This is a genomic window from Variovorax paradoxus, from assembly GCF_022009635.1.
GTDB lineage: Bacteria > Pseudomonadota > Gammaproteobacteria > Burkholderiales > Burkholderiaceae_C > Variovorax.
In genome coordinates, this window is record NZ_CP091716.1 from 2,410,446 (window position 1) to 2,641,131 (window position 230,686).

The 230,686-nt window shown below is 65.2% G+C and carries 194 protein-coding genes and 1 other RNA gene (2 of these 195 only partly in view); 79 read left to right on the top strand and 116 right to left on the bottom strand.

Going from position 1 to position 230,686, the window contains the following annotated elements; all coding sequences use genetic code 11:
* The 10 genes from L3V85_RS11270 to L3V85_RS11315 form a co-directional block, all read right to left on the bottom strand.
* Nucleotides 1–41 carry the 5' end (the start) of a hypothetical protein gene (locus tag L3V85_RS11270; protein WP_137860480.1) on the bottom strand. The gene continues 199 nt to the left of window position 1, outside the view, so the window shows 41 of its 240 coding nt (coding positions 1–41); the start codon lies at nucleotides 39–41; the stop codon falls past the left edge of the window.
* Between the two features lie 42 nt (nucleotides 42–83).
* Nucleotides 84–995: a cation diffusion facilitator family transporter gene (locus L3V85_RS11275; RefSeq protein ID WP_137860481.1), complete on the bottom strand. Its 912-nt coding sequence runs from the start codon at nucleotides 993–995 to the stop codon at nucleotides 84–86.
* Nucleotides 996–1,003: 8 nt separating this feature from the next.
* A complete protein-coding gene (locus tag L3V85_RS11280) occupies nucleotides 1,004–1,489 on the bottom strand; it encodes a hypothetical protein (RefSeq protein ID WP_137860482.1) in 486 nt (161 codons plus the stop codon).
* Between the two features lie 10 nt (nucleotides 1,490–1,499).
* On the bottom strand, nucleotides 1,500–1,838 hold the full coding sequence (locus L3V85_RS11285) for a P-II family nitrogen regulator (RefSeq protein ID WP_137860483.1): 339 nt from the start codon (nucleotides 1,836–1,838) through the stop codon (nucleotides 1,500–1,502).
* Nucleotides 1,835–4,960: an efflux RND transporter permease subunit gene (locus L3V85_RS11290; RefSeq protein WP_137860484.1), complete on the bottom strand. Its 3,126-nt coding sequence runs from the start codon at nucleotides 4,958–4,960 to the stop codon at nucleotides 1,835–1,837. The genes L3V85_RS11285 and L3V85_RS11290 overlap by 4 nt, the downstream gene beginning before the upstream one ends.
* Nucleotides 4,961–4,977: 17 nt before the next feature.
* On the bottom strand, nucleotides 4,978–6,195 hold the full coding sequence (locus L3V85_RS11295; RefSeq protein WP_137860485.1) for an efflux RND transporter periplasmic adaptor subunit: 1,218 nt from the start codon (nucleotides 6,193–6,195) through the stop codon (nucleotides 4,978–4,980).
* Nucleotides 6,192–7,511 carry a TolC family protein gene (locus L3V85_RS11300; RefSeq protein WP_137860486.1) on the bottom strand — a complete coding sequence of 440 codons (1,320 nt, stop codon included), beginning with the start codon at nucleotides 7,509–7,511 and terminating at the stop codon, nucleotides 6,192–6,194. The genes L3V85_RS11295 and L3V85_RS11300 overlap by 4 nt, the downstream gene beginning before the upstream one ends.
* A gap of 89 nt (nucleotides 7,512–7,600) precedes the next feature.
* Nucleotides 7,601–7,954, bottom strand: a complete 354-nt coding sequence (locus L3V85_RS11305; protein WP_137860487.1) for a hypothetical protein — start codon at nucleotides 7,952–7,954, stop codon at nucleotides 7,601–7,603.
* A 90-nt stretch (nucleotides 7,955–8,044) separates the two neighbouring features.
* Complete coding sequence (locus L3V85_RS11310) at nucleotides 8,045–8,344, bottom strand: zinc ribbon domain-containing protein (protein WP_337250116.1); 300 nt, start codon at nucleotides 8,342–8,344, stop codon at nucleotides 8,045–8,047.
* Nucleotides 8,345–8,407: 63 nt separating this feature from the next.
* Nucleotides 8,408–10,018, bottom strand: a complete 1,611-nt coding sequence (locus L3V85_RS11315; protein WP_171022446.1) for a phosphoethanolamine transferase — start codon at nucleotides 10,016–10,018, stop codon at nucleotides 8,408–8,410.
* 319 nt (nucleotides 10,019–10,337) lie between these two features.
* On the opposite strand from L3V85_RS11315, the gene L3V85_RS11320 reads away from it, so the two are divergent.
* Together L3V85_RS11320 and L3V85_RS11325 are read left to right on the top strand one after the other, a co-directional pair.
* On the top strand, nucleotides 10,338–11,021 hold the full coding sequence (locus L3V85_RS11320) for a heavy metal response regulator transcription factor (RefSeq protein ID WP_137860489.1): 684 nt from the start codon (nucleotides 10,338–10,340) through the stop codon (nucleotides 11,019–11,021).
* Complete coding sequence (locus L3V85_RS11325; protein ID WP_237679352.1) at nucleotides 11,018–12,346, top strand: heavy metal sensor histidine kinase; 1,329 nt, start codon at nucleotides 11,018–11,020, stop codon at nucleotides 12,344–12,346. Before L3V85_RS11320 ends, L3V85_RS11325 begins: the two co-directional genes overlap by 4 nt.
* 166 nt (nucleotides 12,347–12,512) lie before the next feature.
* On the opposite strand, the gene L3V85_RS11330 is transcribed toward L3V85_RS11325, so the two are convergent.
* From L3V85_RS11330 to L3V85_RS11355, 6 genes are all read right to left on the bottom strand, one after another.
* Complete coding sequence (locus tag L3V85_RS11330; RefSeq protein ID WP_212744019.1) at nucleotides 12,513–12,878, bottom strand: DUF4148 domain-containing protein; 366 nt, start codon at nucleotides 12,876–12,878, stop codon at nucleotides 12,513–12,515.
* 275 nt (nucleotides 12,879–13,153) lie between these two features.
* Entirely contained in the window at nucleotides 13,154–13,579 is a 426-nt protein-coding gene (locus tag L3V85_RS11335; protein WP_137860491.1) for a hypothetical protein, read from the bottom strand.
* A 118-nt stretch (nucleotides 13,580–13,697) separates the two neighbouring features.
* Nucleotides 13,698–14,117 (bottom strand): hypothetical protein, encoded by a 420-nt coding sequence (locus L3V85_RS11340; RefSeq protein ID WP_137860492.1) that lies wholly within the window; start codon nucleotides 14,115–14,117, stop codon nucleotides 13,698–13,700.
* A gap of 66 nt (nucleotides 14,118–14,183) precedes the next feature.
* Entirely contained in the window at nucleotides 14,184–17,432 is a 3,249-nt protein-coding gene (locus L3V85_RS11345) for a CusA/CzcA family heavy metal efflux RND transporter (RefSeq protein ID WP_237679353.1), read from the bottom strand.
* A gap of 12 nt (nucleotides 17,433–17,444) precedes the next feature.
* A complete protein-coding gene (locus L3V85_RS11350) occupies nucleotides 17,445–19,040 on the bottom strand; it encodes an efflux RND transporter periplasmic adaptor subunit (RefSeq protein ID WP_137860494.1) in 1,596 nt (531 codons plus the stop codon).
* A gap of 9 nt (nucleotides 19,041–19,049) precedes the next feature.
* A complete protein-coding gene (locus L3V85_RS11355) occupies nucleotides 19,050–20,354 on the bottom strand; it encodes a TolC family protein (RefSeq protein WP_137860495.1) in 1,305 nt (434 codons plus the stop codon).
* A 260-nt stretch (nucleotides 20,355–20,614) separates the two neighbouring features.
* Between L3V85_RS11355 and L3V85_RS11360 the strand changes: the two genes are divergently transcribed.
* Entirely contained in the window at nucleotides 20,615–20,803 is a 189-nt protein-coding gene (locus L3V85_RS11360) for a hypothetical protein (protein WP_137860496.1), read from the top strand.
* 627 nt (nucleotides 20,804–21,430) lie between these two features.
* On the opposite strand, the gene L3V85_RS11365 is transcribed toward L3V85_RS11360, so the two are convergent.
* From L3V85_RS11365 to L3V85_RS11410, 10 genes are all read right to left on the bottom strand, one after another.
* A complete protein-coding gene (locus L3V85_RS11365; protein ID WP_137860541.1) occupies nucleotides 21,431–21,664 on the bottom strand; it encodes a DUF2933 domain-containing protein in 234 nt (77 codons plus the stop codon).
* A gap of 63 nt (nucleotides 21,665–21,727) precedes the next feature.
* A complete protein-coding gene (locus tag L3V85_RS11370; RefSeq protein ID WP_137860497.1) occupies nucleotides 21,728–22,057 on the bottom strand; it encodes a P-II family nitrogen regulator in 330 nt (109 codons plus the stop codon).
* Between the two features lie 288 nt (nucleotides 22,058–22,345).
* Nucleotides 22,346–22,804, bottom strand: a complete 459-nt coding sequence (locus tag L3V85_RS11375; protein ID WP_137860498.1) for a copper-binding protein — start codon at nucleotides 22,802–22,804, stop codon at nucleotides 22,346–22,348.
* Nucleotides 22,805–22,914: 110 nt separating this feature from the next.
* Complete coding sequence (locus L3V85_RS11380; protein WP_137860499.1) at nucleotides 22,915–23,208, bottom strand: hypothetical protein; 294 nt, start codon at nucleotides 23,206–23,208, stop codon at nucleotides 22,915–22,917.
* Nucleotides 23,209–23,297: 89 nt separating this feature from the next.
* Nucleotides 23,298–23,603: a DUF945 domain-containing protein gene (locus tag L3V85_RS11385; protein WP_137860500.1), complete on the bottom strand. Its 306-nt coding sequence runs from the start codon at nucleotides 23,601–23,603 to the stop codon at nucleotides 23,298–23,300.
* 423 nt (nucleotides 23,604–24,026) lie between these two features.
* Nucleotides 24,027–27,191 carry an efflux RND transporter permease subunit gene (locus tag L3V85_RS11390; protein ID WP_137860501.1) on the bottom strand — a complete coding sequence of 1,055 codons (3,165 nt, stop codon included), beginning with the start codon at nucleotides 27,189–27,191 and terminating at the stop codon, nucleotides 24,027–24,029.
* Nucleotides 27,188–28,891: an efflux RND transporter periplasmic adaptor subunit gene (locus L3V85_RS11395; RefSeq protein ID WP_137860502.1), complete on the bottom strand. Its 1,704-nt coding sequence runs from the start codon at nucleotides 28,889–28,891 to the stop codon at nucleotides 27,188–27,190. Before L3V85_RS11395 ends, L3V85_RS11390 begins: the two co-directional genes overlap by 4 nt.
* A complete protein-coding gene (locus L3V85_RS11400; RefSeq protein ID WP_137860503.1) occupies nucleotides 28,888–30,243 on the bottom strand; it encodes a TolC family protein in 1,356 nt (451 codons plus the stop codon). The genes L3V85_RS11395 and L3V85_RS11400 overlap by 4 nt, the downstream gene beginning before the upstream one ends.
* 137 nt (nucleotides 30,244–30,380) lie before the next feature.
* Nucleotides 30,381–30,827 (bottom strand): hypothetical protein, encoded by a 447-nt coding sequence (locus L3V85_RS11405; RefSeq protein ID WP_137860504.1) that lies wholly within the window; start codon nucleotides 30,825–30,827, stop codon nucleotides 30,381–30,383.
* Between the two features lie 263 nt (nucleotides 30,828–31,090).
* Nucleotides 31,091–31,540, bottom strand: a complete 450-nt coding sequence (locus L3V85_RS11410) for a hypothetical protein (protein ID WP_137860505.1) — start codon at nucleotides 31,538–31,540, stop codon at nucleotides 31,091–31,093.
* Between the two features lie 946 nt (nucleotides 31,541–32,486).
* On the opposite strand from L3V85_RS11410, the gene L3V85_RS11415 reads away from it, so the two are divergent.
* The 5 genes from L3V85_RS11415 to L3V85_RS11435 all read left to right on the top strand — a co-directional run bounded on the left by L3V85_RS11415 (nucleotide 32,487) and on the right by L3V85_RS11435 (nucleotide 37,052).
* Nucleotides 32,487–34,298, top strand: coding sequence for a copper resistance system multicopper oxidase (locus L3V85_RS11415; protein ID WP_137860506.1), 1,812 nt, complete (start codon nucleotides 32,487–32,489; stop codon nucleotides 34,296–34,298).
* Nucleotides 34,295–35,491: a copper resistance protein B gene (locus L3V85_RS11420; protein WP_237679354.1), complete on the top strand. Its 1,197-nt coding sequence runs from the start codon at nucleotides 34,295–34,297 to the stop codon at nucleotides 35,489–35,491. Before L3V85_RS11415 ends, L3V85_RS11420 begins: the two co-directional genes overlap by 4 nt.
* 12 nt (nucleotides 35,492–35,503) lie before the next feature.
* Nucleotides 35,504–36,043: a c-type cytochrome gene (locus tag L3V85_RS11425; protein WP_137860507.1), complete on the top strand. Its 540-nt coding sequence runs from the start codon at nucleotides 35,504–35,506 to the stop codon at nucleotides 36,041–36,043.
* Nucleotides 36,044–36,245: 202 nt separating this feature from the next.
* Nucleotides 36,246–36,584 (top strand): hypothetical protein, encoded by a 339-nt coding sequence (locus tag L3V85_RS11430; RefSeq protein ID WP_137860508.1) that lies wholly within the window; start codon nucleotides 36,246–36,248, stop codon nucleotides 36,582–36,584.
* A 138-nt stretch (nucleotides 36,585–36,722) separates the two neighbouring features.
* A complete protein-coding gene (locus tag L3V85_RS11435; protein WP_137860543.1) occupies nucleotides 36,723–37,052 on the top strand; it encodes a four-helix bundle copper-binding protein in 330 nt (109 codons plus the stop codon).
* 78 nt (nucleotides 37,053–37,130) lie between these two features.
* Here the strand turns inward: L3V85_RS11435 and L3V85_RS11440 are convergent, their stop codons facing one another.
* On the bottom strand, nucleotides 37,131–38,393 hold the full coding sequence (locus L3V85_RS11440; RefSeq protein WP_137860509.1) for a type II restriction endonuclease: 1,263 nt from the start codon (nucleotides 38,391–38,393) through the stop codon (nucleotides 37,131–37,133).
* 210 nt (nucleotides 38,394–38,603) lie between these two features.
* Here L3V85_RS11440 and L3V85_RS11445 point away from each other — a divergent pair, with 210 nt between their 5' ends.
* Complete coding sequence (locus L3V85_RS11445; RefSeq protein WP_137860510.1) at nucleotides 38,604–40,247, top strand: Fic family protein; 1,644 nt, start codon at nucleotides 38,604–38,606, stop codon at nucleotides 40,245–40,247.
* Nucleotides 40,248–40,291: 44 nt separating this feature from the next.
* Here L3V85_RS11445 and L3V85_RS11450 read toward each other — a convergent pair whose 3' ends face one another.
* Together L3V85_RS11450 and L3V85_RS11455 are read right to left on the bottom strand one after the other, a co-directional pair.
* On the bottom strand, nucleotides 40,292–41,689 hold the full coding sequence (locus L3V85_RS11450) for a heavy metal sensor histidine kinase (RefSeq protein ID WP_137860511.1): 1,398 nt from the start codon (nucleotides 41,687–41,689) through the stop codon (nucleotides 40,292–40,294).
* Nucleotides 41,686–42,369: a heavy metal response regulator transcription factor gene (locus L3V85_RS11455; RefSeq protein WP_101494012.1), complete on the bottom strand. Its 684-nt coding sequence runs from the start codon at nucleotides 42,367–42,369 to the stop codon at nucleotides 41,686–41,688. The genes L3V85_RS11450 and L3V85_RS11455 overlap by 4 nt, the downstream gene beginning before the upstream one ends.
* Nucleotides 42,370–42,560: 191 nt before the next feature.
* On the opposite strand from L3V85_RS11455, the gene L3V85_RS11460 reads away from it, so the two are divergent.
* From L3V85_RS11460 to L3V85_RS11525, 14 genes are all read left to right on the top strand, one after another.
* A complete protein-coding gene (locus tag L3V85_RS11460) occupies nucleotides 42,561–42,956 on the top strand; it encodes a hypothetical protein (RefSeq protein ID WP_137860512.1) in 396 nt (131 codons plus the stop codon).
* A 67-nt stretch (nucleotides 42,957–43,023) separates the two neighbouring features.
* Nucleotides 43,024–43,449 (top strand): hypothetical protein, encoded by a 426-nt coding sequence (locus L3V85_RS11465; RefSeq protein WP_237679355.1) that lies wholly within the window; start codon nucleotides 43,024–43,026, stop codon nucleotides 43,447–43,449.
* Between the two features lie 116 nt (nucleotides 43,450–43,565).
* Nucleotides 43,566–43,937 (top strand): hypothetical protein, encoded by a 372-nt coding sequence (locus tag L3V85_RS11470; RefSeq protein ID WP_137860514.1) that lies wholly within the window; start codon nucleotides 43,566–43,568, stop codon nucleotides 43,935–43,937.
* Complete coding sequence (locus L3V85_RS11475) at nucleotides 43,934–45,358, top strand: TolC family protein (protein WP_137860515.1); 1,425 nt, start codon at nucleotides 43,934–43,936, stop codon at nucleotides 45,356–45,358. The genes L3V85_RS11470 and L3V85_RS11475 overlap by 4 nt, the downstream gene beginning before the upstream one ends.
* A 35-nt stretch (nucleotides 45,359–45,393) precedes the next feature.
* The gene (locus L3V85_RS11480) at nucleotides 45,394–46,809 is read left to right on the top strand and encodes a multicopper oxidase family protein (RefSeq protein ID WP_137860516.1); all 1,416 of its coding nucleotides are present in this window, start codon (nucleotides 45,394–45,396) and stop codon (nucleotides 46,807–46,809) included.
* Between the two features lie 46 nt (nucleotides 46,810–46,855).
* On the top strand, nucleotides 46,856–47,347 hold the full coding sequence (locus tag L3V85_RS11485) for a cupredoxin domain-containing protein (RefSeq protein ID WP_137860517.1): 492 nt from the start codon (nucleotides 46,856–46,858) through the stop codon (nucleotides 47,345–47,347).
* 75 nt (nucleotides 47,348–47,422) lie between these two features.
* The gene (locus tag L3V85_RS11490) at nucleotides 47,423–47,797 is read left to right on the top strand and encodes a copper-binding protein (protein WP_171022447.1); all 375 of its coding nucleotides are present in this window, start codon (nucleotides 47,423–47,425) and stop codon (nucleotides 47,795–47,797) included.
* Nucleotides 47,798–47,846: 49 nt separating this feature from the next.
* A complete protein-coding gene (locus tag L3V85_RS11495; protein WP_171022448.1) occupies nucleotides 47,847–48,659 on the top strand; it encodes a methyltransferase, TIGR04325 family in 813 nt (270 codons plus the stop codon).
* Between the two features lie 58 nt (nucleotides 48,660–48,717).
* Nucleotides 48,718–49,134, top strand: a complete 417-nt coding sequence (locus L3V85_RS11500) for a hypothetical protein (protein ID WP_237679356.1) — start codon at nucleotides 48,718–48,720, stop codon at nucleotides 49,132–49,134.
* A 60-nt stretch (nucleotides 49,135–49,194) separates the two neighbouring features.
* On the top strand, nucleotides 49,195–49,854 hold the full coding sequence (locus L3V85_RS11505) for a c-type cytochrome (protein WP_137860520.1): 660 nt from the start codon (nucleotides 49,195–49,197) through the stop codon (nucleotides 49,852–49,854).
* A gap of 435 nt (nucleotides 49,855–50,289) precedes the next feature.
* Nucleotides 50,290–52,305 carry a DUF4396 domain-containing protein gene (locus L3V85_RS11510; RefSeq protein WP_101493973.1) on the top strand — a complete coding sequence of 672 codons (2,016 nt, stop codon included), beginning with the start codon at nucleotides 50,290–50,292 and terminating at the stop codon, nucleotides 52,303–52,305.
* A gap of 99 nt (nucleotides 52,306–52,404) precedes the next feature.
* Nucleotides 52,405–52,596, top strand: a complete 192-nt coding sequence (locus tag L3V85_RS11515; RefSeq protein ID WP_101493974.1) for a heavy-metal-associated domain-containing protein — start codon at nucleotides 52,405–52,407, stop codon at nucleotides 52,594–52,596.
* A gap of 115 nt (nucleotides 52,597–52,711) precedes the next feature.
* Complete coding sequence (locus L3V85_RS11520) at nucleotides 52,712–55,147, top strand: heavy metal translocating P-type ATPase (protein ID WP_212744022.1); 2,436 nt, start codon at nucleotides 52,712–52,714, stop codon at nucleotides 55,145–55,147.
* A 44-nt stretch (nucleotides 55,148–55,191) separates the two neighbouring features.
* Nucleotides 55,192–55,410, top strand: coding sequence for a hypothetical protein (locus L3V85_RS11525; protein ID WP_137860521.1), 219 nt, complete (start codon nucleotides 55,192–55,194; stop codon nucleotides 55,408–55,410).
* Between the two features lie 10 nt (nucleotides 55,411–55,420).
* On the opposite strand, the gene L3V85_RS11530 is transcribed toward L3V85_RS11525, so the two are convergent.
* Entirely contained in the window at nucleotides 55,421–56,359 is a 939-nt protein-coding gene (locus tag L3V85_RS11530) for a LysR substrate-binding domain-containing protein (RefSeq protein WP_137860522.1), read from the bottom strand.
* A 96-nt stretch (nucleotides 56,360–56,455) separates the two neighbouring features.
* Here L3V85_RS11530 and L3V85_RS11535 point away from each other — a divergent pair, with 96 nt between their 5' ends.
* The 9 genes from L3V85_RS11535 to L3V85_RS11575 all read left to right on the top strand — a co-directional run bounded on the left by L3V85_RS11535 (nucleotide 56,456) and on the right by L3V85_RS11575 (nucleotide 63,802).
* Complete coding sequence (locus L3V85_RS11535; RefSeq protein WP_137860523.1) at nucleotides 56,456–56,908, top strand: hypothetical protein; 453 nt, start codon at nucleotides 56,456–56,458, stop codon at nucleotides 56,906–56,908.
* A gap of 33 nt (nucleotides 56,909–56,941) precedes the next feature.
* Entirely contained in the window at nucleotides 56,942–58,111 is a 1,170-nt protein-coding gene (metC, locus tag L3V85_RS11540) for a cystathionine beta-lyase (RefSeq protein WP_137860524.1), read from the top strand.
* Nucleotides 58,112–58,133: 22 nt separating this feature from the next.
* Nucleotides 58,134–59,060 carry a transporter substrate-binding domain-containing protein gene (locus L3V85_RS11545; protein WP_137860525.1) on the top strand — a complete coding sequence of 309 codons (927 nt, stop codon included), beginning with the start codon at nucleotides 58,134–58,136 and terminating at the stop codon, nucleotides 59,058–59,060.
* Nucleotides 59,061–59,117: 57 nt separating this feature from the next.
* Nucleotides 59,118–59,855: an amino acid ABC transporter permease gene (locus tag L3V85_RS11550; RefSeq protein WP_137860526.1), complete on the top strand. Its 738-nt coding sequence runs from the start codon at nucleotides 59,118–59,120 to the stop codon at nucleotides 59,853–59,855.
* Entirely contained in the window at nucleotides 59,855–60,328 is a 474-nt protein-coding gene (locus tag L3V85_RS11555; protein WP_237679357.1) for an ABC transporter permease subunit, read from the top strand. Before L3V85_RS11550 ends, L3V85_RS11555 begins: the two co-directional genes overlap by 1 nt.
* An 86-nt stretch (nucleotides 60,329–60,414) precedes the next feature.
* Complete coding sequence (locus L3V85_RS11560; RefSeq protein ID WP_237674302.1) at nucleotides 60,415–62,142, top strand: IS1634 family transposase; 1,728 nt, start codon at nucleotides 60,415–60,417, stop codon at nucleotides 62,140–62,142.
* Between the two features lie 92 nt (nucleotides 62,143–62,234).
* Nucleotides 62,235–62,498: an ABC transporter permease subunit gene (locus tag L3V85_RS11565; protein ID WP_237680544.1), complete on the top strand. Its 264-nt coding sequence runs from the start codon at nucleotides 62,235–62,237 to the stop codon at nucleotides 62,496–62,498.
* A gap of 9 nt (nucleotides 62,499–62,507) precedes the next feature.
* Entirely contained in the window at nucleotides 62,508–63,242 is a 735-nt protein-coding gene (locus L3V85_RS11570; protein WP_137860528.1) for an amino acid ABC transporter ATP-binding protein, read from the top strand.
* A 59-nt stretch (nucleotides 63,243–63,301) separates the two neighbouring features.
* Complete coding sequence (locus L3V85_RS11575; protein WP_137860529.1) at nucleotides 63,302–63,802, top strand: cupredoxin domain-containing protein; 501 nt, start codon at nucleotides 63,302–63,304, stop codon at nucleotides 63,800–63,802.
* 39 nt (nucleotides 63,803–63,841) lie between these two features.
* On the opposite strand, the gene L3V85_RS11580 is transcribed toward L3V85_RS11575, so the two are convergent.
* The 3 genes from L3V85_RS11580 to L3V85_RS11590 all read right to left on the bottom strand — a co-directional run bounded on the left by L3V85_RS11580 (nucleotide 63,842) and on the right by L3V85_RS11590 (nucleotide 66,079).
* Nucleotides 63,842–64,144 carry a hypothetical protein gene (locus tag L3V85_RS11580; protein ID WP_137860530.1) on the bottom strand — a complete coding sequence of 101 codons (303 nt, stop codon included), beginning with the start codon at nucleotides 64,142–64,144 and terminating at the stop codon, nucleotides 63,842–63,844.
* A 109-nt stretch (nucleotides 64,145–64,253) separates the two neighbouring features.
* Nucleotides 64,254–65,297, bottom strand: a complete 1,044-nt coding sequence (locus L3V85_RS11585) for a beta family protein (RefSeq protein ID WP_137860531.1) — start codon at nucleotides 65,295–65,297, stop codon at nucleotides 64,254–64,256.
* Between the two features lie 137 nt (nucleotides 65,298–65,434).
* Nucleotides 65,435–66,079, bottom strand: coding sequence for a sce7726 family protein (locus tag L3V85_RS11590; protein WP_171022449.1), 645 nt, complete (start codon nucleotides 66,077–66,079; stop codon nucleotides 65,435–65,437).
* A 185-nt stretch (nucleotides 66,080–66,264) separates the two neighbouring features.
* Between L3V85_RS11590 and L3V85_RS11595 the strand changes: the two genes are divergently transcribed.
* From L3V85_RS11595 to L3V85_RS11605, 3 genes are read left to right on the top strand one after another with little or no spacing between them, the layout of a single operon-like run.
* On the top strand, nucleotides 66,265–66,486 hold the full coding sequence (locus L3V85_RS11595) for a hypothetical protein (RefSeq protein ID WP_137860533.1): 222 nt from the start codon (nucleotides 66,265–66,267) through the stop codon (nucleotides 66,484–66,486).
* Nucleotides 66,483–67,505, top strand: a complete 1,023-nt coding sequence (locus L3V85_RS11600) for an ImmA/IrrE family metallo-endopeptidase (RefSeq protein ID WP_137860534.1) — start codon at nucleotides 66,483–66,485, stop codon at nucleotides 67,503–67,505. Before L3V85_RS11595 ends, L3V85_RS11600 begins: the two co-directional genes overlap by 4 nt.
* A gap of 3 nt (nucleotides 67,506–67,508) precedes the next feature.
* Nucleotides 67,509–68,135: a hypothetical protein gene (locus L3V85_RS11605; protein WP_137860535.1), complete on the top strand. Its 627-nt coding sequence runs from the start codon at nucleotides 67,509–67,511 to the stop codon at nucleotides 68,133–68,135.
* Here the strand turns inward: L3V85_RS11605 and L3V85_RS11610 are convergent, their stop codons facing one another.
* The 6 genes from L3V85_RS11610 to L3V85_RS11640 all read right to left on the bottom strand — a co-directional run bounded on the left by L3V85_RS11610 (nucleotide 68,136) and on the right by L3V85_RS11640 (nucleotide 73,945).
* On the bottom strand, nucleotides 68,136–68,576 hold the full coding sequence (locus L3V85_RS11610; RefSeq protein ID WP_137860536.1) for a helix-turn-helix domain-containing protein: 441 nt from the start codon (nucleotides 68,574–68,576) through the stop codon (nucleotides 68,136–68,138).
* Between the two features lie 112 nt (nucleotides 68,577–68,688).
* Nucleotides 68,689–69,291, bottom strand: coding sequence for a metallophosphoesterase (locus tag L3V85_RS11615; RefSeq protein WP_237679358.1), 603 nt, complete (start codon nucleotides 69,289–69,291; stop codon nucleotides 68,689–68,691).
* Entirely contained in the window at nucleotides 69,288–70,976 is a 1,689-nt protein-coding gene (locus tag L3V85_RS11620; RefSeq protein WP_423838542.1) for an IS30 family transposase, read from the bottom strand. Before L3V85_RS11620 ends, L3V85_RS11615 begins: the two co-directional genes overlap by 4 nt.
* A complete protein-coding gene (locus L3V85_RS11630; protein ID WP_137860897.1) occupies nucleotides 70,973–71,425 on the bottom strand; it encodes an HAD domain-containing protein in 453 nt (150 codons plus the stop codon). Before L3V85_RS11630 ends, L3V85_RS11620 begins: the two co-directional genes overlap by 4 nt.
* Nucleotides 71,426–71,516: 91 nt before the next feature.
* Entirely contained in the window at nucleotides 71,517–72,557 is a 1,041-nt protein-coding gene (locus L3V85_RS11635; protein ID WP_237679359.1) for a metallophosphoesterase, read from the bottom strand.
* Nucleotides 72,554–73,945: an AAA family ATPase gene (locus tag L3V85_RS11640; protein ID WP_137860898.1), complete on the bottom strand. Its 1,392-nt coding sequence runs from the start codon at nucleotides 73,943–73,945 to the stop codon at nucleotides 72,554–72,556. Before L3V85_RS11640 ends, L3V85_RS11635 begins: the two co-directional genes overlap by 4 nt.
* A 694-nt stretch (nucleotides 73,946–74,639) precedes the next feature.
* Here L3V85_RS11640 and L3V85_RS11645 point away from each other — a divergent pair.
* The 6 genes from L3V85_RS11645 (at nucleotide 74,640) to L3V85_RS11670 (ending at nucleotide 79,205) form a co-directional block, all read left to right on the top strand.
* Nucleotides 74,640–75,530, top strand: a complete 891-nt coding sequence (locus L3V85_RS11645) for a transporter substrate-binding domain-containing protein (RefSeq protein WP_237679360.1) — start codon at nucleotides 74,640–74,642, stop codon at nucleotides 75,528–75,530.
* A gap of 14 nt (nucleotides 75,531–75,544) precedes the next feature.
* Complete coding sequence (locus tag L3V85_RS11650) at nucleotides 75,545–76,294, top strand: aspartate/glutamate racemase family protein (protein ID WP_237679361.1); 750 nt, start codon at nucleotides 75,545–75,547, stop codon at nucleotides 76,292–76,294.
* Between the two features lie 102 nt (nucleotides 76,295–76,396).
* The gene (locus L3V85_RS11655) at nucleotides 76,397–77,293 is read left to right on the top strand and encodes a dienelactone hydrolase family protein (protein WP_237679362.1); all 897 of its coding nucleotides are present in this window, start codon (nucleotides 76,397–76,399) and stop codon (nucleotides 77,291–77,293) included.
* A gap of 120 nt (nucleotides 77,294–77,413) precedes the next feature.
* Nucleotides 77,414–78,304, top strand: coding sequence for a ZIP family metal transporter (locus L3V85_RS11660; RefSeq protein ID WP_237679363.1), 891 nt, complete (start codon nucleotides 77,414–77,416; stop codon nucleotides 78,302–78,304).
* A 111-nt stretch (nucleotides 78,305–78,415) separates the two neighbouring features.
* A complete protein-coding gene (locus L3V85_RS11665; protein ID WP_237679364.1) occupies nucleotides 78,416–78,628 on the top strand; it encodes a hypothetical protein in 213 nt (70 codons plus the stop codon).
* 37 nt (nucleotides 78,629–78,665) lie between these two features.
* Complete coding sequence (locus L3V85_RS11670) at nucleotides 78,666–79,205, top strand: DUF6886 family protein (protein ID WP_237679365.1); 540 nt, start codon at nucleotides 78,666–78,668, stop codon at nucleotides 79,203–79,205.
* Nucleotides 79,206–79,226: 21 nt separating this feature from the next.
* Here the strand turns inward: L3V85_RS11670 and L3V85_RS11675 are convergent, their stop codons facing one another.
* From L3V85_RS11675 to L3V85_RS11710, 8 genes are all read right to left on the bottom strand, one after another.
* On the bottom strand, nucleotides 79,227–80,690 hold the full coding sequence (locus L3V85_RS11675) for an N-acyl-D-amino-acid deacylase family protein (RefSeq protein ID WP_237679366.1): 1,464 nt from the start codon (nucleotides 80,688–80,690) through the stop codon (nucleotides 79,227–79,229).
* Nucleotides 80,691–80,823: 133 nt separating this feature from the next.
* Nucleotides 80,824–81,822, bottom strand: a complete 999-nt coding sequence (locus L3V85_RS11680) for an ABC transporter ATP-binding protein (RefSeq protein WP_237679367.1) — start codon at nucleotides 81,820–81,822, stop codon at nucleotides 80,824–80,826.
* Nucleotides 81,819–82,850: an ABC transporter ATP-binding protein gene (locus L3V85_RS11685; RefSeq protein WP_237679368.1), complete on the bottom strand. Its 1,032-nt coding sequence runs from the start codon at nucleotides 82,848–82,850 to the stop codon at nucleotides 81,819–81,821. The genes L3V85_RS11680 and L3V85_RS11685 overlap by 4 nt, the downstream gene beginning before the upstream one ends.
* A gap of 10 nt (nucleotides 82,851–82,860) precedes the next feature.
* A complete protein-coding gene (locus L3V85_RS11690; RefSeq protein WP_237679369.1) occupies nucleotides 82,861–83,763 on the bottom strand; it encodes an ABC transporter permease in 903 nt (300 codons plus the stop codon).
* Nucleotides 83,764–83,782: 19 nt separating this feature from the next.
* The gene (locus L3V85_RS11695; protein ID WP_237679370.1) at nucleotides 83,783–84,718 is read right to left on the bottom strand and encodes an ABC transporter permease; all 936 of its coding nucleotides are present in this window, start codon (nucleotides 84,716–84,718) and stop codon (nucleotides 83,783–83,785) included.
* 30 nt (nucleotides 84,719–84,748) lie between these two features.
* Nucleotides 84,749–86,335: an ABC transporter substrate-binding protein gene (locus tag L3V85_RS11700; RefSeq protein WP_237680546.1), complete on the bottom strand. Its 1,587-nt coding sequence runs from the start codon at nucleotides 86,333–86,335 to the stop codon at nucleotides 84,749–84,751.
* Between the two features lie 53 nt (nucleotides 86,336–86,388).
* Entirely contained in the window at nucleotides 86,389–87,843 is a 1,455-nt protein-coding gene (locus L3V85_RS11705) for a M81 family metallopeptidase (protein WP_237679371.1), read from the bottom strand.
* A gap of 43 nt (nucleotides 87,844–87,886) precedes the next feature.
* Nucleotides 87,887–89,041, bottom strand: coding sequence for an NAD(P)/FAD-dependent oxidoreductase (locus L3V85_RS11710; RefSeq protein WP_237679372.1), 1,155 nt, complete (start codon nucleotides 89,039–89,041; stop codon nucleotides 87,887–87,889).
* A gap of 203 nt (nucleotides 89,042–89,244) precedes the next feature.
* Here L3V85_RS11710 and L3V85_RS11715 point away from each other — a divergent pair, with 203 nt between their 5' ends.
* Nucleotides 89,245–89,973 carry a helix-turn-helix domain-containing protein gene (locus L3V85_RS11715; RefSeq protein ID WP_237679373.1) on the top strand — a complete coding sequence of 243 codons (729 nt, stop codon included), beginning with the start codon at nucleotides 89,245–89,247 and terminating at the stop codon, nucleotides 89,971–89,973.
* Between the two features lie 97 nt (nucleotides 89,974–90,070).
* A complete protein-coding gene (locus tag L3V85_RS11720; RefSeq protein ID WP_237679374.1) occupies nucleotides 90,071–91,339 on the top strand; it encodes a M20/M25/M40 family metallo-hydrolase in 1,269 nt (422 codons plus the stop codon).
* A 55-nt stretch (nucleotides 91,340–91,394) separates the two neighbouring features.
* Here the strand turns inward: L3V85_RS11720 and L3V85_RS11725 are convergent, their stop codons facing one another.
* The 8 genes from L3V85_RS11725 to L3V85_RS11760 form a co-directional block, all read right to left on the bottom strand.
* A complete protein-coding gene (locus L3V85_RS11725; protein WP_237679375.1) occupies nucleotides 91,395–93,443 on the bottom strand; it encodes a DUF3300 domain-containing protein in 2,049 nt (682 codons plus the stop codon).
* 167 nt (nucleotides 93,444–93,610) lie between these two features.
* Complete coding sequence (locus tag L3V85_RS11730) at nucleotides 93,611–94,252, bottom strand: DUF3299 domain-containing protein (RefSeq protein WP_237679376.1); 642 nt, start codon at nucleotides 94,250–94,252, stop codon at nucleotides 93,611–93,613.
* 2 nt (nucleotides 94,253–94,254) lie between these two features.
* Nucleotides 94,255–95,517 (bottom strand): ABC transporter permease, encoded by a 1,263-nt coding sequence (locus tag L3V85_RS11735; RefSeq protein ID WP_237679377.1) that lies wholly within the window; start codon nucleotides 95,515–95,517, stop codon nucleotides 94,255–94,257.
* Entirely contained in the window at nucleotides 95,514–96,260 is a 747-nt protein-coding gene (locus L3V85_RS11740) for an ABC transporter ATP-binding protein (protein WP_237679378.1), read from the bottom strand. Before L3V85_RS11740 ends, L3V85_RS11735 begins: the two co-directional genes overlap by 4 nt.
* A 4-nt stretch (nucleotides 96,261–96,264) precedes the next feature.
* On the bottom strand, nucleotides 96,265–96,843 hold the full coding sequence (locus tag L3V85_RS11745; protein ID WP_237679379.1) for a DUF2796 domain-containing protein: 579 nt from the start codon (nucleotides 96,841–96,843) through the stop codon (nucleotides 96,265–96,267).
* Nucleotides 96,840–97,748 carry a sulfurtransferase gene (locus L3V85_RS11750; RefSeq protein WP_237679380.1) on the bottom strand — a complete coding sequence of 303 codons (909 nt, stop codon included), beginning with the start codon at nucleotides 97,746–97,748 and terminating at the stop codon, nucleotides 96,840–96,842. Before L3V85_RS11750 ends, L3V85_RS11745 begins: the two co-directional genes overlap by 4 nt.
* A gap of 55 nt (nucleotides 97,749–97,803) precedes the next feature.
* Nucleotides 97,804–98,736, bottom strand: a complete 933-nt coding sequence (locus tag L3V85_RS11755) for a DMT family transporter (protein ID WP_237679381.1) — start codon at nucleotides 98,734–98,736, stop codon at nucleotides 97,804–97,806.
* 59 nt (nucleotides 98,737–98,795) lie between these two features.
* Entirely contained in the window at nucleotides 98,796–99,938 is a 1,143-nt protein-coding gene (locus L3V85_RS11760; protein ID WP_237679382.1) for an aromatic ring-hydroxylating oxygenase subunit alpha, read from the bottom strand.
* A 228-nt stretch (nucleotides 99,939–100,166) separates the two neighbouring features.
* Here L3V85_RS11760 and xseB point away from each other — a divergent pair, with 228 nt between their 5' ends.
* The 3 genes from xseB to dxs are packed head-to-tail and all read left to right on the top strand — an operon-like array spanning nucleotide 100,167 to nucleotide 103,229.
* Nucleotides 100,167–100,433, top strand: a complete 267-nt coding sequence (gene xseB, locus L3V85_RS11765) for an exodeoxyribonuclease VII small subunit (RefSeq protein ID WP_237679383.1) — start codon at nucleotides 100,167–100,169, stop codon at nucleotides 100,431–100,433.
* Entirely contained in the window at nucleotides 100,430–101,353 is a 924-nt protein-coding gene (locus tag L3V85_RS11770) for a polyprenyl synthetase family protein (RefSeq protein WP_237679384.1), read from the top strand. The genes xseB and L3V85_RS11770 overlap by 4 nt, the downstream gene beginning before the upstream one ends.
* 22 nt (nucleotides 101,354–101,375) lie before the next feature.
* Complete coding sequence (dxs, locus tag L3V85_RS11775; protein WP_237679385.1) at nucleotides 101,376–103,229, top strand: 1-deoxy-D-xylulose-5-phosphate synthase; 1,854 nt, start codon at nucleotides 101,376–101,378, stop codon at nucleotides 103,227–103,229.
* Between the two features lie 141 nt (nucleotides 103,230–103,370).
* On the opposite strand, the gene L3V85_RS11780 is transcribed toward dxs, so the two are convergent.
* The 5 genes from L3V85_RS11780 to L3V85_RS11800 all read right to left on the bottom strand — a co-directional run bounded on the left by L3V85_RS11780 (nucleotide 103,371) and on the right by L3V85_RS11800 (nucleotide 107,938).
* Complete coding sequence (locus L3V85_RS11780) at nucleotides 103,371–104,102, bottom strand: ABC transporter ATP-binding protein (protein WP_237679386.1); 732 nt, start codon at nucleotides 104,100–104,102, stop codon at nucleotides 103,371–103,373.
* Nucleotides 104,099–104,902 (bottom strand): ABC transporter ATP-binding protein, encoded by an 804-nt coding sequence (locus L3V85_RS11785; RefSeq protein WP_106935197.1) that lies wholly within the window; start codon nucleotides 104,900–104,902, stop codon nucleotides 104,099–104,101. Before L3V85_RS11785 ends, L3V85_RS11780 begins: the two co-directional genes overlap by 4 nt.
* The gene (locus tag L3V85_RS11790) at nucleotides 104,899–105,762 is read right to left on the bottom strand and encodes a branched-chain amino acid ABC transporter permease (protein ID WP_237679387.1); all 864 of its coding nucleotides are present in this window, start codon (nucleotides 105,760–105,762) and stop codon (nucleotides 104,899–104,901) included. The genes L3V85_RS11785 and L3V85_RS11790 overlap by 4 nt, the downstream gene beginning before the upstream one ends.
* Before the next feature lies 1 nt (nucleotide 105,763).
* Nucleotides 105,764–106,645, bottom strand: coding sequence for a branched-chain amino acid ABC transporter permease (locus L3V85_RS11795; RefSeq protein ID WP_108134767.1), 882 nt, complete (start codon nucleotides 106,643–106,645; stop codon nucleotides 105,764–105,766).
* A gap of 138 nt (nucleotides 106,646–106,783) precedes the next feature.
* A complete protein-coding gene (locus L3V85_RS11800; protein WP_237679388.1) occupies nucleotides 106,784–107,938 on the bottom strand; it encodes an ABC transporter substrate-binding protein in 1,155 nt (384 codons plus the stop codon).
* Nucleotides 107,939–108,158: 220 nt separating this feature from the next.
* Here L3V85_RS11800 and L3V85_RS11805 point away from each other — a divergent pair, with 220 nt between their 5' ends.
* Nucleotides 108,159–109,241 (top strand): TRAP transporter substrate-binding protein, encoded by a 1,083-nt coding sequence (locus L3V85_RS11805; RefSeq protein WP_081266844.1) that lies wholly within the window; start codon nucleotides 108,159–108,161, stop codon nucleotides 109,239–109,241.
* 70 nt (nucleotides 109,242–109,311) lie between these two features.
* Here L3V85_RS11805 and L3V85_RS11810 read toward each other — a convergent pair whose 3' ends face one another.
* Both L3V85_RS11810 and L3V85_RS11815 read right to left on the bottom strand, forming a co-directional pair.
* The gene (locus L3V85_RS11810) at nucleotides 109,312–111,150 is read right to left on the bottom strand and encodes a TRAP transporter large permease (protein ID WP_237679389.1); all 1,839 of its coding nucleotides are present in this window, start codon (nucleotides 111,148–111,150) and stop codon (nucleotides 109,312–109,314) included.
* Nucleotides 111,151–111,170: 20 nt separating this feature from the next.
* Nucleotides 111,171–111,797, bottom strand: a complete 627-nt coding sequence (locus L3V85_RS11815) for a TRAP transporter small permease subunit (protein WP_237679390.1) — start codon at nucleotides 111,795–111,797, stop codon at nucleotides 111,171–111,173.
* A gap of 161 nt (nucleotides 111,798–111,958) precedes the next feature.
* Here L3V85_RS11815 and L3V85_RS11820 point away from each other — a divergent pair, with 161 nt between their 5' ends.
* Complete coding sequence (locus tag L3V85_RS11820; RefSeq protein ID WP_237679391.1) at nucleotides 111,959–113,245, top strand: SUMF1/EgtB/PvdO family nonheme iron enzyme; 1,287 nt, start codon at nucleotides 111,959–111,961, stop codon at nucleotides 113,243–113,245.
* Nucleotides 113,246–113,252: 7 nt separating this feature from the next.
* Here the strand turns inward: L3V85_RS11820 and L3V85_RS11825 are convergent, their stop codons facing one another.
* The 5 genes from L3V85_RS11825 to L3V85_RS11845 all read right to left on the bottom strand — a co-directional run bounded on the left by L3V85_RS11825 (nucleotide 113,253) and on the right by L3V85_RS11845 (nucleotide 120,032).
* Nucleotides 113,253–114,695, bottom strand: a complete 1,443-nt coding sequence (locus L3V85_RS11825; RefSeq protein WP_237679392.1) for an MFS transporter — start codon at nucleotides 114,693–114,695, stop codon at nucleotides 113,253–113,255.
* 79 nt (nucleotides 114,696–114,774) lie between these two features.
* Complete coding sequence (locus L3V85_RS11830; protein ID WP_237679393.1) at nucleotides 114,775–115,905, bottom strand: 2-aminoethylphosphonate--pyruvate transaminase; 1,131 nt, start codon at nucleotides 115,903–115,905, stop codon at nucleotides 114,775–114,777.
* Between the two features lie 41 nt (nucleotides 115,906–115,946).
* Nucleotides 115,947–117,680, bottom strand: a complete 1,734-nt coding sequence (locus L3V85_RS11835) for a putative 2-aminoethylphosphonate ABC transporter permease subunit (RefSeq protein ID WP_237679394.1) — start codon at nucleotides 117,678–117,680, stop codon at nucleotides 115,947–115,949.
* On the bottom strand, nucleotides 117,677–118,813 hold the full coding sequence (locus L3V85_RS11840; RefSeq protein WP_237679395.1) for a putative 2-aminoethylphosphonate ABC transporter ATP-binding protein: 1,137 nt from the start codon (nucleotides 118,811–118,813) through the stop codon (nucleotides 117,677–117,679). Before L3V85_RS11840 ends, L3V85_RS11835 begins: the two co-directional genes overlap by 4 nt.
* A gap of 178 nt (nucleotides 118,814–118,991) precedes the next feature.
* Entirely contained in the window at nucleotides 118,992–120,032 is a 1,041-nt protein-coding gene (locus tag L3V85_RS11845; protein ID WP_237679396.1) for a putative 2-aminoethylphosphonate ABC transporter substrate-binding protein, read from the bottom strand.
* Nucleotides 120,033–120,187: 155 nt separating this feature from the next.
* Here L3V85_RS11845 and L3V85_RS11850 point away from each other — a divergent pair, with 155 nt between their 5' ends.
* From L3V85_RS11850 to L3V85_RS11870, 5 genes are read left to right on the top strand one after another with little or no spacing between them, the layout of a single operon-like run.
* On the top strand, nucleotides 120,188–120,916 hold the full coding sequence (locus tag L3V85_RS11850; protein ID WP_237679397.1) for a phosphonate utilization associated transcriptional regulator: 729 nt from the start codon (nucleotides 120,188–120,190) through the stop codon (nucleotides 120,914–120,916).
* 1 nt (nucleotide 120,917) lies between these two features.
* Complete coding sequence (gene phnA / locus L3V85_RS11855; protein WP_237679398.1) at nucleotides 120,918–122,144, top strand: phosphonoacetate hydrolase; 1,227 nt, start codon at nucleotides 120,918–120,920, stop codon at nucleotides 122,142–122,144.
* Between the two features lie 23 nt (nucleotides 122,145–122,167).
* Nucleotides 122,168–123,616, top strand: a complete 1,449-nt coding sequence (gene phnY, locus L3V85_RS11860; protein WP_237679399.1) for a phosphonoacetaldehyde dehydrogenase — start codon at nucleotides 122,168–122,170, stop codon at nucleotides 123,614–123,616.
* A gap of 6 nt (nucleotides 123,617–123,622) precedes the next feature.
* Complete coding sequence (locus tag L3V85_RS11865; RefSeq protein WP_237679400.1) at nucleotides 123,623–124,189, top strand: phosphonate degradation HD-domain oxygenase; 567 nt, start codon at nucleotides 123,623–123,625, stop codon at nucleotides 124,187–124,189.
* Nucleotides 124,190–124,227: 38 nt separating this feature from the next.
* The gene (locus tag L3V85_RS11870; protein ID WP_237679401.1) at nucleotides 124,228–125,616 is read left to right on the top strand and encodes an FAD-dependent oxidoreductase; all 1,389 of its coding nucleotides are present in this window, start codon (nucleotides 124,228–124,230) and stop codon (nucleotides 125,614–125,616) included.
* Nucleotides 125,617–125,637: 21 nt separating this feature from the next.
* Here the strand turns inward: L3V85_RS11870 and L3V85_RS11875 are convergent, their stop codons facing one another.
* A complete protein-coding gene (locus L3V85_RS11875; protein WP_237679402.1) occupies nucleotides 125,638–126,993 on the bottom strand; it encodes an aspartate aminotransferase family protein in 1,356 nt (451 codons plus the stop codon).
* A 105-nt stretch (nucleotides 126,994–127,098) separates the two neighbouring features.
* Here L3V85_RS11875 and L3V85_RS11880 point away from each other — a divergent pair, with 105 nt between their 5' ends.
* Both L3V85_RS11880 and L3V85_RS11885 read left to right on the top strand, forming a co-directional pair.
* Nucleotides 127,099–128,061, top strand: a complete 963-nt coding sequence (locus L3V85_RS11880) for a LysR family transcriptional regulator (protein ID WP_237679403.1) — start codon at nucleotides 127,099–127,101, stop codon at nucleotides 128,059–128,061.
* 92 nt (nucleotides 128,062–128,153) lie between these two features.
* The gene (locus tag L3V85_RS11885; protein WP_237679404.1) at nucleotides 128,154–128,531 is read left to right on the top strand and encodes a nuclear transport factor 2 family protein; all 378 of its coding nucleotides are present in this window, start codon (nucleotides 128,154–128,156) and stop codon (nucleotides 128,529–128,531) included.
* 9 nt (nucleotides 128,532–128,540) lie between these two features.
* On the opposite strand, the gene L3V85_RS11890 is transcribed toward L3V85_RS11885, so the two are convergent.
* A complete protein-coding gene (locus L3V85_RS11890; RefSeq protein WP_237679405.1) occupies nucleotides 128,541–129,683 on the bottom strand; it encodes a helix-turn-helix domain-containing protein in 1,143 nt (380 codons plus the stop codon).
* Nucleotides 129,684–129,866: 183 nt separating this feature from the next.
* Here L3V85_RS11890 and L3V85_RS11895 point away from each other — a divergent pair, with 183 nt between their 5' ends.
* The 7 genes from L3V85_RS11895 (at nucleotide 129,867) to L3V85_RS11925 (ending at nucleotide 137,590) form a co-directional block, all read left to right on the top strand.
* Nucleotides 129,867–130,364: a (2Fe-2S)-binding protein gene (locus L3V85_RS11895; protein ID WP_237679406.1), complete on the top strand. Its 498-nt coding sequence runs from the start codon at nucleotides 129,867–129,869 to the stop codon at nucleotides 130,362–130,364.
* A gap of 10 nt (nucleotides 130,365–130,374) precedes the next feature.
* Nucleotides 130,375–132,765 carry a xanthine dehydrogenase family protein molybdopterin-binding subunit gene (locus tag L3V85_RS11900; protein ID WP_237679407.1) on the top strand — a complete coding sequence of 797 codons (2,391 nt, stop codon included), beginning with the start codon at nucleotides 130,375–130,377 and terminating at the stop codon, nucleotides 132,763–132,765.
* Between the two features lie 40 nt (nucleotides 132,766–132,805).
* Entirely contained in the window at nucleotides 132,806–133,600 is a 795-nt protein-coding gene (locus tag L3V85_RS11905; protein ID WP_237679408.1) for an FAD binding domain-containing protein, read from the top strand.
* Nucleotides 133,601–133,750: 150 nt separating this feature from the next.
* On the top strand, nucleotides 133,751–134,653 hold the full coding sequence (locus tag L3V85_RS11910; protein WP_237679409.1) for an AAA family ATPase: 903 nt from the start codon (nucleotides 133,751–133,753) through the stop codon (nucleotides 134,651–134,653).
* 16 nt (nucleotides 134,654–134,669) lie between these two features.
* The gene (locus tag L3V85_RS11915; protein ID WP_237679410.1) at nucleotides 134,670–135,884 is read left to right on the top strand and encodes a vWA domain-containing protein; all 1,215 of its coding nucleotides are present in this window, start codon (nucleotides 134,670–134,672) and stop codon (nucleotides 135,882–135,884) included.
* A gap of 34 nt (nucleotides 135,885–135,918) precedes the next feature.
* Nucleotides 135,919–136,548 carry a CoxG family protein gene (locus L3V85_RS11920; RefSeq protein ID WP_237679411.1) on the top strand — a complete coding sequence of 210 codons (630 nt, stop codon included), beginning with the start codon at nucleotides 135,919–135,921 and terminating at the stop codon, nucleotides 136,546–136,548.
* Between the two features lie 19 nt (nucleotides 136,549–136,567).
* Entirely contained in the window at nucleotides 136,568–137,590 is a 1,023-nt protein-coding gene (locus L3V85_RS11925) for an XdhC family protein (protein ID WP_237679412.1), read from the top strand.
* A 19-nt stretch (nucleotides 137,591–137,609) separates the two neighbouring features.
* On the opposite strand, the gene L3V85_RS11930 is transcribed toward L3V85_RS11925, so the two are convergent.
* The 6 genes from L3V85_RS11930 to L3V85_RS11955 all read right to left on the bottom strand — a co-directional run bounded on the left by L3V85_RS11930 (nucleotide 137,610) and on the right by L3V85_RS11955 (nucleotide 142,969).
* Nucleotides 137,610–138,413 (bottom strand): ABC transporter ATP-binding protein, encoded by an 804-nt coding sequence (locus L3V85_RS11930; protein ID WP_237679413.1) that lies wholly within the window; start codon nucleotides 138,411–138,413, stop codon nucleotides 137,610–137,612.
* A complete protein-coding gene (locus L3V85_RS11935) occupies nucleotides 138,410–139,477 on the bottom strand; it encodes a dihydrodipicolinate synthase family protein (protein WP_237679414.1) in 1,068 nt (355 codons plus the stop codon). The genes L3V85_RS11930 and L3V85_RS11935 overlap by 4 nt, the downstream gene beginning before the upstream one ends.
* A gap of 11 nt (nucleotides 139,478–139,488) precedes the next feature.
* A complete protein-coding gene (locus tag L3V85_RS11940; RefSeq protein WP_237679415.1) occupies nucleotides 139,489–140,343 on the bottom strand; it encodes a GNAT family N-acetyltransferase in 855 nt (284 codons plus the stop codon).
* 4 nt (nucleotides 140,344–140,347) lie between these two features.
* Complete coding sequence (locus tag L3V85_RS11945) at nucleotides 140,348–141,397, bottom strand: NAD-dependent epimerase/dehydratase family protein (RefSeq protein WP_237679416.1); 1,050 nt, start codon at nucleotides 141,395–141,397, stop codon at nucleotides 140,348–140,350.
* Nucleotides 141,394–142,221 carry an ABC transporter permease gene (locus L3V85_RS11950; RefSeq protein WP_237679417.1) on the bottom strand — a complete coding sequence of 276 codons (828 nt, stop codon included), beginning with the start codon at nucleotides 142,219–142,221 and terminating at the stop codon, nucleotides 141,394–141,396. Before L3V85_RS11950 ends, L3V85_RS11945 begins: the two co-directional genes overlap by 4 nt.
* An 88-nt stretch (nucleotides 142,222–142,309) precedes the next feature.
* Nucleotides 142,310–142,969: a TetR family transcriptional regulator gene (locus tag L3V85_RS11955; RefSeq protein WP_272934787.1), complete on the bottom strand. Its 660-nt coding sequence runs from the start codon at nucleotides 142,967–142,969 to the stop codon at nucleotides 142,310–142,312.
* Between the two features lie 109 nt (nucleotides 142,970–143,078).
* Between L3V85_RS11955 and L3V85_RS11965 the strand changes: the two genes are divergently transcribed.
* Nucleotides 143,079–144,083 carry an ABC transporter substrate-binding protein gene (locus tag L3V85_RS11965; protein ID WP_237679418.1) on the top strand — a complete coding sequence of 335 codons (1,005 nt, stop codon included), beginning with the start codon at nucleotides 143,079–143,081 and terminating at the stop codon, nucleotides 144,081–144,083.
* A gap of 22 nt (nucleotides 144,084–144,105) precedes the next feature.
* On the opposite strand, the gene mnhG is transcribed toward L3V85_RS11965, so the two are convergent.
* From mnhG to gyrA, 18 genes are all read right to left on the bottom strand, one after another.
* Nucleotides 144,106–144,477 (bottom strand): monovalent cation/H(+) antiporter subunit G, encoded by a 372-nt coding sequence (gene mnhG, locus L3V85_RS11970; protein ID WP_237679419.1) that lies wholly within the window; start codon nucleotides 144,475–144,477, stop codon nucleotides 144,106–144,108.
* A complete protein-coding gene (locus L3V85_RS11975; RefSeq protein ID WP_237679420.1) occupies nucleotides 144,474–144,752 on the bottom strand; it encodes a K+/H+ antiporter subunit F in 279 nt (92 codons plus the stop codon). The genes mnhG and L3V85_RS11975 overlap by 4 nt, the downstream gene beginning before the upstream one ends.
* Nucleotides 144,749–145,240 (bottom strand): Na+/H+ antiporter subunit E, encoded by a 492-nt coding sequence (locus L3V85_RS11980; RefSeq protein ID WP_237679421.1) that lies wholly within the window; start codon nucleotides 145,238–145,240, stop codon nucleotides 144,749–144,751. The genes L3V85_RS11975 and L3V85_RS11980 overlap by 4 nt, the downstream gene beginning before the upstream one ends.
* The gene (locus L3V85_RS11985) at nucleotides 145,237–146,955 is read right to left on the bottom strand and encodes a monovalent cation/H+ antiporter subunit D (protein ID WP_237679422.1); all 1,719 of its coding nucleotides are present in this window, start codon (nucleotides 146,953–146,955) and stop codon (nucleotides 145,237–145,239) included. The genes L3V85_RS11980 and L3V85_RS11985 overlap by 4 nt, the downstream gene beginning before the upstream one ends.
* Nucleotides 146,956–147,037: 82 nt before the next feature.
* Nucleotides 147,038–147,388, bottom strand: a complete 351-nt coding sequence (locus L3V85_RS11990) for a Na+/H+ antiporter subunit C (protein ID WP_237679423.1) — start codon at nucleotides 147,386–147,388, stop codon at nucleotides 147,038–147,040.
* On the bottom strand, nucleotides 147,388–150,336 hold the full coding sequence (locus L3V85_RS11995) for a monovalent cation/H+ antiporter subunit A (RefSeq protein ID WP_237679424.1): 2,949 nt from the start codon (nucleotides 150,334–150,336) through the stop codon (nucleotides 147,388–147,390). The genes L3V85_RS11990 and L3V85_RS11995 overlap by 1 nt, the downstream gene beginning before the upstream one ends.
* A gap of 76 nt (nucleotides 150,337–150,412) precedes the next feature.
* Entirely contained in the window at nucleotides 150,413–150,790 is a 378-nt protein-coding gene (crcB, locus tag L3V85_RS12000; RefSeq protein WP_237679425.1) for a fluoride efflux transporter CrcB, read from the bottom strand.
* Nucleotides 150,791–150,874: 84 nt separating this feature from the next.
* Entirely contained in the window at nucleotides 150,875–151,192 is a 318-nt protein-coding gene (locus L3V85_RS12005) for a ComEA family DNA-binding protein (protein WP_237679426.1), read from the bottom strand.
* 138 nt (nucleotides 151,193–151,330) lie between these two features.
* Nucleotides 151,331–152,500 (bottom strand): lipopolysaccharide assembly protein LapB, encoded by a 1,170-nt coding sequence (gene lapB / locus L3V85_RS12010; RefSeq protein WP_237679427.1) that lies wholly within the window; start codon nucleotides 152,498–152,500, stop codon nucleotides 151,331–151,333.
* Nucleotides 152,490–152,828 (bottom strand): LapA family protein, encoded by a 339-nt coding sequence (locus L3V85_RS12015; protein ID WP_237679428.1) that lies wholly within the window; start codon nucleotides 152,826–152,828, stop codon nucleotides 152,490–152,492. Before L3V85_RS12015 ends, lapB begins: the two co-directional genes overlap by 11 nt.
* Nucleotides 152,829–152,885: 57 nt before the next feature.
* The gene (locus L3V85_RS12020) at nucleotides 152,886–153,212 is read right to left on the bottom strand and encodes an integration host factor subunit beta (protein WP_093236803.1); all 327 of its coding nucleotides are present in this window, start codon (nucleotides 153,210–153,212) and stop codon (nucleotides 152,886–152,888) included.
* 71 nt (nucleotides 153,213–153,283) lie between these two features.
* The gene (rpsA, locus tag L3V85_RS12025; RefSeq protein ID WP_081266812.1) at nucleotides 153,284–154,972 is read right to left on the bottom strand and encodes a 30S ribosomal protein S1; all 1,689 of its coding nucleotides are present in this window, start codon (nucleotides 154,970–154,972) and stop codon (nucleotides 153,284–153,286) included.
* A 194-nt stretch (nucleotides 154,973–155,166) separates the two neighbouring features.
* On the bottom strand, nucleotides 155,167–157,179 hold the full coding sequence (locus L3V85_RS12030; RefSeq protein WP_237679429.1) for a bifunctional 3-phosphoshikimate 1-carboxyvinyltransferase/cytidylate kinase: 2,013 nt from the start codon (nucleotides 157,177–157,179) through the stop codon (nucleotides 155,167–155,169).
* A gap of 1 nt (nucleotide 157,180) precedes the next feature.
* Nucleotides 157,181–158,071 carry a prephenate dehydrogenase gene (locus L3V85_RS12035; protein ID WP_237679430.1) on the bottom strand — a complete coding sequence of 297 codons (891 nt, stop codon included), beginning with the start codon at nucleotides 158,069–158,071 and terminating at the stop codon, nucleotides 157,181–157,183.
* A 19-nt stretch (nucleotides 158,072–158,090) separates the two neighbouring features.
* The gene (pheA, locus tag L3V85_RS12040) at nucleotides 158,091–159,215 is read right to left on the bottom strand and encodes a prephenate dehydratase (protein ID WP_237679431.1); all 1,125 of its coding nucleotides are present in this window, start codon (nucleotides 159,213–159,215) and stop codon (nucleotides 158,091–158,093) included.
* 29 nt (nucleotides 159,216–159,244) lie between these two features.
* Nucleotides 159,245–160,312 carry a 3-phosphoserine/phosphohydroxythreonine transaminase gene (serC, locus tag L3V85_RS12045; protein ID WP_237680548.1) on the bottom strand — a complete coding sequence of 356 codons (1,068 nt, stop codon included), beginning with the start codon at nucleotides 160,310–160,312 and terminating at the stop codon, nucleotides 159,245–159,247.
* 69 nt (nucleotides 160,313–160,381) lie between these two features.
* Entirely contained in the window at nucleotides 160,382–160,957 is a 576-nt protein-coding gene (locus L3V85_RS12050; protein WP_237679432.1) for a DUF2059 domain-containing protein, read from the bottom strand.
* Complete coding sequence (gyrA, locus tag L3V85_RS12055; RefSeq protein ID WP_237679433.1) at nucleotides 160,954–163,599, bottom strand: DNA gyrase subunit A; 2,646 nt, start codon at nucleotides 163,597–163,599, stop codon at nucleotides 160,954–160,956. Before gyrA ends, L3V85_RS12050 begins: the two co-directional genes overlap by 4 nt.
* A 224-nt stretch (nucleotides 163,600–163,823) precedes the next feature.
* Here gyrA and ompA point away from each other — a divergent pair, with 224 nt between their 5' ends.
* The 4 genes from ompA (at nucleotide 163,824) to ssrA (ending at nucleotide 166,388) form a co-directional block, all read left to right on the top strand.
* Complete coding sequence (gene ompA / locus L3V85_RS12060; RefSeq protein ID WP_237679434.1) at nucleotides 163,824–164,474, top strand: outer membrane protein OmpA; 651 nt, start codon at nucleotides 163,824–163,826, stop codon at nucleotides 164,472–164,474.
* A 129-nt stretch (nucleotides 164,475–164,603) separates the two neighbouring features.
* Nucleotides 164,604–165,323, top strand: coding sequence for a bifunctional 2-polyprenyl-6-hydroxyphenol methylase/3-demethylubiquinol 3-O-methyltransferase UbiG (ubiG, locus tag L3V85_RS12065; protein ID WP_237679435.1), 720 nt, complete (start codon nucleotides 164,604–164,606; stop codon nucleotides 165,321–165,323).
* Nucleotides 165,320–165,991, top strand: a complete 672-nt coding sequence (gene gph / locus L3V85_RS12070) for a phosphoglycolate phosphatase (RefSeq protein WP_237679436.1) — start codon at nucleotides 165,320–165,322, stop codon at nucleotides 165,989–165,991. The genes ubiG and gph overlap by 4 nt, the downstream gene beginning before the upstream one ends.
* 12 nt (nucleotides 165,992–166,003) lie before the next feature.
* Nucleotides 166,004–166,388, top strand: a transfer-messenger RNA (tmRNA) gene (gene ssrA, locus L3V85_RS12075).
* 54 nt (nucleotides 166,389–166,442) lie between these two features.
* Here the strand turns inward: ssrA and L3V85_RS12080 are convergent.
* The 9 genes from L3V85_RS12080 to L3V85_RS12120 are packed head-to-tail and all read right to left on the bottom strand — an operon-like array spanning nucleotide 166,443 to nucleotide 176,541.
* Complete coding sequence (locus L3V85_RS12080) at nucleotides 166,443–167,333, bottom strand: NAD(P)-dependent oxidoreductase (RefSeq protein ID WP_237679437.1); 891 nt, start codon at nucleotides 167,331–167,333, stop codon at nucleotides 166,443–166,445.
* Nucleotides 167,334–167,342: 9 nt separating this feature from the next.
* Nucleotides 167,343–168,791 (bottom strand): aldehyde dehydrogenase family protein, encoded by a 1,449-nt coding sequence (locus tag L3V85_RS12085; RefSeq protein ID WP_237679438.1) that lies wholly within the window; start codon nucleotides 168,789–168,791, stop codon nucleotides 167,343–167,345.
* Nucleotides 168,792–168,815: 24 nt separating this feature from the next.
* The gene (locus tag L3V85_RS12090) at nucleotides 168,816–170,219 is read right to left on the bottom strand and encodes an amidase (RefSeq protein ID WP_237679439.1); all 1,404 of its coding nucleotides are present in this window, start codon (nucleotides 170,217–170,219) and stop codon (nucleotides 168,816–168,818) included.
* A gap of 4 nt (nucleotides 170,220–170,223) precedes the next feature.
* A complete protein-coding gene (locus L3V85_RS12095) occupies nucleotides 170,224–171,717 on the bottom strand; it encodes an ABC transporter substrate-binding protein (RefSeq protein ID WP_237679440.1) in 1,494 nt (497 codons plus the stop codon).
* 46 nt (nucleotides 171,718–171,763) lie between these two features.
* A complete protein-coding gene (locus tag L3V85_RS12100) occupies nucleotides 171,764–172,579 on the bottom strand; it encodes an ATP-binding cassette domain-containing protein (protein ID WP_237679441.1) in 816 nt (271 codons plus the stop codon).
* On the bottom strand, nucleotides 172,576–173,583 hold the full coding sequence (locus tag L3V85_RS12105; protein WP_237679442.1) for an ABC transporter ATP-binding protein: 1,008 nt from the start codon (nucleotides 173,581–173,583) through the stop codon (nucleotides 172,576–172,578). The genes L3V85_RS12100 and L3V85_RS12105 overlap by 4 nt, the downstream gene beginning before the upstream one ends.
* A gap of 7 nt (nucleotides 173,584–173,590) precedes the next feature.
* A complete protein-coding gene (locus L3V85_RS12110) occupies nucleotides 173,591–174,472 on the bottom strand; it encodes an ABC transporter permease (protein ID WP_237679443.1) in 882 nt (293 codons plus the stop codon).
* Entirely contained in the window at nucleotides 174,469–175,419 is a 951-nt protein-coding gene (locus L3V85_RS12115) for an ABC transporter permease (protein ID WP_237679444.1), read from the bottom strand. Before L3V85_RS12115 ends, L3V85_RS12110 begins: the two co-directional genes overlap by 4 nt.
* Nucleotides 175,420–175,458: 39 nt before the next feature.
* On the bottom strand, nucleotides 175,459–176,541 hold the full coding sequence (locus L3V85_RS12120; RefSeq protein WP_237679445.1) for a tartrate dehydrogenase: 1,083 nt from the start codon (nucleotides 176,539–176,541) through the stop codon (nucleotides 175,459–175,461).
* A 350-nt stretch (nucleotides 176,542–176,891) separates the two neighbouring features.
* Between L3V85_RS12120 and L3V85_RS12125 the strand changes: the two genes are divergently transcribed.
* Nucleotides 176,892–178,361: a sensor histidine kinase gene (locus tag L3V85_RS12125; protein WP_237679446.1), complete on the top strand. Its 1,470-nt coding sequence runs from the start codon at nucleotides 176,892–176,894 to the stop codon at nucleotides 178,359–178,361.
* A gap of 31 nt (nucleotides 178,362–178,392) precedes the next feature.
* On the top strand, nucleotides 178,393–179,250 hold the full coding sequence (locus tag L3V85_RS12130) for an aldo/keto reductase (protein WP_237679447.1): 858 nt from the start codon (nucleotides 178,393–178,395) through the stop codon (nucleotides 179,248–179,250).
* Between the two features lie 10 nt (nucleotides 179,251–179,260).
* Here the strand turns inward: L3V85_RS12130 and L3V85_RS12135 are convergent, their stop codons facing one another.
* The 11 genes from L3V85_RS12135 to L3V85_RS12185 form a co-directional block, all read right to left on the bottom strand.
* Complete coding sequence (locus tag L3V85_RS12135) at nucleotides 179,261–180,751, bottom strand: nucleobase:cation symporter-2 family protein (protein WP_237679448.1); 1,491 nt, start codon at nucleotides 180,749–180,751, stop codon at nucleotides 179,261–179,263.
* 151 nt (nucleotides 180,752–180,902) lie between these two features.
* Nucleotides 180,903–181,886, bottom strand: a complete 984-nt coding sequence (locus L3V85_RS12140) for an NAD-dependent epimerase/dehydratase family protein (RefSeq protein WP_237679449.1) — start codon at nucleotides 181,884–181,886, stop codon at nucleotides 180,903–180,905.
* A 66-nt stretch (nucleotides 181,887–181,952) separates the two neighbouring features.
* Complete coding sequence (locus L3V85_RS12145) at nucleotides 181,953–183,725, bottom strand: EAL domain-containing protein (protein ID WP_237679450.1); 1,773 nt, start codon at nucleotides 183,723–183,725, stop codon at nucleotides 181,953–181,955.
* 126 nt (nucleotides 183,726–183,851) lie between these two features.
* On the bottom strand, nucleotides 183,852–184,412 hold the full coding sequence (locus L3V85_RS12150) for a helix-turn-helix transcriptional regulator (RefSeq protein WP_237679451.1): 561 nt from the start codon (nucleotides 184,410–184,412) through the stop codon (nucleotides 183,852–183,854).
* A 9-nt stretch (nucleotides 184,413–184,421) separates the two neighbouring features.
* Nucleotides 184,422–185,186, bottom strand: coding sequence for a GntR family transcriptional regulator (locus L3V85_RS12155; protein ID WP_237679452.1), 765 nt, complete (start codon nucleotides 185,184–185,186; stop codon nucleotides 184,422–184,424).
* 14 nt (nucleotides 185,187–185,200) lie between these two features.
* Complete coding sequence (locus L3V85_RS12160) at nucleotides 185,201–185,938, bottom strand: aspartate/glutamate racemase family protein (RefSeq protein ID WP_237679453.1); 738 nt, start codon at nucleotides 185,936–185,938, stop codon at nucleotides 185,201–185,203.
* Nucleotides 185,939–185,969: 31 nt separating this feature from the next.
* Nucleotides 185,970–187,463, bottom strand: coding sequence for an NCS1 family nucleobase:cation symporter-1 (locus tag L3V85_RS12165; protein WP_237679454.1), 1,494 nt, complete (start codon nucleotides 187,461–187,463; stop codon nucleotides 185,970–185,972).
* Between the two features lie 192 nt (nucleotides 187,464–187,655).
* The gene (locus L3V85_RS12170; RefSeq protein WP_272934788.1) at nucleotides 187,656–188,399 is read right to left on the bottom strand and encodes an amino acid ABC transporter ATP-binding protein; all 744 of its coding nucleotides are present in this window, start codon (nucleotides 188,397–188,399) and stop codon (nucleotides 187,656–187,658) included.
* Nucleotides 188,396–189,184, bottom strand: a complete 789-nt coding sequence (locus L3V85_RS12175) for an amino acid ABC transporter permease (RefSeq protein ID WP_237679455.1) — start codon at nucleotides 189,182–189,184, stop codon at nucleotides 188,396–188,398. Before L3V85_RS12175 ends, L3V85_RS12170 begins: the two co-directional genes overlap by 4 nt.
* A 25-nt stretch (nucleotides 189,185–189,209) precedes the next feature.
* Nucleotides 189,210–189,974, bottom strand: a complete 765-nt coding sequence (locus tag L3V85_RS12180) for a transporter substrate-binding domain-containing protein (RefSeq protein WP_237679456.1) — start codon at nucleotides 189,972–189,974, stop codon at nucleotides 189,210–189,212.
* A 169-nt stretch (nucleotides 189,975–190,143) separates the two neighbouring features.
* Nucleotides 190,144–190,566 carry an Lrp/AsnC family transcriptional regulator gene (locus L3V85_RS12185; protein WP_237679457.1) on the bottom strand — a complete coding sequence of 141 codons (423 nt, stop codon included), beginning with the start codon at nucleotides 190,564–190,566 and terminating at the stop codon, nucleotides 190,144–190,146.
* Between the two features lie 140 nt (nucleotides 190,567–190,706).
* Here L3V85_RS12185 and L3V85_RS12190 point away from each other — a divergent pair, with 140 nt between their 5' ends.
* Entirely contained in the window at nucleotides 190,707–191,756 is a 1,050-nt protein-coding gene (locus L3V85_RS12190) for an ornithine cyclodeaminase (protein ID WP_237679458.1), read from the top strand.
* A 26-nt stretch (nucleotides 191,757–191,782) separates the two neighbouring features.
* Nucleotides 191,783–192,742 carry a citrulline utilization hydrolase CtlX gene (ctlX, locus tag L3V85_RS12195; protein ID WP_237679459.1) on the top strand — a complete coding sequence of 320 codons (960 nt, stop codon included), beginning with the start codon at nucleotides 191,783–191,785 and terminating at the stop codon, nucleotides 192,740–192,742.
* Nucleotides 192,743–192,798: 56 nt separating this feature from the next.
* Here the strand turns inward: ctlX and L3V85_RS12200 are convergent, their stop codons facing one another.
* Nucleotides 192,799–193,530, bottom strand: coding sequence for a response regulator transcription factor (locus tag L3V85_RS12200; RefSeq protein ID WP_237679460.1), 732 nt, complete (start codon nucleotides 193,528–193,530; stop codon nucleotides 192,799–192,801).
* Between the two features lie 59 nt (nucleotides 193,531–193,589).
* On the opposite strand from L3V85_RS12200, the gene L3V85_RS12205 reads away from it, so the two are divergent.
* The 8 genes from L3V85_RS12205 (at nucleotide 193,590) to L3V85_RS12240 (ending at nucleotide 214,097) form a co-directional block, all read left to right on the top strand.
* Nucleotides 193,590–195,521, top strand: a complete 1,932-nt coding sequence (locus L3V85_RS12205; RefSeq protein WP_237679461.1) for a sensor histidine kinase — start codon at nucleotides 193,590–193,592, stop codon at nucleotides 195,519–195,521.
* Between the two features lie 410 nt (nucleotides 195,522–195,931).
* A complete protein-coding gene (locus L3V85_RS12210; protein WP_237679462.1) occupies nucleotides 195,932–196,894 on the top strand; it encodes a response regulator transcription factor in 963 nt (320 codons plus the stop codon).
* A 55-nt stretch (nucleotides 196,895–196,949) separates the two neighbouring features.
* On the top strand, nucleotides 196,950–207,635 hold the full coding sequence (locus L3V85_RS12215; protein ID WP_237679463.1) for an Ig-like domain-containing protein: 10,686 nt from the start codon (nucleotides 196,950–196,952) through the stop codon (nucleotides 207,633–207,635).
* A gap of 70 nt (nucleotides 207,636–207,705) precedes the next feature.
* Nucleotides 207,706–209,133 (top strand): TolC family outer membrane protein, encoded by a 1,428-nt coding sequence (locus tag L3V85_RS12220; RefSeq protein ID WP_237679464.1) that lies wholly within the window; start codon nucleotides 207,706–207,708, stop codon nucleotides 209,131–209,133.
* Nucleotides 209,130–211,247, top strand: coding sequence for a type I secretion system permease/ATPase (locus tag L3V85_RS12225; protein ID WP_237679465.1), 2,118 nt, complete (start codon nucleotides 209,130–209,132; stop codon nucleotides 211,245–211,247). Before L3V85_RS12220 ends, L3V85_RS12225 begins: the two co-directional genes overlap by 4 nt.
* Entirely contained in the window at nucleotides 211,234–212,532 is a 1,299-nt protein-coding gene (locus L3V85_RS12230) for an HlyD family type I secretion periplasmic adaptor subunit (protein ID WP_237679466.1), read from the top strand. The genes L3V85_RS12225 and L3V85_RS12230 overlap by 14 nt, the downstream gene beginning before the upstream one ends.
* A 66-nt stretch (nucleotides 212,533–212,598) precedes the next feature.
* A complete protein-coding gene (locus L3V85_RS12235) occupies nucleotides 212,599–213,822 on the top strand; it encodes a tetratricopeptide repeat protein (RefSeq protein WP_237679467.1) in 1,224 nt (407 codons plus the stop codon).
* Nucleotides 213,819–214,097, top strand: a complete 279-nt coding sequence (locus tag L3V85_RS12240) for a flagellar transcriptional regulator FlhD (RefSeq protein ID WP_237679468.1) — start codon at nucleotides 213,819–213,821, stop codon at nucleotides 214,095–214,097. Before L3V85_RS12235 ends, L3V85_RS12240 begins: the two co-directional genes overlap by 4 nt.
* Here L3V85_RS12240 and L3V85_RS12245 read toward each other — a convergent pair.
* Nucleotides 214,083–215,585, bottom strand: coding sequence for a tryptophan halogenase family protein (locus tag L3V85_RS12245; protein WP_237679469.1), 1,503 nt, complete (start codon nucleotides 215,583–215,585; stop codon nucleotides 214,083–214,085). The two genes, L3V85_RS12240 and L3V85_RS12245, sit on opposite strands and share 15 nt — an antisense overlap.
* Nucleotides 215,586–215,614: 29 nt before the next feature.
* On the bottom strand, nucleotides 215,615–230,686 hold the 3' portion of the coding sequence (locus L3V85_RS12250; protein ID WP_272934789.1) for an Ig-like domain-containing protein. The gene runs 6,360 nt beyond the window's last position; the window shows 15,072 of its 21,432 coding nt (coding positions 6,361–21,432); its start codon lies off the right edge, out of view; the stop codon is at nucleotides 215,615–215,617.

Here is a 230,686-nt window from a genome sequence, read left to right on the forward strand (position 1 = left end):
ATGAAAAAGTGCGAGCCATCGTCGGTTGTGGTGCGGTACACGGCCTTTCCTTTCCGTCGAACTTAGAAGGTTCGGGTGGGAGATCACTCGAACCGATGTGTTTCCGACGCCTGACCGCATGGAACGCGTTCAGGTTGGATCGTCGAGTGGTGAATGTCAAAGCGCTCCGCAAGGATGCGGGATCCCTCCGCCACGAGACTGTCTAAGTCACCGCTTCCGCTGACTAGATGAACGCTCAAGCTCACCTTGCCGCTGGAGATAGCCCAGACGTGCAGCTCGTGAATGGAATCCACACTCGGCAATTCGCGCAGAGCTTTTTCGATCTCTGCAACATCGACATCGTCCGGCGCACCCTCGAGAAGAATATTCATGCTGTCTCGCAACAGCAGCCAAGTCCGCGGCAACACCCAGAATCCAATCGCGACGGCGATCACGGAATCGACCCAGGTCCAGCCTGTAAACCAGATCACGACGGCCCCTGCAATTACTCCCATCGACCCGAGCATGTCGCTCCAGACTTCCAGGTAGGCGCCCTTGACATTGAGGCTCCGGTCCTTTCCCGACGAGAGCAATCTCATGCTCACGAGGTTCACGACAAGACCCAACGCTGCAATGATCAGCATCGGGATGGAGTCGACCGTTTGCGGCGAGCGCATCCGTTGCCAGGCTTCATAGAGGATGTAGATGGCAACACCGAAGAGCAGGAGAGCATTAAACGCGGCCGCGAGGATCTCGAATCGGTAGTAGCCGAAAGTTCGCTTGGCGTCTACTGCGCGCTTACCGATCTGGATCGCTGCAAGCGAAATAGCCAGCGCCGCTGTGTCTGTGAACATATGCGCCGCGTCGGAAATCAGCGCAAGGCTTCCGGTGACGAGTCCTCCGATCACCTCCGCGACCATGAACGTCGTGGTAAGGGCGAGGGCAATCCACAGGGATCGCTCATGGCCAGGACCCGATGCCGCTTGTACGTGCGAGTGAGAGTTTCCGGATGCCATGATCGCCTTCAAAGATGAGAGATGGGAAGCGGGTCAGGTCCGTTCGAGCTTCCCGTCTTGGTCGCATCGGCCGCTGAACCTGATCGAACTTGCAAGGGAGTTCCGCACCGAATCACATTGGTGAAGACAACATCGCCGACGGCGACATGCGGGCCATCGCCCACGACGACAACATGCGAGTGCTTGGACCCGCCGGAGCGGTACGACAAGCGAGCGAAGCGCGACGTCGCAATTTGCTGCGCGCTTGCCGTCTCTCGGCAATCGGTCCGGCCGCCTCCTCGCAGCTCACGCGCAGAGGCCACCTCAACCACCTCTGCGGTGCGCCACCCTTCGCGGAACGCACTGGCGTCCTCCATGAAGGTCGCGCAGCCGACCAAGCTCGCGGCGCAACAGGTTCCGAACGCGGCCATTGCGAACAACCGCCTGACCCGCAAACCGGTTGCGCGATCACCGCCCCTCGCGAGACAACGGGCGCGCGGATCGGAGTTGTTCATCACGGCACCATCAAGCGATGGCTTGCGCGTAGCCGACATCCATGACGTAGATCCATCCCGCACCTGCCTGACCAGTATGGGCAGCGGCTGCGATGATCTTCACGAACTCATCGGCATCTTCATCATTGCAATGGAGTTCGAGCTTGTACTCGTTCACCACTTCGTCGCCCAGTTCAATGGAGTAGCGACGCTCGGCTTCGTGAAGCGGCGCCAACGAACCCTTCACGACGTACAGGGTCAGGTTGTGCCGGCGACCGCGCGCATCGTCTCCCCAGGCGTTGGACCCCTTCAATGCGGCAATCACGGCTGCGACTCTGTTGCTGTGGACGTATGCCTTGATCTCTTTCATGGTGTTTCTCCTTCTAAGATCTCTTCAGTCTTGGCCTTTCGCCTCTCGGCTCGTTGCTCCGCCCACTCGTACATCAAGGGCAGGATCAGCAGCGTCAACGCGGTCGAAGTGAAGAGGCCACCCACCACGACCGTGGCAAGCGGGCGTTGCGTCTCGGCGCCGACACCGGTCGACAGCAGCATCGGGATGAGGCCAAGGATCGCGACAGACGCGGTCATCAGCACGGGGCGCAGCCGCAGCGCGGCCCCCTGTTGAACCGCCTCCCGGATTGGCAAGCCCTGTCGTCTCAGGTCGTTCAGGAACGTCACCATCACAATGCCGTTCAGCATGGCAACGCCGAAGACAGCGATGAAGCCGATCGCCGACGGGACCGACAGGTATTGCCCGCTGACAAACAAGCCGACGATGCCACCAATGATTGCGAACGGCACGTTGGCGATGATGAGCGTCGCATGCCGCACAGAGTTGAAGGCGGTGTACAGAAGGATAAAAATCAGGCCGATGGTCAACGGAACGATCACCCCGAGCCTCGCCATCGCTCGCTGCTGGTTCTCGAAGGAGCCGCCCCATTCGATCCAGTAGCCGGTTGGCAACTCGACTTGCGCCTTCAGCTGCGTATCCGCCTCTTTCACGAAGCTGTCGACATCACGGCCCTTGACGTCCATCTGGAGCACTGAATAGCGCTGCAGCGACTCACGTCGGATGAACGAGTACCCCTCGTCGAGCTCGATCGATGCGACCTGCGAGAAAGGCACCAGCGCCCCCCCTCCAGTGCGGATCGGAATGCTGGCAATGGCCGCGGGGCTCACTCGGAATTCGTCGGAGAGACGAACCGCGATCTCAAAACGCTTGGTGCCATCGATCAACGTGGAGACCGCGCTGCCGCCGATACCGGATTGCACGACCTCCAAGATCTCATCAGCGTTGATACCGTAGCGCGCCGCGGCGTCCCGGTTGACCTTGATGATGAGCTGCGGCTTGCCCTTGTTGGCTTCGGCCGACAGGTCCGCAATACCAGGGATCTTCCCAAGCACGCCTTGAATCTTGCCGGTGAGTCTGTCGAGCGTGGCCAGATCCTCTCCGTACAGCTTGAGCGCAAGCGTGGCCCGCACCCCGGAAATCAGTTCTTCGACGCGGGATTGGATCGGCTGAGTCGCGCCGAACACAACCGTGGGCACCACTTTTTCAAGCGCCTCCTGCATGTCCGAGGCCAGCTTTCCGTAGGAGATCTTCTCCGGCCACTCCTCGGCTGGCTTGGTGTCCAGATTCAGCTCCATGTAGTTCACGTCCGTGGTCTCGCCGCCTTCGGCGCGGCCGATGGTCGCCAGCACAGATCGGACTTGAGGAAATTGCTTGCGCAAAGCCGCGCTCACCTCGTTGGATACGCGGATGGACTCGTCCAACGAGGTGGAGGGAATACCCGTCACACGAAACTGGATCGTTCCTTCCTGGAGCTGGGGCATGAACTCCTTGCCCAGGAATGGGAACAACGCCAGCGAGGCGAGCAGCAAGACGATTGCCGAGCCGACCACCAGACGCTTGCGCTCAAGGGCCCAATCCAACAAAGGAAGGTAGATCCGCTTGGCGCGACGAACGAGGAAGGTGTCCTTTTCCTCTTTGGGCTTCAGGATCATCGCGGCGAGCACGGGGACCAGCGTCAGCGAAAGCAAGAGCGACCCCGCCATGGCGAACGTGATGGTGTACGCCATCGGCTTGAAGAGCTTTCCCTCGAGCCCGGTGAGTGAAAACAAGGGCAGGAAAACCACGATGATGATCAGGATGGCGAATGCGATCGGGTTGACCACCTCACGGGCCGCTTCCAGGATGAGGTGAGTCTTCTGAATCGGCTTGCCGGATTCCTTCGCATGCGCCAGAAGTCGGAATGCGTTCTCGACCATCACGACCGCGCCGTCCACCATCATCCCTGTGCCGATCGCCAAGCCGGCAAGCGACATCAGGTTGGCCGAGACACCGAACTGCTGCATCAGGATGAATGCGATCAACATCGCCATTGGCAGCGTGATCACCACCACGATCGCCGAGCGAAATTCGCCCAGGAACAGGAAGAGGATCACGGCGACGAGGATCGCGCCTTCGACCAGCGAGCTCTCCGCAGTGTTCAGGGCTTTCTTGACAAGCTCCGTGCGATCGTAGACGGGCTGCAGCGTCACGCCCTTCGGTAACGCCGCTTGCGCCACCGCCAACTTGGCTTTGACAGCATCCACCACGTTCTTCGCGTTTTCATTGACGCGGGCCAATGCGATGCCCAAGACAGCTTCCTTGCCGTCTCGTGTCACTGCGCCGAATCTGGGTGCAGGAGCCTCCTTGACCTGCGCGACGTTTCGCACATACACAGGCGCGCCATTGCGCTCGGCGATGACGATCTGCTCGATGTCCTTTGTGGTTCCCACCAACCCGAGACCACGCACAAGGAACTGCTCCGCGCCAAGGTTGATCGATTGGCCGCCGACCTGTTTGTTGTTGGCTGTGAGCCGCTCCATCACCTCCTTGAAGCTCACGCTGTACTGAATGAGCTTTCGCGGATCGATCTGAACCTGGAATTGCTTTTGCTCTCCACCCCACGAGACGATGTCGTCCACGCCGGGGGCCGTACGCAGGATCAGTCGCACGGTCCAGTCATGGAGCGTACGAAGGTCCATGGTGCTCATCTTCTTGTCTTCGGACTCGACGGTGTACCAAAAAACCTGGCCGAGACCCGAGCTGTTCGGACCCAGCACCGGTTCGCCATAGCCTTGAGGCAGGCGACCTTTTGCTTCCTGCAGTTTCTCGCCCACCAAGCGGCGAGCGAAATAGATGTCGACATCGTCCTTGAAGTAGACGCCTACGTAAGACAGGCCGAAGAGCGAGACCGAGCGCACTTCTTCGACGCCCGGCAAGCCAGCCATGGCGCCTTCGATCGGTGTCGTGAGCAGCTTTTCCACGTCCTCCGCGGCCAGACCTGGGGACTCTGTATAGATATTGACTTGAACCGGGGTAACGTCGGGGAAGGCATCGACAGGGACATTGCGAAATGCCTGAACGCCGAGTCCGACCAAGACGGCGAAGAAGACCAGGACGAGGACCTTGTATCGAAGCGACGCGTCTACGAGTGCGTTGAGCATGTTTTACTTTCGATTCCTCAATGTGCGTCGCCGATTTGCGACTTCAGCACGCGTGCCTTGAGGGCGTAGGTTCCCGCGCTCACCACCTGCTCGCCGGCCTTCACGCCTGACTTCACCACCGTCCGGGTACCGAGCCTGTCGCCGGGATCGATGGCGCGTTGCTCGTAAGCACCGTTCTCAAAGACGAAAACGTTGGGCTGCCCCTGCATGAGAACGATGGCCTGGTCCGGCACCGTCAGCACGTCCGTCTTCGGCGCCGACTGCGGCGAGGGGCTTTCAATGGTGGCGGTCGCGAACATCTCAGGCTTGAGGCGACCCTCACCGTTCTTCACCTCGATGCGCGCCGGAATCGAACGCGTCTCCTTGTCGAGGATGCTTGCAACGTAGGTCACTCGTCCTTCGAAGCGCTCGTCCGGATAGGCACCGACGGTGACGGTCGCTTTCGCACCGACGCGGACTTTCGCCAACTGAGCCTCGGCCAGGTTGGCCTCGATCCACAGCGTTGACAGGTCCGCGACGACGAACAAGGCATCGCTGGGCCCGGCCAAGCCGCCCACAACGGCCTTTTTCTCGATGATCGTGCCGGCCAACGGCGAAGTCAGCGGGAACACGGAGGTCACGCCTGCGCTCTGGCCCGATGGGACGCCTAGCAGCCGAAGGTGGTCCTCCGCGGCGCGGAGCGTCGCGCTTGCCTTTTCATGCTCGGCTTTGGCCCGCAGGTAATCCTTCTGCGGAATGATCTCTTCTGCCTGCAAGGCAGTGGCGCGCTTGTAGTCCGCGTCAGCCACTCGCTGAGCAGACCGTGCTTGGCTCAACGCCGACGAAGCCTCGCCAACGGCCAAACTGTCCAGGGTCGCGAGCGACTGTCCGGTTCGAACATTGTCGCCAAGGCTTGCTGCAACAGTGGCAACGCGGCCTTCGACGCGAGGCGCAATCCTGGCAATGCGATCCTGGTTCGCGCGAATCGTCGCTGTCACCGTGACGGTGTCAGCCAGGGCTTGCGCCTTGAGTTCTTCCAGGACAATGCCAGCGCGATCCGCTTCCTCCTTCGAGAGCTTGAGGCCTTCTTTCTCGGCAGCCTTCTCTTCGACAGCGGGCTTCTCGGCCGAACCGTTGCTGCCTCCGCAACCGGAAAGTGCGATCACTGCAAAGGCCGCGCAGATCGCTGCGGCAAGCTTGGTCAGAGCGGAACGTTCGGTACTGCGCTGATCGACCAGGGCGGAATTGAATTTCATGGCGTGACTCCTTCAGGAGGCCAGCCGGCGGCCAGCTCCAGTGCAAGACGGGTGGATTGATAGTCGATGAGCGCGTCGATCAGATCGCGGCGTGCGTCGAGGGCTTGCCTGTTCACCACGATCAACTCGAGAAGACCGATCTGGCCGGCGCGCTGGGACTTGACCGAAAGCTGCTGGTTATCGAGCAGCGCCGGAAGCACACGCTCCTGGAGCCTGGTGACACGATCCCTCAGGCTCTCCAGCTTGGCCCAGAGTGCCCGCACCTGCGCCTGCGCATCTCGAAGGCCCGCACTGCGCGAGATCTCGGCTTGGGTGAGCGCGCTGCTCGCCTGTCCAATGCCGGCGGCATTGCGTTTGAACAATGGCAGCGGCACGGAGACCGAAACGGTTGTGAGACGTTCGCGTGCACCGGATGCACCTTCACGCCCCACGCCGACGCCGACAGTGAGATCGGGATAGCGGCTGGCGCTCTCCAACTTCAGCTTGGCCCGTGCCGAATCTTCCCGTGCGCGCAGCGCCTGGAGGCGCGGCTGGCTATCAACCTGGGACAGCAAGGACTCGAGGCTGTAAGCCGCGCTTGCCGTGGGGCGAAGCTCGCCGCTCGCCTGTGGCAGGCTTTCCATGCGGAGTTGAAGCTTCGCAGCCAGCTCAGCGCGAGCGTCGATCAGTTGTTCCTTTGCGACGGCCAACTGGTTGCGGGCACGCTCGGCCTCGACCGCTGCCACGTTGGAATCCAGCTTGGTGTCTTCACCTGCGATCCGTCGCTTTTGCACAGCTGCTGCAGTACTTTCGAAGAGACCCAGCGCCTGCTCTTCGAGCTCGGTGCGTTGTTGCAAGGCGAGGACGCGGTAGTACAGCTGCGCCACCTCGACGCGAACTTGTCTGCGGGTCTCGGCGATCTCTTCCTGCAGGGCCATCAACGCCGCGTCGGCAGCTTCGCGGCGAAAGCCTCGCTGGCCTGCGATCTCGAATGTCTGCTGGACGCTGCTCGACCACTCGCGACGCCGTTCAGACGACGCTCCCTCCTGTGGGACAGTCCGGCGGGTGCCATCCAAAGAGACGACTGGATTGTTGTAGAGGAAGGCGTTGGCGTCGGTGCGCGAACCTTCCGCCGAAGCGAGTTCGGCCCGCTTGGCTCTCAAGGCCGGATTGGATTCTTCAGCCAGCCGCCATACCTCCGTCAGGCTCAATCCCTGAAGGACCGGCAGGGGTTGTGCTGGTTGCGCAGTTTGGGCGGTGGATGTCGCGACTTGCGCGAGGCTGGGCCATGCGGCCAAAGCCAATGCACTGGCAATGACCAGCGTCTTGATTCGCATCGAATTCTCCTAGCGTTGAAAAACAACCAAAGGCGAGATTCGGCGAGCAGTCGTCGTGGGAAAAGGAAAAGAGAAAACGAGCTCGCCGATCAGAGGGCGAGCGTTCGTGCTGGGCGTTCAAGCCCTATGGGGATTGGGGAACGATAGGTAGGAAGGCTGAGCGCCGGGGGCCATCCTCCGACAGGGGCCAGGAAATGAAGAGACAGAACCGGAGCGATGTAGGCAACGCTGGCATGACAACCGATGCAGTCGTCGCTGTCGGCGATCGTCTTCTGCTTCAGGTCTTTGCTTTTTTCACCCGAAGATGCGTTGGCCTGATGCTCATGGTGACCAAAATGCGTGGCACCGGTGCCAGCCTCATGCCTGCAGTAACCCGTGGCCGCGCCCCACGCGAACTGCAGCGGCAGGATCGCGAGAAGCAGGGTTAGGAGGAACGTACGCATGGTCGCAAGTGTATCGAGGGCGCTAGATTTATCGATGCGCTTGAGCGTGAAATTGCGGCAAAGGCGCCGGCAATCTCGCGGGATCGCAGCTTACGCCGCCGCCTGGCCACACTTTGCGCAAAAGCGCGCACCTGGCACCAAGGCGGTGGCGCAGCCAGAGCAAACCCGTGCTGCGACGGGGGCTGCGCCGCATTGTGCGCAGAAATTCGCGCCAGGAAGGAACGGTGCCCGGCACGAACGGCAAGGCTGGCCACCGCGCGCATCGGCATCTCCGTAGGGATAGCCGCCCTCCCGACCACCGTGATGTCCCGAACGGTTCGACTGGCCATGCCCACGTCGGCCATGACCTCCGTTTGCCATGTTTCGAAAGATGTCGCTGAAGAAGCTCATGATGATTCCTTGGAGGGCGGGAGCGCCCGTTGCTGTGGAATGAAGTGATTGGAAACCATAAAGTCACTTCAGGGTCAAGCGCTGCGGTGCGTTTCCGCATGCATGGGACGCCCGAGCGATCGCCAATATGTCCAGATCGGCTCGGTACGCCGCGGTGGCGACGCCGAAAAACCCAAGCAATGTTGAAAACAGGTTGTCGTGGGAATATTTCTGCCCGGTAACCGAAGCAAGGCATGAAATCGGCAATTTCAGGCGCTCCTGTGTCTGAGCCGGCAGCCAGGCGAGCATGGGAACGTGCGTTTGCTCGCTGGGCGCAAGCATCGGCGGCAGCCCGTGCAGATAGATGTTTCGCTCGCCAAGGCTTTCACCATGGTCCGAGATGTAGAGAACCGCGATGTCCATCGCGGGGGCGCGAGCGCGCGCTACATCCACGATTCGAGCGATGTTCTGGCTGGTGTACTCGATCGTGTTGTCATAGGTGTTGACGAGCGCCTGCCGGTCGCAAGACTGGATCCGATTCGTATCGCACGTCGGCTGGAATTTGCCAGGTGCTGGATACCGCCGGTAGTAGGCTGGCCCGTGACTGCCCATCTGGTGCAGAACGATTGCCGTGTCCTGCTTCACTTCATCCAGGCGCTCCTCCAGCGACCGAGCAAGGATTTCGTCCTGGCACACATCCTCACCGCAAAGGCCGTCGATGCCTGACGTCGGCATCTGCAGGGTCGGCACTCGCGCGCAGACTCCCTTGCAACCCGAGTTGTTGTCGAGCCATTGCACTGAAACACCTGTCCGCAGCAGGACGTCGAGTGCGTTCTCGCGCTCACGCGCCTTCCGCACTGAGAAATCCTCGGCACCCAGCCCGGAGAACATGCAAGGCAACGATGTCGCGGTGTCGGTGCCACACGAGACGACGTCCTGAAAGTACAGGATGTCGCGGTTGGCGAGGGCCGCATTCGTCTCGCGCGCATAGCCGCCCAGGGAGAAGTTCGCCGCTCGTGCGGTCTCACCCACGATCAGGACGAGCACCAGCGGGCGCGCGGAAAGCGACGGGGTACGACGCGCATCCGGTGCGATCTGAAGAATCGCGCCGGATGTCAGGTCTTCGCCTTTGAGGTAGCCGTAGACCGCATTGATGTAGTTGGTCGGCACGAGCTGGAAACGGAGTTCGCGGTGGTTGCGGAACGTGGGTGCCAGGGTTCCATACCACGTAGCAAGCAAGGCGCTGGCGACGCCGGCGGCCACCACACCCAGCAGAACCGTGTGGATCGCCGATCGCTTCCATTCGGCCCTGCGAATTCCGACAAACCACAGCATTGCCGCGGGCAAGACGCCCCGGCAGAACACATCAACGAACGCTGGGAGCGAGAGCAGCTCGCGGACCTCGCGTGTGTCTGTTTCGACCATGTTCCGGACCAGGCCCTTGTCGAAGAGCACTCCCCATGCATCAAGGTAGTGCGCGACGCTGGCCGACACGATCAACAGTACGCTCAACAAGACGGCGCCAACCCTGCCGGCGACGAACGGTCGCAGGAGTGCAGCGAACAGCAGCGCGAGAAAGATACCGAGCCCGGCGGTCGAGGCCAGGGTGGCGGCGCTCCAGCTATCCTGTGCAGAAGCGAAAGTCTTCCAGAAACTGAAGTTGTCTACAGCAACAATCCAGCTTGCGGTACCCAAGCATGCCCAAGTTGCGGAGAGCGCCTTATTCGTTCCCCGCGAGGGGGCAAGTGGGCCTCCTTCGGCGTCGGAAGGCAGCCGAAGGGGATTGTGATCTGGCATGGTCTGGAGTCATTCACGCCGACCAAAGGTGGCGCCTGCCAACCTCACCAGTCGTGTGGGAGGACTCTAGAAATCGCACCGAACAACCTCCGAACTGGAACATTACAAACATGTAATGTGGCGCTCCACTGGAGGAAAAAGGCGAGAGGCGGCGCGGGCAAATCGCAGATGACCGAAATGTAATCACCCACCTCCCCCGCGAAGTTACGATCGAGAAATGCACCTGCTAGTGATCGAAGACGAAGTGAAGTTGGGGGACTACCTGCGCAAGGGCCTGGTGGAAAGCGGCTTCAACGTCGACCTCTCACGCGATGGCTCCGAGGGGCTGGGCATGGCGTTGACAGGCAACTACGATGCGATCGTCCTGGATGTGATGCTGCCAGGCATTGACGGCTTCAAGATCCTTGAAGCGATCCGCAAGTCTTCTTCCATTCCCGTTTTGATGCTGACCGCACGCGACGATGTGGCCGATCGCGTCAAGGGTTTGGAAAGTGGTGCAGATGACTATCTCGCGAAGCCTTTCGCCTTCTCCGAACTGCAAGCGCGCATCCGAGCGCTTCTGCGTCGCGGAACATTGCAGGAAACGACGCGCTACGCGCTCGCGGACCTTCAACTGGATCTCACCACGCGCAAGGCGACGCGAGGTTCAAAGCGCCTGGAGCTGACGGCCAAGGAGTTTGCCCTGCTTTCGCTTCTGCTGCGCCGGCAAGGTCAGATCCTTCCTCGAGCCATCCTGGCGGACCAAGTCTGGGGGATGAACTTCGACAGCGATACGAACGTGGTCGAGGTCGCTGTGAGACGGCTTCGGATGAAGATCGACGATCCTTTCGAAGTGAAGCTGCTCCACACGGTACGAGGCATGGGGTACGTACTGGAACTGCGAGACGCGGAATCGGCGTGAAGGAAAACTCCATCCAGACATCGCTGTCTCGCTGGTTCGCGATACAGACGTTGATTGGCTTGAGCTTCGTGTGCGTGGCCGTGTATGCCGCAACACGATGGAGCTTTCAGCTCAAGCAATCGGAAGAGTTCTTGAGGTATATCGAACTTGTGCAGCATGTGGTCGAAGAGACCAGCAATCCTCCCGATCTCAATGCCTTGCGCCACAAGCTGGGTGATTATTTTCTTTCGCACCCGGATGCAGCTGCAGCGGTTTGGGTTGGCGAGGAGCAGGTCTACCTGTCGCCGGGGCCGGCCGCCAAGGGCAACTGGGTCACGCGGGACCGCATGCTCGAGGGACTCGCAATCGATGGCAAGCCGATCAAGTTGCAACTGACACTCGATGTCTCCAAGGATGACTTGTTGCTGCGCCGGCTCGCATGGACTCTGTTTCTGGCCACCACCCTGGGGTCGTTGCTGGTCGCGTTTACCGGATCCTTGGTGGTTCGCCGCGGGCTGAAACAGCTCAAGCTCCTCGCGGCCAAAACCGCGGAAGCAGGACCGGAGAACGCCGGCATTCGCATTGACGCCTCGAAGTACGCAAGCGAACTCCAGCCATGGGTGGGCCAATTCAATGCCTTGCTTGAGCGCGTTGAGGGTGCGTACGAGCAGCTCGAGTCATTCAACGCCGATGTCGCGCATGAACTCCGGACGCCCTTGGCAAACATGATTGCCCAAGCGGAAGTCGAACTGAGCCAGGCGCGATCCGTCGCCGCCCTCCAAGACGCGTTGAGTTCCCAACTGGAAGAGGCACACCGCCTTTCGGGCATCGTGACTGACATGCTTTTCCTGTCCAAAGCGGATCGCGGTGCGCGTGCAAGACGGACCGGGCCTGTGAGCATCGCCGAGCAGGTTGCTGCCGTGGCCGAATTCCATGAAGCCGAGCTGGAGGCCGCTGAACTCTCTTTGAAGATCGATGGGGACGCCAATCTCCTCGTAGACGTCGGCCTGCTTCGGCGCGCTGTCTCCAACTTGGTCAGTAACGCGATCCGATACGCCACGCCGCAAAGCCTTATTCGTGTGGCGATCGAGCAAGAGGCGAACGCGATCAGGCTCTTCGTGGACAACCGGGGGGAGCCGATCGACCCATCCGCACTGCCGCATCTGTTTGAGCGGTTCTACCGGGCGGATCGATCGCGCTCTGGCTCTTCCAGCCACCATGGGCTGGGTCTGACGATCGTGTCGGCCATTGCACGTATGCACGGCGGTTCAACATTCGCCTCTTCGGCCGGGGGAGTGACACGCATCGGGCTCGTGCTGGCCCAGCCCGAGTCGAGCGGGGACTGAGCCAAGAAGAATCTACCTTCCGGCATTTAGCCGCCCGCAGATCTCTCTCGGCTGTTGACTTCACCGGGCGCTTGCGGATCCCTCCACCGAGAGCCCGACGAAGTCGTTGACAGCCTCGTCAGCGCGAAGCAGGGCGGCGCTCAGAAGAGCGCGCCTACTCTTTCTTTCACTTCGGGTTGTTCAACACCGGCGGCCAAGGTGCACCGCGGCTTACCGAGTTCCATGCGGGATGCTTCATCGCTACGTCGAGCTCGGCGACGACTTGCGCGCGGGATTTGGGCTCACCCGTCTTGGCAACAGGCCACGGCGCGCCCCGGCTAGCAGCATTCCAGGCAGGTTGCTTCATTGCCGAGTTCAGGTCGGAGTCGATGTCTGCTCGGCTCCGCTTGGAGGCATGCTCCGGGTGATAGGTCGCCCCGGCTTCGTTGGGTGTGGGGTGATAGGCGCCAGCGGCGGACGCGCTTACGGCTGAAAAAATTGCGGCGACGACGGCTGCTGCGGTCACGGCGGAACGAAGAGTGCGAATCAACATTAGGGTCTCCTTTGTATTCCGCCCCGAAGAGTCCGGGGCGTTCAACGACTCTAGAAAGCCTTTCGAACACTTGGCCTGCAACCGGATTACATATTGGTCATCGAAATGTCATAAACAAAAAAGAACACCACCTGAGTGGTCCCAGCGTGGTGTCCTGATTTATCCGCCTCGTGGATACCGAGGCTAGGTGTTGGCGATTGCGACTGGAGGCTATGTCCTGTCTGCTCGGGTCAGTTGCCTGCAAACTTGCTGCAGCGGGCAGCGGCCCCTTCAAATCAGCGCGTGACGGCATTTCCGTCAACTGGCGTCAGCGATGCACTGGCAGCGTCGCTCGAGCCACGAAGCTGTGCGTATGCGCGGTTTGCCTTGGCGTAGGCCGGATGGTTGCCGCTTGCGAATGCATCGCTGTAGCTGAGAGCGCCCAGGCCAGACCTGATCCAGTTCATCGTGTCGGCCTGCACTGCCGCTCGGGTCTTTTGCTGCACCTGCACGACGGCTTGAGGATTGCCTTCCGGGTAGCCGAGCGTGGGAGCGGCGGCCATCCAGGCACGTGTCTCTGCGGCCACGGCAGGGCTGGAAACGTTGGAAGTTTGAGCAACAGGGCGCGGGTCGCCTTCTGCATAGTTACCGGCGAAGGCTGGAACCGCCGCGGCAGCGAGAAGCATGGAGGCGAGGGGCAGTCGAAGCGAGGAGATTTGCATGAGGAGGTCCTTTGGATTGGTGGGTTCATACGCAGCCGTTCTCGACTGCGTGAGTGAACTTTAAAAAACCAGTCCTCCAGACTTCTAACTGCAGGATTACAGTTTGGTTATCAGCTCTTCACTTGAGGCTGAACCGGACGGGCTGCGGTGCTTGGCCCTTCAGGGAAACGTTGGCGACCACTTTGGTGCCTGCGCCCACGGCGAAACTGCCTTTTGCCTGGAGAGAGTCCGCGGCCTGTACCAGCGTGACTTCCTCCTTCTTTCCCGACGACAGTAGGGTCACCTTGGCGGTAGCGCCGGCGAGATCCACTGGTTTGCCATGGTCAGACACGTACAGGGAAATCAGGTCGGGCAGCGCGACGAGTTCGTAGCTCACGTCCTTCGCGACTGTCACGATGCCGCCATGCGCGGGCTTGGCCTCATCCTTATGGGCTGCTGCCCCTTTGCCTTCGTGTTCGTGCCCTTTGTGGTCGTCAGCAGCGAATGCGCCGCTTGAAATGCCCAGCGTGGCGGCTGCGATGAATGTTGCGAGTTTCATGATGGCTCTCAGGTAAGAATGGCGCCCCCGTTGAACGGCCGTGCGGGGGCAATCACGGTACTGACCCTAGGCGGCTGGCTGTGGGGGGATCTCATGCTCCAAAGCGGCTTGCTTCTGAGCCTCGTTGAACACGGCCTCCTCCTCGTCTCGACCATGTGCCAATCGGTAGAGCACTGGAAGCACCAACAACGTCAGTGCCGTGGAGGAAAGAATCCCGCCAATCACCACAGTCGCGAGCGGTTGCTGCACCTCGGCCCCTGTGCCTGTCGCGATTGCCATCGGCACGAAGCCCAAAGACGCGACGAGTGCGGTCATGAGCACCGGGCGAAGGCGGGTGAGTGCTCCCTCGTGAATGGCGTGGTCCAACGACGCGCCCCCCTCGCGAAGGTTCCGGATGAAGGAAATCATCACCAGTCCGTTGAGAACGGCGACCCCCGATAGCGCAATGAACCCGACGGCCGCGGTGATCGACAGCGGGATGTCACGCAACCACAACGCCAGAATGCCGCCGGTGAGCGCAAACGGAATGCCGGTGAACACGATCAACCCGTCCTTCATGTTGCCGAACATCGCGAACAGCAGCGTGAAGACCAGCAGCAATGCGACAGGCACGACGATTTGCAAGCGCTTGGTGGCGGACTGAAGGTTCTCGAACTGGCCGCCCCAGGTGGTCCAATAGCCGGTCGGGACCTTCACCTGCGAATCAAGTGCGCCCGCCGCTTCACTGACGAAGGACCCGAGATCGCGACCGCGTACGTTGGCGCTGACGACGATGCGGCGTTTCCCATCCTCTCGACTCACCTGGTTGGGGCCTGGCGCCAGTTCCAGCGTGGCGACCTCGCCCAACGGAATGAAGTTCACGCGCGCAGCGTTTGCTCCAGCGCCGGCAACGGACGTGGCCCCGACGACGTCGGCTGCAGCCGAACTGGCGGGCAGCGCGATAGGAAGGCGCTTGATCGCCTCGAGGTCACCCCTCACGTTGTCGGGCAGCCTCACAACAATGTCGAAGCGTCTATCTCCCTCAAAGAGGGTGCCGGCATTGCGCCCACCGATGGCCGTGGCGATGGTGTCCTGCACATCCGCGATGTTCAGCCCATAGCGCGTGGCCTTGTCTCGATCGATGTTGACGGTCAGCATCGGCAGACCTGTTGTTTGTTCCACGTTGACCTCGGCCGCGCCTGAGATCGATTTCAAAACGCCTTCGATCTCGCGCGCCGTCTTGTTCAGTACATCCATGTCGTCGCCAAACACCTTCACGGCAACGTCGGCCCGTACGCCCGAAACCAGTTCATTGAAGCGCAACTGGATGGGCTGGGAGAACTCGTAGTTGTTGCCGGGAATCTTGGACACTTCCTTCTGCACCGCCTGGACAACTTCCTGACGCGTGCGCCTTGGCTCCGGCCATTGATCTACCGGCTTCAGCATCACATACGCATCCGAGATGTTCGGCGGCATGGGATCGGAGGCGATCTCCGCAGTGCCTGTGCGCGCAAAGATTCGATCGATCTCCGGAAACTTCTCCTTGAGCGTGCGTTCCAGTTGCTGCTGCATCTGTACCGACTGGCTCAGGCTCGTTCCGGGAATGCGCAACGCCTGCACGGCAAAATCACCCTCGTTCAAGTTCGGGATGAACTCGCTGCCCAGCCGGGTCGCCAGCAAGCCGGCGAGGACCACTGCGATGCCGGCGACTGTGAGAACCACCGCCTTGGCCTCGAGCACGCGTACCAGCAGCGGCTCGTACGCCTTCTTGGCCCAGCCCATCAGGCGGTTTTCCTTCTCCGAAACCTTCTTTCCGATGAACAGTGCAACGGCCGCGGGAATGAACGTGACTGACAGAATCATCGCGCCGAGCAAGGCGATCACAACGGTGAGGGCCATCGGATGGAACATCTTCCCTTCGACGCCGGTGAGCGCGAAGATGGGCAGATAGACGATCATGATGATCAGTTGCCCGAAGAGCAGCGCGCGGCGAGCCTCCTGAGAAGCGGCGAAGACTTCGTGGAAGCGTTCCTTGCGGGTCAGTGGTCGCCCGTGCCTGTGCTGAGCATGAGCCAACCTGCGCACGCAGTTCTCCACGATCACGACTGCCCCATCGATGATGATGCCGAAGTCGAGCGCACCCAGACTCATCAGGTTGGCGCTGACCTTCTGATTGACCATGCCAGTGAAGGTGAAAAGCATCGACAGCGGAATCACCATCGCCGTGATCACCGCGGCGCGCATGTTCCCCAGGAACAGGAAGAGGACCACGATCACGAGCACAGCGCCTTCCAGCAGGTTCTTTTTGACCGTTGCGATCGCCTTGTCGACGAGCACGGTCCGGTCGTAGACGGTGATAGCTTCGACGCCTTCAGGAAGCGTGCGGTTGATGTCCGCCATCTTTTTCGCGACTGCCTGCGAGACGATGCGACTGTTTTCGCCGATCAACATGAAAACGGTGCCCAGCACCACCTCACGGCCGTTGTCGGTCGCAGCACCTGTGCGCAGTTCCTTCCCGATCCCGACCTCCGCGACGTCGCGCACGCGGACCGGCGTGCTTCCGTTGCTTGAAAGAATGATGTTGCGCAGATCCTCCACGCCTCGCGCCTGGCCAGGCGCTCGAATGAGGTACTGCTCGCCGCGACGTTCGATGTAGCCCGCGCCAACGTTTGTGTTGTTGCGCTCCAGCGCCTTGACCACGTCCGCCATCGACAGCCCATACGCGGACAGCTTCTCTGGAATGGGGGCAATCTGGTATTGCTTCTCATAGCCACCGATGGAATTGATTTCGGTGACGCCAGCCACGTTGCGCAGCTGCGGCTTGATGATCCAGTCCTGAATCTCTCTCAGATCCGTCGAGGTGTACGGAGTGCCATCGGGTTTTTTCGCCCCGTCTTTCGCTTCCACCGTCCAAAGGTAGATTTCCCCAAGGCCCGTGGAAATGGGGCCTACCTGCGGATGGACGCCCTCAGGCATCTCACCGCTTGCAGATTGGAGGCGCTCGTTGACGAGCTGGCGCGCAAAGTAGACGTCGGTTCCGTCCTTGAAGATCACGGTGACCTGCGAGAGACCATAGCGCGACAGCGAGCGTGTCTGGAGCAGCCCAGGCAGCCCGGCCATGACGGTCTCGATAGGGAAGGTCACGCGCTGTTCCGTTTCCAGCGGTGAATACCCGGGAGCACCTGTATTGATCTGGACCTGGACATTGGTAATGTCCGGGACAGCGTCAATCGGTAGCTTTTGGTAGTTGTATACGCCAAGGCCTGCCATGGCCACCACGGCCAGCAGGATCAGCCATCGTTGTTCGATGGCGAAGCGAATGATGCGTTCAAACATGCGTTTTTCGCCTCAATGCGTATGGGTCGCAGAGCCCTTGCCCTGCTCGGATTTCACGACGAAGCTGCCCGCGGCAGCGTACTTCGCGCCCGCCTTCAAGCCACTCACGATTTCCACACGCTTGCCATCCGTACGGCCGATCTGCACAGGCTGCGGCACGAATCCACCAGGGACCTTGAGGAACACGACAGGTTTGTCCTCGATGGTCTGCAGAGCGGAGGAGGCGACGGTCACGGGCGAGATGACTTCACTGGCGAGGACTTCAACGCTAACGAAGAGCCCTGGTCGCCAGGCGCCTTGCGGATTGGGCAACACCACGCGAGCACGCGCAGTACGAGTCTGCTCGCCGATCAAAGAGCCGACGTAGGCGACGGTGCCGTTGGTCGTTGCGTCGAAGGCGCCAGATCGCACCACGACACGCTCACCCACGCGCACCTGCTGAAGGTCGCGTGCGGGAACGTTCATCTCGGCCCACACATTGGACAGGTCGGAGATGGTGAACACGCTCGCGTCTTCCTTGACTGATTCACCCAGGGCGATGTGCTTCTCCACGACCATGCCGTCGAAGGGTGCGCGCAGCTCGAAGCGCCCCAGAGAACTGCTGCTGGTCGACGCACCGACGGTCAGCAGTTTTTGCGTCGCATTGGCCACGCTGATCTCTGCCTCACGAAGCGCTTGCTGGGCCTGGAGGACATCCTGCTCCGGTGAAATCTTCTGCTCCCAGAGCGATTTTTCGCGGTCGTAGGTGGTCTTGGCGAGCTCGCGCCGCCGCTGCGCAGCCTGAAGTTCAGAGCGGGTCTCGGAGATCGCGGCGCTGGAAACGACTGCCAGTACCTGCCCCTTCTTGACACGTTCCCCGAGGTTTGCACTGACGCTGTCAACGACGCCGGCGACCCGCGGGACGATGTGCGCAGTGCGGTCCTCGTTGAAGCGGATCTCGCCCGGGAACTGGAGCCCACTGCGAATCGATTCCGGTGCACTGGTATCGAGCGTGATGCTCGATGCCTTGATCTGGGCGTCGGTCATGTTGACCTTGCCCTCTTGCTGATTGAACGTGAACAGGTACGGTTCTTTCGGCGTCTGCACGGCGATCGTGGCTTCGAAGATGTGAGGCTCTGCCACCGTCTGCTGACTCGTCAGAACGCCTGCGACCGGCGCCAGCTTGACTTCTTGCTGGTCGCCGTTCGGGCGATTCAACGTCACCGTTACCTCGGCGTCAGTCGGCGCGATCGGCTTTTCCTTGTCATAGAGCCAGGCTTTGAACCTTGGCTCGCCGTTCTCCTCGGCGAGCTTCAGCTCGATGCTGAAATCGCCTTCGGTGAAACGCTGCCCGCCGTTGGGTCCCTTGGGTGCGGACGCCTCTTCGTGTCCGCCTTCTTCGGATTTGCCATGCCCATGGCCGTCGTCCTCGGCGCTCTTGCCGTGACCGTGCCCATCCTCGCCTTTGGCCGTTTCCTCGGCATGGCCACCGCCCTCGACCGCTTTCTTGGATGAGCCACCGCGCAAGATGAGCGCACCTGCGGCCGCACCGACGATGAGGAGAAAAATGATGATGAAAAGCTGCTTGCGCCCGGGCTTGCCGAGCGTCGACTGCCAAGAGTTGGCCATGATCGGTCCTTAAGGATTGGAGACGGGAGAGCCGCTTGCAGCGGCGGGGCCGCCAAGCAGGCGGTCCAGATCAGTGATGGAGCGATGCAGCTCGGACAGCGACCTCAGGTACTGCGAACGTGCCTGTAGCAACGTACGCTGCGCGTCGAGGGCATCCAGATAGCTGAACTTGCCCAGTTCGAAACCTTTGGTGGCCGCGTCAAACGCAGTCTGTGCGCCCGGCAGGATGTCCGACTGGAGTGCCTCGACCTCGGCCAGGGTGGTGACGTATCGCTGGCGCGCGCCGCCTACGTCAGCACGCAGCCTGAGTTCGAGCGCACGAGCGTCCTCTTCCGCCTTGTCCTGACGTCGAAGCGCCTCCGTGATGTTTCCCCGATTGGTGTCGAAGATGGGCAATGGCACGGAGATACCCACGACCGCCTGGCTGCGCCCGACTTCCCGGGAACGCATCGTTCCTGCATTCAGGGTGATGTCCGGAATGCGCTTGGCCTTCTCAAGTTCCGAGAGAGCGCCGTATCGCTTTACTTCCAGACGTGCCTGCCGCATGGAGGGCGCGCTCGTGATCCGATCCTCGATGGTCTCCTGGGCCTGCGGCTTGGGAATCTGCAGCGCATTGCCGTCGACCGCGTCGAACACCACGGTCGGTCCCGTCAACGCACGAAGCTGATAGAGGTTTGTCTGCAGCTCACCACGCGCCTGGACCAGTTCCAGTCGGACATTGGCTTCCGCGACCTTCGCTTTCGTCTCCTCGACCGGAGATACCTTGCCTGCAGTGACGCGCTTGCCGGCCGTCTCGCTGCCGGTACGTGCAAGTTCAAGCGATGCTTGCGCCAGTCGCACACGGTCCTGCGAGATCAGGGTGGCGAAGAATGCAGCCGTCACATTCGCCCGAATGTCTGCGTATTTTGTCTCGAGCTGCGCGCGCGCGACGTCGATGGCACGCTCTGCCGCCTCGATACGTGCGCCCCGCTTGCCGCCAAGTTCGAATGGCTGGCTCAGCAGTACTGTGGTCGTGCGTGTGTCGCGCCGTACATCTTCGACCTCGACGCTCAGCGTGGGGTTCTGAAAAACCCCGGCCTGGACACGTGCACCTTCCATCGCTTCGACCTCGCGTCGCGAGGAAGCAATCTCGGGATTTCCATCCAGGGCGATCTGAATCGCGGCCGCCAACGTAAGGGGCGGAGAAGATGGGACAACAGGCAAAGAAGCCTGATTCGGCACAGGGGGCGTACCCAAGCTGCTGCCTTGAGCGAACGCACTGCCGCCCGCGAATGCCGTAAGCGCAAGCGCGAACGGCACGATAAACCTGCACATCGAATTCTCCAGTCAAAGGAACGAGACAAGGGAATCCGGCGCGATCGTCAGAACATCGTTTGTGAGCGAAAAAGTAAAGACAGAGGCGCGCCGGGTCAAGCGGCGCGTATCCATTTCGGGCGATCGATGTCCTCGTCGACCCTGAAGTTGTAGGGCTTGGACGTTGCTCCTACAAAGGAGAGACCCTGAGGACCCACGAAAGACGTGTCCAAGGCTGCTCCAAACTGAGCTACACCGGTCTGACAGTAGCTGCAGTCGTCGTGTTCAAGAAATATGGGCTTGTCCGCCAGATCGGCTTCTTGTTGCGCGAGGTCCAAGGGATCAGCCTGATGCTGATGGTCATGGTGCCCGATATGAAACGAAGCTGGCGCAGTCTCGTGCTCGCAATAGGTCGCGACCGCCGCCCAAGTGAACTGGGTGGGCAGCAAAAGCATCAAAACGACGAGTAAGCAGCGGACCATCGAAGAATTTTATATATGCAGCATGAAGGCGCACACGACTCAGGGTCACCAGGACCTGGAACGTGCAGTGTGTCAGTGAAGCGCGAAGGGATACAAGGGCAAGCATGGATTTGCGACCGCGATCCTATAAGCCATTTTGCCAACAACGCGAACTTCAAGATTACATTGCTGTAATTTTCTCTCCGTTCCCGTCGGCGGCGTATGCGGCGGGGTGGCTTCAGTCCAAGCCGGACCAGTGCAGGCTCCTAGCCAGGATACGCTAGCTGACACGCGCAGCTTGCTACGGCCCCGGCTCGATAAGAAGGTCGGTCCATCGTCGAACCAGACGTGCAGCGCGTCCTCTGGAGTTTGGTGTCGTCGGAGCGAAGCCGAGATTGCCCTGAGCATTCGAGCACCAGAGCACTCAGGCGGAGCCTTCCGGCGGTTTTTCAAACTTCATACTTGAGAAGTCAACCTTGCCGACCGCACTCGCGCCCCCTGCGGTTCATGCGGCTGACGAGGATGGGGTTATGAATGCAGTGAACCAACTCTCCTTCGGCACCGTCGCCGACCATCAGCCAGTTTCGACGTGCGGCTTGGGCGGCATGACATGGGAAGCTCCTTGCGCACTGGCCGTCAAGGCTTGTCGGGGTCGGTTTTTCGGTCACCCGACGCCACCTCGTTTTCGCGAGGCTTGGAGCCCATGTCCTTGCTGTTGTCTCGCATGCCCTTCATCATGAAGAGCATCGCTGCAGGGCAGATGAGCACCAGCAGGAACGGTGCAATGGCCTGGATGAAGGCCCGCGCCTCGGGCAGCGCGGCATACGCCACCAGGAGGCCAGCGCCCAACCCAACGGCGACCTTGATCATTGTCCGCATATCGCATTTCATGGCATTGATCCTTTCAGAGCGCGTACTTCGCGGAGGCGTTTGCTAGACCGATGGGGCCGGCAGGAACTCTGTTCCGGTACGCAGATGGAGAAACTTCTCGACGGGCATCACAGCCGCGATCCCGGCGCCGGGGACATCCGAGCCAGCGACTTCCAGCAAGGCATTGAGAAGCCCTTCCAGGTGCGATGCCTCCACGAAGATTTCGAGCTTCGTGTGCGCGCTGAGCAAGTCGCGGGAAAAGAAGTTCTTGTATTCGCCAAAGCCCTTGACCTTGGTCAGCGTCAGACCACCAATGCCAATGCTCCTGAGCCTTCTCTCCAGCGCATCGACCGTCTCGGGCGGAACGATGGCAATGACGTAGCTGAATTTCATGATGACCTCGCTGCGTTGTGTGCGGCCTGACCGGCCGATGAACACGGTATGAAAAGTTCGCTCGGAACGGCAAAGCCGCACATGTGCCCATTTCAGGGGGCGCCTGGGCTGCAGGTCATTCGCGCGGCCTGCAGTGCAGCAAGATTCGCCATCACGATGGTTGGAGTGCCGCGCCAGCCGAGGATTCCCCGTGGCGCGCCCCATTTGTCAGAAGGAGTGCGACTACAGCAAGCGCCGACCAGCGACGGTTCGCTGTCGTCGCTGGCTTGCACGATGTCTTGTGTCCCTCTATTTGACCGAGGTCACCACGTAGCCGTCACCTTCTTTCTTGAACCCGACATGGACCTTCGCGCCCACGGCGAGCTTGTCGAACAGCATCTTGTCCTTGACGGCAAAGCCCATGGTCATCGCGGGCCACCCCAGGCTTTTGACGGGGCCGTGCGCAAGGGTGACCTTGCCCTGGGCCGCATCGAAGTCCCTCACCACCGCGTCAGCTTCATGGGACGTGGACTTGGCTGCCTTGGTGCTTTTTGCGGGCATGTCTTTCATCATGTCCTTGCACTTCTTGGCATCCATGTCCTTCATGTCCATGCCTTTCATGTCCATGTCCTTCATGCCCTTCATCTCCATGCAGTTCTGCATGCCTTTGTCCCCCATCTTCATGTTGCCCATGTCACCGGATTGGGCGAACGTGGCAGCAGAAAAAGACAAGGCAGCGATCAGCGTTGCGGTCGAAACGAATTTCATGATGTGTTTCCTATTTGAGACTGAGATGGGCCCGTTTTTTTCAGGCCCGGGTTAAGAGCGGCCCCTTTGGCAGCCGCGTCTGGAGTCATGTGCCGGTGTCCGGTTCAGAATTACTTGGGTGTCCCTCCTTGCATGGGGAGTTGATGGGGGCGTGCCTCGCGGACATCGGCAAAGCGCTGCCCTGTTGTCTCCGCTCGGTCGAACGTCATGACGCCAGAGCCGCTGCCCTCGGCCGTGCTGCCGTCGTTGATTTGCACGACGCCGCGCGGCTTGGCGTTCTTCAGGGACTCCGCCACGGTCTGGGGCCGGCTGTCGAACTGCGGGGCCGCCTCCTGCGATTGGCTTTGGGCGTAGGCGCCGGACAGCAGCAGGCTTGCGGCGATAAATACAAGGGTGTTCTTCATTTCTGGGTCCTATTCAAAAAATGGGGTAAAGCGGACTCGGTGGGCTGATGGCTCGCATCGCATCCGCGTCGAACGATTCGGTCAGGCGTTCACAGCACGCGGTTCGCGCATGCCTTCACCTGAGCCTCGTAGCGCGCCCTGCGGACCCGGTTTTCTCCGGGCGTCGTTTGGGCACGCGGGCCGTGGTCCAGCGGCAGCACCAGAGGTTCGGGCGGGCAATTCACCCGCTGGCCTGTGGCGCGGTCGACTCTGCTGGTGGTGGCCATTTGTGCCGCCACAGCCGCGTGCCGGTCCGCGCGCGCTTTCTCGATGACCTGGAAGTCGGGGCCGGCAAGCGCGGGCCAGGCCGCGCCCAACGTCAAGGCGACGGCGAGGGAAATGAGCAGTTTCTTCATGATGTTCTCCTGAGGTTGGTTTGATCTGACAGTTCGAGAGGAACCTCGTCGGATCAATCCAGCCATCGGCAGAACGCGATGCGCACAGGCCATCGCAGTCGTCCGTCTCCCGCATCAAAAAACCAGGCTGGCGCCGGCGCCACCGTCACGTGCGCGAGCCAAACCCTCGGCGCCCGTTCTCGTGCCTCGCCTTCGCCAGTGAATGTGTGGGCCACCGGCGCCGGTGCGATGGCACAAGCCGCGCAGGTCTGACAATCCTCGGCACTGCTGGGCATCGGGCGCGAGGCTGCCGACGCGGTCATCACCGGTCCGGCCTGCGGGGTTGCCAGGCCAGAGACTGCGGCGCGCGCTGAGGTACCGAGCACCAGCGACAGGCACAAGCAAAGCGCAACCGCACCCCACACGCGGCGGCAGTCGGAACGTTCAGACAGCCGCACGGCGGCTCCTTCCAAGCGTCCACCGTGATGCCTTGCGCGGCCTGCGCATCAACAGGTAGGCCGCGGGAATGACGAACATCGAAAGCAACGGGGCCGTGATCATCCCGCCCACCATCGGCGCGGCAATGCGCTGCATCACCTCCGAGCCAGTGCCTGTTCCCCACATGATCGGGAACAGACCCGCCAGGATGACAGCCACCGTCATGGCCTTGGGTCGCACGCGCAGCACCGCGCCTTCGCGGATCGCGTCCAGCAGGTCCGCGGTGCTCGTCTTTCCCTCGTCGACGCGCTCGTCCCAGGCGTGCTTCAGGTACAGCAGCATGATCACGCCGAACTCCGCCGACACACCCGCGAGGGCGATGAAACCGACCGCGCCGGCGACGGACAGGTTATAGCTGAGCAGGTAGAGCAGCCAGATGCCCCCGACCAGTGCGAACGGCAGTGCCGCCATGATCAGCAGGGCTTCGTCGAAGCGCTTGAACGTCAGGTACAGCAGCACGAAGATGATCAGCAACGTGAACGGCACCACCACCTTCAGCTTCGCCGTTGCACGCTCCAGGAACTCGAACTGACCGGACCACGACACCGCGTAGCCTGGGGGCAGCTTCACTTCCTTCGTAACCACGCGCTGCATGTCCTGCACCGCCGAACGCAGGTCCCTGCCGCGAATGTCCACGTAGACCCAGCCGGACAACCGAGCGTTCTCGCTGCGCAGCATCGGTGGCCCGTCGGTGATCCGAATGTCCGCCACGTCGGAGAGCACCAATCGCGCACCGCGTTCGGTGACGATCGGAAGAGAGCGCAGTTGCTCCAGCGAGTCGCGGATCTCGCGCGGGTAGCGCACGTTGATCGGGAAACGCTGCAGGCCTTCGACCGTCTCGCCGATGTTCTCGCCACCCACCGCCGAGGCGATGACCGATTGCACGTCGGCGATGTTCATTCCGAACCGCGATGCCTCGTCCCGCTTGATGTTCACGTCCACGTACCGGCCACCGGTGAGCCGCTCGGCCAGGGCGCTCGAGACACCCGGCACGTCCTTGAGCACGCGTTCGATCTCACCGGTGATGCGGTCGATGGTGGCAAGGTCGGTGCCCGCCACCTTCACGCCCACCGGGCTCTTGATGCCCGTGGCCAGCATGTCGATGCGGTTGCGGATCGGTGGCACCCAGATGTTGGTCAAGCCGGGCACCTTGACGATGCGGTCGAGCTCCTCGACCAGCTTGTCCTGCGTCATGCCGGCGCGCCACTGCTCGCGCGGCTTGAATTGGATGGTCGTTTCGAACATCTCGATCGGTGCCGGATCGGTCGCCGACTCCGCGCGCCCGGCCTTGCCGTAGACGCTCGCCACCTCGGGAACCGTCTTGATCAGCCGGTCGGTCTGTTGCAGCAGCTCGCCGGCCTTGCCCGTCGACAGGCCCGGCAGCGCCGAGGGCATGTAGAGCAGGTCGCCCTCGTCCAGGCGCGGCATGAATTCGCCGCCGATGTGCTGCAACGGCCACAGGCTCAGCACCAGCACGACCGCGGCGCCCGCCAGCGTCAGTTTGGGCCAGCGCAGCACCGCGTTCAGCAACGGTTGATAGACAGCGATGAGCAGCCGGTTCAACGGGTTCGTCTTCTCATCGGGAATCCTGCCGCGGATCAGGTAGCCCATCAGCACCGGAATCAACGTCACCGAAAGTCCCGCTGCGGCGGCCATCGCGTAGGTCTTGGTGAAGGCCAGCGGCGAGAACATCCGCCCTTCCTGAGCTTCCAGCGTGAAGACGGGAATGAACGACAGCGTGATGATGAGGAGCGAGAAGAACAGCGCAGGGCCCACCTCGGCGGCCGAGTCCGCGATCACGCGCCAGTGAGTTTCGCCGCGCAGCGTCTGGTCCGGATGATCGTGCTTCCACTTCTCGATGTGCTTGTGGGCGTTCTCGATCATCACCACCGCGGCATCGACCATCGCGCCGATGGCGATGGCGATGCCACCAAGCGACATGATGTTGGCATTGACGCCCTGGTAGCGCATCACGATGAAGGCCGCCAGGATGCCGATCGGCAGCGAGACGATCGCGACGAACGCGGAGCGCAGGTGGAACAGGAAAATGAAACACACCACCGCGACGACGATGAATTCCTCGAGCAGCTTGAAGCCCAGGTTGCGCACCGCTCGCTCGATCAGGTTGGAGCGGTCGTAGGTCGGCACGATTTCCACGCCTTTGGGCAGGCTGGCCTGCAGGGTCTGGAGCTTTTCCTTGACGGCGGTGATGGTCTCCAGCGCATTCTTGCCCGAGCGCATCACGATCACGCCGCCGACGGCTTCGCCTTCGCCATCGAGCTCGCCGATACCGCGGCGCATCTCCGGGCCGACCTGGATGCGCGCGACGTCGCCCAGGCGCACCGAGACACCGGCGTCGGTCGTCATCAGCGGGATCTTGCGGAAATCCTCCAGGCCCTGGAGGTAGCCCGAGGCACGCACCATGTATTCCGCCTCGCCGAGTTCGAGCACTGAGCCGCCGGTTTCCTGGTTGGCTTTCTGGATCGCCTCCACCGCCTTGGTGTGCGGGATCCGGTAGGCGGCGAGCTTCTCCGGATCGAGCACGACCTGGTACTGGCGCACCATGCCACCGATCGACGCGACCTCGGCCACGTTGGGCACCGTCTTGAGTTCGTACTTGAGGAACCAGTCTTGCAAGGCGCGCAGCTGCGAGGCGTCCTGTGTGCCGCCGCGGTCGACCAGCGCGTACTGGTAGATCCACCCGACGCCAGTGGCGTCGGGCCCGAGCGAAGCCTTGGCAGCCGCCGGCAGGCGTGACTGCACCTGGTTCAGGTATTCCAGCACCCGCGAGCGCGCCCAGTACAGATCGGTGCCGTCCTCGAACAGCACATAGACGAATGAATCTCCGAAGAACGAATAGCCTCGGACTGTCTTGGCGCCCGGCACAGACAGCATGGTGGTGGTCAGCGGGTAGGTGATCTGGTTCTCGACAATGCGCGGCGCCTGCCCCGGATAGCTCGTGCGAATGATGACCTGCACGTCCGAGAGGTCGGGTAGCGCATCCAGTGGCGTGCGCAAGACCGAATACACGCCCCAGGCGCTGAGCATTGCCGTGGCCAGCAGCACGAGGAAGCGATTGGCGATGGACCACCGGATGAGCTTGGCGATCATGGCTTGCTTCCCGGCGCTGCGGCCTTGGGGGTCGCGGCGGCACTTGCCGCGGGAGCCGTCGCCATGGGCGTCACCCGGGTGAGCTGCGGCAGGTCATCCGCGTCGATGAAGAACTCGAAGCTTGCGCGGTCGCCGGGTTTCAGATTGCCTGGTGTGCCGCCGGGCGGCAGCTTGAACTCCATCGTCATGGCGCCCCACTTGATCGTGGGAATCGGCCCGTGCGAGAAGGTCATCGCGTCCTTGGTGATGCTTTCCACCTTGCCTTCGCCCACGTGTCTTGGAGCCCCTGCAGCCGGCGTGGCAGAAGCGGCCGTCGCCGCCGTAGGCGCCGCTGTCCCGGGAGCGGCGTTCAGGCGCGCCTCGACACCCTTGAGGCTGGCCTCCGAGTCGATCAGGAACTGCGAGGACACCACGACACGCTGGCCGGCCTGCAACCCGCGCTTGATCTCGGTCTGGCCGCCGGTTTCCAGGCCGATCTCGACATCGACCGGCCGGAACCGGCCGTTGTCCTCCGCCAGCATGACAACCGCGCGCTTGCCCGTCTGGATGACGGCTTCGGTCGGGATCAGCAGCGTCTTGTCGGCACGCATGTCCGTGAACTGCATCGACACGAACATGCCGGGCACCAGCCTGCCGGTCGGATTCGCCAGCTCCAGGCGAGCCTTCAGGGTGCGCGTCGCCGGATTCACATCGGGAAGAATGGCTTGCACCTTGCCCTCGAAGGTCTCGCCGGGCGCGGCCGGCGTTCTGGCCTGCACCCTCGCGCCCAGACGCACCAGCGCCGATTGGCTTTCAGGCACTTCGGCATTGGCCCAGACGCTGGCCAGGCCGTTGATGCGAAACAGCGTGGTGCCGGCGCTCACCGTCATGCCTTCGCGCGCGGCCAGCTCCGTGACGACACCACCGATGGGCGCGACCAGCGTGATGCGCGGCTGCGTGCGGCCGCTGCGAGCGACGAGTTCGATCTGCCCATCGTTCATGCCGACCTGGCGCATGCGTTGGCGTGCGCCGTCGATCAGCGAGGCCAGGTCGGTGCCGCGCATGCGCTGCACCGACAGGAACTCCTCCTGCGCCGCAATCCATTCCGGGACATAGAGCTCGGCCAGAGGCTGGCCTTTCTTCACCTGGTCGAGCGTGGCGCGCACGTTCAGGCGCTCGACATACCCGGTCGCCCGGGCCTGCACGATGACTTGGTCCCGCTCATTGAAGGCGATGCTGCCGACCGTGGTCACTTGCGGCGACACGGTGCCCTCGGACACCACAGCGGTTCGCACGCCCAGGTTCTGCTGCACGCGCGCACTCACCGTCACGCTGTTCTGGTCGCCGTCGCCACCCGCGTAGACGGGCGACATCATCATGTCCATGAAGGGCGATTTGGCCGGCTTGTCGAACCTGTTTCCGGGCACCATGGGGTCGTGGTAATAGAGGATCTTCTTGCCGTTGTTCGGGTCGGTGTCACCGGCCTTGAGGCCCGCTGCGATGTGGCGCCGTGTTGCGTCTTCGCCGGTTTCGTTGGGAGAGGCTGCAGGCGCAGCTGTTGTGCTCGCTGACGGCGTGGCCATCGACGACGTGCCCCCAGAGGTGGCGGACGATGATCCCAGGCTCCTGCCGCGCTGCACCCCGAAGGTGTAGGCACCGACGGCTGCTGCCGCGAGGACCGCTGCCGCGATCAGTCCAAGAACGAGAGGTCTTGTTTTCATTTCTGTGATTCCTTGGTCTCGCCCGCGGCCGCGGACGGGCCGGTATCGAGCACTGAATGGTTGGCGGGGATCAGGAATTCGAGCTGCGCCCAGAGCGCGGCGGTCTCCATCTCGAGGCGAAGGCGTTCCAGGCGCGTGTCGACTTCCATGCGTCGTGTCTCGAGTGCGGCGCTCAAAGTGCCCGCACCGCCGCGGTAGGCCGCCAGCACCGCCTGCGTGCGTTCGGCGGCGAGCGGGATGAGTGAGCTGTCGTACAGGGCGAGCCGCTTGCGGTTGCTCTGCCACTGCTGCAACCATGAAAGCGCCTCGGCGGCACTCTCTCGCGTCGCTTCCTCGCGCTGGGCCTGCAACTGCTCGACCGTCGCCAGTTTGGCCGCGAGTTCCCGATCCTGGCGATTCTTCTGGTCTAACTGCAGCGGGATCGACAGGTTCAGCGACACCATGTTCGAGTAGGCCGGCCCCCGCTGGCTGTACATAAGCTCGACACTCCAGTCGGAGCGCTTGTTGCTTTGCGCGACGTCGGCTTCCGCACGCGCCACCGCTTCCTGTCGCGCCATCAGCGCGATCTGCGGGTGCTCACCGATCTGGGCCTCCAGATTGCGGGCGTCCAGGCGCACGGAGCCCAGTTCCGGTAGCGCCATCGAGGGTGGAGGCGTACCCGGCCCGACCCAGCGCGCCAGACGCGTCTGGGCCGTAGCGATCTGGCGCTCCTGCGCAAGGATGCGGTCGTCCAGTTGCGCCAACGCAGAGCGCGCTGTGAACACATCGGCCTGTGTGCCGCGGCCACCGCGGTAGGCGGCGTCGGCGCCCTCGATCTGCAGGGTCAGCTCGGCACGTTGGGTTTGCAGCAGGTCGCGCATCTGTCCCTGGTAATAGCGATCAAGCCAGGCGATCGCGGTGTCGCGCCGCAGGTTGGCCAAGGCGACAGTACGGCCCGCTTCGGCGACCTCGGCTTCCCGGTCAAAGCGCGCCGCGCGGGCCTGGCGCTTGTCGGAGCGGGTGAATTCCTGCATCACGCCTATCGAGCGCATCGTCATGAAGTCGCGTGTGAGGCTGAAGCGGTCGCTCCCATTGACGGGTAGATTGCTGATGCCGGCCTTGAGCACGGGGTCGGGCAGTTGTCCTGCGGCCACGGCCATGGCGCGCGCGGCGCCGGCGGCCGCGTCCTGCGCGACGAGCTGCCGCGAGCGCTCCTCGGCGAACCGCAGTGCCGCATCGAGAGAAAGCGTCTGCTGTGCATGAGCGCTCAGGCCGAGGGTGCCGGCGCACAGCGCCAACACCACAGCCCAAAGACGAACGGGGCGGCGGGCTGATCGCACGATCGGTGCAGCCGCAAAAAGATTGGGGAACATGGAATCTCCTGACGAACCTGCGAGTAGGTTGTCGGGCCGCTCCGGTGCGCCGAGCACAGCTCGACGAACACGGCAAGGCACGACCGACGCGCCGTACCGGCCCACAACGGGCCGTCGGCGCAAAGTCGGTCAGGCGATCAAGTTCGGGAGACGCAGTGCAGGATGGCGTGAGGCGGCGAGGCCGCAACCAGTGCACTCAGGGAGGTGGCCGAAGGGCGCGCAGGAGGCACCGTCTCAGGCACCCATGGGGTCAAGGGATAGATCGCCGACAGCAACACCGGCGGAACCGTCAGTGTGGATGCATGGTCGCTTTGCTGCCCGTATTTGCAGTGCTCGGCGCACAGGTTGCCGGAAGCCGTGTCAGTCGCGCCCACCATGTCCGAACAGGGCGATCCTTGCATAGCCGAGTCACGAGAGTCGTCTGTTACAGAGACAGCGTCTTGCGCCATCGACATATCGGTGGACAAGCCACCCGCCAGACCCGCGGAGAGCGCGGGGCAGGCGTAAGCGGCGATCGCCAGCTGCGAGAACAGCAGCAAGCCGATCAGGCCCCGGGCCACCATCTGCACGAGTCCGCGCCTCATCGCTGCACCTTTGGCAACGCCGACACGGCCGCACCGCCAACGCATGATGCGTTGGCGGTCCGTGTGAGGAAGGTTGCGGAAATGAGCATTGGAGAACGCGTGAAAGGCTGCTGATGGAGTCCGTGCTTGGAAAGTTGTTCCGCGAATTCTAGGCCTGTTGCTCAGGAAACGGGGCAAGCCGCGGCGAGGCGTGCGGCTTGCGGCGGACGACGCCGTCGTGATCGGCGCTCAATTGCTTGGCGGTCGCCCGACGGCCAGGCCGCTCAGCGGCGCATGGTCGCGGGTGCGTCCGGCAGTTGGCCCTGCTGGGTGAGGCGCTCCACGGGCGTGCCGAACTCCGGCTGCTCACCGCGCAGGCGTGCGTACGCAGCTGCGGCTTGCCGATAGGCAGGGCGAGTCGTATCCGCACCCGCTTCGCCGTTGGTGGCGGCGGCCAGGCCCGAACGCATCCAGGCCAGCGTGTCCGCCTGGACCGTCGCGCGGGTGTTGGAGGACACGCTCACGACGGCACGCGGATTGCCCTCGGGGTAGCCTTGGTCCACAGAGCTCTGCAGCCAGCGCTGCGTGTCCTCGGCCACAGCGGCACGGCTGGTGCTCGACGTCAGCGGCGCCGGGCGAGGATCGCCTTCGGCATAGTTGCCGGCCAGTGCGGGGCCGGCGATCGCGCCGAGCAGCGCGGCGAGGGTCAGGGAGGTCTTGAGAGAAGTCTTCATGTTCGGTCCTTTGGCAGTGGAAGGGTTGGCATCTGCGGAAATGAACAGCGCTGTGGCTTGTCTTTTTCCGATGCATCGACTTTAGGCCGCGGGTCCGAGGGTTTCCGCACGCGCAGATTACAGCTTTGTCATCTGCATGGCCGTGCTTGGCCGATCTCACGACCGAATCAGCTTTTATCTGACAGACGGCACTCGCCAGTGGTCAATCATTCGAGCGATAAATCGGGTCGGCCCCTCGACCAGATCACCAAGGCCGCTTCTGCATGTCCTGCATTCGGGTTTTGCTCCTTTGGGTGCTCATACTCGCCGTACCGTTCCAGGGGTACGCGGCGGCGTCTATGGCATTTTGCGAGACCGAGCATGCGGGGCCAACGGTGACGATTCAAAAAGATTCGCACCAGCGCTCGAACGCCTCAACGCATGACTCCGTCCACTCCCACGACATGGACGCTGAGGACATGGGGCACCATGATGCCGATTCAGGCACTGCCCATAAATGTGGAACCTGTGGGGCCTGCCATGCGGTGGCCCTGATGCCCAATACCTCTATAGTCCGCACCCAATATCTGCCGGCGGCGGACTTGGCAGAGCCTCGCTTTCTGCCTGTCGCCTTCTTCCCGCCCCTCCTCGAACGCCCGCCTCGGGCCTGAAGTGCCTGTTCGCCTTCGACCTCGCGGTCTGAGGCTGTGCGCTTCGCATTGCCGGTAGTCGTCCTCCCGTTCTCGGGTAGTCGCGACGCATCCCAGCCATGAGTCTTCGAGGATCACATGCTCTATTCAACGAATCTCACCAAGACCGAGTCCACGCGCGTGGGTACACCTTCAAGCGGAATCCCCAGCCCACGAAGGCCTGGTATCAGGCCTCGCTGTTGGCGGCTCTCAGCCAAGCCGAGTGGCCCTCGCGCCGCAGCCGGAGTGGGGGGAAATGAACCAAGGGAGGATGCACCATGAAGCCACGGCAAAGCGGCGTCGATCGCCGTAAATTCTTGATGGACCTGGGCTCTCGCAGCGTGATCGGAGGATTGGCACTGCCGCCTTCACTGACCTGGGCTGCCGCTGCTGCGCCTATTGAACGCACGGAACTGCATGGGACTGAATTTGACCTTGAGATTGCAGAGACACCCGTCAACCTGACGGGACAGGCACGGATGGCGACAACGGTCAACGGGCAGATCCCGGCACCGACGCTCAGATGGCGCGAAGGCGACACGGTCACACTGCGCGTGACCAACCGACTACCTGTCGCAAGTTCAATCCATTGGCACGGCATCCTGGTCCCCGCGGAAATGGATGGCGTGCCGGGCTTGAGCTTCAACGGCATCGCGCCCGGCGAGACCTTCGTCTATCGCTTTCCGGTCAAGCAGACCGGCACCTACTGGTATCACAGTCATTCCCGATTCCAGGAGCAAACGGGCCTGTACGGGCCTATCGTGATCGACGCCCGAGATGGCACTCGCTTCAGAACAGACCGCGAGCATGTGGTGCTGCTTTCGGACTGGACGGATGGCGTACCGGAAGAACTCTTCAGGAAGCTGAAGGTCATGAGCGGGTTCTTCAACTTCAACCAACCCACGCTTGGCGACTTCAAGCGAGACATCGCCGAGATGGGTCTTCAAGGGGCGCTAGAAAAGCGAAAGATGTGGAACCGCATGCGCATGGTCCCGACCGACCTCGGGGATCTCACCGGTACGACCGAACTGCGCAGCGCTGCACGCTACCTTCTCAACGGCAAGACTGCCGATCACAACTGGACCGGCATCGTCAAATCTCGCGAGAAGGTGCGCCTGCGGTTCATCAACGGATCAGCCACGACCATCTTCGACGTTCGCATACCGGGGCTGAAGATGAGCGTGGTCGCCGCGGACGGCCAGGACGTTCATCCCGTGACAGTGGATGAGTTTCGGATCTCTGTGGCCGAGACATATGACGTGATTGTTGAGCCGTCCGACGACAAGGCCTATACCCTCTTCGCCCAATCGATCGACCGGACCAATTTTGTGCGCGGCACGCTTGCGCCTCGCGTCGGAATGCAGGCTCCTGTCCCCGAGGTGGACAAGCCAAGCTGGCTGACGATGACCGACATGATGGGCGCCATGGGCTCGGTGGGAGCGATGGATTCGGCCCAGGGCCCGGGCGGGATGGCCGGCATGCAGGAGATGGGGGATATGCAGGGCATGGACCATTCAAGCATGGCGGGAATGAATATGGGTGGCGACGCGAAACCTGCAATGAAGCCACCCCGCGTGCGCCACGCCCGTACAGAGTACGGCCCGGGCGTGGACATGCACGTGGACATGCCGCGAACGAATCTCGATGACCCAGGTATCAACCTTCGCAACAACGGTCGGCGAGTATTGACCTATGCCGACCTTCGCACGATCGGAGGACCGATCGACAGCCGTGAGCCCGGCCGCGACGTCGAACTTCATCTCACCGGCAACATGGAGCGATTCATGTGGTCGTTCGATGGACAGAAGTTTTCCGAATCAAAGCCTGTGCACTTCCGTTTCGGCGAGCGGCTCCGATTGGTTCTTGTCAACGACACGATGATGAATCACCCGATTCATTTGCATGGAATGTGGGGCGAACTGGAATCTCCCACCGGCGAGTTTCTGGCTCGCAAGCACACGATCAATGTCCAGCCCGCGCAACGCGTGACCTACCGTGTGACCGCGGACGCCATGGGGCGTTGGGCTTATCACTGTCATCTGCTGTACCACATGGAAGCGGGCATGTTTCGCGAGGTACACGTGTCATGAACCCGCTTCAGCTCAAACTCGCGCGCAGCAGCGTTGCAGTCGCAATCGCATCTTTTGTTCTCAGTTTCACTGTTTCTGCGATTGCCCAGAGCAATGCGTCCCAGCGCATGGACGACATGCCAGGGATGGGGGCGAACATGTCCGGTCCCAAGTCGAAGGAAGATGCATCCAACAAGGCTGCGCCGACGACACCGCCAAAAGAGCGAACCAAGAAGAAAAAGCCTCAATCCACCGCAGCGCCGATGGATCATGGACAGATGCAAGGAATGCCCGGGATGAAAGGCGGCAGCTCCGACATGAAGGACATGCCCGGGATGAAAGGCGGCAGCTCCGACATGAAGGACATGCCCGGGATGAAGGGCGGCAGCTCCGACATGAAGGACATGCCCGGGATGAAGGGCGGCGGCTCCGACATGAAGGACATGCCCGGAATGAGTATGGGGTCCATGCCTGGCATGGGTCCAATGCAAGGCGGCAGTCCCCCTCCCGACGCTCGCGATCCAGATGCTTATGCCAATGGAATGCCGAAGATGCCAATGTCCGGCATGGACATGGCGGACGACGAGCGCTACGGCAGGATCCTTGTCAACGAGTTGGAATACGCTAAGGCTAGAGATGCTCGTGGCCAAAACCTCAACCTCGAAGTCTGGTACGGGGGCGACTACAACAAGCTTTGGATCAAGGCCGAGGGCGAACGCCGCTCAGGCCGCCTGGACGCCTTTCGCACGGAGGCACTCTGGGACCATGCCATCGCCACGTTCTGGAGCACTCAGTTGGGTGTGCGGCACGACAACGGGGGTGGCGGTCGCTCGCGCAGTTGGCTGGCCTTCGGTGTGCAAGGCCTTGCTCCGTACTGGTTCGAAACAGAAGCGACGGCCTATGTGGGCTCAGGCGGTGCGCTCGCCGCGCGCCTGGAACTGCGCTACGACCTGCTCCTGACGCAGAAATGGATTCTGCAACCCAAGCTCGAGACTAACTTCTATAGCAAGAACGATCCGCAGCGCGGCATTGGCTCGGGTCTGTCCGACATGGAACTGGGCGTGCGTCTGCGCTACGAGGTGACACGACAGTTCGCTCCCTACATTGGCGTGACTTGGTCGAAGAAATTCGGGAACACCGCCGCTTATGCACGACAGGCTGGTGAACGCGTTCGAGACACGCAGATCGTAGCCGGCGTGAGATTGTGGTTCTGACTGGAGCACCACATGTCGAAACTGATCCCAACGATGCTTGCCGGGGCGGCGGCCGCGATCCTAGTCGCGTCTGCGGGCCTTGCCGGCTTTTGGTGGACGGGTGGATACAACGTCGCAGCGGACGAAGCGCACTCCCGGCCTGTCGCCTCTGCCCTGACTTCGATGCGCGAGCGCTCGATCTCTGCGCGTGCGCAAGGAATCCCTGTGCCCGACCTCGACGCTCCGCAGATGGTTGCGGCGGGCGCGAGGCAGTACGCACAGATGTGCGTTCAATGCCACCTGGCCCCTGGCAAGGACGACTCCGATCTGCGCAAGGGGTTGAACCCGCAGCCGCCCAATCTTCACATGCATGGGGCTCATGACCCCGCGAGAGCATTCTGGGTAATTAAGCACGGCGTCAAGATGACCGGCATGCCGGCTTGGGGGTACACCCACGACGATGAGACTTTGTGGTCGATGGTGGCCTTCCTGCAGCGATTGCCAAAGCTTTCGCCGACAGAGTTCGAACAGCTCACTCGGCAGTCGCCCAGCACTCATCAGGAAGCGCAATGACTTGGCCGCAGTCTCCTCTGGATACGCCGCGCGCAATTTGCTCTAGGCCATCGCGTGAGGATGGATTACGCAACTGTAATGCCCACGGTCGGCTTCCGCCAAAGGCGTTTCCTACAGTAAGAGCGGCAGCTGTCCTCACAGATACCTGAAAGGACGGATGTCCTATTCGCCGGGACACTGGCAATGACCAAAGGAGTTTTTTATGAAAAGTCAGAACATGATCTCTCAACGCAAAACCTTCACTCTCAAGAGCACGCTCATCGGATTCGGTGCTGCGTTGCTGTTCTCGGGCGCCGCCATTGCGCAAAACCACACGTCCGAGGCCGTCCCGCAGACGAACACGAAACCGCAGATCGCAGCCGAAGCGAAGAAGAATGCGAAGCCGACGGGGACCAAGCCGATCAAGGATGGCAGCACCGCCGAGGGCGAAGGTTCGGGCGTGAAGAAGACGACACGCCCCGAGGCCACGGGCCAGGGAAGAGCTGCCGCTCGCGAGGCGCGTCCGCACCGCGATCCCGGTCAAGGTGGCACCCCGAAGTAACCACCATGAAATCCAATGCTGTCGGACTTCGCAACGACCAAGGTCCTGGAGGGGGCGGCAGCAGACGGTTCAGGGATGTCGAGCCACGGCAGCCCATTTGTCGCCGGGTCACCGGCATTCACTTCAAAGGAGTCGACAATGTCACATGAGAGCTATACCGCATGCATCGAAGCCTGCAACGGCTGCGCCACTGCCTGCAATCATTGCGCGTCCGCGTGCCTGAAAGAAGACAACGTCAAGATGATGGAAAGGTGCATCGCCCTTGACATCGATTGCGCCGCCGCCTGCCAGTTTGCTGCGGCCGCAATGGCCCGCGGCAGTGAACATGCCAAGGCCATATGTGCACTGTGCGCGGACATCTGCGACGCATGCGGTGCAGAGTGCGAGAAGCACCAGATGGCTCACTGCAAGGCGTGCGCCAAGACCTGCAAGGAATGCGCCGCCGCATGCCGGGCCATGGCGCATTGATGATCACGAGACTTGCATAGCGGGCCGTGCGCTCCTCTCGAAGCGACGCGCGGCTCGCCCCGCCACCAAGGGTTTTGATCACAACGAATAGGAGATCTCGCTCAGCGGCTTCAAGCCCGAGCCGAACCGTCCGATCGCTTCGCGATGCGTCCCCAGTTCGCTGTAGGGCAGATAACGGATGCCGAGCTCGGCGACGCGCGAAAACGCCGGGCGGCGCAGCTGCAGCCGGACATCCTCGCGGCGTGCATCGGGCGCTACCAGGAACATCGAGACGCCCTTGCCCAGTTCGGTGCCCAGCGCGAGGTCCAGCATCCGCACGATGCCTGAGTAGATGGAGGTCGAGTGCTCCACCTCGAAAGCCGCTGCAATCTTCGAGCCGTCGGCCTCCACCCAGATCACATCGATCAGGCGCACCGAGTCCAGGCCGGGCTGGGCGCCCGCAGGCAGCTGCGTCAGGCAACCGTCACCGAGCCGCCCGCCCGCATAGGCTCGGCCCTGATCGTTGGAGGCGATCCAGACGCCGTAGCCGAGTGCCTTGCCCAGGTCTCGCAGCCATCCCTGGATCTCGGTATGGGTCGCGTCGCTCTCGCGCTCTGCAGCCCAGCGCTTGTGGGCAGCGGCCGATTCCTCACGCACCTTCTCGAGGTCGGCCTCCCAGCCCTTAACGGCCGCGACGTCGTCGCTACGCGGCGGCGCCGTGTACCGGCCCGAGCCGACATCGAAGAGCAACCCGGCCAGTGCTCCCATGTCGTTGGACAGCTGTTGACGGTGCTGTGTGTTCAGCCGGATGCAGCCCTCGCGCATGGAAAGGTAGTGGTCCCACTTGCCGAGCTTGACGTTGCTGCCCATAACGGCGTTGTAGCCTTTCACGATCGCCGTGTTGAACGGCATCACGATCGTTGGATGAACGAAGTACAGCAGGTTCGCCACAGCGGGCCCCAGGCCCTTGATCCGATGCGCGTCGATGCGGCGGATGGCCTCGACCACTTCCTCGGCGCTGTCGCAGCAGTCGCACGCATGCAGCAGCCGGGCGAAGGCACGCTGATTGGCGGCGTTCTCGTAAATGTCGGGGATGCGCAACTTCGGCTTCCAGAGAAACGCGTGGTCGGCGCCCTTGAAGATCTGGCGCTGCTCCGCCACAGAACCCACGACTGTTTCGAGCGAGGAGCCGCGAAACGCGCTGCCGAAAGTGCCGGCGTCGATGTCCTTGACCACCTGGGCCAAGCCGCGGCGGATGGATCGGAAGTTTTTCAGCCTCTCTTCCCACAGAAACCACGAGTTGTAGGTGCTCAATGGATCGGTCTTCCAGTGACCGATGAGAACTTCAAGACCGATGGACATGGACAGGATGAGATGGGGGCGCATGGCGCGACGCTGCGATTGAAGCACGGGGCGCCGAAATCAGGCGCGACGCCTTCTCATAAATCTCTGGCATTCGAAAAGCAACTTAATCTAGCAATCAATATACAATGAAATCTAGCGCTCAAAGGGCATAAGAATCTAGCAATCGAGCGCCATCGGCGCCTCCCACCGACTGTGCGAGCATGAAACATGGCAACCCATCCGACCTCGGTTTCGCGTAAAGCCACCCCTGCGCAGCGGCGGTTGGCCACGGCCCTGGAAGCGCTGCATGTGCTTCAGGCGCAGGGCCATGGCGTGTTCAACACGAGCCAGTTTTCCCGCACCGACCGCGAGGCGCTGCTCGCCGCGAGGTATCTCCAGCCGGTGATCCAGGGCTGGTACATGTCCGCCAGCCCTTCGGCCAAGGCCGGCGACACGACGCCCTGGATTGCTGGAATGAAGGACTTCATTGCCGCCTATTGCAACGCCAGGTTCGGCGCCGACTGGTGCGTATCGGCGGAGTACTCGCTGAAACTGCACGCCGGCACGACCTTGCTGCCCCAACAGGTTGTCATTCACTCGCCACTGGGCAAGAACGGCGTGTTGGACTTGCCGAACGGGTTCTCGCTGATGGACTATCAGGCGAGAGACTTTCCTGGGCCCGACCGACGCGACAGCGTCGGAAACATCCGCACGATGACGCTGGCCCAAGCTCTCTTGAAGGCGCCGGAGAACTTCTTCAGGGCTTCCGCCCAGGACGCGCAGGTCGCGCTGCTGTCCATCAGCGATGCATCGGAACTCAGCCGGCTGCTCGCCGAGGGCAACCACAGCACGATCGCCGGGCGGCTTGCCGGCGCGTTCCGGGCGGTGGGCCGAGGTGCGATCTCGGACGACATCCTGGGATTCATGCGCGCTTTGGGCAACCAGGTCACTGAATTCAATCCGTTCGAGATCCCGCCGAGGATTGTCCCGGGCGACCGCATCGAGTCTCCCTATGTCTCCAGACTGCGACTCATGTGGGCTTCGATGCGCGACGACGTGATGGGTGACTTCCCGCAGCAGGAGCCCGGGTCGCCGGGCGACGTCGACGCATTCATGCAGGCGGTCGAAGATGTCTATGTCACCGATGCCTACCATTCGCTGTCCATCGAAGGCTACAGAGTCACGCCGGAACTGATCCGTCGCGTGGCGGGCGGGGATTGGAACGAGGACATCCACGAGCAGGACCGGCAGTCCAGAGATGCGATGGCGGCGCACGGCTACTGGCTGGCGCACAACGAGGTCAAAGTGTCCATCCGGAAGATCTTCAGCGGCGCAATCGCCGGTGATGTCCTCAAGGGCGATCATGGCGCCTGGTTTCGCGCGATGTTCGCGCCCAGCGTTACCGCTGGGCTTCTGGCGGCGACGGACCTGGCGGGCTACCGCGGGCATCAGGTCTACATTCGCAACGCGCAACATGTGCCACCGCCGCGCGAAGCCGTGCGCGAGATGATGCCCGTGCTCTTCGAACTGCTGCGCGACGAACGCTCGGCCGCGGTGCGCGCGGTGCTGGGTCACTTCATGTTCGTCTTCATTCACCCGTACATGGACGGCAATGGCCGGCTCGGGCGCTTCATCATGAACACGATGCTGGCCTCGGGCGGCTTTCCCTGGACAGTACTGCGCCTCGAGGATCGCGATCGGTACATGGCGGCGCTGAATGCGGCAAGCGGCCAGGGTGACATCAAGCCGTTTGCGTCGTTCGTCGCCCAGAGTCTGGATGCGGCAAGGGACGCGCAGGCCGACCCGCTGCACGACGATGGCGCATTGGAGGCCAACATCGAAGAAGACGATCCGCAACGCCCGCGCGGTTGAGGGCTGCGGATGGCGCGTCAAAGCGGCGCGCGGCCCAGGTCGAATCAGCTTTCGGGCAACCCCAGAGAGAAGCTGATTTCGGTGACGCCCGATCGGGAGGTGGCGCGGGTCTGCCCGCCGTGCATGCGCGCGATCGCGGCGACGATCGCCAGGCCCAGCCCATGGTGCTCTGACGAATCGGTGCGGGAGCGCTCCGCCCGGAAGAAGCGTTTGAAAAGATTGGGCAGCACGTCGGCGGGGACAGGCTCGCCCCGGTTGGCGACCTTGACCCAAACACCGTCGGGCTGCGTGTCGATCACGACCGCGATGGTCGAGCCCGGCGCCGCATACCGGCTCGCATTGCTCAACAGATTCGACAACGCACGGCGCACCAGCCCGGCATCGATGCCGATATCCGCATCGCCGCTCACATGCACCTTCAATCCCGCGTCTTCCAAAGTGGCTTCGTGAAAATCCAGCACCGTTCGCACCTGGTCGGCCAGACTGACCGGCGCGGATCGGCGCGCTACCGTACCGCGGTCCGCTTTCGACAGGAAGAGCATGTCGATCACGATCGCGGAGACGCGTCTGGCCTCTTCCAGCGCCGACAGCAAAGCGTCGCGCAGTTCCTCGATCGATCGGGGCCGGGCCAACTCGACTTCGACCATCCCGATCAGGTTGGCCAGCGGCGTGCGCAGTTCATGCGCCACATCCGCATTGAAGGATTCCAGTTGCTGGTAGGCCTGTTCGGCGCGATCGAGCACTGCATTGAACTGCGCCACCCACGGCGTGATTTCGGAGGCATACGGGGCGGGGTCAATGCGTCGCCCCGGATGCTCCGGTCCGGTCGCTGCGGTCTGCTGAACGAGCTTCTTCAATGGCTGCATCCCCCGACGCACCAGCAAGGCGCCGGTCAGCGAGATGACTGCCGAGCCGAGGACGACCGCCCCGACGAGCGTCCAAGCCAGCCGAGCCAGAATCTTGGCGTCCTCCCGGACATCGATGCCAAGCTGTAGTTGCATTGCAGCGTCGCCTGACGGCATCGCTTGCTCCTGCATGGGCATCCAAATCCAGCGACCTGAGGTCCGAGCCGGCGTGGACGAATAGACGATCTCATCGTCACGGCGCAACACCAGGCTGATCTCAGCATGGGTCGAGAAGAAGTCGTCCAGCTTGTGGCGCAGTCCGTCGCGACCTGGGTCATCGCGAGATTCCTGGATCAGGTGCTTGATCAGTTCGGACTGGCGCTCGAATTCGCTGGCCTGCTTGACCTGGAAGCTCCACGCGGTGACGGCATAGATCGCCAGACACACCAGACTCAGACCGATCAAGGCCTGGGCTGCAAACCAGCGCGACAGTGCAGTCTGGATGGACCCAGTGCCCTGCGCACGCCGCTGCGGCGGCACTGCCACGGTTTCGGTGGCCGGTCTCAGCTCTTGCGCCTCGGTCTTGGCAGCGCTCACGGGATGCCGCCTTGCCGGCTCTCCAGCACATATCCCATGCCGCGTACCGTGTGCAGCAGCTTCTCTTCGAAAGGATCGTCGATCTTGCTGCGCAGCCGCCGGATGGCCACTTCCACGATGTTGGTGTCGCTGTCGAAATTGATGTCCCACACCTGCTCGGCCAACTGGGTGCGCGACAGCACGTTGCCCTGGCGGCGCATGAGCAAGGTCAACAGTGCGAACTCCTTGGCCGTGAGGTCAAGCCGTTGCCCGTTGCGGGAGGCCCTGCGTGCGACCACGTCGAGGTGCAAATCCTTCAGCGCATAGTTGGACACCTCGTGCAGCTTGCCGCGGCGCAGCAGTGCCTGGATCCGGGCGAGCAGCTCCGAGAACGCGAAGGGCTTGGCAAGGTAGTCGTCCGCACCGCTTTGAAGTCCGCGCACGCGGTCTGCCACTTCGTCGCGCGCCGTGAGCATCAGCACCGGCATGGATTTGATCTTGCGCACGGCCTCCAGCACGGCGAATCCGTCGATTCCCGGCAGCATCACGTCGAGTACCACCAAGTCGTAGTCGCCGTCGAGCGCCAGGGCGCGGCCCTCGAGACCAGAGCGCGCCAAGTCCACCACGAAGCCGCTCTCAGTGAGGCCTTTAACAAGGTAGTCGCCGAGCTTGTGCTCGTCTTCAATGACCAGTATGCGCATTGCCAAATGCTACGGCGCTGGGTCGCGGTCGTGGATTACTTCTTTGTAATCCACGTGGCGGTTGATTGGTGGACTGGCTACCTAGAGTCGTTGCATGCCGGACAGTTGACTGGCATCGCCGGCTCGGTGGTCGATGCCGACGCGTTCAGTGCAGCTCGCGAAGTCGAGCATTTCGTTGAAGGAGACCTATCATGAAGAACCGTCAAATCCTCTCGCTCGCACTTGCCGTGGGTGCAGGCGCTGCATTCGTTGCGCCGTTTGCAGCCTACGCGGAAGGGCCGTCCCACTTTGCGCCCAACGAAGCCGGTGTGGTCTATCACCCAGGTGAAGCGGGACAGGCCAAATCCCCGGCGCAGGTATCAGCTGAACTCGCGGACGCGCAGAAAACCCCTGCCGGGGCCAGCATGCTGCGCTGGGGATCGATGAGTACGCCGAAGGTCGGAGCCGCCAAGTCGCGCGCCGAAGTGGTGGCCGAACTGGAGGCCGCGCAGAAGCAGCCCAACTGGGATGCCGCAGCAAGGCTCGGTGCGCCCCTGCCAGCGCCCAGAGGTGATGCGAGCAAGGCTCGCGCACAAGCGCAGCCCTGAGGGTTGCGCATAAAACTGGATGTTCATACAGGCCTCCTGACACACTGCTCGACTTAGAATTCGCCGCATGCACCGGGTTCGCCTGTTCGTCCTTTGGATCATGATGTTCGCCGTGCCCTTCCAGGGGTACGCGGCGGCAGCCATGGTCTTTTGCGGACCTGGTCACGTTGGTGCGGCGGCCGAAGTGTCGCTCGCACAGCCCGGCGCGCACGACCATGCCCAGCACCCTCATGCGGATGGGCACGGCGACCATGAGCACAAGGCGGCACAGGCTGCCAAGCCTCCCGCAAAGGACAGCACCGCCAAGACAGCGAGTGCCGAGCCTGATGCGATGCACAAGTGCGGTACCTGCGGCGCATGCCATGCCACTGCGCTGACCAGCACGATGGACGTGGCCGTCTTCCACGACCTTCCCAAAGCCGACTTGGCGGAGCCTGCCATCACGGTGGCCACGCTCGCTCCGCGCGTTCTCGACAAACCTCCTCGCGCTTAACGCGTTCGTGCGCCTGTGACTCTCGTCACGGGCCGCCGCGAACGCTCATGCATCGCCTGCGTCATGCCTTTTCGGGCAGCTCTGACGTACACCGTTCATGAACTTGCGAGGACTCCATGTTCCATTCATCGCCGACCCGTTGGTTGGCAGCTTTTCCCGCCTTGGCTGCGTTCGCCGCTTTGGCGACCCTGAGTACCGCTGTTGCGGTGGCTCAACCCGCGCCCGCGAAATCCGCTGAGGCTGCGGCGCCCACCGTCCTGACCTACAAGTCCGCGCTCGAGGGCTATCAGCCCTTTGCCGATGAAAAGCCCATCCCCTGGAAAGAAGCCAACGAGACGGTCTACCGCCGCGGTGGCTGGCAGGCCTACGCCAAGGAAGCCTCAGGCTCCGGTGCGGGCGAGGCCGATTCGACCAAGGGCGCAGCCCCTGCGCCGGCCGCGCAGCCAGGCCATTCGATGCCCATGCCTGCGAAGAAGGAGAAGCCATGAAGCGCGTCCTTCGTTTGACAGCCATTGCCGTTGCGACGGCTGTCCTTGCCGGATGCGCGTCCGTCAGCATCGACGACGCCCTGAGCGACACCAATACCAATGCCCAACAGTTCACTGGCGGGAAACTCGAACTCAGCCGGACCCAGGAGCAGCGCGACCGCCGCGCCGCGCTGTCGCAGGAACTGCTCGCCAAACCGCTGTCCCAAAGTGACGCGGTGCAGCTTGCGCTGGCCAACAGCCCATCTGTGCAGGCCCTGATCGCCCAGAGCTGGGGCGACATCGCCGCAACCAACCAGAGCAGCAGACTGCCCAACCCGATCCTCTCGTTCGCACGCACGCGCCTGAACAGCGAACTCGAGCTCGAGCGCCTGCTGTCGTTCGGACTGGTGGACCTGATTCTGTTGCCGCAGCGTTTGTCGATCTCCAGGAGCCAGGCCGCCCAGGCCAAGGTCCAACTGACCGGCGCCGTGGTCGACCAAGTCACGCAGGTCAAGCAGGCCTGGGTGCGTGCAGTCGCGGCGCAACAGACACTGAAGTATGCCGAGCAGGTCAACAAGTCGGCCCAGGCCAGTGCCGAGCTCGCGCGCCGGATGCAGCTCATTGGGAATTTCTCCAAGCTGCAGCGTGCACGCCAACAGGTTTTCTACGCCGACGCGACGACCCAGCTCGCCTCGGCACAGCACGCCACCACCGCTGCGCGCGAAGAGTTGGTTCGTGTCCTGGGGTTGAACGACGAGCAGGCCACCAAACTGACCTTGCCCGAACGTTTGCCCGACCTGCCCAAGGCCCCTCGCGAGGCGAAGGAAGTCGCGGCAACCGCGACCGAACAGCGACTGGATGTCCAACTCGCACGTGCCCAGCTGGATGTGGCGGGCAAATCGCAAGGCATCAACCTGCTGTCGACCTTCATCGACGTCGAGGTGGGCGGTCGGCGTGACACGGTGTTCGACAACGCGGAAAACACCAAGAGCACCCGTCGAGGCTTCGAGCTCGACATCCGCTTGCCGCTGTTCGACTGGGGGTCGGCGCAGCGCGACATGTTGAACGCGCAGTCGCTGGCCGCGGCCAACCGCTACGACGCCACCGTGCGCGGCGCCTCTTCGCAGCTGCGAGAGGGCTACTCGGCTTACCGCACGGCCTACGACATCGCGAGGCACTACCGCGACGAGATCGTCCCGTTGCGCCAGGCGATGGCCGACGAGAACGTCCTTCGCTACAACGGCATGCTGATTGGCGTTTTCGAGCTGTTGGCCGAGGCGCGCGACCAGATCTCCAGCGTGACCAACGCGATCAATGCCCAGCAGCAGTTCTGGCTGGCCGACGCCGCCCTCGCGGCTTCGGTGATGGGCAAGCCGACCGCCATGGGGGCTGCCATGGGTGGCTCCGGCGGCGAAAGCGCCTCTGCTGGCGCGGCCCACTGAGCGCACTTCTGCGCTCTCCAACCGAATTGAACGACATGACAAACAGACGCAATTTCCTGAGCGGCGCCGGTGCCATCACTGGCGCCATCGCCGCGGCCAGCGTGAGCAAGGTGGCAATGGCCGCCTTGCCTGAGCCTGTGCTCCAGACCACGCCCAACACCATGCCGCCGCTGATGCCTTCGAGCGGGCGCCCCTACAACCCCGTGGTCACACTCAATGGCTGGACCTTGCCCTGGCGCATGAACAACGGCGTCAAGGAGTTCCACTTGGTGGCCGAGCCCGTGGTGCGCGAGATGGCACCGGGCTTCAAGGCCAACCTGTGGGGATACAACGGGCAGTCGCCCGGCCCGACCATCGAAGTGGTGGAAGGCGACCGTGTGCGGATTTTCGTGACCAACAAGCTGCCAGAGCACACGAGCGTGCATTGGCACGGCCAGCGCCTGCCCAACGGCATGGATGGCGTTGCGGGCTTGAACCAGCCGCCGATTCGCCCGGGCAAGACCTTCGTCTACGAATTCGTGGCGCGCCGCCCCGGCACCTTCATGTACCACCCACATGCGGACGAGATGACGCAGATGGCGATGGGAATGATGGGCTTCTGGGTGACGCACCCCAAGGCAGAGCATCCGTTGATCGAGAAGGTCGACCGCGACTTCGTGTTCCTGCTCAACGCCTACGACGTCGAGCCCGGCAGCGCGACGCCCAAGATCATGACGATGCTGGACTTCAACCTCTGGTCCTGGAACAGCCGGATCTTCCCCGGCATCGACTCGCTCAACGTCCGGCTCAACGACAAGGTGCGCATCCGCATTGGCAACCTGACGATGACGAACCACCCGATGCACTTGCACGGGCACGAGTTCCTGGTCACGGGCACCGATGGCGGCCCGACGCCCAAGTCTTCGCGCCAGTACGAGGTGACCACCGACGTGGCGGTTGGTCAGATGCGCCAGATCGAATTCCTGGCCGACGAGGAAGGCGACTGGGCCTTCCACTGCCACAAGAGCCACCACACCATGAACGCGATGGGCCACGAGGTGCCAACCATGATCGGTCTGGACCACAAGGACGTGGCCAAGCAGATCTCAAACCTGGTGCCGGACTACATGGTCATGGGCGAGCGCGGCATGGCCGACATGGCCGAGATGGAGATGCCGATCCCCGACAACACCGCGCGAATGATGACCGGCGAAGGCCCGTTCGGCTCGGTCGAAATGGGCGGCATGTTCAGCATGGTCAAGGTACGCAAAAACCAGAAGGCCGGCGACTACTCCAACCCTGGCTGGTTCAAGCATCCCAAGGGCACCGTGGCCTACGAGCTGGACGGCCCGGCGCCGGAGACCTCGCGCCAGCGTGGCGCCGGCGCGGCGGCGATGCCCGCACAAAACATGCCGGCCAAGAACATCGAAGTACAGATTCGCAAGCCCGTCAGCGGCCATTCCGGCCACTGAATCTTTCCCTCCCTCCGTTCCAACCTCCAACTCTCAAAGGAAACCCATGAAACACACCTTCCGCAAGACCGCTTTCGCAGCACTCCTGGCCTTGGCCGCCGCGGGCGCTTCGGCATCCGGCACCCACGCCGGTGGTCACGGCCACGAGGCCGACGAGGCGATCGGCAAGCCCGGCGTGGCCACCAAGACCACCCGCACGATCAACGTCGACATGGCCGACAGCATGCGCTTCACGCCGGCCGACATCAGTGTCAAGCAAGGCGAGACCGTGCGCTTCGTCATCAAGAACTCCGGCCAGCTCAAGCATGAGCTCGTGATCGGGACCGAGAAGGAGCTCAAGGAGCACTACGAAGTCATGAAGAAGAACCCGGAGATGGAGCACTCCGATCCGAACATGGTGACGCTGGCCGCGGGCAAGACCGGCGAGATCGTCTGGCAGTTCACCAAGGCCGGCAAGGTCGACTTCGCATGCCTGCAGCCAGGCCACTACGACGCCGGCATGAAGGGCGCCGTGAACGTGACCAAGACCGGGAAGTAAGCGCGACGCTCCCGCCGCGGGCCACCATCGGGACGCGGCGGCACTCCAAATTTATTCACAGCACAGGAGATCCTCATGATCAACACCCGCATCGCACTCTTGGCATTCGTTGCCGCACTCTCGTTCGCTGGCGCAGCTAGCGCGCAGTCCTCCAAATCCATGGCTGACATGCCGGGCATGTCCGAAAAGGCTCCAGCGGCCGGTGGCTCGGATGCGGCCGCAGCCTCGGACCTCAGCGAAGGCGAGATCCGCAAGGTGGACAAGGACAACAAGAAGCTCACGATCAAGCACGGCCCACTCAAGAACCTCGACATGCCTGGCATGACGATGGTGTTCGGGGTGAAGGACGACGCCATGCTCGACAAACTCGAGACGGGCGCCAAGGTCCGTTTCCAGGCGGAAAAGATCGACGGCAAGATCGTTGTCACGAAGATCGAATCAGCCCGCTGAGCGCGTAAAAAATCAACGGGCGGCGACTATCGAAAGGATGGAGGAAGGAATGGCTTACTCGAGTGCTTCGCAAGTCGTTCGGCAGATCCTGGAGGGACCGGTCACCCGGCCAGCGTTGCGGCGCTGGCGGCGCCGGCAGTTCTTTTCCGAGGCCGGATTCGGCAGTTACTTCGGACTGTTCAATAGCTTTTCCGAAGCCCGGGATTGGCTGCCTGACAGTCCGGAATTCGACCACGCGGCCTTGGCGGAAGAGTACGTGAATGTCCGCACGAAGAAGGTGTTTGCGTACGACTACCCCGTGATGTGGTGGCTCGAACGCGCGTTCAGAGACGGTGCCACCAAGTTGCTCGACATCGGTGGCTCGGTGGGAGTTCACTTCTACGCCTATCGCCGCTATTTCGACATGCCTCGTGGCTTGTCCTGGCGCATCGTCGAAGTGCCTGCGATTGCTTCCATCGGACGGGAAATGGCCAGCAGTGCCGGGGCCGGTGCACTGAGCTTCGTCGACGGCCTGGCGCAGGCGCTGAACGGAAACGACATCTGGATCGCTGCAGGCTCCCTGCACTATCTGGAGAACGCGCGCCCTGGCGGCCTGCTGCAACGGTGCGAGATGCGGCCGCGGCATGTCTTGCTGAACAAGCTCCCACTCTACGACGGCGAGGACTACGTCACGACGCAGAACGCCGGCGCAGGCTGCTTTGCGCCCATGCACGTCTACAACCGCGAACGCTTCATCAAGGAAATCGAGGCGCTGGGTTACACCCTGCGCGACCAGTGGCAGGTTCCCGAGCGTTCGTTGTACCTGCCGGGATTTCCCGAGCGCAGCATTCCGGCGTTCAGTGGCCTCTACTTTGCCAATTGATCGACGCAAGCCAAAGCATCGATGCGCCTTGGTCAGTCCTGGCGGATCTGGATCTACGTTGCCTGCGGTCGACACGGAGAAGATGAGGTATCGCACCATCGCGGTCACGCGTTCTGTTGCGAGCGGGATTCTCGTTGTCGCGAGCTCTGTCGGTCTGACGGGCTGCGCCGATTTCTACCAGCAGCACCGAGGTTTTCAGGACGGCTGGCGTACAGGGGAGATTGTCGAGCTCGGCCGCGCGAACGAGATTCAACGCGGCGGGCGCACCGATTGCAGGAAGACGGCCAGTGCCGACCAACTTGCAGTCCAGCGCTTCGCCATCCTGATCGATCGTTCCACGGGGCGACGCCACGCGCACGTCGTGATGCTGGATCCTGCGACATCCCTCGAGCTGGGCGACATCGTCTCGACCAACGTCATCCGGTGCGGCACCCCCATTCGCGTGCTGTCGCATGCACCAGCGCTGCGCAGCTGACCCGGCCTGCGCACGATCGCCCGCCATCCTTGCAACCAGCCCCAAATATCTAAGCACCCCATGAAATTGTTCGCGTCTCTTTTGCTCGTCGCTCTGGCCGGATCTTTCTCCGGCTTCTCTTTCGCGGCCGATCCTGCCGCACCAGGGCCGACAGAGAGAGCCCCCGCAAAATTGGGGAAACCCGACCTTGCAAACGGCGAAGTCGTCTTCAATGGCAAGTCGTGCGCCGCGTGCCATAGCGCGGACGGAAATTCGGCCATCCCCGCCAATCCCAAGCTGGCTCAGCAGCATCCCGAGTACCTGGTCAAGCAGCTGCAGGAGTTCAAATCCGGCAAACGCAAGAGCCCGGTCATGAGCGGCATGGCCGCGATGCTGTCCGAGCAGGAAATGCGCAACGTCGCCTGGTTCCTGGGTTCCAAGGCCATCAAGCCAGGTTTTGCGAAAGACAAGGATCTGGTGGCACTGGGCGAGAAAATCTATCGCGGTGGCATCGGGGATCGCAATGTGCCGGCCTGCGCGGGCTGTCACAGTCCCAACGGCGCCGGCATTCCGATCCAGTATCCGCGGCTGGGCGGACAGCACGCCGAATACATCGCCGCTCAACTGACCGCGTTTCGCGATGGGCTGCGACTCAACAGCGTACCCATGAGCGGCGTTGCAGCCAAGCTCAACGATCGCGAGATCAAGGCCGTGTCCGACTTCATCGCGGGGCTGCATTGAACAGCACCATGCACCCCAAGCGGCTCTCGCCTTAGGAGGCAGTCATGTACGTGACGGGGCGATGGGTTTCAACCAATGTTGTCGGCACGATGTTCATTGCTTGGCTCGTTGGCGTGGTCATCTTCGCGGCCGTCCTCGTGTGGCAACTCCGAAAACATCGAAAGGGAAATTCCACTGGCGACAGACGTCGCGGCTCGACTCGACCGAGTGGTTCGAAGAAAGCCAAGCGCCGCCGGCGGGGCATTCGATGACCGCACTGGACTCTGGTAGAGCGGGCGTCTGACAGACACCGCGCGCATCGCACGCCAGTCTGAAAGGTCGGACGACGTCCTTGTTCTTGCGCATTCGGGCTCGTTCTCTCGACGAGAAAAAAAGCCACGAGGCGCTGACCACTGCTCTGCGAACTGCTTCGGCCGGCCTCTTGAAGGAAATCTCATGCTCATTCAGCCCATTGATTACTTTCTCGCTGTCTGGTTTGTGCTGGCGGCCTTGTCGACGGCCTACGTCGCCTGGGACCAGTTGCGCCATAACCCCGAGCCGCTGGTGATGAAGTGGGGGTTCATCCTCGTCACCCTCTACCTGGGGCCTTTGGGTCTTCTGCTGTACGTGATGGCGGACAAGGAGCCAGCTCCCGGAGCGCACGAAGAATTCGTCAAACCACTGTGGAAGCAAGGCGTCGGCTCGACGATCCACTGCGTTGCAGGTGATGCGACCGGGATCATCCTGGCCGCCGTCGTGACCGCGATGCTGGGTCTTCCGATGTGGGTCGACCTGATCGTGGAGTACGTCGCAGGCTTCGCGTTCGGCCTTTTCATCTTTCAATCCCTCTTCATGAAGAACATGATGGGTGGCACGTATCTGGAGAACGTCAAGAAGTCCTTCATGCCGGAATTCATCAGCATGAACGCGATGATGGCGGGCATGGCGCCGACGATGGCGCTGCTGATGATGGGCCGGGACATGCGCGCCATGGATCCGACCGAACTCGTCTTCTGGGGCGTGATGTCCCTGGGTGTGGCCGTTGGGTTTGCGGTGGCCTATCCGGTGAACGTCTGGATGGTGTCGCGCAAGATGAAGCACGGATTGATGACCGAACGTCGGCCCGAGAAGGCAACCGGCGGCCCATCGGACATGCCCGCGAAAGGCGATCATGGGATCGCCGCAATGGCTACGGCGGCGCACGGCACGCCAACCAATACGGGGCACGGTGGTCATGGTGCTCACGCGGGGCATGAAGAAGGCTCGCTCCCGGAAAAAGCGCCAACTGACGCTCCAGTCGGTCACGCGCACGGCACGCAGCCCGGCCAAGATGGACAAGGCGGCCGCAATGGTCACGGCATGCGCCCCAATGTGACGCGGCCACAATTGGCCGCAGTGACCATGACGACCACGCTCATGCTGCTCGCCGGCATGACGATGCCAGCGATGTTCGTGAACATGCGCCTGTCGAACCGGGACGTGCGCGGTGCCATCATGCCGCCGTCGATGATCATGGGCTGGGACACTCCGGGCGACGCGATGCGCGACATGTCGGCCATCCACCCGCGTCTGGTCACACAGGCTGCCGCAGCGCAGGCCCGTGGCGACGTGGACCTGGTCCCGACGCTGGACAACGGGGTCAAGGTCTTCAATCTCGAGACCAGCGTCATCCGTTGGAACATCCTCCCGGATGTGACGGTCGAAGGCTATGCGTTCAATGCGACGATTCCTGGCCCGAGGATTCGGGTCACGGAAGGTGATCGCGTGCGCATCAAGGTGACCAACCGCCTGCCCGAAAGCACCACGGTGCACTGGCACGGCTTGATCTTGCCGAACGAAATGGACGGTCCCGCCAAGATCACACAGAAGCCGATCCAGCCCGGAGACTCGTACACCTATGAATTCACGACAGAGCAGGCTGGAACTTTTTTCTATCACACACACGACCATGTCGATCGACAGCAGGCCTTCGGCCTGTACGGTGCACTGATCATCGATCCCAGGAGCCCGCAGGAGGCCCCCAAGGCCGACCATGAGTACGTGTTGCAGTTGCAGGAGTGGCTCAAGCGCGAAGGCCTGACCTATCCGGCCATGCTGATGGAGGGCGGCCTTCCCAACTACTTCACTATCAATGGCAAGGCATTCCCCGCAACCGACACGGTGAAGATGAAAGTCGGCGAGACGATCAAACTCAGGTTCGTGGGCAGCAACAACAACTTCGTGCACCCCATGCACGTCCATGGCGGCCCGTTCACTGTCGTCGCCAGGGACGGGTACGTCTTGCCGGAGTCGGCGCGCTTCCAGGCCGACACCGTCAATGTCGGACCCGGTCAGCGCTACGACGTGATCTGGAAGGCTTTGCGGCCCGGAAAATGGCTGGTCCACTGCCATATCCCGCACCACACGACCAACAACAATGTCGAGCAGGACGGAGGCGGCGGCCTGATGATGGTCCTGGAGGTGGAAGCCTGAATGCAGGGAGCCACACGGTTGGAGGATCTGGCGCCAGTCGCTTGACCTTCACACGATGTCAAGCTTGATACTGGGATCACTTTCATCAAGGAGTCTCTCATGCAAGAGTTCGTCATCCAGTCAATGTCCTGTGGCGGCTGCGCGAGCCGGATCGCTCAGGCCGTCAAGAATCTGGACGCCACGGCGAAGGTCGAAGTCGATCTGCCGACCAAAACGTTGCGCGTCGACAGCGCCGAGGACCGTGAGTCTGTGACCGCGGCCCTGACGAAAGCCGGCTACCCGCCGAAGTGATCCGCTCGCACGGGACAGCGGCCTCAATCGGCTGATGTGGTCTCGCGCGGGCCTGTGTGGACTGAATGCGCCGCCGTGCGGGGTGCACCCTGGCAATTTTCATTGGAGAACTCGAATGAGCCCTACGCCTTCCAACCTGCATGAACACCACCAGGGGCATCACAGGGCGCACCCGCCCGCCTCTGGAGAACCTTCGCCTGAGACCGATGCGACGCTGAAGGATCCTGTTTGCGGGATGACGGTGACCACGCAATCCAAACACGTCTTGCAGCACGAGGGTGGGTCGGTCTATTTCTGTAGTGCGGGGTGCAAATCCAAGTTCGAGGCCGACCCGACAAAGTATGCAAAGCGCAGCGCACAGGCGGCAGCCCCGCTCGTTCTCGCGCCTGCAGACTCCGCGCAGACTAACCCCGTGGGCACAATCTACACCTGCCCCATGCACCCGGAAATCCGGCAGGACCACCCAGGCAATTGCCCCAAGTGCGGCATGTCGCTGGAGCCCGAGATGCCGACACTCGAGGAGGGGGAAGACCCGGAACTGAAAGATTTCAAGCGGCGCTTCTTCTGGACGCTGCCGCTCACCGTCGTTGTCACCGTGCTCGCCATGGCCGGCCATCGATTCCAGTGGTTCGAGATGGGCATGCAGAGTTGGATTGAGCTCGTGCTCACCGTGCCGATCGTGCTGTGGGCCGGCTGGCCGTTCTTCGAGCGCGCGGTGCAATCCGTGGCGAACCGCAGCCCGAACATGTGGACCCTGATCGGTCTGGGCACGGCCGCCGCCTTTGTCTACAGCGTCGTGGCCACCGTGGCGCCCGGCGTGTTTCCTGCGTCGTTCGTCTCGATGGGGCGCGTGGCGGTGTATTTCGAAGCGGCCGCGGTGATCATTTCCTTGACTTTGCTGGGTCAGATCCTCGAGCTCAAGGCACGGTCGCAGACCTCCGCAGCCATCAAGTCACTGCTGGGCCTCGCTCCAAAAACCGCGCGCCGCATCGGCCCTGACGGCGCCGAGGAGGACGTACCGATCGGCCATGTGCATGTGGGCGACAAGCTGCGCGTGCGCCCTGGAGAGAAAGTGCCCGTGGACGGCGTGGTGATCGAAGGCAGCAGCGCCGTCGACGAGTCCATGCTGACAGGTGAGCCCTTGCCCGTGACCAAGCGCGTGGGCGACAAGCTCATCGGCGCGACGATGAACACCAACGGCGCACTCGTCATGCAGTCCGAGAAAGTCGGCTCGCAGACCGTGCTCGCGAGCATCGTCCAGATGGTCGCGCAGGCTCAACGTTCCAGGGCGCCGATGCAGCGGATGGCCGACCAGGTCGCCGGCTACTTCGTCATGACGGTCATCGCCATCGCGGTGCTGACGTTCTTTGCCTGGGGATTCTTCGGGCCGCAGCCCAGCTGGGTCTACGGCCTCATCAATGCCGTGGCGGTGCTCATCATTGCCTGCCCCTGTGCACTCGGCCTCGCGACGCCGATGTCGATCATGGTCGCCACAGGCAAGGCGGCCACGCAGGGCGTGCTGTTCCGCGATGCCGCGGCGATCGAGAACTTCCGCAAGGTCGATGCGCTCATCGTCGACAAGACCGGCACCCTGACGGAAGGCCGGCCGCAGTTCGAGCGCGCGGTGCCTGCGCCAGGCTTCACCGAAGACGAGGTGCTGCGCCTCGCGGCCAGCCTGGACCAGGGAAGCGAACACCCCCTGGCCGACGCCATCGTGCGCGCGGCGCGCGAGCGCAACCTGGTGCTGGACACGCCCGACGGTTTCGAATCGAGCAGCGGCATCGGCGTGAGCGGCGGCGTGGGCGGCAAGAAGCTGGCGCTTGGCAACACGGCACTCATGGAACAGCTGCGCGTGCAGGTCGACGACCTCAAGCCGCGAGCCGAGGCGATGCGGGCCGAGGGCGCCAGCGTCATGTTCCTGGCGGTGGACGGCCAGCCTGCCGGCTTGCTTGCGGTCTCAGACCCGATCAAGGCCACCACCATGGAGGCGCTGGCCGCGCTCAAGGCCTCGGGCATGCGGGTCATCATGGCGACCGGCGACGGGCTGACCACGGCTCGGGCCGTCGCCGCGAAGCTGGGCATCGACGAAGTGCACGGCGAAGTGAAGCCTGCCGACAAGCTCGCGCTGGTCGACAAGCTGCAGCGCGAAGGCCGCATCGTCGCGATGGCGGGCGACGGCATCAACGACGCGCCCGCACTCGCCAAGGCCGACGTCGGCGTGGCGATGGGCACCGGCACCGATGTCGCGATGAACAGCGCCCAGGTGACGCTGGTCAAAGGCGATCTGCGCGGCATTGCGCAGGCGCGCGTCATCTCCGAGCAGACCATCGCCAACATGAAGCAGAACCTCGGCTTCGCCTTCCTCTACAACGCCCTCGGCGTGCCGCTGGCCGCGGGCGTGCTGTTTCCGTTCACGGGCTGGCTGCTGTCGCCGATGATCGCGGCGTTGGCGATGAGCCTGAGTTCGGCCTCGGTCATCACCAACGCCTTGCGCTTGCGTGGAGCCAAGAGCGATGTTCATGCCTCCCACGTCGGCGAAAGATCGACCTAGGGGCGCGCGGCCCGAGCGGCTTCGCTGCGTGCGAAGGAGTTCCCATGAAGAGACCCAAGCCACTCGAGCTGCACTTGCTGGAGATCTACGAGGAAGCCCTGCGACAGCGAAACTGGGCGGTTGCCGAGCACTTGCTGTGCGCCATCGAAGCCTGCGCCCCTACCGATGCACCGCTCAGCGAGACAGTGACCAAGGCCTACGGGGTCTTGGCCGCCGAGGCGCAAAAGCCTCGTTGCTGCGGGACGGGAACGAAGCGTCGCTGAGGCTTGGCGGTCAAGCTTTGGCGCGGGGTTTGAGGAGATTCGCGAGGGCCTTCTGGTCTTCGGCCAACTGCATGCGCATGAGCTGAAGCACTCGCGAGGCGAGGCCGGACAGCGGCTGTCCCGGGGGCAGTAACAGCACCCCCGCGAAGGAGACCTCCAGAGACAGTGGACGGATGACCAGGCCACGTTGGGCGTACTCCATGGCGGTGACCGGATTGACAAAGCCGATGCCCATGCCGCTCAGGGCCATTTCGCACACGCTTGCCGCATAGGGCGTCTCGACCAGCACGCTCAACCCGACGTTGCACTCCGCCAAAGCCCGCTCCAGGCGTCGCCGGGACGCATCTTCCGGGTTGAGCGCGAGGAAGGGCTCTTCGGCGAGTTGATGCGGCTGGATCGTCCTGGCCTTGGTCAGCCGGTGCTTCGCATGCATCACCACCACACCCGGAAAGCGTGCGAACTCGGAATGCTCCAGGCCGGTGGTGGGCATTTCGTCGGCCATCAATCCGAAGTCGACCTGGCGGCCCAGCACGGCCTCGTGCACCTCCCGCGAACTGAGCACCTGCAGCGATATCTGGGGACGGTCTTCGGAATCGCGGCGCTCGGACACCAGCCGCGACAGCACGCGGGGGACGAAGGTCAGGCCGAAGGCCGGATAGACCGCCATGCGCAGAGTGTTGACGCCGAAGCGCTTGAGGCTGCGCATGCGGTGCTCGATGCTGCTCAGACCCACGAAGACACGCTCGACCTCGACCAGCAGGGCTTGCGCTTCGGGCGTGGGCTGCAGGCGGCCTCGCAGCCGGCGGAACAACGGGAATCCAGCCGCTTCCTCGAGTCTGCGCAGAGACTGGCTGATGGCGGGCTGCGTGACGCCCAGCAGCGCGGCCGCCTTGCTTGCGGAGCCTACGGACATCACGGAACGGAACACCTCGATCTCTCGGAGCAACATATAACAACCGCTTATGGAGAAAGAATTTCGAGCGCGATCCGGATTATCTCCATCGTCCTAGAGTTGGCGTCTTCAGCCACCTCCCGGAGAAGCAACATGAAACTTCAGTCAGTTCTTGCAGTGACCGTCCTGGCTTGTGCGGCATCCGCATGGGCACATGATTTTTCCGGCGACATCACCAAGTTTCAGGCCATCGCCGCCACCAAGAAGCCGGACAGCCAGCAGGCGCTCGCGGCGAAGCTCGCGCTGGAGCGTGCGCAGGGTGAGATGGAGCAGTCGGACGTGAAGATGGTGCTGCGCATCCGCTCGATGACCAACGCGGGCCTGCGCGCCATCGGCGAACAACCGGCCTTTCTCACCAGCGAGTACAAGCGCCTGGAGGCTGCACTGGCCAACCCCAAGACCAACGACCCGGCCAAGATCGCCGCGGCCAAGGAAACCTTCGCCCGCCTGTCGGTGGAGATGAAGGTCTACACCGATCTCGAGAACATGGCCGTCGATCAGATGAAGCAAGCGCTGCAGCTCATCGAATCCGCACCCGCCAACTGATCGCACTTCCAACGCACGCCTGCGTCTTCCATCGTGAACTCTCCCACTCCCCATCTCGACACCTCTCCTCAGAGCGCATTCGCCAGCCTGGTCCCACCGGTGTGGCGCGCCTCCACCGTCGTCTTCGATTCACTCGACGATTTCGTCAACCGCCGCACCCGCCTGCCGGACGGCTTCAGCTACGGCACGACGGGCACGCCGACGCAGCGCGCCCTGGAGACGCGCATCGCCGAACTGGACGGCGCCGCACATTGTGTTGTCTTCCCTTCAGGGCAGGCAGCGATCTGCAGCGCGCTCCTGGCGTTGCTCAAGAAGGGTGATCACCTGCTGATGACCGACGCCGCCTACGGCTTGGCCAAGTCCTTCGCCGTCGAGCGGTTGCAGGCGCTCGGCATCGAGGTCGAGTTCTATCCGCCGCGCATCGGCGCGGAGATCGAACGGCTCGTGCGCCCCAACACGCGGCTCATCTGGCTGGAATCTCCCGGCACGGTGACGATGGAAGTGGAGGATGTGCCGGCGATCACCGCCGTGGCGCGTGCTCGCGGCGTGCTGACCGCCATCGACAACACCTGGGCCAGCCCGCTGGGCTTCGCGGCTTTGGCACATGGGGTCGACCTGTGCGTTCACGCCTGCACCAAGTACATGGGCGGCCACTCGGACGTGTTGATGGGCAGCATCGCGACCAATGACGAAGGCCTGTACAAGTCCTTGCGCGGCCTGCAGTCGCAGATGGGACTGGCCGTGAGCCCGGAGGACTGCTTCCTGGTTGCACGAGGCCTCGACACGATGCAGGTGCGCATGGAACGCCAGGCCACCAGCGCACAGTTGATCGCCGAGCGACTCGCAACGCACCCTCTGGTGCGCCGGATGCTCTTTCCCGCGCTGCCCGGCGCGCCAGACCATGCACTCTGGGCGCGTGACTTCAGGCAGTCCGGCTGCGTGATGTCGCTGCAGCTCGTGGACGGCCCCTACAACGCATACCGGGCGCTCTTCGGGCACCTGAAGCTGTTCTCGATCGGTGCGAGCTGGGGCGGCGTGCGCAGCATTGCGGCCTTCTACCCTGCGGAAGAACTCGCCAAACGCAATTTTTGCGACGTCCAAGGGCCTGTCATTCGCCTGTCGATCGGCCTGGATGATCCCCAGGCGCTGCTTGACGAGTTGCTGGGCGCCTTGAGCGCCTGCAAAACGAGTTTCAACATCTGAACCACGCTACCTGGAGCCCGCGATGACCCTCAAGCCAACCATTCACTCTGCCTTGATTCGTCCCTTCCTTGCCATCGCCGGACTCGCGTTGTGCGCCGGTGTCGCCGCGCAATCCGCGCCGCCGCTGGAGGGCACGCTCAAGAAGATCAAGGACACCGGGACGATCACGGTGGCCACGCGCGGCGCTTCGATCCCGTTCAATTACCTTGACGACAACAACAAGCAGGCCGGCTTTGCCTGGGAGATTGCGCAGCGCGTGGTCGACCAAGCGAAGAAGGACCTCAAGCTTGCGAAGCTGGAAGTCAAGACCCTGGAGGTCACGCCGCAGACGCGCATTCCGCTGGTGGCCAACCAGACCGTCGATCTGGAGTGCAGCTCGACGACGAACAACGCTGAGCGGCAGAACCAGGTGTCTTTCTCCACGACGTTCTTCGTCGTAGGCGCGCGGCTGCTGGTGCGCAAGAACTCCGGCATCAAGCATTGGTCTGACCTTGTCGGCAAGAACGTCGTGGTCAGTGCGGGCACCACCGCGGAGCGCATGCTGCGGCAGCTCAACGAGAAGAACAAGTGGGGCATCAACATCATCCTGGCCAAGGACATCAACGAGAACTTCCTGACCGTGGAGACGGGGCGTGCCGTTGCGGCGACGCAGGACGACATCATTCTCTTCAGCAACATTGCCCGCGCCAGGAACCCGGCGGACTGGGAGGTGGTCGGCGTGCCGCAGCAGAAGGAAGCCTATGGTTGCATGCTGCGCAAGGGCGATGTGGCGTTCAAGAAGCTGGTCGACGGCGTGATCACCGGAATGATGCGCTCGGGCGAGTTCGCCTCGCTGTACGAGAAGTACTTCCTGAAGCCCATTGCCGTGAAGGGCAGCGTGGCGGTCAACTTCCCAATGTCGCCCGACATGCAAGAGCTCCTGCGTCATCCGAACGACCAGCCGCTGTAAGGCGACGACATCACACGTTCGACGACCTTCTCACGAACCGTCTAAGTAGTTTTTGCGATGCACTACAGCTGGGATTGGCTGATCTTCTTCAAACCCTCGGTCACGGGTGAGGGCCTGTACGGCTTGATGCTGCTGCGCGGATTGCTGTGGACAGTGGCGCTGTCCTTGCTGGCCTGGACACTGGCACTGGGTCTTGGTCTGATCGCCGGCGTTTCACGGACCCTGCCCAATCGGGCCGCGCGCTACCTGTCCACGGTGTACATCCACTGTTTTCGCAATACGCCGTTGCTCGTGCAGCTGTTTCTCTGGTACTTCGTCGTGCCGGAACTTTTACCTCTCGAATGGGGCAATGCGCTCAAGCAGATGAACCCGACCACGAACCAGTTCCTGACCGTGCTGGTGGGCCTCACCCTCTACACGGCTGCGAAGGCGGCCGAGCAGGTGCGTGCGGGCATCGAGTCGGTGCCGCGCAGCCAGAAGCAGGCAGCCATGGCGCTCGGCCTGGGGACCGCAGCGGCCTACCGCCATGTGATCCTGCCGCAGGCCCTTCGCATCGTCATCCCACCGCTGACCTCGGACTTCCTGAACGTGTTCAAGAACTCGGCCGTCGCGCTCACGATCGGACTCATGGAGCTGACCGGGCAGACGCGCCAGCTCAGTGAATTCAGTGCCCATCCGTTCGAGGCCTTTATTGCGGCGACGCTCATCTACATGGTGATCACCTACGGCGTGATCGTGCTGATGCGCCATATCGAGCGCCGGGTTCGGGTGCCCGGACTGCTGGGAGCCGCGTGATGGGCTACGACTTCGATTGGGCCTCTCTCCAGCGTGCCTGGCCCTACCTGCTGCAGGGCCTGCAGATGACCGCCTTTCTGGTAGCCGCCTCCATGGCGGCCGGGATGGGCCTTGGCACCCTGCTGGCGATCACCCGCATCTTCGCGCCACGACCGGTGGCAGCCCTGGTGGCTGGGTATGTGAACCTGTTCCGCTCGATCCCGCTGATCCTCACGATCCTGTGGATCTATTTTCTGATGCCGGTGGTGCTGCGCAGCGTGACCGGGGATCCCAACCTCAGCGTCGGGCCGATCTATGCCGCGCTCGTGGCGTTCGTGCTCGCGGAGTCCGCCTACTACTGCGAGATCATCCGCGCCGGCATCGGCAGCGTGCGCGCAGGCCAGATGCAGGCAGCCCAGTCCTCCCGAGTTCGACACCAAACCGCCGTTTTCCGATGTTTTCGCGGACCGGTGCCATATGAATCAAGCACTTAGCTGAGGCGTTTTGATTTTTATGTAGTGGCAATGTTTTATTGCTGATGTGTTGGCAATTGCCCGTATTTTTTTGCTACACTTCTTCTATGTTCATCAAGCTCACCCGCTCAGGCGGCCACACCTACGCCCAGTTGGTGGAGTCCTTCCGAGACGAACACGGCAAACCCCGCCAGCGCACGCTGGCCACCATCGGGCGGGTGGACGAAACAGATGGACAAGTCGACTCACTGCTGGGCGGTCTGCTTCGCGCCAAGGGTCGCTCACTGAGTGAGACATCCGTTCCCCAGGTGCGTTTTGAATCCGCACTGGCCCTGGGCGATGTCTGGGCGCTGGATCAACTCTGGCACGAGTTGGGTTTCGATGGCTTGGCTGCTGTCTTTCGCCGCGCACGCTTTACCAACCCCATCGAGCATGCCCTGCGGGTGATGGTCTTTAACCGGCTGTGCGACCCCGACTCCAAGCTCGGGGTGCTGCGCTGGCTGCAAACCGTCAGCATGCCGGGTATCGATGCAGAGGCACTCACCCACCAGCAACTGCTGCGCAGCATGGATGCGCTCATGGACCACCAGGACGCGGTGGATGAATGCGTGGCGGGCCTTTTGCGCCCGCTGATTGATGAGGATCTGTCGGTGGTGTTCTACGACCTGACCACCATCCGCGCCCAAGGACTGAGCCAGCAAGAGGGTGACGTGCGCCGCTATGGGATGTCCAAGGAAGGCATGGTGGTGCGCCAATTCATGCTCGGCGTGGTGCAAACAGCCGACGGCATGCCTATCTATCACGAGGTGTTTGCGGGCAACACAGCCGAGGCACCGACGTTGGAGCCGACCTTGAAGAAGGTGATGGCGCGTTACCCGCACATCCGCCGCCTGGTGGTGGTGGCTGACCGTGGGCTGCTTTCGCTGGACAACATAGAGGCCTTGTCCGAGTTGCGCTTGTCGGGTGGGGCCAGCGGATCAACCGATCAAGCGCTGGAGTTCATCCTGGCAGTGCCGGGGCGGCGCTATGGCGAGTTCGCAGACATACTGGAGCCGATCAACGCCCGAGCCCGAGCCCGCGCATCAGAGCAAGAAACGACAGAAGAGACTATCGATGAGGCGCAATGGCAGGGTCTTCGTCTGGTGGCGGCCCATAACCCGCAGCAGGCGGCCGAGCAGACTGCCAGTCGTCAGGCGCGCATTGACCAATTGCGCCAGCGCGCCGACCAGCTGGTGGGCAAGCTCGATTCGCAAGATGCAGGCAAGGCACACCGGGGTAGAAAGCTGTCTGATGCGGGTGTGACGGCACGCTTCTTCCATGAGGTGAGCGAGGCGCACCTCAAGCGCATCATCAAGGTCGATTTGCATGCCGATCTGTTCACGTATGACATCGACCAGGCAGCTCTGGCCCGCGCCCAGGCGATGGATGGCAAGCTGCTGCTGGTGACCAACGTGGCGGACTTGACACCCAAAGAGGTGGTGCAGCGCTACAAGGCACTGGCAGACATCGAACGGGGATTTCGGGTGCTGAAGTCGGAGATCGAGATTGCGCCGGTGTTCCACCGCCTGCCCGAGCGCATCAAGGCGCATGCGAGCATTTGCATGCTGGCCCTGATCCTGTACCGCGTGATGCGCCAGCGCCTGAAGATGAGTGGCAGCGATTTGTCACCGGAGGCTGCCCTGGCGGACTTGCGGCGAATTCAGCGCCACCGTGTGAGCATCAACAATGCCGCGCCCATTGCGGGCGTCTCTTCCATCGTCCAACGCCAGACCGATGTGCTGGCCGCACTGAAGATCAAAAAACCCCAGCAAGACACCCAATTGAGCCTGCTGTAGTGGCAGCCGAGAGTCTTGGCCCATACAAATCAAGCACTTAGCGCGGTTGGTGTCGAACTCGGGAGTCCTTGGGGATGTCGCCATGGCAGGCCATGCGACACGTGATCCTGCCGCAGGCGTTTCGCAATATGACGCCCTCGCTCATCAACCAGACCATCGCCCTGCTCAAGGACACCTCGCTGGTCTACGTGATCAGCCTGAACGACTTCCTCGGCGCCGCCAGCAAGGTGGGGCAACGCGACGGGCGCGTGGTCGAGGTCTACATCCTGGTCGCCGTCGTCTACCTGGTGCTGTGCACGGCAGGCGCCTGGTGGATCACCTGGCTGCAGCGGCGCAAGGCCGCAGCGGCGATCTGAATGAACGCAATGATCGAAATCAACGACGTCTCCAAGTGGTACGGCCAGTTCGCGGTGCTCACGGATTGCAGCACCCATGTTCGTGAGGGCGAGGTGGTCGTGGTCTGCGGCCCTTCCGGCTCTGGCAAGTCCACGCTCATCAAGACGGTCAACGCACTTGAGCCCATTCAACGCGGCAGCATCACGGTCAATGGTATCCAGGTCTGCGATCCCAAGACCGATCTACCGAAGTTGCGCTCCCGGGTCGGCATGGTGTTCCAGCACTTCGAACTCTTCCCACACCTGAGCGTGATGGAGAACCTCGTACTGGCGCAAGTTCAGGTGCTCAAACGCTCGCATGCCGAAGCAGTCGAACGCGGGCTGCGCATGCTCGATCGTGTGGGCCTGTCGACTCACAAGGACAAGTTCCCGGGCCAGCTCTCCGGTGGCCAGCAACAGCGCGTTGCGATCGCGCGGGCGCTGTCGATGGACCCGATCGTCATGCTGTTCGACGAGCCGACCTCGGCGCTCGACCCGGAGATGGTGGGCGAGGTCCTCGACGTCATGGTGAAGCTCGCACGCGAAGGCATGACGATGATGGTGGTGACCCACGAGATGGGGTTCGCCAGGCAGGTCAGCGACCGGGTGATCTTCATGGACCAGGGGCGCATCGTTGAGGACTGCTCGAGTGACGAGTTCTTCGGGCGTCCCGAGAGCCGGGCACCGCGTGCACAGGACTTCCTCTCCAAGATCCTCGCGCACTGACGGTCGAAAAATCGTCGAGCCCATTTCCAGACAAGCCCAACCGCCTCCGAAGGAATCACATGAAATCGATCAAGACAATGCTGCTCGCCAGCACCCTGGCGTTGTCGGGTCTGGCTCTCGCACATGGCGACGAGGATCACAGCGCATCGAGCGGACCGGTACGCAAGGAACAAAAGAGCTGGGGCATCGCGGGCGATGCGAGCGCGGCCAAGCGAACGCTGGAGTTCAAGATGAGCGATAGCATGCGCTTCACACCTGATCGCATCCAAGTCAAGCAGGGCGAGACTGTCCGGCTGTCCATTCGCAATGAAGGACAGGTCATGCACGAGTTCGTGATCGGCACGAAGAAGGAGCTCGACGAGCATGCCGCGCTCATGATGAAGTTCCCGGGCATGGAGCATTCCGAACCCTACATGGCGCATGTCGCTCCTGGCCAGACCGGCGAGTTCGTTTGGACCTTCAACCGTGCGGGTGAATTTGATTTCGCCTGTCTCATCGCAGGACACTACCAAGCCGGCATGGTCGGCAAGGTCAAGGTCGCAGCCGCCACAGGATCTTGAGGCCGGCGCCGGAGGACACACCGTCGCGAGAAACCCTCACTACCGTGGATAACTGGGCTTCAGGGTGACGTAGTTTTCAACGATCCACGCGGTGACCTTGGTTCTTCCTTGAACATTCGACGGCAGTTTTTCATGCACGATCCATTCGATGATGAGCCGCGTTGCCTTCGACAGGTCGGCTTTCTCCGGTCCGACAAACGAGTTGAGGTAGGCAAGGACTTCGTAACCTTCCTTGCGGCTCAACCGATCCGCATCTGCCTTGACCTTGGTCGGATCGTCTCCGGGAACGGCCGTCCAGCTGTAGTCCGTGTAGTGCAAATCGGCTTTTGTAAGTTGGGGCATGCTGTTCCTCGAAGGTTGGATTGCAGGGGGAGACTGCACGTTGCGCTGTTGCGTGCGGACGCGAGTGCTGCACAAGGACAAAGGAGACGGCCGGATCAGTACCGCTGTCTCATATGGCCGACGACGTAAACACCAGGTGGTGACTCGCGGCATCGCGTCGCCAACTGGTCGGGTTGCCATTGCCGAGCACGCCGACGGACGCTTTGTCGTAGCAATCGTCGCCGAAGCTGAAAGCGGCACCTGAATACACGGGATCGCCTTTGAGCAGGATGCACAGGTTCTTGTATTGATCCTGCTTCCCCTTCTTGAAACCGCCAGCCTTGAACAAGCGCCAGAAGCCGTCGCTGGCATAGCGGATGGCCACCGACGGATTCATCATGGTGGGGTCGATGTCAGGCGCCGGAGCTGGGTTGCTAACGGTGTAGTCGCTGAACAGCACCTTTGCGTATGCAGGTTTGGCAACCAACGTCTTCCAAGCTTTCCATTCAACGCGCTCGATGTCGTGCAGCCCTTGCTTGCGGCCCACGAGGTTCAGCGGGAATGAGCCACCGGCGAGCGTGGTGCTGCTGCATCCGGCCGCAAGCGCCTCGTCAAGATATTGCTGCGCGGCAGCGGCGCACGCTGGGGGGTTGACGCCCACGATCGAAAACTGATCCACGAGCACATGAAGCCGCGATTTGGCGATGCCCGCGCCGACCACGACTTTCACGAAATCCTTGACCTGGTCGGAGGTCACGCCGTGTGTCTGGATCCGGAGCACGAAGACCTCGAAGGCCTTGGCGAGGTCCGGCAGATCTGCCGGACGCGCAACCATCGCCTCCGTGATGACCGGGATGATTTGACGACCCGTCAGCGTCGACAGCCGCTTGCAGATCGAGGTGAGCACCTGGGCCTGTTTTGCGTAGGTGGGCATGAAGTATCGAATGTCGATCGCGATGGGCGTGCCCTCCGGAATCGACTTGACCATTTGCCCCCCGATCTTGGTGATGTAAGGCACCAGCGTTTCGGCGAGCGTCCCCTTCTTGGGGTCGATGGGGAGGATTTCGATCAGCGGGACTATTCCATCCCACTGGGCGCCCGTGAGCTTGCTCAAGGCGATTCGTTCCCCCTGCTTCCATTTCAGGATGGGCAGGTATTTCCATATCGCAGGCATTGGTCCCTCCAGACTCGTTGTGTCTAGAGGGTACGTCACGATTACTTACACTGGATTACGGGATTTCCCAGGCCGCACCATGCTGCGGTTTCAGTGCGCGGGCGTGTGCCGCATATTGCCGGGCACGCCGCCACGGCTTATGCCAAGCAGTTCAGCGCGAAGGCAACGGCATCCGAGGCGCCATCTGACGCGAGCGAAGTCGACGGCAAGAAGCCCAACTGTCGTTTGCGGAGCAAACTGGTGACGGCTTCGCGCAGCGTGCGCATGCTCAGTTCCCGCGCGAGCATTTCTTGCAATTCGAACTTCGTGGCCCGCTTGGGAGGCAGCTCGCCCCTGTGCGACGCCAGCGTTTCGATGCATTCGGCGCGCCACAACAGCATGGCCAGACTCAGGCGGTCTTGCACCGGATTGGCCTTCGGCTTGCGCAGCACGCGCAGCGCGAGCGTGCCATCCGTACGGCGCACGGCTGACCAGACTCCCCACCACGCGGGCATCAAGGCCAGACTGGCCTCGGAATAGACCGGCCCCGTGACCAGCGTCACCCGGTCGAAGACGCGGTTGTAGGCATGAATCTGGTTGTGCAGACGCGAGAACGAGTCGAGGTCGCTCTTCAGCTCGAAAGCGCTGAGCTGTGTGTCCACCAACGCCAGGTCCACTCGTGCCTCCCCACCTTCGATGCCGAGCTCTTCGAAGAGCCTTCCACCCGACTTGGCGGCGTCTGCGAGCAGTCGCGAACGCACTGCTTGGCGCAACTCGCGTTCGGTGATGGAGGGGGTGCTCATTTTATGCATTATATAATGCAGTTATGCCAAGAACAGCAAAGCCCACCACCTTGGAAGCTGTCCGGGCCCGAGAAGCGCTCCGGCTGTACCTGAAGCGGCAGAGTATCTCTGTGAATGCGCTTGCTCAAGCTGTAGGTGTAGGCCAGCCCACAGTGAGCCGTTTTTTGAGTGGGCGGACGAAGTCCGTGACGGCAGCCATTCGGCCGCTGTTGGATTATGCAAATATTGATTTCGAAAATGGCATAACCGAGATAGGCGGCGTGCTCGATAATCCCCGTGTGCGAGGGGCGCTCGAGCGCGTCTGGGACGGGCGGCCGGAGACGGCCGACTTGCTCGCCCGATTGATCGAGGCGTTAGGACCCGTCCTGAAAAGTGCACCATTGACGGCAACCAGGAACATGCAGTGACCCATCCGGATGCCAAGACCATCTACCAAGCCGTGTCGGCGATCGGGCTGACGCGCGCACAAGTGCGTCGGCTCCTGCCTGACTGGTGGGATCCCGCACTGGAGAAGGAACGCGGTGGCGCGGCGGAACTGGCAATGCACGTCAGCAGGCGGCTGAGCGTCGAGCTTCAGCCGCTGCTGAAGGGGCAGATCGTTCCCAAGGGTGCCATGGCCAGCGTTGCCTACAAGCACTCGGTCAACATCGAGGCGTCATCACTCTCGGCCGCAAGCTTCATTGCGTCATCTCTTGCGCAGGCGGTGCTGGCCGCCTTGCCGATCCCATACGTTCCGCTGCCTCAAGATCCCGGCGAGTTGCGCGCGCTGGCAATGCGTGATCGCGCTGGCCAGTTCGGCTTCAGTGCCCTTCTGGACCTTTGCTGGGCCCACGGAATCCCGGTCATTCCCTTGCCACACCTGCCTGTGGGCGTGCGCAAGATGGATGGGGCCGCGCTGCAGTTGGGCGGACGTCCGGCCATCGTGATCGCGAAGAAGAAGTCGTCACGGGCTTGGCTGAGTTTCATCCTGGCGCATGAAATCGGACACATCGCACTGGGGCATCTGCGCCCCGGATCCTCCATCATCGATGTATCGCTTCAGGAGACGAGCACGTATGCAACCGAGTTGTCGACAGACGGCCAGGAAGCGGAGGCGGACAGCTTCGCGCTCCAGACGCTGGGAGGCGACGAGGTCACGGCGCGAGTGAGCAAATGGCCGGTTCTGGCTGCGCCTGTGGATATTGCGGTACTGGCCCGCGGCGCTGCCGGCGCTGTGGGTATCGAGGCTGGACACTTCGTTCTGAGATATGCCTTTCTTACGAAGCGTTGGCCCACGGCGCTGACAGCGCTGAACTTCCTCAGCGAAGACCTGGATCCAGAGGGGGCGCTGCTGCAGAAGTTGCGCTCGCACCTGGATCTCAGCCGCGTCGCCGACGACCTGCAAGACCTCGTGTCGCAGATCACCGGCTGGGATGGAGCGAACTGAGGCGTGCGTCTGCTGATCGACGTCGACGCGCTTTGCAAGCTGGCGCATTGGGGGCTTCTCGAGGAGATCCCATCGTTGATGGGTATCCCGCTGCAAGAGTGCACCACGCTCGCCTCGTCGAAATACCGGGCCATCAAGGCAAAGAGCAAGCTCGACGGGCGGGTGTTTCACGCAGTCGAAGCGGCCGACCGTGTGCTCGAAGCTATCGCCTTGATGCAGGCGCCGATGGAGCCCGCGAGCCAAAGCCTTGGGGATTTCGAAAACGTGTTGGGCATCGACGCTGGCGAGGCGGTGCTGCTCGCATCGCTCGTGGCAGCGCCGGATACACGGCTGCTGACGGGAGACAAGCGGGCGCTGCGCGCGCTCGCAGCGCTACCGCCTGAAGCACGTGAACCGTTTCTTGGCCGAGTAATCTGCGTGGAACGAATCATTGAGGCAGGGCTGAACCAGTGGGGGTTGGACGTGCTTCGATCCAAGGTGTGTCCTTGGAAGAAGATCGACGTTGCCGTGAACATCATCATGGGGAGTCGTTGCGACGCAGGAGAGGCCTCGGTCCGGGAGGCGCTCGCCTCTTACATCGGCGAGCTGACGTCGCTGTGCGATCCCTCGCTCATCTGCGAGAAGCTCTGACTATCGCGTGGTCAGGCGCTCCGCAATTTCGCGCGCGCCGAGATCTCGCACCGACGCAAGATTTTCGAGCTGTGCCGCCCGCGGGCGTGCCTTGCCTTGTTCCCAGTGGTAGATCGTTTGCCCGGAAACGCCGATCAGTTGCCCATAGCTCGCCGCGGAGAGCCCGAGCTTTGCGCGGTGTGCCGCCAACCTGGTTGCGCTGAATCGGCGCTTCGTGGCTGCTGCCGCCTCATTGTCCGAATCAACTGCTGTGGTGGGGCGCTTCGAACCCTTAGCAACACGACGCAGCTCCTTCTCGAGTGAATTCACTTGGCGACGTAGCTCGGCAATCGATGAGCGATGGGCGACGGATGCCTTCTTGAGTGTTTCTATCTCAGCGCGAACTTCTTTGCGAGCAACGCGGGAAATTTCGGCTTTGAGGATCGAGGCGATGTTTGGCATGGAAGCATTGTGCCGCGCAGAACAAAGCGGTCATCCACGTCGATGCGTTGGCCGGACATTTCAAAGGATCTGCGGCGTTCGGTCAAAGCGTGTGAGGAGTTCCATGAGCTGCTTAAGTGGCGGAAGGGTTCACGTCGATGACCAGCCCAGGATCGAACGCCTTGTTCTCGATCCTTCCGCTCCAGTTCACATAGCCGCGCGGATTGCATACGACCCGGCAAGAACGGACTCGATAGTCGGACTGCTGATGCGTGTGGCCATGCAGCCAGAGCACGGGCACATCAAAGAAAGTCTCCGGAAGCTCGGTGACGAAGGCGCCTGAGGCCCAGTCGTCGGCGTAGCGCTGCGCCAGCGAACCTCGATGAGGCGCGTGGTGCGTTACGACCACTGTCGGTCCGGCGAACGGTTCCGCAAGCCTATCGCGCAGCCAGGCGCGCTGCACCTGATGAACCCGAAGCGTGTCGGTCGCTTGAAGCTTTCGTCCCTGCTTGTCGCGCCATGTATCGGGTTCCGCCGACTCGTCGACAGTGCGGATCAGCGCATAGTCGTTCAGCAGGTTGGTCGCCATTTTCATGGCACGCCCGACATCGCTGATCGGTCCTTCCGGTGTCTCGATGGCGAGCGCGAAGTCGGTCCACAGCGTCGCGCCGAGGAACCGCACGCCGTCGAGCACCAGCTCGTCACCGTCGAGCAGATGAACATTGGGCGTATTCAACCGGTCGTCGCAACACCGGGTTGTCGAACGGATTTTAGGTACTGGTTCAAAGTCTCGGCCGGTGTCTTCCAGCCCAGCGTTTTACGCGGCCTGTTGTTCAAGGTCCGAGCCACGGCTTGAATCTCCTGCTCGCTCCAGCGAGACAGATCTGTTCCTTTTGGGAAGTACTGGCGCAGCAGACCGTTCGTGTTCTCGTTCGTGCCGCGCTGCCATGGGCTGCGAGGATCGGCGAAGAAGACACGCACTCCGGACTCGATACTGAACCGCGCATGGTCGGAGAGTTCCTTGCCACGATCCCATGTCAATGATTGCCATAGCTCGGCGGGCAGCGTGGCCACGGTTCTTTTGAGTGCATTGGCCATCGTGACGGCTCCGTAGCCCGAGAGTGCAGGACCGTTCTTCGTCCGGGGCGTCAGTCGATAGCCTGCTTCGCGAGGCAAGTGCACGAGCATAGTGAAGCGGCTTGATCGCTCCACCAGCGTCCCGATGGCGGACCTGTCCAGGCCGATGATCAAGTCTCCCTCCCAGTGACCCGGCACGGCACGATCTTCTGCCTCTGCAGGTCGGCTGGAGATCATCACCTCCTCGCTGACATGAGCCCACGCTGTAGCCTGAGCCCTGGCCCGTGGCACGCGCAACGCACGCCCCATACGCAGATAGCTCACCAGCTCGCGCTTGAGAGCACCTCGCCCCTGAATGTAGAGGGCTTGGTAGATGGCTTCGTGGGAAATGCGCATGGACTGATCATCCGGGAAGTCGACCTGCAGCCGGTTGGCAATCTGCTCGGGCGACCAGCCATTGACCCACTTGCGATCACCACGATGAGGCTTGTTGCGGCCGATGAACGTCGCTTGCCGAGGCCCGGTGACCTCGCGTCCTTGAGCATCGTGGATCTTGCCCTCCAGGCGGTCTTGAACATATTGACGCAGACGGGGGTTCATCAACAGTTTGGCGGGCTTGGGCCTTCTGGCCACCAGCTCGGACTTCCACTGCGCAACCGACGCTCGATACTCGAGCTTGCCCCTGCGAGTCGCAGCATTGCGGGTCAGCTCCCGTGAGACCGTCGAGGGACTTCGCCCGATACGGCGAGCGATCTCCCTCACCCCAACCTCTTGGGCCCGCAGAAGAGCAATCTCTTCTCGCTCGGAGAATGACAGATACCTTCCCGATGTGGGATGCGACATGAACAGTGGCATACCGCCACGATGACGGAACCAACGCGTGCCCACCGGCGTTGACACGCCAACGGCTTCGGCAGCCTTCTCACTCGTGATTCCGGTGGCAATCTGTTCCCAGAATTGCCGCTCCACCTCTCGCCGAAGCGAAGGAGCACCGGGTGAGCGCATTGCGCCTCGCCCCGTTAACTTCTGCATCCACCCCGCGGGTCGTCCCATAAACACCTCCATGAATGAAGTGTTGCGACGACCGGTTGAATACGCCTTGGTTCCTTCGGCTTCGCGGCGCGCTTCTGCCAGTGTTGTATCCAGCCGTCCATCGTAGTACTCGTGGTTGCCAAGCAGGTAGACCACGGGCTTGCCGCGAAAGCGATCCGCCGCCCACTGGACGGCGCGCTTAGCCGGCGAATGAATGTCGCCGGCGAGGATGACGACATCGAATTCAAGATCGGGCACCGGCTCGAACGGAGCGAACTCGAGGTGGAGGTCGGAAAGAATCAGCACTTTCATCGGGACACCCCTTCAAAGCGGGTGCGAAGCTCGGCACTGGCCTTGTCGTCGAAGCCGGTGAACGAGCCGCACACCACCAGATGGTCCTTGAAGTGGTCGAACTGCCAGTAGGCGTCATCGAGCGCAACCCAGGGCTCGTCGACCGCATCGTGAAGCTGGAGCCAATCGAGGATTTCTTTTTCACGATTCCTGTACGGCGGCTGAAGGCCAAAGCCCGAAGGAGGGATGGCTCCAACGATGCAGGTCCGGATGTCGCTGGAGAACGGCTTCAGCAGCGTCTTGTTGAGCAGGTGCTCACGCCAGGATGAACTGATCACGATCTTCACGAGCGGGAACTCGCGCAGCAACGCCTCCAGGCGCGGCAGGAAGCAGAACTTGGCACCACCGTTGAGGATGTAGTCTTCCCCCTCCGGATGCAGCACGCCGTCGAAGTCGATGAACAGGATCACTCCGGGCCTCCGAATCCATTCCCATCCAGCGGCCGCGCCAGGTGCGAGCCCATGCCAACGCCGAATGCGCGGAACGGCGCCGCCGCGGTCCTCATACGACACCGCCGTGTTGAATCGCGTTGAGCATCGATCGCACCTTTTCTGAGCCGCCCCCGGCGGCGAACGCTGCTGGCGTTCGGCCATCAAGCAATTCATGTGGTTTGTTCAGCCAGGCCTGGGCTGCTGAGCCGAACACCTGGGCAGCAAGAGCCTGCAATTCTTGTGAAAGGCGGGCCGTCTCCGGCCGCACCAAGGTCATGATCTCGATAACCAATCCAGGGTCGAAGCTCTTGTTCTCGAATTCCCTCCGCCGGTTCAAGTGGTAGCCGCGCGGATTGCAGACCACGCGGCACTTACCAACTTGATAGTCGAAGCTCTCGTGGATATGGCCATGCACCCAGAGCGTGGGCACATCGAAGAATGAGGATGGCAGTTCGCTCACAAAAGCACCGGACAACCAGTTGGCCTGGTAGTGCGGCGCGAGCGACCCTCGGTGTGGTGCGTGATGGGTCACCACCACCGTCGGTCCACCGAAGGGCTCAGCCAGCCTGTCCGCTAGCCAAGCGCGGTCGCGTTGGTGTAGCGCTAACGTGTCTTTGGGCGTTAGCCGGCGCTTACTCGGCTTGACGTGCTGCGTGGTCTGATTGTCCGCCTCTGGTGTCTCAGCCCACCGGATCGATGAGTAGTCGTTGAGTTGGAGCTTGGCCACCTTCATGGCGCGCTCGATGTCAACGACGGGGCCGGGCTTGGCCTGGATGGGCAGTTCAAAATCGGTCCACAACGTGCACCCCAGAAACCGGACGCCGTCGATCGCGGTTTCGCCGGGAGCCAGAAGGTGAATGTTGCACGCGTTCGCGGTTAGCGCCATTTCCTTCTGCGTGGTTTGAAGCACTCCCCCGAAAAATTCGTGATTTCCCGGCACGAAGACGATCGGAACAGTCTCCCCGAAGTTGTCTGGTCGTCGAGCCCAACGCATGGCCTTGGAAGCAGGCACGGAGATGTCGCCGGCAAGGATGACGACGTCATAGTCGACCTTCGGAACGTTGAAAGTGCCGAACTCGATGTGCAGATCGGAATAGACAAGCAGCTTCATGATGGATCCCTGACAAGAACAAAGGCGAAGGAGTCGCCCGGGTCGTCATTTCGTGGCGGAGACTTCCCTGCGGACGGCATGACCGTCGGCAAGGCTTCGTCCAGATCGGCGTCCTCGATGTGCCAGCGTCCGGCCAGGGCGGCGGCGCCGAGGACGCGTTCAGCCGTCATGCGGATCTGGCGCGGCGTGAGCCAGGCCAGCCGACAGACCTGCAGGTTCGTCAGCGGCCGGAAGCGTGATCGGATGCCTTTGGCGGGAACCATGCGCTTCAACGTCGCTGCGTAGATACTTTGGGCCAGAACCAAACGGCCGTCGATGTCTGGTGGCACGATGGTGAATTCGACAAAACGCGAACGAACCGGCGCGGGAATGCGTCGTGGGTCGTTCGCCGTGGCGATGTACCAGACATAGGAGGCATCGAACTCGAACTGGACGCTCAGATCCTTGATCCGTGATGCAGTGACGGGCTCGAGCAACGTGAGCAACGAATCGATTGGCTGGTAACCGCTCCCGCCCCTCTTTCCCTTGTCGAGTTCGTCAAGCAGGATGATCGGATTGGCGTGTTCACCCAGGACGATCAGTTCGAACAGGGCGCCGACGGACGTGTTGGCCCAGTGCCGGTCAGAGCCACGCAGGCCCGAGCTCGTCTCGGCGTTGTCAAAGGCCTCGCGTTGGACCACCGTGCCAAGGCTTTCGGACAGGCGCAGGGCAAAGTGCGACTTCCCGACACCAGGGTCACCGAGCAGCAGGATGGGTGGAGGATGCAACGGTGCACCGGCGAGTTCGGCCAGTGCCAGGCGTTGGGCGATGAACTGGGCCACAGGCGCAAAGTTGGGCATCTCCTGAATGAGTGCAGTCAGTTCGTCGCGCCAGCCGTGAGGTGATTTGATGCGGCGCCAGGAACCTCTTTCCATCGCTTTAGCCAGGAGCGCCCGATCGCGCTTGACGAGCTGTCTGTCGGGCGAACTCGGCGTGGACTCCAGGTTCCTGAAATGCGCAAGTGCAGCCTTCCAGTCGAAGACGGGAACGGTGTGCTTGCGTTTCGGCGGCTGTTTGGTCGGCACCGAGGCGTCGAGTTCGGCGGACTTGCTTACATGCCGGACGATAGGCGGCGGAGTGGGTGCCTTGGCGCTGGCTGTCATGGACTCGAGAGCGCGCTGAGCCTGGAGATCGCGGATACGTTGCTCCCGCTCTTGCCCCTCCCGGATTCGGCGCTCCAATTCCTCCCGCTCGATGGCGTGCAGGACGGCTTCTGGCACCGCCAGTTTGAAGTTGCGCGGATCGGCAGCGGACTGATGATGCTGCCGGGTATAGAAACGATAACCGGCAGGCAGAGAGGTCGGCGGCGGATTAGCGGGATGCTCTTCGTGGGGCGTTGCACTGGACATGATGGGCTCCAAACTGGTGGTGGAGCCTGCGGCGTTGCGCCGCGATTCAATGCAGGCGCTTCAGAGGCCGAGAGGCTCTAGGATCACGACGTTTGTCGGGGTGAGCGAACGCGAGTGGCGAGCTATTCGCGTGGTGCGATCGGCCGCCGATATGCATACGGCTATCCCACCGCGCGACGAGGAGGCGCGGCAAATCGCAAGGCGATTTCGGGTGGGGTTGCGATGGCCAAACATGATGGAGTTCTGAAAGATGCCATCACAGTACTTATCGAATGCATCTAAGTCAACCGATGTTGACGCGATTAGATGCCAACGGTCGTTGTAGCACTGCAAAACGCGCTATTTCGTTTATGCCAACTTATGGTGACGATTTTGGTGATCGTGCCAACTTATGAGTTGCGAACGTCTTGGCAGCCTCGGAAGGGATGTGAAAACCCTGTTCGGAGCCGCGTTTGGACGATCAAATTACGCCAACTTATGCCGACGCAGCGAGCATATTTATGGGTTAGACGGCAACGCGGCACCGGCCGCCCATGCCAATTGCACGCTGCCCCATAGCCAAAGTGCATGCCCCGGAGGACGGTGCGCCAGCCCATAACCTTTGGGCATGGCCCGGGTTCCAATTGGAATTATTCCGCGTGGCCAGTCCTTCCTACACTGACCTTCTGTTCAATCCAACCGAACGAAGGCTCGAATGAAATCCTCTGTACTGATGGCTTCCATGGCTGCTGCGGTGCTGCTCGCCGCCACCGGCGCGCAAGCGGCCGACACGCTCGCCAAGATCGCCGAGTCCGGCAAGATCACGCTCGCCTACCGCGAGTCGTCGGTGCCTTTCAGCTACCTCGAGGGCCCCGGCAAGCCGATCGGTTTTTCGGTGGAGCTTTCGAATGCTGTCGTCGAGGCGGTGAAGAAGAAACTGAACAAGCCCAACCTGCAGGTCGCGCTGATGCCCGTCACCTCGCAGAACCGAATTCCGCTGATCACCAACGGCACCATCGACCTGGAGTGCGGCTCCACCACCAACAACACCGCGCGCGGCAAGGACGTGGCGTTTGCCATCAACCACTTCTACACAGGCACGCGCCTGCTGGTGAAGAAGTCCTCGAAGATCAAGGACTACGCCGACCTTGCAAAGAAGACCGTGGCCAGCACCACCGGCACCACCAACGTGCTGGTCATGCGCAAGTACAACATCGAGAAGAACCTCGGCATGAACATCGTGCTGGGCAAGGACCACGCCGATTCGTTCCTGCTGCTGGAGAGCGATCGCGCCGCGGCCTTCGCGATGGACGACATCCTGCTGTTCGGCCTGATCGCCAATGCAAAGACGCCTTCCGACTTCGAGGTTGTCGGCGAGTCGCTGCAGGTCGAGCCCTATGCCTGCATGCTGCCCAAGGACGACCCGGCCTTCAAGAAAGTGGTCGACGACACCTTCGCCGCCATGATGAAGAGCGGCGAGTTCGAGAAGCTCTACGACAAGTGGTTCATGCAGCCGATTCCGCCGCGGGGCGTGCCGCTGAACCTGCCGATGAGCCCGCAATTGAAAGAAAACCTCAAGGTCTTGAGCGACAAGCCCGCGACCTGATTGATGAAAAGGATATGGCAGTGACGCAGGTGGTCGGGATTCTTGGGGGCATGGGCCCCGCGGCGGGCGCCGATTTCGTCCGGCTCTTCGTGCAGGCCTGCGCGCAGCAGATGCGCGCGCGCGGCGAGCCGGTGCGCGACCAGTCCTTTCCCGAACACTGGCTCGCGCAAGTGCCGGTGCCCGACCGCACCGACGCGCTGGCCTCCACCGAGGAGGGCGCGCACCAGCCGCTGGAGCCGATGCTGCAGGCGCTGGGCCGGCTGGCCGCGCTCGGCAGCCGGGCAGTGGCCATCGCCTGCAACACCGCGCATGCCTGGCATGCCAGCCTGCAGGAACGCTTTCCGCAAATCGAGCTGCTGCACATGGCGCGCGAGACCGCGCGGCAGCTGTCGGCGCAGGGTGCCACCGGCGTGGCGCTGATGGCGACCGAGGGCACGTACCGCGTGCGCCTTTACGAGCAGGCGCTGGCAGAGGTAGGGCTGGACTGCCACATCCCGCTGGCGGAAGAGCGCCAGACCATCACGCGCGGCATCTTCGACGGCGTGAAGGCCGGCAACATGGCGCTGGCCGAGCAGTGCTTTTCCGAAGTGGCGCTGCGCCTGGCGGAGCGCCACGGGCCGGTGACCATCGTCATGGGCTGCACCGAAGTGCCGCTGGGCCTGCAGGGCTCGGCCGCCGTGGCCGGGCTGGACCTGATCGATCCGGCGCAGGTGTTGGCCGCCGCGCTGGCGCGCCGCGCCTACGGCATGGACCAACCCCACTGAAATTCCGGTCATAGGGGCGGCCGGTCGAATTCGCCTACAACATGCGGCGGTGCGTTTTCGCGCGCCCCCTTTTTGTCCGACGATTCAACTGGAGCCTTTTTCATGTCCCTCGACGACAGCCGTTCCGACTTCGACTCGCTTCGCCCCGGCGACAGCACCGCGCAGGGCGCCACGCGCCGCACCGCGCTCAAGGCCGCCATCGGCGTGGGCTATGCCGCCGCGGTGCTGCCGGTGGCCGCGCAGACCGCCGTCGCCACCTCGTCCGAAGGCCTGAAGGCCGGCCCCGTCAAGTACACCGTCAACGGCTTCGAGGTGCCCGCCTACGTGGCCGCGCCCGAGGGCAAGACCGGGCTGCCGGTGATCCTGGTCATCCAGGAAATCTTCGGCGTGCACGAATACATCGCCGACACCTGCCGCCGCTTCGCCAAGCTGGGCTACCTGGCCATCGCGCCCGAGCTTTACGCGCGCCAGGGCGACCCGCGCGGCTACACCGACATCCCCAAGCTGCAGGCCGAGATCGTCACCAAGGTGCCCGACGCGCAGGTCATGGCCGACCTCGACGGCGCGCTGGCCTATGCCAAGGCCAACGGCGGCGACACCAGCAAGGCCGGCATCACCGGCTTCTGCTGGGGCGGGCGAATCACCTGGCTTTATGCCGCCACCGGCAAGGTCAAGGCGGGCGTGGCCTGGTATGGCCGGCTGGTCGGCCAGGCCGGCGAACTGACCCCGAAACACCCCGTCGACATTGCCGCCAGCCTGCAGGCGCCGGTGCTTGGCCTGTACGGCGGAAAAGATCAGGGGATCCCCCTTGACACGGTTGATAAGATGAAAGCTGCTCTGGCCAATGGGACTCCGGCGGCCAAGGCTTCGAGCTTCGTCGTGTACCCCGAAGCAGGCCACGCATTCCATGCCGACTACCGCCCCAGCTACCTCAAGAGCGCGGCGGACGACGGCTGGCAACGCGCCACGGCCTGGTTCAAAGCCAATGGCGTCGCCTGAACACGGCGCCCTGTAGCCACCCCCGCCGAAGGCCGTCCGATGTGACGGCCTTTTTCTTTTCTATGATCGGGCAACGGCCCCGGGACTGTTCCGGTGGCCGCCCCTCTTGCGCAAGCAGCTATGAATTTGATAGTCATCATCGTGGCAACCCTGGTTGCCGGTATCGGGAGCGTCTGGCTCGCGGCCCTGTTGCTGAAAGTGGGCGTGCGCAGCGACTCGGGCGGCGTCAACCCGCAGCACCTGCTGAGCCTGGCGGCGGGCGCGCTGCTCGCCACCGCCTTCATGCACCTGTTGCCCGAGGCCTTCGAAAGCCGCATCGAACCCGCGCTGCTGTTCGCGGTGCTGCTGTTCGGGCTGGTTTTCTTCTTCCTGCTCGACAAGGCCGAGCTGTGGCATCACGGCCATGAGCATCACCACGGCGGCGAGCCCGATGCACATGCCGGGCACGGCCATGGCCACGATCACGGGCATGGCCACAGCCACGACAACACCCCGCGCACGGGCGGCTGGGCCGTGCTGACCGGCGACAGCGTGCACTGCTTCGGCGACGGCATCCTGATCGCCTCGGCCTTCACCGCCGACATCCGCCTGGGCCTGGTCGCCGCCATCGCGGTGCTGGCGCACGAGATTCCCCACCACATCGGCGACCTCGTGGTGCTGCGCCAGAGCTCGGCCAACCAGCGCGCGGCGCTGGTGAAGGTGTCGCTCGCCGGTACCATGACCACGCTCGGCGGCATCGCCGGCTGGTGGCTGGTCGACCAGCTGCACAGCTGGCTGCCGTATTTCCTGGTGCTGGCCGGCAGCAGCTTCGTGTACGTGGCGCTGGCCGACCTGATTCCGCAGTTGCAGAAACGCCTGCCGGCCCGCCAGACGGCCGCGCAGATCCTGTGGCTGGCCGCGGGCATCGTGCTCGTCACCGGCGTGAGCCGCCTGGCCCACGGCGAGCATGGCCACGATCACGGCCACGACGACCCCGGGCACGGCGAACACGGCCACGTGCACAAGGACTGACACCCCGGGCGGGAAACTTTCCGACACCGACGCTGCGCGCCGGATGAACCGGAACGGCTGAAACAGGCGCACCATAGGGGGCCTGTCAGCAATCAGCCGAGGAACCCGATCATGACCAACGTCGACGCCACCGCGCGCTCCGCTTCGCCCTCCGACGACGATGAGGACAACACGCCAGCCGACGATTTCGAGGAAGTCGAGAACGATGCCTCCGACGACCTGTCGGACGAAACCGGCATCGATCTCACCGACGCGAGCGAGCTCGATGCCGACAACGTGCCGGCCGACGAAGAATTCGACCGCGTGATGAACGCACCCGATTGACCCCGAACGCCATGCCCCGAGCGGCTACGCTCAGGGCATGCGCCTGTTTCACTTCAGCGACGACGCCGGCATCGATCGCTTCGACCCTCGCCCTGTCCGCACGCCGGCCCAACGGCCGCCGGGCATGGACTGGCTCAACGGCCCGCTGGTCTGGGCCATTGCCGAGGACCACCAGCAGCTGTATCTTTTTCCCAGGGAGTGCCCGCGCATCGTGATGTGGGCGCATGCCGGCACCAGCGCGAGCGACCGGCAGGCATGGCTCGGCGATGCGCCGCGCGGCATCGCGGCCCTTGCGTACATCGAAGCGTGCTGGCTGGAACGGCTCGAACGCGCGTCACTGACGCGCTACGAACTGCCGCGCGAGCACTTCGTGGACATCGACGACGTCGGCATGTGGGTGTCGCGCGACGCGGTGGTGCCGCGCGAGGTCACCCATCTGTCCGATCTACAGGCCGAGCTGGCCGCATGTCGCACCGAACTCAGGGTGGTCGATTCGCTTCTCCCCCTCAAGCCCGTGTGGCAATCGTCGATGCATGCCAGCGGCATCCGGCTGCGGAACGCCGCTGGCTGGGCATAAGCGGTCTTCTGTTCCTGCCGCTCAGGCTGCGGCGGTGTCGCGGCGCGTGATCACCTGCCCGTTGCGCGCGCCGCTGTGCACGCCGTCGCGCCAGGTCACCGCCCCGTTCACGATCACCGCGTCGATGCCTTCGGCCGGCTGCATCGGCGTTTCGTAGTTCGCGGTGTCGCGCACCGTCGCGGCGTTGAAGATCACCACGTCGGCATGGTGGCCCGGCTTCAGCGTGCCGCGTTCGTGCAGGCCGAAGTTGCGGGCGGTGAGGCCGGTCATCTTCCACACGGCGGTTTCGAGCGGGAAGAGGCCGATGTCGCGGCTGTAGTGGCCCAGCACCCGCGGGAAGGTGCCCCACAGGCGCGGATGCGGTTTGTCGCCCAGCGGAATGCCGTCGGAGCCGATCATGGTGTCGTCGAACGCGAGGATGCGCTGCACGTCGTCTTCGTCCATCATGAAATAGATGGCGCTGCCGGGTTGCAGCCGCTTGGCGGCCTCTTCGCCCGACACGCCCCATTCGGCGGCGATGTCCTTCAGGTCCCGGCCGGCGCACTCGGGGTGCGGCACGCTCGAGGCTATGAGCACGCGGCCTTCCATCATCCCGCGGTCGGTGCGGATCATGGTGGAGCCGGCGGTGTAGGGATAGCAGTCGAGCCCGATGCACTGGTGCTGCATGGCCTCCTTGATGAAGGGCAGCGTGACCTTGGTCTTGCCGAAGTTCTGCGTGTTCTGCACCTTGTGATGCGACACGACCACCGGGATGTCGAGCGCGCGGCCGATCTGGAAGGTTTCGTCCAGCGACTCCATCACGCGGTCGCTTTCGTCGCGCATGTGGGTCACGTACAGGGCCTTGCGCGCGGTGAGGGGGCGGCCGACTTCGATGATTTCCTCGGTCGTGGCTTTCACCGCGGGCGGATAGAAGGTGCCGGTCGACATGCCGATGGCGCCGGCCTGCATGGCTTCTTCGACGAGGGCCTGCATGGCGGCGATTTCGCTGTCGTTGGCGGGGCGGTCGAGATCGGCCATGACGACGGCGCGCAGGGTGGAGTGGCCGACCATCGCGGCGACGTTGACGGAAGAGGGCGTGGCGCGCAGGGCGTCCAGGTAGGCGGCGAAGCTGGTGAAGCGGCCTTCGGCGGGCGACTCGAGCAGGCTCAGCGGCATCGGCAAATCCATGTCGATGCGCAGCGGCGCGGCGCTGATGCCGCAGTTGCCGGCGACCACCGTGGTCACGCCTTGCGAAACCTTGAACGGCATCTGTGCCTGGGAGAGCACGGCCTGGTCGTCATGCGTATGCGAGTCGATGAAGCCGGGCGCGACGATGCGGCCGGTGGCGTCGATCGTCTGTTCCGCGGTGTGGCCCGCGAGCTTGCCGATGGCGGCAATGCGCCCTGCCGTGATGCCTACGTCGGCGTTGAAACGCGGCGCCTTGGTGCCGTCGATGACGGTGCCGCCGCGGATCAGCAGGTCGTAATGGGGGATGGGTTCGGTCATGTCGATCCTTTCGTGTTTTTAGGCTGATTTTTCAGGGCGAGTGCATAGGCCGCCGGGTACTCCCCTCCGCGAATGTCCCCTGTCGGCGTGATCGCGCCCCGAATAACCGACCCGAGGAACAAGAGGAGTCATCTCAGCGGAAGTGGCACGCGACCCAATGACCGCCATTGGAAGACGAGGGCCGTTCGCTCAGCTCGGGCACCTTCTCCTTGCACACCGCCTGCGCCATCGGGCATCGTGTGTGAAAGCGGCATCCCGAGGGCGGGTTGGCGGGGCTCGGTGGGTCGCCCTGCAACAACATGCGCCGCGCGGGCGTGCGCGGGTTGGGTACGGGCACGGCCGACAGCAGGATTTCCGTGTACGGGTGCAGGGGCGCCGAGAACAGCGTGTCGCGGTCCGCGATTTCCACGATGTGGCCCAGGTACATCACCGCCACGCGATGGCTGATGTGCCGCACCACCGCGAGGTCGTGCGCCACGAACAGATAGGCGATGCCGAATTCCGCCTGCAGGTCCATCAGCAGGTTCACCACCTGCGCCTGCACCGACACGTCCAGCGCCGAGACCGGCTCGTCGCACACGATCAGCTTCGGGTTCAACGCCAGCGCGCGTGCAATGCCCAGCCGCTGCCGCTGGCCGCCCGAGAACTCGTGCGGATATTTCTTCGCCGCCTCCGGCCGCAAGCCCACGCGCGAGAACAGCCACTGCACGCGTTCGCGTCGCTCGGCCGCGCCGCCCGTGCCGAGGCTGCTGAAATTGCGCATCGGCTCGGCCACGATGTCGCCGGCCGTCAGGCGCGGGTTCAGCGAGGCATACGGGTCCTGGAAAATGATCTGCAGGTCGCGCCGGCGCATGCGCATTTCTTCGGGCGAGAGCGTCAGCAGTTCTTCGCCCTCGAGCTGCACCGAACCCGCGCTGGGCTCCACCAGCCGCAATACAGACTTGGCCGTGGTCGTCTTGCCGCAGCCCGACTCGCCGACCAGCGACAGCGTCTCGCCGCGCGCCACCGAAAAAGATACGCCGTCGACCGCCTGGATCGGCGGCTTGCGCGGGCTGAGCCAGCGCTTGGGCGCCGTGTAGTGCTTGCGCAGCTCGCGCACACGCAGCAGCGGTGCCGTGGTCGTTGTCGTCATGCCGTCACCTCTTCCACGCCGGCCCATTGTTCTTCGACGGCGAAGCAGGCCACCACATGGTCGCCGCCTTGCCGGGTGAGTTGCGGCGCCTCGGCGCGGCAGCGTGCGCGCGCATGGCTGCAGCGCGCCGCAAAGGCGCAGCCGCGCCCCAGTTCGTGCGCGGCCGGCACCAGGCCCGGTATCTCGGTGAGCCGGGTGCTCGCGGTGTTCATCGCGGGCATGGAGGCCATCAGCGCGCGGGTGTAGGGGTGCAGCGGCCGGTCGAAGAGGTCGATCACGTCGGCTTCCTCGACCTTCCTGCCGGCATACATCACCACGACGCGGTCGCAGCTCTCGGCCACCACGCCCAGGTCGTGCGTGATCATCACCACGCCCATGCCCAGTTCCTTCTGCAGCCGCTTGATGAGGTCGAGGATCTGCGCCTGGATGGTCACGTCCAGCGCGGTGGTCGGCTCGTCGGCGATCAGCACCTCGGGGTTGCAGGCCAGGGCCAGCGCGATCATCACGCGCTGACGCATGCCGCCGGAGAGCTGGTGCGGGTATTCGTTCACGCGGCGCTCGGGCTCGGGGATCTGCACCACGCGCAGCATCTCGACCGCGCGCTTGAGGGCATCGGCGCGGCTGGCCTTCTGGTGCAGCTGTACTGTCTCGGCGATCTGGCGGCCCACGGTGAGCACCGGGTTCAGCGATGTCATCGGCTCCTGGAAGATCATCGAGATGCGGTTGCCGCGGATCTGCCGCATCTCGCGTTCGCTGAGCTGCATCAGGTCGGTGCCGCGCAGCCGTACGGCGCCCATGTGGCGGCCCGGGGGCGTGGGCACCAGCCGCAGGATCGACAGCGCCGTCACGCTCTTGCCGCAGCCGGATTCGCCGACCACGCCCAGCGTGCGGCCGGCGCGCACGGTGTACGAGACGCCATCGACCGAGCGCACCACGCCCGCCAGCGTGTGGAAGTGGGTGCGCAGGTTGTCGACTTCCAGCAGCGGCTCGCCCGGCGCGAGCGCGGTGTGGGACATGTGGATCGTCATGGCATGTCCTTCACAGTTGCCGCGCCAGGCGCGGGTCGAGCGCGTCGCGCAGGCCGTCGCCGAGCAGGTTGATGGCCAGCACCGTGGCCGCCAGCAGCAGCCCCGGATACAGGATGATGTGGAAGGCCACGGTCACGAAGTTGCGGCCCTCGGCCATCATGTTTCCCCAGCTCGGCGTCTGCGAAGGCACGCCCACGCCAAGGAACGACAACGCCGCCTCCGTCAGCACCGCGGCCGCCGCCACGAAGGTGGCCTGCACCACCAGGGGCGCCACGATGTTCGGCAGCACGTGGCGCACCAGGATGGTCGGCAGCCGCGTGCCCACGGCGTGCGCGGCCTCCACGAAAAGCTGCTCGCGCAGCGTGAGCGCCAGCGAGCGCACCAGCCGCACCACGCGCGGAATCTCCGGCACGGTGATGGCGATGATCACCGTCGTCAGGCTGGCGCGCGTCACCGCCATCAGCGCGATGGCCAGCAGGATGCCGGGGATGGCCATGAGCCCGTCCATCACCCGCATCACAGGGCCGTCGGCCCAGCGCACGAAGCCCGCCACCAGCCCCAGCGCGATGCCGAAGAAAGTGGCCAGCACCGCGACCGTGGCGCCCACGATCATCGACACCTGCCCGCCCCACACGGCGCGGCTGAACACGTCGCGGCCCAGCGCGTCGGTGCCGAACCAGTGCTCGGCCGAAGGCGGCTGCATGCGCGCGAGCGGGTCGATGTCCTGCGGGTCGTGCGTGGCGATCCACGGCGCGGCAATGGAAAGGGCTGCAATGGCAATCAGCAGCAGCGCGCCGATGATCAGCGTCGGGTGCTTGCGCACCCAGCGAAAGCGCGGCGGCACGAAGGGCGCTTCGTCATCGGCCGGGGCGGCAGGGGCTTGTGCGGTGTTCAAGGGAAGGACCGTGGACATTGCGTGGGGTTCTTCTTCGTCAGTACTGGATGCGCGGATCGAACAGGCGGTAGCTCAGGTCGATCAGCAGGTTGATCAGCACGTACACGCCCGCCGACAGCAGCAGCACGCTCTGGATCACTGGGTAGTCGTGCCGCTGCACCGAGTCGATCACCAGCCGGCCGACGCCGGGAATGGCGAACACCGTCTCCGTGACCACCACGCCGCCGATCAGCAGCGCGATGCCCGCGCCGATGGTGGTGGCGATGGGAATGGCCGCGTTGCGCAGCGCATGGCCCAGCACCGGTAGCACGCCCAGGCCCTTGGCGCGGGCGGTGCGGATGTAGTCCTCATGCAGCACCTCTAGCACGGTGGCGCGCGTCATGCGCGTCACCAGCGCGATGTACACCAGCGCCAGGTTCACGCAGGGCAGCACCAGCGAGCGCAGCCATTCGCCGGCGCCGTCCGCCAGGCGCACATAGCCCTGCACCGGGAACCACGGCAGCTGGATGGCGAAGCTGTAGACCAGCAGATAGCCCACCAGGAACACCGGCACCGAAAAAGCCAGCACCGCGAACAGCATCACCAGCCGGTCGATCCAGCTGCCCGCGCGGTAGGCCGCGAGCGTGCCCAGGGGCACCGACACCACCAGCGTGATGAGCATGGTCAGCGCGGCGATCGACACCGTGGGCTCCAGCCGCTGCCCCAGCAGTTGCGCCACCGGCACCTGCGTGAAGATCGAGGTGCCGAGGTCGCCGGTGAACAGCTTGCCCAGCCACAGCGTGAACTGCTGCCACAGCGGCAGGTTCAGCCCGAGCGTGGCGCGCAGCTTCTCGATGTCTTCGGTGGTGGCGAGGTCGCCCGCGATGAGTGCCGCCGGGTCGCCAGGCGACAGGTGGATCAGCAGGAACACCACCACGGCCACCACCGCCATGACCGGAAGCGTGGAGAGAAAGCGTCGAACGATGTAGCCCATGGAATGACCTGCGTGCGCCGTTGGCCCGGCTTATTTGTCGAGCGCCCAGAACACCGGCATGCCGGCCCAGAGCTTGTCCAGGCCCTTGAGGCTGGAGCGCGCGGCATACGCGGCCGAGTACTGGCCGGCGTTGATGTACGGCACGGCCTCGTAGGCGCGGGCCTGGAAGGCGTCGAGCAGTTCCTTGCGCTTGGCCGGCACGGTTTCTTTCAGCCAGGCGGTGCGCAGTTCGTCGAGCGGCTTGTCGCAGGGCCAGCCGGGCAGGGTGTTGCCGCAGGCCGCGCCCAGGTAGGCGTTGGCGATGGGCGAGTTGGCGTCGAACTCGCCGGCCACCGTGACGTACATGTTCCAGCCGCCGGCGTCGCCGGCGTCTCGCTTGGCACGGCGCGCGCCGATGGAAGCCCAGTCCATGGTCTGGGCATCGACGTTCAGGCCGATGCTCTTCATGGTCTGCGCGGCCATCAGGGCCTCCGCGTTGAGGTAGGGCACGTCGCTGGGCACCATCAGCACCACCTTCTCGCCCTTGTAGCCGGCGTCGGCGAGCATCTTCTTGGCCTTGGCCACGTCGGCCTTGCGGTAGGGCTCGGCGCCGGCCGAGGTGTCGTTGGGGCTGCCGCAGATGAAGTAGGTGGCGCAGTAGGCCATGCGCATGTCCAGCGGGAAGCCCATGCCGGCCATGAAGCGCTCCTGGTTCACTGCCTGCAGCAGCGCCTGGCGCACCTTCGGGTTGTCAAAGGGCGGGTGCAGCTGGTTCATCACCAGGAAGGCCTGGTAGGCGCCGCCGGAGCCGATCTTGACGTTCGAATCGGTGCGCAGCGGCGCGATGTAGTCGGGCGGCAGCTGCTCGATGAAATCGACCTCGCCGCGCTTGAGCGCCGACACGGCGCTGTTGGCGTCGGGCAGGTAGAGCCACTCCACGCGCTCGAAGTTGCTCTTCTTGCTGCCCGCCAGGCCGTTCGACGGCTCGCTGCGCGGCACATAGTTGGGGTTGCGCACGAACACCGTCTTGTTGCCCGGCACCCATTCGTCGCGCTTGAAGATGAAGGGTCCGGAGCCCAGCACTTCGGGCAGCGGCGCGGAAGCGGGCATCTTGGCCAGCCGCTCGGGCAGGATCACCGGCGGAAAGCCCGATGGCTTGGCCAGCGCGTCGAGCACCATGCCGAAGGGCTCGTTCAGCGTGAGCGTGAGGGTGCGCGCGTCGGTGGCCTTCCATTCGGCGCCCACCGCCGTCATGGCGCGGCCCAGGCTGTCGCGCGCGGCCCAGCGCTGCAGCGAGGCCACGGCGTCGGCCGCGGTCACGGCGCTGCCGTCGGAGAACTTCAGGTTCGGGCGCAGCGTGAAGGTCCACTGCTTGCCGTCCTTCGAGGTGGTGTACTTCTCGACCATCTGCGGCTGCGGCTTGCCGCTTGAGTCCTGCGCGAACAGGGTGTCGTAGACCATGTAGCCGAAGTTGCGCGAGATGTAGGCCGTGGTGAAGGTCGGGTCGAGGATCTTCAGGTCGGCGTGCGCCACCACCTTCAGCGTCTTGGGCGGCGTCTGGGCGAGTGCGGGAAGGCTCGCGGCGAAGGCGCCGGAAAGCGCCAGGGCGGCGAAGGCGGCAAGCGTGCGTCGTTGCATCATCGGATCTCCGATCGTGGGCGAAAGAAACAGGAAAGTCGGGAAAAGGGAACTCAGGCGGCCACTGCCTCGAGCGGCCACTTCGGCCGGCGCACCTTGCGATAGGGCAGGGTGTTGAGGTCCAGCGTCACGGCGCCCGGCGCGCCGGCGTAGATCACGTGCTTCGCAACCTTGGAATACGAGGCGTAGAAGTGCTGCGAAGACTTGACGACCACGATCTTCTTGCTGGCCAGGTCACAGCCCAGCTGCGTGAACAGGTCGGTGCCCATGGCCTGGTTGCGCCGGGTGATGAGCACGATGTCGATGCCACCGGCCTCGACGAGCGCGCAGTCGCCCATGGGCGTGGGCGTGTCCGACAGGCCGGTCATCACCAGGTCGTGCTTCAGCGCCTTCACGGTGCATTCGAGGTCGAGCGGGTCGCCCGACAGCGGGCTGATCTTGCCGCCGATGCGCATCCGCAGCTTGGCGCCCACGCCCGCGTCGAAGGCGATGCGCACCGCGATCGGGTCCCACATCGGGCCCAGCGCCGCGTTGCCGATGCCGCGCTCGAGCATGCGGGCCAGGATGAAGGTGGAGTCGCTCGCCGCGCCGCCGCCGGGGTTGTCGGCGCCATCGGCCAGCACCACCGGGCCGCCGCCGAAGGCCAGCGCTTCGTCGAGCGAGGCATCGATGCTCGGGTAGTTCACGGTGAGGCCGTCGCGCATGGCGATGACTTCGTCGGCCAGCTGGCGCGCCAGCGCGTCGGCCTTGGCCTGGTCGCCGTCGGTGTAGACCAGCACCTTGGTGCCCATTTCGGGCACGTCGCCCCAGGAGAAGCCGTGCGTGAGCGAGACCGACAGCACGCCGTCCTTGCCCTCGAGCGACTGCATGCGCTCGACGAAGCCGCGCGCCGGCTCGCGCGAGGTGTGCACGGTGACGATGATGTCGCAGTCGACCATCGCGTGCACCGGCTTGACCTTGCCCTCGACCGCCGCCGCGCAGATGTCGACCAGCTCCAGCCCGCGCTCGAGGATGTCGGTGTGCGGGTATTCCTTGAACGAGACCATCACGTCGGCGTTGGCGACCATCGCGGGCGTGAGGTGGTTGTGCGGGTCGAGCTCCGCGCCGATCACGACGTCGGGGCCGACGATCTGCCGCACGCGCTCCAGCATGTCGCCTTCGCAGTCGTCGTAGCCGTCGGCCACCATCGCGCCGTGCAGGCCGAGCAGCACCATGTCGACCGGCAGCGCGGCGCGCAGGTCGTTCAGCATTTCGTCGCGCAGCGTTTCGTAGGCATGGCGCGTGGTGATGCCGCTGGGCTGCGCGCCCGCCACCATGCCTTCGAGCAGCGTCCAGCCCTTTTCCTTGCCGCGGATGCGCGCCGCCCACAGCGGGCCCGAGTAGATGGTCAGCGCATCGGGATGCTGGCCGGCGGGGAAGTAGCCGCGGTCCTTGAAGGACGCAAGGCCGGTCGGCATCGGGGCGAAGGTGTTGGTTTCGGTGGCGAGGGAAGCACTGAAGACACGCATGGATGGTCTCTCGTGGTTGTGGGTTGTTATTGAGTCGTTCTTGTCAGGCGGCGGTGCGCAGCCGCTGCGGGCCGAGCATTTCGGCCGTCAGCCCGAAGTCCGCGATGCGCTGCGGCAGCGGCAGGCCGCGTGCCAGCGCGGCGCAGGCCTCGCCCATGGCGGCCGAGGTCTGGATGCCGTAGCCACCCTGCGCCGCCACCCAGAAGAAGCCGGGCGCGGCGGGCTCGAAGCCGCCGACCAGGTCGCCGTCGGCCACGAAGGAGCGCAGGCCCGCCCAGGTGCGCGTGGGCCGGCGGATGCTGAGGGTGGTGGCTTCCTCGATGTGGTGGATGGCGTAGGCGATGTCCAGCTCTTCGGGCTGAACGTCCTGCGGCTCCACCGGATCGGCATTGGCCGGAGAGCCCAGCAGCATGCCGGCGTCGGGCTTGATGTACCAGCTCTCGTCGGCGCCGAACACCATCGGCCAGTGAGCCACGTTCTCGCCTTCCGGCGGCGCGAAGATGAAGGCCGAGCGCCGGCGCGGCTCGATGCCCAGCGGCGGCACGCCGGCCAGGCGCGCGATGGTGTCGACCCATGCGCCGGCGGCGTTGAGCACCACGGGTGCTTCGTACACGGCGCCGCCGGCCGTGACGCGCCAGACGTCGCCGGTGCGCTCGATGGCCGTCACGCCCGCATCGCACACCAGCTTGCCGCCGGCCTGCCGCATGCCGCGCAGGTAGCCCTGGTGGATGGCGTGCACGTCCATGTCGGCCGCGTCGGGTTCGTACACCGCGCCCTGCACCTGCTCGGGCCGCAGCGCGGGCACCAGTTCGCGGGCCTGCTCGCCGCTCAGGCGCGAGGCGCCGGTGTCCATGGCGCGCAGCACGTCCCAGTGAGCTTCGAGCTCGGCCATGTGCTCGGCGCCCGCCACCATCATCGCGCCGCGCGGCGTGAGCAGCGGGTGTTCGGAGAAGCCTTCGGGCGGATGCTCGAGGAAGGCGCGGCTGGCCATGGTGAGGGCGCGCACCTGCGCCGTTCCGTAGCTCTCCATGAAGAGGGCGGCCGAGCGGCCGGTGGAGTGATAGCCCGGCTGGGACTCGCGTTCGAGAAGGATCACGCGGGCGTGCGGCGCGAGCCAATGGGCCACCGAAGCCCCGGCAATGCCGCCGCCAATCACGAGGTAGTCGGCCACGACGGGCGCTGGTGTGTTGGAAGTCATCGGCGAAAAGTGTAGGAATAAATTTGCGGATACGCAAATTAAAAACAGCCAACCAAGGGGAAACCATGGTGCACCGTTGAGGTGAAATTTGCGTTCACGCAATTTGCGGATACGCAACTTCCGGGCCTGGCGAGCGTTGCTCCGCATGGATGGCGCGGCAGCGGGCTGGCAGAATCTCCCTGCATCACAAGAGAAAGCCAAGCGTGAATCCACACACAGGGACCAAGCCGGCGACCAGGCCGAAGGACGAGCCGCCCACGCTGGACCGCACCACTTTCGGTCATCGCCTGCGCAGCGCGCGCAAGCGGTTCGGCTGGACGCTGGCGCAACTGGCCGAACGCTCGGGCGTGTCGATCACCACCATCTCGCGCGCGGAGCGCGGCCAGCTCGCGCTGGGCTACGAGAACTTCACCGCGCTGGGCCGCGCGCTCGAGATGGACATGAACGCGATGTTCGCGGGCGCCGGCGTCAAACCCGCGCAGCTCGACGGGCCGGTGGTCACGCGCGCGGGCAAGGGCGTGGTGTACCGGGGGCTGTCCATTGCGTACGAGTTCCTGGGCACCACGGCGGCCGGCAAGCAGATGAGCCCGATCGTCGGCACCGTGCATGCGCGCCGCATCCACGGACCGGAGGACTTCGTGCGGCATGCGGGCGAGGAGTTCGCCTATGTGCTGTCGGGCGAGATCGACGTGCACTTCGACAACGGCGAGGTGCTGCGTCTGTCGCGCGGGGACTCGCTGTACTTCGACAGCCGCCTGGGCCATGCCTACGTGAGCGTGAGCCGCCAGCTCGCGCGCATCGTCGGCATGACGATCGGCGAGAGCGGGCACATGAAGTCGGCGCGAGAGGCGCCCGCGCTGAAGCCGCCGCGCATCGTCAAGGCGAAGCCCGAGCAATCCGCGAAAAAGCGCGCGGCGCGCGGCAAGGGCTGAGAGCCGCGACGTGGCGGCGGGTGTCGCCGATTTGCTGGCCGCCGGCGACGCGGCCGATATGCTGTGCGCCGCCCCTCAACCAGAGTCGACAACACACATGACCAAGCACTCTTCTTTCTTTGCCCTCCGCTCCATCGCCGCGGCCTGCGGCCTTGCATTCGGCGCCATGGTTGCCGCGCACGCCGCTCCGGACGCCAGGCTGCTTGCCGCCGCCGAGAAGGCGCAGCCGGCCGTGATCGACAACCTCAAGGAAATGGTGCTGATCGAATCGGGCAGCCTCAACGTCGACGGCCTGCTCAAGATGGCCGACGTGGTGGAAGGGCGCCTGAAGGCAGCCGGCTTCAAGACCGAGCGCCGCAAGGCCACGGCCGGCGCGGGCGCCGACATCGTGATCGCCACGCTCAAGGGCACCGGCAAGCGCAAGATCATGCTGCAGGGCCACATGGACACGGTGTACCCGGCCGGCATCCTGAACGGCCAGCCGTACAAGGTCGACGGCAATCGCATCTACGGCCCCGGCATCGCCGACGACAAGGGCGGCCTGGCCGTCATCATGGCCTCCCTGAAGATCCTGGCCGACGCCGGCTGGCGCGACTACGACACGCTCACCGTGGTGATGAACCCCGACGAGGAAGTGGGCTCGGTGGGCTCCGGCGAACTGATCGCGACCCTGGCCGACCAGCACGACACCGTGCTGTCGTTCGAGCCGACGGCGGCCAAGTCGGTGGCCAAGGGCGAATCGCTGCTGCTGGGCGCTGCCGGCATCGCCACCGCCACGCTCGAGGTGAAGGGCCGCGCCGCCCATGCCGGCGCCGCGCCGGAGCTGGGCCGCAATGCGCTGTACGAACTGTCGTACCAGATGCTGCAGACGAAGGACGTCGCCAAGGACATTCCGGGCGTGACGCTCAACTGGACCGTGGCGCGCGCCACCGGCCCGCTCAACCAGATCACCGAGAAGGCACAGGCTCAGGGCGACATCCGCATCACGCAACCGGGCGCCGAGAAGAAGCTCAACGAAGCGCTGCAGGCGAAGATCGCGACCGGTAAGCTGATTCCCGACACCGAGACCACGGTGAAGGTCGAAGTGGGCCGCCCGGCCTTCATCGCGGGCGAGAAGGGCCGCGCACTGGCCGAGAAGGCGCAGGCGATCTACAAGGAACTCGACCGCGACCTGGCGCTCACGCCCATGACCGGCGGCGGCACCGACGCGGGCTATGCGGGCCGCTCGGGCAAGGCCGCGGTGGTCGAGAGCTTCGGCCTCGCGGGCTTCGGCTACCACGCACGCGACGAGTACATCGAAGTCGATTCGATCGTGCCGCGCATCTACCTCGTCACGCGGCTGCTGACCGAGATCGGCAAGAACTGACCGACCGCCGCTGAAAAAAAGAGCCGGTTTGCGCTAGCAGCCGGCTCTTCGTTCGTCAGGGATGTTGTGGCGGTTGCCCCGGTTCGCCGGGGCGGGGCGGGCGATGTGCCGCCGCCGCTGCCGCCGCGGCCACGCGCTGTTGCTGCTGCTGGGCCTGTTGCTGGGCACGCTGCTGAGCCTGCTCTTGCTGCATGCGCTGCTGTTGCTGCTGCGCCTGCTGTTGTTGGCGTTGCTGCTGCATCTGCATCGCCTGTTGCTGTTGTTGCTGGCGAGCCTGGTTCTGCGCCTGTTGCTGTTGCATTTGCTGTTCGCGCTGGTGCTGCATTTGTTGCTGCTGCTGTTGCACCTGGGCCTGCTGCTGCGCACGCGCTTGCTGCTGAGCCTGCTGTTGCTGCTCCATCTGCTGGCGCCTTGACTGTTCCTGCTGCGCCTGTTGTTGCTGGCGAGCCTGGTTCTGCGCCTGTTGCTGCTGCAGCTGTTGTTCGCGCTGGTGCTGCATTTGTTGCTGCTGCTGTTGCGCCTGGGCCTGCTGCTGTGCACGCGCTTGCTGCTGAGCCTGCTGTTGATGCTCCATCTGCTGGCGTCTTGACTGTTCCTGCTGCGCCTGTTGTTGCTGGCGCTGCTGCTCCTGCTGAGCGCCCGGCGCCTGGCCCGCGAGGCGTGCCGGCTGGTGTTGTTGCTGAGCCTGCTGCTGCGCTTGTTGTTGCCGGCGCAACTGCTCCTGCTGTTGCTGCTGCTGGAGTTGTGCCTGCTGCACCTGCTGCCGTTGTTGTTGCTGCAGTTGTTGAGCGTGCAGCTGCTGTGCCTGTTGCACCTGCTGTTGCTGGGCCTGCGCTTGCTGTTGCGCACGCTGCTGTCCCTGTTGCTGCATCTGCTGCTGGCGCAACAGGGCTTCCTGTTGGCGGGCCTGCTGTTGTTGCTGCTGCTGGGCCAGCGCGGCTTGCTGCTGCATCTGCTGTTGCTGCTGCGGTGCAAAGCCCGGGGCGGCAGCGAAGTTGGGTGCGGCGGCGCCCGCCGGCAGCCCGCGCGGTGCGCCGTTATTGTTGTTGTAGACGTTGCGCACGTTGTTCACGTTGTTGACCACCGTGGTCGAGCGCGAGATGTAGGTGTTGTTGTTGTAGACCACGGCAGGGCGATAGGCCGGTGGCGGCGGTGCCCCGTTGTCGCGGCCGCGCCAGCCCGGTGCGCCCCAATTCATGTTCCATGAATGCCAGCCCCAGTCGTGACGCTCCAGGGCTGCGCCCACCACGATGCCGGCACCGAATGCGAGCGCGCCGGCCGCGATCACCTGGCCCTGGCTGTAGCCCGGCGCCACCTCGACCGCCGGTGCGTAGGCATAGCCTGGGTACACCGGCTGGGGCGTGCCGTAGATCACCTGCGGGTCATACGCGGGCACGTACACCACGTCGGGCTGCACGGGCTCGATGGTGATGTACTGCGGCGGCGCCTCGATCACCGGTGTACCGCTGTAGTACACCGCCTGCGAATCCGGCGCGGGTGCGTAGTTCTGCGGCGGCGTTGTCGCGGCGGTGGCCACGCGCAGCTTGTCGTTGTTCTTGAGGCGGCCGGCCTTGGCCGCGCGCTGCCGCATGACCTGGATGGCGTTCATCACGTCGGTCGGGTCGTTGTAGTAGGCCTTGCCCAGCGATTCGGTCCACGGAATGTTCGCGGCCATCTGGTCGACCACGCTGCGGAAGGCGGTGAGCGATTTCACGCTCGGGTCCCAGGGCTGCTGGTTGGCCGCATCGGCCAGCGGGCCGGCCTTGAGTGAACGGTTCTGCGCAAGCCAGTCGTGCGCGGCGGTGATCTGCTCGGGGTAGGTGGCGCCGGCCAGGACCTGCGCCACCAGCTTGTCCGGATAGAGCGCGATGGGCGCGACCATTTCATAGAGCTGGTCGGCCGAGGGTGGCGTGTAGGCCACCGGCACCGTGGTGGGTGCGTTGTTCTGCGGAACCGAGGGAGCGGGAATCGACGAGGCGGCCGGGTCGACCGCGGCGGCTGGCGTGCCGGGCGTCTTGTTGTCGCAGCCGGCCAGGGCGATGGCCCCGATGCACAGCGAAATCGTCAGGAGCCGCGGGACCGTTGGGCGATGGTTTCTTGTCATCTGGAGTTCCTTGTAGCGCCGGCGTCGTGCCCGGAACTCTTTCAACGGCGCGCGGCAACAGGCGATGACAAAGCCTGCGCCTCGGATGCAACGGTCTGTGTCGGCGGCGCGCCGTCAACCCTGTCGGCGCGGGACCACAGGCCGCCGCTGTCGGCCCAAAGGCCTACTTACTTGGCGCCGCCGGTGTACTTGGTCACGCTGGTCGCGCTGACGTGGTAGCCGCTCACGCCCATCATGGAATCGTTGCGAAGCGTCTGCAGCTTGCCGGAGACCCACACGGTGTCCATGGCGCGGAACTTGGCGCCCTTTTGCGGCACCACGTGCAGGATCTGGTTGGCCGGCGGCGGCGGCGTATGGATGCAGGCGCCGAAGTAGGGCACCAGCAGGAACTCGGTGACCTCGCCCTTGGCTTCCTCGAGCGGCACGATGAAGCCGGGGATCTTCACTTCCACGCCGTTCATCGCGGGGTTGGTCGGCGCGTTGTTCGACACTTCCTGCATCTTCATGAGCAGCTCGTTGGCGCGCGGGTCGCCGTCGTCGAGCGCGCTCAGGTCCATGCCCTTGAACTCCTTGGCCGGGTCCCAGTCTTTCGGCACGAGTTCTTCCCAGGTGATCTGGCGCGGCTGGCCCGGCGCGGCCTTGGCGGCCGCGGAGCTTGCCGCCGCCTTGCCGCCCAGCGGGTTGCTGGCCGTGGTGTCCTTGGGCGCGGGGTCGGCGGCCCAGGCGGCGGCCACGAGGCCGGCGCCGGCGAGCAGCACTGAAAGCTGCATGAAAGGTCGGGCCATGGTTGTCTTCTTTGCGATGCGCATGTTCATATCCTTGGGGAAAGGCCGTCGGCCAGCGAGAGGCGGTAGGCGCGGATGCCAGGCAAGAGGCTTGCCAGCCAGCCCGCGACCAGCAGGCTCGCCATCAGCAGCCATTCGTTCAGTGTAGGTTCGGAAAGGCTCAGTGTCAGCCCGAACTGCGCCTGCAGCCATGGGGAGAGCAGGGCGATGCCCAGCACCGCCATCACCACGCCGAAGGCCACGCCCAGCACGGTGACCATCGCGCCTTCGAGTGCGAGCAATGCCAGCACATGGCGCAGGCCCGCGCCAACGGCACGCAGCACGGCGAGTTCGCGCCGGCGTTCGTTGAGCCCCGCCATCACCACCGACACCAGCCCCGCGAGGCTCACCAGCGCGACCAGCGCCGACATCAGCAGCAGCGCGTTCTCGCCGATGCCGATCACGCTCCACAGTTCGTCGAGCGCCACGCCGGGCAGGATGGCCATCAGCGGCTCGCCGGTGTAGGTGGAGATCCAGCGCTGCACGCCGAACACGGCCGCGCGGTTCTTCAGGCCCACCAGCGCGGCCGTCACGTTCTTGGGCGTGAGGTCGAACTTGCGCACCTGCTCGGCCGGAATGTGCACGCCGGGCATCGGCGCGCCGCCCACCCATTCGAGGTGGATGGCTTCCATGGCCGGCAGGCCGATGTGCACCGTGCGGTCGACCGGCGTGCCGGTGCGCGCGAGCACGCCCACCACCGTGAAGGGCTTGTCGGCATGCTCGGCCACGTTGAGCTCGCCGCTGCCGTGCGCGAGCGTGATCTTCTGGCCCACGTGGTAGCCGAGCTTGTCGGCCACTTCGGCGCCCACCACCGCGTCGAAGAGTTCGCTGAAGGGCTTGCCTTCGCGCATCTTCAGCAGTTGCCGGTCGCCGTAGCGAAAGCGCGTGAAGTATTCGGGGGAAGTGGCCAGCACCGCGAAGCCGCGGTGCGAGTCGCCCAGCGACAGCGGCACCACCCAGTCGACACCGGGGTGTGCTTCGAGCGCTTGCACGCTCTTCCACGAGATGTTGTTGGTGGCCGCGCCGATGCGGAACACCGAATACAGCAGCAGCTGCGTGGAGCCGGTGCGCGCGCCCACGATCAGGTCGGTGCCCGAGACGGACGATGCGAAGTTCTCGCGCAGCTCGGTGCGGATGCGCTCCACGCCCAGCAGCAGGAAGGTCGACAGCGCGATAGAGAACACCGTGAGCGCGAGCGTGAAGCGGCGGTTCCAGGCACTGCGCCATGCAATCGAGAAAAGAGCCTTCATGCATCCACCGCCATCGCGCTCGTGGCCGCGCGGTTGATCTCGGGCAGCAGCACATGCCGCACGAAACGCTGCGCGATGCGCTGGTCGTGGCTCACGAACACCAGCGCGCTGTGGTTCTGCGCGCAGGCTGTCAGCAGCACGTCGAGGAAGGCTTCGCGCCGGTCTTCGTCGAGCGCCGAAGTGGGCTCGTCGGCGATCACCACCTCTGGCTGGCCGATGAGCGCGCGCGCCGCGGCCACCCGCTGCTGCTGGCCCACGGACAGCTGCAGCGCCTGGCGCTTCCACAGGTTGCGGTCCAGGCCCATCTGCGCGAGCAGGTGCTCGGCTTCCTGGCGGGCGCTGCCGTTGCGCGCGGCCTGCGACTCGCGCCGCGCCGAGAAGCGGCACGGCAGCAGCACGTTGTCGATCACGCTCAGGTAGGGCAGCAGGTTGAACTGCTGGAAGATGTAGCCCACGTGCGCCACGCGGCTGCGATCGCGCTGGGCGCCCGAGAGCTTCGACCAGTCGTGGCCCAGCAGCGTGACGCGGCCTTCGTCGGCCACCAGCACGCCGGCCAGCAGCGACAGCAGCGTGCTCTTGCCGCAGCCGCTGGGGCCGTGCAGGAACACCGATTCGCCGGCGGTGATGCGAAAGGCCTCGATGTCGATGCAAGGCGTCTTCACGCCGGGCCATGAGAAGCGCAGCGCTTCTGCGGCGAGGACGACGCGCAGCGCCGACGTCTCGCCCTGCGGGGAATTGCTCACAGTGTCACTTGCCCCAGCCCAGCCGCACCGGCTGCGATGCCTGCGCGCCCGCGGGGCGCTTGAGCTGGCGCTTGAACTGGCCTTGCGCGGTGGCGATCTGCGAATCGATCTGGCGCAGCCCCTTGAACGCGCCGAACAGGTTCACGTCGATGAACTTCGCTGCGGCCGCGTTGGTGCAATTGAAGGAGAAGGTGGCGTCGAGGTCGGCATGGCCGACGGGCTCGGCCGGGTCGGGGTTGCCCAGGCCCAGCGCGCCGGAGCGCAGGTCGACCGGGCCCAGCTTGCAGTTGGCGGCCGGATCGACGACGAAGAGCTTGTCGGCCGCGCGCAGCTGCGCGACGGCGTCTTCGACGGTCTTCTTCTCGGCGTCGGTCTTGGGCGCGCGCTCGAAGCCGACGATGTTGTCCAGCGGCGACTCCATGTCGATCACCACCGTGGGGCCGTCGACGGCCACGTCGAGCTTGAGCTGGCCGTGCACATGCGCATGCTGCTGCTGTGCCTGCGCGGAAAGAAAGGGGGCGGCCGCGAACAGCGCGGCTGCGATTGCGAGACCGGTGGTGCGTCGGAGACGGGTGTGCTTCATGGTTCAGCGCCTTGCCGGGTCGGCAGCCCCGGCGTGTTGCTCCATTCGCTCCAGCTGCCGGCATAGAGCGCGGTCGTCCCGAACCCCGCGATCTGCATCGCGAGCAGGTTGGGCACGGCGCTCACGCCACTGCCGCATTGGTGGACGACGGTCGCCGCATCGCGTCCCGCGAGCAGCGCTTCGAACTCGGCACGCAATTGCGATGCCGGCTTGAACTTGCCGTCCGGACCGATGTTCTCGGCGAAGGGCCGGTTCAGAGCCCCGGGGATGTGACCGGCGATCGGGTCCAGAGGTTCCACCTCGCCGCGGTAACGTGCGCCGGCGCGTGCGTCGATCAGGTTCTGGTCAGGCTGGCCGAGCCGGCGCACCACGGTGTCGGTGGTCACGAGCTTCGCGATCGGCTCGCCCGTGACGAAGTTCGACTGGAAGCGCGCGGGCTCCTCGCGGTCGGTCACCTCGCCGCCCGCGGCCTGCCAGGCCTGCAGCCCGCCGTCGAGCACGGCCACCGCGTCGTGGCCCATCCACTTGAGCATCCACCACAGGCGGCCGCAGTAGTTGGCGCCGTTGCGGTCGTACACCACGGCCTGCATGTCGTTGGCGAAGCCGATGCTCGAGAGCCATGCCGCGAACTTCTCGCGGCTCGGCAGCGGGTGGCGGCCGCCCGAGGCGGGTACGCCGTCTTCCTGCGCGGTCACGACTTCGCCGTGGGCGCCGGGCGCGCCGTGCTTCGCGCTGAGGTCGGTGTCGAGGTTGGCGTACAGCGCGCCGGGGATGTGCGCGGCGGCGTATTGCTGCGCGCCGGCTTCGGGCTTCATGAGTTCGAAGCTGCAGTCGAACAGCATGAAAGGCTTGTCGCCGGCCTGCAGTTGCCGCAGTTGCTCGACGCTGACGAGGGTGGTGTACATGGCGTTGTGTCCTTCGTTGCCGGGGCCTGCACAGGCCCGCTTGATCCGATTCAGTTCAATGTTCTTCGGCCGGTGCCTTGGGCACCGCCCGCTGCCGCAACACAGTTGCGGCAATGCCGCTCGCGATGATAAGAGCCATGCCGCCCCAGCCGGCGGCGTCGATGCGGTCGTTGAACAGCACCACGCCGTAGAAGGCCGCGAAGACGATGCCCGAATACTGCAGGTTGGCCACCACCAGCGTACCGGCCTGGGTCTTGGCGGTGGCGTAGGCGCGGGTCATGCACAGCTGTCCGAGGGCGGCGAGCAGGCCGATCGGCAGCAGCCACAGCGCATGCTGCCACGTCCATGAGGCACCGCCCGAAAACCCCGTGGCCGCCGTGGCGAAGGCACCGGCCACGGCCGAGCCGACCGCGAAATAGAACACCGTGCGCAACTCGGGCTCGCCGATGCGCGACAGCGCCACCACCTGCATGTAGGCAAAGGCGGCTGTCAGGCCCGACAGCAGCCCCAGCATGCCCCCGAAGCCTTCGTTGCCGCTGACCGTGGGCTTGAGCATGAGCACGACGCCCGCGAAGCCCGCCAGCACCGTCATGGCCAGCGTGCCCTGCAGCGGCGGGCGCTCGACCCGGCCGTCGCGGCCCGGCACCGGCACCCAGGCCAGCAGCGCGCCGCCGACCAGGAAGGCCGCGACCCACACGCTGCTCATGTAGTTGAGCGTGACGGCGGTGGCCAGCGGCAGGTGGGCAATCGCATAGAACCACGCGCCCAGCGAGATCACGCCGATGGTGCTGCGCCAGGCGTGCATGCCCGGATACCGCGTGGCGAGCGAGACGCCGCGGTTGCGCGCCAGCAGCCACAGGAACACGATGCCGATGAGGCCGCGGCCCAGCACCATCTCGCCGCTGTTGAACCACTCCGAGGCGATCTTCACGACCACGCTCATCGTGGCGAACAGAAAGGCCCCCAGCACCATCCACAGCGCTTGCATCGTTTTGAATCCGGATCAGGAAAAAAGAAAGCCCCGGCTGATGCGGGGCGGGTCGGGGCTCAGGCCGGTTGTTGCATGGCAGCTCTGTACCACTCGTGGAACTGCTGCATGCCGTCTTCCATGGGGCTCTGGTAGGGGCCGGTCTCGTTGTCGCCGCGCAGCATGAGCGCGCGGCGGCCGGCGTCCATGCGCTCGGCGATCTCGTCGTCTTCCACGCAGGTTTCCATGTAGGCGGCCTGCTGGGCCTCGACGAACTCGCGCTCGAAGGCGACGATTTCCTCGGGGTAGAAGAACTCGACCATGTTCAGCGTCTTCGTCGGGCTCACCGGGTGCAGGGTCGACACGGTGAGCACGTGCGGATACCACTCGACCATCACGTGCGGGTAGTAAGTGAGCCAGATGGCGCCGTACTTCGGCGGCTTGCCGTCGCGGTACTTGAGCAACTGCTCCTGCCATTTCTGGTAGACCGGGCTGCCCGCGCGGCCCAGACGGTTGGCCACGCCCACCGTCTGCACCGAATAGCGGGGCTTGAACTCCCAGCGCAGGTCGTCGCAGGTGACGAAGCTGCCCAGGCCCGGATGGAACGGGCCGACGTGGTAGTCCTCGAGGTAGACCTCGATGAAGGTCTTCCAGTTGTAGTTGCACTCGTGCAGCTCGACGCGGTCGAGCGCGTAGCCCGAGAAGTCGAGATCGGCCTGCGGGCCGAGGCCGGCCATGTCGGCCGCCACGTCGGGGCCCGAGCCGTCGGCGTTCTTCTCGAACAGAAGGCCGTTCCATTCGGTCAGCGGGTAGTTGTGCAGGTTCAGGCAGGGGTCCTGCTCGAAGTGCGGCGCGCCGATCAGGGTGCCGGTGGTGCGCGAGTCGCTCGCGGCGTAGGTCCAGCGGTGCAGCGGGCACACGATGTTGCCGCCGGTCTGGCTGTCGAGCTGGCCCCGGCCCTTCAGGATCAGGGCCTGGCGGTGGCGGCAGACGTTGGAGATCAGCTCCACGCCCTTGGGCGTGTGGACCAGCGCGCGGCCCTGGTGCTCCTGCGGCAGGGTGTGGAAGTTGCCCTGTTCGGGCACGGCCAGGCGATGGCCGACGTAGCGGGGCCCTCGCGCGAAAAGGTTTTGCATTTCGCGGGCATAGAGCGCCTCGTCGAAATACGCGGAAACTGGAAGTTGGCTCGCGGCCTGCTGCAGTTGAAGACTTAAATCAGACATGGAGGACCTGACCAAGCTCCCCACAGGGAGAAAAGGAAAAAGAACGGAAAAGCGCCGCCTGGATGGCTCGGCGGCCCGAAGAATGTGCTGGCGTTGCCAACGAGAGAAGTTCGCATTGTACCCGGGGGGCATCTTTTGGCGCGGCTTGCGGCGGGGTGGTCCGCAGGCGGTGGCCGTTTGTTCCCGTCCCCGTCCTAAAATGCCCGGTTTCACCCACGTTTCGCTTGCATGCCCAAGGTGCCCACCCCTTCCTCGTCCAGCCCGGCGGCAACGCCTGATACGGGCCCGCTGCCCGCCAGTTACGAAGCCGGGCTCCAGGAGCTGGAACAACTGGTTGCGGAACTCGAATCAGGCCAGCTCCCCCTCGACCAGCTGCTCGTCAGCTACCAGCGCGGTGCCGTGCTGCTCGCCTTCTGCCGCGACAAGCTGCAGGCGGTCGAAGACCAGATCAAGGTGCTCGATGCGGGCAGCCTGAAGGTCTGGACTTCCGAATGAGCACGGCCACGACGGCGGCTCCCCCCCGGTGGGACGCAAAGACCCTGGCCGCCTGGTGTGATCCGCATCTGGCGAACGTCGAGTCGGCGCTGTCGCGCTGGGTCGGCGTCGACGCCCCCGTGCTGCTGGGCGACGCCATGCGCTATGCCGTGCTCGACGGCGGCAAGCGCCTGCGGCCCCTGCTGGTGCTGGCCGCGAGCGAAGCCGTTGGCGGCAATAAGGCCGCCGCGCTGCGCGCCGCCTGCGCCACCGAGCTGATCCACGCCTATTCCCTCGTGCACGACGACCTGCCGTGCATGGACAACGACGTGCTGCGCCGCGGCAAGCCCACGGTCCACGTCAAGTTCGGCGAAGCCGACGCCCTGCTGGCCGGCGACGCGCTGCAGGCCCTGGCCTTCGAGCTGCTCACACCCGAAGACGACGAGATTCCCGCCGCCACCCAGGCCCTGCTGTGCCGCCTGCTCGCGCGTGCCGCGGGCAGCCAGGGCATGGCCGGCGGCCAGGCCATCGACCTGGCCAGCGTGGGCATTGCGCTCGACGAGACGCGTCTGCGCGAAATGCACCGCCTGAAGACCGGCGCGCTGCTGCAGGGCAGCGTCGAGATGGGCGCCGCCTGCGGCAGCGTGACGCCGGACGCCCTGGCCGCGCTGCGCGACTACGGCGCCGCCATCGGCCTGGCGTTCCAGGTGGTCGACGACATCCTCGACGTCACGGCCGACTCGCAAACCCTGGGCAAGACCGCCGGCAAGGACGCCGCGGCCGACAAGCCCACCTACGTATCGCTGCTCGGCCTCGACGGCGCACGCGCCCAGGCCCGGCAACTGCTGGCCGATGCGCTCGCCGCGCTGGAAAAGAGCGGCCTGGCCGACACCTCGGCCCTGCGCGCGCTCGCCCACATGGTGGTCGACCGCGACCGCTGAGAGAAAAAGAAAACACCTCCCCATGGCTGCTCCGCTGCTTCCCACACTCCATGACCCCGCGCCGATCCGCAAATACGACCGGACCCAGCTGCGCCAGCTGTCCGACGAGGTGCGCGCCTGCGTGCTCGACAACGTGTCGCGCACCGGCGGCCACCTGAGTTCGAACCTCGGCACGGTCGAGCTGACGGTCGCGCTGCATCACGTGTTCAACACGCCGCACGACCGGCTGGTGTGGGACGTGGGCCACCAGACCTATCCGCACAAGATCCTCACCGGCCGGCGCGAGCGCATGCCCACGCTTCGGCAGATCGGCGGCATCTCGGGCTTTCCGCAGCGCAGCGAGAGCGAGTACGACACCTTCGGCACCGCCCATTCGTCGACCAGCATCTCGGCGGCGCTGGGCATGGCCATGGCCGCCAAGCAGAAGGGCGAGGACCGCCACACGGTGGCCATCATCGGCGACGGCGCGCTCACGGCCGGCATGGCCTTCGAGGCGCTGAACAACGCGGGCGTGTGCGACTGCAAGCTGCTCGTGATCCTGAACGACAACGACATGTCGATCAGCCCGCCGGTGGGCGCGCTCAACCGCTACCTCGCGCAGTTGATGAGCGGCAACTTCTACGCCGCCGCCAAGAGCGTGGGCAAGAGCGTGCTGCGCAATGCACCGCCGCTGTTCGAGCTGGCCAAGCGGCTGGAGCAGCATGCCAAGGGCATGGTCGTGCCGGCCACGCTGTTCGAGCAGTTCGGCTTCAACTACGTGGGCCCGATCGACGGCCACGACCTCGATTCGCTGGTGCCCACGCTGGAGAACCTCAAGCACCTGGAAGGCCCGCAGTTCCTGCACGTGGTCACCAGGAAGGGGCAGGGCTACAAGCTGGCCGAGGCCGACCCCGTGGCCTACCACGGCCCCGGCAAGTTCGACCCGCAGGTGGGGCTGGTCAAGTCCACCGCCCCCGCCAAGCAGACCTTCACGCAGGTGTTCGGCCAGTGGCTGTGCGACACGGCGGCCGCCGACGGCCGGCTGGTGGGCATCACGCCAGCGATGCGCGAAGGCTCGGGGCTCGTGGAGTTCGAAAAGCGCTTCCCCGCCCGTTACTACGACGTCGGCATCGCCGAGCAGCACGCCGTGACCTTCGCCGCCGGCCTGGCCTGCGAAGGCCTGAAGCCGGTGGTCGCGATCTACTCGACCTTCCTGCAGCGCGCCTACGACCAACTGATCCACGACGTGGCGATCCAGAACCTGCCGGTGGTGTTCGCGCTCGACCGCGCGGGCCTGGTCGGTGCCGACGGCGCGACGCACGCGGGTGCCTACGACATCCCGTTCCTGCGCTGTATTCCGAACATGAGCATCGCGTGCCCGGCCGACGAGCGCGAGTGCCGCCAACTGCTGACCAGCGCCTACGAGCAGAGCCACCCGGTGGCGGTGCGCTATCCGCGTGGCGCGGGTGCCGGCGTCGCGCCGCATCTCACGCTGGACGCGCTGCCCCTGGGCAAGGGCGAGATCCGCCGCGAAGGCAAGCGCATCGCGATCCTCGCCTTCGGCACGCTGCTGTATCCGGCGCTCGCGGCCGCCGAGTCGCTCGACGCGACGGTGGTCAACATGCGCTGGGCCAAGCCGCTGGACGTCGAACTGCTGCTGCAGGTCGCGCGCTCGCACGATGCCATCGTGACGCTGGAAGAGGGTGCCATCATGGGCGGCGCCGGCAGCGCGGTGCTCGAGGCGCTGCAGGCTGCGAACGTGCTGAAGCCGGTGCTGCAGCTGGGCCTGCCCGACCAGTTCATCGAGCATGGCGATCCGGCGAAGCTGCTGGCCGGCATCGGGCTCGATGCGGCGGGTATCGAGGCCTCGATCGTCGAGCGCTTCGGCAAGGCCTGAGTCTTCGGTCTTGCTCCTTCCCCCGCTGGGGGAAGGCTGGGATGGGGGCAAGCGGCTTTAAAAATGCCGCCGCGGTTCAAAGGCCGCCGTGCCCCCACCCCGACCCTCCCCCAGCGGGGGAGGGAGGAATACCAAAGAGCGTCAGCTCCCCAGGTACGCGTCCTGCACCTTCGGATTGCCCAGCAATTCTCGCCCGGTGCCAGACAGCACGATGCTGCCCGTCTCGATCACATAGGCCCGGTCGGCGATCTTCAGCGCCTGGCGCACGTTCTGCTCCACCAGGAAGATCGTCAGCCCCTGCTTGTTGATCTCGCGCAGCGTGCGGAAGATGTCCTGCACGATGATCGGCGCCAGGCCCATCGAGGGCTCGTCCAGCAGCAGCACGCGCGGCTTGGCCATCAGGGCCCGGCCGATGGCCAGCATCTGCTGCTCGCCGCCCGAGAGGTTGCCGGCCAGGCCGTCGGCCCGGTCCTTCAGCACCGGGAAGAGGGTGTAGATGCGTTCCAGGTCGGCAGCGCGCGCGGCCGCGCCGTCGCGGCGCGTGTAGGCGCCCAGCTCCAGGTTGTCGCGCACCGTGAGCGTGGTCAGCGTGGCGCGGCCTTCGGCCACCTGCACCACGCCGCCGGCCACGATCTTGTGGGGCGACAGCGCGGTGATGTCCTGGCCCGCGAAAGTCACGCGCCCGGAGGCCTTCTTCACCAGCCCCGACAGCGCCAGCAGCGTGGTCGACTTGCCCGCGCCGTTGGCGCCGACCAGCGTGGTGATCTGCCCTTCGTGCAGCTCGAAGTCGATGCCCTTGACCGCCTGCACATGGCCGAAGTTCACCTTCAGGTCCTGCACCTGCAGCAATGGGGTCGTCGTGCCGGCGCTCATGCCGCGGTCTCCTGGTCGTTCGTGGCTTCGTCGTCTTCGCGGCCGAGGTAGGCCTCGATCACCTGCGGGTCGTTGCGGATCTGCTCGGGGCCGCCGCGCGCGATGATGCGGCCGAAGTTCAGCACCGCGATCTGCTGGCACAGGCCCATCACGAAGCGCATGTCGTGCTCGATCATGAAGACCGTGAAGCCGCGCGCCGCGATGTTCTCGATCTCGACCATCAGCTCGCTCTTCTCGGTGCTGTTCATGCCGGCCACCGGCTCGTCCAGCAGCAGCAGCGTCGGCTCGGTGGCCAGCGCGCGTGCGAGCTCCAGCTTGCGCTGGTCGCCGTACGAGAGGTTGTCGGCCACGTCGTTCGCCTTGTGGTCCAGCTTGACCCAGCTCAGCAGTTCGCGCGCACGGTCGCGGGCGCGCTTTTCCTCGCTGCGGAACATGCCCGTGCTCGCGAGCAGGCCCAGCGGGCCGTAGCGCAGCTTGGCGTCCATGCCGACAGTCACGTTCTCCAGCAGCGACATCTCCTTGAAGATGCGGATGTTCTGGAAGGTGCGCGCGATGCCGCCACGGGTGATCTGGAAGGGCTTGCGGCCCGCCAGATCCTGGCCCTGGAAGTGGATGGTGCCGCTGGTGGTGGGCAGCAGGCCGGTGATCAGGTTGAACACCGTCGTCTTGCCCGCGCCGTTCGGGCCGATGAGCCCGAAGATGCCGCCCTTCGGAATGTCCAGGTTCACGTCCTGCAGGACCTTGAGTCCGCCGAAATGGCGCGACACGTTCTTCAACGTGAGAAGGGTGTTGTCGCTCATGCCGCGCTCCCCTTGCGGCCGAACCACTGGCGGATGCGCGCCGGGTCCCAGATGCCCTTGGGCAGGAACAGCACGATCAGCACCAGGATGAAGCCGTTGACCACGAGACGGAACGCGCCCAGGCCGCGCAGCGTTTCCGGCAGCAGCGTGAGGATGGTGCCGCCCAGCACCGGACCGGTGAGGCTGCCGATGCCGCCGAGGATCGCCATCGTCAGGATGTCGACCGCGCGGTTGAAGCCGTATTCGGCCGGGCCGATGAAGAAGGTCAGGTGCGCGTTCAGCGTGCCCGCCAGGCCGGCGATGGCGCCGCCCAGCACGAAGGCCAGCATCTTGTGGCCCGCCACGTCGATGCCCATCAGGCCGGCGGCGGTTTCGTCTTCCTTGATGGCCTCGAAGGCGCGGCCGACCTTGGAGCGGCGGATGCGCCACAGCACCACCAGCGTGAGCACCAGCGCCAGCGCCACGTGCCACCACTCGGTGGATTGCGGAATGCCGTTCAGGCCCAGCGCGCCGCCCGTGAGCGATTCGGCGTTCAGGATGGCGATGCGCACCACCTCGCCGAAGGCCAGCGTGGCCATGGCCAGGTACACGCCCGACAGCCGCAGCGTGGGCTTGCCGATGATGAAGGCGACCAGCGCCGGCGCGGCCATGCCGGCGGCAATGGCCACCGGGAACGGCGCGCCGTAGTTCAGCGTGAGGATCGACGCGGTGTACGCGCCGATGCCCATGAAGGCTGCATTGGCCAGCGCCAGCATGCCGCAGGCCAGGGTGAGCCAGATCGAGAGTGCCAGCAGCCCGTTGATGCCCAGCGAGAGCACCAGGTTGCTGTAGACCGACCAGAAGTTGTCGAAGGCTTCCATGCTAGACCTTGCGCTCCTTGAGCGAGCCGAACAGGCCCTTGGGACGCACCAGCAGCACGAGGAACAGCAGGCCGAAGGCCACCGCGTCGCGCATGTTGGAACCCACGTAGGCCACCGACAGCACTTCGGCAAAACCGAGGAACAGGCCGCCGAGCAGCGCGCCGCGGATGTCGCCCATGCCGCCCAGGATGATCACCGCGATGCCCTTTTCGAGCATCGGCTGGCCCATCAGCGGGAAGAGCGCATTCGAATACAGGCCGATCAGCACGCCCGCCACGCCGCCCAGGCCGGCGGCCACGAACGAGGTCAGGTAGAACAGGCCCTCGACGTTCACGCCCACCAGGTACGCCGCCTTGGGCGACTCGGCAATGGCGCGCAGCGCGCGGCCCAGTTGGGTGCGCTGCAGCGACAGCATCAGCACGCCCATCAGCACGAACGATGCGAGCACGATGCCCAGTTCGAGCACGGTGACGTGGATGCCGGCGAACACCAGCGCGTCGTCGGGAATGGTGCCGGGCGGAAAGCGCAGGTTCTCCGCGCCGAAGATGCCCTGGATGCCGTTGTTCAGGATGATGGCCACGCCGATGGTGGCGATCATCGGAATCAGGTGGGGTGCGTTGCGCTTGCGCAGCGGTTTGAGCACCAGCACGTCGACAAGGAACCCCAGCACGCCGCAGAAGGCGAAGGCGAAAGGCAGGCCGACCCACAGCGGCATGCCCGAGACGCGCATGAATTCGGCCGCGGCATACGCGCCGACCATGAACACCGCGCCGTGCGAGAGGTTGATGACGCCGAGCACGCCGAATATGAGTGTGAAGCCGAGCGCGAAGAGTGCGTAGACGCACCCGAGCGACAAGGCGTTGACAAGCTGCTGATCGAGCACGATGGGCTTCCGTCAGGCCGCGACACGGGGCGTGTTGCGGCAAATCAAAAAAGAAAACGGCGCAGTAGCTGTCCTGCGCCATATCCGGGATGCATGGCGGGCCGCGCGGCCCGCCACCGAGACTGCTTGCTTACTGGCTTACTTCTCGATCACGAAGGCGGTGCCCTTCGTGACACTCACGATGGCCGTCTGCTGCGCGTCGTAGCCGGCGGGCTTGCCGGCCTTGTCCTTGGCGCGCGCGAAGGCGAAGGCGCCGGTGGCACCGGTCCACTTCACGTTCGGCAGCGCGTCGCGCAGGGCGGTGCGGTCGGCCGCCAGGTTGCCCGACAGCTTCACGCCCTTGAGCGCCTGGGCCACCACGTACAGGCCGTCGTAGGCCTGCGCGGCGAACTGGTCGGGCGCCATCTTGAACTTGTCGTTGTAGGCCTTCTGGAACTTGGTGTTCTCCGGCGTGGCGTTGCTGGCCGACCAGGGGCTGCCGACGTACAGGTTGTCCGAGCTGCCCTTGGCCAGGTCGAAGATCTTGGTCGAGTTCATGCCGTTGCCGCCGATGACCGGCACGTTCAGGCCGAGCTGGCGGGCCTGCACCATGATCGGCGCGCCTTCGGCCAGCAGGGCCGACAGCACGATGGCGTCGGGGTTGGTGGCCTTGATCTTGGTGAGCTGGGCCTTGAAGTCGACGTCGCCCTTGGCGAAGGTCTCGGTCGTGGTCACGGGCAGCTTCAGGTCTTCCAGGGCCTTCTTGAAGTTGTCGTAGCCGCTCTTGGTGAACACGTCGTCGTTGCCGTACAGCACCGCGACCTTCTTCACGTTGGCGTGCTTGATGGCCACGCGCAGGGTCTCGGGCAGCACGTCGGCTTCGGTCACCGAGTTGCGGAACACGTAGTCGCCGATCGAGGTGATGCCGTCGGCCGTGTTCGAGGTGCCGAAGGCCACCGTCTTGGCGGCCTGGGCGATCGGGTCGGCCGCCTGGGCCGAGTTCGACAGCGTGGGGCCGAAGGTCATCAGGACCTTGTCCTGGAAGATCAGCTTCTTGAAGACGTTGATCGCGTCTTCCTTCTTGCCCTGCTCGTCTTCGACGGCCAGCACGATCTTGTCGCCGTTGATGCCGCCGGCGGCGTTGATTTCGTCCGCGGCCAGCTGGAAGCCGTTGCGGATGGCGCTGCCGTACTGCGCGGCACCGCCGGACAGGGCGGCTGCAACGCCGATCTTGATGTCGGCGGCTTGCGCGCCGAAAGCGGTGGCCGCGGCGAACGCGAGCAATGCGGGTTTGAAGGAGTTAGGGAGTCTCATGTCTTGATGCCGTTTGCGGGTGTGTATGTAAGGCGATTTAACATTTTATGCCTCGTCTACACCAGGCCGCGCCGCCGCGCGATAGGGGAAGGCGCGTGCGCAGGGTAAACCCCGGCCGGAGGCTGTAAGCGCGTTTTTACAATCCCCCGGGCTTATACGAAAGTCCCCAACGCGGTCACAAGCCGCGTTTCGTTTTTTCAAAGAACTCGGAGAGCTATCAATGGATCGTCGTTCCCTTATCAAAAACGCCGGCATCGCCGGCGTTTTGGCTGCCGGCATCGCGCCTGCCGTTCATGCGCAGACCGCGGTGCGCTGGCGCCTGGCCTCGAGCTTCCCGCGCTCGCTCGACACGATTTTCGGCAGCGCCGAAATGCTGTCGAAGACTGTCAAGGCACTGTCTGGCGGCAAGTTCGAAATCTCGGTCCACCCCGCCGGCGAACTGATGCCCGCGTTCGGCGTGGTCGATGCATTGCAGGGCGACACGCTCGAAATGGCGCAGACCGCGGCCTATTACTTCACCGGCAAGGATCCGATCTTCGCGTTCAGCTGCGCGGTGCCCTTCGGGCTGACCGCACGCCAGACCGACTCCTGGAAAGAGTACGGCAACGGCCGCAAGCTGCTCGACGCCTTCTTCGCGCAATACAACTTCCGCACCGCCAGCGCAGGCAACACCGGCACGCAGATGGGCGGCTGGTACCGCAAGGAAATCAAGACGGTCGCCGACCTCAAGGGCCTGAAGATGCGCATGGGCGGCGGCGTGTTCGGCGAGGCCATGGCCAAGCTGGGCGTGGTGTCGCAGAACATGCCCGCCGGCGACGTGTACCAGGCGCTCGAAAAGGGCACGCTGGACGCGGCCGAGTTCGTCGGCCCCTACGACGACGAGAAGCTGGGCTTCAACAAGGTGGCTCCTTACTACTACTACCCCGGCTGGTGGGAAGGCGGCGCCGACCTCGAGTTCTTCATCAACAACAAGGCCTTCGCCAAGCTGTCGGACGAGAACAAGGCGATCCTCGACGCGGCGACCAAGGTCGCGGCGCGCGACATGATCGCCAAGTACGACGCCTACAACCCGGTGGCGCTCAAGCGCCTGGTGGCCGCCAAGACCGAGCTCAAGCCGTTCCCCAAGGCCGTGATGGACGCGGGCTTCAAGGCCTCGATGGAAGTCTTCGCCGAGCACGAAGCCAAGTCGCCCGAGTTCAAGAAGATCCACCAGGACATGCGCGCCTTCCAGCGCGACCAGATCCTGTGGAACCGCTTCTCGGAGTACCCGTTCAACCAGTACATGAACTCGGTCAAGATCTGATCCCGGCGCCAGGCGCATAAAAAAAGGCCGCCCCGTTCACACGGGGCGGCCTTTTCATTCGTGGGCTCGCTCAGGGCTTGTTTTGCTGCTTGAGCGCGTCCTGCATGGCCTTCATGGGGTCGCTCTCGCCGCTTTCGGCCGGCGCTGGCTCGGGCGCCGGTGTCGGCGCGGCGCCTTCGGCGCCCGGCTGCGGCTCGGCGCCAGGCGGCGCGGCGTCCTCGGGGCCGCCGTAGGGGTCGGCCCCCGGCGCGCCATCTTCCTGCTTCAGGCTGTCGCGCATCTGCGCCCCGATGTCGTCGAGGTTGACCTTGACCTCCTTGTCGAGGGCGCCCGTCACGATCTGAGGGAACGCGATCAGCACGCCCACCATGGTGAGCTGGATCAGCACGAACGGGACCGCGCCCCTGTAGATCTGCATCGTCGTGACCGGCTCCATGACCTTCTGGGTCACGCGGTCCACGTACTGCTTGTCCGGTGCGACGGAGCGCAGGAAGAACAGCGCGAAGCCGAAGGGCGGATGCATGAACGAGGTCTGCATGTTCACTGCCAGCAGCACGCCGAACCAGATCAGGTCGATGCCCAGCTTGTGGGCCACCGGCGCCAGCAACGGCACCACGATGAACGACAGCTCGAAGTAGTCCAGGAAGAACGCGAGGAAGAACACCAGCACGTTCACCGCGATCAGGAAGCCCACCGGGCCGCCGGGCAGGGACGACAGCAGGTGCTCGACCCAGATCGGGCCGTCGGCGGCCTGGAACACCAGGCTGAACACCGTCGCGCCGATCAGGATGAACATCACGAAGCTGGACAGCTTGGTGGTGGAGGCCAGCGCCTGCTTCAGCAGGGCGAGGCTCATGCGCCGGCGCACCCAGGCCATGATCAGGGCGCCCAAGGCACCCATCGCGCCGCCTTCGGTGGGCGTGGCCACGCCCAGGAAGATGGTGCCCAGCACGAGGAAGATCAGCAGCAGCGGCGGAATGAGCACGAAGGTCACGCGCTCGGCCAGCCGCGACAGCAGGTTGAGCTTCAGGCCCTTGTTGATCAGCGCGATGACCAGCGCGACGAACACGCCGCCGCACATGGCGACGACGACTTTCTCGTCGGTGGCCACCGAGGTCACCTCCTGGCCCTGGAACCAGGTGTGGACGGCGGCCATGTTGCGAGCCAGCCAGACCGCCACCACGGCCGACAGCGCTGCAAGCGCCACCAGCGACGTATAGCCGCCGCTGCCGTTGGGTTCGCGGAAGGTGCGCGCCTCGGGCGGCAGCGCGGGCACCTGCGCGGGCCTGAAGATCGCGAGGAACACGACATAGACCACGTACAGGCCCATCAGCATGAAGCCGGGCAGGAAGGCGCCCTTGTACATGTCGCCGACGCTCTTGCCGAGCTGGTCGGCCATGATGATCAGCACCAGCGAGGGCGGGATGATCTGCGCCAGCGTGCCCGAGGCGGCAATGACGCCGCTGGAAAGCCGCCGGTCGTAGCCGTAGCGCAGCATGATCGGCAGCGAGATCAGGCCCATCGAGATGACCGAGGCCGCCACCACCCCGGTGGTGGCCGCCAGCAGCGCGCCGACGAAGATCACCGCCAGCGCCAGGCCGCCGCGCATCGGACCGAAGACCTGGCCGACCGTGTCGAGCAGGTCCTCGGCCATGCCGCTGCGCTCCAATATGAGCCCCATGAGCGTGAAGAAGGGCACCGCCAGCAGTGTGTCGTTGGCCATGATGCCGATCAGCCGCTGGGGCAGCCACGCCATCACCGACGACTGGAACACGCCGAGCTCGATGCCGACGAGACCGAAGAACAGGCCGCAGGCCCCGAGGCTGAAGGCGACCGGGTAGCCCAGCAGGAGGAAGCAGATCAGTCCCGCGAACATGATCGGGGCGAAGTTGGCAACAATGAATTCCATGGTGTCCGTGCTCGGCCGTTTCAGTGTTGCGGGCCCGGGGCCGGCGTACCGGCCTTGGCTGCGTCTTTCTCGGCCTGCAGGCGCAGGGCTTCGATCAGTTCGGCCTCGGCCGTCTTGTCGGTCAGCCGGCCCATCGGGTCCGGACCCTGGCCGCGCAGGAATGCGATGCGCTTGATCAGTTCGGACCAGCCCTGCAGCATCAGCAGCACGAAGCCGACCGGCAGCGCCGCCCACACGGGCCAGCGGATCAGCCCGCCCGAGTTGCCGGACATTTCACCCGAACGGAACATCTGCATCACCACCGGCATCGACAGGTAGAGCACCGTGAGGCACAGCGGCGTCAGGAAGAACGCGAAGCCGATGATGTCGATCCATACCTGCTTGCGCTTGGACAGGCGGCTGTTGATCACGTCGATGCGCACATGCTCGCGGTGCAGCAGCGTGAAGCCGGCGGCGATCAGGAACGACCAGGCGAACAGATACCACTGCACTTCGAGAAACGCGTTCGAGCTGGTGTTGAATATCTTGCGCACGACCGCGTTGAGCGCGCTGATCACCGTGGCGGCCAGGATCAGCCAGATCGCGTATCTGCCCACCTGGGCATTGAGCCAGTCGATGGCCCGGGAAAGCTTGAGCAAGCCTTGCATTTCATCTCCATTTTTGTATTGGAAGCCCCACATACGACCGCACCCGACGCACTGGCCTTGTGTGCCAGCGGGTCGGGTGCGTGAGGCGGAGCGGATTCTATCGATGTAATCGAACGTGTCTTTTGGGGGCTACCCGGAGGCGCGGGTAGCCATAATGTTTCATGGCTCAGACACCGCGACCCCCTCCGGCCCCGGCCGTGGCGACGTCCCAATCGATCGATTCGCCCGAGATGAGCCGCGCGGGCCGGGACCTGCTTTCCCTGGCGCTGATCGACGCGCGCAACCACACCTTGCACCTGCTGTCGCTCTTCGAGCAGGCGCTCGGCGAAGGCCTGTCGACGCCGCGTGTACCGGACGTCGTGCCGCCCTTGTGGCTGGCCGGCCATATCGGCTGGTTCGCCGAATGGTGGATCGGGCGCAACACGCAGCGAGCCTTCGGCGCCGAATGCCCGGTGCGGCCCACGCGGCTGGCGGCCATCGAGCCCGGTGCCGACGGCTGGTGGAACCCGGCGCAAAGCGCGCCCGGCGAGCGCTGGTCGCCGGAGCTGCCCGACCTCGCCCAGACCAAGGCCTACCTGCTCGAAACGCTGGAGAGCACGCTCGAACTGCTGGAGCATGCGGCCGAGACGGACGCCGGCCTGTACTTCTACCGGCTCGCGCTGTTCCATGAAGACCTGCGCGGCGAACAGTTCGTCGTGATGGCGCAGACGCTCGGACTGCCTCTGGGCGTCGAGCAGGCGCCGATAGCCGTCACGCGCGAGCCGCTGCTGCTGCCGGCCACCCGCTGGGAACTGGGCGTGCCCGAGAGCGGCTTTGCCTTCGCGCAGGAGCGTGCGGCGCACCGCGTCGACGTGCCCGAGTTCGAGATCGACGCCCAGCCCGTCACCTGGAACCAGTACGTCGAGTTCGTCGACGATGGCGGTTACGACCGCGAAGAGCTGTGGCGCGGCGAAGGCTGGCGCTGGCTCTCGGCGCAGATCGAAGGGCGGCGCGGGCCGCGTCATGTGGAGCAGATCGGTGCCGCGCGGCATGGCTCTGGCGGCTCGGTGCTGCAGCATCGCTTTGGCGCGACGGTGCGTGCCGCCGGCCACCACAGCGCGGTGCACTTGAGCTGGTGGGAAGCCGACGCCTGGGCGCGCTGGGCCGGACGCCGCATCGCGACCGAGGTCGAATGGGAGATCGCCGCGCACACCGCCGCGCGGCGCGGCTTTCGCTGGGCCGACGTGCACGAGTGGACCGCCGGCACGCTGAGCCCCTGGCCCGGCTACCGGGCCGACCCCTGGAGCGCGGGCGGCGAATTCGACCCCGCCGCGGCATTCGGGCGTGCGCGCGTGCTGCGGGGCGCCTCGTTCGCGACGCGTGCGCGTCTTCGCTCGCCCAAGCGGCGCGGCTTTGCTTTGCCGGAGCGCGACGACGGATTCTTCGGCTTCCGCACCTGCGCGCTGTAGTGCGCCTTCAGCGTTCGCCGTCGCCCTCGGCCGCCAGCGGCGGCGCCACTTCTTCCAGCGGCTTTCGTTCCGCGTCGGCCGCATAGCGCAGGGCCAGCAGACCCGCCACGATGACCAGCACCGCGCCGATGCCGTAGCCCACCATCACCGCGCCCCGGCTGCCGGTCTCGATCAGCAGGCCGAACAGCAGCGGCGCGGCGAAGCCGCCCGCGCCCATGCCGACGGCATAGAAGATCGCGATGGCCATCGCGCGCATCTCCAGCGGGAACACTTCGCTCACCGTGAGATAGGCAGAGCTTGCCGCTGCCGAAGCCAAAAAGAACACCGCCGACCAGCACAGCGCCTGGCTGCGCGCGTCGAGCCAGCCCATCATGAAGGCCCAGCCGGTGAGCGCCAGGCCCACGCCCGCGAGCACATAGGTCAGCGCGATCATCTTGCGTCGGCCCAGGCTGTCGAACAGCGGGCCCAGCAGCAGAGGCCCCAGCACGTTGCCGAGCGCGAACGGAAAGATGTAGAGCGCCACGCTGGCTTCAGGCACGCCATAGAAGCGCGTGAGAACCAGCGCGTAGGTGAAGAAGATCGCGTTGTAGAAGAAGGCCTGCGACACCATCAGCGCAAGCGCCACCACGCTGCGCTGCCGGTAGCGCTTGAACAGCACGCGCGCCACTTCGCGCATCGACGGGCTGGTCTGGCGCGCGTCGGTGTAGTTCACGACATGGCCCTGCGGCGCGGGCAGCGGGCCGTGCTGCGCGGAGACCTCCGCCTCGATCTGCTCGACGATGCGCCTGGCTTCGTCCGCGCGACCGTGTGCAATGAGCCAGCGCGGGCTCTCGGGCACGTCGCGCCGCACCAGCAGGATGGCCACCGCCAGCACAGCGCCCAGCGCGAAGCCCGCGCGCCAGCCCCACACCGGGCCGATCACATGCGGGTCCAGCAGCACCAGGCTCAGCCCCGCGCCGAGGCCGGCGCCGATCCAAAAGCTGCCGTTGATCGCGAGGTTGACGCGCCCGCGCACGCGCGCCGGAATCAGCTCGTCGATGGCCGAGTTGATGGCCGCGTACTCGCCGCCGATGCCCAGCCCGGTGACGAAGCGGCACAGCGCGAAGAACGCGAAGTCAGGGGAAAACGCCGTGGCCAGCGTGCCCACCGTGTAGACCACCAGCGTGACGAGAAAGAGCTTCTTGCGCCCGAGCCGGTCGGTGAGCCGGCCGAAGAGCAGGGCGCCGATCACCGCGCCCGCCACGTACACCGAGCCCGACAGCCCGATCTCGCCGGCCGTGAGGCCCAGCGTGTCGGACCGTTCGAGCACCGCGCCGATGGAGCCCACCAGCGTGACCTCCAGGCCGTCGAGCACCCAGGCCACGCCCAGCGCGATCACCACGCGCCAGTGCCAGCGCGACCACGGCAGGCGGTCCAGGCGGGCGGGGATGTCGCTGCGCAGTACCGTCATGCGCAAAATTATGAGAAGCGCGCCGCCTCCACGGTTGTAGGACCGGCGCTGCAATGCACCGGCCGGATGGCGCTTGCGTTCAGGCCGCGACGGGCACCGACACCTGCCGGATGCCCATTGCCTCGAGCGTCTCGGCAATGGCCGCCACCGCGCCCGGAATGCCCGCCTCGCCGAAGTGCCCCATGCAGCCGACGCGGAAGGTCTCCACCTGCGTCAGCTTGCCGGGGTAGAGGATGTAGCCGCGCTTCTTGACCTCCTGGTAGAAGGTCTTGAAGTCGTAGTTGGCGTCGTCGGGCGCGTGGAAGGTGATGATGATCGGCGCCTGGATGGCCGGGTCGAGAAAGCTGCGAAAGCCCAGCGCGGCCAGCCCGTCGATGAGCCCCTTGCAGTTGCGCGCATAGCGTGCGCCGCGCGCCTTCAGGCCGCCTTCCTCGATGTACTGCGCAATGGCGGTGTCGAGCGCCGCGACCACGTGCGTGGGCGGCGTGAAGCGCCATTGCGTGGTCTTTTCCATGTACACCCACTGGTCGTACAGGTCCATGCTCAGCGAGTGGCAGTTGCCTTCGCATTTTTCGAGCGTGCTGCGCTTGATGACCACGAAGCCCATGCCCGGCACGCCTTCGAGGCACTTGCCCGAAGCGGCGACGACTGCGTCGAAGGGCGTCTTGCGCGCGTCGATCTCGATGGCGCCGAAGGAGCTCATGGCGTCGATGATCAGCCCGCGCCCGTGCCTGGCGACGACCAGCGCGATCTCGTGCAGCGGGTTGAGCACGCCGGCGCCGGTCTCGCAATGCACCACCGCAACATGGGTGATGCTCGGGTCGGCCGCGAGCGCGCGGTCGACGTCGGCCGGCGAAACCTGCTTTTCTTCCGTGTAGTCGATGGTGCTCAGCTTGCGCCCGAGCACCTTGCAGATTTTTGCCAGGCGCTGGCAGTAGGCGCCGTTGCTCGGCACCAGCACGTGGCCGTTGCGCGGAACCACGGTGCCGATGGCCGCTTCCACCGAGAAGGTGCCGCTGCCCTGCAGCGGAACGCATTCATGCGTGCCCGTGCCGTGCACGATGTTCAACACTTCCTTGCGGATGCGCGCGGTGATCTGGTTGAAGTCCGCGTCCCACGATCCCCAGTCTCGCAGCATCGCGTTGCGCGTGCGGTCCGAAGTGGTCAGGGGGCCGGGGGTGAGCAGGATGGGGTAGTCGGCTTGACTCATGATGTCTCCAGGCAAGGAAGGGAATGAGGGCGGAAACAGGCTCAGCTGCGGCTCAGGTTGCGCCAGGCCTGCGTGCGCGACAGCAGCACGCGCGTGAGCAGCGAATAGGCAATGCACACGACGGTCGAGGTGACGACGATCAGGCTGGCCAGCGCCGCCGCCGGGCCGATGTCGCCGGCGTCGTCCAGATGCATGATCGCGACCGAGGCCAGGATGGTCTCCGGCGTGTAGAGAAAGATGGCGCACGACAGGCTGGCCATCGACACCACGAAGAAGTAGCGACCGATGTCCAGGATGGCCGGCAGGCACACCGGCACCGTCACCCGCAGGAAGGTCTTGAAGAACGGCACTTTGAGCGAGGCGGACACGGCCTCGAACTCGTTGTCGATCTGCTTGAGCGCGGTGACGGCCGTGAGATGGCTCGACGTGTAGTAGTGCACCACCATCGAGATGATCAGGATCGCCATCGTCTGGTAGAGAAAGTTCAGCGGGTTGGCCGGATGGTTGAAGAACATCACGTAGCCCAGCCCGAGCACCAGGCCCGGCACCGCCATCGACAGCACCGCCATCAGGTGCATGCCCTTGCGCATCAGGCCCAGGTTGCGCGTCTTCTCGATCAGGTAGGCGCCCACGAACACGATGAGCGAGCCGGCCACGGCGGTGGCGATGGCGACGATCAGGCTGTTGGTGTAGGCATCGGCCATGTCGCTTTCGACCAGCACGAAGTGGTAGTGCTTGAGCGTGAGCGACAGGTCATAGGGCCAGAGCGAGATCAGCGAGGTGTAGATCGCCATGCCGATGGTGGCCAGCAGCAGGCCGCACACGACAGTGCAGAACAGCATCAGCAGCGGATCGGCCAGCTTGCGGCGCTTGGGGCTGTAGGGCACCGAGCGGGCCGTGAGCTGCGCCTTCAGCTTGCGCCGCACCACGTAGTCGATGACGAAAGAGATGATCGACGGAACCAGCAGCAGCATGCCCACCACCGCGCCGATCGAGAAGTTGTGCTGTCCCACCACCTGCTTGAAGACGTCGACCGACAGCACGTTGAAGTTGCCGCCGATCACCTTGGGCGCGCCGAAGTCGCTCACCACGTAGGTGAAGACCACGGTCGCCGCGCTGATCAGGCCGTACTTGCACGACGGCAGCGTGATGGTCATGAACTGGCGAAACGGCCGCGTGCGCAGCGCGGTGGCCGCCTCGTAGAGCCGGCCGTCGGCCAGCGAGAGCGCGGTGACCAGGATCATCAGCGCGTGCGGAAAGGTGTTGTAGACCTCCGCCATGATGATCCCCGGCGCGCCATAGATCGACACGCCGCCCAGCAGGAACTTGAGCGCCCCCTGGTTGCCGAACCACTGCACGAAAGAAATGGCGGACAGCAGCGAGGGCGCCAGCAGCGGAATCAGCGCAATGAGGCGGAACACCGCCTTGAGCGGCATCGGCATGCGGCTGCGCGTGAGCGCGTACGCGAAGACGAAGGCCGTGGGCACCGAGATCATCACCACGGCCGCCGACACCCATATCGAATTCCATGCCGCGCGCAGCAGGCTGGGCGTCTGGAAGTAGGTGATGAAGTGGGTGAGGCCGACGAAGCGGCCCTCCCTGTCCTGCACCGCATGCGCCAGGATGGTCAGCAGCGGCGCGATCAGGAACACGAACAGCATCACCATCACCACGAGCAGGATCGCGCGGGCAATGGTTTCGTCGCGGCTCCAGCGCATGACGGGGCGCGCGTTGAACGCAGCGCGTGCGGGCAGAGGGCGGGCCAGCGTGTTCATGGCTTCGGCGTGCGTGCGGAGAAGGCGCGGATGCGGTTCGCGCGCAGCGCGATGTCGATGGTGTTGCCTTCGCGAATGTCCAGGTCGTGCAACTGGTTGAGCGAGAAGTGCAGGCCGAGCGCCTGTCCGTGCAGCGCGTCGGCGGTGACCTCGGCGATGCAGAGGCCGCCCAGGAACTCGACCTTGGTGACCAGCGCCTGCAGGCGGTTGGCCGTGTCGTGGCTCAGGTGCTCGACCGCGCGGTCTTCGGGGCGCAGGTAGAGGTTGACGGCTTCGCCGGGCTCGAAGGCGCCGTCGCAGGCATCGCACTGCAGTTCCATGTCGCCGACCCGAAAGCGATGGTTGCCCAGCGCCACCGCGCGCAGCACATTGACCTTGCCGACGAAATCGGCCACGAAGGGAGTGGCCGGCTGTTCATAGACTTCCATCGGCGTGCCGACCTGCTCGATCACGCCGTGGTTCATGACCACGATGCGGTCCGCCATCGACAGCGCTTCTTCCTGGTCGTGCGTGACCATGATGGTCGTGATGCCGACCTGCTTCTGCAGCCGGCGGATTTCGCCGCGCAGCCGGATGCGTTCCAGCGCATCGAGCGCCGACAGCGGCTCGTCGAGCAGCAGCAGGCCGGGCCGCGTGGCAAGGGCGCGCGCCAGCGCCACGCGCTGCTGCTGCCCGCCGGAGAGCTGGCTGGGGTACTTGCCGCCCGAGGTCGGCAGGCCGACCAGCTTCAGCAGTTCTTCGACGCGAGTCTTGATCTCGCCGCGCCGGGCACGGCTGTTGACCAGCCCATAACCGATGTTCTCGGCGATCGACAGGTTGGGGAAGAGGGCGTACGACTGGAACACGATGCCGTAGTCGCGCCGGTCGGGCGGCAGCCAGGAGACGTCCTTGCCGTTCTGCAGGATCTGCCCGGAGGTCTGCGTTTCCAGCCCCGCGATGATGCGCAGCAGCGTGGTCTTGCCGCAGCCCGAGGGGCCGAGAAAGCACAGCATCTCGCCCGGGTTCACGCGCAGGTGCACGTCGCGCAGCGCACTGAAGGATTCGAAGTCCTTGCGCACGCCGACGATCTCGAGCGCGGCGGGAGCGCTCGCAGGCACCGGGCTGGCAATGAACTTGGTGTCGGTCATATCCATTTTTCGCACTCGTCGTTGGCGCACGCCTCGGGAATGGGCGTCGCGGGTTTGAGAGGGACTGCAGGCCTGTCGAACCGATTCGTGGGACACCGCGGAACCGGCTTTGCCGGGCCGCAGGTGTCGCCCCCGGTAGGGGGTTGGCGAAGCGACACGAAGTGCGCGCAGCCTGGGGGCGAGCCTATTTCGGTTCGGCCTTGCCTTCGTAGCGCTTGCTCCACTCCGCCAGGATGCGTTCGCGGTTCTTTGCCGCCCAGTTGATGTCGTTCTTGGCCAGCAGCTTTTCGTAGTTGTCCGGAATGCCTTCCAGCTTCGATGCCACGCCGGGGTAGGCCACCACGGCCCACCAGGTGGAAGTGATCTGGTTGGCCTCCTTGCTGGCCATCCAGTCGGCGAAGCGCTTGGCCTGGTCCGGCTTCTTGCTCGTCTTCATGACGCTGGTGGCCTCGATGTCCCAGCCCAGGCCCTCCTTCGGGAAGATCAGGTCGACCGGCGCGCCCGACTTCTTGACCTGGTGCGCGCGGAACTCGAACGAGATGCCGATGGGAAATTCGCCCGCGCCGGCCTGCTTGCAGGGCTTGGAGCCCGAGTGCACGTACTGCGCAATGTTCTGGTGCAGCGCGTCCATGTACTTCCAGCCCTCGGCGTCGCCCATGTTCTGCAGCCATGACGACACGTCGAGGTAGCCCGTGCCGCTGGAGGCCGGGTGGGGCATGGTGATCGTGCCCTTGTAGACGGGCTTGGCCAGGTCCTGCCAGGTTTCCGGCTTGGGCAGGTTCAGCTTCTTCGCCTCGACGCGGTTGAAGCAGATGGTGGCGGCCCACACGTCCATGCCCACCCAGGCCGGCGGGCGCGCGGCGTCGGAGTAGGCGGGGTTCAGCTCCTTGAAGCCCTTGGGCTCGTAGGGCAGGAGCATGCCTTCCTGCTGCAGCAGCGCGAGGCTGCTGGCGGCCAGGCCGGCCACCACGTCGGCCTGCGGGTTGGCTTTTTCGGCCAGCAGCTTGGCGGTGACGATGCCGGTGGAGTCGCGCACCCACTTCACCTCGATGTCCGGGTTGGCCTTTTCGAAGGCGTCCTTGTAGAGCTTCATGGCGTCTGTTTCGAGCGCCGTGTAGACCAGGAGCGAGGTCTTTTGCGCCCATGCGGCGCCGCTGGCCGCGAGGCCCAGCGCCGCCGCACACAGAACCGCCGTGAGACGGCGCGTGCTTTGTTTCATCGTCATCTTTTTCTCCTGAAGTGGCTTGCTGTCACGGGTGAGTGAATGGCGTGCTCCGGCAGTGGCGTGCCAAGGTCCGGTGAGGGCAATGTAGATTGACGACTGAAGACTGTCAATAAAAAATTGTTGACAGTTTTCAATTCCTCGGGAAAATACGCCCCATGGTCACCAGCAATCACTCCGCCGCCCTCGCGTTCCTTCAATCCAGCTCTTTGCCGATGCTGATGCAGGAAGAAATCGAGCGTTTGATCATGACGGGCGAGCTTCCCGTCGGCAGCCGCATCAACGAGAGCGAACTCTCGCAGCGCTTCAACACCAGCCGCGGCCCCATCCGGGAAGCGCTGCGGGCGCTGGAAGAGGCCGGCCTCGTGCGCAACGAAAAGAACCGCGGCGTCTTCGTGCGCGAGATCGCATTCGAGGAAGCCGACGAAATCTACGAACTGCGCGAGGCGCTGGAAGAAATCATCGGCCGGCGCGTGGCGCTCGCCATCAAGCCCGACGCCATCGAGCGCCTGCGGGCCATGCTCGATGCCATGCGCTCGGCAGCCCAGGCGCAGGACGTGGAGCAATACGCGCAGCTCAACCTGCAGTTCCACGAGATCCTGCTCGACACCGCGGGCAGCAAAAAGCTGACCGAAACCTACAAGCGCCTGGTCAAGGAACTGCACCTTTTCAGAATGCGCGCGCTCGACAGCGGCGGCGGCCTGCGGGTCTCGGCCGACGAGCACCGCGTCATCGTCGACGCGATTGCCAGCGGCAATCCCGACATCGCGGGCCAGGCGCTGCGCAAGCATGTCGCCGACAGCCGCGCACGCATGCACAAGGCCTTCGGCCGCACCGATCCCGCTCCCATTGCAGCCCCGAACAACCCACCCCAAAAGGAAGTCTGAAATGACACAGGAGACACTCGAAGTCAACGCCCGGAGCTACCGCTGGATGTCGCGCCCGGTCGTCGTGGTGTGCGTGGACGGCTGCGAGCCGGCCTACCTGGATGCGGCCATCCAGGCGGGCGTTGCGCCGTACTTCGACCGCATGAGGAAGACCGGCGCGGATCTGCTGGCCGACTGCGTGGTGCCGTCGTTCACCAATCCGAACAACCTGTCGATCGTGACCGGCGCGCCGCCCGCGGTGCACGGCATCTGCGGCAACTACTTCTTCGACCGCGAGCTCGGCCAGGAAGTCATGATGAACGACCCCAAGTACCTGCGCGCCGGCACCGTGCTGGCCGCGTTTGCCGACGCGGGCGCCAAGGTGGCGGTGGTCACCGCCAAGGACAAGCTTCGCAAGCTGCTGGGCCACCGCATGAAGGGCATCTGCTTTTCCTCCGAGAAGTCCGACCAGGTGACGATGGAAGAAAACGGCATCGACAACGTGCTCGACATGGTCGGCATGCCCGTGCCCTCGGTCTACAGCGCGGAACTGTCGGAGTTCGTGTTCGCGGCCGGCGTCAAGCTGATGGAGTCGCGCCGCCCCGACCTGATGTACCTGTCGACCACCGACTACGTGCAGCACAAGGCCGCGCCCGGCAGCCCCGCGGCCAATGCTTTCTACGCCATGATGGACCGCTACCTCGCGCAGCTCGATGCGTTGGGCGCCACCATCGTCGTCACCGCCGACCACGGCATGAACGACAAGCACGGCGCCGACGGCTCGCCCAACGTCATCTACCTGCAGGACGTGCTGGACGGCTGGTATGGCGCCGGAACCGCGCGGGTCATCCTGCCGATCACCGACCCCTACGTGGTTCACCACGGCGCCCTCGGCTCCTTCGCCACCGTCTACGCACCCGACGAAGCCAGCGTCCCCAGCTGGATCGAGCGCATCCGGCAGGTGCCCGGCATGGAGTCGGTGCTCTCGCGCAAGGACGCGGCCGCGCGCTTCGAACTGCCGCCCGACCGCATCGGCGACATCGTGGTGGTCAGCGAGCAGAGCACCGTCATCGGCACCTCGGCCAGCCGGCATGACCTGTCGGCGCTGGAAGTGCCGCTGCGCTCGCACGGCGGCGTCTCGGAACAGCGCGTGCCGCTCATGTGCAACCGGCCCGTCAAGGGCATCGCCGCCGGGCGCCGGCTGCGCAACTTCGATGCGCTCGACATTGCACTGAACCACGCCCAGTAATCAACCGTCGCCCGGAGCACCCCATGAGCCAAGCCACTCTGAAGCCAGGCATCGTTCACCGCGAGGCTTTGCGCATCGCCGGAGAAAAGGTCCACCGCGACCGCACCATCGAGGTCACCTACCCCTACACCGGCGAAGTCATCGCCACCGTGCCCAAGGCCACGCTGGACGACGTACGCCATGCCCTGCGCGTCGCGCGCGACTACAAGCCCACCCTCACGCGCTACGAGCGCTACAAGATCCTGATGCGTGCGGGCGAGATCATTGCCTCGCGCCTCGACGAAATCTCGCGCACCATCACGATGGAGTCGGGCCTGTGCCGCAAGGACTCTCTGTACGAAGTGGGCCGCGCCTCCGACGTGCTGCTGTTCGCCGCCAACCAGGCGCTGGTGGACGACGGGCAGGTGTTCTCCTGCGACCTCACGCACCACGGCAAGAGCCGCAAGGTCTATACGCTGCGCGAGCCGCTGCAGGGTGCGATCACCGCGATCACGCCGTTCAACCATCCGCTGAACCAGGTGATCCACAAGGTGGCGCCATCCATTGCGACCAACAACCGGATGGTGCTCAAGCCCAGCGAGAAGACGCCGCTCACCGCTTTCATCCTTGCCGATATCCTGTACGAGGCGGGCCTGCCGCCGCAGATGCTGTCGGTGATCACCGGCGACCCGCGCGAGATCGCCGACGAGATGCTCACCAGCGCCGACGTGGACCTGGTCACCTTCACGGGTGGCGTGGCCATCGGCAAGTACATCGCGGGCAAGGCGGTCTACAAGCGCCAGATCCTGGAGCTGGGGGGCAACGACCCGATCATCGTGATGGAAGACGCGGACATCGAAGAGGCCGCGACGCTGGCGGCCAGCGGCTCCTACAAGAACTCCGGCCAGCGCTGCACCGCCATCAAGCGCATGCTGGTACACGAGTCGGTGGCGGACCGGTTCGTCGAGCTGCTGGTGGCCAAGACGAAGGCCCTGAAGTACGGCGACCCGATGGACCCGGCCACCGACATGGGCACGGTGATCGACGAGGCCGCCGCGATCCAGTTCGAGTCGGTGGTCAACGAGGCCATCAAGTCCGGCGCAAGGCTGCTGTACGGCAACGAGCGCCGCGGCGCACTGTATTCGCCCACGGTGCTCGACCATGTGGACCCGCAGATGACCGTGGCCAGGCACGAGACCTTCGGGCCGGTGTCGCCGGTGATCCGCTTCAAGAACATCGAGGAGGCGATCCGCATCTCCAACGGCACGGCCTACGGCCTGTCGTCGGCGGTGTGTACCAATCGGATGGACTACATCACGCGCTTCATTCGCGAGCTGAACGTGGGCAGCGTCAACGTGCGCGAGGTGCCGGGCTACAGGCTGGAGCTCACGCCCTTCGGCGGCATCAAGGACTCGGGCCTGGGCTACAAGGAAGGCGTGCTCGAGGCCATGAAGAGCTTCACCAACTGCAAGACCTATTCGCTGCCCTGGTAGACGACGATGAGCCTGAGCATTCCCGACATCGTCGGCCTCTTCGAAACCAAGGGCGGTGCGCAGTACGACGGCGAGCCGGTCACCCAACTGGAGCATGCGCTGCAGTCGGCGCACCTGGCGGAGCAGGAGGGCGCCAGCAGCGAGCTGATCGCCGCCTCGCTGCTGCACGACCTGGGCCATCTGCTGCACGACTTCGGCGGCACGCCGACGCAGCAGGGCCTGGACGACCTGCACCAGTACCGCTGCCTGCCGTTTCTTCGCGCGCTGTTCGGCCCGGCCACGCTGGAGCCGATCCGCCTGCATGTGGATGCCAAGCGTTTCCTCTGTGCCAGGGAGCCCGGTTATCTCGAAGCGCTGTCGCCCGATTCGAAACGCAGCCTGCACCTGCAGGGCGGCGTGTTCGACTCGGCGCAGGCCAGCGCGTTCGAGGCCTTGCCCTATGCGATGGATGCGGTGCGCCTTCGGCGCTGGGACGACACGGCCAAGTGCGCCGATGCGAAGACGCCCGACCTGGCGTACTACGCGCGCCACCTAGCGATCGCGTCGAAGACGGCTGCCGCGGCACCGGCATGAGCGCCGCGCCACGGCAGCAAACAACCTGAGAGCCCGACATGCGCCCCTTCTGGATCGAACAGGCTCTCTTCAACGACGGCGGCCTCGCGCCCGCGCTGCAAGGCGAGCAGAGCGCCGATGTGTGCATCGTCGGCGGCGGCTTCACCGGCCTGTGGACGGCGATACAGGCCAAGCTGCAGTCGCCCGCGCTCGATGTCGTCATCCTCGAAAGCGATCTTTGCGGCGCCGGCGCGAGCGGACGCAACGGCGGCTGCCTGCTCACCTGGTCGGCCAAGTTCCTCACGCTGCGCCGGCTGTTCGGCGAAGACGAGGCGGTGCGCCTCGTCAAGGCGTCCGAGGCCGCGGTGCAGCACATCGCCGACTTCTGCGCCGCGCACGGCATCGACGCCGAACTGCGGCAGGACGGCACGCTCTACACCGCGACCTCGCAGGCGCAGATCGGCACGCTCGATCCGATGATGCAGGCGCTGGAGGCGCGCGGCATCCATTCCTATCGCACGCTGCCGCCGGAAGAGGTGGCGCGGCGCTCGGGCTCCGCGCGCAACCTGGCCGGCGTGTATTCGCCGATTGCCGCGACGGTGCATCCCGGCAAGCTGGTGCGCGGGCTGCGGCGCGTGGCGCTGGCCATGGGAATCCGCATCCACGAGCGCACGCCGATGCTGGACTTCAGCACCGACCATCCCGTCGTGGTGCGCACGCCCACCGGCAGCGTACGAGCGAAGAAACTGGTGCTCGCGATGAACGCGTGGATGGCCAGCACCTTCCCGCAGTTCGAGCGGACCATCGCCATCGTGTCCAGCGACATGGTCATCACCGAGCGGTGCCCCGAGCTGCTGCGGGAGATCGGCCTGACCGACGGCGTGTCGGTGCTCGACTCGCGCACCTTCGTCTACTACTACCGCAGCACGGTCGACGGCCGCATCATGCTGGGCAAGGGCGGCAACACCTTCGCCTGGGGCGGCCGCATGGCCAAGGTGTTCGACGAGCGCTCACCCTATGAAGCCGAATTGACGCAGGCCCTGCGTTCCTTCTTTCCGGCATTGAGCGACACGCCGATCACGGCAAGCTGGAACGGCCCGTCCGACCGGTCGGTGACGGGCTTTCCGTTCTTCGGCAGGCTCGACGGCGCGCCGCACATCTATTACGGCTTCGGCTACTCGGGCAATGGTGTCGGGCCGACCTACATGGGCGGCCAGATCCTGTCGTCGCTGGTGCTCGACCAGGACAACGCATGGACGCGCAGCCCGATCACGCAGGGGCCGCTGGGGTACTTTCCGCCGGAGCCTGTGCGCTACGTGGGCTCGATCGTGGTGCGCAACGCGATCCGCCGCAAGGAGCTGGCCGAGGACCAGAACCGCCAGCCGTGGCTGGTGGACCGAATGCTCAGCAAGCTGGCCAACGCCGCGGGCAAGGCCGACAAGGCCTGACCCGCGGGGCGCGGTTCTTCTTCAGTTGGTTTCGGCGAGGGCGTCGGCCAGCGCGTTGACCATGCGGTCGATCTCTGCCTTCTCCGCGATGAAGGGCGGTGCCAGCTGGATGGTGTCGCCGCCGTAGCGCACGTAGAAGCCCTTCTTCCAGCAGTTCATGGCGATCTCGTAAGGACGGCGCGCGGGCTCGCCCGGCACCGCGGCGATGGTCAGGCCGGCGGCCAGGCCGAAATTGCGGATGTCGTTCACGTGCTTGCTGCCCTTCAGGCTGTGCACCGCGTTCTCGAAGTGCGGCGCCAACGTCTGCACGCGGCCGATCATGTCTTCCTTCTGCAGCACGTCGAGCGCGGCCACGCCGGCGGCGCAGGCCACGGGGTGCGCGCCGTAGGTGTAGCCGTGCGGGAACTCGAGCATGTAGTCGGGGCCGCCAGCGGCCATGAAGGTGTCGTAGATCTCCTTGCTCGCGACCACGGCGCCCAGCGGCTGCGCGCCGTTGGTCACCTGCTTGGCGATGTTCATGATGTCCGGCGTCACGCCGAAGGCTTCGGCGCCCGTGAGCGCGCCGCAGCGGCCGAAACCGGTGATCACTTCGTCAAAAATCAGCAGGATGTTGTTGGCGGTGCAGATGTCGCGCAGGCGCTTCAGGTAACCCTTGGGCGGAATCACCACGCCGGCCGAGCCCGCGAAAGGCTCCACGATCACCGCGGCGATGTTCGATGCGTCGTGCAGCGCGATCAGGTCGAGCAGGCGGTCGGCCAGTTCGGCGCCGTTCTCGGCCATGCCGCGCGTGAAGGCGTTGGAAGCCAGTTGCGTGTGCGGCAGGTGGTCGGCCTCGACGCCCTGGCCGAAGAGCTTGCGGTTGGCCGCGATGCCGCCGACCGAGATGCCGCCGTAGTTGACGCCGTGATAGCCCTTCTCGCGGCCGATCAGGCGGGTCTTGCTGGCCTGGCCCTTGGTGCGCCAGTAGGCGCGCGCCATTTTCAGCGAGGTGTCCGCGGCTTCGGAGCCCGAGCCGGTGAAGAACACATAGTCCAGGCCCGCGGGCGTCAGTTCCTTGATCTTGTTGGCCAGCTCGAACGACAGCGGGTGGCCGAACTGGAAGGCGGGCGAGTAGTCGAGCTTGGCGATCTGGCGGCTCACCGCCTCGGTGATCTCGGGGCGGCCGTGGCCCAGGCCCGAGCACCACAGGCCGGAGAGGCCGTCGAAGATCTTGCGGCCGTCGGCATCGGTGAAGTAGGCGCCCTTGGCCTCCACGATGATCCGCGGATCGGCCTTGAAGTTGCGGTTGCCGGTGTAGGGCATCCAGTGCGCGTCGAGCCAGGCGGCGTCGGTGCGCAGTGCGGGCGTGGGTTCGATGGCGGGGGCTGCAAGGGTCATGGCGTTCCGCGCGGGCGGGCTCCGGAAAGGGTTGTGAATGCGCCGATTGTTGGCAGACCCTTCAGTGTGGAGAATGGCGCAATATCAATGTTCACTTGACACTTCATGCAAGTAAAAGCCAAGGCCCGGAGCGGTGCCCAAAACAGTGCTCGCAACCGCGCCGTCCTGGGGCAGCTCAGCGACATGGACCTGCGCCTGCTCAAGGTGTTCAAGAGCGTGGTCGACTGCGGCGGCATGGCAGCCGCCGAGCTGGAGCTGAACATCGGCACCTCCACCGTGAGCCGGCACGTGAAGGACCTGGAAACCCGGCTGGGCCTGGTGCTGTGCCGGCGCGGCCGGGCCGGCTTCGCGCTCACGGCCGAAGGCCAGCGGGTGTACGACGAGACCCTACGGCTGCTGGCGTCGGTCGACGCCTTTCGCGGCAGCATCGACGACATCCACAACCGCATGGGAGGGCAGCTGGAGGTGGCGGTGTTCGACAAGACCGCGACCAACCCGAAGGCGCGCATCGGCGAGGCCATCGCGCGCTTCACCGAGATCGCGCCGGAGGTGAGCCTGGCGCTGCACGTGGGCTCCATCAACGCCATCGAGCAGGGGGTGCTGGAGGGCAATTTCCAGATCGGCATCATCCCGGCGCACCGGGCTTCGCAGAGCCTGGTGTATGCGGACCTGTTCGACGAGACCATGCTTCTCTATTGCGGTAGAGGGCATCCGCTGTTCGACAGCAGCCACGCGAAGCTCACCTGGGCGAAGCTGGGGGAGCATCACTTCGCGGGGCTGGGCTACCACTCGCCGAACATGGAGCTGAGCCATCGCGCGCGGCTGTCGCGCAAGGCGACGGGCTTCGACCAGGAGGCGATTGCCACGCTGATTCTCTCGGGGCGCTTCCTGGGTTTCCTGCCGGACCATTACGCGCAGGTGTTCGAACAGCGCGGGCTCATGAAGCCGGTGCTGCCGGCGCGCTTCAACTATGCGTGCCGGTTCGTCAGCCTGCTGCGCCGCTCGCCCGAGCCTTCGCGCGCGGTGCTGGCGTTCCAGCAGTGCCTGGAGCAGGCCCACCGGCCATGACCTCCCAGGTCATCGACGCTGTGCGCGTGCGGCGCGACCATTCATTCACCCCGCGATGTTGCGGGTCGAAACTCCCGAAAGGAATGGTCATCATGAACACCGCCGCAAACGACGCCGCCACGATCGCCCAACGCTACATCGCCGTCTGGAACGAAACCGACGCCGCCCGCCGCGCCGCGCTGATCGAAGCCGGCTGGACCGCCGATGCCCGCTACATCGACCCGATGGCGCAAGCCAGCGGCCGCGAGCAGATCAGCGCGCTGGTCGGCGCGGTGCACCAGCGTTTTCCGGGCTTCCGCTTCAACCTTCTGGGCAAGGCCGACGCGCACGGCGACCACCTGCGCTTTTCGTGGACGCTGGGCCCGAGCGGCGCGGAAGACCTGATTCAGGGCACAGACTTCGCGCAACTGGAAGCGGGCAAGCTCAGCGCGGTGACCGGCTTCCTCGACAAGGTGCCGGTCGGCGCCTGAGCCTAGGCATCAATCCGGCGCGCCGGCCGGCCGGCCGCGCCACAGCTTGCGATACACGGTCGCCCGGCTGATGCCCAGCGCCCGCGCGGCCTCCGCGACATTGCCGCGGGCGTCGGCCACGGCCTTGCGGATCAGCGCGGTTTCCACGTCGCGCAGCCGGGGCCGGACGTCCGCCGCCGGCAGCCCTGGCGTGCCGCGCCCGCCGCGCTGGGGCTGCACCTGCACCCGCAGGCCGGACCACAGCGGCACCTCGAGCATGGCGTCGCCGCGCCGGGCGGCGTCGAACATCATGTGCAGGGGCAGGGCGAACAGGTCGTTGAAATGCAGCGCGTGCTCGTTGCGCGCCAGCGGCTGGTGCAGCATCTGCCGGGCCGCCGCGTTGGCGCCGGTGACATAGCCTTCGCCGTCGATGCACAGCAGCCCCTCGGTGGCTTCGCTCGCGGTGCTGCCGGGCCAGGCCAGGCGCAGCAGCAGTTCGCAGGGCTCGCGCAGCACCAGCATGTTCTCGATGCTGCGCGCCGACAGGGTGGCCAGGTGCCGCAGCTCCGGCCGCTCCACCACCTGCACGCCGGTCAGGTCGAGCATGCCGATGCAGTCGCCTCGGGGACCGAACAGCGGCGCGCCGGCGCAGCTGTAGACGCTGGTGTCGTCGAAGAAATGCTCGCCGCGGTGCAGCCATACCGATTCATGCTCGGCCAGCGCGGTGCCGATGGCGCTGGTGCCGATGGCCGACTCCGACAGGTCGACCCCGACGCGCCCGATGTCGCGCGCATAGCGGCTGGCGGCGTCGGTGCCGTCGGGCAGGTTGCCGACGTCGACCACGATGCCGTCGGCGTCGGTCAGGATCGCGAAATAGCGGGTGTCGGCAATCGCGCGCGAGAGCCGCTCGATCACCGGCCGCGCGGCCTCGACCAGCACCCGGTTGCGCTCCGCGACATCCAGGCCCGCCGACTGGCTCACCGGGTCGAAACTCACTCTCTGCTGCGGGCGCCGGCCGGCCTCGATGCAGCGCTGCCAGGAGCGGCTGATCCATGAGTCGATGCAGGCCGTCGTGCGCGTTCGCGGGGATTCGCCGTGGATCAGTTCGCGGCGGGCCTGGGCGATGGCCAGGGAGCGCTCGGGCGCTGGCGAAGCGGTTGAGGCGACAGGCATCGTGGGTGTTCGCGCGGTGTGTGGGGGGCTTTTCCCGGCTCACCGAATGGCAAGCTGTTTCATTTTGAGAATTTCGCGCCGTCTGTGCAAGTGTCAAGGGTTTTGCCTAGGATAGTGCGAGGGGTCGGCATCCAAGATGCTTTTTGCTGAATCAGCCATCTCACCATTCACGGAGACAGCCAAATGCAGGTCGATTTCAAGATCAACGGCCGTCAGGCCACGGTCGACGCTCCTCCCAACACCTTCCTTGTCCACGCCATCCGGGAGCACCTCCATCTCACCGGTACCCACGTCGGCTGCGACACCGCACAGTGCGGCGCCTGCACCGTCCACGTGAACGGCCGTGCCGTCAAGTCATGCAACATGCTGGTCGCCCAGGCGGCCGGCGCCGACATCACCACCATCGAGGGCATTGCCGAGGCCGACGGCGCCATGCACCCGATGCAGGCGGCCTTCAAGGAGTGCCACGGCCTGCAGTGCGGTTTCTGCACCCCGGGCATGGTCATGAGCGCCATCGACCTGTGCACCCACCACCCCAAGTCGAGCGAGTCCGAGATCCGCGAGCTGCTCGACGGCAACCTGTGCCGCTGCACGGGTTACCAGAACATCGTGAAGGCGGTGAAGATGGGCGGCGAGGCCATGGCCTCGGGCAACACCGCCAAGGCAACGGCCTCGGCCTGAGGAGAGCGACATGGGCGCATCCGACTTCTCCAACCTGCCGCACATCGGCGAGGCGCTGCGGCGCAAGGAAGACTACCGGTTCCTGACCGGCGCCGGCAACTACACCGACGACATCACGCTGGCCAACCAGAGCCATGCGGTCTTCGTGCGCTCGCCGCACGCCCACGCCACCGTCAAGTCGGTCGACATCGCCGAGGCGATGAAGATGCCCGGCGTGGTCGGCATCTTCAGCGGCAAGGACATCGAGGGAAAAATGGGCGGGCTGCCCTGCGGCTGGCTCATCAACAACCCCGACGGCACCCCCATGAAGGAGCCGATGCACCCGATCCTGGCGATCAACAAGGTGCGCTACGTGGGCGACCACGTGGCCATGGTGGTGGCCGAGACGGTCGAGCAGGCCCGCAACGCCGCCGAGGCGGTGGTGGTCGACTACGACGTGCTCCCCGCGCTCGTGAGCGTGGCCGACGCGGCGAAGAAGGCCGGCGGCGTCACCCTGCACGACGAGGCGCCCGATAACCAGTGCTACAAGTGGGCGCTGGGCGACAAGGCGGCGGTCGACGCGGCCTTCGCGAATGCCGCGCACGTGACCAAGCTGGACCTCGTCAACAACCGGCTGGTGCCCAACCCCATCGAGCCGCGGGTGGCCATCGGCAGCTACAGCCGTGGCACGGACGACTACACGCTCTATGTGTCGAACCAGAACCCGCACGTCGAGCGGCTCTTGATGACCGCCTTCGTGCTCGGCCTGCCCGAGCACAAGGTGCGCGTGATCGCGCCCGACGTGGGCGGCGGCTTCGGTTCCAAGATCTTCCTGTATGCCGAAGACGTGTGCCTCACCTGGGCGGCCAAGCAGCTCAACCGCAACATCAAGTGGACCGCCGAGCGCTCGGAGTGCTTCCTGTCGGACGCCCACGGCCGCGACCATGTGAGCCACGCCGAAATGGCGATGGACAAGGACGGCAAGTTCCTGGCCATGCGGGTGCACACCGACGCCAATCTCGGCGCCTACCTCTCGACCTTCGCGACGGCGGTGCCGACCATCCTCTACGCCACCCTGCTCGCGGGGCAGTACACCACGCCGCAGATCTACGTCGAGGTCGATGCCTGGTTCACCAACACCGCGCCGGTCGACGCCTACCGCGGCGCGGGCCGGCCCGAGGCCACCTACCTGCTGGAGCGGCTGGTGTCGCGCTGCGCCTGGGAAATGAACCTGGGGCAGGACGAGATCCGCAAGCGCAACTTCATCAGCACCTTCCCGTACCAGACGCCGGTGGCGCTGCAGTACGACACCGGCGACTTCCACGCATGCATGGACAAGGCGCGGGTGCTGGCCGAGGTCGACGGCTACGCGGCGCGCAAGGCGGCCAGCGAGGCCGGCGGCAAGCTGCGCGGCATGGGCTACTCGAGCTACATCGAGGCCTGCGGCATCGCGCCGTCGAACATCGCCGGCGCGCTGGGCGCGCGGGCCGGCCTGTTCGAGTGCGGCGAGATCCGCGTGCACCCGACCGGCAGCGTGACGGTGTTCACCGGCTCGCACAGCCACGGGCAAGGCCATGAAACCACCTTCGCGCAGGTGGTGGCGGCGCGGCTGGGCATTCCGGTGGAGAACGTCGACGTGGTGCACGGCGACACCGGCCGCGTGCCCTTCGGCATGGGCACCTACGGCTCGCGCTCCATCTCGGTGGGCGGCGCGGCCATCATGAAGGCGCTCGACAAGATCGAGACCAAGGCCAAGAAGATCGCCGCGCACCTGATGGAGGCGAGCGACGCCGACATCGAGTTCGCCAACGGCGAGTTCACCGTCAAGGGCACCGACAAGAAGATTCCGTTCGGCCAGGTGGCGCTCACGGCCTACGTGCCGCACAACTATCCGCTCGACAAGCTGGAGCCGGGCCTGAACGAAACCGCCTTCTACGACCCGACCAACTTCACCTTCCCGGGCGGCACCTACATCTGCGAGGTCGAGATCGACCGCCAGACCGGCGAGGTGCGCGTCGACCGCTTCACCGCGGTGGACGACTTCGGCACCATCATCAACCCGATGATCGTCGAGGGCCAGGTGCACGGCGGGCTGGTGCAGGGCATTGGTCAGGCGCTGCTCGAGAACTGCGTGTACGACAGGGAAACCGGCCAACTGCTCACCGGCAGCTTCATGGACTACGCCATGCCGCGCGCGGCCGAGTTCCCGCAGTTCAAGCTGGACACCGTGTGCACGCCGTGCACCCACAATCCGCTGGGCACCAAGGGCTGCGGCGAAGCGGGCGCCATCGGCTCGCCGCCGGCGGTGATCAACGCCGTGCTCGACGCACTGGCGCCGCTGGGCGTCAAGGACTTCGACATGCCCGCCTCGTCCAGCCGCGTCTGGGAAGCGATGCAGGCGGCATCCGGTGCCAACCATTGATCGACAGATCGAACACGAACAACAAAGAAGGAATCACACCATGTATGCCTTCACACTCGAACGGCCGGCCACTCTGGCCGACGCGGCCCGACTCGTCGCAGCCGGCGCCAAGCCGCTGGCGGGCGGCCAGACCCTGCTGGCTTCCATGAAGCTGCGGCTCTCCGCCCCCGAACAGCTGGTGGACCTGAGCGGCATCAAGGAGCTCACGGGCATCCGCAAGGACGGCAACACGCTCACCGTCGGCGCCATGTCGCGCCACCTCGACGTGGCCAACAACGCCGACGTGAAAGCCGCCTTCCCGGCGCTGGCCGACCTGGCCTCGCGCATCGGCGACCGGCAGGTGCGCGCGATGGGCACCATCGGCGGCTCGGTGGCCAACAACGACCCGGCGGCGTGCTACCCGAGCGCGGTGCTGGGCTCGGGCGCCACCGTCATTACCTCGAAGCGCGAAATTGCCGCCGACGATTTCTTCGTGGGCTTGTTCACCACCGCGCTGGAAGAAGACGAGCTGATCACCGCGATCCGCTTTCCGATTCCCAAGCGCGCCGTGTACGAGAAGCTGCGCCAGAAGGCCTCGCACTTTCCGCTCGTCGGCATCTTCCTTTCGCAGTCCGACAGCGGTGCGGTGCGCGTGGCCGTCACCGGCGCGGGCAACGGCGTGTTCCGCCACGCCGGGCTGGAAGACGCGCTGAACCAGAGCTTCACCGCCGCGGCTGCCTCCGCCGTGAAGATCGATGCGAGCGACCTGAACAGCGACCTGCATGCTTCGGCCGCCTACCGCGCGAACCTGATCAGCGTGTTGACCCAGCGCGCGGTGACCAAGGCGCTGAACTAGGCTCACCCCCAGGCTTCGCGCACTGCGTGTCGCTTCGCCAACCCCCTTGCAGGGGGCAACACCTGCGGCCCGGCAAAGCCGGTTCCGCGGTGTTCGCGAAAAGGCGCACAGCGCATGCCGGCTTGCTTTGAGCTTCCGCTACGCTTCGCCATGATCTTTCCGACCATCGATTCCCTCAGCGACGGTTTGATGCAGGCCGGCTATTTCGCCGACCGGCGCCTGGCGACGGCCGTGTTCCTTGCGCTCAAGCTGCAGCGACCGCTGCTGCTTGAAGGCGAGCCCGGCGTGGGCAAGACCGAGCTGGCCAAGGCCCTGTCGAAAGCGCTGAGTCGCGAGCTGCTGCGGCTGCAGTGCTACGACGGGCTTGAGCAGCGCGAGGCGCTCTACGAATGGAACTACGCGGCACAACTGCTGCACATGCGCGCGGCCGAAGCCACGGGCGCCGCGCGTGACGTGGAAGCCGAGGTCTACCAGCCGCACTACCTGATCCGCCGCCCGCTGCTGCAGGCGCTGCAGACGCCACTGCCGGGCGCGGTGCTGCTGATCGACGAAGTGGACCGCGCCGACGAGCCCTTCGAAGCCTTCCTGCTCGAATACCTGGGCGAGTACCAGGTGAGCATTCCGGAGCTGGGCACGGTGCGTGCCGTCGTGCCGCCCGTGACCATTCTCACGAGCAACCGCACGCGCGAGCTCAACGACGCAGTCAAGCGGCGTTGCCTCTATCACTGGCTCGACTATCCCGAGCGCGAACGCGAGCTGGCCATCGTGCGGGCGCAGGTGCCGCAGGCGGGCGAGAAGCTGTCGGCGCAGGTGTCGGCCTTCGTCGCGCGGCTGCGCCAGGCGCCGTTCGCCGATGCCTTCCAGCGTGCCCCCGGCATTGCCGAAAGCGTGGAGTGGGCGCGCGCGCTGATCGCGCTCGACACCGTCGAGCTCGACCCCGAGGTGGTGGTCGACACCGCCGGCATCCTGTTCAAGCAGCGCGACGACGTGGCCGCGCTCACACAGGAGCTGGCGTCCGACCTGCTGCGTCCCGAGGAGCCGGCCGCGCGCTGAGCACCCGGAAAAACGCATGGCCGGCATCCAGCAACTCGGCGACGTCCGCAGCGGCAAGCTCGCGGGCAACATCAGTGCCTTCGGCCGCGCGCTGCGCCGTGCCGGCGTGCGCACCGACGCTGCCCGCATCGCGCTGGCGGCCGAGGCAGCCACGCTGGTGGGCGTGGAAGACAAGCTCGACCTGGGCGCCGCGATGGAAGCCGTGATGGTCAGCCGCGAACAAGACCGCATGGTGTTCCGCGAGCTGTTCGACGCCTGGTTCCGCGACCCGGAACTGGCCAACAAGCTGCTCGCGCAGATGCTGCCCAGCGCCGAAGGCAAGGCCGAGCCGTCGAAGCGCCGGCCGCGCGTGCGGGAGGCGCTCAGCGCGCCGCGCCATGCCGCCAGGCCGGCCGAGCTGGCCAAGCCCGACCGCGAGATCGAGTTCGACGCCGCCATGACCGCGAGCGACCGCCAGCGCTTGCAGCATGCCGACTTCAACGCGCTTGGCGCTTCCGAGTACCAGCTGGTCGAACGGCTGGCGCGAGACATCGCGTTGCCGGTTCCGTCGCTGCCGTCGCGGCGTCTTCGCGCGGCGGGCGATGCCGGCCAGCAGCATGCGCGCATGCACTGGCCCGGCGTGCTGCACGAAGCGGCGCGCACCGGCGGCGAGATACTGCGACTGCCCCGGCTGGCGCGCCGCGAGCAACCCTTGCCGCTGCTGGTGCTGGTCGATGTCTCGGGCTCGATGGAGCGCTACGCGCGCCTCCTGCTGGCCTTTCTGCATGCTTCGACCCGGCGTGCCGGCCGGCGCGACGTGTTCGCCTTCGGCACCGGCCTGACCGACCTGACGCCGGCCTTCCGGCTGGCCGACACCGACGCCATGCTGGGCGCCGCCGGCGCTGCCATCGACGATTTCGCGGGCGGCACGCGGCTCGGCGCCTCGCTGGCCGAACTGCGCCGCGCCCATGCCCGCCGGCTGACCGGCCGCCGCACGCTGGTGCTGGTGATCAGCGACGGCCTGGACACCGGCGAGCCCGCCGTGCTGGAACAGGAACTGCTTTGGCTCAAGCGCCATTCGCGCCGGCTGCTGTGGCTCAACCCGCTGCTGCGCTTTGCCGGCTACGCCCCTCTGGCCCGTGGGGCCAGCGTGCTGCACCGCCATGCGGACGCGATGCTGGCGGTTCACAATCTCAACGCGCTCGAGCAGCTGGCCGCCAGCCTCGCCGCCCTGATGCGAGCCGGGCGTTGAAGCGCCCGGCATCGCCGAAAAAAGGAAGCCCACCATGGAAATGCTCGGAAACCGCCACCTCGGCATCACCCAACAACAGGCCTGGGAAGCGCTCAACGACCCCGAGACGCTGAAGAAGTGCATTCCCGGCTGCGACAAGTTCGAGCTGACGGGCGACAACACCTACAGCGTCGCGCTCGCGGTGAAGATCGGCCCCGTCTCGGCCAAGTTCAACGGCAAGGTGGTGCTGTCGGACATCGTGGCGCCCGACGGCTACAAGCTGAGCTTCGAGGGGCAGGGCGGCGTGGCGGGTTTTGCCAAGGGCTCGTCGAGCGTCACGCTCAAGCCGGTGGCGGGCGATGCCGCAGCTACCGTCGCTCCGGTTGAAGAGCCTGTCGCGCCAGGCCCCGGCTGCGAGCTCGACTACACCGTGCAGGCCCAGGTCGGCGGCAAGATCGCCCAGCTCGGCCAGCGGCTGATCGACGGCGCGGCCAAGTCGACCGCCGACGATTTCTTCAAGCGCTTCGAGGCCGAGATGCAGAGCCGCTACGGCCCGCCGCCGGCCGCCGTCGCCGCGGAGACCGCCGAGGCGCCCGCCGAAAAGGCCGGCGTGATGTCCGGCCTCATGAAGAAGATCGGCCTGGGCAAGAAGGACGACGCCGTCCCGCCCGGCGACGCCGCCTGAGGAGCCGACGGAGCGCGCCATGGAAAACCTCGACGTCATGGTGCTGCGCACGCTGCGCGACTGGCGGCGTGCCGGCAAGCGCGCGCTGCTCGCCACCGTGGTGCGCACCTGGGGCTCGTCGCCGCGGCCGGTGGGCTCGATCATGGCCCTGGCCGAAGACGGCGCGGTGGTCGGTTCGGTCTCGGGCGGCTGCATCGAGGACGACCTGATCGCGCGCTACAGCCATGCCCACGGCAAGGGCGAAGACGTGCCGCTGGGCGCGCCGCCCGCGCTCGTCAAGTACGGCATCACCGCCGACGAGGCGCACCGCTTCGGCCTGCCCTGCGGCGGCACGCTGGAGCTGCTGCTCGAATACGCGCCCGATGCCGATTCGCTCGACCTGCTGGTCGCGCAGCTGGAGCAGGGCCGGCTCATGCGCCGCACCGTCGTGCTGGCCACCGGCGCGGTGCGGCTGGCGGAAGCCAGGGCGCCCGACGAACTCACGGTGAACGACACCGAGCTGACCAACACCTTCGGCCCCGAGTACCGCATGCTGCTGATCGGTGCCGGCCAGCTCGCCGAGTACCTGGCGACCATGGCCAAGTTCAGCGGCTTCGCGGTCACGCTGTGCGACCCGCGCGCCGAGTACCGCACCGCCTGGTCGCTGCCCGGCGTGCACATCACGACAGAGATGCCCGACGACGCGGTGCTGGCCTTCAGGCCCGACCGCCGCAGCTGCGTGGTGGCGCTCACGCACGACCCCAAGCTCGACGACCTGGCGCTGCTCGAGGCGCTGCAGAGCGAGGCCTTCTACGTCGGCGCCATCGGCTCGCGCCGCAATGCCGACGCGCGGCGCGACCGCATGATCGAGCACTTCGACCAGACCGACGAGTCGCTCGCGCGGCTGCGGGGGCCGATCGGCATCTACATCGGCAGCAAGACGCCGCCGGAGATCGCGGTGAGCGTGATGGCCGAGATCCTCGCGGTGAAGAACGCGGTGACGCTGCCGCGCGAGGTGGAGGTGGCGCGCGCCAAGGAGATGCAGCAGTTGCAGCCGAGCTGAGGTGGCAGCCGTTCCCGGTTCAGTCGACGCCGAGCAGGTCGTAGATCCGGCGCACGTAGGCGCCGAACTCCGGGCTGGTCTTCACGTGCAGCTTGCGCGGTTCCGGCAGGTCGATGCGGAAGAAGTCGGCCATGCGCGCGGGGCCCGCCGTCAGCACCGCGCAATGCGAGCCCAGGAACACCGCTTCCTGGATGCTGTGCGTCACCACGATGAAGGTCTTGCGGCTCTGCTCCCAGATGCGCAGCATCTCCAGGTTCATCTTCTCGCGGGTCAGGGCGTCGAGCGCGCCGAAGGGCTCGTCCATCAGCACCAGCTTCGGGTCGTGGATCAGCGCGCGGGCGATGGCGGCGCGCTGCTGCATGCCGCCCGACAGCTCGTAGGGCAGCTTGTCGGCGAAGCCGGCGAGGCCGACCATTTCAAGCAGCTCGTGCGCGCGCTGCGTGGCGGCGCGGCGCTCCAGCCCGAGGATGTCGGCGGGCAGCAGCACGTTGTCGAGGATGGTGCGCCACTTCAGCAGCAGCGGCTGCTGAAACACCATCCCCACGTCGCGCCCGGCGTTGAAGCCGTGGCCGTCGGGACCGCCGATTTCCAGCGTGCCGCCGTCGTGGCCGTGCAGGCCCGAAAGGATCTTCAGCAGCGTCGACTTGCCGCAGCCCGAAGGTCCGACCAGCGAAATCATGTCGCCCGCGTCGACGTCCATCGTCACGTCGGAGACCGCCAGGAATTCCTCGTTGCGCTTGCGGTAGACCTTGCGCAGTTGCCGCATGCGGATCAGCGGCACCTGCTGCTGCGCATCCATGCGGGGTTGCAGCACCGCGCTCATGCCAGCCACCGCGCCAGGTTGTCGCGCACGAAGGCGTCGTCGGCCAGGTCGCCGTGCTGGCGGTATACGCGGTCGATCTCGGCCGATTGACCCTTGCCCAGGCCTTCTTCAGGGTCCAGGCACCAGATGCCTTCGAGCAGGCCCTGGCGCCGCAGCACCTCGTGGCAGCCCGCGATGCAGCCGTGGAAGTTGTTGGCCACGTCGAAGAAGGCGGCGTTGCAGTCGGTCACGCGCGAGTCGAGCGCGAGCAGGGCGGGGCTCAGCGTGCCGCCGTTCTCGGCGAGCTCGGCCTTGATCTGCCGCAACTGCTTCACCGCGCTCGAGGTCCACACCGACCAGTGGCCGAGCAGCCCGCCGCGAAAGCGTACCTGCACCGGCGCGCCGTCGCGCATGGCGGCAAAGGGCAGCGCGAGGTCGAGCACGATGTGGTCGTCGTTGCCGGTGTAGAGGAACACGCGCTCCTCGGCACGCGCATCGACCAGTCCGCGCACCACGTCGATGGTGCGGTAGCGGTTGAAGGGCGCGACCTTGATGGCCAGCGCGTTGGGAATGAGCGCGAAGCGGCGCCAGAAGTCGCTCGACAGGATCGGCCCGCCCACCACGGTCTGCAGGTAGAAGCCGATCAGCGGAATCTCCTGTGCCACGGCCTCGCAATGGGCGATGAGTTCGTCTTCCGACGAGCCCGCGAGCGCCGCGAGGCTCAGCAGGCCCGCGTGGTAGCCGAGCGAAACGGCCGTGCGGGCTTCGGCCTGCGCCTGGGCGGTGGGGCCGCAGAGGCCGGCGATCATCGCCATCGGCCGGTCGCTCCAGGCCAGGCGGTCCTGCATCGCGGCCTCGAGCACGGTGGCGTACAGGCCGCGTTCGCGGATGGCGAACTGCGTGGTGTGCACGCCCACCGCCAGGCCGCCCGCGCCGGCATCGACGTAGTAGCGGGTCAGTGCGCGCTGGCGCCGGCGGTCGAGCTGGCGCGACGCGTCGAGCGCGAGCGGATGCGCGGGAATCACCGTGCCTTGCGACAGCAGCGCAAGAACGTCGGCGGGGAGGTTGGAGCGGTTCAGTGGCATGTGCGGATTCCTCAGCCGAACTCGGGGCCGGCGATGGCGTGGATGAAGGCGGGTTGTCCGGTGGGTGCGGCGGTGCCGGGGCGCGTGGCGCGGGCCATGCGCGCGAAGCCGCGCTGCGGCGTGAAGCCCGCGTCGCGCAGCGCCTGCGTCATGGCTTTGCGGTGGTCGGGCACGTCGATGAAGATGCGACCGGCAATGCCGCGCACCGCGGCCTGCAGCAAGGTGGCGGCCGTGCGCTCGCTGGCGGCCAGCAGAGGGCCGATCTGGTGGGCGGTGCGGCCCGCGCGCACCAGGCCGAAGCCCAGGCCGTTGCGCACGCAGCGGCTGTCCTCGCGGTCGAGCAGGTCGGTCAGCACGGCGGGGCGGGCGATGCCCAGCGCTTGCGCGTCGAGCGCGCAGAGGGCGGCCAGGCCGTCGATCGAGGGCTTGGCGGTCGGCGGCGGCGGGGCGGCATGGCCCGTGTCGGTGGTCTCGCGCTGCCAGCGCGTGAGCCGCCACAGCGGCGTGAAGCCGGCGCTGGTGTAGATGGGCTCGCCTTGCGGCGTGGCGTCGAGCATCGCGACGAGGCCGTTCTCCTTCACCTGCTCGAGGCAGCGCGCGAACACCGCCTGGCCCAGGCCTTGCCCGCGCGCTTCGGGCGTCACCAGGATCATGCTGATCCAGGCCGCGCCCTCCATCGGCAGCACCGCGCCGCTGGCGACGATGCTGCCCTTGCCGTCGCGCACCATGTGCACCGTGCCCAGCCGTGCGAACAGCCGCCAGTCGCGCGCGGTCTGGTTCCAGCCGCTGGCCGCGACCAGCGCGTCGAGCATCGGCGCGATGTCCGGCGTGATGGAGGCGAGCGTTTCGACGGCGGGGGTTGTCACGGCGTCAGTACTTTCCGTCGCGCGATTCGAACTTGGTCGGCTTGCCGTACTGGCGCTGCTCGCGCGAGATCCAGTCGGCGACCCAGCGGATCTGCTGCGCCAGCGGCACGCGCGGATAGCCGAAGAGGCGCTCGGCCTCGCCGGTGTTCATGAGCCAGGCGGTGGAGGCTTCTTGCCCGCTGATGGTCACGGGCTTGCCGAAGTAGTGGCCGAAAGCCTCGGCCAGCCAGCGGATCGAAGTGGTCTCCGGGCCGCTCACGTTGAGCGGCGAGGTCGGCACGGTGGCGGCGGCCAGGCAGCGCAGCGCCTGCGCGTTCGCGTCGCCCTGCCAGATCACGTTGACGTGCCCCATGGTCACGTCGACCGGCTCGCCGCGCCACACCTTCAGCGCCACGTCGGCCAGCACGCCGTAGCGCAGGTCGATGGCGTAGCTCAGGCGGAACAGGCGCCCGGGCGTGCCGTGCTGCTGCGAGAAGTACTCGAACATGCGCTCGCGGCCCACGCAGGAGTTGGCGTATTCGCCGGGCGGGTTGGGCGCGTCGCTCTCGCTGGCGCCCTGGCTGGTCACCGGCACGAAGGGGTACACGCAGGCGGTCGAGAAGGCCACGATGCGCGACGCCCGAAAGTGCTCCGCCACCAGCGCCGGCACGTGCGCGTTCATGGCCCAGGTCAGCGGGTTGTTCGCGTCCGCGCCGAACTTGCGCCCAGCCATGAACACCACGTTGGCGCACTGCGGCAGCTGCGCGATGGCGGCGCGGTCGAGCAGGTCGCAGGCGATGGTCTCGATGCCGTGCGCTTCCAGCGATTCGCGCACGCCGGCCTCGCTGAAGCGGGCCACCGCGATCACGCGGCGGCCGGGCATCGCGTTCTTCGCGAGGCGGGCGAGCGTCGGGCCCATCTTGCCGCCCACGCCGAGGATCATCAGGTCGCCGTCGATGCGCGCCATGTCGCGCACCAGGTCGCGCGAGGGGGTGGCCAGGTAGTCTTCGAGCGCGGCTTCGGTCTCGAAGCGCTCGGGAAAGGGAAGGTCGTCGAGGACAGGAGTGGTGTTCATTGGATTCTTGCGTCCTGGGTGATGAAAAGGCGCTCCAGCAGGAGCACCAGCAGGTAGAGCAGAACGCCCAGGCCCGTGATGAGCAGCACGGCCATGAAGACCGCGGGCGTGTCGAGGGAGGCCTGCACCTGGATCATCAGATAGCCCAGGCCCCGTTCCGAGGCGATGAACTCGCCGACCACCGCGCCCGCCACGGCGAGGATGGTCGCGACCTTCATGCCCGAGAACACGTAGGGCAGCGAGCCCGGCAGCTGGATGTAGCGGAACAGCTGCCAGCGCGAGCCCTTGAGCGCGCGCACCAGGTCGAGCAGCTCGGGCTCGGTCTCGTTCAGGCCGCGGATGGTGGTCAGCAGGATCGGGAAGAAGCAGAGACTGAAGGTGATGAGGATGTTCGGCCCGATGCCGTAGCTGAACCACACGATCACCAGCGGGCCCATCGCCACCTTCGGAATCATGTTGAGCGTGACCAGCAGCGGGAACGCCAGCAGCATCAGCCGGCGGCTGGTGATGAAGAGCAGGGCGCAAAGAATGCCCAGCACCAGGCCCAGCGCGTAGCCGCCGAACACCTCGACGGCGGTGACGCCGGTGTTCTTCAGCCAGCTGTAGTTGGGGTTGAAGAGCGTGGCCAGCACCTTCGACGGCGCCGGCAGGATGAAGGGCTGGATCGCGAAGACCCGCACCACCAGTTCCCACAGTGCGATGCCCGCGATGTGCACCGCGACCACGATGGCCCAGCGGTGCCATTCGGGGCGTTCGCCGCTGGCCGTCGTCTTGCCTGGCGTCGCGATTGCAGGGGGCGCCAGCGCGCCTTCAGGTGCCGTCATTTCAATTCCCGGGTCGTAGGAAGCAATGCGGCGGATCATAGGAGCCGAGTCGGCTCGAGTCAACCAACTGGTTGATATTTTTCTGGAGTCAGGGTCGCAGGGCGTTCAGCGCGAATTCGATGACGTGCCGCCGGCGCTTGAGCAGCGCGCCGCGCGAGTCCAGCGCCTTGCCGAAGATGGCCGACAGCGTGTGGTTGTTGGAGAAGAAGAAGTACGAGATGCCGGCGATCGAGATGTAGAGGTTGATCGCGTCGAAGTCGGGCCGGAACACGCCGGCGGCCACGCCGCGCTCCAGCGTGGCCTCGAGCATCTCGATGAAGGGCGAGTGCATCTTCTGCAGCCGCTCCGACTCGCGCAGGTGCGAGCCGTGGTTGCGGTTCTCGTCGGCCAGCAGCGCGATGAATTCGGGGTGCTCGGCCAGGTAGTCGAAGGAGAAAGCGACCAGCTGCGACATCGCCTCCAGCGGCTCCAGCGCGCCGAGCGTGAGCTTCTGTTCCTTCTCGCGGATCTCGGCGTAGACCGATTCGAGCGCCACCAGGTACAGGCCCTGCTTGCTGTCGAAGTAGTGATAGACGAGCTGCTTGTTGACGCCCGCCTCGGAGGCGATCACGTCGACCCGCGCGCCCGCGAATCCCTTGCTGGCGAACTCCGCCACGGCGGCGGCGATGAGGGCCTGCTTGGCGGCGGCGGGGTCGCGCTCGCGCTTCGTGGCCGGGGCTGCGGTGGTGCTGGAAGAGGTTTCGGGCATGGTGAATGGATTCTGGCTTGTTGCAGGGACAGCATCGATTGCCTGTCAACCAAACAGTTGGTAATATGATTTTCAGCCTCTGTTTTTACCCTCTTTTGGAGTGATCCGCATGAAAAAGCTGTTGTCGGCCGCCGGCGCCACCGCATTGCTGATGGCCTCGGCCACCGGCGTTTCCACCGCGTTCGCGGCCGACGCCATGAGCCTGATGCTCAACTGGACGCCCACGGCCGACCATGCGCCGCTCTACTACGCCAAGGCCAAGGGCTGGTACAGCGAAGCGGGCATCGACCTGAGCATCGAGGCCGGCAAGGGCTCGGCGGTGTCGGCGCAGCGCGTGGGCACCGGCGGCAGCACCCTGGGCATTTCCGATCTGCCGACCACCATCCAGGCCAAGGGCAAGGGCGCCGACGTGAAGGCGGTGATGGTCATCTACGCGAACAGCCCGCAGGGCTTCTACTGGCTGAAGTCGTCGGGCATCAACGGGCCGAAGGACTTCGCGGGCCGCAAGATCGGCAACCCGCCCGGCGATGCCGCGCGCCTCATGTGGCCGGCCTTCGCCAAGAAAGCGGGGCTCGACCCGGCCAGCGTCACCTTCGTGAACGTGAGCCCGCAGGCCAAGGTGGCGGCGCTGAAGAGCAAGTCGGTCGACATCATCAGCGACTTCTACAACGAGCACGACCTGAAGGCGCGCGAGTTCGGTGCCGACCTGGGCTTCCAGGCGTGGCGCGACGCGGGCGTGAACGTGTACGGCAATTCGCTGATCGTGAACGGCCCCTACCTGGCGAAGAACCCGGCGCAGGTGAAGAAGTTCGTGGCGGTGACGCAGCGCGCCTACGAGGCTTGCGTGAAAGACTTCGAGCCCTGCCTGCAGGCGCTCACGGCCAGCGTGAGCGGCCTTTCCCCCGACAACCAGCGCGACCAGTGGAACCGCATCAAGCAGCTGATGCGCGACGACACCACCACCAAGGTGGCGCTCGGCGCCTTCGATGGCCAGCGCGTGAAGACCGACTACGAGCTGGTGTCTTCGCTGATCGGCATCGACAAGCCCTACGACCCCGCGACGCTCTTCACCAACGAGTTCCTCGACAAGGGCGTGCGCATGACGCCCAACTAAGGATGGCGCCGGACCGGCCCCGTCAGCCCTCGTAGGGCGGGATCGGTCCCTGGTCGGAAGGCGAGGGCGGCGGCACGTCGCCGTTCTTTTGCCGCTCGCGGAACAGCGCGGCGCGCATCAGGAAGATGGTGGTGACTGGCGTGGTGAGCGCCACGAACAGCACGATCAGCACGCCGTGCAGCGAGAAGCCGTGGTCCTGCGCCGAGAAATACACGATGGTGGCGACCGTCATCGACCACACGCCGCCGGTGGCACCCAGCGTGGGCGCGTGGATGCGGCGAAAGAAGCTCGGCAGCCGCACCAGGCCGAAGGAGCCGATGGCCGCGAAAGCCGCGCCAAGCACCACGAAGACGGCGGTGACGATCTCGGCCCACAGCGGCAGCGAGTCGTTCATTCGATCACCTCCCCGCGCAGCAGGAACTTGGCCATCGCCGTCGAGCTGACGAAGCCGAAGAGCGCGATCAGCATCGCGGCCGCGAAGTACACGTCGCTCGAGTAGACGATGCCCAGCACCAGCATCATCAGCATGCCGTTGATGTAGAGGCAGTCCAGCGCCATCACGCGGTCTTGTGCGGAAGGGCCGATGAGCAGGCGCGCGACGGCGCAGAGCATGGCCACCGCCAGCAGGAACAGCGCGAACTTGAGCGACCAGAAAAGGATGGGCGTCATGATTCGAAGATCTCCATCAGCGGACGTTCGTAGCGGCTCTTGATCTGAGCGATGAAGGCCGCCTCGTCCTCGAGGTCGAACACGTGGATCAGCAGGGTGCTGCGGTCGAAGGCCACCTCGCCCCAGGCGGTTCCGGGCGTGAGGCACATGATCATCGCGAGCACCGCGAGGCCGTTGGGGTCGCGCATGTCCAGCGGTATGCGCAGGAAGCTCGCCTGGATGTGTTCGCTGCGGCGCGTGAGCAGCGCGCGCGCCACCGCGAAGACCGACACCGACATGTCGTAGAGCACGATGGCCGACAGCCGAAGCGCCACGCCGGGCCGGCGCATGCGCACCGTGGCGGGCCGCAGGCCCTGGGTCAGCAGCGGCACGGCGATGGCGAGCAGCACGCCCGACAGCAGCGTGCTTGCCTCGAGCGACTGGTTCAGCAGCAGCCAGATGACGAACAGCGCCAGGGACAGCGGCGGGGAGGGAATCAGGCGTCTCATGGCGTGGCGCCCTTTGCTTCCGCTTTGGCGGCCGGTACTGGATTGGGCACCTGCCGCGCCTGCATCACCGCCGCGCGATAGGCCGTGGGCGTGCGCAGGCCCTCGGCGGTGGCCATCGCGTGGCGCAGCACCGGTTCGGCCCAGACCGTGAGCGCGATGCAGGTCGCGATCAGCCCGGCCACGGGCAGCACCTCGAGCGCCGGCAGCGAGGGCAGGTTGCCGTGCGGCTGGGTCCAGAAATGCCGGATGCCGGTGCGGGTCAGCGCGATCAACGCCAGGAAGCCGGAGGCGATCAGTAGCACCAGGAAAGTCCAGCCGGCGGCGCCGATCGCGCCGTTGACGCCCATCAGCCCCGTGAGCATCGCGAACTTGCCGACGAAGCCCGACAGCGGCGGCAGGCCGGTCAGCAGCAGCGTGCAGATCAGGAAGCTCAGGCCCAGGAAGGCGACACCGGCCGGAATCGCGCGGCCGTAGAGCGCCTGCGCGTCGTCGTCCAGGTTCACGTCGCTCAGCGCGCTCAGGTCTTCGGCCAGGAAAGGGGCGGTGCCCGCGGCCTCGTGCGGCGCGACGCTCATGCCGGCATTGCGCCAGCGCTCGATCATGTCGATCAGCAGGAAGAAGGCGCTCACCGCGAGGGTGGAGCTCAGCATGTAGAAGAGCGCCCCGGCCCACACGGCCGGCTGCCCCAGTCCCACCGCGGCGAGCAGCGTGCCCGCCGAGATCAGCACGCTGAAGCCCGCGAGGTTCGACAGCCGCTGCGTGCCGACGATGCCGAAGGCCGCCACGAACAGCGTCGCGATGCCCGCGCCCACCAGCACCGGCTGGCCGAAGGCGGCCGATGCGCCGGTGTCGGGCGCGAACAGCACCGTCCACAGCCGCAGCACGGTGTAGACGCCCAGCTTGGTGAGCAGCGCGAACACCGCGCCCACCGGCGACACCGCCGAGCTGTAGGCCGGCACCAGCCAGAAGTTGAGCGGCCACGCCCCTGCCTTGGCGAAGAAGGCGGTGAAGAGAATGGCCGTGGCCGCGTGCACCAGGCCGCGGTCGCCCGGCGCGAGTTCGGCGATGCGCATGCCCAGGTCGGCCATGTTCAGCGTACCGGTCACGCCGTAGAGGATGGCGGCGCCGATCAGGAACAGCGAGGACGCCGCGAGGTTGATCGCGATGTAGTGCAGCCCCGCCTGCACGCGCAGCCGGCCGGAGCCGTGCAGCAGCAGGCCGTAGGAGGCCGCCAGCATCACCTCGAAGAACACGAACAGGTTGAACAGGTCGCCCGTGAGGAAGGCGCCGTTCAGGCCCATGAGCTGCAGCTGCAGCAGCGGATGGAAGTGCACGCCCGCGCGGTCCCAGCGCGAGGTGGAATAGATCGACGCCGCGAAGGCCACCACGCCGGTGAGCGCCACCATCATGGTCGAGAGCCGGTCGGCCACCAGCACGATGCCGAAGGGCGCGCGCCAGTTGCCCGGCAGGTACACGCCAATGGAGCCGGGTCCGCCGCCGGTTTCGGGCGCGTTCACCCAGCGCAGCAGCGCCAGCGCCGCCAGCAGGCCGACGAGGCCCGAGACCACGCTCAGGAAAGACTTGGTGCGCCGGCGGTTCTCGCCCAGCAGCAGCATGAGCGCGGCCGTGAGCATTGGCACGAGGATCGGCACCGCCACCAGGTGCGGCATGCTGAACTCGAGCAGCTGGTCGAGAAGGTGGAAGATTTCTGTCATTGGCTAGCCCCCAGGCTTGCCACTGCGTGTGCTGCGCCAACCCCCTCACGGGGGCCCGCGCCTTCGGGCGGCCGTGCGGCGCTCATTCCGCCTCCTGCCGTTCTTCACCGTCCACGTGGTCGGTGCCGGTGAGGCCGCGCGAGGTGAGCATCACGACCAGGAAGAGCGCCGTCATCGCGAAGCCGATCACGATGGCGGTGAGCACCAGCGCCTGCGGCATCGGGTCGGCCGTGTTGGCCAGCGTGGCCTGGAAGCCCTTGATGAGCACCGGCTCGCTGTCGACCTTGAGCCGGCCCATGCTGAAGATGAACAGGTTGACCGCGTACGAGATCAGCGTCAGGCCCATGATGACCTGGAAGGTGCGCGGGCGCAGCAGCATGTAGACGCCCGAGCCGGTGAGCACGCCGATGGCGAGTGCGAGCACGATTTCCATCAGCCGGCTCCTCCCTCGGCCGCGGCGACGGCGGACGCCTCGGATTCTTTTTCTTTTTGCTCGTCGGCCCAGCGGTGGCTACGGATCGACTGGTGGGCCAGCGCGGTCAGGATCAGCATGGTGGCGCCGAGCACCAGCGCGAACACGCCGATGTCGAAGAAGAGGGCGCTGGGCACGTGCACTTCGCCCAGCACCGGCAGGTGCAGGTGCGCGGTGTGCGTGGTCAGGAAGGGGTAGCCGAAGAACACCGCGCCGCCGCCGGTGGCCAGCGCCAGCAGCAGGCCGATGGCGATCCAGCGGCGCGGGTAGATGCGCAGGTGCTCTTCCACCCATTCGGTGCCCGACACGATGAACTGCAGCACCAGCGCGACCGACATCACCAGCCCGGCGACGAAGCCGCCACCCGGCGCGTTGTGGCCGCGCATGAAGAAGTAGACCGACACCAGCACCGAGATGGGCAGCAGCAGTCGCACCAGCACGGCCGGCACCATCAGGTAGCCGACGGCGGTGTCCTTGGCGCGGCGCGGGTTCAGCAGGTCGCTGCTGCCGTCGTCGGCCTGCAGCCGCTGCTGGATCGGCAGCGCCATCGACTCGATGGCGGGGCGGAAGCGCCGCAGCAGCGCATACACCGTGAGCGCCACGATGCCCAGCACGGTGATCTCGCCGAAGGTGTCGAAGCCGCGGAAGTCGACCAGCATCACGTTGACCACGTTCGTGCCACCGCCCTCGGTGAGCGCGCGTTCGAGGAAGAAGGGCGAAATGCTCTGCGGGAATTCGCGCGTCATCATGGCCCAGGCCAGCGCGGCCATGCCGCTGCCCGCGATGGCGGCGATCAGCAAGTCGCGGCCGCGGCGGCCCCAGGGCCTGAGCCGCGCCCGCGCGGGCTGCACGACGTCCTTGCTGCGCATCGGCAGCCAGCGCAGGCCCAGCAGGATCAGCACCGTGGTGACGGCCTCGACCACCAGCTGGGTCAGCGCGAGGTCGGGGGCCGAGAACCAGATGTAGGTAACGCACGAGACCAGGCCCGCTCCTGCTGCCAGCATCAGTGCCGCCAGCCGGTGGAACTTGGCCTGCCACGCGGCGGCCACCGCGCAGGTGCCGCCGATGAGCCAGGTCATGGCGAACATCGGCGAGAAGGGCAGCAGCTCGCGCGTGCCGGGCGCGGCGGGCGTGAGCGAGAGCGCGGCGGTCGCGCCCGCGACGGCCACCACCACCAGCAGCAGCAACTGCCACTGCATGCGCTTCGTGCCGAACAGGCGGCGGCTGCGCCGGCCGGCTTCGCTCAGCAGCGCGATCAGGTGCTCGAAGATGACCTGGCCGTCGAAGCGGTGCAGCAGCGGCGTGTTCTCGAGGCCGCCTCTCGCGCGCCGGCGGCGCTGCAGCAGGTAGAGCGCGGCGCCGCCCGCCAGCGCCACGAAGCTCATCAGCAGCGGCAGGTTGAAGCCGTGCCAGACGGCCAGGCTGTATTCGGGCAGCGTGCCGCCGACCACGGGCGTGGCGGCGGCGGCGAGCATCGGCCCGACGGACCATGCCGGCGCCACGCCCACCACCAGGCACAGCAGCACCAGCAACTCGACCGGCACGCGCATCCAGTGCGGCGGCTCGTGCGGATGCTTGGGCACCTCGTCGCCGCAGGGCGGCCCGAAGAACACGTCGAACACGAAGCGCGCCGAATACGCCACGCTGAAGATGCCGGCGATGGTCGCGATGACCGGCAGGCTGAAGTCGACCCACGGCGTGGCCTGGATGAACACCGTCTCGGCGAAGAACATTTCCTTCGAGAGGAAGCCGTTGAGCAGCGGCACGCCGGCCATCGAGGCGCTGGCGATGATGGCCAGCGTGCCCGTGATGGGCATGAGCCGCATCAGGCCGCTGAGCTTGCGGATGTCGCGCGTGCCGGTCTCGTGGTCGATGATGCCGGCCGCCATGAACAGCGACGCCTTGAAGGTCGCGTGGTTCATCACGTGGAAGACGGCGGCCACGGCGGCGAGCGGGCTGTTCAGGCCCAGCAGCAGCGTGATGAGCCCGAGGTGCGAGATGGTCGAGTAGGCGAGCAGCGCTTTCAGGTCGCGCTGGAACATGGCGATGAAGCCGCCCAGCAGCAGCGTGATGGCGCCCGCGCCGCCCACCAGCCAGAACCATTGCTCGGTGCCCGAGAGCACCGGCCACAGCCGCGCCATGAGGAACACGCCCAGCTTCACCATGGTGGCCGAGTGCAGGTAGGCCGACACCGGCGTGGGCGCGGCCATCGCGCGCGGCAGCCAGAAGTGGAACGGGAACTGCGCGCTCTTGGTGAAGGCGCCGAGCAATATCAGCACCAGCGCGACCGGGTAGAGCGCATGCGCGCGGATCAAATCGCCCGAGGCCAGCACCACGTCGAGTTCGTAGCTGCCGACGATGCGGCCCAGCACCAGCACGCCCGCCAGCAGGCACAGCCCGCCCGCGCCGGTGACGGTGAGCGCCATGCGCGCGCCGCGCCGCGCGTCACGGCGGTGGTGCCAGTAGCCGATCAGCAGGAAGGAGAAAAGGCTGGTGAGCTCCCAGAAGAGCACCATCTGGATGAGATTGCCCGAGAGCACCACACCCATCATCGCGCCCATGAACGCGAGGAAGAACGAGAAGAAGCGCGGCACCGGGTCGGAGGCCGACATGTAGTAGCGCGCATACAGCACCACCAGCGCGCCGATGCCCAGCACCAGCATGCAGAACAGCCATGCGAAGCCGTCCATGCGGAACACCAGGTTCAGGCCGAGGGCCGGCAGCCACTGGATTTCTTGCCGCAGCACGTTGCCGTGCGCGATCTGCGGAAAGAGCCACGCGGTCTGGATGGCGCAGCCCAGCGCCACGAGCCCCGCGAGCGTCGACTCCCTGTTGCGCGCGTTGGAAGGCATCAACGCGGCCAGCACGCTGGCAATGAATGGGAGGGCGACGAGAAAGACCAGGGGCATTGTGGTTGATTCTATCGGCGGCCCCTATCAAAGGCCTTATCTATAACCGCAAGACATAAGGCAGTTTTCGGGACATTCAGGCCGAGAAAGCCTGCACGGTTCGAAAGCCGAGCCAGGTGAGGCACAACGAGCCGCCCAGGTGCAGCATGAGCGTGGCCAGCGCGAGGCCGAGCCGGCCATTCATCAGCATGCCGACGATCTCTGCCGAGAAACTGGAGAAGGTGGTGAGCGTGCCGAGGAAGCCTGTGATGACCATCAGGCGCCAGGCCGGGTCGATGTCCGGCAGGCCGTTGAACACGCCGATGGCGATGCCGATGAGATAGCCGCCGATCAGGTTGACCGCCAGCGTGCCCCAGGGAAGCACGCCTCCGGGGTTGAGCCAGGTGGCAAAGCCCCAGCGCATGAGGGCGCCGACGCAGGCGGCAAGACAGATGACAAGGGCGTTCAGCAGCATGCGGGGGATTATCCGCAAGCCGCCGCCGATGAGTCGGCAATGAAAAAGCCGCCCGGAGGCGGCTTCGTGGTGTGCCGGAGAGGCTCAGGACTTGGAGGCCTTGGCCGCCTTGCCTTCCTTGGGCGCGGCGGCCCCTTCGGAGAAGGCCTGGCCGTTGACCGTGAGGCCCTCGGCCGACAGCTTGGCGGCCTTCTTTTCCTTCACGCCCTTCACGCGCTGCATGAAGTCGGGCCAGTCCTTGAATTCCTTTTCCTTGCGCGCGTCGATGATGCGCTTGGACATGGCGGGCCCGACACCCTTGAGGCCGTCGAGTTCGGCAGCCGTGCCCTTGTTGGCGTCGACGGCGGCGAACGAGGCGACGGCGAACAGCATGGCCGTGGTGGCCAACAGCTTCTTGAACATATTGAAAACTCCCTGTGATTTGTTGATGTGACTGACAGCCGACAAGAACGTCGGCCCGGGCACAACGGGATCAGGGAGCGGGGCGTTGACGCCCTCGGGCCGCAACAGCCTCCGGGTGACTATTGTTCTGAATTGTGGTCAGAGTTCTTCCACGCGGCGGGGCGGATAGCTGTCCCAAGCCTGGCAGCCGGGGCAGTGCCAGAAGTACTGGTGCGCCTCGAAACCGCAGGCCGCGCAGCGATAGCGCATCAGCGGCCGCGTGGCCTGGTCGAGCGCGCGCTGCACCTGCGGATGGAACTGCTCGTGCTCGAAGCGCTCGCCCGCGAGCCAGCGCGACGCGGCCACCAGCGATGGCTGCTGCGCGAGGTGGGCGATGTAGCCGTCGCGCGGCGTGGGTTGCGGCTCTTCCGCGGTGGCGCTGGGCGTGCCGCCGAGGGCGATGAGTGCCTCGAGCACGTCGATCGACGGCGACTCCACATAGCGCCGCTGCAGCAGCGCCAGCGCTTCGCCTTCGCGATGCGCGCCGACGGCCGCCTGCTGCAGCGTGGCGGCATAGAGCGGCAGCGCGAGCGGTGCGGTTTCGCTGAGTGCCACGAGGGTGTCGAAGGCGGCGGCCGGCTCGCTCTTGCGCAGCTGGAGGTTGGCGGTATCGATGGCCGGGCGCGGCGCCTGCGGAGCCAGCTCGACCGCCTGCGCCAGCAGCTTGGTGGCGCCGGGCAGGTCGCTGGCGGCCACGCGTTCGGTGGCCTGCTCGCACAGGTGATGCGCGCGGCGCGTGGCGTAGCTCGCCTGGTCGGACTCGTCGAGCTTCTGGGCCACATCGGCGGCCTGGGCCCATTCGCGCGAGCGTTCGTAGATGGCCAGCAGCGAGAGCCGCGCCTCGTTCTCGTAGCGCGTGCCTTCGAGCTTCTGCAGCGCGGCTTCGGCGCGGTCGAGCAGGCCGGCGCGCAGGAAGTCCTGCGCCAGGGCGTGCTGGGCGCGTTCACGGTCGGTGCGACTCAGGTCGCCGCGACCCAGCAGGTGCTCGTGCACGCGCACGGCGCGCTGGTATTCGCCGCGGCGGCGAAACAGGTTGCCGAGGGCGAAATGCAGCTCCTGCGTGTCGGGGTCGTTCTGCACGGCCTCGATGAAGGCGTCGATGGCCTGGTCCTGCTGCTCGTTGAGCAGGAAGTTCAGGCCGCGGAAGTAGGCCTTGGGGGCTTGCCTGTTCTCGAGCTTGAGCTGGCGGATGTCGAAGCGCGATGCGAGCCAGCCCAGCACGAAGGCGATGGGCAGGCCGATCAGCAGCCAGCTGGGATCAAAGTCCATGTTGACGTACGGCGGGAAGGTCGGTGGCGGAAATGGGCGGGGCCGCGACGGGGGCGGCCGTGGCCGCCGGTGCCACGGGGAGGGGGGCTTCGGAAGGAACTGCTGGCAACTGCGCCGCCGCGGTACGGTGTTTCCACCAGCCCGGCAGCATGCCGAGCGCACCCACCACGAGCCCGCCGGCGAAGGCCGCGAGCACGACGAGCACCAGCGGTGCGCGCCAGTAGGTGCCGAAGAAGAAATAGACGGTCGCGTCGTGCTGGTTGTTCAGCGCGAAGGCGAAGAGCGTAAAAAAAATGGCTGCCTTGAGCAGCCACAGGAGGTATTTCATGCACGTTCCCGTTGGCGGGACGATTCTACGTTTGCAGCCATCGGGGCCGCCTGTCCGTCAGGCCTTGCGGGCCTTGGCTTCCTTGCCGGCGTCGAGCTCTGCCGTCTTGGCATCCACCGCTTCGCGCAGCGCCTTGCCGGGCTTGAAGTGCGGCACCCGTTTTTCGGGGATCTGCACGCTCTCGCCCGAACGCGGGTTGCGGCCGATGCGCGGCGGACGGCGGTTGACCGAGAAGCTGCCGAAGCCACGGATCTCGATGCGGTGTCCGCGCACCAGCGCGTCGCTCATCGCGTCGAGGATGGTCTTGACTGCGTATTCGGCGTCGCGGTGCGTCAGTTGCGCAAAGCGGGCTGCGAGTTCTTCGACGAGGTCTGAGCGGGTCATAGGCCAAACAAAAACGTGGACGAAAAAAAAGACAGAGCGGCCCCAGGGCCTGCTCTGTCTCCGGACTCAGCTTACTTGTTGTCGCTGTTGTCGAGCTTGGCGCGCAGCAGTGCGCCCAGGCTGGTCGTGCCCGCGTTTTCGCGTGCCGACTGCTGGCTCAGGCTGGCCATGGCGCCTTGTTCGTCGACCATGTCCTTCTGCTTGATCGACAGCTGGATGTTGCGGGTCTTGCGATCCACGTTCACGACGATGGCGGTGACTTCGTCGCCTTCCTTCAGCACGTTGCGGGCATCTTCGACGCGGTCGCGCGAGATTTCCGAAGCACGCAGGTAGCCGATGATGTCTTCGCCGAGGTCGATTTCAGCGCCGCGGGCGTCCACGGTCTTGACCTTGCCGGTCACGATCTGGCCCTTGTCGTTCACGGTGGTGAACGTGGTGAACGGGTCGCTGTCGAGCTGCTTGATGCCCAGCGAGATGCGCTCGCGGTCGACGTCGACTGCCAGCACGATCGCTTCGACTTCCTGGCCCTTCTTGTAGTTGCGAACGGCGGTTTCGCCGGCTTCGTTCCACGAGAGGTCCGACAGGTGCACCAGGCCGTCGATGCCGGCAGCCAGGCCCACGAACACGCCGAAGTCGGTGATCGACTTGATCGGGCCCTTGACGCGGTCGCCACGCTTCGTGTTCTGAGCGAACTCTTGCCACGGGTTGGCCTTGCACTGCTTCATGCCCAGGCTGATGCGGCGCTTGTCTTCGTCGATTTCCAGGACCATGACTTCGACTTCGTCGCCCAGCGAGACGATCTTGTTCGGAGCGATGTTCTTGTTGGTCCAGTCCATTTCGGAGACGTGCACCAGGCCTTCGATGCCGGGTTCGAGTTCGACGAACGCGCCGTAGTCGGCAATGTTCGTGACCTTGCCGAACAGGCGGGTCGATTGCGGGTAGCGGCGCGAAACGCCCATCCACGGGTCATCACCCATTTGCTTGAGACCCAGCGAGACACGGTTCTTTTCGGTGTCGAACTTGAGGATCTTGGCGGTGATTTCCTGGCCGGCCTGAACGACTTCGCTCGGGTGGCGGACACGGCGCCATGCCATGTCGGTGATGTGCAGCAGGCCGTCGATGCCGCCGAGGTCCACGAACGCACCGTATTCGGTGATGTTCTTGACCACGCCGCGCACGACTGCGCCTTCCTTCAGCGTTTCCATCAGCTTGGCGCGTTCTTCGCCCATGCTGGCTTCGACCACGGCACGGCGCGACAGCACGACGTTGTTGCGCTTGCGGTCGAGCTTGATGACCTTGAATTCGAGGGTCTTGTTCTCGTACGGGGTCAGGTCCTTGATCGGACGCGTGTCGATCAGCGAGCCCGGCAGGAATGCGCGGATGCCGTTGACCAGGACCGTGAGGCCGCCCTTGACCTTGCCGCTGGTGGTGCCGGTGACGAAGTCGCCCGATTCCAGCGCCTTCTCGAGCGCGAGCCACGAAGCCAGACGCTTGGCGGTGTCGCGCGAGAGGATGGTGTCGCCGTAGCCGTTTTCGACGCTGCCGATGGCAACGGAAACGAAGTCACCGGCCTGAACTTCGAGTTCGCCCTTGTCGTTCTTGAACTCTTCGATCGGCACATACGCTTCGGACTTCAGACCGGCGTTGACGACGACGTGGTTGTGTTCGACACGCACGACTTCGGCCGTGATGACCTCGCCGGTGCGCATTTCGGAACGCTTCAGGGACTCTTCGAATAGGTCGGCAAAAGATTCAGACATTTATGGTTCCTTCCGTCAGGCAGGGTTGGCAGGCGCTCTTGCGAAATTGCGTGCGGCTGCTGTGGGTCTGGAGACGGCGGTTTTGTGGGCTGGTGCCCGGTTGGTTAAACAACCAGCAGGCCGGTGCGCTGTCGCGCGAAGAGAGCCTGCTGGAGCGGTATGCGCCTTCGGATATTCCGTCTGGCGCCAGCTTTTCAAGCGGACTTGAAAGGCTGTACTTGCTGCCACCAGTCCAACACCTGATCGATCGATTGCTCGATGGACAGCTGGGAGTTGTCGAGATGGCGTGCGTCCTGCGCCGGCTTGAGAGGGGCGACGCTGCGGGATGAATCCCTGGCGTCGCGTGCTTCCAAGTCGGAGCGAAGACTGTCGAGTGTAGTCGAAATACCCTTTGAAATCAACTGCTTATGGCGCCGTTCGGCGCGCTCGGCGGCGCTGGCCGTGAGGAAGACCTTGAGCGTTGCGTCGGGGAAGATCACGGTGCCCATGTCGCGGCCGTCGGCCACCAGGCCGGGCAGCTGGCGGAAGCGCTGCTGCAGCGCCAGCAGCGCCTCGCGCACCGCGGGCAGCGTGGAGACGCGGGAGGCGTCCATGCCGGCGGCCTCGGTGCGGATCTCGTCGCTGACGTCTTCGCCGGCCAACAGCACCTTGCCCTCGGTGAATTGAAGAGGCAGGGCGGCGGCCAGGGCGGCGATCTGGGCTTCGTGCTGGGCGTCGGCGCTCAGGCCGGCGCGGCGCATGGCCAGGCCGGTCACCCGGTAGAGCGAGCCCGAATCGAGGTAGTGGTAGCCCAGCAGCCGCGCCACCTCGGCGGCCAGCGTGCCCTTGCCGGAGGCGGTCGGGCCGTCGATGCAGATCACCGGCACTTCGGTGGCTTCGGCCACCGAGAACAGGGTCTCGAAGTAGTCGGGGAAGGTCTTGGCGACGCAGTGCGGATCGAGGATGCGCACCGGCACGCCGGCCGGGTTGAACGCCGCCAGCGAGAAGCACATGGCCACGCGGTGGTCGTCGTAGGTGTGGATGCTCGCCGGGCGCCAGCCGGCCTGCGCCAGCGGTTGCACGCGGATGAAGTCCGGCCCGGCCTCGACCGAGGCGCCGAGCTTCTTCAGCTCGTTGGCCATCGCGTCGATGCGGTCGGTTTCCTTCACGCGCCAGCTTGCGATATTGCGCAGCGTGGTCGGGCCGTCGGCATACAGCGCCATGACGGCCAGCGTCATCGCGGCGTCGGGGATGTGGTTGGCGTCCAGGTCGATGGCCTTGAGCGGCCAGGCGCCACGGCGCACTTCGAGCCAGTTGGGGCCGCTGTCGACCTGTGCGCCCATCTGGCGGGCGGCGTCGATGAAGCGGATGTCGCCCTGGATCGAATCGGCGCCCACGCCCTCGATGCGGATGCCGTCCTTGCCGGAAACGCCAGTGGCAATGGCACCCAGTGCTATGAAATAGCTAGCAGACGATGCGTCGGCCTCGACATGGATGTCGCCCGGCGAGCTGTATTGGCTGCCGGCCGGAATGGTGAAGCGTTCCCAGCCGTCGCGCCGCACCTGGATGCCGAAGCGCGCCAGCAGGTTCAGCGTGATCTCGATGTAGGGCTTGGAGATCAGCTCGCCGACCACCTCGATCACGATGTCGCCGGCGGCCGCCAGCGGCAGCGCCAGCAGCAGCGCGGTCAGGAACTGGCTCGATACGTCGCCGCGCACGCGGATCGGGGTGTCGAGCGCCAGTTCGCCGTGCGGCACCGGATGGATGCGCAGCGGTGGATAGCCGGGGTTGCCGAGGTAGTCGATGCGGCAGCCGAGCTGGGTCAGCGCGTCGACCAGGTCGCCGATGGGGCGCTCGTGCATGCGCGGCACGCCGCTCAGCTCGAATTCGCCGCCCAGCAGCGACAGGGCGGCCGTGAGCGGGCGCATCGCGGTGCCGGCGTTGCCAAGGAACAGCGGCAGCAGCGTCTCGCTGGGCTTCAGCTTGCCGCCGAGGCCGGTGATGCGCAGCGTGTTGCCGTCCGGATCGATGCCGCAGCCGAGCGCGCGCAGCGCGGTGAGCATCACGCGGGTGTCGTCGGAATCGAGCAGGTCGTGGATGGTGGTGGTGCCGCTTGCGAGCGCCGCCAGCAGCAGCACGCGGTTGGAGATGCTCTTGGAGCCCGGCAGCCGGACCGTGCCGTCCGCGCCAGCAAGGGCCGGGAGGTCGAGGAAGGTCGTCGAGAACATCTCAGTTGTCCTGCTGCAGCGACGAGGTGTCGGTCGCCGGCTTCCAGGCAGCGCGGGTCTTGCTGGCGGCGGCAATGGCTTGCTCCAGCCCCTGCAGGTCGCCCGCGGTCATCAGCGTTTCGAGGTCTTCGAGCGCCTTGCGGAAGGCCTGCGACTGCTCCAGCACCTGTTGGCGGTTGGCCAGCAGCACGTCGCGCCACATGACCGGGTCGCTGGCCGCGATGCGGGAGAAATCGCGGAAACCCGGGCCCGCGAGGCTCAGGAAGCGGTCGCCCTGCGGCTGGCTGGCGATGGCGTTGGTGTACGCGAAGGCCAGCAGGTGCGGCAGGTGGCTCACGGCGGCGAAGGCGGCGTCGTGCTCTTCGTGCGTCATGGTGACCACGTGCGCGCCGATGCCGCTCCACACCTGCGAGGCCCGCTGCACGTTGGAGCGCAGCGTGGTCTTCACCGGCGTCAGCACGACCTGGCGGCCATTGAAGAGCGAGGCCTCGGCGTGCTCGATGCCCGACAGCTCCTTGCCTGCGATCGGATGCGCCGGCACGAAGTTGGCGAACTGGCGCTGCAGCCCGTTGCGGGCGGCCTCGATCACGTCGCCCTTGGTCGAGCCGACGTCCATCACCAGCGTTTCGCTCGCGATGCCGTGGCGGATGGCCTTGAAGGTGGCTTCCGATGCAGCCACCGGCACCGCCAGCAGCACGATGTCGGCGCCCGACACCGCCAGCAGCGCCGAGGGCGCCGCCACGTCGATCACGCCTAGCTGGCGTGCCCGCTCGGTGGTGGAGGGCGACTTGCTGTAGCCCACCACGCGTTTCACCAGCTTCGCGCGCTTGAGCGCGAGCGCGAAGGAGCCGCCCATCAGGCCGCAGCCGATCAGTCCCAGTTGTTCGAACATCTGTGTGTCTGCCCGCCGCTCAGGACTTGACGGGATAGGCGCCCAGCACCTTGTAGAAGGCGCAGAGTCCGCGCAGTTCGGCCAGCGCCGCGGCCACGTTGGGCTGCGAGGGGTGGCCGTCGAGGTCGATGTAGAAGTAGTACTCCCACTGGCCGGTGCGCGCGGGGCGCGACTCGAAGCGGGTCATCGACACGTTGTTCGCCTTCAGCGGCACCAGCAGGTCATGCACCGCGCCGGGCCGGTTGGGCACCGAGACGATCAGGCTGGTGCAGTCGCGGCCCGAGGCCGGCGGCATGGCCAGCGTCTGCGGCAGGCAGATGACGGAGAAGCGGGTGCGGTTGTACGAGTCGTCCTGGATGGCGTGCGCTACGATGTGCAGGCCGAAGCGGGTGGCGGCGCGTTCGCCGGCCAGCGCGGCCCAGGCCGGGTTGGTGGAGGCGAGGCGGGCGCCTTCGGCGTTGCTCGACACGGCGCGCCGTTCGGCGTTCGGCAGGTGCTTGGACAGCCAGGTCTGGCACTGGGCCAGCGCCTGCGGATGGGCCAGCACGGCTTCCACGCCTTCGAGCGAGTTGCTGCTGCGCAGGAGGTGGTGGCGCACCAGCAGGCTGACTTCGCCTACGACATGGGTGGGCGAGTGCAGGAAAAGGTCGAGCGAACGCGTGACCACGCCTTCGGTCGAGTTCTCGACGCCGACCACCCCGTACTGGGCGCTGCCGGCGGCCGTGGCGTGGAACACCTCGTCGAAGCTGGCGCAGTAGATCAGGTCGGCGGCGCCGCCGAAGTAATCGATGGCGGCCTGTTCGCAGAAAGTGCCTTCGGGGCCGAGAACGGCCACGCGCTGGGGCGATTCGAGCGCCAGGCAGGCCGACATGATCTCGCGCCAGATGGCCGCCACATGGAGGTCCTTGAGCGGACCTCCGTTGCTCTTCTGCATCTTGTCGATGACCTGCGCCACGCGATCGGGGCGGAAGAACGGCGTGCCCTCGCGCTTCTTGACCTCGCCGACCAGCTCGGCCACATGGGCCCGCTCATTGAGCAGGCTGAGCAGTCGCTGGTCGAGCGAGTCGATCTGCACGCGCAGATCGGCCAGGCTTTCGGAGTTATCGGAAGGAGAGGAGGGTGGTGTGGGGGCGGAGGCGGTCATCGGTGCGAGCAACTGAGCGGAGCATGCGCCTAGGCATGCGATCGCTCGAATTCTCGCATGTAGCCCACGAGTGCCTGCACCCCTTCCAGCGGCATGGCGTTGTAAATGCTGGCGCGCATGCCGCCGACCGACTTATGGCCCTTGAGCTGCAGCAGCCCGGCTTCGCGCGCGCCGGCCAGGAAGGCCTCGTTGCGGCCTTCGTCAGCCAGGAAGAACGGCACGTTCATGCGTGAGCGGCAGCCGGGGTCGATGCGGTTGGCGTAGAAGTCGGAGCCGTCGATGAAGTCGTACAGCAGCTTCGCCTTCGCGATGTTGCGCTGCTCCATGGCCGCGACGCCGGTGAACTCGCCTTCCTTCTGTTGCAGCAGCCACTGGAACGTGAGCCCCGCCATGTAGATGCCCCAGGTCGGTGGGGTGTTGTACATGGAGTTGTTGTCGGCCACGGTCTTGTAGTTGAACGCGCTGGGGCAGATCTCGAGGGCGTGGCCGAGGAGGTCGTCACGCACGACGACGATCGTCAGGCCGGCCGGGCCGAGGTTCTTCTGCGCGCCGCCGAAGGCCAGGCCCACGCGGCTCCAGTCGACGCTGCGCGAGGCGACGTGCGACGAGAAATCGATGACCAGCGGGGCATTGCTGCCGAGCGCCGCCAGGTCGGGCAGCTGCTGGAATTCGATGCCGTTGATGGTCTCGTTGGAGCACACATGCACGTACGAGGCGTCCTTGGACAGCTGCCAGGTCGCGGGATCGGGCAATCGGGTGTGCTGGTCGTCGGCGTTGCTAGCAATCACGCGCGCGGTGCAGTAGCGCTGCGCTTCCTTGTGCGACTTGGCGCTCCAGCTGCCGGTGATGACGAAGTCGGCGGTCTTGCCGCGCGACAGGTTCAGCGGAACGATGGCGTTCTCGCCGAGGCCGCCGCCCTGCATGAACAGGACGTGGAAATTGGAGGGCACGGCCAGCAGCGTGCGGATGTCGGCTTCGGCCTGCGTGCAGATCGAGCCGAATTCCTTGCCGCGATGGCTCATTTCCATCACGCTCATGCCGCTGCCGTGCCAGTCGAGCATTTCGGAGGCAGCGCGTTGCAGCACCGCCTCCGGCATGGCAGCCGGACCGGCCGAAAAGTTGTAGGGGCGCTTGCCGGCCGGCGTCTGCTGCTGGGTCACGTTGCTTTACTTCTTGGCTGGTGCCTTGGCCGGAGCCTTGGCGGCGGGAGCCTCGGTCGGAGCGCCGAGGGCCTTGGCGACGTTTTCGTCGAGTGCGCGCATCTTGGGTTCGATGGTGGCGCGCGTGTCGGCCACCAGCTTTTCCGTGAGAGCGGTCTGCATCTTCGGGTTCAGGTCCTGGTACTTCTTGCTCAGGGGCGAGTTGATCCAGGCCAGCAGTTGCTTGAGCTCGTCTTCGCTGAAGTTCTGCTCGAGCAGGGGGGTCAGGGCGCCAGGAGCCAGTTGCACGGCCTTGTCGCGCACGATCGGGTAGGCGTCGTCGAAGTACTTCTTCAGCTCTGCGTCGGCGGCCTTGGCGGCTGCTTCACGCTTGGCTTCCGGCACCTGCGTCTGCAGGTACTGCGAACCCGCCTGTGCGATCGGAGCGCTCGATTGCTCGACCAGGCCGCGCGCCAGCGATTCGATGCCGGGGCGCTGGATGTCGATGAACTGCTTGATGAGCGTGGCCTTGTCCTGGGCCATGACGGCCATCGAACTGCTAGCCAGGGCGACCGTCAGAAGTGCGAGTTTGATTTTTTTCACTGAGGATTCTCCGTTGAAGATGAGGAAGTATCGTCCGCGTCAGGCTCGGTTTCGCCATTTGCGTCGTTTTCGACGATACGTTGCAGCCCGCTGAGTTTGGCGCCTTCGTCGAGCCCGATCAGCGTGACGCCTTGCGTCGCACGACCCAGTTCGCGAATTTCGGCAACCCGCGTGCGTACAAGCACGCCCTTGTCGGTAATGAGCATGATCTCATCATCCGAATGCACGAGTGTGGCGGCAACGACCTTGCCGTTGCGCTCACTCTGTTGAATCGCGATCATGCCTTTGGTTCCACGGCCGTGGCGCGTGTATTCCGTAATGCTTGTGCGTTTTCCGTAACCGTTTTCGGTCGCGGTGAGCACGCTCTGCTGCTCGTCCTCGGCCACCAGCATGGCGATCACGCCCTGGCCCGCCTCGAGCGACATGCCGCGCACGCCGCGGGCATTGCGGCCCAGCGGGCGGACGTCTTCCTCGTCGAAGCGCACGGCCTTGCCGCCGTCGCTGAAGAGCATCACGTCGTGCTTGCCGTCGGTGAGGGCGGCGCCGATCAGGTAGTCGCCTTCATCGAGGTTCACGGCAATGATGCCGCCCTTGCGCGGGTTGTTGAACTCGTCGAGCGCGGTCTTCTTGACGGTGCCCATCGAGGTCGCCATGAACACGTACTGGTCGGCCGGGAAGTTGCGCTTTTCACCGGTGAGGGCAAGCGCGACGTTGATCTTCTCGCCTTCCTGCAGCGGGAACATGTTGACGATGGGCCGGCCGCGCGAGCCGCGTGAACCTGCCGGCACTTCCCACACCTTGAGCCAGTACAGCCGGCCGCGGTTCGAGAAGCACAGGATGTAGTCGTGCGTGTTGGCGATGAAGAGCTGGTCGATCCAGTCGTCGTCCTTGGTGGCGGTGGCCTGCTTGCCGCGGCCGCCGCGCTTCTGGGCACGGTACTCTCCCAGCGGCTGGCTCTTGATGTAGCCGCTGTGCGAGAGCGTCACCACCATGTCGGTCGGGGTGATCAGGTCTTCGGTCGAGAGGTCGTAGGCGCTGTGCTCCACCAGGCTGCGGCGCGCGCCGATCTTCGACTGGCCGAACTCCTGCTTGATGGTGCCCAGCTCTTCGCCAATGATGGTCGAGACGCGCTCGGGCTTGGCCAGGATGTCGAGCAGGTCGTCGATCTCGGCCATGACGTCCTTGTACTCGGCCACGATCTTGTCCTGCTCGAGGCCGGTCAGGCGCTGCAGGCGCATCTGCAGGATTTCCTGGGCTTGCGTGTCCGACAGGCGGTAGAGGCCGTCGCCCCCCATGCCGTACTCGCGCTCGAGGCCCTCGGGGCGGTAGTCGTCGGCGTTGATCACGCCGCCGTCGGCGCGCGAGCGCGTGAGCATTTCGCGCACCAGCTTGCTGTCCCAGCTGCGGGTCATGAGCTCGGCCTTGGCGACCGGCGGCGTGGGCGACTCGCGGATGATGCGGATGAACTCGTCGATGTTCGCCAGCGCCACCGCCAGGCCTTCGAGCACGTGGCCGCGTTCGCGTGCCTTGCGCAGGTTGAAGACGGTGCGGCGCGTGACCACTTCGCGGCGGTGCTGCAGGAAGACCTGGATCAGGTCCTTCAGGTTGCACAGCTTGGGCTGGCCGTCGACCAGCGCCACCATGTTGATGCCGAAGGTGTCCTGCAGCTGCGTCTGCTTGTAGAGGTTGTTGAGCACGACTTCGGGCACTTCGCCGCGCTTGAGTTCGATCACCAGTCGCATGCCCGACTTGTCGGACTCGTCCTGGATGTGGCTGATGCCTTCGATCTTCTTTTCGTGCACCAGCTCTGCCATGCGCTCCTGCAGCGTCTTCTTGTTGACCTGGTAGGGGAGCTCGTCGACGATGATCGCCTGGCGCTGGCCGCGGTCGATGTCCTCGAAGTGGCACTTGGCGCGCATCACGACCTTGCCGCGGCCGGTGCGGTAGCCGTCCTTCACGCCGTTGATACCGTAGATGATGCCGGCGGTGGGGAAGTCGGGCGCCGGCACGATTTCCATCAATTCGTCGATGGAGGCCTCGGGGTTGCGAAGCAGGTACAGGCAGGCGTCGACGACCTCGTTCAGGTTGTGCGGCGGAATATTGGTGGCCATGCCGACCGCAATACCGCCGGAGCCATTGACCAGCAAATTGGGCAACTGGCTCGGCAGCACTTTCGGCTCTTTTTCGGAGCCGTCGTAATTGTCCTGAAAGTCGACAGTTTCCTTGTCGATATCGGCCAGCATTTCGTGCGCAATTTTGGCCAGCCGGATTTCCGTATAACGCATTGCGGCCGCGTTGTCTCCATCGACCGACCCGAAGTTGCCCTGGCCGTCGACCAGCATGTGGCGCATGGAGAAGTCCTGGGCCAGCCGCACGATGGTGTCGTAGACCGACTGGTCGCCGTGCGGGTGGTACTTACCGATCACGTCGCCGACGATACGGGCCGACTTCTTGTACGGCCGGTTCCAGTCGTTGTTGAGTTCGTGCATCGCGAAGAGCACGCGGCGGTGTACCGGCTTGAGGCCGTCACGGGCGTCGGGAAGCGCTCGGCCGACGATCACGCTCATGGCGTAATCGAGATAGCTGCTACGCATTTCCTCTTCAAGACTGATGGGCAGGGTTTCTTTTGCGAAGGAGGTCATGAGCGAGGTGCTGGCGGCAGGAAGGCGAAATTTTACGCTGTGAGGGGTGTCGCACCGCCGCAACACAAGGCGTCTATTCCGCCTCCGTCCTACGCTTCGGGGGCGTCCAGCGGCCTGTTTGCCAAAGACCCTATGGCACAATCGCCTCAACGTTTTGGGTGGTGGTCACTTAAAGCGTCCTTGATTCGCAGCGCGGCTGCGGCTTTTTCCCCAAGAGGAGAACCATGAAGAAACTGAATAAAGTGGCGATGATGTTTGCAGTCGCTGCGCTCGCCACTGCCGCCGGCGCGCAGACCCGTGTCACCGCTGCGGACGGCGGTCCTACGATCGACAACTGGCAAAACGGCACCGGCGAACTGGTTTGGAAGAACGGCACGAACGAACTGTGCTGGCGCGATGCCAACTGGACGCCCGCAACGGCTGCCGCTGGTTGCGACGGTGCTCTGGTTCCTGCCGCTCCGGTCGCTGTGGCTCCGACGCCTGTCGCTCCGGTTCCCCCGACGCCTCAGCAAGTCGCCGCTTCGAAGGTGACCTTCGCTGCTGACGCCTTCTTCGACTTCGACAAGTCGGTTCTGAAGCCCGAAGGTCGCGCGAAGCTGACCGATCTGGTCGAGAAGATCCGTGGCGTCAACCTCGAAGTGATCATCGCTGTGGGCCACACCGACTCGATCGGTACGGTTCCCTACAACCAGCGTCTGTCGGTCCGTCGCGCCGAAGCTGTCAAGGCCTTCCTGGTCTCGAAGGGCATCGAACGCAACCGCGTCTACACCGAAGGCAAGGGCAAGTCGCAGCCTGTGGCTGACAACAAGACCAAGGAAGGTCGCGCCAAGAACCGTCGCGTGGAAATCGAAGTGGTCGGCACCCGCGCCAACTAATCAATCGATTTCATCGATCATGAAAACCCCGCTACGGCGGGGTTTTTTTATGCCTGTTGAATTAGTGCCTGCTCATTCGACAAAGCCTGCCCGGTGTTTACCGGGCATTGCTCGTTTCATAATCGCTGTATGACAGAAAACGTGAATGCCGATCCGGCCGAACTGGCCAAGTTTTCAGAACTGGCCCATCGCTGGTGGGATTTGGAAAGCGAATTCCGCCCGCTGCACGAAATCAATCCATTGCGTCTGGAATGGATTGACGGTATTGCGCCTATATCGCAGCGCCGAGTGCTCGATATCGGCTGCGGCGGTGGCATCCTGGCCGATTCGATGGCTCGCAAGGGCGCGGAAGTGCTGGGTATCGACCTGGCCGGCAAGGCGCTCAAAGTGGCGCAGCTTCATGCACTCGAAGCAGGCACGCGCAGCGTGAAGTACCGCGAGATCAGTGCCGAGGCACTGGCCGCTCAACAGCCGGGCAGCTTCGATGTCGTCACCTGCATGGAAATGCTCGAGCATGTGCCACAACCGGCTTCGGTGATCCAGGCCTGCGCCGCGCTGGTCAAGCCGGGCGGCTGGGTGTTTTTCTCGACCATCAACCGTAACCTGAAGTCCTTCATGCTGGCTATCGTGGGCGCCGAATACGTGCTCGGCATGCTCCCACGCGGGACGCATGAATATGCGAAGCTGATCCGCCCCAGCGAACTGGCGGCCTATTGCCGCGCCGCCGGGCTCGACCTGCGGCACACCCGTGGCATGGAGCACAACCCGTTGACGCGCCGCTACTGGCTCAGCGGCGACACCAGCGTCAACTACATGTTCGCCACCCAGAAGCCGGGTGCTCCAGCATGAGCGGCGTCTCGAAGACTCAGGCCGTGCTGTTCGACCTCGACGGCACGTTGATCGACAGCGCACCCGATCTGGGAGCCGCAGCCGACAAGATGCGCACCGATCGCGGCCTGGCGTCCTATCCGCTCGAAAGATACCGACCGATGGCGGGTGCCGGCGCACGGGGCATGCTCGGCGTGGCCTTCGGCATCACCCCTGAGTCGCCCGAGTTCGACGAACTGCGCGAAGAGTTCTTCGTGACTTATGAGCGTCGCATGCTGCTCAACACGCAGGTGTTCGACGGCGTCCAGGCGTTGATAGAGGCGCTGCGCGAGCAGGGCTTGCTGTGGGGCGTTGTCACCAACAAATCGATGCGATTCACCGATCCGCTGACGCGCGCCATCCCGCTCTTCGAGACCGCAGGCGCGGTGATCAGCGGCGACACCACGCCGTTCGCCAAGCCGCATCCCGAGCCGCTGCATGAGGCCGCACGCAGGCTCGGCGTGCCGTCAGAAGCCTGCATGTACGTGGGTGACGACGAGCGCGACATCATCGCGGGCCGCGCAGCGGGCATGCGTACGGTTGCCGCGACCTACGGCTACATGGGTTCGCAGGCAGATTCGGCCCTCTGGAAGGCCGACGCATCAATATCTTCGCCCATGGAGCTCTTGAAGTTACTCAATAGCGCCTAAAATGGTTCTCTTGGGGCTGCACTGGTTTCGACGTGGGTTCGGAGTCGCAGCGGGGCATGTCGAGCTGAATGCGCTCGTAAAACAGATTCAAACAAACTAACTGCAAACGACGAACGTTTCGCACTCGCTGCTTAATTGCCAGTGAGCCTTGCAACAGTTGGCCGATGGGCTGGGCAAGGGGGTCTGGAGCAATCCTGACCTCCCGGCTGCAAGGATAATTACATGGGCTGGCTTCGATCCGGGTACCTTGGGTCGAGGCGAGAAAATAGGGTGCTGGCGTCCGGTTTAGCGTGTGACTGCGCGGTTCCGGAAGCGAGACTTAAATCAGATCACTAAACATGTAGAACTGCGCGATGAAGGCTTGCGGACGGGGGTTCAAATCCCCCCAGCTCCACCACATTCTTCACGCAACCCAAGTCCGGCAAGATCACGGACTTGGGCAATCTGGCAATCAGCGCAACGCTTCGACCAGATCCAGCACCATCCGGTCCGGACCGAACTTCTCCACGCCTTGCGTCAGCAGCGCATCCACGGCCTGCGCGATGCCATGTCCGGCTGACGCCTGTTCCGCCATGTCGTTGTAGTAGCCCAGGTCCTTCTTGGCGTTGGCCATCGAGAACTTCAGCGAGTCGGTGCCGCCCGTCAGCAGCTTGGGCTTGACGCGTTCCAGCGCCACGCCGTTGCCGCCGCCCTTGGCCAGCACGTCGACGAACACATCGGGCTTCACACCAGCGCGCTCCGCGCAGGCCGCCGCTTCGCACAGCAGTGCCACGGTGCCCAGCGACACGAAGTTGTGCAGCAGCTTCATCGCATGACCGGCGCCGATGCCACCCACGTGCGTGATGTTCTCGGCAAAGCAGCGCAGCAGCGGCAGGCACGAGGCCAGCACCTCGGCATCGCCACCCACCAGCAGGTTCAGGCGGCCTTCGGCGGCTTCCTTGGCGGTGCGGGTCATGGGCGCGTCGATGAACTTGCCGCCCTTGGCACTCACAGCCTCGGCCACCTTGGCGGTGGAGGCGGGCACGGCCGTCGAACAGTCGATCACCACCGTGCCGGGCCGCAGGGCGGTGAGCGCGCCCTTGTCGCCGAGCATCACAGCTTCCACCTGCGGCGTGCCGGTGACGCACAGGATCAGCACGTCGACCTGTGCCGCGAGCGCGGCCACGTCCTTCACCGACGTGGCGCCTGCCTTCAGCAGGCCGTCGATGGGCTGGTTGCCCGCATGTTCAAGCACCGTCAGCTGGTGGCCGTGCTTGACGATGTTGCTGGCGATGCCGTGGCCCATCAGGCCGACGCCGACGAGGCCGACCTTGCGCGGCGTTTGCTGTTCAGTGGTTGTCATGTGTTGTCTTCATCCGTGCTTGATTGCGATGGTCTTGAGGGTCGTGAATCCGAGCAGGGCCTCGAAGCCCTTCTCGCGGCCGAAGCCGCTGGATTTCACGCCGCCGAAGGGCAGTTCTACACCACCCGCCGCACCGTAATTGTTGACGAAGACCTGGCCGCAGTGCAGCTTGTGCGCCATGCGCAACTGGCGCGCGCCGTCGCGGGTCCATACGCCGGCCACCAGGCCGAAGTCCGTGCCGTTGGCCAGGCGCACCGCCTCTGCTTCATCGGCAAAGGGCATCACGACCAGCACGGGGCCGAAGATCTCGCGCTGCGCGAGGTCGCTGTCGTGCGGCACGTCGCGGAACAGCACGGCTTCCTGGTAGTAGCCGGCGGAAGACGCATTGGGCGACACCGTACCGCGTGCCGCCACCTTCAGGCCCGCGGCCTCGGCCGTCGCGACCATGTCGCGCACCTGGCGGAACTGCTTTTCGTTGATGAGCGGGCCCATGTCCAGGTCCTCGGAGGGCGCCCCTGCGCGCACGGCCGCGAAACGCTTGGCCAGCCGCGCGACGACCTCTTCGTAGACCGACTGCTCCACCAGCACGCGGCTGCCCGCGGAGCAGGTCTGGCCCGCGTTCTGGATGATGGCGTTGAGCAGCACCGGCTCTGCCGCGTCGAGGTCGGCGTCGGCGAACACGATCTGCGGCGACTTGCCGCCCAGCTCCAGCGTCACCGGGCAGTGGCGCTCGGCGGCGGCCAGGCCCACGCTGCGGCCGGTCATGGTCGAGCCGGTGAACGAGATGTGATCGATGCCCGGGTGCGCGCACAGTGCCGCGCCGGCTTCCTTGCCGTAGCCCGTCACCACGTTGAGCGCGCCGGCCGGGAAGCCGACTTCGGTCGCGAGTTCGGCGAGCCGCAGCAGCGACAGGCTGGCATCCTCGGCCGGCTTCACCACGCAGGCGTTGCCCGCTGCGAGCGATGCGCCCACGCTGCGGCCCGCGATCTGCATCGGGTAGTTCCAGGGAATGATGTGGCCCGTCACGCCGTGCGGAATGCGCACTGTCAGCACTGTGTAGCCGCGCTCATAGGGCAGGGTGTCGCCGTGCAGCTTGTCGCATGCGCCGGCGTAGTACTCCATGTAGCGGGCCAGCGCGGTGGCGTCGTTGCGTGCCACGCGCAGTGCCTTGCCGGTGTCGCGCGCCTCGAGCTGGGCCAGCTCTTCGTGGTGCTCCATCACGGCGGCGCCGAGCTTGGCGAGCAGCCGGCCGCGCTGCAGCGCGGTCATCTCGCCCCAGGGGCCGTCGAAGTTGTCGCCCATGGCCTGGCGCGCGGCGCGCACGGCGGTGTCGATGTCGGCGGTGGTGCCGCGTGCGATCTCGCCGAATTTCTGGCCGTCGCTCGGATCGATCACGTCGATGGTGGCGTTGCCTTCGGACGCCACGCGGCGGCCGTCGATGAAGTGGGTGGCGGTCATGGTGTCATGTCTCCTTGTGGCGGATCACTTGGGTTCCGGCCAGGGTTTCTGTGCTTCGCGGATCTGCTCGAAGGCGCGGCTGAACTGCAGCACGCCCAGGTCGTCGAAACGGCGCCCCGCGATCTGCAGGCCGATGGGCAAGCCTTCGGCCGAGTAGCCGCAGTTGATCGAGGCGGCCGGCTGCTCCGACATGTTGTAGGGCACCGTGAAGCCGATGTGCTCCAGCGGCCGCATCGGGTCGTTGGTCGGCGAGGCGTGGTCGGCGGGCGCCGGCAGGTTAGGCGACACCGGCGAGATCACGAAATCGTAGGCCTTGGTGGCCGAGATGGTGGCCGCGCGCGTGGCGACGAACTGGCTGTAGGCGTCGAAGATGTGCGCGCCCGAAAAGCCGGCGGCGCTCTCGGCCCAGTCGCGGATGTACGGCAGGATCTTCGCGCGCTGCTCGGCCGTCATGGCCTGCATGTCGAGGCACGAGCGCATGCGCCAGAAGTGGTCCATGCCCTGCAGCATCTTCGGCGTCATGAACGCCGGGATTTCCTCGACGTGCGCGCCGGCGGCCTCGATGCGTTTCGCCGCGCGGCGCACCGCTTCGGCGATCTGCGGATCCAGCGGCAGGCCACAGCCTGCGTCCATGTGCAGCGCCACGAGCTTGCCCTTGATGAACGACGGGTCGACCTCGAAGGCGTTCCAGTCGATGACCGGCGGCGGCAGTTCCGAATAGTCGCGGTCGTCGGGCTGTGCCATCGACGCCATCATCAGCGCCGAATCGGCCACGGTGCGCGTCATCGGCCCGGCGCAGCGGCCCATGTAGGGCGAGCTCAGGGGGATGCGGCCGAAGCTGGGCTTGAGCGTGTAGATGCCGCACCAGCTGGCGGGCAGGCGCAGCGAGCCGCCGATGTCGGTACCCACGTGCAGCGGGCCATAACCGGCGGCAGCCGCCGCGCCTGCGCCGGAGCTGGAACCGCCCGGCGTGCGCGAAAGATCCCACGGGTTGCGCGAAAGCTCATGAAAGCTCGACAGCCCCGACGACAGCATGCCCAGGTCGGGCATCGTGGTCTTGGCCACCAGCACCGTGCCGTCTTCCTTCAGGCGGGCGGCGGGCGGCGAGTCGTAGCTCATCGGCACGAGCTCGTAGGCGGCGGTGCCCAGCGGCATCGGATCGCCCTCGGTCGCGAGGTTGTCCTTGATGGTCACTGGCACGCCATCGAGCGTGCCGCGCGGCTTGCCGGCCAGCCAGCGGGCCTCGGAGGCGCGCGCCTGCTCCAGCGCGAGTTCGGGCCGGAACAGCCAGGTCGCGCGAAGCTCGGGTTCGTACGCGGCGATGCGTTCGTTCACCGAGCGCGCCACTTCCACCGGCGACAGCTCCTTGGCGGCGTAAGCCGCGTGCAGCTCCTGCACGCTCAGCGAATAGAGGGGCTTCGTCGTCATCGCATCAACCCCACGAGATCGCGGCCAGGTCGTTCACCACGATCGGCATGTTTGGCCACAGGCCCTTGACCTCCTTGCGCGCGATGGTCGGGAACACCGCCTGGTAGAGGAAGCCGTTCACCGCGTCGGTGGCCAGCATGCGCTGCGCATCGGCCAGCAGGTCGGCGCGGCGCTTCTTGTTCTCTTCGTTCTGGATGGTGACGAACAGGTCGCGGAACTTCTTGGAGTCGTAGCCCCAGTAGTAGTCGGCCTCGGTGTACTTCACCAGGTCGAAGGGCTCCACGTGCGCCACCATCGTCAGGTCGAAGTCGTGCGCGCCGCCGAAAGTGCCGCTGAGCCACTGGGCCCACTCGACGTTCTGGATCTTCACGTTGATGCCGATCTGCGCCAGCTGCGCAGCGATCATCTCGCCGCCCTGACGTGCATACGAGGGCGGCGGCAGCTGCAGGCGCAGTTCCAGCGGCGTCTTCACGCCGGCTTCGGCCAGCAGCTTCTTCGCCTTCTCGATGTCGAAGGGGTTCATCGCCGTGGTGTCGACGAAGCCCGGCGCGCCCATCGCGTAATGGCTGCCGATTGGCTTGCCGAAGCCGTCCGCCGCGCCCTGGATGATGGCGTTGCGGTCGATGGCCGCCAGGATCGCGCGGCGCACGCGCACGTCGTCCAGCGGTTTCTTGCGGTTGTTGATGGTCAGGATCACCTTGCCGCGCGTGCCCACTTCGATCACCTGGAAGCGCGGGTTGCCCTTGAACTGCGCCACCGAGCGCGTGCCCGCGCGCGGGAAGATGTCGATGTCGTTTGCCATCAGCGCGGCGGTCTGCGCCGCGGTGTCCGACATGAAGCGGAACACGAACTTCGGAACCTTCGCCAGGTTCTGGTCGCGGTAGCTCGGCGACTTGACCAGCGTGCACGAGGCGCCGCGCTGCCATGCACTCAGCTTGTAGGGGCCGGTGCCTACCGGCGCGGTGGCGTTGGTGTCGGCGCTCTTGGGCTCGACGATGCAGGCGGTCGACTGCCCCAGCATGAAGGGCAGATCGGGGTTGGGCAGTGTGCTGTTGACGCCCACCGTGTACTCGTCGAGCACCACGGTGCCGATCTCGCTGAAGAAGCGCTTGTCCTTGTTGGTGCTCTTGGCGCCGCCCGCGCGGTCGAACGAGAACTTCACCGTGTGCGCGTTGAAGGGCTGGTCGTTCTCGAAGCGCACGCCCTTGCGTAGCTTGAAGACGAAGGTCTTCATGTCGGGCGACGACGACCAGCTTTCGGCCAGCATCGGCGTGACCGAGCCGTCGGCGTTCACCTTGGTGAGCGTCTCGAAGATGTTGTACTGCGTGATTTCCGCGATGGCCGATGCCGCGCCGGTGGTCGGGTCCAGGCCCGGCGGTTCGAGCGGCATGCCGATCGTCAGCGTGTTCTTGCCGGCCTGCGCGCGCGCCTGGGGCAGGAAGACACCCGGGATTGCCGCGGCCATGGCGGAAGTCATGAGTGTGCGTCGCTTCAACATTCGATAGTTCCTGGAGGTGAGGGAGAAATTGGGAGGTCCGGCCCGGCTAGCGAGACGGCGTGTGCAGCACCGCCGACAGCAGCGTGCGCGTGTACTCGTGCTGCGCATGCGCGAAGAGATCGGCCGGACGGCCTCGCTCCACGATGCGGCCCTTGAAGACCACGCACACTTCGTCGCACAGGTGGTTGACCACCGCGAGGTCGTGGCTGATGAGCAGGTAGCTGATGCCGAACTGCTGCTGCAGGTCCTGCATGAGGTTGAGCACCTGGGCCTGCACCGACACGTCGAGCGCGCTCACCGGCTCGTCGGCCACGATGAGCTTGGGACGCGTGATGAGCGCTCGCGCGATGGCGATGCGCTGGCGCTGTCCGCCCGAGAACTCGTGCGGGTACTTGTCCATGTCGGTGGTGCGCAGGCCGACGGCGGAGAGTGCTTCCGATGCGCGCTCGCGCTGCTCGGCGCGGCTGGTTTCGGCCAGCGCCTCCAGCGGCTCGGCCACGATGCGCGCCACGGTCTGGCGCGGATCGAGCGAACCATACGGGTCCTGGAACACCATCTGGAAGTCGCGCCGCGCCACGCGCAACGCTTCCTTCGACAGCGAATGCAGATCGCGGCCTTCGAGCGAGACGGTGCCAGACGTGGGCGTGTCCAGCGCCATCACCAGGCGCGCGATGGTCGATTTGCCCGAGCCCGATTCGCCGACGATGCCCATGCTCTTGCCGGCCTGCACATCGAAGCTCACGCCGTTGAGCGCCTTCACCGTGGGCGGCGGCCCGAACAGCTTCTCGCGCGGCAGCGCGTAGTGGCGATAGAGGTTCTTCACGGCCAGCAAGGGCTGGCCGGCGGTGGTGGGCTGGCTCATGCGAGGAGGGCGGAGGCGGCGGCCTTGGCGTTCAGCGCGGCGATCTCGCCGAGCCGCAGGCAGCGCACCGTGTGGTCGTTCGGCAGCAGCGTGGCCTGGGGCCGCGTGCTCTGGCACAGGTCGATGGTGTGGGCGCAGCGGCCCGCGAAGGCGCAGCCGCGCGGCATGTCGACCAGCTCGGGCACGCTGCCGCGGATGGTCGGCAGCCGGCCGGCACGCACCGCGCCGATGGCGGGGCGCGCCGCGAACAGGCCGCGCGTGTAGGGGTGCGCGCGGCCGGCGAAGACCGTGTCGGTCGGGCCGCTTTCCACCGCGCTGCCGCCGTACATCACCAGCATGCGCTTCACGCTGTTGGCAATCACGCCGAGGTCGTGCGAGATCAGGATCATCGCCATGCCCATTTCCTTGACCAGGCTCTGGATCAGGTCGAGCACCTGCTTCTGGATGGTCACGTCGAGTGCCGTCGTCGGCTCGTCGGCGATCAGCAGGTCGGGTCCACAGGCCAGCGCCATCGCGATGCCGATGCGCTGGCGTTGCCCGCCCGAGAACTGGTGCGGGTAGGCATCGAGGCGCGAAGCCGCGTCGGGAATGCCCACGCGGTCGAGCAGGCTCAGCGCCTCCTTGCGGGCCTGCGCCTTGGTCAGTCCGCGGTGCAGCTGCAGCGGCTCGCCGACCTGGCGCGCGATGGTGTGCACCGGGTTCAGCGCCGTCATCGGCTCCTGGAAGATCATGCCGATGCGGTTGCCGCGGATCTGGCACATCTGCTTTTCGGGCAGGCCGACGAGCTCCTGCCCGTCGAGCTTGATGCTGCCCGTGACCTGCGCGCTGGAGGGCAGGAGGCCCATGAGCGACATCACGGTGATCGACTTGCCGCAGCCCGATTCGCCGACGATGCCGAGCGTTTCGCCGCGCTCCAGCGAGAACGAGATGCCGCGCACGGCCTGCGCTGGACCGCGCTGGGTCTGCAGGCCGATCTGGAGGTTGTTGACTTCGAGGAGGGGCATCGTGGTTTCAGCGTGCGCGGGCAAGGCGCGGATCGAGCAGGTCGCGCAGGCCGTCGCCCAGCAGGTTCAGGCCGAGCACCGCCAGCGCGATCGCCATGCCGGGGAAAACCGCCAGCAGTGGCTGCTGGAACATCAGGGTCTGCGCTTCGCTGAGCATGCGGCCCCATGAGGGCTGCGGCGGCTGCGTGCCCAGGCCGAGGTAGGAGAGCGCCGCCTCCGCGAGGATGGCGATGGCGAAGCGGATGGTGATCTGCACGATCAGCACGGCCGAAATGTTCGGCAGCACGTGCTGCATGGTGATCGCGAACGAGCCCTTGCCGCAGGCGCGCGCGGCGGCCACGTACTCGCGCGACCAGATGGCATTGGCCGACGCGCGCGTGATGCGCGCGAAGGTCGGGATGTTGTAGATGCCGATGGCCACGATGGCATTCACGATGCCGGCGCCGAACACGGCGGTCATCATGATGGCCGAGAGAATCGCGGGAAAGGCCAGCGTGAAGTCCGACAGCCGCATGACCGCTTCCTCGACCCAGCCGCGCTTGGCGGCAGCGAGCAGGCCCAGCGCGGTGCCGACCACCAGGCCGATGCCCACGGCAATGATGCCTACCAGGATGGACGCCCGCGCGCCCACCAGCAGCAGCGAGGCCACGTCGCGCCCGAAGGCATCGGTGCCCAGCCAGTGCGAGCCCGTGGGCGCCTGCATCTTGTTGGCCATGTCCATCGCATACGGCGACCACGGCGTCCAGACAAAAGACACGAGTGCCGCGATGAGCAGCAGCGCGGCCAGCACGCCGCCGATGACGAAGCTGCGGTGCTTCACCGCGCGTTGCCAGAAACCGGGGAGCTTGAGCGCCGCGGCGCTGGGGGCCGGGGCCGTGATGGCGTTCATATGTCGCTGGCCTTGATGCGCGGGTCGATGACGGCGTAGAGCACGTCGACCACGAAATTCACGATGACGACCATGGCCGCCAGCAGCATCACGCAGTTGCGCACCACGATCAGGTCGCGGTTGCTGATGGCCTGGAAGATCAGCCGGCCGAGGCCGGGAAGATAGAACACGTTCTCCACCACGATTGTGCCGGCCAGCAGCTCGGAGAACTGCATGCCCATGACGGTGATGACGGGGATCATGGCGTTGCGCAGCACATGGGTCCACAGCACCATGCGCTGCGACACGCCCTTGGCGCGCGCGGTGCGCACGAAGTCTTCGCGCATCACTTCCAGCACGGCCGAGCGCGTGATGCGCGCGAGGATCGCGGCCTGTACCACCGCCAGTGAAAGCGCGGGCAGCAACAGCGACTTGACGCCCGAGAAGAAGCCGTCGCCCCAGCCCTCGAAGCCGCCGGCGGAGAACCACTGCAGCTTCACCGAGAACACGAGGATCAGAAGAATCGCGAACCAGAAATTGGGAATGGCGATGCCGACCTGGGCCATGCCCATCAGGCCGACGTCGCCCAGCTTGTTGTGGCGCGCGGCGGCGGTCACGCCCACCAGCAGCGCGATCACCGTGGTGAAGAACATCGCCAGCAGTGCGAGCGGCATGGTGAGTGCCAGGCGCTCCAGGATCAGGTCGAGCACCGGCGAGCTGTAGGCGTAGCTGTCGCCCAGGTTGCCGGTCAGCAGGCCGCCGATCCAGTGCCAGTAGCGCGTCCATGCCGGCAGGTCGAGGCCGAGCTTGGTCGCCAGCGCCGCGACTGCTTCAGGCGACGCATCCGGCCCCATCAGCATCTGTGCCGCGTTGCCCGGAAGAATCTCCAGCACCAGAAACACGATGATCGACGCGCCGACCAGCGTGCCGATCAGCGTCAGCGTGCGCTTCAGCAGGAACAGGCCCATCTCAGTCTCCCCGGCCGCAAAGGAATGAGGGGCTCGCCGTCATGCAGAGATGCAGTCGGCGATCGCGCGGCCCACGTCCACGGTGTTCGCCGTGCCGCCCATGTCGCGCGTGCGCGGGCCTTCGCTCAGCACCGTCTCGATGGCCGAGACCACGGCGGCCGAAGCCTGCGCGTACACCGGGTCGTCGTTGCCCAGGTGGTCGAGCATCAGCGCAGCCGACCAGATCTGACCGATCGGGTTGGCGATGCCCTTGCCCGCGATGTCGGGTGCCGAGCCGTGCACGGGCTCGAACAGCGACGGGAACTTGCGCTCCGGGTTGAGGTTGGCGCTGGGCGCGATGCCGATGGTGCCGGTGCAGGCCGGGCCCAGGTCGGACAGGATGTCGCCGAACAGGTTGGAGGCCACCACCACGTCGAACCAGTCGGGGTGCTGCACGAAGTGCGCGCACAGGATGTCGATGTGGAACTTGTTCGTCGCCACGTCGGGGTAGCGCTTGGCGATCTCGGCCAGGCGTTCGTCCCAGTAGGGCATGGTGATCGAGATGCCGTTCGACTTGGTGGCCGCCGTCAGGCTCTTGCGCTTGCGGCGGTTGGCGAGCGTGAAGGCGTAGTCGATGATGCGGTCCACGCCGGTGCGGGTGAACACCGCTTCCTGGATCGCCATCTCGCGCGGCGTGCCTTCGAACAGGCGCCCGCCCACCGAGGTGTATTCGCCCTCGGTGTTCTCGCGCACCACCAGGAAGTCGATGTCGCCGGGCTTGCGGTGCGCCAGCGGGCCGGGCACGCCGGGCATCAGGCGCACGGGGCGCAGGTTCACGTACTGGTCGAAGTCGCGGCGGATCTTGATCAGCAGGCCCCACACGGCAATGTGGTCGGGCACCTTGTCGGGCGCGCCCACGGCGCCGAAGTAGATGGCGTCATGGCCCTGGATCTTGTCGGCCCAGTCGGCCGGCATCATCAGGCCGGTGCGCACGTAGTGGTCGGAGCCCCAGTCGAAGTGGTCGTAAGAGAAGTCGATGCCGAAACGGCGCCCGACCGCGTCGAGCACGCGCAAACCTTCGGGCATGACCTCGACGCCGATACCGTCTCCGGGAATGACGGCAATCCTGTGCTTTTTCTGCATTGACTCAACCTGTTCCAAATTCGTTGCGAGGGGGCGCGCGCGCTCGTGACGCAAGGCCGCTGAAAAATTCTAGAAGCGGGGGCTGCCTGGAGGGTCGGGGTTGGCACCCACTCAGTGTTGACAAAATCAGAAGGCGAAGAGTCGCTGTTTATGGGGTGAAGTAAGGATTTCTATGTCATGAAAATGACTTTGACTTCGAAAAATTAGAAGGTTCGATGGGGCAAGCTCGGCCTTCCGGTTGCCCGCGAGCGGGTTCATGAAGGCTTGCTGAATTCCTCCGCGCAGGCCCGGCACATACTTCGGCCGCTCGCGGCGCCCTTGACCCCAGGGGGGCGGCCGCCAGGAGACCCATGAATCCTTTGCCAGTCGAGAACAACGCCGGCCCCGGCGCGAGCCCCGGCACGCGCCTGGGATGGGGAGGCGCGCTCAGGCGGCGGTGCCGGCGCTGGATGCAGCCTTCGCTCCTCAGGCGCCTGTTGCTGGTGCAGATCTCGGTGGTCGGGTTGCTGTGGACCTGCACCCTCGGCCTCTTCCTGTACGACTCCAATCGCTTTCCCGAGCTCGTGCGCTACGACAAGATCTTTGCCTGCGTCATCAGCGCCGCGCAGAACCTCGCGGCGTCGCCCGACCGCCAGCAGGCCACGCTGCGTGCCTTCGACATGGCGCTGCTCGAGACCTCGGGCGACTTTTCTTCCGAGGTGGACAAGGCGCCCGTCATGCAGGTGTGGCAGCGCGGCAAGCTCATCTACAACTCCTCCGCGTCGGTGCCGCCGATCATCAACCAGACCATCGGCAAGGTCGAGAGCATCAGGCTCGGCGACCGGTCGCTGCGCGCGCGGACCATGATTTCGCCGGTGCTCGACACCCGCGTGATGCTGGCAGAGCCCAAGTTCCTGCGGCTGTATTTCAACGTCGACCACCGCAGCTACTACTTCCTGCCGCTGCTCATCAGCCTGCCGTTCCTGGTGTTTCCCGCGTGGCTGGCCGTGCTGCTCGCGCTGCGGCCGTGGCGGCAGGTGACACGAGAGACCGCCGAGCGCGGCCCGGCCGACCTCACCCCGCTGTCGTTCGAGCCGCCGCACAAGGAACTGCGGCCGATGGTGCGCAGCATCAACGGCCTGCTGCGCAGCGTGCGCGACCGCGGCGCACGGGAGCGCGGGCTGATCGCCGACGCCGCCAACGAACTGCACACGCCGCTCGAGGCGATGCGCGTGAACGTCGAGGCGCTGAAGGCGCAGACCAACGACCGGGGCCAGCGTGAGCTCATGGCCAACCTGCTGCGCAGCAACGACCGCGCGACGCGGCTGGTGGGGCAGTTGCAGCAGCTGATGCGCAGCGACGAAATGCCGCAGGACGCGGTGCCCGAGCCGCTCGCGCTCGACGCGCTGGCACGCGAGCGCATCGCGCTGGTCGGGCCGCTGGCGCATGCACGCGGCGTGCGGTTCGACTTTGCCGTGGAAGACGGCCCGGTGCCGGTGTTCGGCGAGCGCGAGAGCCTGATCTCGATGCTGAGCAACCTGATCGAGAACGCCGTCAAGTACAGCCCCGACGGCGGCACGGTCAGGGTGCACGTCCGCCGCGAAGGCACGCGCGCGGTGCTGCGCGTGGCCGACGAGGGCCCGGGCATTCCGCCCGCGCTGCGCGAGCGGGTGTTCGACCGCTTCTTCCGCAATCCCGACCAGACGCAATCGGGCAGCGGCTTGGGGCTGGCCATCGTGAAGTCGGTGCTGGACAAGCACCATGGCCGGGTCGTGCTGGGCGAGGGCGAAGACGGCCGCGGCCTGCTGGCGACCGTGTGGCTGCCGTTGCCGGCGGGCTGACAGGGATATCGGCCGCGCCTACCATGTGCCGATGCGAACACTTTCACTCCCCACCGGCGGCGAGATGCCGGTACTCGGCCTGGGCACTTGGCGCATGGGCGAGGACGCGAGCCGCCGCGCGGCCGAAATCGCCGCCGTGCGCGAGGCCATCGTCCTGGGCTACCGGCTCATCGACACCGCCGAGATGTACGGCGAAGGCGGCGCGGAAACCGTCGTGGGCCAGGCCGTCGCCGAGGCGCTGCGCGCGGGGGACGTACGGCGCGAGGCGCTGTTCATCGTCAGCAAGGTCTATCCGCACAACGCGAGCCGGCGCGGAACGCGCGAGGCCTGCGAACGCAGCCTGAAGCGGCTCGGGCTCGACGCCATCGACCTCTACCTGCTGCACTGGCGCGGCAACCACCCGCTGCGCGACACCGTGGACGCGATGCAGTCGCTGGTGGCCGACGGGCGCATCGCCCACTGGGGAGTGAGCAACTTCGATACCGACGACATGGAAGAGCTGGAGCCGCTCGCCGGCAGCGGGCCGGTTTGCGCGGCCAATCAGGTGTATCTGTCGCTGGGCGAGCGCGGGCCCGAATTCAGCCTGCTGCCCTGGCAGCACGAGCGCGGCATGCCGCTGATGGCCTACAGCCCGATCGATCAGGGCGCGCTGGCGGGGGACAAGGCATTGGGGGAACTGGCTGTGCGGCTCGGCGTGACGGCCGCGCAACTGGCGCTGGCCGCGGTGATCGCGCGGCCCGGTGTGGCGGCGATCCCGAAGGCGGTGCGTGCCGCGCACCTGAAGGAGAACCTGGCCGCCGCGGAGTTGAAGCTCGACGCGGCGACGCTGGAAGAACTCGACCGGTTGCATCCGCCACCGCGGCGCAAGGCGCCGCTGGCGATGATCTGAAAAAACCCGGTCAGTGCGCCTCGGCCTGCTTGGCCGCGGCAATCACGGCCTGCTCGTCGTGCTTCGCGCCGTTCAGGAACAGGTTCAGCAGCACGGCGGCAATCGACGCCAGCAGGATGCCCGATTCGATCAGCGAATGAATCGCGTGCGGCATCCATTGCTTGAAGTTGGGCGCGATCAGCGGAATCATGCCGATGCCGATCGACACCGCGACGATCATCGCGTTGTGGCGGTTGTTCTTGAAGTCCACGCCCGACAGGATGCGGATGCCGGTGGCGGCCACCATGCCGAACATCACGAGGCCCGCGCCGCCGAGCACCACGGTAGGCAGCGACTCCACCAGCGCGGCCATCTTCGGCAGCAGGCCCAGCACGATCAGGATCACGCCGCCCGCCACGCAAACGTAGCGGCTGCGGATGCCGGTGACGGCCACCAGGCCCACGTTCTGCGAGAAGCTGGTGTACGGGAAGGTGTTGAAGACGCCGCCGATCAGCGTGCCCAGGCCGTCGGTGCGCAGGCCGCGCGCCAGGTCTTTCTGGTCGATCTTGCGGCCGGTCATTTCGCCGAGCGCGAGGAACATGCCGGTCGACTCGATCATCACCACGATCATGATGAGCGTCATGGTGAGGATCAGGATCGGGTCGAACTGCGGCATGCCGAAGTGAAAGGGCAGCACGATGTCGACCCATGCGGCCTTGCCCACCTTCTCGTAGGTCATGAGCCCGGTGATGGATGCCACGACGGCGCCGATCACGATGCCCAGCAGCACCGAGATGTTGGCGACGAAGCCCTTGGCGTACTTGACGATCAGCAGGATCGACACCAGCACCAGCGTCGCCACGCCGAAGCCGGAGAGATCGGCGTACTTGGGGTTGGGCACCGTGGGCATGATTGCGAAGCCCTTGGGCACGGCCGGGATCGAGCTGCCGGGCGAAGTCACCTCGGCGAGCCACTTGGCGTACACCGGATCGACCAGCGCGGGCGCCGTCGGGCCCACGGGGTTGCCGAAGATCCAGTTGATGCCCACGCGCATCAGGCTGATGCCGATGACAGCGATGATCGTGCCCGTGACCACCGGCGGAAAGAAGCGCAGCATGCGGCTGACCAGCGGCGCGATCAGTATCGACACCACGCCCGCGCCGATGATCGAGCCGAACAGCAACTGCGCCCCGTTCTGCCCGGGGTTGGCGTTGGCGATGGCCACCATCGGCGCGACCGAGGCGAAGGTCACGCCCATCATCACCGGCAGCTTGATGCCGAACCATTGCGTGGCGCCGAGCGCCTGGATCAGGGTGGCGATGCCGCAGCAGAACAGGTCGGCCGAGATCAGCAGCGCGACCTCGTCGGGCGTGAGCTTGAGCGCGCGCCCGACGATCAGCGGCACCGCGACGGCCCCCGCATACATCACCAGCACATGCTGCAATCCGAGGGCTGCGAGCTTGCCCGAAGGCAACCGCTGGTCCACGGGATGGACTTGGGAAAGTGTGGCGTCGGCCGTCATCGTTGTCTCCTGCTTCGCAAGGGAAGAGGCGCGGCGGCGTGGCTTGCCACGTCGCACGCCTCAATGTGTACGCGAAACTGTATACAACTTATGCGACAATTTTGACCCGGAAAAACCCGAAGCGGGCCGGGTTCATTCCGCCGGGAGTCGCTCAGGCGACGGGGTACGGCCCTTCGCCGAAGACCTCGCCGTGGTAGCCCTTGCTGCCCACCTCGCGCGCCAGTTGGCTGCGGAAGTCGCGGCCTTCGCGCAGGCAACGCAGCACATGCGCGAAGTCATGCCGCGGCTGCCATCCGAGCTCGCGCCGCGCGAGCGCATTCACATAGACGCGATCGAGCTGCGCAGGCAGTTTCCATCCTTGCTTGGCATAGAGCGCTTCGCACTCGGGAAACAACCGCTGCAGCACGCGCGGTGCGCTTTCACGCAGCATCGGCGGGTCGTCTTGCGTGAAGGGCGTGGTGGCCGAGACGATGTAGCGGCCGAAGCCGATGGCCGGCGCGCGCTGCGCCGCCAGCAGGTGCGCGTCGACCACGTCCTCGATGTCGACGCGTCGATGCAGCAGCTCGTTGGCCTGCGCGTTGTGCAGCGAATAGAGGCTGCGTGCGGTGGCGTCGTCGTCATCCTCGGGAAAGAAGCGCGACGTCTTCAGCACGATCACGGGCAGACGCTGCTTGCGGTGAAACAGCTCGCACAGGCTCTCGGCCGAGGTCTTGGTCACGCCGTAGATGTTCTTGGGGATCGGCGTCACGTCTTCGGTGATCCATGCGGCCGGCATGCCTTCGGCGGGCGTGAGCGCGGAGCCGAAGGTGCTGGTGGTGCTGGTGAACACGAAGGCTTCGACGCCGGCGGCCACCGCTTCTTCGAGGAGCACCAGCGTGCCGGTGATGTTGGTGTCGACGAAGTCCTGCAGGCTGTGCGTGCCCACATGCGGCTTGTGCAGCGTGGCCGCGTGGATGACGGTGCGCACGCCGCGCATGCAGTCGCGCACGAAGGCACGGTCGGCGATGGAGCCTGTGCGGTCGGTGAAGGGGGAGGGCGCGATGTCGATGCCGCGTGCGTCTTGCGAAGTCGCGCGCAGCGTGCGCATCAGGGCCTCGCCGAGGTGGCCGGCGCTGCCGGTGATCAGGATGGTCATGGCCGCAAGACTATCGCCCGGTGCACAAGGCGTCCACGCATAAGTTATGCGTGGATCGGATACGGATCAGGCCCGCGGCCGGGCCTCGCGCACCGTGAGCCCCGAGGCCGCGAGCTTGGCTTCGTGCTTCGCGATGGCCGCTTCGCTGGCCACGTCCTCGGCATGGCGGAACATGCCCGGCGGGATGCGCACCGCGCCAATGGAGAGCGTCGCAAACGGCGTGAACCGGATCACGCCATGCCGGTCCTCGCCGTGCACGCCGCCGGCCTGCCGCGCGGCCTCGTCGTAAAGGCCGCTCGCCTGGCGGTTGAATTCGTCGATCAGCCCGGTGCAGCGCTGGTGCCAGTCGGGGCTCTGGAACATCACCAGGAAGTCGTCGCCACCGATGTGGCCGACGAAGTCGCGGTGGGGGTTGGCGTGCTGCGTCGCAAGGCGCGCGAGCAGCAGGATCATCTCGTCGCCACGCCAGTAGCCGTAGTGGTCGTTGAACACCTTGAAGTTGTTCAGGTCGGCGTAGCAGGCCACGAAGTCGGCGCCGCTGCCGAGCAGCCGCGCGATATGGATGTTGATGGGAATGTTGCCCGGCAGGAAGGTCAGCGGGTTGGCGTGCCGCGCGGCTTCTATGCGCGCCTCGGTGACGGCGCGCACCAGCTGGTCGCCCGTGCCCAGCCCGATGTAGCGCTTCTTCTCGGTCACGATGAAGCCTTCGCTCAGGTAGCGCTGGTCTTCCGACATCAGGATGGCGAGCAGGCTCTCGACGTTGTCCTCTCGCTCCACGATGCGCGGGGCGACGCTGCCGTACGACAGGCAGGGCCGGCGGCCATGCACCTCGCGAAAATACATGCGCGCATAGTCGTTCATGAGCGACCGGCGGTTGATGAGGGCCACCGGCCATCCCTGGTCGACCACGGCCAGCGCATGCAGCTCGGGGTGCTTCTGGAAGATGGCCGACACCTCGTCGATGGGGGTCTGCGGGTTCAGCGCCGGTGCCTGGATGACCGACAGGTTGCGCAGCACGTTGGGCTGCAGGGGCTGCGATGCATGCGGCATCACGGCGATGCGGGTGTCTCGGATGGCCGCTGCCGCCGCCTCCGGCAGCAAGGGCTGCAGCGCCGGCGCGGGGTGCCCGAACAGGTAGCCCTGGCCGTGCGCGATGCCCAGGTCGCGCAGCACGCGCAGGTCCTTGGCGTCTTCCACGCCTTCGGCGACCAGCTCGGTGCCCAGTGCATGGCCGAGGCCGACGATGGTTCGCACCAGCTCCACAGTCTGCGGGCAACTCGCGATGCCCTGGGTCAGCAGCTTGTCGATCTTCACGAAGTCGGGCTGCAGGTCTTTCCAGCGCCGCAGGTTCGAATGGCCTTCGCCGAAGTCGTCGAGCGCAACGCGCGCGCCCAGCGCGTGAAGCGCCTTGACCGCATGCTGCAGCGCCTCGGGGTTGCCCGCGGCCCGCTGCTCGGTGAGTTCCACCGTCACGTTGCGCGCCGAGACGTCGTGGTGCGCGAGCATGCGTTCGAGCCAGCAGGCCGCGCCCACGCCGCCCATGGCCGCGACCAGCGCGTCGGCGCTCATGTTCACGAAGAGCCGGCCGGGCTCATTCAGCTGGCCCCAGTGGGCGAGGATGACTTCCACGCAGTGCAGTTCGAACTCGGTGAGCCGGGACTCCCTGGCCGCCAGCGCAAGCAGCTCCAGGGGGCTGTGGAGCGGGGTGCCGACGGGACCGCGGATCAGGGCTTCATGGCCGAAGATCGTGCCTTGGCGCAGATCCGCGATGGGCTGGAAGAACGGGGAAACCGGGGGATGCGAGGAAGAGGTGTCGCTGGGCCGAATGTGCCGGGGCATGCTGTAGGGAGTGGTTCGTCGGCGGCGCATCCGAGGCAAAGAAGAATGCGGAGCCCGTCCGGGGAGCAGCATGACGCTGTTGTGTGACAGTCGCGCCGGCGGCGCCGGCCTTGTGAATCGTGCCGGTCAGGCGATGGTGGTGACGATGCGGCCCGCACGCCCGTCGGCCAGGGCGATGCGCTCCCACAGCACGCGGCCCGACACGATGGGAATGACCGAATTTGCATTGGCCCCGGTCGCGATCTCCAGCGACGACAGTTCGCCTGCGTGCCAGCCCAGTCCGTCGAGCGTAGCCTCGGCCGCGAGGATTTCTTCCGAGGCGTAGCCGATCAGCGAACGCCCCATGAATTCGGCGGCATCGGCGCGCCACTCGGCCTGGCGCGACGGCGACGCGGCCAGCAGGCGGTGCGTTCGGTCGCAGATCAGGTGCACCTTGCGCGTGGACGATTCGACCAGCCGCTTCAGGGCCGCGTCCTGCGTCGTGTCTTGTGCGGCAGCGAGCAGCCGGTGCGCCGTGGCCTGCTGTGCGGTGGACAACGCGAGCTGCCCGCGTTCCCAGCGCGACACCGTCGCCTGGTTCACGCCCATCAGCTGTGCGAAATGCGTCTGCTTGATGCCGCGCAGCAGGCGCATCTGTCGCAGGGCAGTGCCCAGGTTCATCAGGTTCGCGGGGCTTTTTTGCCGCATGGCGTTGCTTCAGGCCAGCAGCGCCTTGACCAGGTCGAGCTGGCGGTCGGGCTTGTCGGTGTCCAGCGAAAGGCTGGCCTCGATACGTTCGAGGTGCTCGATCATGCTGGTCACCGCGGCCTCGGGGTCGCCCTTGCGGCACAGGCGCAGGAACTCGGCGTGCTCGTCGGACGAGCAGTGCGGGTCGTTCGAGGAGTGGTAGAGCATCGCGATCAGCGAGCTGCGCGCCACCAGCTCGCGCACCAGCTCGGCCAGCGTGCGGTTGCCCGTGGCCTCGGCCAGCGCCACGTGGAAGTCGCCCAGCAGCTTTTCGCGCACGGTGCCCGTGGTGGTGGTCTGGCGCAGCGCGGTGCGCTCGAACTTGATGTGCTGCTCAAGCACCTGGTAGTCGCGCGGCCGCGCATTGGCGATGAAAAGGCGCACCACCTCGCTCTCGAGGATGCGGCGCACCGCGAACACCTCGCGTGCCTCTTCCACGGTGGGCTGGCACACGAAGGCGCCCTTGTCGGGAATCATCTCGATGAGCTTGTCCTTCGACAGCATCAGCAGCGCGGCGCGCACCTTGGTGCGGCTCACCGAATAGACGCGGCCCAGCGCTTCTTCGCGCAGCCAGGTGCCGGGCGGCAGCCGCTTCTCGACGATCGCGGTGGCGATGTCGTTGGCGATGCTTTCGATGGAACTTTGCTTGTCCGCCGGCGCGGCGCCGTCATCGGGCGCCGCAGCTGCGGCGGGGGAGGTGTCGGAAACGGGAGGTTTGGAACTGGCGCGGGGCATGCGCGAATTGTGGCCTAGCGCGGCAGGGTGAAGCCTTCGAGCGCGCCAATGATGGGCTTCGGCAGGGGCTTTGCCAGCTCGCCGCGCTTGCTGGTGCGCAGTTTGAGTGTCACGAGCGACTCGATGAGCTTGGTGCCCGCGGCCACGCCGTCGATCACCGGCACGCCCAGCAACTGCTCGATGTGCGCGCACAGGTCGGTCATGCCGGCGCAGCCGAGCACGATGCAGTCGGAGCTGTCTTCTTCCAGCGCGCGCCGGCATTCGTCGACGATGCGCTCGCGAGCCCGCGAGCCGGGCTCCTCGAGTTCGAGCACCGGCAGTTCGCAGGCGCGCACGTTGGCGCAGAAGCGTTCCATGCCGTAGATCTCGGCCAGGTGCCAGGCCTGGCCCATGGTGCGGCCCAGCGTCGTGACCACGCTGAAGCGGCTGCCGACCATGCTGGCCAGGTGCATCGCCGCCTCGGCGATGCCGACCACGGGGCCGCGCGCCAGCTCGCGCGCGGCCTTCAGGCCCGGGTCGCCGAAGCAGGCGATCACGTAGCCGTCGATGCCGTCGCGTTCGCCTGCCGCAATCTCCTGCAGCAACCCCGGCACGGCCAGCGCTTCGTCGTAGTGGCTCTCGATGGAAACCGGGCCCATGGCCGGGCTCACCGCCACGATCTCGGTGCCGCTGTGCGCCACCGCGCGGGCGCATGCGCCGATCTTCTCGGTCATGCTCCAGGTGGTGTTGGGGTTGATGATCTTGATGCGCACGGCGCGGTCCCTTTCTTTCTCTTTCAGTGTTTCAGGTCTTGCTGCTGCGGTTCAGCAGCGCGTACAGGATGAAGCCCAGGCCCATGCCGATGAACCATGCGTAGTTGGCGGCGCCGCGCAGCGTCGGCACCATCACGCAAAGAATGGGCACGATGGCCGACGGCACCAGTGCCTGGATCGCCTTCGGGTTGTAGCCGCCGCTGTACCAGTACTCGCCCTTGGGACTCATGGTGTAGAGCGCGTCCACGTCGATGCGCTGCTTGCGCACGATGTAGTAGTCGGCAATCAGGATACCGAACAGCGGCCCGATGAACGAACCCAGCACGTCGAGCGTGTAGTGGATGACCTCGGGGCTGTTGTAGAGGTTCCACGGCGTGAGAAACACCGAACCCACCGCGGCGATCATGCCGCCCGTGCGCCAGCTGATGTGCTGCGGCGCAACGTTCGAGAAGTCGAACGCCGGCGACACGAAGTTGGCCACGATGTTGATGCCGATGGTGGCGATCATGAAGGTCAGCGCGCCCAGCACCACGGCGGTGGTGCTGTCGATCTTGCCCACGGTGTGCACCGGGTCGGTGATGAGTTCCCCGAAAACGGGCAGCGTGGCGGCCGTGGTGATGACGGTCAGCAGCGAGAAGAACACGAAGTTCACCGGCAGGCCCCAGAAGTTGCCCTTCTTCACCGCGTCGAAGCTCTTGCCGTAGCGCGAGAAGTCGCCGAAGTTGAGCATCGGGCCGCTGAAATAGCTCACCACCAGCGCGATGGCCGAGAGCATCACCGGCAGCGCGTCCCAGCCCTGGAACTTGATGCCGCCCAGGTTCAGGTCGATCTTGCTCCAGCCGGCCTTCCACACCAGCCAGCCGCACAGCACCGCCATCACCACGTAGACGGCCGGACCGGCCCAGTCGATGAACTTGCGGATGGCTTCCATGCCGTGCCAGAACACGAAGGCCTGCAGCACCCACATGACCATGAACGCGACCCAGCCCAGGGCCGACAGGCCGACGAAGCCGTGCTGCGCCACGTCCGCGTAAGGCGCCAGGCTCGGCGCCATGTGCAGCGCCAGCACCATGAACGCGGCCGACGCCAGGTAGGTCTGCACGCCGTACCAGGCCACCGCGATCAGTCCGCGGATGATGGCCGGGATGTTGGCGCCCAGCACGCCGAAAGGCGCGCGGCAGACCACGGGGTAGGGCACGCCCGTCACCTGGCTGGGCTTGGCCACCAGGTTGCAGAAGAACTGCACGATCACGATGCCCACCAGCAGCGACACCAGCACCTGCCAGCTCGACAGCCCCAACGCGAACAGGCTGCCGGCCGTGATGTAGCCGCCCACGCTGTGCACGTCGGACATCCAGAAGGCAAAGATGTTGTATTGACCCCAGGTCTGCTTTTTCAGCGGCGCGAGGTCTTCGTTGGTCAGCCGCGGGTGGTAGCCGGGCTTGATGACTGCGTTCGACTCGGCGTGCGGCGCAATGCCGGCTTCGCTTGCCCCCGCGGGGGCCTGGCTGACGACTGTGCTCATGGTCTTCTTTCCTCGTGCGGATGAGTTGGGATTGGGAGCCGTTTTTGACGCAAATTTCGCGCCGCCTTTCGGATGCGTTATTTGTATACAAAAACTGCACGCAATCAAGACCATTCAAGGAATCATATATCCGTAGATTCCCTGAGTTCCAGGCCGGGTGTTCCGTGGAAGCAGATGCCTCCGGCGCGTGCGTCAGTGCTGCACGGCGCGATTCAGGAATGCCTTGATGCGCGGGTTGCCGTGGTCGTTGCCGAAGAACTGTGCGGGTGGCGCGTCGAACGCGATCTGACCTTGGTCGAAGAACATCACGCGGTCCGCCACATCGCGGGCAAAGCCCATTTCATGGGTCACCACGATCATCGTCATGCCCGAAGCGGCGAGCTGGCGCATGACGTCGAGGACTTCCTTGACCATCTCGGGGTCAAGAGCGGAAGTAGGCTCGTCGAACAGCATCACGCGCGGCTGCATCGCCAGTGCGCGCGCGATCGCCACCCGCTGCTGTTGTCCGCCGGAAAGCGCGAAGGGATGCTTGCGAGCATGCGCCTCCAGCCCGACCCGGCGTAGCAGCTCCATCGCCCGCTCCTCCGCGTCCTTGCGCGGGATCCTGCGCATGCGCCGCGGGGCCAGCGTGATGTTGTCGAGCACCGTCAGGTGCGCGAACAGGTTGAACTGCTGAAACACCATGCCCACTTCCCGTCGCAGCGCATCGAGGCTCTTGTGGTCGTCGTTGACCTCGATGCCGTCCACGGTGATCCGCCCCTCGTCATGGGGCTCGAGCCGGTTGAGGGTGCGAAGCAGCGTGCTCTTGCCCGAGCCGGAGGCGCCGACGATCACCGTCACCTGGCCGGTCCTGAATTCGGTACTCACATCGCGCAGCACGTGATGCGCGCCGAAGCGCTTGTGGACCTTCTCGACCTTGATCAGAACTTCACTCATGAGCGACGTCCTTCCACATCCAGCCGGTTCTCGACGGCATTCGAAATCTGGGTCAAGGCGGTGGTGAGGAGCAGGTAGATCACGGCGATGGTTGCCAGCGCCGGCAACGGCTGGAACGTCGCCGCCTGCATGCGGTTGCCTACATTGGTCAACTCCACCACGCCGATGGCGTAGGCCAGAGAGGAATCTTTCAGCAGGGAAATGAAGTTGTTGACCAGCGGCGGCAGCGAAACCTTGAAGGCCTGGGGAAGCACGACGTCGAAGAAGGTGTACCCGCGTGAAAGGCCGAGCGAGCGCGAGGCTTCGGTTTGACCGCGCGGCACGGCAAGAAGCCCTGCGCGAATCGACTCCGCGTTGTAAGCGCCCGCATTGAATGCAAGCGCCACGCATGCGGAGGTGAAGTCATCGAGCTGCAGCGCCGGAATCAGCACCGGGAGCGCCAGGAAAACGAACAGGATCTGAACCAGCAGCGGCGTGCCGCGAATGACCCAGATATAGAACGAAGCGAGCCAGCGTGCCGGCTTGAATGCCGAGAGTTTGCCCAGCGCGGCCAGAACACCGAAAAGGATGCCGGCGAGGCCGGACACCAAGGTCAGTCTGACCGTGGTGCGCGTGCCGTCAGCGAACATCTCGGCATTGGAGGCGACAGGTTCCGGCGCATGAGCCAGTGGAATGGCGATCAGCCACATCAGCAGCATCAGCACGATGACGCCGGCAATGATGGCGAGCGTGCTCCGCTGCTCGCGCGACCAGCCGGCGGGCCAGTTTGCAAAAAGGAAAGTCATGATCCGGGCGAGTGGGCGATGTGGCTCACTTGCAGCTAACGTCTTCGCCAAAGTACCTGTTCGAGACGGCGGCATAGCTGCCGTCCGCCAGCGCTTCGGCCAAGGCCTTGTCGTACGCGGCGGCCAAAGCCGTGTTGCCCTTGCCGACGGCGGCGGCGATGCGTTCGACGAAGAGCGGATCGCCCAGTTTCAGGTTCGCCTGGGGATTGGATTTGACCGCCGCCAGGGCCACGAATTTGTCCGTGACCCAGGCATCTACCCGGCCGGTGGCCAATGCCGTGCGCACATCGCGATCCTGCGGGAAGTTCTTGATTTCCTTGGGCTTCGTCAGCTTGCGAACGTTCTCCAGGTAGGTTGATCCGGTCTGAACGCCAACGACCTTGCCGGTCAGATCCGCGGCCCCGCGGATTGCCGGATCACGCGAAACGATGGAACTGCCGGAGCAGTAGTGCGGGGAGGCGAAGTCGACGGCCTTGGCTCGCTCCGGCGTGATGCCGTGCGACGAGACGACGATGTCCCAGCGATCCTGTTGCAGGCCGGCAAGCAGGGAGTCGAAACCGATGGTCTTCCATTCGATGGCAAGCCCCATTTTCTTCACCACGATCTCGGCGATCTCGATCTCGAAGCCGGTCAGCTTCTTGCCTTCGAAGTAATTGAACGGAGGAAACTCGCCGCCGGTTGCCACGACCAGCTTGCCGCTCGCCTGAATGTCGGGAAAAGGCCGGGCGCTGGCGGTGAATATGACTTGGGTCAGGAGGAGGGAAGCAAGGAGAAGGCGAGCCAGTTTCATGATGCATGTCTCTTGGTGGGTTTTGTTCGGGTTCGAGCGTGCGAATTGCAGTGCTCGAACCGGTCCAAAGTTTGCCGCCGGAGGGCGCCAACAAAAAGAATGCAAACTGGCACAATTTGAATGCTGCCGAGTCAGTTCGCTTCTCGGCTGCATTCAAATTGTTCGATTTCTAAAGCTTGTGCGTGGAGAGCAGGATGCTGGTCTCCGTATTGGCAATGCCTTGAATCTTGCGGATGGCGTTCAGCACCCGGTCGAACGACTCGAGGTTGTCCGCCCTCAATTCGGCGATCAGGTCCCAACGCCCATTGGTGGTGTGCAGTGCGACCACATTCGGGTTGCCACGTAGCACCCGACCGACCTCGTCGCCGTGATGACCATCGACCTCGATGGTCATGAACGCGCGTATCCGATGCAGTTCGGCCTCGGGTTTGAGTCGCAACGTGTAGCCGACGATCATGCCGTCGGACTCCAGCCTGGAGATGCGATTCTGTACCGTGGCCCTGGCCAGTCTCAGTTTCTTGGCCAGCGTGACGACAGGCGTGCGGGCATCAGCGCGCAGCAGAGAGATGAGTTCGCGGTCGGTGTCGTCCATTTTTACGATATGCCATATTCAATGAGCAAAATGTAGTTAATGGCGGATAACTTGACAAGTTGAATGCTTCAAATTGGCACCACCAGCGCCAACAATTTCCCCATCGCGGAAAGCCGCAAGCATTCATTTCAGGAGACTCCATGACCCGCTTCGTAGACGTTCCGACCATGTCCCGCCTCGTGCAGGACATTGGCGTGACCCAGTTCATCGGCGAACTCGCCGACACCATTCAGGAAGACTTCGTTCGCTGGCACGACTTCGACAAATCCGCGCGCGTTGCAAATCACTCGGAAATCGGCGTGATCGAGCTCATGCCGGTGTCCGACGCCAAGACCTATGCATTCAAGTACGTCAACGGCCACCCCAGCAACACGCAGCGCGGCCTCTATACCGTGATGGCCTTCGGTGTTCTGGCCGAGGTCGAGACCGGCTACCCGGTGCTGCTGTCGGAACTCACTGTGGCAACCGCATTGCGCACCTGCGCCACTTCCCTGATGGCCGCGCGCGCCCTCGCACGACCCGACGCACGTCGCATGGCACTCATCGGCAACGGCGCGCAGGGCGAGTTCCAGGCCCTGGCATTTCACAGCCACCTCGGCATCGAAGAGATTGCGGTCTTCGATGTCGATCCGTGCGCTACCGACAAGCTCGTTCGCAACCTGTCGGTCTACAACTCGCTGAAGATCATTCGCGCAAGCTCGACGGCGGAGGCGGTGCGCGGTGCGGACATCGTCACCACGGTGACCGCCGACAAGGCCTACGCCACCATCCTCACGCCCGAGATGATCGAGCCGGGCATGCACATCAACGCCGTGGGTGGCGACTGCCCCGGCAAGACCGAACTGCACGCCGACGTGCTGCGCGGCGCGCGAGTGTTCGTGGAGTACGAGCCGCAAACCCGCATTGAAGGCGACATCCAGCAGTTGCCCAGGGACTTCCCGGTCGTGGACCTGTGGCGTGTATTGGCGGGCAAGGAACCCGGTCGCCAGAGTCCCGGGCAGGTCACGGTTTTCGACTCGGTGGGTTTTGCGATGGAGGACTACTCCACGCTGCGCTATGTGAACAAGCAGGCCGAGCAACGCAACCTCGGCGAAAACGTGGAACTGGTGCCATGGGCCGATGACCCGAAGGACCTGTTCCGCTACACGCGCTCGGGTGCATCGCGCGCTGTCATTCGCCGCGTGGCCTGAATCGCCGACCCAGGAGAGCTGCCGCAATGTCCAACTTCCGCTCGATCCAGGCGCCGGCTTCGGTCGTCATGGTCCGTCCTCATCAATTCACGCCGAACCCGGAAACCGCGGCGGACAACTCATTTCAAAGCGCCGCGGCCAGGCATGAGGCGCGCGCCGTCGCGGAAGCCGCGCACCATGAAGTGACAGCCGCCGTCGAGCGTTTGCGTGCCGCGGGCGTGCAGGTCCACCTCTTCGAGGACCAAGGCGAACGCAACACGCCCGATTCGGTGTTTCCCAACAACTGGTTCTCCACCCATCCCGGCGGCCACGTGGCGATCTATTCCATGTATTCGCCCAGCCGCCGCCGCGAGCGCCGGCAAGACGTGATCGAGATGCTCAAGGCCAGGTACCGCGTGCAGGACGTGATCGACTACTCGGGCCTTGAGCAGGACGAGCTGTTTCTGGAGGGCACGGGTGCCATGGTGTTCGACCATCTGGCGCGGGTTGCGTATACGGCACGTTCCAATCGCGCGGATCCCGTGTTGCTGGAGCGTTTCAGCACGCACTTCAACTTCGAACCCATCGTGTTCGACACGGCCGATGCGTGCGGGCGGCCGATCTATCACACCAATGTGCTGCTTTGCGTTGCGACCGAATTCGCGTTGCTCGGCACGAGTTCGCTCACCGATCCGCGCCGCGCCGCCGAGGTGGTGGCGCGCCTGCGGGAATCGGGACGCGAAGTCATCGACCTGAGCGCGACGCAGATCGCGGAGTTCGCGGCCAATGCGATAGAACTTTCTGGAAGGGATGGTCGCATCCTCGCGCTGTCGCAACGGGCCTGCGAGAGCCTCACGGCGCAGCAGAAGCGGCGCATCGAACGCAGCGCCCGCCTGCTGCCGCTGGCGGTGCCGACCATCGAGATGGCGGGTGGCTCCGTGCGCTGCATGATTGCCGGCATTCATCTCTCGCCACGTGAAGCGGCGGTTGACTGCTCCCCGACTTGATTGCTGGCGGGGGCGCCGCTGACCTGGCGGAATCAGCAGCCTCGAGCGGCCCTCACTCAGGCCCGAAACCGATAGCCCGTGCCTCTGACAGTGTGCAGCGGCAGTGAAATGCCCGCCGCGAGCGCCTTGCGCCGAAGCCGGCTGATCACCACGTCCACGCGCTGGAGGTCGAAATGCTCGAGGTCGCCGCCAAGCGCGACCGCGAGCTCCACACGGTCGACAGGCTTGTCCCGCCGCTTGAACAGGCACCCCACGATGGCTCGCTCGGACATGGTCAGGCGCAGCATCCGGTCGCCCGGATCGCAGAGGATCCAGTCGTCCTCCTTGAGCTCCCAGCGTCCCGTGCCCCTGGGCGCTTCAGACTGCGGCTGTGCAGGATGGGCACCGCGCTCGGAGGCCTTGATGCGCCGATGGATGGCCTGCAGCGACGCGGCAAGCTCTTCGGCGTGTACCGGCTTCACGAAGTAGGCATCCGCGCCGTCACGCAGGCCGCGCACCCGATCGCTGAGTTCGTGGCGTGCGGTTGCGAACACGATTCCCACGTTGCTGGCCGAGCGCAGGTGCTGGGCAATTGAAAAACCGTTCTCGTCCGGCAGCCCGATGTCGATGACCACGATGTCGCAGCGGCGGACCGCATAGGCCCGGTAAAACGCCGACGCCGTCGAAAACCCGTGGGCTTCGACGCCCATCTGGTTGAGGTTGTATACGAGCGCTTCCTGAAGGTCTTCTTCGTCTTCGATCAGGTAGACGACTATTTTTTCACTGCTGTCGGTTTTCGTAATGTTCATGGTGCATATTCCTGCGGCCTCGGCGCAAGCCTGGACGACGAGCCGGAAGAATCATTGGAATGAAAAAGAATCGCTGCCTGTATTTGATATTTGGACTGATCCTCTGGCTTTCATGCCAGGCCGCGGGAGCGATGGTTCTCAAGAAGGGGCAGGGGGATGACGGTCCGATTTCGTTGGCAAAGGAGGTGGAGGTGTTCCGGGATCCTTCCGGAAAGGTCACCATGAACGATATCGTCTCCAATCCGGATAAATACAGCTTCGTGCGTGAAGATATTCGTTCGTTCGAGAGATATTCCGACGATACCTTGTGGATCCGGGTTTCGCTGCAGCAGGAAATCGGCACGCCGATCGACTGGGTCATGCAGATATTTCCAGGCTGGATCGACGAAGTCGAAATGTACTGCGTCTATCCGGATGGAAAAATATCGACCAACAAGATGGGCGATCAGCATTCGTTTTCCGAGAGGGATATTCAATCCAGCATCATGGCATTTCCATTGATCGTGGATTCGGCATCGAGAATCCATTATTTTAGGGTGAAAACACACGGATTGACGATTCTCGATCTAAATCTTTGGCAAAAATCGAGATTCGAAAAAGTGGAGCTGAAGAGAAGCCTTTTCTTTTCCGCGTTTACAGGGGCAATCGCCGTCATGGTGCTTATGAACCTGATTTTCTGGAAATGGACCAAGGATGGGGATTTTTTCATATATTCCCTGTTTCTGGTGATCATGCTGGGCGCCGTATTCGCGGTGCAGGGATATTCCAGTTCCTTGTTCTTTCCGGATAACCCGGTGTATGCGGATCGCTTCGTGGACGCGACCACCTGTGCACTCATGTCAATTGCCGCGATATTCGTGTGCCGATTTTTCAATTACAGGGACTATTCGGCATGGGCCGCCAGATTCATGTATCTGGCAGCGGCAGTTTTTTTCCTGGCAGTTATTCTTTCCATGCTCGGTGTGATCGAAAATTCGATCAAATGGCTGCTTTATCTGGAAATTTTTGTAGGCATCTTCAATACCGTATTTGTTGGCTGGGTGATTTTCCGCAGGAAGGCCTTTTATCAGCTGCTTGCTGCTTTCATTTTTTTCGTGGTGAATTCCTCATGGCTTTTCTATTCCATGGTCCTGCTGGGCGTCGTGAGGCTGGAGCAGTCTTTTGTTACGGAGTCGCTGATACAGTTCACTCAATTGGCAAATTTGACAATACTCAATATTGCCGTGGTCAGCCGTTCCAGGCAGTCTGAATTGAGAGTGAGGGCCGAGAGAAAACGGGCATTCAATTCGATGAAAGTCGCGAAGATCGCATTGGAAGAGCGGGTCCGTCAGCGTGAATTTGTCGCAATACTTTCACACGAATTTCGCACCCCCCTCGCCATCATCGATGCCGTGGCGCAAGCACTCGGGTTATCGCCCTCGGGACATGACGAGCGTGTGAAACGCAGTGTCGAAAAAATCCGCAAAGCGACCCGCCGGCTGACCACCCTGGTCGAGAACATCCTGCTGGATGATGCGCTGGAGGCAGGTGCGCGTTCAACCTCCCGCAGCTTCGACCTGTGGTGCGCGATTGAAAACGTTCGCAACGTCGGGCTGCCCGACGAACATGCACGCTTGAATGTCAGCGCACCGCAGCGCCCGGTCATTTTCGAAGGCGATCAGGAGAAGATCGAAATGGCAATTCGAAATCTGCTTCTGAACGCCATCAAATATTCACCAACCGATTCGATGGTGGATGTTCAGTGTGAAGTCAGCTCGAATTTTTTCAATGTGACGGTTTCGAATAAAGGAAACCCAATTCCGGAATCCGAAAGAGGCGAGTTGTTCGAGCGTTATTTCAGAGGAGGCAACTCTTCGCTGGTGCCAGGTTCCGGACTCGGCCTTCACATTTCGCGAACGATCATGCGTCGGCACGGAGGCGACGTCGTACTGGTTTCCAGCAATGGAACCGGTACGGTGTTTCGCCTCACACTCCCGCTGCTGTCACAGTAGTGCGCACGTTAATGGTGCATTCCTTCGCGTGGCGTGCTTGCGTAAAACTATAGTGTGAAATACTTCACGAAAAATGTGAGATTTCGCGCTGCCATTCTCTGACATTAATCCCGGATCATTACTGTCAAGTGAAATTTGCTCGGGAGGGGCCTGCACAATAATGGTGCACTCCTTGCGCCGAGATTGTTATTCTCTCTCCGGCCTTCTTGTAAATAAGAATTGTGCCGAGATGACCCGGACATTTCTTAATGACATTAATTGCAATGGCATGTCATTAATCGCTGCCGTCGCAAACAGATACATTCCGCTGCCCGAACGGTCATAGTGGAGTGCAGCGACAGCCTCTCTTGACGTTCATCTTTGAACTTTGAGAGGTTGGAATGATTTCCCCAGAGTCGTGTAGCCGCTCCTTGCGCCTGGAAGCACGGAGCGACGTCCGTGACATCGTGCAGGCGCCAAGAGTGAAAGAGGGAGGCGGACGCCTCGTCGAGACCGGGGCACACCCTGCTTTGTTTCCCCCGTCCAGCGCAATCCATTCCGGTCATGCGCAACTGCCAGATACCGCAGAGATGCCCTCTTCTGGTGCGGTTGGTGGAGCGAGCACCGCTCCGAGGGGCGTGCCTGGCGCAGCGGGCCTGTTCTCGGGCGAGCTGCAATTGCCTCTCGTCGCCCTCGACGATTCGAGCGTCAGTTGCCCTGCCTTGCGAAAGAGCGTCGATCGGCTGGGTTGTGCGTCTGTCGCATTTGAAACGCTCAGCGATCTCATGAATGCACTCCAGGCGGGTGACCGCTTCGGGCTGTTGCTTCTTAATCTCCCCGCGGACGTGAATATCAATTGGGTGAAAGCCATTCGCGGCTTGACCAGTGCACCGGTATTGTTTGCGGTCAATGAAAGCAAGGCTGCCTGGCAATTGAGGGCTGGTGGGAAGCTTCACGGCGAAAGCAATTTCGACTTTGTTTTTCCTCCTTTTGACAGTGCCGAAATAAGACTGAGAGTGCGAAATCTGATGAGTCGAAGCGCCTCGATCAGATGCGCAGCTACCGGCAATGGAGTTCTGGCTTTCAAGAGCTACCGATTTCAGCTCGACGAGCGAAAGGTCTTTTACGAAGACCGGGAAGTGAGCTTGCAGCGGCGCGAATACGATCTGGCGTTGAATTTTTTCAAAAACATAGATTTCCCTTTGGCCAGGGGAAATCTGAATTTTCTTCTCCGGCGCGAATTTTCGGATTCACGTTCTCGCGTGCTGGACGTGTATGTCGCAAAAATCAGAAAAAAACTGCGAATCGAACCATCGAATGGCCTGATTCTGAAGGCGGTGTTTGGATACGGATACGAATTGCGTACCGCCTTTTCGAAAGAAATTATTGGCTGAAGGAAATTTCCATCTGCGCGCGGTTGGGCATTGATTGATCTTGGTATTTGGGGGAATGATTTTGTTGCACGTTGTAGTCAAGCGCAGTGGAGAGGGCACTCGAGTCTCTGCAAATGAGGTATCGCTGAAAGAAGCCTCGATCGTTCGGGTCGACTTGCCGAAACAACAGGTCAAGGGCATGCGCCGTGTCGGCACCGACCTGGTCATCACTGCCGTTTCCGGCGAGATCGTCACTGTCCGCGGCTTCTTCTCGCCATTCGATGGGAACAAGAGCGATCTGGTGCTGGATGAGGGGCAAGGCGGTTCGTGGTTCGCCGGGCTCAGCCAGGAGCATGGCGAATTGGCCGTCAGCTACTCGGAAATCGATTCCATCGAACCTCTGATGATGCCCAAGGCATCCGATTTCGGTGTGTGGCCCTGGCTGCTTGGCGGCGGCCTGCTTGCTGGTGCGGGCGGTGGTGGCGGCGGGGGAGGGGGCGGGGGCGGAGGATCGCCGCTGCCATTTCTTGCACCACCACAGGCCTCGCCGACGCCTATCGACCGGACGCAGCCGGCCAAGCCCTCCATCAATCCGACCAACGGTGGATTGATCTCCGGTATGGCGGAGCCCGGTACCTTGGTCACCGTTATCAGCGGCACCGGCACACCGATCGGCAGCGCGACCGCTGCACCCAGCGGCACCTACGCCATCCGCCCGACCACGCCAGTGCCAGACAGTACGGTGCTTCGTGTCGTTTCGACGAATCCAGCCGGCGGCACCAGTTCCGAGGCCGTGACCACCGTGGACAACAAGGCGCCCCTGGCGCCGAGCGTCGACCCGACCAATGGCAGCCCGATCGCCGGCACGGCGGAAGCCGGTGCACTTATCACGATCAGGGACGGCGCGGGCAATGTCATCGGCAGTGCCACCGCCGCAACCAACGGCACTTACAGCGTCACGCCGGTGAGCATTCCTGCGGATGGCACGGTGCTCCGTGTTGTCGCCACCGATGCGGCGGGCAATGTCAGCCAGGCCGCGACGACCACGGTCGACAGCAAGCCGCCTGTCGCGCCGATCGTCAATCCGACCAGTGGCAGTGCGATCTCGGGTATGGCGGAGGCCGGCGCGCTGGTCACGATCAAGGACAGCAATGGCAACATCATCGGCAGCACCACTGCTGCGAGCAATGGCTCCTATGGTGTCGTCCTGGCGACCGTTCCCGCCGACGGCCGCGAGTTGCGTGTCGTTGCCATCGACCGTGCCGGCAACGCCAGCCCCGAAACCAGAATCACGGTCGACAGCAAGCCGCCTCTTGCGCCGACGGTCGATCCGACCAACGGCAGTTCGATCACCGGCACGGCGGAAGCCGATGCGGTCGTCACGATCAAGGATGGCGCGGGCAACGTCATCGGCAGTGCCACCGCCGGGAGCAATGGCGCGTACCGCATCACTCCCGCTACCAAGCTCGTGGACGGCGCCGATCTGCGCATCGCCGCCACCGACCGCGCCGGCAATGCCAGCCCGGAGGGCAGGGTAACGGTCGACAGCAAACCGCCCATCGCACCAACGGTCGAGCCGACCAACGGCAGTTCGATCACGGGCACGGCGGAAGGCGGTGCCCTGGTCCTGGTGAAAGACAGTTCAGGCAGCGTCATCGGCAGCGCCACCGCCTTGGCGGACGGCAAGTACAGCGTCCTTCCGGCAACCCCGCCGGAAGACGGCTCCGATCTGCGCGTTTCTGCCACCGACCGTGCCGGCAACACCGGCCCGGAGGCCAAGATAAGGGTCGACAGCAAGGCGCCGACTGCACCAACGGTCCATCTGACCAACGGCAGTTCGATCACGGGGGCGGCCGAAGCCGGCACCACGGTCATGGTCAAGGACGGTTCGAACAACATCATCGGCAGCACGACCGCCACGGCCGATGGCTTGTACAGCATGAGCCCTGCCACCGTTCCGGCGGACGGCACCGAACTGCGTGTCACGGCCATCGACCGTGCCGGCAACGTCAGTCCTGAAACCAGGGGCAGGGTGGATGGGCACTTGCTCGATACGCCCACCGTCAAACCGACCAACGGCAGTTCGATCACCGGCACGGCCGGAGCGGGGGCCCTGGTCACGATCAAGGACAACGCAGGAGCCGTCATCGGCAGCGCGACCGTCGCGCCCGACGGCACGTACAGCGTCACGCCGGTGATCAGCCCGGCGCATGACACCGAACTGAGCGTCGTCGCCTCCGACCCCGCGGGCAAGACCAGCCCCGAAGCCCGAGTCAAGGTCGACAGCAAACCGCCTGTCGCACCCACGATCGTCCCGACCAACGGCAGTTCGATCACAGGCATCGCAGAGGGCGGCACCCTGGTCGCCATCAAGGATGGGCTGGGCAAGCTCATCGGCAGTACGACCGCCGCGGCGGACGGTTCCTACACCGTCACCCCGTCGACCGTTATGGCCGACGGAACGGTGCTGCATGCGGTCGCGACCGACCAGGCCGGCAACGTCGGCCTCGAGGCCACGGCAACAGTCGACAGCAAGCCACCCGCGGCGCCGACGATCAACCCGACCAACGGTCGCTCGATCGCGGGCACTGCGGAAGCCGACGCACTGGTCGTGATCAAAGACGGCTCGGGCAAGGTGGTCGGCAGCACGACGGTCGCATCCGACGGCACATACGGCATGACTCCTGCGACTGCTCTGGCAGACGGCATGGTGCTGCATGCCGTTGCGACCGATCGGGCTGGCAACGCCGGCTCTGAAGCGACTGCAATCGTAGACAGCCAAAAGCCCTTCGCGCCCACCGTCAACCCGACCAACGGAAATTCGTTCACGGGTACCGCCGAGGTCGGCTCGCTCATCACGATCAAGGATGGTGCGGGCACGATCATCGGCAGCGCGACCACTGCAGCCGATGGCTGGTACAACGTCACCCCGGTGACTCCGCCCGCGGATGGCGTCGAGTTGAGCGTCGTCGCCACCGATCGCGCCGGCAATGCCAGCCCCGAAATCAGGACCACCGTCGACAGCAAGGCGCCCGTCGCACCAACAGCCAACCCGACCAACGGAAGCTTGATCACCGGGACGGCTGAAGTAGGCACCCGGGTCACGATCAAAGATGGCACGGGCGCCGTCATCGGGAGCGAGACCGTTGCAGACGATGGCAAGTACAGCATCACGCCGGCGACAAGGCCGGCGGATGGCACAGAGCTGCGCGTGGTCGCCACCGACCGTGCCGGCAACGCCAGCCTCGAAGCCAGGGTGACGGTCGACAGCAAGTCGCCGAACGAGCCGACGGTCCATCCGACGAACGGAAAGCTGATCACCGGTACAGCCGAAGCCGGCGCCTTGGTCACGATCAAGGACGGCCCGGGCAATGTCATCGGCAGCGCGACCGCCGCGAACGACGGCGCGTACAGCATCGCTCCCGCCGCCACGCTGGCAGATGGCTTCGAACTGCGCGTGGTTGCAACCGACCGTGCGGGCAACGCCAGCCTTGAAATCAAGGCCATCGTCGATGGCAATGCGCCCTTTGCACCGTCGGTCGATCCGACCGACGGCAGTCTGATCACAGGCACGGCCGAAGCCAACGTGCTCGTCACGATCAAGGACGGCACCGGCGCTGTCATCGGCAGTGCTACCGCTGGAACCGATGGAGCCTACGGCATCACGCCAACTACCAAGCCGGCAGATGGAGCGCAGCTGCGCGTCGTTGCCTCCGACCCTGCTGGCAATGCAAGCCTCGAGACCAGGGTCACGGTCGACGGCATGGCGCCCGCCGCACCAACCGCCGACCCGACCAACGGAAGCTTGATCACCGGGACGGCTGAAGTGGGCACCCGGGTCACGATCAAAGATGGCACGGGCGCCGTCATCGGCAGCGCGACCGTGGCAGACGATGGCAAGTACAGCATCACGCCGGCGACAAGGCCGGCGGACGGCACCGAACTGCGCGTGGTCGCCACCGACCGCGCCGGCAACGCCAGCCTCGAAGTCAGGGTGAAGGTCGACAGCAAGTCGCCGAACGAGCCGACGGTCAATCCGACGAACGGCAAGCTGATCACAGGTACGGCGGAAGCCGGCACCCAGGTCGTGATCAAGGATGCCGCGGGCAACATTGTCGGCAGCGCCACGGTCAAGCCCGACGGCTCCTACAGCGTTGTCCCCGCCACGACGCCCGCGGACGGCACCGAGCTGCGTGTCGTCGTCACCGACCCCGCGGGCAATGTCAGCCTCGAGGCGAGGACCATCGTGGACGGCAAGGTCCTCGACATGCCCAAGGTCGACCCCACGAACGGTCGTGCGATCACGGGGACGACCGAAGCCGGCGCCCTTGTCACGATCAAGGACAGCACCGGCGCCGTCATCGGCAGCGCCACCGCTGCAGCCGATGGCACCTACAGCATCAAGCCAGTCACCACGCCGGCAGACGGCACGCAGCTGAGCGTCGTCGCAACCGACGCAGCCGGCAATGCCAGTCCCGAGGCCAGGATCACGGTCGACGGCACCCCGCCTTCCGCGCCGACGGTCAACCCGACCAATGGCCATTCGATCACAGGCACGGCTGAGTTCGGCGCTCTGGTCACCATCAGGGATGGCGCAAATGCCGTCATCGGCAGCGCCACTGCTGCGGCCGATGGCTCGTACAGCGTGACGCCGGCGATCAGGCCTGCAAACGGCGCCGAACTGCGCATCGTGGCGACCGACCGCGCGGGCAATGCCAGCCTCGAGGCGAGAGTCACGGTCGACAGCGACCCGCCCTCGGCACCAAAGGTCAACCCGACCAACGGCAATTCGATCGCAGGCACTGCCGAGGCCCACTCGGTCGTGACGATCAAGAACGGCGCCGGCGAAGTCGTCGGCAGCGCCACCGCGGCAGCCGATGGTTCGTACAGCATCACCCTGGTGACGGCTCCGACGAACGGCACCGAGCTGTATGTCGTTGCCACCGACCGTGTGGGTAACCCCAGCACCGAGACCCGGATCACGGTCGACGGCACCCCGCCTTCCGCGCCGACCGTCAACCCGACGAATGGCTCCTCGATCACAGGCACGGCTGAGTTCGGCGCGCTGGTCACGGTCAAGGACGGCGCGGGTGCTGTCATCGGCAGCGCCACGGCGGCGACCGATGGCACGTACAGCATCACGCCGACGACCCCGCCGGCCAACGGCACCGAACTGCTGGTTGTCGCTACCGACAGTGCCGGTAACGCCAGCACTGAAGCCAAGTTCAAGGTGGACGACAAGTCGCCCGTTGCACCGACGGTCAACCCGACGAACGGCAGCGCAATCACGGGCTTCGCCGAAGACGGCGCTCTGGTCACGATCAAGGACGGCGCAGGCGCCACTATCGGCAGCGCTACTGCTGCGCTGGATGGCACGTACAGCATCACCCCGGCGACCGCGCCGGCGGACGGCGCCGAACTGCGCGTGGTTGCAACCGACCGCGCCGGCAATGCCAGCCCCGAGGTCAAGGTCACGGTCGACAGCAAGCCGCCGGCGGCACCAGTGGTCAACCCGACCAACGGCAGCGTGATCAACGGTACGGCGGAAGTCGGTGCCCTGGTCACGATCAAGGACGGTTCCGGTGCCACCATCGGCAGCGCGATTACCGCAGCCGATGGCACTTACCGTGTCGTACCCGCGACTGCGCCCGCAGACGGCGCCCAGCTTCGCGTCATTGCCACCGACCACGCCGGCAACACCAGCCTGGAAGCCGCGGCAACCGTGGACAGCAATCCGCCCCCTACACCCACGGTCAATCTGACCAGGGGCCACTCGATCACGGGCACGGCCGAAGCCGGCACCTTGGTCACGATCAAAGACGGCCTGGGCAACGCCGTCGGCAGTGCGACCGTCGGGGTCGACGGGGCGTACACCATCACCCCGGCAGCCACGCTGACGGACGGCACGGTACTGCATGTCGTCGCCGTCGATCGCGCCGGCAACACCAGCCTCGAAGCCCGCACCACGGTCGATGGCACGCCGCCTCCTGCGCCGATGCTCGATCCGAGCAACGGCCGCTCGATCACGGGCACGGCCGAAGCCGGTGCGCTTGTCACGATCAACGATGGCGCAGGCAACGTGATTGGCAGTGCGACCGCCGCGGGCGATGGCAAGTACAGCATCACCCCCGCGGCCACGCTGGCGGACGGCACTGTGCTGCACGCCGTCGCGACCGATCGCTCCGGCAACATCGGCTCCGAAGCGACTGCAACCGTAGACGGCAAGGAGCCCCTCGCACCCACGGTCAACCCGACCAACGGCAGTCCGATCACGGGCACAGCGGAACTGGATTCCATCGTCACGATCAAGGATGGTTCAGGCGCGGTCATCGGCAGCGCGAGCGTCGCGGCCGATGGCTCGTACCGTGTCATGCCGACGACCCCGCCCGCGGACGGCGCCGAGCTGAGCATCGTCGCGACCGACCGTGCCGGCAATGCCAGTGTTGAAGTCAAAGCCATCGTCGACGGCAAGGCGCCCGTTGCACCGACGGTCAACCCGACGAACGGCAGCGCGATCACGGGCTCCGCCGAAGACGGCGCTCTGGTCACGATCAAGGACGACGCAGGCAATGTGATCGGCAGCGCCACCGCCGCAGCCGACGGCAAGTACAGCATCACTCCGGCCACAGCTCCGGCAGACGGCACGGTGCTGCACGCAGTCGCCACCGACCGTGTCGGCAATGCCAGTTCGGCCGCAACGGTCACCGTCGACCGCAAGCCGCCCGTCATCGGCATCGCCATCGTCAACGACGCCAACAACGACGGCTTCATCAACGCGAGCGAGAAGGGCGCCAAGGTGACCGTGAAGGTCACGCTCGTATCCGGTGCCGCCGAGGGCGATGTCATCAGCCTCAGCAATGGCGCCGGCACCTCCAGCATCACGCTGACCGCGACGGATGTCGCCAACGGCTTCGTCGATGCCTCGTTCGACAACCCTGCCGAAGGCGAAACCTTCAGCGTCAGCGCAACCAGCCGCGACCTCCCCGGCAATGTCTCGGCACCGGCCGCGACCGACAGCGCGGTGCTCGACACCACGCTGGCCGCACCAGGCATCGGCGTTGCAAGCATCACGTCGGACAACGTCGTCAACATGGTCGAAGCCGCAGCGACTGTGGTCGTCTCCGGCACCACCACCGGCACGCAGTCGGGCGATGTCGTCACGCTCCTGGTCAACGGCGTCACCTACAGCGGCACCGTCGACGCAAGCGGCAACTGGCGCATCGACGTGGCGGGCAGCGACCTGGCGGCCGACGCCGACCGCACCGTCGCGGCCAACGTCGTCAACCACGACACGGCCGGGAACGCCTCTAGCGCCACCAGCAATCATGGATACGGCGTGAGCAGCACGGCACCGCTCGTCACCATCGACAAGCCGGTGGCGGGCGATGACCTGGTCAATGCCAGGGAAGACGACGCAGTGGTCGTCAAGGGGGCAACCGCGAATGTCGAGAACGGGCAGACCGTCACCGTCACCTTCAGCGACGGTACGAACAGCGTGACTGCAACGGCGACTGTTTCCGGCAACAGCTGGACCGCCGACCCGGCCGACATCAGCGGCCTGGCCAACGGCACCATCACCATCACGGCCGTCGTGCAAGACCTCGCACGGAATCCGGCGACCAGTACCCATGCGGTCACGCTCGACAACGTCGTGCCGGTGCAGACGGCGGAGATAACGAGCTACACCGACGACGTCGGCGGCAGCCAGGGCAGTTTCGGCGGCGGCACCCGGACGGATGACCCCAACCCGGTGCTCAATGGCAAGCTGAGCGCCGCCATCGGAACCAACGAAGCGGTGCGCGTCTACGAAGGCGCGAAGCTGCTGGGAACGGCGACGGTCAATGGCACCGACTGGACTTACGACCTGGGCTTTCTCGCGGATGGCTCGAGCCATACCTATCGGGCTGTGGTGGCCGGCGCGGGCGGTACCGAAGGCCCCATGTCGACCGACTTCATCCTGACTGCCGACTACGCCCTCACGGTCAACAGCCAGAACACCGTCGACACCACGCCGCTCGTGACCGGCACGATGCCTTTCAAGCTGACCGATGGCCAGTACATCGAAGTCACCATCGACGGCAAGACCTACAGCTCGGCCAACGGCGTGGTGCACATCGATGCGCGGCACGCGATCTGGTACGTGCAGGTGCCGGCGGCAATGGCGAGTGGCACCTACGACGTCAAGGCCGTGGTCAAGAGCGCTTCCGGCGCGCAGGTCACGACCGACGACACGACGGGCGAGTTGATCGTTTCCCCTGAACCGAAAGTGACTGTCGGAGCCACGGCCACCAGCCCGCACGAGAAGGGCACCGCCTACACGGTCGGCGAGAACGGCATGTGGCGCATCCACAGCAACCAGAAGATGATGGATGCCGATGGCACCAACAACGCCACGCTTGGCAGCTTCAGGCTGACCGCGTTGAAGAGCAACTCCAACGAAAACGGTTCCTCTAGTGACGAATACAACCCGACATATATGGGGCATAACTATGTCCAGAACGCCACGTTCATGGATTTCAACCGTGACGGGCACATGGACCTGTTCACGGAAGACAGCACTCCCAGGGACGGCCAGCAGGCATTCATCTTCAATGGCAGCAGCTATACCGCACTGCAGGTTGGCGGGCAGGACTACAACTACAAAGACAAAACTACTGCCCCTGAAGTCGCCAATTCGAACGTAGACAGCTCGTTCAGCGGCGTGGTGGCCTTCGACAAGACAGGCACCGGCTTCGTCAGCGTGGCCTATGGCAACCAGGCGCGTGAAAACAGCAGTGTCGTCACAGGAAACAGCGACTCGCAGATCGTGCTGAACAGGGACGGCAACATCCGCCACATGGTCAAGGACGCCAGTTACACGAATGCCGTGAAACCGGATTCCAGAACCGAGCAATCGAACGTCGGCAACGCCCCTTTCGACACGGAACTGTCGGGCGTCGACTTGAACAACGACGGCACGATCGATCTCGTTTATCACGCGACGGCGTACACCACGAAGATCGGCGGCCCTTCCGCAGATCCAACTTCGGCATCCACGAAAAAATCCAAAGAGCCGCACCGTCTCGTCGTTGCAAGCAACAAGGGCGACGGAACCTGGGAGAACACGCAGATCATCGAGAGCGTGTTCCAGAACATCGCCAACAAGTATGCTTTTTATGGCAATGGCATTTCCATGACATGGGCCGACTTCAATGGTGACGGCTACATGGATCTGTTCATGGGGCGCGGCTACGGGAACACGCCCGATGCGGAACATCGGAGCCGGATCCTCTTCAACGACGGCCACGGCAAGCTGGAGATGAGCGACCCGGACGACGACAAGATCGGCGGCATGCCATCGAGCATGTATACGTTTGGCAAGACCGATGGTTCTCGCGCGCTTCAGGGCGGCCCTTCGCTCGCAGTCGACTGGAACGGCGACGGCAAGATGGATGCCATCGAACTACCGGGCTTTGGCGACCTCGACGGAGTCACGCAGGAGGGCAACACGGGCCCGATCAATCTCTATACGAACAAGAGTTCGGGAAAGACGATCAATTTCGAAAGAGCTAATCTGCTCGGCGGGTCGAACACGATCGGCCTCTGGACTCGTTCTCCGGAGACCAACGATGCCGTGACCGGTGCCATCGCCGCCGACACCGACTGGGACGGCGACCGCGACCTGCTGGCGTTCACCCAGAAAGGCAACACCCGCTTCATCACCAATACCACCACGGTGGCAGACGGCACGTCGCTGCACTTCCGCATCCTCGATGCGGAAGGCATCAACGCGCTGTATGGCAACACCGTGCAACTGTTCGACTCGTCGGGCAAGCTGGTGTCCACCCAGATCATCAATCCGCAGTCCGGCAACCAGACCAACGACAGTTCCGCGATCGTCGACTTCTACGGGCTCGATCCGAGAGAGACTTACACGCTGGCAATCCTGCGCATTGCCAACGGACAGGCAGCCGATGTGGGTGGTCTGGCCAAGCTCGGCGGCAACGCCATCGAACAGGTCAATGCCGCATGGACCGGCCTGAAGGCCGGCGAGGCGAACCACGCCTTTGTGCTGACCACCGAATCCGGGACCAACGTCGCCAATGCCAACATCGCCAACGGCATCGTCGGCACCGGCTACAACGACACCTTCTTCGCCACCCAAGGCAATGACAAGTACGAAGGTGGCGGCGGCACAGTGATGGTGTCCGGCGTCAAGGCCTGGAGCAATACCGGCGGCCTGGACATCGTCGACTACAAGCTCGCAGGCGACACGCCGCTCACTATCGACTTGAGCAAAACCGGTGCGCAGAACACCGGTTTCGGCACGGCGACCTTCAGGAACATCGAGGGCCTGGCAGGTGGCCACAGCGCCGACATCTTTGTCGACAACGCGGCGGACAACCAGTTCGAAGGGCGTGGCGGCAACGACAACTTGATCCTCACAGGCGGGGGAAGGGACACGCTGCTCTACAAGCTGCTGGCAGCCAGTGACGCCACCGGCGGCAACGGTTCGGACGACGTCTACGCGTTCGAGGTCGGCGCATTCGCGGCCTGGCCCAACGCGGACCGTATCGACGTGCGCGAACTGCTGGTCGGCTTCACGCCGGCCAACGAAGCCAGCTACCTGAAGGTCTCGGTGGTCAACGGGCGCGACACGGTGATCTCCGTCGATCGCGATGGTGCTGACGGCGGCTTCGACTTCGCCCCGTTGCTGACCTTGCGCGGCGTGCAGACGGACCTGGCCACATTGCTCGCCAACCAGCAACTGGTGATGGTCTGACGCAACCCCTGGCGGGCAAGAACGACGTTGGCTTCGGCTGTGTCGATCTTGTCCGCCGGGAAACAAAAACATGAACAAGAAACTCAATCATCGACGGCTGGCGGCCGCTTGCCTGCTCGCGGCCTGCGTTCCGGCGTTTGCGCAAAGCAGCTATGGCGACCTGAAGCTGTCACGGCGGCTCGCCCCGAGCGCACTGGCCAAGGAGCTGGGCATTCAGCCCGGTCTCGCACTGCCCGAGGCAGCCGAGACCACGACACCACTGGAACTGACCGACGCCGTGCGCCAGGCGGTGGCGCGTCATCCGTCCATCTCCGATGCCATCGCCATGCTCGCGCAGCAGTCGGGCGGCGTGGATGTGGCGCGCGCCGGCTACTACCCGCTGGTGCGCGTGGGCATGGGCGCCGGCGTCAATGGCGGCGCCTCCGCCACCCAGGGGGGCGGAAAGCGCGGCGTCGCCACGGCATCCGTGTCGCAGATGCTGTACGACTTCGGCAAGGTCTCCGGTGCGGTCGGCCAGTCGGAAGCGCAGGTGCAGCGCCAGCAGGCCACGGTCCTCAAGCAGATCGATGCCATCGCCCAGCAGGCGGCCGAAGCCGTCGTCATGACGCACCGCTACCAGTCGCTCGTCGCCATCGCACAGGAGCAAGTGCAGGCGGTCGAGAAAGTGCTGGAGACCGCGAGGCTGCGCGCCGATGCCGGTCTCAGCACCAAGGCCGACCCGATCCAGGCCGAGTCGCGCGTGGACAGTGCGCGCGCCAACCTGCTGCAGGTGAAGTCGCAGCTGGCGCAGTGGCGCGAACGCCTGGGCACGCTGCTGGGTCGCTCCGTGCCCCCGCGCATGGCGCCGCTGCCGGAGCACCTGGCGAGCGAACTGCGCATCGACCTGCAGCCCGACACCAGCCTCATGCCCGAGGTGCTGGCCGCAGAGGCCGAGCGCCGCGCGGCCACCGCCCAGCTCGAAGTCGCCAAGGCCCAGCGCTACCCCACCATCAGCCTCGATGCTTCCGTCAACCGGCCCATGGGCGGCATGAATTCCGGCGTTCCGGAGCGCAGCGGCGGCTCCCACTCGGTCATGCTGAATCTCTCCAGCGTGCTCTATCAGGGCGGTGCGCTCGAAGCCCAGGTCAATACCGCCATCGCCGCCGAGCAGGCCGCGCGCATGCGCATCGAAACCGCTCGCCTCAATGCCGGCGACCAGGTACGCAACTTCCGCGAGCAGGTCATCGGCGCGCAGGCGCGCCTGGGCGTGCTGGCCGACCGGCGCCGCAGCATCGTCGAGGCGCGCGACCTTTATCGCGAGCAGTACACGCTCGGCACCCGCTCCATCCTCGATCTGCTCAATGCCGAGCAGGAGATCCACCAGGCCGCGGCCGACGAAGAGGCCGTGCTGCACGACCTCTGGGCCAGCCGCATCGGCTACATCGGCGCCACCGGCCAGGCCCGCACGTATTACGGCCTGAACAACACCACCGTCCAAGGGATCGAGTTGCTTCCATGAAGTTGTCTTCGCAGTACACGAGCTGGCTCGACGCCATGCTCTTCGTCGCCCGCCACTACGGCATCGGCGCCTCCGAGGAGAGCGTGCGCGTCTCGCTGGCCTGGGAGCGTGGCGCGCCGCTGGACACGCTGCTCGACCATATGGCGCGGCAGCTCGGCCTGACGGTGCGGCTGGGCGAGTTCTCCGATGCGATGCTCGACCCGTGGCGCCTGCCGCTGGTGGTGGAGTTCGACAACGGCGAGGTCGGCGTCGTGCGCGCCTCCGACGGCCATGGCCAACTGGGCGTGCTGCTCGGCGGCGACCACGGGCTCGAGACGGCGCTGCCGCTCGCCGAACTGCGCCTCCATGCGAAGCGCGTGGCCGTGCTGAGGCCCAACACGGCCGTGCCCGATGCGCGCGTGGACGACTACATCAAGCCCTACAAGGCCAACTGGTTCTGGGCCATCGCGCTGCGCGACTGGCGGCGCTACGGCGACATCGTGCTGGCCTCCATGTTCGCAAACGTGCTGGCGCTCGCGTCGATGATCTTCTCGATGCAGATCTACGACCGCGTGGTGCCGGCGCAGTCCGAGCCCACGCTGTGGGTGCTGTTCGGCGGCGTGATGCTGGCGGTGGTCTTCGAGTTCATGCTGCGCGTGTCTCGCACGCATATCTCCGACGTGATCGGCAAGCGCGCCGACCTCAAGGTGTCGGATGTCGTGTTCGGCCATGCGCTGCGCCTGCGCACCGACGCGCGCTCTAAATCCACGGGCTCCTTCATCGCCCAGGTGCGCGAGGTGGAGCAGGTGCGGGAGCTGCTCACTTCCACCACCATTTCCGCGGTAGCCGACTTGCCGTTCTTCCTGTTGTTCCTGGTCGTGCTCTGGCTGGTGGCCGGACCGCTCGCATTGGTGGCGCTGGCGGCGGTGCCATTGCTGGTCATTCCGGGCCTGCTCATCCAGAAGCCGCTGGCGCGGCTGGCGAGCGAAGGCATGCGCGAATCGGCATTGCGCAATGCCTTGCTGGTCGAAGCCGTCGAAGGCATCGAGGACATCAAGCTCATGCGCGCAGAACCGCGTTTCCAGAACCAGTGGAACCACGTCAACGACGTATCCGCCGGCGTGAGCATGCGGCAGCGCTTTCTCACGAGCCTGCTCATGACATGGACGCAGGAGGTGCAGACCATCGTGTATGCCGTGGTGCTGCTCGCGGGCTGCTTCCTCGTGATGCGGGGCGACATGACGACGGGTGCGCTGGTGGGCTCTTCGATCCTGGCCTCGCGCATGATCTCGCCGCTGGCGCAGTTGTCGGGCGTGTTCGCGCGTTGGCAGCAGGCCAAGGTGGCGCGCGCGGGGCTCGACCAGCTCATGCAGCGCCCGGTCGACCAGGCCGACGGCGCGCGGCTGGTGCATGCCCCCGCGCTGCATGGAAACTACGCGCTGGCGGGTGTCGAGTTTCGCTACGGCAAGGAGGACAAGAGCCCGGCGCTCACGATTGCGCAGCTGCAGATCCAGGCCGGCGACAAGGTCGCATTGCTGGGCCGCATGGGCTCCGGCAAGTCGACGCTGCTGCAACTGCTGGCCGGCCTGCAGTCACCGCAGCAGGGCCATGTGGCGCTCGATGCGCTCGACCTCTCATTGATCGACCCGGCCGACCTGCGCCGCGACATGGGGCTGCTCACGCAGAACGCACGGCTCTTCCACGGCTCCATCCGTGAGAACGTGACCATGGGTATGCCGCTGGCCACCGACGACCAGGTGTTCGAGGCCGTCGCGATGGCGGGCGCCTTGTCTTTTCTTCAATCGCGCGCCGAGGGGCTCGACGAACTGATCCACGAAGGCGGCCTGGGCCTGTCCGGCGGGCAGCGGCAGGCGCTGCTGCTGGCGCGTACGCTGATCCGCCAGCCTTCGATCGTGCTGCTCGACGAGCCGACCGCGCATTTCGACGAAGTCACCGAGCGCCATGTGATCGACTCGATGGGCGCATGGCTGGGGCCGCGCACGCTGGTGGTGGCAACGCATCGCATGCCGGTGTTGCAGTGGGTGGACCGCATCGTCGTGATCGACGGCGGCCGCATCGTGATGGACGGTTCGAAGGACCAGGTTCTTGGAAGGCTCTCCCATGGCAACGCCTGAAAAAATACGGGTGCGGGCGCCAGCCGCGGTCGGCATGGCCGTGCCGGCCGGTCTCGCGCCGGGCGCGCAGCCCCCACGTGGGAAATCTCCCGTCCAGAAGACAGGCCGCTCGAAGACAGCGCCCGCCGCCTACTATTCGCCGCCCGAGCCGCCGCTGCCGCGCGCATCGCTGCTCGTGTGGATCATCGCGGGGCTGCTGCTCGCGCTGCTGGCGTGGGCGTGGTCGTTCAAGCTCGACGAGGTGTCGACCGGCTCGGGCAAGGTGGTCCCTTCTTCCAGGGAGCAGATGATCCAATCGCTCGAAGGCGGCATCCTGGTGGACCTGAAGGTGCGCGAAGGCGACATCGTCGATGAGGGAGAGGTGCTCGCGCAACTGGACAGGACGAAGACCGAATCGACCGTGCAGGAGAGCGCTTCGCGCGTGCGTGCCGCGCTGGCGATGTCGGCGCGCCTCACGGCCGAAGTCGGCGGCACGCCGCTGGCGTTTCCGCCCGAAGTGAGCTCCGACGCCGACCTCGTGCGCACCGAGACCGCGCTCTACCAGTCGCGCCGCGAGCAGCTCGCGAGCAGTCTTTCGGGCGTGACGCAGGCGCTGTCGCTGATGCGCCGCGAGCTCGCGTTGACCGAGCCGCTGGTGGCGCGCGGCGCAGCGAGCGACGTCGAAGTGCTGCGGCTGAAGCGCCAGATCAACGAGGCCGAGACCAAGGCGGCCGACCTCAAGAGCCAGTACTACGTGAAGGCGCGCGAAGACCTCGCCAAGGCGAATGCCGAGATCGAGGCCCAGCGCTCGGTCACGCGCGGGCGCTCCGACTCGCTGACACGGTTGACCTTTGCGTCGCCGGTGCGCGGCATCGTGAAGGACATCGCGGTGACGACGGTGGGGGGCGTACTGCCGCCGGGCGGCAAGCTCATGGTGATCGTGCCGCTGGACGAAAAGCTGCTGGTGGAAGCCCGCATTTCGCCCCGCGACGTCGCCTTCATCCATCCGGGCCAGGAGGCGGCCGTGAAGGTAACGGCCTACGACTACGCCATCTTCGGCGACCTGCCCGGCAAGGTGACGACGATCTCGCCCGACACCATCCAGGACGACGTGAAGCGCGACGTGTACTACTACCGCGTCTACATCCGTACCGATGTCGACCACCTGAAGAACAAGAATGGGCAGAGCTTTCCGATCGTGCCCGGGATGATCGCCACGGTGGACATCCGCACGGGCAGCAAGTCGGTGCTGGACTATCTGCTCAAGCCGCTGAACAAGGCCGGCGAAGCCTTGCGTGAGCGCTGAGAGGCACATGTGAACAGAGTGCCTATTCCGCGCCGCGGACCCGCCGTCACCCAGCAAGCCCTGGACATGCTGGGCCAACAATTCCGCGGCGCCTTCGAACAGGGTGACTTCATGCGGGCGCTGAAATTCGCGACCCAGGCCTGGGAGGCCACCCGCAGCCCGCAGCCGCTTGCCGACGTTGCGCTGTGCCACCTGCGCCTGGGCCGATCCATGCAGGCATACGACATCTATCGCGGCGCAGCCGAATACCTGAAGACCGCGAACGTCTACGACGGCCTGGCGGAAGCGGCGGGGCAACTGGGCAAGTGGGGCGACGTGCGGGAGTACGGCACGATGTCCCTCCAGCTGAAACTGCTGGAGGCCGAACGGGAAACGCCGGCGGCCACCGCCGATTCGCCCGTGCTGCTGCGCTTCGACGAAAGAAACCGCGCGCGCAACGTCATCGCGTTCAGCCTGTTCGGCAGCGACCCGCGTTACTGCGAGATGGCGCTGCTCAACGTGCGGGCTGCGCACGAGTTCTTCCCGGCGTGGGTATGCCGTTTTTATGTGGATGGCTCGGTGCCCGCGGCGGTGTGCGAGCGCCTGGCGGCTGCTGGTGCATCGGTCATCGATGCGCATTCGGTTGGCGGCCAAGATCTGCCGGGCACGCTGTGGCGCTTTCTTGCGCTCGATGACGCCAGTGTCGACCGCGTGCAGTTCCGCGACGCCGACTCGCTTTTGTCCACGCGCGACCAGGCGGCGGTGCGCGCATGGTGCGCGTCGGACCGCGCGTTTCATGTCATGCGCGACTACCACTCGCACACCGAACTGATCCTGGCCGGCATGTGGGGCGCGTGCCGGTGTGTCTTCACGGACATGGCGGGCGATATCCGCGCGTATCTGAAGAGCCGGCCGTTCTCGTCGCGCTACGCCGACCAGCACTTCCTGCGTCATCGCGTCTGGAAGGTCGCCGCGCGCAACATGCTCGCCCACGACGAGTGGTTCGATCTGCCCGGCAACCAGCCCTTTCCGCCGCATGTGCCGATGACGGTGGACGCGCGCTATGCCCACGTGGGCGCCAACATCGGCTCGCCTTCGATGGAAGTCGCACATGTGGCGCCCGATGGCACGCCCGTCCGCTGGACGCTCCACGACGCCGGCGGCCGCGCTGTCTGCAGCTACGACGCCGTTGTCAGGAACAACAGCTACAGCGTCAGCATTCCCGTCCCTTATGCCGCAGAAATTGCGGCCGCTCGTTGGAAGGTCGTATCGCGCGGCTTTCCGTCATCTGATCTGGAGGAAATTCGATGACTCTTGAAAACCTGAGTGGTGTAGACAGCACGTTGCACAAAGAAATTGGCGACTTCAACCTGACGTACATGCTTCTGGCGCAGAAACTGGTGAAAGAGGATGGCGCGGTGGCCATGAGCCGCCTGGGCATCAGCAAAGATCTGGCGGCGCTCCTCTCCAACATGTCGTCCGCGCAGATCGTCAAGCTCGCTGAAACGAACCTGATGCTTTGCAGCTTCAGCCTGGAGAGCGCGACGCTCGCGTCCGTGAGAGACATTCACTCAACCAGGAACTGAGCTCTTTCGCAGCTCGGACACGCGAGTTGCCACGCGCCGACGGCTCACGGCCGGGAGGCTCGCCAGTTCGAAAGCGGCCGCTTCGGGTGGCACCACGCCCAACGGCGCCGCCACGAACAGCCAGTTGATGACGTGGAAGATGCCCTGCCATCCGTGCATGGCGTAGTTCTCCACGTCGATGAGCCGAGGCGTGCGTTGCTGGAAGCACTGCTTGAGCTCGGCATAGCCGGGCGGCAAGGGCAGGGCGGCCACGTCACGCCAGAAGGCGGTGTCGCGGCGTGGGCAGTCGTAATGCATGCGCAGGAAGTCGCGGATGCCTGACCAGCAGCGCGCGTTGGCTTCGTTGAAGCCTTCGATCAGGTAGCCCGACACCACGCCGTTGCTGGCGGTGACGATGCGCTCGAAATTGCGCAGCTGCTCCAGCATCTGGCCGATGGAGGTTGCCTCGAGCGGCTCCACGAAACCCGAGGCCAGCCCAATGGCCATGATGTTGCCGACCCACACCTGCTCGAAGTGGCCGGGCTCGAAGCGCAGCGTGCGCATCGGCTCGACCTTCGGGCCGATGCGGCGATGGATTTCGTCGATGACCTGGGTTTCGTCGGTGTGCGCGCTGCTGAAGACATAGCCCGCGCCGACACGCTCGACCAGTGGGATCTGCCACATCCAGCCTGCCGGCATCGCGATCGCGCGCGTAACCAGCGAAGGATTGGGCTGCGGATGCGGCATGTGAAAGGGTACGGCGCGGTCGAGCAGCAGGTGCTCGGAGAAAGAACGCCAGCGAACACCGAGCTTCTTGCCGATGCCCAGGCGCGCCAGGCCGGAAGCGTCGATCAGCAGGTCCAGGTCGATGCTTTCGCCGTTGTCGAGCCTCAGGCTGCGTGCCAGGCGCTGCTCGTCGCACACCAGTTCCTCGACCCGGGCTTGCTGGTGCACCACGCCGCGCGAGACGGCCACGCGACGCAGATAGTCCGCCAGCTTGTGGCTGTCGAAATGAAAGGACGCCGACAGTCCCGAGACCGGCCCGTGCCGGAGCATGGCCGCCGCCTCTTGCTGGGTTGCGTTCGATGCAATCTCGGCAAAGCCGGGTATGTAGCGGTGCAGCTCGATGCCCTCGTGCACCATGCCGGAGAACAGCGGATGGAAGCCGCGCTCGACCCAATCGGTTTCCGGCAGCCCGGGCCGACCGAAGAGGTGGTAATAACGGTCGTCCTCGGCGCCGGTGCGCCAGCCTTCGTAGGAAAAGCCCAGTTTGAAGGCCGCGCCGGTCTCCCGCACGAACTCGTCGAGGTCGATGCCATTGCGGCGCAGCGCGTCGACCAGATTGAGCAGGCCGCCTTCTCCCACACCGACGATGCCGATGTCTGGCGACTCGATCACCCGGATCTCGACTTGCGACGAGAACATGCGGCGCAGGGTCAGGGCTGCGAACCAGCCTGCGGTTCCGCCGCCGATGACGACGGCGCGCGAGATTCCTCGAAGATTGAGCATAGGTATATGTCTTTTCGTCGGGACGCCCGTCAGACCAGCACGAGCTGGTGGTTGGCCAGCAGCGTGGCGAGGTCGGTGGTCACGCCATTGAGGGTGATAAGCGTCGTTGACGAATACGCACCGCCCGACCCGTCACGGTCGATGCTCAAAGTCGTGTTGCCGCCGCTGACCGTCACGCTCAGGTAGTTGCCGATGGCATCCCCCGAATCGATGACGGCAACGCCGTTGATGTAGCGCGCGGCCCCGTCGGCGTCGGCGGTGTAGCCCACCAGCAGTTCCTTCAGATCGATGCGGTCCGCATTGGGCGTGGCCTCGACGGTTCCAACCTCGAACCCATTGACCGTGTCCGCGCCATTGCCGCCGGTGGCGTCGCTGGCCGAAAGCAGCTTGTAGAGCAGCGTGTCCCTGCCGCCACCCGTGAGGTTGAAGGTGTCGTTGCCGCCACGCCCCTCGAACTGGTTGTCCGCCGCGTTGTCGGTGAAGGTGTCCGCACCGTTACTACCCGCCAGGCCTTCGATGTTCCTGAAGGTCGCCGTGCCGAAGCCGGTGTTCTGCGCGCCGGTGTTGCTCAGGTCGATGGTGAGCGACGTGTTGTCGGCCAGTTTGTAGTCGACGATGTCCAGGCCGCCGGTATTGCTCCAGGCCTTGACGCCGGACACCATCACTGTGCCGCCGCCACCTTCGTACTTGTCATTGCCTTGGGTGGCGAAGAAGGTGTCGTTGTAGCCGGTGCCGACGATGCCGTTGGCGATGTTGGCATTGGCGACGTTGGTCCCGGATTCGGTGGTCAGCACAAAGGCGTGGTTCGCCTCGCCGGCCTTCAGGCCGGTCCATGCGGCATTGACCTGTTCGATGGCGTTGCCGCCGAGCTTGGCCAGACCACCCACATCGGCTGCCTGTCCGTTGGCAATGCGCAGGATTGCCAGCGTGTAAGTCTCTCTCGGATCGAGCCCGTAGAAGTCGACGATCGCGGAACTGTCGTTGGTCTGGTTGCCGGACTGCGGATTGATGATCTGGGTGGACACCAGCTTGCCCGACGAGTCGAACAGTTGCACGGTGTTGCCATACAGCGCGTTGATGCCTTCCGCATCGAGGATGCGGAAGTGCAGCGACGTGCCGTCTGCCACCGTGGTGGTATTGGTGATGAAGCGGGTGTTGCCTTTCTGGGTGAACGCCAGCAGGTCGCGGTCGCCGTCCCAGTCGATGTCGGCGGCAACGGCGCCGGTGACGGCATCGTCGGTCTCGAGGCGATGGTTCCAGACGCCGATCTCTTCCGTCCCCCCAAGCAGATTGGTCGTGACGAAATCGATATCAGTTCCCGAACTGTTGTTCGTGTAGAGGTTGATCGGTCCTCTATTGCCGTCTTTCGTCATGCCGCCGCCGGTGCCGAAACCTGGCAGCTCGATGACGTCCATCTTGCCGTCGCCGTTCCAGTCCACCGCGAGCGAGGCACCGCCTTGCAAAAGATCGCCAAGGAGGTACATGCCCGACGGCTTCTCTCCGACCGTTTGTTTGTCCTTCAGGCGAATCATCCCAAGACGACCGTGGCCATCGTTGAACAAGATACGGCTCTGATACTGCTCGTTGGGGGTTGCCCCGTAGCCGCGGCCCATGAACAGATCCATGTAGCCGTCGCCGTTGAAATCGGACCAGGTCATGGAGACGCCGTTGCCGGAGTACGGGTCATCGTCGAGGCGCTGGAAAGTCTTTTCTATGATCTGCGTGTTCTCCCAGGTACCGTCGCCCTTGTTGGTCGCGACGACCAGCCGATACGCATCGCTGCTGTAGGGTTCGACAAAGGGTTTGTTGGCTGGACCTCCCATCTTCGTCAAACCCGCCGTCGCGTGATAGACGAGGTCGACCTTGCCGTCGTTATTCAGATCGACGCCTGACAGTTCCATGTCGAAAGTGGCATTGCCGGCGTTGGTTGGGGCCGATGCACCATAGGTCGCTGCCACGTCTTCCGTGTAGGCACCGTCCTTGACCATGCCGAGGATTTTTCCGTCCGTGTTGAGCACGATCTGGGAGTCGTATCCTCCTCCGCTTATGGCGTCGTTTGGCGTCTGGTCACCATAGGCCAGGTCGACGAGGCCGTCGCCGGTCTTGTCGAAGGCCACCACGCCACCGAACCAGCTGTACGTGTTCGCGCTATCCGCCGTGAGCTTGTCTCCGTCCTCCTTGTCAGTGCCTCTGGTCACAGTCGATCCGCCAACCTGCACAGCCTTGTATTTGCTGCCATTGAAGAGGAAGGCCTGCTGGCCATCGTCGTAGGTGCTGTCTTCCGCGAACAGATCCATGTGCCCATCGCGGTTGAAGTCCATGAATGTGGCGTTCTGGACATAGTTAGGCCCCACGTATGCCGGATTGTCGGTAGGGGAATTGCTCGTCAGCTTGGTCTGCCCGAAGCTGCCCAGCGAGGCGCTGTCGGTTCCGTTGGCATCCAGCATCGTCTGGTTGGTGTGGATGCGCCACATGCCGTTCTCACCGAGCGTGTAGGCGGTCGCCTTCTGGTTCGGATCGCTGGCGGCGGATCCGACCGTCACCGTCGGTGCCGCGGAGACGATCAGCTCGCCTGCGGTGTCGTCGGTTGACATCTGCACGCCGGCAGCATTCTTGACCACAGCCCTGACGTCGTAGGTCCCAAGGTCGACGGCTGACGGCACTTGCACATACCAGGTGCTGTGCGTCGAATCGACGACCACCGCGCCATTGGCCGAGCTGTAGGTCTTGCCGGCGATGGTGACCTCGATGTACTGGCCGTTGGCCAGCTTGAAGGGCATGGAGCCGGTGACCAGCGGCGTGGTGTCGACGGTCGTCTGGCGGTTGACCGTGAGGGCGTAGTCGACGGTCAGGCTGAAGCTGCTCGACATCGTGCCCTCGCTGCCCGCGGCACTGGCCACGGCGGCCCGATAGGTATGGGTCGAGCCGTCCGCGAGAACGCCGAGGTCGTAGGTCCAGGCAGTGCCGTTGACCGTGGCGGTGCCCAGCAGCGTCGAGCCTTCATAGATGCGCACGACCTGGCCGAGGCTGAGCGGCGCTGTCAGTGAGCCGGCGAGCACCGGATCGGCGTCGTCAGTCGTGGTGCCGTTGCCGAAGGGCCCCTTGGCCGGGCCTGCATCGTCGATGTAGCCGGTGATGGCTGCGGTCATGCTGGGCATGGCGGTGTCGACCTTGAAGGCCAGCGGGTTCGATTGCGGGCCTTCGTTGCCGGCCGCGTCGGCATTGCTCGCCGTCAGGCTGTGTGCGCCATTGGCCAGTTCCTTGCCGACCGGCGGTGTGAAGCTCCACTTGCCCGCGCTGTCGGCCGTCGCGGAGCCGATCAGCACGCCGTTGTCGTAGATCCTGACGGTGCCGTTCGGCTCCGCGCCGGAACCCGTGAAATCGGGGCGGGCATCGTTTGTCGTGCTGCCCGGCGTGATCGACCCGGTGATGGGCGCCACGTCGTCTATGGCACCATCGACCGAAGGCTGAGCGGTGGGCGCCGTCTGGTCGACAGTGAGCACCAAGGCGCCGGAAGTAGCACCCAGGTTGCCCCGCCCGTCTTCGACGCGGGCGGTATAGGCATAAGTGATACCGTCGGCCAGACTCGCGTCCTGGAAGGTCCAGGTCGAAGCCCCGGTCATGGTGGCGGTGCCGAGGCGGATGTCGTCGCGATAGACCACTACGACCTCGCCCAAGCCCAGGGAGCCAGCGAGCGTACCGTTGAGCTGCGGCGTCGAGTCGTTGGTCATGGTGCCCGAAGCGAAGGTACCTTGCTGCGGGTCCTGGTTGTCGGTGTAGTTCGCGATCACCACCGTCTGGCTGAGCGTGGGCGCGGCCCGGTTGTCGCTCGAGTTCAACACGACCTTCACACCTTGCTGCACCCAGACGTCACCCAGCGTGTTGGTCGTCGGCAGCGCGCTGTTGTGATAGACGGTGTAGTTCACTCCGCCGATGCTCGTGGCTCCCGTGCTGCTCCAGCGGCCCGCTTCCTGGTGCAACTGCACCGTGTCGCCGGCGTCGCCGGTCACGCGCAGGTGGCCTTGGCCCGTGCCGTGGCCGGCGCCTGTGCTGCTCTGCTGGTTGAGAACGTCGGAGAGTCGCAACTTCAGGACGTTGCCCGTGTTGCCGGCACCAGTGCCCAGGTCGAAGTTCTCGAAGCCCTGCACTTTAAGGCCGAGCCGCGGCAGGTCGAGCGTGATGTGCGAACCGTCGACCACCAGCGTGTCGATGCCCAGGCCACCATCCACGCGGACCACGCCCGTGATCTCGTTGATGCGGATGCTGTCGTTCCCCGCGCCGCCATACGCGCTGTCACCCGCCCGCACGCCGGTGATGGTGTCGTTGCCTGCGCCGCCGGAGAGCCTGTCCCTACCGGCCGTTGCCGCAATGACGTCGTCGCCAACGGTCAGCAGGTTGGTGAAATTGAATGCGCTGGAATAGACCACCTCCAGGTAGCCCGCGGCCGGCGCTCCCGTCGTGCCGCGATAGGAGGAACCGAGTGCCAGGTCGGCTTGGCCGTCGCCGTTCAGGTCGGACAGCGCCACGTTCACGCCGAGCATCGATCCGGAGCTCGCGCTGCCGTTCTGGCCGTATGTCAGGTTGCCGCTGTTCGCCGACTTGTCGCCCCAGTAGGTGGCCGCGACACTCATGGTGCCGGAATAGCCGCCTTGCTGGCCGTACACGATATAGACCGCGCCGTTGTTCACCATGCCTTTCACATCGGCCAGCGGTGCGCCGATGGCGATGTCGTCGATGCCGTCGCCGTTGAAGTCGCCCACCGAGGTCCCGTTGCCGAACATTGCATCGGGCGTGCTGTCCGATGCGGTGATGACGAAGCCGTCGGAAGCCGAGAGGCTGGCGAGGTTGAGGTTGGAGGTCGCGCCGCCGACCTTGCCGTAAACAACATAGACGCGGCCCGGTCCCTTCTGCTCTCCCGCGTCGGGCCCGAATTGCGGCGAACCGATGATCATGTCCGCGATGCCGTCCCCATTGACGTCACCCGAGGAGATGGGCATGCCGGTATTCGACAGATACCCGTATGGCTCCGGGTCGATGTAGGTGCCCAGGTACTGGTTTCGCTCCTCGCCATAGACGCGGAAGCCATTGGTGATGTTCACGTAGTCGGTCTGCAGGCTGTAGTCCTGCGGGAAACCTCTCGCCGTGCCGTAGATCACCTGGATGGCGCCAGCATTTTCGATGTTGCCGACGGGATTACGGGCGTTGTACATGCTGTAGGCGAAGTCGGAGTAGCCATCGCCGTTGATGTCCCCGATGTTCATCACGTTGTCGGGATAGCCGTTCGTGTTGTCGTTGTAGATGACTGTGTGTGGCCGTGAGCTTTCCACTGACGAGTTACGGCTGTCCGAGACATAGCTCGCCGGACTCGATCCGGTGAAGCCGACGTAGTAGTTGCCCCAGTCTGCCGAGCCCGCCGCTCCGGCGTGGCCGTAGAGGATGGCCGTGCCCGAGGAGCCGGTGCCCCGCTGCCAGTCCTGCATGATGATGTCGGCATACCCGTCGCCGTTCACGTCCACGAGCGCGCCGCCCGCGCCGAACCAGGTCGATCCGCCCTCGCGCTGCACGATGGCAACGCCGTCGCTGTTACCGCCGGACGAAATGATGGTGCGGACATCCACGTTCACCGGCGCAGAACCGGCACTCTCGGAAGACCTCCCGAAGATGACCCAGGCGCTGTTGAGGTTGTCGTCGTAGAGGATCACGTCCGAGTAGCCATCGCCATTGACGTCACCATAGCCCTGGACGGCGGTCAGGATGTTGGAGTCGGAGATATCCCCCGACGTGAATATCTTCAGTCCGTCGGTCCCGGGCAGGTTTGAAACATCGCTCAGGTCCGGCAACCCTTGCTTGCTGCCGTAAAGAATGTTGACGCTCCATTTGTTCGCGGCGCGAGCGGCTGCCGAGCCATGTGGTGCCACGACCGCGAAATCGTTGTAGCCGTCGCCGTTGAAGTCGCCGATGGCCTGAACGTCATAGCCGAAGTTGTCATTGCTGGCGCTGCCGGAAATCTTGCTCGTGCCGCCGCCCACGGTCACTGTTGCCGGCGCCGAGCGGTTGCCGTTGTAGTCCTGAGCCACGGCGGTAACGATCGCGCCGATATTCACCGGAGCGGCCGACGCGTCGATGCTCCATGCACCGTCGGCGGTGACCGTGGCCGTGAACGGGAGCACGTAGTCGATCACGCCGTCGGCGTTCTTGTCGACACTGAGCGTCACGGTGATCGGCTTCGTCGCGGTGGGCGAAACCATCGGCGTGTCGGCGTCCGAGGTCGTTCCCGAGAAGCGGTTGCCATCGGTCTTCTGGATGGTGACCACGGGTGGCGTCGTGTCGGCGGCTTGCGAACCCTTGCTTGACGCATTGCCGGCGAGGTCGTAGGCCACGGCGGAGACGGTCGTGTTGGCCGCAATGGGCGTTGACGGCGTCCAGGTCCAGTTGCCGTTGGCATCGGCGGTGACGCTTACCTCAATAGATCCGTCGTTGCCCACGTCGATCGCGACCAGCGCTCCGGCTTCCGCCTTGCCTGCAACCAGCGAGCCGCCGACGCGCTGCAGATCGAGCGCGGGGCTGGTCCGGTCCACGGTCACCTCGATGACGTTGGCCGCGGCCGTGCTGTTGCCGGCCGCATCGGTGAGAGTCGCGCGGAAAAGGTATTTGCCGTCGGACAGGTTGCTTTGCGCGGCCGTCGTCGTCTTCCAGCTCGTCCCGCCGTCGGTCGACACCTCATAGCTTGCGGCAGAGGCATCGGCGCCGATCAACACGAGATCGAAAGTGTTGTCGGTGCTGTTGTGGTCGGACGACTGGTTGGCCGCCAACGTGCCCGCCGCGGGGAAGCTGTCCGAGTAGTTGCCCAGGCTCAGGGTGGCCACGGGCGGCGCCACGGTGTCGACCGTGAATGTCAGCGGTGTCGACTTCGGACCTTCGTTGCCGGCGGCGTCCACACTGCTCGTGGTCAGGCTGTGCGGGCCGTTGGCCAGCTCCTTGCCGGCCGTCGGCGTGAAGCTCCACTTGCCCGTACCGTCGGCGGTCGCGGAGCCGATCAGCGTGCCGTTGTCGTAGACCCTGACCGTGCCGTTGGGCTCCGCTCCCGCACCCTTCAGCGCGGGGCGGGTTTCGTTGGTCGTGCCGCCCGCGGTGATCGGACCGGTGACCGGTGCGGTCTCGTCCATGATGCTGTCGATGGACGGTGCCGTGGAGGGAGCCACGGTGTCGACCGTGAAGCTCAGGGGCGCCGATTGCGGCCCCTCGTTGCCGGCCGCGTCGAGGCTGCTCGCCGTCAGTCTGTGCGGGCCCTCGGCCAGTTCCTTGCCGGCTGCTGGCGTGAAGTTCCATTTGCCGGTGCTGTCCGCCGTCGTGGAGCCGATCAGCATGCTGTTGTCATAGATCCTGACGGTGCCGTTCGGCTCGGCTCCCGCGCCCTTCAGTTCGGGGCGGGCGTCGTTGGTCGTGCTGCCCGAGATGATGGGGCCGGTAACCGGATCGACGTCGTCCATGGCGCCGTCGATCACCAGACCTGCCGGAGGCGAGGTCTGGTCGATGGTGAGCGTGAAGGCCGCCGAAGCGGCACCCCGGTTGCCCGCCGCATCCTCGACGCGGGCGGTGTAGCTGTAGCCGGTGCCGTTGACAAGGCCGGTGTCCTGGAAAGTCCACGTCGCGGCGCCCGTCATGGTGGCGGCGCCGAGGCGGACGCCGTCGCGGTACACCGCCACCACCTCGCCCGTGCCCAGCGTGCCGGCGAGCGTGCCGTTGAGCTGCGGCGTGGTGTCGTTGGTCGTGCTGCCGGACGTGAAGGTGCCTTGCTGCGGGTCCTGGTTGTCCAGGTAGCTCGTGATGGCCACGGTCTGCGTCGGCGCGGTCGTGTCGACCGTCAGTGTGAAGCGGGAGGAGGGCACGCCCTCGTTGCCGGCCGCGTCCGTGACCACTGCCGTGTAGGTGTGGGTGCTGCCGTCGGCCAGCGTGGGCGTGGCGAAGCTCCAGCGCGTGCCGGTCACCGTGGCGGTGCCCAGCAGCGTGGTGCCTTCGTAGATGCGCACCGTGTCGGCGGCTCCGATGGCCGCGCTCAGTTCTCCGCGAAGCACCGGCGTGGTGTCGTCCGTGCTCGTGCCGCTGGCGAAGTCGCCCTGGTTGGTGCCGACGTTGTCGGTGTATGCGGTGATGCTCGTCGTCTGTGCCGGTGCGGACGTGCTCACGGTCAGCGTGAATCCGCTCGAACTCGCACCCTGATTGCCCGCCGCATCGGCCACCACTGCGGTGTAGGTGTGGGTGCTGCCGCTGGACAGCGCCGGGGTGGCGAAGGTCCAGGTCGTGCCCGTCACCGTGGCGGTGCCGAGCAGCGTCGTGCCTTCGTAGATGCGCACCACGTCGGTCGCGCCGATGGCTTCGCTCAGCGTGCCGCGGAGCACCGGCGTCGTGTCGTCGGTGGTGGTGCCGCTGGCAAAGTCGCCCCGGTTGGTGCCGACGTCGTCGGTGTATGCGGCGATGGTCACGTTCTGCGCCGGCGGCGTGGTGTCCACGGTCAGCGTGAAGACCGGAGAGGCTGCGCCGACGTTGCCCGCCGCGTCGGCGATTGCCGCCGTGTAGCCGTGGGTGCTGCCGCTGGCCAGTGCCGGTACTGCGAAGGTCCAGCTCGTGCCGGTGACGGTAGCGGTGCCCAGCAGCGTCGTGCCTTCGTAGATACGCACCACGTCCGTCGCGCCGATGGCGGCGCTCAGCGTGCCGTTGAGTACAGGCGCCGTGTCGTCGGTGTTCGTGCCGCTGGCGAAGTCGCCCCGGTTCGTGCCGATGTCGTCGGTGTAGGAGGCGATGGTCACGGCCTGCGTCGGCGCGGTGGTGTCCACGGTCAGCGAGAAGGCCGCCGAGGCCGTGCCCTTGTTGCCCGCGGCGTCGGCGATCACCGCCGTGTAACTGTGTGCGCTGCCGTCGGTCAGTGCCGGCGTGGCGAAGGTCCAGGCCGAGCCGCTCACGGTGGCCGTGCCGAGCAACACGTTGCCTTCGTAGATCTGAACGACGTCGCCGGTCTTCAGGCCCGCGACGGTGCCCTTGAGCGTGGGCGTGGTGTCGTTCGTGCTGGTGCCGCTGCCGTATTCGCCGGTGTTGGGTGCAACGTCGTCGATGTAGGCGGTGATGGCCACGGCGTTTTCGGCGGTTGGCGCGCTGGTGTCGATGACCACGACTTGCGAACTCGACGCACCCGCGTTGCCCGCGGCGTCCACTACGCGCGTCAGGACGGTATGGCTGCCGTCGGAGAGCGAGACAGCCGTGTTGTCGAACTGGTAAGTGTTGCCGCCGACCAGCGTGGCGTTGTTCCAGGTCTTGCCGCTGTCCAGCGAGATCTGCACCGTGGCGCCCGGCTCTATGGCCGCGTCGACCGTGATCGTTGCCACGAGGGTGCGGTCGCTGGTGACGAAGTCGCTGTTGCTCGTGCCGGTGTCGGTGCCGATTGCGCTGAGCGTGGCCTTGTCGATGGGCGCCGTGGTGTCGATGTTGACGACGTAGGAGCCTGAGGGCTTGCTCTCGTTGCCCACGGGGTCGATGGCGGTGGCGGTGAGCTGGTGCGCGCCTTCCGCCAGCGGCGTGGTCGGCGTGAAGCTCCAGCTGCCGTCGGGCTGCACTGTCGTGCTGCCGATGGCACTGCCGTTGTCGTAGACCTTGATGACATCGCCGGGCGTTGCGCCGCTGCCGGAGAGGGTGGGGGTGGTGTCGTCGGTGGCGCTGCCGCTCGTGAGCGGGCCTTGCACCGAGCCGACGTCGTCCGTGGCCTTGGCGATGGTGGGCACGCTCGGCGCGGTCGTGTCGATGCTCAGGGCCAGAGTGGCTTCGCCTTTGGTGCCGGCCGCGTTCACCGCGGTGGCGGTGTACTTGTGCGCACCTTCTGCCTGCACGGGCGGCGTAAGGCTCCAGTTGCCGTTGGCGTCTGCTGTGGTCGAGCCCAGAACCGTCGAGTTCTCCGTGACGGTCACGATGGCGCCGGCCGTTGCGGTGCCCACGAGTGTGGGCGTGGTGTCGTCCGTGGCTGCCCCCGGAGCAAGGTTGCCTTGCTTGCTGCCCTGGTTGTCCACCGCGTGGCTGACGCTGACGACGACGCCGGAGGTGTCGACCGTGAAGGTCAGCGGTGCGCTGGCTGCGCTGGTGTTGCCTGCCGCGTCGGTGAGCGTGTGCGTGATGCTGTGCGCTCCCTGGACCAGAGGCTTCTCGGGCGTGAGGCTCCAGGTACCGTCGGCGTTGACCGCAGTGCTGCCGATGAGCGCGGCGCCGTCGTACAGCTTGACGACGTCTCCGGCCTTGGCGCCGCTGCCGCTGAAGGCGGGCGAGGCGTCGTCGGTGGAGCCGCCGGCCGGTATCGAGCCGGTCACAGCCCCTTGGTCGTCCGTGGCCACAACGGTGGCCGGTGTCGTCGGTGCCGTGGTGTCCAGCACGATCGGGTAGAGACCCGTGGCCGGGCTGGACTGGCCCGCGCCGTCGACTGCGATGGCCTTGAGGTTCTTGAGGCCGTCAGCGCCCAGAGGGCTGGTGGTGACGCTCCATGTGCCGTTGGCGGACACGCTGGTCGAGCCCACGGCCACGTCGTCGGCATACACGGTCACGACCGTGCCGACGGTCCCGGTGCCGCTGAGCGTGGGCGTGTTGTCGTCGGTGCTGGCGTTCTGGGCGATGCTGCCGGTCACGCTGCCCTTGTCGTCGCTCACACCAGTGATCGCCGGAGCTGCGGGCCGATCGCCTAGCAGGGTGAAAGTGGAGGCCGGCGTGATGGCGCTGACGTTGCCGGCCGCATCGACGGCCTCCGCGGTGAGGCTGTGCGGACCGGTAGCCAGCGGCAGCGCCGGCGTGAAGCGCCACGTGCCGTCGGCGGCGACCGCCGTGCTGCCGATCAGCTTGCCGTTGTCGTAGACATTGACGCTGGCCACCTGCGCGGGATCGGCCTTGCCGACGTACTCCGGCTTGCTGTCGTCGGTTTGCGCACCGGAGGCGAGCTGGCCTTGCACGGCGCCTACGTCGTCCAGCACCTGAATCTTCGACGCGTCCAGCGCCGCGGGCGCCGTGGTGTCGACGCTGATCACCAGTGCGCCTGAATGAGCGCTTTCGTTGCCGGCCGCATCGGAGAGCGTATAGCTGATGCGATGGGTGCCTTCGGTCAGGGGCGCGTTCGGCGTCAACGTGCCGTTGAGCGTGTCGTAGGTCGCGGCAACCTTGACTCCGTCCACATACAGCGTCGGTCTCGAGCCGGGCTCCACCTTGCCGATGTTGATGCCGGGCGTGGCATCGTCCGTGATGGCTGCAGTGCTCGTCGTGCTCTGGATGGTGCCGGCGTTGTCGGCATAGCTCGTCGGAGTCGACGGTGCTGCCGGAGCGGTCTGGTCGACCGTCACGGTGAGTGCCGGAGTCTGCTTGCTCTCGTTGCCCGCCGCATCGGTCAGCGTGTAGCTGATCCGGTGCTCGCCCTCAGTCAGCGCGGTGGTCGGTGTCAGCGTGCTGGTGACGGGGTCATAGGTCGCTGCGACCTTGATGTCGTCCACATAAAGAGACGGCGTCAGGCCGCTCGGCACCTTTCCGATGTTGAAGCCCGGCGTGGCATCGTCGGTGGTCGACGCGGTACTGGCCGTGCTCTGAATCGTGCCGACGTTGTCGGCATAGCCCGTTGGCGCGGCAGGAGGCGGCACGGCGATCGTGTTGACGGTGACGGAGAGCGCGGGGGCCTGCTTGCTCTCGTTGCCGGCGGCGTCGGTCAGCGTGTAGCCGATCTGGTGCGCGCCTTCGGCCAGCGGCGTGTTCGGCGTCAGCGTGCCTGCGACCGGGTCATAGGTCGCGGCGACCTTGGTGCCATCGACATACAGCGAGGGCGTCAGGCCCGCGGGCACGGTGCCGATGTTGATGCCGGGTGTGGTGTCGTCGGTGACCTTGGCGGTGCTCGTCGGGCTCTGGACGGAGCCGACGTTATCGGCATAACCGGTTGCCGCGGTGGGGGTGGCTGGAGCGGTGGTGTCGACATTCACGACGAAGACGCCAGAACGCGGGCTTTCATTGCCCACGGGGTCGATGGCGGTGGCGGTGAGCTGGTGAGCGCCTTCGGCCAGCGGCGTGGTCGGCGTGAAGCTCCAGCTGCCGTCGGGCTTGACCGTGGTGCTGCCGATGGGGCTGGTGTTGTCGTAGACCTTGATGACATCGCCGGGCGTTGCGCCCTCACCGGAGAGTGTGGGCGTGGTGTCGTCGCTGGCGCCGCCGGTGGTGAGCGGGCCTTGCACCGAGCCGACGTCGTCCGTGGCCTTGCCAATGACGGGCACGTTCGGTGCGGTCGTGTCGACGGTCAGCGAGATCGAAGCCTCGCCCTTGGTGCCTGCCGCGTTCACCGCTGTGGCGGTGTACTTGTGTGCGCCTTCGGATTGCGCCGGCAGTGTGAGACTCCAGTTGCCGTTGGCGTCTGCCGTGGTGGAGCCCAGAACCGTCGAGTTCTCCGTGACGGTCACGATGGCGCCGGTCGTGGCCTTGCCTACGAGGGTCGGCGTGGTGTCGTCGGTGACGGCGCCCGGGGCGAGATTGCCTTGCTTGCTGCCCTGGTCGTCCACCGCATGGCCGACGCTGACGACGACGCCGGAGGTGTCGACCGTGAACGCAAGAGGCGCACTGGCTGCGCTGGTATTGCCTGCGGCGTCGGTGAGCGTGTGCGTGATGCTGTGTGCGCCATCGCCCAGCGGCGTGCTGAGAGCGAGGCTCCACTTGCCATCGCTCGTTACAGCAGCGCTGCCGACGAGGGTGGCGCCGTCGTACATCTTGACGATGTCGCCCGCCTCGGCACCGCTGCCGCTGAAAGTGGGCGAGGCGTCGTCGGTGGAACCACCGGCCGGGATCGTGCCGGTAACGGCGCCCTGGTCGTCCGTGGCCACGACCGTGCCCGGCGTGGCCGGTGGCATGGTGTCGAGCACGATCGGATAGGCACCCGTGGCCGGGCTGGCCTGACCCGCGCCGTCGACTGCGATGGCGCTCAGGTTCTTGACGCCGTCGGCGCCCAGCGGGCTGGTGGTCACGCTCCATGTGCCGTTGGCGGCCACGCTGGTCGAACCGACGGCCACGCCGTCGGCGTACACGGTCACGACCGTGCCGACGGTGCCGGTACCACTGAGCGTGGGCGTGCTGTCGTCGGTGCTGGCGTTCTGGGCGATGCTGCCGGTCACGCTGCCCTTGTCATCGCTCACGCCGGTGATGGCGGGAGCCGCAGGTGCGTCACCCAGCAGGGTGAAGGTGGATGCCGGCGTGATGGCGCTGACGTTGCCGGCCGCATCGACAGCCTGCGCGGTGAGGCTGTGCGGGCCGGTGGCCAGGGGCAGCGCGGGCGTGAAGCGCCACGTGCCGTCGGCGTTGACGGCCGTGCTGCCGATCAGTTTGCCGTTGTCGTAGACGTTGATGCTCGAGACTTGCGCGGGATCGGCCTTGCCGGTGTATTCCGGCTTGCTGTCGTCGGTCTGCGCGCCGGAAGCGATGGGGCCTTGCACTGTGCCCACGTCGTCGAGTACCTGGATCTTGGATGCGTCCAGGGCCGCGGGCGCCGTGGTGTCGACGTTGACCGTGAAGGCACCGGAGGGCGGGCTCTCGTTACCGGCCGGGTCGACGGCCGTGGTGGTGAGCCGATGCGAGCCTTCGGCCAGCGGCGTGGTCGGGGTGAAGCTCCAGGTGCCGTCTGGCTGCACCGTGGTGCTGCCGATGGGGCTGGCGTTGTCGTAGACCTTGATGACGTCGCCCGGCGTTGCGCCGCTGCCGGTCAGCGTGGGCGTGGTGTCGTCGGTGACACCACCGCTCGCAAGAGGGCCCTGCACCGAGCCCATGTTGTCGGATGCGGAGCCGATGGCCGGGACGGCCGGCGCGCTCTTGTCGACAATGACGGCGAGTGCCGGAGCCTGCTTGCTCTCGTTGCCCGCCGCGTCGGTCAGCGTGTAGCTGATCCGGTGCTTGCCTTCGGGCAATGCCGTGCTCGGCGTGAGCGTGCCGGTGGCCGGGTCATAGGTCGAGGCGATCTTGGCGCCGTCGACATACAGCGAAGGCGTGAGGCCGCTCGGTACCGTGCCGATGTTGATGCCTGGTGTGGTGTCGTCGGTCGTCGAGGCGCTGCTGTTCGGGCTCTGGATGGCGCCGACGTTGTCTGCGTAGCCAGTTGCCGCAGTCGGCGTGGATGGAGCGTTCGTGTTGATGGCGACGGCGAGCGCGGGCGCCTGCTTGCTTTCGTTGCCGGCGGTGTCGGTCAGCGTGTAGCCGATCTGGTGCGCGCCTTCGGCGAGCGGAACGTTGGGCGTCAGCGTGCCGGCGACCGGGTCATAGGTCGAGGCGACCTTGTTGCCATCGACATACAGCGATGGCGTGAGGCCAGCGGGTACCGCGCCGATATTCAGTGCTGGCGTGGTGTCGTCGGTGATCTTGGCGGTGCTCGTCGGGCTCTGGACGGAGCCGACGTTGTCGGCATAGCCCGTTGCAGCTGACGGAGTGGGTGGTGGTGTCGTGTCGACGTTGACGACGAAGGAGCCCGAGGGCTTGCTCTCGTTGCCCACGGGGTCGATGGCGGTGGCGGTGAGCTGGTGCGCACCTTCGGCCAGCGGCGTGGTCGGGGTGAAGCTCCAGGTGCCGTCGGGCTTGACCGTGGTGCTGCCGATGGGGCTGGCGTTGTCGTAGATCTTGATGACATCGCCGGGCGTTGCGCCTTCGCCGGAGAGGGTGGGCGTGGTGTCGTCGCTGGCGCCGCCGGTGGTGAGCGGGCCTTGCACCGAGCCGACGTCGTCCGTGGCTTTGCCGATGGTAGGTACGTTCGGCGCGGTCGTGTCGACGATCATAGAGATCGAAGCTTCGCCCTTGGTGCCGGCCGCGTTCACCGCGGTGGCGGTGTACTTGTGCGCACCTTCCGATTGCGCCGGCAGCATGAGGCTCCAGTTGCCGTTGGCGTCCGCTGTGGTGGAGCCCAGAACAGTCGAGTTCTCCGTGATGGTCACGACAGCACCGGCCGTTGCCGTGCCTACGAGCGTGGGCGTGGTGTCGTCGGTGGCGGCGCCCGGAGCTAGGTTGCCTTGCTTGCCGCCCTGATCGTCCACCGCATGGCCGACGCTGACGACGACACCGGAGGTGTCGAC

Bases quoted from the DNA above. Each gene is read 5' to 3' on its own strand.
- L3V85_RS11275 (WP_137860481.1), bottom strand. From the start codon at position 995: ATGGCATCCGGAAACTCTCACTCGCACGTACAAGCGGCATCGGGTCCT.
- L3V85_RS11280 (WP_137860482.1), bottom strand. From the start codon at position 1,489: ATGAACAACTCCGATCCGCGCGCCCGTTGTCTCGCGAGGGGCGGTGAT.
- L3V85_RS11285 (WP_137860483.1), bottom strand. From the start codon at position 1,838: ATGAAAGAGATCAAGGCATACGTCCACAGCAACAGAGTCGCAGCCGTG.
- L3V85_RS11290 (WP_137860484.1), bottom strand. From the start codon at position 4,960: ATGCTCAACGCACTCGTAGACGCGTCGCTTCGATACAAGGTCCTCGTC.
- L3V85_RS11295 (WP_137860485.1), bottom strand. From the start codon at position 6,195: ATGAAATTCAATTCCGCCCTGGTCGATCAGCGCAGTACCGAACGTTCC.
- L3V85_RS11300 (WP_137860486.1), bottom strand. From the start codon at position 7,511: ATGCGAATCAAGACGCTGGTCATTGCCAGTGCATTGGCTTTGGCCGCA.
- L3V85_RS11305 (WP_137860487.1), bottom strand. From the start codon at position 7,954: ATGCGTACGTTCCTCCTAACCCTGCTTCTCGCGATCCTGCCGCTGCAG.
- L3V85_RS11310 (WP_337250116.1), bottom strand. From the start codon at position 8,344: ATGAGCTTCTTCAGCGACATCTTTCGAAACATGGCAAACGGAGGTCAT.
- L3V85_RS11320 (WP_137860489.1), top strand. From the start codon at position 10,338: ATGCACCTGCTAGTGATCGAAGACGAAGTGAAGTTGGGGGACTACCTG.
- L3V85_RS11330 (WP_212744019.1), bottom strand. From the start codon at position 12,878: ATGTTGATTCGCACTCTTCGTTCCGCCGTGACCGCAGCAGCCGTCGTC.
- L3V85_RS11335 (WP_137860491.1), bottom strand. From the start codon at position 13,579: ATGCAAATCTCCTCGCTTCGACTGCCCCTCGCCTCCATGCTTCTCGCT.
- L3V85_RS11340 (WP_137860492.1), bottom strand. From the start codon at position 14,117: ATGAAACTCGCAACATTCATCGCAGCCGCCACGCTGGGCATTTCAAGC.
- L3V85_RS11345 (WP_237679353.1), bottom strand. From the start codon at position 17,432: ATGTTTGAACGCATCATTCGCTTCGCCATCGAACAACGATGGCTGATC.
- L3V85_RS11350 (WP_137860494.1), bottom strand. From the start codon at position 19,040: ATGGCCAACTCTTGGCAGTCGACGCTCGGCAAGCCCGGGCGCAAGCAG.
- L3V85_RS11355 (WP_137860495.1), bottom strand. From the start codon at position 20,354: ATGTGCAGGTTTATCGTGCCGTTCGCGCTTGCGCTTACGGCATTCGCG.
- L3V85_RS11365 (WP_137860541.1), bottom strand. From the start codon at position 21,664: ATGATCAAGGTCGCCGTTGGGTTGGGCGCTGGCCTCCTGGTGGCGTAT.
- L3V85_RS11370 (WP_137860497.1), bottom strand. From the start codon at position 22,057: ATGAAATTCAGCTACGTCATTGCCATCGTTCCGCCCGAGACGGTCGAT.
- L3V85_RS11375 (WP_137860498.1), bottom strand. From the start codon at position 22,804: ATGAAATTCGTTTCGACCGCAACGCTGATCGCTGCCTTGTCTTTTTCT.
- L3V85_RS11380 (WP_137860499.1), bottom strand. From the start codon at position 23,208: ATGAAGAACACCCTTGTATTTATCGCCGCAAGCCTGCTGCTGTCCGGC.
- L3V85_RS11385 (WP_137860500.1), bottom strand. From the start codon at position 23,603: ATGAAGAAACTGCTCATTTCCCTCGCCGTCGCCTTGACGTTGGGCGCG.
- L3V85_RS11390 (WP_137860501.1), bottom strand. From the start codon at position 27,191: ATGATCGCCAAGCTCATCCGGTGGTCCATCGCCAATCGCTTCCTCGTG.
- L3V85_RS11395 (WP_137860502.1), bottom strand. From the start codon at position 28,891: ATGAAAACAAGACCTCTCGTTCTTGGACTGATCGCGGCAGCGGTCCTC.
- L3V85_RS11400 (WP_137860503.1), bottom strand. From the start codon at position 30,243: ATGTTCCCCAATCTTTTTGCGGCTGCACCGATCGTGCGATCAGCCCGC.
- L3V85_RS11405 (WP_137860504.1), bottom strand. From the start codon at position 30,827: ATGAGGCGCGGACTCGTGCAGATGGTGGCCCGGGGCCTGATCGGCTTG.
- L3V85_RS11410 (WP_137860505.1), bottom strand. From the start codon at position 31,540: ATGAAGACTTCTCTCAAGACCTCCCTGACCCTCGCCGCGCTGCTCGGC.
- L3V85_RS11415 (WP_137860506.1), top strand. From the start codon at position 32,487: ATGAAGCCACGGCAAAGCGGCGTCGATCGCCGTAAATTCTTGATGGAC.
- L3V85_RS11420 (WP_237679354.1), top strand. From the start codon at position 34,295: ATGAACCCGCTTCAGCTCAAACTCGCGCGCAGCAGCGTTGCAGTCGCA.
- L3V85_RS11425 (WP_137860507.1), top strand. From the start codon at position 35,504: ATGTCGAAACTGATCCCAACGATGCTTGCCGGGGCGGCGGCCGCGATC.
- L3V85_RS11430 (WP_137860508.1), top strand. From the start codon at position 36,246: ATGAAAAGTCAGAACATGATCTCTCAACGCAAAACCTTCACTCTCAAG.
- L3V85_RS11435 (WP_137860543.1), top strand. From the start codon at position 36,723: ATGTCACATGAGAGCTATACCGCATGCATCGAAGCCTGCAACGGCTGC.
- L3V85_RS11440 (WP_137860509.1), bottom strand. From the start codon at position 38,393: ATGTCCATCGGTCTTGAAGTTCTCATCGGTCACTGGAAGACCGATCCA.
- L3V85_RS11445 (WP_137860510.1), top strand. From the start codon at position 38,604: ATGGCAACCCATCCGACCTCGGTTTCGCGTAAAGCCACCCCTGCGCAG.
- L3V85_RS11455 (WP_101494012.1), bottom strand. From the start codon at position 42,369: ATGCGCATACTGGTCATTGAAGACGAGCACAAGCTCGGCGACTACCTT.
- L3V85_RS11460 (WP_137860512.1), top strand. From the start codon at position 42,561: ATGAAGAACCGTCAAATCCTCTCGCTCGCACTTGCCGTGGGTGCAGGC.
- L3V85_RS11465 (WP_237679355.1), top strand. From the start codon at position 43,024: ATGCACCGGGTTCGCCTGTTCGTCCTTTGGATCATGATGTTCGCCGTG.
- L3V85_RS11470 (WP_137860514.1), top strand. From the start codon at position 43,566: ATGTTCCATTCATCGCCGACCCGTTGGTTGGCAGCTTTTCCCGCCTTG.
- L3V85_RS11475 (WP_137860515.1), top strand. From the start codon at position 43,934: ATGAAGCGCGTCCTTCGTTTGACAGCCATTGCCGTTGCGACGGCTGTC.
- L3V85_RS11480 (WP_137860516.1), top strand. From the start codon at position 45,394: ATGACAAACAGACGCAATTTCCTGAGCGGCGCCGGTGCCATCACTGGC.
- L3V85_RS11485 (WP_137860517.1), top strand. From the start codon at position 46,856: ATGAAACACACCTTCCGCAAGACCGCTTTCGCAGCACTCCTGGCCTTG.
- L3V85_RS11490 (WP_171022447.1), top strand. From the start codon at position 47,423: ATGATCAACACCCGCATCGCACTCTTGGCATTCGTTGCCGCACTCTCG.
- L3V85_RS11495 (WP_171022448.1), top strand. From the start codon at position 47,847: ATGGCTTACTCGAGTGCTTCGCAAGTCGTTCGGCAGATCCTGGAGGGA.
- L3V85_RS11505 (WP_137860520.1), top strand. From the start codon at position 49,195: ATGAAATTGTTCGCGTCTCTTTTGCTCGTCGCTCTGGCCGGATCTTTC.
- L3V85_RS11510 (WP_101493973.1), top strand. From the start codon at position 50,290: ATGCTCATTCAGCCCATTGATTACTTTCTCGCTGTCTGGTTTGTGCTG.
- L3V85_RS11515 (WP_101493974.1), top strand. From the start codon at position 52,405: ATGCAAGAGTTCGTCATCCAGTCAATGTCCTGTGGCGGCTGCGCGAGC.
- L3V85_RS11520 (WP_212744022.1), top strand. From the start codon at position 52,712: ATGAGCCCTACGCCTTCCAACCTGCATGAACACCACCAGGGGCATCAC.
- L3V85_RS11525 (WP_137860521.1), top strand. From the start codon at position 55,192: ATGAAGAGACCCAAGCCACTCGAGCTGCACTTGCTGGAGATCTACGAG.
- L3V85_RS11530 (WP_137860522.1), bottom strand. From the start codon at position 56,359: ATGTTGCTCCGAGAGATCGAGGTGTTCCGTTCCGTGATGTCCGTAGGC.
- L3V85_RS11535 (WP_137860523.1), top strand. From the start codon at position 56,456: ATGAAACTTCAGTCAGTTCTTGCAGTGACCGTCCTGGCTTGTGCGGCA.
- L3V85_RS11545 (WP_137860525.1), top strand. From the start codon at position 58,134: ATGACCCTCAAGCCAACCATTCACTCTGCCTTGATTCGTCCCTTCCTT.
- L3V85_RS11550 (WP_137860526.1), top strand. From the start codon at position 59,118: ATGCACTACAGCTGGGATTGGCTGATCTTCTTCAAACCCTCGGTCACG.
- L3V85_RS11555 (WP_237679357.1), top strand. From the start codon at position 59,855: ATGGGCTACGACTTCGATTGGGCCTCTCTCCAGCGTGCCTGGCCCTAC.
- L3V85_RS11560 (WP_237674302.1), top strand. From the start codon at position 60,415: ATGTTCATCAAGCTCACCCGCTCAGGCGGCCACACCTACGCCCAGTTG.
- L3V85_RS11565 (WP_237680544.1), top strand. From the start codon at position 62,235: ATGCGACACGTGATCCTGCCGCAGGCGTTTCGCAATATGACGCCCTCG.
- L3V85_RS11570 (WP_137860528.1), top strand. From the start codon at position 62,508: ATGATCGAAATCAACGACGTCTCCAAGTGGTACGGCCAGTTCGCGGTG.
- L3V85_RS11575 (WP_137860529.1), top strand. From the start codon at position 63,302: ATGAAATCGATCAAGACAATGCTGCTCGCCAGCACCCTGGCGTTGTCG.
- L3V85_RS11580 (WP_137860530.1), bottom strand. From the start codon at position 64,144: ATGCCCCAACTTACAAAAGCCGATTTGCACTACACGGACTACAGCTGG.
- L3V85_RS11585 (WP_137860531.1), bottom strand. From the start codon at position 65,297: ATGCCTGCGATATGGAAATACCTGCCCATCCTGAAATGGAAGCAGGGG.
- L3V85_RS11590 (WP_171022449.1), bottom strand. From the start codon at position 66,079: ATGAGCACCCCCTCCATCACCGAACGCGAGTTGCGCCAAGCAGTGCGT.
- L3V85_RS11610 (WP_137860536.1), bottom strand. From the start codon at position 68,576: ATGCCAAACATCGCCTCGATCCTCAAAGCCGAAATTTCCCGCGTTGCT.
- L3V85_RS11620 (WP_423838542.1), bottom strand. From the start codon at position 70,976: ATGAAAGTGCTGATTCTTTCCGACCTCCACCTCGAGTTCGCTCCGTTC.
- L3V85_RS11635 (WP_237679359.1), bottom strand. From the start codon at position 72,557: ATGAAGCTGCTTGTCTATTCCGATCTGCACATCGAGTTCGGCACTTTC.
- L3V85_RS11640 (WP_137860898.1), bottom strand. From the start codon at position 73,945: ATGTCCAGTGCAACGCCCCACGAAGAGCATCCCGCTAATCCGCCGCCG.
- L3V85_RS11645 (WP_237679360.1), top strand. From the start codon at position 74,640: ATGAAATCCTCTGTACTGATGGCTTCCATGGCTGCTGCGGTGCTGCTC.
- L3V85_RS11650 (WP_237679361.1), top strand. From the start codon at position 75,545: ATGGCAGTGACGCAGGTGGTCGGGATTCTTGGGGGCATGGGCCCCGCG.
- L3V85_RS11655 (WP_237679362.1), top strand. From the start codon at position 76,397: ATGTCCCTCGACGACAGCCGTTCCGACTTCGACTCGCTTCGCCCCGGC.
- L3V85_RS11660 (WP_237679363.1), top strand. From the start codon at position 77,414: ATGAATTTGATAGTCATCATCGTGGCAACCCTGGTTGCCGGTATCGGG.
- L3V85_RS11665 (WP_237679364.1), top strand. From the start codon at position 78,416: ATGACCAACGTCGACGCCACCGCGCGCTCCGCTTCGCCCTCCGACGAC.
- L3V85_RS11670 (WP_237679365.1), top strand. From the start codon at position 78,666: ATGCGCCTGTTTCACTTCAGCGACGACGCCGGCATCGATCGCTTCGAC.
- L3V85_RS11675 (WP_237679366.1), bottom strand. From the start codon at position 80,690: ATGACCGAACCCATCCCCCATTACGACCTGCTGATCCGCGGCGGCACC.
- L3V85_RS11680 (WP_237679367.1), bottom strand. From the start codon at position 81,822: ATGACGACAACGACCACGGCACCGCTGCTGCGTGTGCGCGAGCTGCGC.
- L3V85_RS11685 (WP_237679368.1), bottom strand. From the start codon at position 82,850: ATGACGATCCACATGTCCCACACCGCGCTCGCGCCGGGCGAGCCGCTG.
- L3V85_RS11690 (WP_237679369.1), bottom strand. From the start codon at position 83,763: ATGTCCACGGTCCTTCCCTTGAACACCGCACAAGCCCCTGCCGCCCCG.
- L3V85_RS11695 (WP_237679370.1), bottom strand. From the start codon at position 84,718: ATGGGCTACATCGTTCGACGCTTTCTCTCCACGCTTCCGGTCATGGCG.
- L3V85_RS11700 (WP_237680546.1), bottom strand. From the start codon at position 86,335: ATGCAACGACGCACGCTTGCCGCCTTCGCCGCCCTGGCGCTTTCCGGC.
- L3V85_RS11705 (WP_237679371.1), bottom strand. From the start codon at position 87,843: ATGCGTGTCTTCAGTGCTTCCCTCGCCACCGAAACCAACACCTTCGCC.
- L3V85_RS11710 (WP_237679372.1), bottom strand. From the start codon at position 89,041: ATGACTTCCAACACACCAGCGCCCGTCGTGGCCGACTACCTCGTGATT.
- L3V85_RS11720 (WP_237679374.1), top strand. From the start codon at position 90,071: ATGACCAAGCACTCTTCTTTCTTTGCCCTCCGCTCCATCGCCGCGGCC.
- L3V85_RS11725 (WP_237679375.1), bottom strand. From the start codon at position 93,443: ATGACAAGAAACCATCGCCCAACGGTCCCGCGGCTCCTGACGATTTCG.
- L3V85_RS11730 (WP_237679376.1), bottom strand. From the start codon at position 94,252: ATGCGCATCGCAAAGAAGACAACCATGGCCCGACCTTTCATGCAGCTT.
- L3V85_RS11735 (WP_237679377.1), bottom strand. From the start codon at position 95,517: ATGAAGGCTCTTTTCTCGATTGCATGGCGCAGTGCCTGGAACCGCCGC.
- L3V85_RS11745 (WP_237679379.1), bottom strand. From the start codon at position 96,843: ATGAAGCACACCCGTCTCCGACGCACCACCGGTCTCGCAATCGCAGCC.
- L3V85_RS11750 (WP_237679380.1), bottom strand. From the start codon at position 97,748: ATGTACACCACCCTCGTCAGCGTCGAGCAACTGCGGCAACTGCAGGCC.
- L3V85_RS11755 (WP_237679381.1), bottom strand. From the start codon at position 98,736: ATGCAAGCGCTGTGGATGGTGCTGGGGGCCTTTCTGTTCGCCACGATG.
- L3V85_RS11760 (WP_237679382.1), bottom strand. From the start codon at position 99,938: ATGTCTGATTTAAGTCTTCAACTGCAGCAGGCCGCGAGCCAACTTCCA.
- xseB (WP_237679383.1), top strand. From the start codon at position 100,167: ATGCCCAAGGTGCCCACCCCTTCCTCGTCCAGCCCGGCGGCAACGCCT.
- L3V85_RS11770 (WP_237679384.1), top strand. From the start codon at position 100,430: ATGAGCACGGCCACGACGGCGGCTCCCCCCCGGTGGGACGCAAAGACC.
- dxs (WP_237679385.1), top strand. From the start codon at position 101,376: ATGGCTGCTCCGCTGCTTCCCACACTCCATGACCCCGCGCCGATCCGC.
- L3V85_RS11780 (WP_237679386.1), bottom strand. From the start codon at position 104,102: ATGAGCGCCGGCACGACGACCCCATTGCTGCAGGTGCAGGACCTGAAG.
- L3V85_RS11785 (WP_106935197.1), bottom strand. From the start codon at position 104,902: ATGAGCGACAACACCCTTCTCACGTTGAAGAACGTGTCGCGCCATTTC.
- L3V85_RS11790 (WP_237679387.1), bottom strand. From the start codon at position 105,762: ATGGAAGCCTTCGACAACTTCTGGTCGGTCTACAGCAACCTGGTGCTC.
- L3V85_RS11800 (WP_237679388.1), bottom strand. From the start codon at position 107,938: ATGAGACTCCCTAACTCCTTCAAACCCGCATTGCTCGCGTTCGCCGCG.
- L3V85_RS11805 (WP_081266844.1), top strand. From the start codon at position 108,159: ATGGATCGTCGTTCCCTTATCAAAAACGCCGGCATCGCCGGCGTTTTG.
- L3V85_RS11810 (WP_237679389.1), bottom strand. From the start codon at position 111,150: ATGGAATTCATTGTTGCCAACTTCGCCCCGATCATGTTCGCGGGACTG.
- L3V85_RS11815 (WP_237679390.1), bottom strand. From the start codon at position 111,797: ATGCAAGGCTTGCTCAAGCTTTCCCGGGCCATCGACTGGCTCAATGCC.
- L3V85_RS11820 (WP_237679391.1), top strand. From the start codon at position 111,959: ATGGCTCAGACACCGCGACCCCCTCCGGCCCCGGCCGTGGCGACGTCC.
- L3V85_RS11825 (WP_237679392.1), bottom strand. From the start codon at position 114,695: ATGACGGTACTGCGCAGCGACATCCCCGCCCGCCTGGACCGCCTGCCG.
- L3V85_RS11830 (WP_237679393.1), bottom strand. From the start codon at position 115,905: ATGAGTCAAGCCGACTACCCCATCCTGCTCACCCCCGGCCCCCTGACC.
- L3V85_RS11835 (WP_237679394.1), bottom strand. From the start codon at position 117,680: ATGAACACGCTGGCCCGCCCTCTGCCCGCACGCGCTGCGTTCAACGCG.
- L3V85_RS11840 (WP_237679395.1), bottom strand. From the start codon at position 118,813: ATGGATATGACCGACACCAAGTTCATTGCCAGCCCGGTGCCTGCGAGC.
- L3V85_RS11845 (WP_237679396.1), bottom strand. From the start codon at position 120,032: ATGACGATGAAACAAAGCACGCGCCGTCTCACGGCGGTTCTGTGTGCG.
- L3V85_RS11850 (WP_237679397.1), top strand. From the start codon at position 120,188: ATGGTCACCAGCAATCACTCCGCCGCCCTCGCGTTCCTTCAATCCAGC.
- phnA (WP_237679398.1), top strand. From the start codon at position 120,918: ATGACACAGGAGACACTCGAAGTCAACGCCCGGAGCTACCGCTGGATG.
- phnY (WP_237679399.1), top strand. From the start codon at position 122,168: ATGAGCCAAGCCACTCTGAAGCCAGGCATCGTTCACCGCGAGGCTTTG.
- L3V85_RS11865 (WP_237679400.1), top strand. From the start codon at position 123,623: ATGAGCCTGAGCATTCCCGACATCGTCGGCCTCTTCGAAACCAAGGGC.
- L3V85_RS11870 (WP_237679401.1), top strand. From the start codon at position 124,228: ATGCGCCCCTTCTGGATCGAACAGGCTCTCTTCAACGACGGCGGCCTC.
- L3V85_RS11875 (WP_237679402.1), bottom strand. From the start codon at position 126,993: ATGACCCTTGCAGCCCCCGCCATCGAACCCACGCCCGCACTGCGCACC.
- L3V85_RS11880 (WP_237679403.1), top strand. From the start codon at position 127,099: ATGCAAGTAAAAGCCAAGGCCCGGAGCGGTGCCCAAAACAGTGCTCGC.
- L3V85_RS11885 (WP_237679404.1), top strand. From the start codon at position 128,154: ATGAACACCGCCGCAAACGACGCCGCCACGATCGCCCAACGCTACATC.
- L3V85_RS11890 (WP_237679405.1), bottom strand. From the start codon at position 129,683: ATGCCTGTCGCCTCAACCGCTTCGCCAGCGCCCGAGCGCTCCCTGGCC.
- L3V85_RS11895 (WP_237679406.1), top strand. From the start codon at position 129,867: ATGCAGGTCGATTTCAAGATCAACGGCCGTCAGGCCACGGTCGACGCT.
- L3V85_RS11900 (WP_237679407.1), top strand. From the start codon at position 130,375: ATGGGCGCATCCGACTTCTCCAACCTGCCGCACATCGGCGAGGCGCTG.
- L3V85_RS11905 (WP_237679408.1), top strand. From the start codon at position 132,806: ATGTATGCCTTCACACTCGAACGGCCGGCCACTCTGGCCGACGCGGCC.
- L3V85_RS11910 (WP_237679409.1), top strand. From the start codon at position 133,751: ATGATCTTTCCGACCATCGATTCCCTCAGCGACGGTTTGATGCAGGCC.
- L3V85_RS11915 (WP_237679410.1), top strand. From the start codon at position 134,670: ATGGCCGGCATCCAGCAACTCGGCGACGTCCGCAGCGGCAAGCTCGCG.
- L3V85_RS11920 (WP_237679411.1), top strand. From the start codon at position 135,919: ATGGAAATGCTCGGAAACCGCCACCTCGGCATCACCCAACAACAGGCC.
- L3V85_RS11925 (WP_237679412.1), top strand. From the start codon at position 136,568: ATGGAAAACCTCGACGTCATGGTGCTGCGCACGCTGCGCGACTGGCGG.
- L3V85_RS11930 (WP_237679413.1), bottom strand. From the start codon at position 138,413: ATGAGCGCGGTGCTGCAACCCCGCATGGATGCGCAGCAGCAGGTGCCG.
- L3V85_RS11935 (WP_237679414.1), bottom strand. From the start codon at position 139,477: ATGCCACTGAACCGCTCCAACCTCCCCGCCGACGTTCTTGCGCTGCTG.
- L3V85_RS11945 (WP_237679416.1), bottom strand. From the start codon at position 141,397: ATGAACACCACTCCTGTCCTCGACGACCTTCCCTTTCCCGAGCGCTTC.
- L3V85_RS11950 (WP_237679417.1), bottom strand. From the start codon at position 142,221: ATGACGGCACCTGAAGGCGCGCTGGCGCCCCCTGCAATCGCGACGCCA.
- L3V85_RS11955 (WP_272934787.1), bottom strand. From the start codon at position 142,969: ATGCCCGAAACCTCTTCCAGCACCACCGCAGCCCCGGCCACGAAGCGC.
- L3V85_RS11965 (WP_237679418.1), top strand. From the start codon at position 143,079: ATGAAAAAGCTGTTGTCGGCCGCCGGCGCCACCGCATTGCTGATGGCC.
- mnhG (WP_237679419.1), bottom strand. From the start codon at position 144,477: ATGAACGACTCGCTGCCGCTGTGGGCCGAGATCGTCACCGCCGTCTTC.
- L3V85_RS11975 (WP_237679420.1), bottom strand. From the start codon at position 144,752: ATGACGCCCATCCTTTTCTGGTCGCTCAAGTTCGCGCTGTTCCTGCTG.
- L3V85_RS11980 (WP_237679421.1), bottom strand. From the start codon at position 145,240: ATGAGACGCCTGATTCCCTCCCCGCCGCTGTCCCTGGCGCTGTTCGTC.
- L3V85_RS11985 (WP_237679422.1), bottom strand. From the start codon at position 146,955: ATGACAGAAATCTTCCACCTTCTCGACCAGCTGCTCGAGTTCAGCATG.
- L3V85_RS11990 (WP_237679423.1), bottom strand. From the start codon at position 147,388: ATGGAAATCGTGCTCGCACTCGCCATCGGCGTGCTCACCGGCTCGGGC.
- L3V85_RS11995 (WP_237679424.1), bottom strand. From the start codon at position 150,336: ATGCCCCTGGTCTTTCTCGTCGCCCTCCCATTCATTGCCAGCGTGCTG.
- crcB (WP_237679425.1), bottom strand. From the start codon at position 150,790: ATGCTGCTGAACGCCCTTGTCATCTGTCTTGCCGCCTGCGTCGGCGCC.
- L3V85_RS12005 (WP_237679426.1), bottom strand. From the start codon at position 151,192: ATGTTCAAGAAGCTGTTGGCCACCACGGCCATGCTGTTCGCCGTCGCC.
- lapB (WP_237679427.1), bottom strand. From the start codon at position 152,500: ATGGACTTTGATCCCAGCTGGCTGCTGATCGGCCTGCCCATCGCCTTC.
- L3V85_RS12015 (WP_237679428.1), bottom strand. From the start codon at position 152,828: ATGAAATACCTCCTGTGGCTGCTCAAGGCAGCCATTTTTTTTACGCTC.
- L3V85_RS12020 (WP_093236803.1), bottom strand. From the start codon at position 153,212: ATGACCCGCTCAGACCTCGTCGAAGAACTCGCAGCCCGCTTTGCGCAA.
- rpsA (WP_081266812.1), bottom strand. From the start codon at position 154,972: ATGTCTGAATCTTTTGCCGACCTATTCGAAGAGTCCCTGAAGCGTTCC.
- L3V85_RS12030 (WP_237679429.1), bottom strand. From the start codon at position 157,179: ATGTTCTCGACGACCTTCCTCGACCTCCCGGCCCTTGCTGGCGCGGAC.
- L3V85_RS12035 (WP_237679430.1), bottom strand. From the start codon at position 158,071: ATGTTCGAACAACTGGGACTGATCGGCTGCGGCCTGATGGGCGGCTCC.
- pheA (WP_237679431.1), bottom strand. From the start codon at position 159,215: ATGACCGCCTCCGCCCCCACACCACCCTCCTCTCCTTCCGATAACTCC.
- serC (WP_237680548.1), bottom strand. From the start codon at position 160,312: ATGCCGGAGGCGGTGCTGCAACGCGCTGCCTCCGAAATGCTCGACTGG.
- gyrA (WP_237679433.1), bottom strand. From the start codon at position 163,599: ATGACCTCCTTCGCAAAAGAAACCCTGCCCATCAGTCTTGAAGAGGAA.
- ompA (WP_237679434.1), top strand. From the start codon at position 163,824: ATGAAGAAACTGAATAAAGTGGCGATGATGTTTGCAGTCGCTGCGCTC.
- ubiG (WP_237679435.1), top strand. From the start codon at position 164,604: ATGACAGAAAACGTGAATGCCGATCCGGCCGAACTGGCCAAGTTTTCA.
- gph (WP_237679436.1), top strand. From the start codon at position 165,320: ATGAGCGGCGTCTCGAAGACTCAGGCCGTGCTGTTCGACCTCGACGGC.
- L3V85_RS12080 (WP_237679437.1), bottom strand. From the start codon at position 167,333: ATGACAACCACTGAACAGCAAACGCCGCGCAAGGTCGGCCTCGTCGGC.
- L3V85_RS12085 (WP_237679438.1), bottom strand. From the start codon at position 168,791: ATGACCGCCACCCACTTCATCGACGGCCGCCGCGTGGCGTCCGAAGGC.
- L3V85_RS12090 (WP_237679439.1), bottom strand. From the start codon at position 170,219: ATGACGACGAAGCCCCTCTATTCGCTGAGCGTGCAGGAGCTGCACGCG.
- L3V85_RS12095 (WP_237679440.1), bottom strand. From the start codon at position 171,717: ATGTTGAAGCGACGCACACTCATGACTTCCGCCATGGCCGCGGCAATC.
- L3V85_RS12100 (WP_237679441.1), bottom strand. From the start codon at position 172,579: ATGAGCCAGCCCACCACCGCCGGCCAGCCCTTGCTGGCCGTGAAGAAC.
- L3V85_RS12105 (WP_237679442.1), bottom strand. From the start codon at position 173,583: ATGCCCCTCCTCGAAGTCAACAACCTCCAGATCGGCCTGCAGACCCAG.
- L3V85_RS12110 (WP_237679443.1), bottom strand. From the start codon at position 174,472: ATGAACGCCATCACGGCCCCGGCCCCCAGCGCCGCGGCGCTCAAGCTC.
- L3V85_RS12115 (WP_237679444.1), bottom strand. From the start codon at position 175,419: ATGGGCCTGTTCCTGCTGAAGCGCACGCTGACGCTGATCGGCACGCTG.
- L3V85_RS12120 (WP_237679445.1), bottom strand. From the start codon at position 176,541: ATGCAGAAAAAGCACAGGATTGCCGTCATTCCCGGAGACGGTATCGGC.
- L3V85_RS12125 (WP_237679446.1), top strand. From the start codon at position 176,892: ATGAATCCTTTGCCAGTCGAGAACAACGCCGGCCCCGGCGCGAGCCCC.
- L3V85_RS12130 (WP_237679447.1), top strand. From the start codon at position 178,393: ATGCGAACACTTTCACTCCCCACCGGCGGCGAGATGCCGGTACTCGGC.
- L3V85_RS12135 (WP_237679448.1), bottom strand. From the start codon at position 180,751: ATGACGGCCGACGCCACACTTTCCCAAGTCCATCCCGTGGACCAGCGG.
- L3V85_RS12140 (WP_237679449.1), bottom strand. From the start codon at position 181,886: ATGACCATCCTGATCACCGGCAGCGCCGGCCACCTCGGCGAGGCCCTG.
- L3V85_RS12145 (WP_237679450.1), bottom strand. From the start codon at position 183,725: ATGCCCCGGCACATTCGGCCCAGCGACACCTCTTCCTCGCATCCCCCG.
- L3V85_RS12150 (WP_237679451.1), bottom strand. From the start codon at position 184,412: ATGCGGCAAAAAAGCCCCGCGAACCTGATGAACCTGGGCACTGCCCTG.
- L3V85_RS12155 (WP_237679452.1), bottom strand. From the start codon at position 185,186: ATGCCCCGCGCCAGTTCCAAACCTCCCGTTTCCGACACCTCCCCCGCC.
- L3V85_RS12165 (WP_237679454.1), bottom strand. From the start codon at position 187,463: ATGAGCACAGTCGTCAGCCAGGCCCCCGCGGGGGCAAGCGAAGCCGGC.
- L3V85_RS12170 (WP_272934788.1), bottom strand. From the start codon at position 188,399: ATGAGTGAAGTTCTGATCAAGGTCGAGAAGGTCCACAAGCGCTTCGGC.
- L3V85_RS12175 (WP_237679455.1), bottom strand. From the start codon at position 189,184: ATGACTTTCCTTTTTGCAAACTGGCCCGCCGGCTGGTCGCGCGAGCAG.
- L3V85_RS12180 (WP_237679456.1), bottom strand. From the start codon at position 189,974: ATGAAACTGGCTCGCCTTCTCCTTGCTTCCCTCCTCCTGACCCAAGTC.
- L3V85_RS12185 (WP_237679457.1), bottom strand. From the start codon at position 190,566: ATGGACGACACCGACCGCGAACTCATCTCTCTGCTGCGCGCTGATGCC.
- L3V85_RS12190 (WP_237679458.1), top strand. From the start codon at position 190,707: ATGACCCGCTTCGTAGACGTTCCGACCATGTCCCGCCTCGTGCAGGAC.
- ctlX (WP_237679459.1), top strand. From the start codon at position 191,783: ATGTCCAACTTCCGCTCGATCCAGGCGCCGGCTTCGGTCGTCATGGTC.
- L3V85_RS12200 (WP_237679460.1), bottom strand. From the start codon at position 193,530: ATGAACATTACGAAAACCGACAGCAGTGAAAAAATAGTCGTCTACCTG.
- L3V85_RS12205 (WP_237679461.1), top strand. From the start codon at position 193,590: ATGAAAAAGAATCGCTGCCTGTATTTGATATTTGGACTGATCCTCTGG.
- L3V85_RS12215 (WP_237679463.1), top strand. From the start codon at position 196,950: ATGATTTTGTTGCACGTTGTAGTCAAGCGCAGTGGAGAGGGCACTCGA.
- L3V85_RS12220 (WP_237679464.1), top strand. From the start codon at position 207,706: ATGAACAAGAAACTCAATCATCGACGGCTGGCGGCCGCTTGCCTGCTC.
- L3V85_RS12225 (WP_237679465.1), top strand. From the start codon at position 209,130: ATGAAGTTGTCTTCGCAGTACACGAGCTGGCTCGACGCCATGCTCTTC.
- L3V85_RS12230 (WP_237679466.1), top strand. From the start codon at position 211,234: ATGGCAACGCCTGAAAAAATACGGGTGCGGGCGCCAGCCGCGGTCGGC.
- L3V85_RS12235 (WP_237679467.1), top strand. From the start codon at position 212,599: ATGCTGGGCCAACAATTCCGCGGCGCCTTCGAACAGGGTGACTTCATG.
- L3V85_RS12240 (WP_237679468.1), top strand. From the start codon at position 213,819: ATGACTCTTGAAAACCTGAGTGGTGTAGACAGCACGTTGCACAAAGAA.
- L3V85_RS12245 (WP_237679469.1), bottom strand. From the start codon at position 215,585: ATGCTCAATCTTCGAGGAATCTCGCGCGCCGTCGTCATCGGCGGCGGA.